Origin of the sequence: Paenibacillus sp. FSL P4-0081, assembly GCF_000758565.1 — a bacterium.
Lineage (GTDB): Bacteria > Bacillota > Bacilli > Paenibacillales > Paenibacillaceae > Paenibacillus_AQ > Paenibacillus_AQ phytohabitans.
Genome location: NZ_CP009280.1, coordinates 5533791 through 5764476 on the forward strand (window position 1 = coordinate 5533791; position 230686 = coordinate 5764476).

The window sequence follows — 230686 nt, forward strand, 5'->3', positions numbered from 1 at the left end:
ATCAGCGATCCGTGGCTTAATGCCGCCGTTTCCGCCGATAAATACTTCCCACCCGCCGTCATTGCCGACAATGCCGATATCCTTCGTGCAGGATTCTGCACAGTTACGCGGACAGCCGTTAACCGCCATTTTGAACTTAGCCGGCATATCCAGGCGCTCATACTTGCGCTCAAGCATAGCGCCCATGCCCATGGAATCCTGTGTGCCAAAACGGCAGAACTGCGAACCTACACAGGTCTTCACAGTGCGCAGGGATTTCGCATAGCCATAGCCGGACGGCATATCCAGCTCCTCCCACACCTTCGGTACATCCTCTTTTTTGACACCGATCAGATCCAGACGTTGCCCGCCGGTCACCTTCACAACCTTCACATCATATTTCAGGGAAACATCGGCAATCCGTTTCAAATCCTCGGGAGTGGTAACCCCTCCGTACATCCGCGGAATAACCGTATAAGTTCCATCCTTCTGAATATTGGCGCTCATCCGTTCATTAACGAAGCGCGATTCCTTCTCGTCCTCATGGGTGTCCGGATAGATCATACCCAGATAATAGTTCACAGCAGGACGGCATTTAGAACAGCCTTCCGGCTGCTTCCAGTCCAGCACATGCATAACTTCTTTGGTGGTTTTGAGCCCTTTAGCCGTAATTTCGGCTACAATCTCATCCCGGCTAAGCGGGGTGCAGCTGCAGATCCCCTGCTTGGCGCTTTGCTGGAAGCTGTCCCCTAATACGAACTGCAGAATCTGCTCAACAACTGGCTTACAGCCGCCGCAGGAACGGGTAGCTCCGGTGCAGGCTTTGATTTCATCCACTGTAGTGAAGCCATTCTCCGTAACGGCATCAACAATCGCCTTTTTGGTAACCCCGTTGCAGCCGCAGACAATCTCTTCATCGGCCATTGCTTCAACGGATAGACCTTTCTTGGCTCCGCCTCCGCCGCAGCAGCCTGTGCCCATGACCTCTCCATAGATCTCATCGGTCATTTCTGTTCCCTGCTTCACCAGCTTCTGCAGGCTCGCTGATTCCGTTACATCACCGAACAGAACCGCACCGACAATAATATTGTTTTTGAGCAGAATCTTCTTATAGGTTCTCTTCCACTCATCCTTGGCGGATATGACGGTATGCTCCGCTGTTTCGGTGAACTCTCCGGCCGAGAAAACATCAACACCGGAAATCTTGAGTTTCGTCGCGACAACCGAACCTTCGTATCCCGGAGTCTGCACACCAGACAAATGCTTGGCCAGTACCATCCCCTGCTCGAAAAGCGGCGCTACCAGACCATAGCAGGTCCCCCGGTGCTCTGTACATTCACCGACAGAATACACGTTAGCCATGGAGGTCTGCAGATAGTCATTAACGACAATCCCGCGGTTAACCTCGATGCCGCTATCCTTGGCAAGCTGAACATTAGGTTTAATTCCGACTGCCATTACCACAAATTCTGCGGGCAACTCACTGCCGTCACTGAAGCGCAGCCCGGTAACCCGCTCTTCTCCAGTCAATTCGACCGTCTGCTTGCCCATGGCGAATTTCACACCTTGACGCGCAAGCTCCGCCTGCAGCATGGAAGATGCCGTACGGTCCAGCTGCCGTTCCATCAGATCCTCAAGCAGATGTACAACGGTAACGTCCATCCCCAGATTCACGAGGCCTTTGGCTGCTTCAAGACCAAGCAGACCGCCGCCGATAACAGCCGCCGTGCGGTACTGCTTCGCTGCAGCCAGCATGGCATCGCAATCTGCGATATCACGGAAGCCGACTACCCCGTCCTTTGTACTGCCCGGAACAGGTAATATAAACGAATTAGAACCTGTAGCAATGATAATCTTGTCGTAATGAACCGCCTGTCCGTTATCTGTAATCACTTGCCTGGTTTGTTCATCAATCCGGATGACAGTCGTTCCAGTATGCAGGGTAATATGGTTATCCTCATACCACTGACGGTCATTCAGGATAATATCTTCAATGGTTTTACTGCCTTCAAGAACATAGGACAGCATAATCCGGTTGTAATTGGGATGCGGCTCACTGCCGAAAATCGTGATATCATAAGCGCCGCCCAGCTTTAAAATCTGTTCAATAGTGCCTACACCCGCCATGCCATTGCCAATCAGCACTAACTTTTCTCTGTTCGCTGTCACTGGTAGGACCCTCCTTCAAAACTCAGATTTCTTCATAAACTTGCTGTATAGTGAAATTATACTGTCCAAAATTCCCCGGCATTTGTGATTCCAGTCACATTAAATGTGAAACATTTCACATAAAGTAAAAGACACAAAAAAAGGACCCCGCGCACTCGGCACAGAAATCCTTGTATCTGATAAAACGGATTCCGCTATCGTAATTACCTCAGAACCAGTGATATCTCCAGCTTGTCCTGCGGTCTGAGCTTCATATCCACCCCATTGCCCAGCAGCGCTTTGTCATTAACCTTCAGTTTCCACTCCTCACTGCTGAGTGGCGTGTAATCCATTACGGTAAGAATCGTCTTGTTATTTTCTGCCAGCTTAATCATCCCGCTGTTCTTCATAAGTCCCTTCACTGACAAATCTTCCGTAAAGGACAGCACATGCGAATGCGTCAGCTCAGGCTGTTCACTCCCGCCGTTCACCGTAAGGATAACCGGTTGAAATAACGCCCCGGCTGCGGCCGGCTGTGCAGAGAAGAGAATCGCCGCTCCAGCCTCGATTTTACTGTTCAAATCCGTAAGCTTCTTGCTGTTCACCTGTACTTCCCACATCATATCCTGACTAAGCGCAACTCTATTGACCTCAAGAATACTATAGCCGTCTGCAGCAAAAGTAACGATCCCGCTCTTTCTCAGCAGTTCTATGATGGAATTACCTTCTTTATAAGCTTCGTTAAGCAGTCTGCCGGAGGTTCCTGCCATTTCACGTTCACCCACCAGAATTGAAAAAGATAGTCCTGTGCTTCCGCTTCCGGTGTTGCCCCCGGTGTTTCCCGGTCCCAGAACCGAGCTGCAGCCGCTGGCTGTGATTATAAAAACAAGGCACAGCAGTAAGCGCCCCATCCATTTCGTGGACATTCCACGGCACCGCCTTCTTATGTAATATCCCTGACTCTTTAAGGATACCGCATAGAAGACCTGTTCTCAAATTATTTCTGTCATGTAGCAATCATCGGTATAATCTTCCAAGTTAAAAGGTCTCATGCTATAATCACAGAAGCAATAGAAGGCTTACAAGGGCGGTCGGCTATTCTCCCGGAAGGGAGGTGAGGCCAATGGAGGTTTATCAAGCTTTGTCACTGATGTTCATGTTCGGCATGTTCATTATTGCTCTGCTTAACTACCTCAAAAAGAAATAGACCGCCCTGGTCAAAGGATGCGGTCTGTTTCTGCTAAACCATATTCCAAGCCTCCGCCCTTAAAAGCGGCTGTTGCAAATGGGGAGTCGTGTTGGTCGCACGGCTCTCTTTGCATTGTACGCTGTTTCTGAATCGAGTATACCACAGAGATCGATGAAAGTTAACTCGGCTGACCGGCATTAGAACTGTGCCTCCTAATTCTTGCATTATTATCGCATTCTAGAGTAAAGGGCTGGATTTAAACCAGCCCCTCCTCATCAAACCGTACGTGAGGTTTTCCCTCATACGGCTTTCCGATGTTTGTCATTCATGGGCATGCAGATTACAACAGCGTTTTTAGTCCATATTGCTTGGCACTATACTTAACTTCAGAAACTGAACTCATCCATCTCCCGCGTTGTCTCTTCTTCGCATACCACCGTGTGAATCTCTGCAAGATATACCAGTCAAGCTTGGCTAACCTCTTCTGGCTGTAGTTCGTGTAATAGTAATTTCTCCATCCTTGAATCTTTGGATTGAGCCATTCCACATGCTCCACGAATGATCTTGAGCGCATACTCGGCGGTGCTAATCTTTCTTTGACCACTCCTCGAATACGTTCCTCTGCCTTCTTTGTTAGCCACTGCTGCGTGGTGTAGTACACCTTCCCTTGAGAAGTCTCTGCTTTCGTTTTTCGGTGGTGCATCCCTAAGAAGTCGAACCCTTCGTCTCCTGTCCATAGGCCTACAATACGGGTTTTGGTTGGATGTAAGGTCAGTTCCAGACGTTCCATGATTCTGCCTATGAGCTCATAGGCATGCTCGGCGTCCTTTTTGGATTTACAGACCACAACAAAGTCGTCTGCATACCTTGTCAGTTCTCCCAATCCACTTCCGTGTTTCTCCCACAGTCGGTCAAAATAGTTCAAGTAGATGTTCGCCAGAAGCGGTGAAATGACGCCACCTTGCGGTGTACCTAAATCGGATCGCCTTACGTTTCCTTCTTCCATGACTCCCGCCTGTAACCACTTCCGTATTACCTTTAGGATCCGCCTGTCATTAATACGCATTTGTACCAATTTCATAAGCTTCTCCTGATTAATATTGTCGAAGTAGCCTTGGATATCGACGTCGACTACCCAATTCCCTTTGCGGTTGCAGGCTTTCCGGATTCGATCTAGCGCTCCTTTTGCACTTCGTTTCGGGCGAAATCCGAAGGATACATCTTCGAAGTCTGCTTCGAAGATGGGTTCAATCACGAGTTTCGTTGCCATCTGCACTACTCGGTCGCGCACGGTGGGTATGCCCAGCGGTCTTGGCTTCCCGTCTTTCTTCGGGATATAGTGCCGTCGTACGGGCTGCGGATGGTAATTGCCTTCTTTCAATGCTCGCTCGCATTCCTTGAGGAACCTTGTTTCTCCTTGTTCCACAATATCTGCAAGCGTCACCTCATCTACTCCGGCCGCTCCCTTATTTGCTTTCACCCGTTTCCAGGCTTCGCACAGCACATCCCACCGATAGACTTTGTCGTACAACGCATGGAATTTACGCTTACTGTTCTCCTTGGCCGCCTGACCTAGCTTTTCTTGGAGTTCTTGAACTTTTTCCTTGGGTGTCGTTAGCCGTTTGGCATTCACTCACTCGTACCTCCTCCAAAAGCATAAACAAAGCAGGGCTCCTTCCCTCCCTAAGGTTATGTTGTCCTTAGGTTCTTCGGTACTATGAGCCCCTCGGACTCCCTTCCCACAGACGGTTCATTTCGTCTTCTGGACTTATAGAGCGCCTCTTTACGGGTTCCTAAAAAAAAATCCCGTGTGGGGGAGGGTCTCCCCAGTTCACTGCATTATCTTTCAACCCATGCCGTTCCCTATACGCCGGAGGATTCTTCACTGCTGATCCAAGTTCTGTACAGTTTCCTTGGCCTTCGTCCAGTATAGCGAGACTCGGCATCCTCTCTTCCCCTTCGCAGGGCCTTTTTGACGACGCGGCAGGATTCACTTGATGTTGCGGCCTGGGTTGTTGCTCGCCCGGTCTCTGACCCGTACTTTTGTCGATGCGCTTTTACACACAGATTTCGCCATGCGCAAGCATCCTAGCTACAAAGGTGGCTTGGCCCCTCCTTTGATTGGACTTTCACCAATTAGATAATGCGTGCCTCTGGGCACGCCTATATAATAAAAAAGTCCCCGGAGGGACTTTCCGTAGCAATACATTTTATTGATAACGCAGGAACAGGTTATTGTTCTCCAGATGCACATGCTCGAAGGTCATACCTTCCAGCTCCTCAAGGCGTGCATAGGTCAGGCGGTAAGTCGTGCAGGCATGCGCAGGCGGTGTGTAATCATTGGTTACCCGGCGGAGCTCGCGGAGGATCTCACCGGCACCATCGTGCTCGGCTTCCAGATTATGCAGAAGGCCGCGCAGCTCCGATAGGCCTTCTTCAGTCGGGTTCTGTGTGTAGGCCAGCATTTTAGGGAATTCGCTCTCTTCTTCCTTCGCCGTATGCTGAAGCAGATCTTCGCGCAAAAGATTAAACAGGCGGTGCATCTCGCCCAGATGCGGAGAATCCTCGCCATGCACGCGGAAGACTTTGGTTACATTCTGGCTGATTAGCGGAAGCTCTTCACGCAGGTAGCGGTGATGCTTGTTCACAATATAATTCACCAGCTCTTCAGAGGAGGCCTCGTTCCAGGCTGTATCCTCTTCCAGTACCGGATGCTCTTCCTGCAGCTTGTTCAGATCCTGAATCATCGCTTCCGGATCAAGCCCTTTCTCGGCAGCAGCTTCAGCCAGCGGCTTCCCGCCTCCACAGCAGAAATCAATGCGCTTAGCCTTGAAATAATCCGCAGCCTTAGGGAACTGCAGGACGATGTCTCTGACCATTGCTTCAGAGGTGAAACCTGATTGAATTGTTATATCGTTTAATTGATTGGACGCCATTGTGGCCCCTCCTCATGTTATGGGTATAGGTTTTTAGTTGCTGATCACCTTTACACCTTAACACCGGCAGGAGGATGGACTAGTGATTGTACGCACTGGATATATAAAATTTTATTGAACGGAATGAATATAAAAAAATCCACCATGTATAATATAGTAGACATAATGTTAAATATATATTACAATCTACGCGAGGTGAGGGAATGGGGAAAAACCTGAGGCTTAAGGCCTCAAGAGCGGCAAAAGACATGTCGCAGAAGCAGCTGGCGGATGCTGTGGGAGTCACCAGACAGACGATTATTGCAATTGAGAACGGTGACTACAATCCCACAATCAGGTTATGTATTGATATTTGCCTAACACTGGGTAAGACGCTGGATCAACTTTTTTGGGAGGGAACTGAGTATGAGCAAAGCTAACCTGGACGAAAGACAACTGTTGAAGCGGAACAAAGCGGGGAATCAGTCATTTATGTTACTGGCCTTCCTGCTGTTGGCGGATATGGGCCTGCATAATTACGGAATACAGTGGCTCAAGTATCCATTGAGTAATTATGTTATTTTTATGATTGGTGTCGGCTCCTATCTGGTACGTCTGATCTGGAACGGTTCCTATGTAGGACCTGGACGGGAGGGCCTGACAGCTAATAGCAGAAGCGCAGCCGTTATCCTTCTAGCAATTCTGATTGCAGTATGCATCATTATTGCCGCGCGCATGAGTCCATCCCCGATAATACCAGACGGTAGTGCAAGCGGAAACGCAATTCTGATTATATCTGCAGCAGTTGGAGTGGTGATCTTAAGTTTGGTTCTTTGGATTAGAAGAAGGAATAACCGGGATGAGGCGTAAAAAGTACCTGGCGGATTCCTAATGATACTCAATCATTCCCAAAGTGCTGCCGCATCAATGAGCTCAACAAATTATTCAGCAGCACTTTCCTTCTTGTTTTTCTTCTAAAATCATTCTCAAAGCCACCCTTTAACCCTTCAATGTATGCATAGTATGATTTATTGAACAGTCGCCTGCATATATGTCCGCTTGCCTTGCGCATCCTTCAAATAGGGTCCAAGACCGGCAAACCGCGAATGATCCACATACACTCCAGTCATCCACCTGCCTTCGGTCAGACCTCCATTCCACTGCAGCACCAGATCCGGGGCAGAGATCCATTCCTGATAGACTCTGATATTCTTATCCTTATATTCTTTGGCTTGTTTATTCATTTCCATTAACGGGGTCTGTGTCATATAGGTAGGCACGAAATATACAGAAATAAGCTCCAAATCATCTTCGCTGAGAAAAGCATCTTCACCTAAGTAAGGCTGGAGCAGCAGCGTATTCTCATACATCGACCAGATTACCGCCTGCAGCACCATACTCTGACTAATGCCGTTATGAAAGGTGAAGCGGCGCGGCGGGCCGGAGGTATCGCTATCCGCAGCTGTCACAGGCTCCAGACAATGCCTTTCACAACCGATGCATTTCCAGCCGGAGGGGCTTTGAATCCACTTCTGAAACACACTGCCGCTATCATTGTCCCCTTTGTATAGAGAGGATATGATCTCATAAGGCACGCCAATCCAGGCATCCCATAATGAAGCGGGAAGATGGCTATGAAGCATATACAACACCTTGTCATAAATCAGCTGCACTCTAATTGACGCAGTCTCCAGTTCAGCGACATCCTTTTTTCCATAGGCTATTTCGCGGGAAAACAAGGTGATGGTCATGATCCTCGCCTCCTAAAAGTTTTGTGAGCGTTACTTCATAAGAGTCCACTACGGCAAAACTTGCATCGAAAGCATACGCTAGGTTTTGTGAGCCTAAACATCCCTGAATCAGCATCGTTCAAAACTTGCCTCGAAAGCATCGTCTTAGTTTACTTGCCTTAACTTCGGCTTATTCACATTCTCCTTAGGCTTTTCCCAGTTTTGTCAACGCTTCCACACATCCGTAACTTTAGTTTGTTCTATTATATTACACAGGTTTGGACACAGTGCAAGTTTTATTTAGCAAAACCGAAGCAAAAACCCCTTAAACCGGAGACCGGTAAGGGGCTGTCATTAGGAATATGAAACGTAACTACTCAACCCAGCTCTCGGCCCAGAACTGAATTTGCTGCATAACCGGCTCAAGCGCCCGGCCTTTGACCGTTAATTCATACTCAATGCGCACCGGTGTTTCCGGATATACATGACGTACCAGAATGCCTTCACATTCCAGATCCTTCATACGCTCGGACAGCATCTTGTCGCTCATTGTCGGAATCAGTCCGGAAATATCCTTGAACCGCTTAGGGCCGCTCATCAATGTCTGAATAATAAGTCCATTCCAACGTTTGCCTAAAAAAGAAAAGGCCGTCTCGAATCTCGGGCACATCGTCAGTTGATGTTCTTCCATTGTTTTTCACCTCTCACTTGTGAAGCTTACTATTAGTTAGTATATATAATTTTACCACATTTATTCTGTAATGAACATCGTTTACCAAAAAAAAGTTCATTAACCATAACTATTATATCTTCGTTGTCAATCCCTTGTGTCTGCTTTCTGCTCCCGCTGATGAATCGCTTCAGTTACCACGTAAGCGAGGTCATCATTGCTATATAGCGACAGTACACCAAGTACGGTGTCATCGGAGATAAAACCGGCCTCTTCCTCGGATACAGTCAGTGCCAGCGCATTGCTCAGCGCCTGATTGCCCTCCTGCTGCGGATATGCCTGTAAATACAGTGCGTGCGGGTCCAGCTTGTTATTCACGCACCACTGGGCAAAAACAAGAATCATCATTTCCTCATCCCGTTTGTAGCTTTCGATAATTCTCTCTTCCATTGACTTGCCGTAATCCTGATCTTCCATGTTGTTCTCCTCTCTGCTGCTAATCTGAAAATTCAACGGCTGAGCTTCGCTGCCAGCTCATGGCTCGGCAATACGGCTGAAGCGGAAATGCCGCATTGCTCCGGGGTCGCGATATTACTCAGGTAATGGCTGACGGCTCCGCTGAAGCCTCTGCGCTCCAGTATAGTGTCCCAGCTGCCGAAATTCTGCGTGCGCGGCAGGGAACCCTGCTCATATAATGTCGCCCGTTCCATATCCGTCACTTCGACTGATCTGCCATTTCCGTGCAGCTCCAGCTTCTCCAGATCAGCACCGGCATCGCGCACCATACTGTATATTCCGGTTGCTCCGCTCTTCCAGTCCAGCTGCCCCAATGACTGCAGCAATCTGTCTTCTGTATCTGTCTTCAGGCTGCTGTGAAGCAATTCATAATCGCCGCCGCACAGCCATAGCAGCAGATCCAGCATATGGATCAGATCATCATGAATGGTTTCATGGCTTGTACCCTGCTGCAGCTTCGTCCGGTGCTTGATTGCGCTGCATTGGCTAATGCCTCCGGCTTTCAGCAGCCAGGACTTGGCCGCCATATACATCGGAGCATAGCGGCGGTTGAAGCCAACCCCCAGCAGCAGTCCCTTGTTCTCTGCGAGCTCGGCCATCCGCCGGGATTCTTCCAGATCATAAGACAGCGGCTTGTCCACATATACGGAGACCCCATGCTCCAGGCAACGGGTTACAAGTTCATAATGTGTAGGTGTTGGACTATGCACGAATACAGCATCTATGTCCCAGGATAACAGCTCATTCAGGTCAGTTGTCCCTTTCTGAAGACGATAGGTTTGAACTGCCCGCTGCACCGTCGCAGAGGAATGGCTGAGTACCCCTACAATTTCCGCCTGATCATGACGGGAGAGCAGCGGCAAATAGACTTTACGGGCAATATCGCCGATGCCGATTAATGCCACTCTTTTGCGTACAGGTATATTCATTGAGGTATCTCCCTTAAATATTGGGGATTTCTATCCCTTATAGGTGTATTATACCGTGACAAGCGGCGGCGACAATGATCTTTGCTTCAATAATCACTTTTTTTTCAGTATGATGAAATGTATGGAGTAAAGAAGGGGCATAGTAAAATGAGAAAATGGCTGACGGTAATTCTGTATGTTTCGTGTATAATCCTCGCGTTTATCTACAGGTATGAGATTCTGGCCTGGCTCAAAGAGGACCATAATCTGCTTCTGTCCATGCTTGCAGCCACTGTTCTGGCCTTGTTTCCGGTAATCCCCTACAAGCTGATCATAGGTCTGTTCGGATACGCCTATGGAAGCCTGGCGGGAGCGTTAATATGCTGGAGCGCAACCACATTGGCTGCAGCAATCGTGTATGGTCTGGTTAAATATATGTTCCAGAGCAAATCCATGACTTATCTGAACTCAATTTCAGCGCTGGATAAATTCACCGGGGCCGTGCAGCGGCGTCCGTTTGCCTCTGTAGTCCTCGCCCGGCTGGCGCCTGTAATTCCGCAAATGGCCGTGAATATCTACGCCGGTGCTGCCGGACTGCCCTTCTGGAGTTATCTTGCAGCAACCGGCCTAGGTAAAATCCCGGGGATCACCCTGTACGCCTTCCTCGGCGGCCAAATGTTCCAGCATCCGCGCAATGCTGCCATTGCCGTGATTCTCTACATCGCCGTGCTTGCAGCTGCCGGATTCTCCATGCGGCCGCGGTCCGCTAAAATCTGAGGGGTATCCATCAAGCTGGCAGAGTGCAGCTATTTGATTTATAATTAAATTGTGATCTATTTAATTGCATTCTATAGATGGAGGGATATTAATGAGTGAAGTTCAATCTGATTCTATAAACGTCAAGACGGAAAAAGCTACGTTCGCCGGAGGATGCTTCTGGTGCATGGTATCCCCGTTTGAAGAACTTCCCGGTATTGTCGAGGTAATCTCCGGCTATACAGGCGGTCATACCGTTAATCCGACTTACGAGGAAGTCTGCTCGGAAACGACCGGACATGTCGAGGCTGTGCAGATTACGTTTAATCCGGATATTTTCCCATATACCAAGCTGCTTGAGCTGTTCTGGCAGCAGATTGACCCTACCGATGCCGGAGGGCAATTCCATGACCGCGGCACCTCTTACGGAACAGCGATTTTCACCCATTCGGAAGAGCAGCGTCTGCAGGCTGAGGCATCTAAGACAGCACTGCAAGCCAGCGGACGTTTCTCTGCTCCTATTGTGACTCCGATTCTTCCGGCCAAGCCTTTCTATCCGGCCGAAGAATACCACCAGGGATATCACCACAAGAATCCCGGCCATTACAAGCGTTACCGCAAGGGCTCCGGGCGGGAAGCTTTTATCGAAGCACACTGGACTCACAAGGAGGACAAAAAAATCCTGAAGGAGCGCCTGACTCCGCTGCAGTATGAAGTTACGCAGAACAGCGCTACCGAATCCCCCTTCCGCAACGAATTCTGGGATCATCACGGGGATGGAATCTATGTGGATATTGTTTCCGGCGAGCCCCTGTTCAGCTCACAGGATAAATTCGATTCCGACTGCGGCTGGCCGAGCTTCATGCGTCCGATCCGCGATTATGCAGTCAAGGAGAAAACTGACCTCAGCCATCTGATGATCCGCACCGAAGTGCGCAGCAAAACAGCCGATTCCCATCTCGGCCATGTCTTTAATGATGGTCCCGGGGCAAACGGGCTGCGCTATTGCATCAATTCGGCGGCTTTACGTTTTGTTCCCAAAGAAGATTTGGAGAAGGAAGGCTACGGCGAGTACCGCGTTCTTTTCCAGCATGCTTGACGCAGGTCGATAACGGCCGCCTCATCCACCCATAAGTCATCGCTACAGCAGAAAGCCTCCAGACCGGTAATAACAGGTTTGGAGGCTTTTCACATGAGTGTTATAGCCCTTATAAAAACAAACTCATCCCCGGTGCCCCGGCAGGCCGTTCCAGAAATCCGAACTGACTGTAGAAGCCCGATTTCCCCTGGGCGGATGACAACTGAATCCAGCGGATCCCCCGGCTGCGGCAATGACTGATCAGCTGATCCATAACTGCGCGTCCCAGCCCCTGCTTCTGATAAGCCGGAAGCACAATCATATCGCACACATAACACTGGATTACACCATCGGAAACGATCCGGCCGGAGGCCACCAGGCGGTCATCCTCATACACCGTGAGAATATGCCAGCTATTCTTCAGCGCCATGTGCATATGTTCCTTCGTCCAGAGCCTATCTGCATTCCAGCCGGTGGATTGATATAAGCTGTAATACTCATCCATGTCCGGAATATCTGTGCGGTAAGTAAAGCCCACTCCGCTTCCCCCTTAATCACTTCAAACTCTGAACCTGACCATTCAACTGCTTATTTATTATCTTTCTCAGTATCATTCTCTATTTCAGCTGGTGCGATAGGCGCCTCAACGTCACGGTCCAGCAGTTCCCGGTTCTGTTCACGGTTGCCCTGGCGTATCTGTTCGAAGTGCTCCCGCTCCCGGCGCTTAAAGATTCTGCGGAACCAGATCACAACCGCCACAACCACTGCAGCCACGATCAGCACCGGAAGTGCAGCCGCCAGCACAACTACAAGCCACTGGAACATTACAGATAATGCCTTCATGCTGCCCTGCAGCGCCTCCGAAGCACGTTCACCCAGCGGTCCTTGTTTTTTCACTTGGGTGACGGCGATGCTCTCCTCTGTCTGGTAAAGGCGAAGCTCCACGGTCGAGAAGGATACGTTCTGGTCAATATAACGCATTCTGCCCTTGATCTGTTCGATTTGCTCCTGGATTGCACCCAGCTGGTTGGCAAACTGCACGAGATCTGCCGGTTTGGTCGCTTTTTTCATGAAATCGATATATTGCGTCTCCATCATCTGCTTAGCCTTGAGGCGTGACTCCAGATCCACGTACTCTTCCGAGACATCCTGCCCCTGAATACTTCTCTGCAGCTTCTCATGTTTGACCTTCTCCAGATTGTTCAGAAAAGAAGAGAAGCCCGACGCCGGTACCTTGAGGATGAAGGTTCCGCCCTGTTCATATTCAGACATATTCTCTGAAAATTCAATAATGTAACCGCCTGCCAGTGTGATCATATTCCGTACTTCGGTCTGTGCCGCCCCGTAATCAGCTACCTCCATGTTGAGGTTAGCCTTATAGATCAGCTTTTTGTTCAGACCTGCCACCACATCAGTTCCCGTGAACCCGGCTGAAGCGTCTGCCGCCTGCTCTGCCCCCGGATTAGGGACCGCAGGATTCGCACCTCCGCCTTGCACCGCATTCTGATCATTCACAGCCACCGCGGTGGTGGAGTTGAAATTTTCGGTCATTTCCTTCGCTGCCGGCACACTGGCAACTGAGCCGTCTTCCACTGCCGCCGCGGACTCAGCGGTCAGCGCATTATCCGCTGTATCTGCCGCCGAATTGGCATTGTTATTGCCTGCCCCGCAACCTGCCAGAACCACTGCCAACACAATTAAACACAACAAAGAATGCAGACCCCATTTTCGCATGTTCATTCCTCCAATAGTGTAATGGCGAAAGGCCGTTTTATCTATAGATCTCTTCCGCGCTTATACCCTTTGACGTTCCAAAAGCTGGAAGGTTGCAGACAATTAGGAGGATAGCAGCCTTTTTTTGTGTTTTTTCCCATATCGGTAAAAATGCCAAACAGGACACTCAGCAGCTGAATGATCCCGTTTGCGTAATAGCTCTTTATTTGTTACAATTGTAGTGTCTGTAAAAGACAAAAAGCACCAAATACCCTCCATTCTCAAGGAATAAGGGTAAGGTGCTGTTCGGACAAGCTCCACCTTGCCGGACAGATCTATTCAATTGCTAACTGATTTATGATGCCAACTACTATAAGAGGAGGTGAACCCTCATGGCAAAAGACGTATTGTGTGCAGTTAACTCCTGTACTTACTGGGCTGAAGAAAACAAATGCAACGCTGAGTCCATCTTCGTTGCTTACCACAGCTCCAAAGAACCTACTCATTCTGAAGAAACAGATTGCAAAACCTTTGAAAGCAAATAAGGTCTGAAGAATATCGAAGGGACCCTCCACGGTTCCTTCTTTTCTTTTTTCATTTTATCAAGAATGATAATTATTATCAAGTGTTTCTTGCAAAAAAATGAAAATAAATCACTATAACCAGAGTGGCTTACCCTGAATATAGTGATTTATTTATGTCAGGCAGCTACCACAGATTAGCAGAAACGTTTACCGGCTGACTGCCCCGCTCTTCTCCCGTACAAGGACCGCCGCCTTCACCATATTACGCAGTGCGGCTGTGGTCTCTTCCCATCCGCGAGTCTTCAATCCGCAGTCCGGATTAATCCAGAACTGCTGCACATCCAGAGCGCGGAGCGCCCGCTCGATAGCTGAAGTCATCTCCTCTACAACTGGAACCCGCGGACTGTGGATATCATACACTCCGAGTCCGATGCCCTTGTCATATTCCTGCTCCTCGAAGCTGACGATCAGCTCCCCGTGGCTGCGGGAGGTCTCAATTGAGATAACATCCGCGTCCATCGCCGAGATCGAACCAATCATGTCGTTGAATTCGCTGTAGCACATATGCGTATGCACCTGGGTCGTATCCTTGACATGGTTCGTCGCGATCCGGAACGATTTCACGGCCCAATTCAGGTAATGCTCATGATCTCCCGCCTTCAGCGGCAAGCCTTCGCGGATGGCCGGTTCATCGACCTGGATCATCTCAATGCCCGCCTCCTCCAGGGCTGTCACCTCATGGCGCAGCGCAAGTGCGATTTGCCCTGCAACGGCTTCACGGCTGAGATCATCGCGGACAAAGGACCAGTTCAGGATCGTGACCGGACCCGTCAGCATCCCCTTGACCGGCAGCTTCGTCAGCGACTGGGCATACAGGCTTTCTTTGACGGTCATCGGCTCGATAAAAGCAACATCGGCATAGATAACGGGCGGCTTCACGCAGCGTGAGCCATATGATTGAACCCAGCCGCCCCCGGTGAAGAGATAACCGGCCAGCTTCTCTCCGAAGAATTCGACCATATCCGTCCGCTCGAACTCACCATGTACCAGCACATCCAGCCCGAGCTCCTCCTGAAGGGTGATAGCCTCAGCGATTTGACGCTTGATGAACCCGTCATAACGCTCCTGGGTCCATACCCCCTTGCGCCACTTCAGCCGGGCCTGGCGGACCTCAGCCGTCTGCGGGAAGCTGCCGATGGTGGTTGTAGGCAGCAGCGGCAGACGCCACTTCTCCTGCTGAACCTTCACCCGCTCAGCAAAAGGAAGACCGCGGTTGTCCGGCAGCTTCTCCAACGAGCGTACCTGCTCAGCTACATCCTCACGCCCGCGTTCCGGGAGGGCACGGAATACAGCAAGCACTTCACGGGTTGCGGCCAGCTCCTCTGCATAACGTTCAGTGCCCCCGTCTGCAGCTGCAGCAATAAGAACCAGCTCCGCAAGCTTTTCATTGGCGAAGGCTAATGCATTCTTGACCGCAGATTTCAGCTTGTCTTCCCCTTCGACTGTAACCGGCACATGCAGCAGGCTCGAGGCGGGCTGGAGAATCAGCTGCTCTTGTGGCACATATTTCTGCAGTTCAGCAACCAGCTCCAGCTTGGCATCTATATCCGAACGCCAGATATTGCGTCCGTCGATAATTCCGGCAGCCAGGGTCTTATCCTGAGGCCAGCCCAGGCGGGCAATGGACTCCAGGTTCTTGCCTCCGTCATGGACGAAATCCAGGCCCAGGCCATGCACTGGCAATTCCAGCAATGCCTCCAGCGGCTCGGCAGCTTCGAAATAGGTCTGCAGAATAACATTAAGGCCCGGTACTGAAGCGGCGATCTCCCCGTAGATAGTCTTAAGCAACGCGATATCCTCTGCCGTTAAGCCCGTTACAATTGCCGGCTCGTCGATCTGTACCCAGGCCACGCCTTCCTGCTGCAGCTCCTGCAGCAGCTGTACGTATACCGGCAGGAAGCGGGCAGCAACTGCGGCTATTTCGGCAGCCGGGAATCCCTTAGACAGCTTGAGGAAGGTATAGAGCCCTACTATAACAGGCTTGCCTTCAATGCCTGCCCGTTCTTTGGCGAACCGGTAGGCAGCCAGCGGCTTATTCTCTGTCAGGACAGGTGTAATGCTGCCAATCTCAGGCACGATGTAATGGTAATTCGTATTGAACCATTTGGTCATCTCGCAGGCCGTAGCTCCCGCATTGCCGCGGGCCATGGCAAAGTACAGGTCGAGCGGAATCTCTCCGCCCTGATAACCGTAGCGCGCCGGTACAATGCCGAACATCGCTGCGGTATCCAGCACATGATCATAGAAGGTGAAGTCGCCCACCGGAATCAGCTCGATGCCGGCCTGCTGCTGGGTCTGCAAATGCTGGAGCTGAATTTCTTCCATCTGTGCGCGGAAATTCTGCTCATCTATTTTCCCGGCCCAGTAAGCCTCCAATGTCTTTTTCCATTCGCGGTTCTTGCCGATTCTCGGATAGCCGAGGCTGCTTGTCTTAATTCCTTTGCTCATTTATGTCCGCTCCTCTTGGGTTAAGTTAGGTGCTGCATCCTTAATCTGCTGCCATCTTACTTCACATTTTCTGCGGTCCGCAACAGATTCCGGGGAGTTTGGCTATACAGATTCCTTATAACAAAAGCAAATCCCCCCACAAAGCTGGGCTATAGCTTCGGGGGTCACTCATTTACTTCCCGGGGACCCCGAACATAATTAAAGCCGCACGCTCCAATGAAGGAGGTGCGGCTGTGGCAACCGTGCAGACGGCTCAGAACCAGATCAGGTAGACTACACCGGCGAGAATAATCCGGTAGATGGCGAAGGGCAGCAGCTTGATTCTGTTAATCAGCTTCAGGAAGAAACGCATCGACAACAGCGCGAACAGGAAGGCGCTGATAAAGCCGGCGATGAAGAACGGCAGGGCATCCAGCGTGAAGTACTGCCAATTCTTCAGCAGCGAAATCAGGCTCGCTCCGGCCATAATCGGCACAGCCATAATGAAGGTGAAATCGGCAGCCGCGCGGTGGCTCATCCCCAGCAGCACGCCGCCGGAAATCGTCGAGCCGGACCGTGAGAACCCCGGCCACAGGGAGACACACTGGATCAGTCCGACCGATAGCGCCTGCCTATATGTAATCTGGTCAACACTCTCTGTTTTGATGGTTTTGGGTGCAAACCGGTCGGCGCAGATCATAAATATGGCACCAACGACCAGTCCGATCAGCACTGTAGAAGTGGAAAATAAATGCTCATCAATGTAATCCTCGAACAGAAAACCGAAAATTCCGGCGGGAATCAGACCTACGATTACCTGGGCTAACTTCAGACGGCCTTCGGCAGGCGCCTGCGGCTGCCCCTCAGGCACCACCGTCAGCTCCTTGCGGCTGAATTTCTTCAGCCCGAGCAGATCGATGAACCGGTTACGGAAAATGATCACTACAGCAAGGATGGAGCCCAGCTGAATAACAACCTTGAACGTGTTCGCCGTATATTTTCCCAGAAATTCCTGAGATTTAAGCCACATATCATCCACAATGATCATATGACCTGTTGAGGATACCGGAGCAAATTCAGTCAGTCCTTCTACAATTCCCAGTATGATTGCTTTGACAATGGTCAGCAGCTCCATGGTTATCCTCCTTTGAATGTTGAAAAATTATCCCCGGACCTTGCCGGCATTCAGTCTTTTACGGTAATACAGGAATCCGAGCAACAAAAGTCCTGCAGCAATGATGGCATATACTACACTGGAATAGGTGCCGATAATACCGGCAATATCCTCCCACGACTCTCCAAGCGCGGCCCCCAGCAGCACCAGCAGCACATTCCAGCCTAATGTTCCGATCGTTGTAAACAGCATGAACACGCCGAATTTCATCCCGGACATCCCTGCGGGAATGGAGATCAGACTGCGTACGAGCGGAATCATCCGGCAGAAAAGCACGGTCCAGTAGCCGTATTTGTCAAACCAGGCGTCCGCCTTGCGGATATCCTTCCCGCTGATCCGCAGCAGGCCGCCCCAGCGGTCTACGATCCGCTCCAGTCTGTCCACATCCAGCATCCGTCCGATCCAGTACAGAATCACTGCACCCAGCAGTGAACCGGCGGTTGAAGCGATCAGCACGCCGGGAATCGTCATGTCAGTCGTAGTGGTCATGAATCCGCCGAAGGGGAGAATGACCTCTGAGGGAATGGGCGGAAATACATTCTCCAGCGCCAGCATCAGAAAGATGCCGAAGTATCCGAACTGCTCCATAAAATCCGTAATCCATGTTTGCATATGCGGGCCTCCTGTTTAGAGCAGATTTTTCTTGAGATTGCGTAAATAACGGCTGCGGATGAAGAAGAAATAGATTCCCTGGGCTGCCAGATATCCGGCCAGCACTGCCCCTGTCTCGGCTGCAATCGACAGATAGAACAGGCGCTGCAGGGCAATGAAAGCAAAGACGCTGTGCAATATGGCCAGCAGCACCGGAACGAAGAACATCAGGGCCAGCTGCTGGGTGACGCTGCGGTCCAGCTCCTGATCGGTGAAGCCCATTTTGGACAACGCAGAATACTGGAAACGGTCATGCTCCAGATCCATGTACAGCCGGAAATACAGGAAGCTTCCTGCCGCGATGAAGAAGACGGTCCCCACCAGGAGGGAAGCAAACAGCATCGTACTGTACAGCGTCCGCTGAATCTCAAATAGTGTTCCGCTGACCACGACAGCGTAATTTGCCTTCTGCTCATAGGCGACCTTGCCGCCGTCCGCAAGACTTGAAGCAATGCCTACCGTCCGGGGGAAATCCTCCATGTAAAAGCCGTAGTACATGTCCTGCTGGACCGGAACGATGGTGTTATAGAGACTGTCGCTGACCACCAGGCCGCTGAAATCTCCTCCGCCCCGCCCGTCCAGCTCCGGCAGCAGATATTCGGCAACCGGTACATGCTGTGTGTAGCCAACTTCCCGGATATCTGTTCCCTGCTCCAGCGTATAAGTGGCTTTGACACGCTCACTGATCAGGCTGCGGTCCCGCTGGGAGCCGATCATCACCAGACCGTCGTGTCCTTCCAGCGGAGGTTCAGAGGAATCGAAGCCGGCATATTGGAGAGCCAGCCTGTAGTCACTGTAAGCCATGAGCGGTAACCGTTCAGTATGGTCCGGTCCGCTCTGCGCGGCCACATCGACATATTTCACCGGGATCGACAAGGTATCATACGTTAGTCCCAACTGCTTCAGCTCCGACTCGATGCCGTCCAAATCCTGCACTGCCGTGGAACTGGCCGCTCCGCCTTTGGCGACGTAGCCTACGGCTGCGGGATAATCCAGCTTCAGCTCCCGTGACAGGGTATGGATCGACGCGAAAACACCCACCGAAGTGAAGGATACCGCCGAGACAATGGTCACCATGAAGAACATCCGCCCGTTATCCTTCCAGCGGTACGATAAACCCGAGAAGGTGATAATCCGCATCCGCTGCCAATAGAAGTGCCGGAATCTTCTCAGCTGTTCTACCACGTATAAACTCAGCTGTGTATAGAACAGGTAGGTACCCACAACCGTGATAGCCACTACCGGGAACATCATCACCTCCACCGTGGTGGCTGTAGTCAGCACTGCCAGCACATAACCGCCCAGCAGCAGCAGTGCGGAGAGCAGCGCCTGCCAGCGGTGAACGTGCGGCTCCGCATCTCCTCTGCGTCCGCCTTGGAACATTCCCCGCGGCGTCTCATTGCCGATAAAAAAGAAGGTGGACAGCGAGATCAGGACGAACAGCAGCACAAAGCTGATAATAGTCAGCACCGGTGCCTGCCAGCTTAGATGGAAATCCAGCGGGGGAATGCCGAGAAAGGCGGAGCCTATCATCAGGAACAGCTTGCCGAGCAGCATCCCGAGCAGTGTGCCGTTGAAGATCGCCGAGCCGCCGATCAGCATATTTTCCAGAAACACCATCTTGTTGAGCTGCTGCTTGGTCATGCCATGCATCAGCAGGATACCGAACTCCAGCTTGCGGGACTGCAGGAAGGAGCCGACGGATACCAGGACAAACAGCGAGCAGAAAACATAGATGATCCCTTCTGCCATCATCATTGTCTTAGCCGCAGTATCCAGGATGAGAGCTCCTGAAATTACCGGATGGAAGATAAACAAAGCGCACAGGAAGAAAATCATCACCGAAAAAGCACTGCTGACAAAGTAGGCAGCATACTTGCGCTTGCTCCGGGTTACATTCCTATAGGCGAATTGCCGAAAGGTCATGGCCGGCTCCTCCCAGCAGTGACAGCATGTCGATGATATTCTGGAAGAAGGCGGCTCTGCTGCTGCCCCGGTATATCTCGCTGTAGAAGCGGCCGTCTTTGATAAAAATCACCCGGTGGCAAAAGCTCGCTGCCACCGCGTCATGCGTAACCATCAGCACTGTCGCTCCTTCGGCTTCATTCACTTCAGCCAGCAGCCCCATCACTTCTTCCGACGCCTTGGAATCCAGACTGCCGGTGGGTTCATCCGCCAGAATCAGCGAAGGGCGGTGGATCATCGCCCGGGCAATCGCTACACGCTGCATCTGGCCTCCGGAGATTTCATAGGTGCGTTTGTGCAGCAGCCCGGCAATATCCAGCCTGGAAGCTACTTCAGCCAGCCGCTTTTCCATTTCCGCAACGGAACTCCCGCTTAGCGTCAGCGGCAGTACTACATTCTCTTCCACCGTAAGTGTGTCAAGAAGATTGAAGTGCTGGAACACAAAGCCCAGCTCCTTGCGGCGGAACAGTGCCTTCTCTTTGCGGGCCAGCAGATTCGGGTCCCTGCCGCTGATCATTACCTGGCCTGAGGTGGGTTCATCAATCGTCGCGATGACATTGAGCAGCGTGGTTTTGCCGCTGCCGGACGGGCCCATAATTCCGACGAATTCCCCCTTCTCTACGGCGAACCGGATATGGTTCAGCGCGTGAATGGATACCTTGCCTTCATATATTTTGGATAGATTGTGTACGTCTAATAGGGGCAAGGGCTACCGCTCCTCTTTCACCTGGATTGCTTACATTATACAAACTGTAAACTAATGCTGCTATTTCTGAAACTTACAGCTACCTTACAGTATTGTAAGCACAGTTGTAGTTGACAGTTGACAGTGCAGAGATAAGGCCTTATATTTAAATGCATGAGCATGCATGTATTTTTGTGGAGAGCCGATTTGTCACATAATCCCCCCCTGCCGCATGCCAATTCCAGATTGAACGAAGGAGCGCGACGAATAATGAAGGATCTGTTCACCCCCTATGAGATTAAGAGCCTGAAGCTGAAGAACCGGGTAGTTATGCCGCCCATGTGCCAGTATTCGGTCACCAATAAAGATGGAATCGCTACAGATTGGCATTATAACCATTATGTGAGCCGTGCAGTCGGCGGTGCCGGACTGATTATTGTAGAGATGGCTGATGTTGACCCGGATGGCCGTATCACCGACTATGATCTGGGACTCTGGTCCGATGAACAGATCCCTGCCCTGGCCCGGATCGTGGAGGCCAGCCATGCCTACGGTGCCAAAGTGGGGATTCAGGTCGCCCATGCCGGACGCAAGGCCGAGGATGCCGTGCTTCCTGTCTCCTCTTCCGCTATTCCTTTTGACGATAAGTCCACTACTCCGCATGCCTTGACTACGGAAGAAGTGAAAGCTATGGTAGGCAAATTCAAGCTGGGTGTGCAGCGGGCAGTCCAGGCCGGCTTCGATGTTATTGAACTGCATGGTGCCCACGGCTATCTGATTCACCAGTTCCACTCACCGCTGACCAACCAGAGAACGGATGAGTACGGACAGGACCGGACGCTGTTCGGCCGGGAAGTGATTGCTGCCGCGAAGAGCGTAATGCCTGAGGGTATGCCGCTGATCATGCGCATTTCCGCGCAGGAATACGTTGAGGGCGGCTACGGGCTCACCGAGAGCCTGGAAATCAGCAGAGCTTATAAGGAAGCCGGAGCGGATATCTTCCACATCAGTGCAGGGGGTGAAGGCCCGATAGCTGCAGCCGGCAGACCGGGCACCCATGCTGCCTATCAGGTGCCGCTGGCCAGAGCTATCAAGCAGGAGCTGAATGTTCCGGTGATTGCCGTCGGCCGGCTGGATGAAGCGGTACTCGCCAATGCGGTCATCGGCAATGAAGAGGCTGATCTCGTAGCGGTTGGACGGGGCATGCTGAGAAATCCTTACTGGACGCTGGAAGCTGGTGTAGTGCTCGGCAAAGACGCGGGTGTTCCCAAGCAGTATGAGTTCGGGTTTCCCCGTGCCGCCAAATAATTGAGCATTCCCTGCGGTGTCCTTCTCTTCTTCCAGATGATATACTAAAGTGAAATTTATATTCATGAATGGCATGCACCGGGAGGATTGATGACATGAAGAACACCCCTGCAAATGACCTGATAACCAGCTGGTTGTCACTCTCTCATATACAAATGAATGTTGCCGCTGCACTTGAAGCAGAGCTGGTGGAGAACTATCAGTTATCGCTCAAGGAGTTCTACGTACTGCTGTTTCTGTCCGAGGCACCCGAGAAGAAGCTGAAGCTGCAGCAGCTTGAGTCCATGGTCGGGCTGAGCCAGAGCGCCGTATCCCGGCTGGTCAGCCGGTTCGAAGCCAAAGGCTGCGGCGCGCTGGAGCGCAAGGTCTGTGATGATGACCGCAGAAGCATCTATACCTCTTTGACTGACATCGGTCAGAATAAGGTCGACCGGGCGCAGGTGACCGTAAATGAAGTGCTGCAGGAAGCCTTTCCTGTAGCCGATATACAGCAGCTGCTGGAACAGCTTGTGCAGCTGAAACAGCAATAGACCCGGGCAGAGCGCCTGCCGGGTGAACCCGCCGTCCCTTACAGGGGCGGCGGGTTTTTGATATGCACCGAACCTGATACGCCCATTGAGCATACAACGTACTAAACGAAGAATAGCGGGGTGTACGCATGTTGTTCACGGTTATGCAGCTGATTGGCGGTATCATTCTCTCTGTGGGCTGGATTCCACAAATTCTGCAAATCATCAAGACCCGGTCTGTCGCAGACCTTAGCCTGAAGTCCTACCTGCTGATGCTGCTGGGCATCGCCCTTATGGAAGCCTATGCGGTTAACCTGGCCGCTCAGGGGGTCGGGCTCGCTTTTCTGATTACCAATACCCTGTCGCTGGCGGTCGTATCAACGGTCGTCCTCCTGATTATCCGCTACCGGGCCGGCAGCAGGTAGAGACGAACTGCCTCCCGCTTGTATCAAAATATAATCCGCACTGCCGTCCCCTTGCCCACCTCCGAGGTAATCTCCACCTCATGCTCCAGCTTGCCGCAGATCTGCTTCACCAGATACAGCCCCATGCCGGTGGATTCCTGAAAGCTGCGCCCGTTGACGCCGGTAAAATAAGGATCGAATACCCGCGGCAGGTCACCCGGAGGGATGCCCACGCCTTCATCGCGCACCTCCAGCACAGCCCTGCCCTGCTCCTCTAAATACCCGTGGAAATGCACAAACTTCCCCTCCTCCACTGTATAGCGCAGGGCATTGGTTATCAGCTGGGTTATGACGAAGGACAGCCATTTCTCGTCTGAGGTAATCGAAATCCCGCTCTCCACTGAAATCACCGGAAACACCCGCTTACGGATGAACAGCCGTTTCTGTTCCGAGGTCACGTTCCGCACCACGGCCGAGAGCTCCAGCCGCTCGACATAGAAATCATGCTCAAAGGTATCCAACCGGGCGGTGTAGAGCACCGTTTCCAGACCTTTCTTCAGACGGTCCAGCTCATCGCCGATGGCCGTGAACGGAGGCCCGTCTTTATCCTGTATCATCAGATGAATCACCGAAAGCGGCGTCTTCATGCCATGCACCCATTGGTTGATGAAGTGAATATGCTCCTCCAGCTTGTGGCGGTAGTTGTGCAGGTCGTTCTGGTATAGCCGGAACTGCTGGGCCAGCAGCATACGCAGACTCCCGGCTAAAGGCGTGTTCTGCGCCGGCCCGCCGGATTCCTCGAGCGATGCCGGCACCGTCATAAGCCGCTCATAGAACGTACGGTTTGCGAGATACCGGTAGGCAAGATAACCCAGCAGCAGAATTGTACTGAGCAGCGCCGCGTACAGGCTCACCGTGACTCCGCTTCCCCCGTCCAGACGGTAGACAAGCGTAATCATCATAAGCTGGGCCAGATAGACTATGATCAAAGGCGATTGTTCCCGCATGAACAGCTTCATGTTACCCCTCCTCCCAATTCCCGGTGAGCCTGTACCCTTGACCGCGCACCGTCTGCAGCCCCTCCATAATGTCCAGCGCAGCCAGCTTCTTGCGTACCCGGGTTACGTAGACGTTCAGCGTGTTGTCATCCACAAAAGCTTCGGTATCCCAAATCTTCTCCAGCAGCCGGTCACGTGTAACGAGTGTGCCGGATTTCTGCATCAGCTCATCGAGAATCTTGGCCTCGGTGTGGCTCAGGTCGATTCTGGCCCCGCCCCGCGTCAGGATCAGCCGTTCTACATCCAGCATCAGTCCCGAGACGGTGAGGCTGCGTTCCGTGCCGCCCCCGGCATAGGAGCCATAAGCGCGGCGCAGGTGGCTTTTGATTTTGGCCATCGCAATCTCGTAATCAAAGGGTTTCGTAATATAATCATCCGCGCCATTCTCCAGCGCCATGACCTGATCCATCTTCCCGTCGCGTGCGGAGATGAACAGAATGGGACAGGTTGAGACCGCACGGATCTGGCGGCACCAATAATATCCGTCGAATTTGGGCAGGTTCACATCCAGCAGCACCAGCTGCGGGGCGAACGCCTCGAACTCGGTCCGTACCGCTTCAAAATCATGCACCGCCCGTGTTTCGTATCCAAACTTATGTAAGTAGTCCTGGAGCAGGGTTACCAGTCCCTTGTCATCCTCAATGATAAATATTTTGAACATCATAGCCCTCCGGTTGCCGCCTTAGGTAGTCTAAGGGGTTTGCCCCATAATATATACAGTACCTGCGTTCCAGTCAAATCTGCGGTATACTTTCCGGGAAGCGGTGAATGCCAGTGCAATTCCTGTTTCGAAAAAACAACGGGCTTAACGACCGTTACGGAGGTACACCGTATGAAGCAAAACAAATATGATGAGGCCAGCTTTTTTGAAAATTACAGCCGGATGCCGCGCTCCACAGGCGGACTTGAGTCCGCCGGAGAATGGGGGACTTTCCGCACGCTGCTGCCTGACCTGCAGGGTCAGCGGGTACTGGATCTGGGCTGCGGCTTCGGCTGGCACTGCCGGTATGCCCGTGAGCAAGGGGCCGTATCTGTAGTGGGCATCGATCTTTCTGCGAATATGCTGGAGCGGGCCAGGGCAATGACCCGCGATCCGAAGATTGAATACCTCCAGCTGGCAATTGAAGATGCCGCTTTCGGTGCGGATGAATTCGATACAGTCATCAGTTCACTTGCCATTCACTATGTAGAGGATTTCGCCAGCCTCTGCCGCCAGGTCTACTATTGCCTGAAGCCTGGCGGAGCCTTCGTGTTCTCGGTCGAGCATCCCATCTTCACCGCGCTCGCCGCGCAGGATTGGCATTACGGTCCTGAAGGCGGGAAGCAGCATTGGCCTATTGACAATTATCATTTCGAAGGACCGAGGCAGGCCAAGTTCCTTGATCATGCAGTCACGAAGTACCACCGTAACGTTGCTACCTACATTAATACGCTGATCGGTTCCGGCTTCACCCTGACCCGGATCTCCGAGCTGCAGCCGACTGCGGATATGCTGGAGAACAATGCTGCCTGGCAGGAGGAAACCCGGCGTCCGATGTTCCTGCTGCTGTCTGCGGTGAAGAATTAGCGGGTATAGCGTGCGTTTGAGAAACAAAGTTGCTTCGAAGGCGAGGCTGGATGGAGCTCCAGAGGCGAGGCTGAGCTCAGTATGCGCGCATTTGCTCCAGCAGAGGCCGGTGGGTTCTTCATAACTCACTCATCAGCATGTGGGGAGGACTGAGATTCCGTTATTTGTGCAAAACGGGTGATTTCACAGGGCAAGCGGACTCAGATTCCGTTATGGGTCCTGTTATCCCTCCTTTTGAGCTGAAATTCACAGGATAACGGAATTTCAGTCCGTTTCATCCGCAAAAGAAAGCCTTTCCGGGAAATAGCGGCCTCTCAGTCCGCTTCCCTCCACAGACCAAACAGCCGCCTCCCGGGGAATCCGGCGAGGCGGCTGTTGCACTTACCAGGGAATCCCGTGAAGCTGCTGCTGCGTTCCGCGGAACCCTGCGAGGCGGCAAATTGTTACGGTTGAATTTGGATTGCCGGCTTATTTCATCGCCGCTCCATTTACTTGCCGTCCAGCAGATTGCCCAACCCGCCGAGGATGCTGCCCTCTTCCTTGCGCCCGGAAGGTCCGGCGGCCGACAGAATACGGTCAGCCATCCGGCTGAACGGCAGCGACTGCACCCACACCTTGCCCGGTCCGCGCAGGGTGGCGAAGAACAGGCCTTCGCCGCCGAAGAGCGCAGTCTTCACACCTTTGACCATCTCGATATTATAATCGACAGAGGATGTCATGGCGACGAGACAGCCGGTGTCGAGCTTGATAGTCTCTCCAGGCTGCAGCGTCCGCTCCAGCACATGACCTCCGGAGTGAACGAAGGAGAGTCCGTCTCCTTCGAGCTTTTGCATGATGAAGCCTTCACCGCCGAAGAAACCCGCCCCCAGCCTGCGCTGGAATTCAATGCCGATCGACACGCCTTTGGCTGCGCAGAGGAAGGAATCCTTCTGGCAGATGATTTTGCCGCCGTATTGCTGAAGATCCAGCGGAATAATCTTGCCCGGGTACGGAGCGGCAAAGGTTACGCTTTTCCGTCCATATGCCCCGCTGTGCGTGAAGACGGTCATGAACAGGCTTTCCCCGGTCAGCAGCCGTTTGCCTGCACCCTTCAGCATGCCCATCAGTCCGCCTCCGCCCCGCGAGTTGCCGCTGCCGTCACCAAAGATCGTCTCCATCGTAATCTCCGGGTCCATCATCATGAAGCTGCCCGCTTCGGCGATCACGCTCTCCCCCGGGTCGAGCTGCACCTCCACACACTGAATTTCCTCACCCATAATCGCATAGTCAATTTCGTGAGCACTCATTCCCTTACATCCTCCCTCTACATTCTGAGCATAGTGTAACCTCGGGCCTTGCAGTTTGAATGAAATATATACGCGCGCTCACACCTCACGGTTTCAGTATCCGGGGACACCCGGGAGGTGAATGTGCGAACTGTGGCGCAAACGAATATGTACACATTTTACCGAAAACAAATTAACAGAGGATAATATGCAAAAATGTTGCAGATATTACAACTTCGATTCACTGATACTGGGGTGTGCGGACGAATTGTTGTAGGAAATACAAGAATCCTCTCGGTAATCGGCTTGGAGGGGGGCAGAATGCTGCATTTCATACAACAATTTCCGGTTACGGTCGATATAACGGGCGGAATGTTGTATTCTGTGCAGGATTTCTCAAAAAAAAAAAAGACCAGCTGGACTTAAGTCCGCTGACCTTTCATCATCCCCGTATAGGGGTTCACATTGCATTGTTCACATTCACCGCGCCATCCTGAGTCTTGGCTAGTGGAGATGGAATCTTCGGAGCCTTGACCAGCTTCGGTCTGCCCAGAGAGGTTGTAAAAGTAATCACATATCCGGCCACAACTACAGCCATCACTGTGTACAGGGTCTCTTTTAACGGCATATAGAAGAGGGACAATGCCAGAACAACTACATCCATCAGGATAAATACGGTTCCTACCTTAATTCCTTTCCATTCACTGATCAGCAGCGACAGAATATCGTCCCCGCCGCTCGCCCCGCCGCCTCGCAGGACCATACCTGCTCCTAGACCTGTCAGTACACCTGACAACAATGCCGCAAGCGGCAAGTTATCCTGCAGATCAATAACCCATCCGGAATAGCGTTCCATCAGTCCGTAGAATACCGTGAAGGCTGCTACAGAGATGAAGGTGTTCACCACGAACGATTTTCCTTTGAATATGATTGCGATTAAGAGTACTGGAATGTCTAAAATCAGGATCGATAGTGATGGTGAAATCCCCAGCACATATTTGCCGAGCAGCGACAGCCCTACGAACCCGCCCTCAGTCAAATGGTTCTGATAATTGATGTGATAATACGTAAATGCAAGCAATAGTGTTCCGGACAAAATAACGGCTAATCGGAGCGGCATACTCATGCCACTATCTTGTTTCCTCATACTCGGTCTCCCCTTATCGTAAATGGCGGCTAGACGTCCCACCAGCCTCTACGAGGGGTTAAACCGGAGGTGTTGCTCCTTCGCATACAATACTCCCTTCCCTCATAGAGGCGGCCATCGTCAATTAACAACGGTACTCGCACATTCTACAGGGAAGCTAAGTATAAGACAGATCATAACGTTTCCAAATCGTCCTTTGGGGAATCGTCCTTCGGGGACACATGGTATCCTGATCCTTTCTTTAGTTTGATATGTTCTGAATAGATTATACCACGCGGAAGGGGCAGTCTAAACAGTTTCCATTAAAAATAAGCAATCAGCCCTGATTCCGCAGCAAACGGTTGACAGTTTCCCGGCGTACACCTATTAATTGCCCGATCTCTTCCTGTGTCAGCAGATCTGTCAGCTGTGCGCCATGAGAGTATTCGTTCAGCCAGCGGGTCAGCAGCGCCATGCGTTCCCCGGGCGTTCCGACTGTAAGATGGTCGAGCCGTGTCTGCATGAACCGCACCTTCTCCTGGAGCAGAAGCGCGATCTCCATCACCTTCTCAGGGTCCTCCCGCAGCTCCCGGTACCATTCCGCAGCGGGAATGAGCTCGACCTCACTTTTCATCATCGCCACCGCTGTTCCATGCGCCTCCTTCGGCGAAATGAGGGAATGATGGGGAACTGTCTCACCCGGATACAGCAGGTTGAACAGCACCATGTTCCCGTTCTCATGCAGTCTTGTCACCTTGAACAGTCCGCTTTTCACCCGGTACAGGTTCTGGCCGCCGTCACCCTGACGGAACAAGACTTCCCCTTTGTGCAGAATCATTTCGCATTCTCCTTTGCCTTCTCTTTATATATATTTTTAATTATACCGAAATACGACATTGAATTCTCCCCCACTTAGCTAACGCTTGAAGTGGCGGATTCTTGCGAACAGAAGAGTACCCTCTTCTTATGGAGCAAGCGATCCCTGCGTTCCCGCAGTTTTACATTTTTGACGCAAGTGAAATGTTGAATTCTATCGTTTGGTTAGGTGGCGGTTAAACCGCTACTTGTTCAATATTGTGAGCGGCGTTTTCGTCACGGTCATGGATCGTCCCGCAGGCCGTACACGTCCATTCCCGAACGGACAGGTTCTTCACCTCGGGGTGGATCGTGCCACACACATGGCAACGCTGACTGGTCGGCTCAAACGTGTCGGCGATCCGAAGATTTCGTCCATACCATTTCGCTTTATACGTCAGCTGTCGCACCCACTCGCCCCAAGACGCATCAGCAATGGATTTTGAAAGCTTGGGGTTCTGAATCATATTCGCCACACGCAGATGTTCGATACTAATCGTTTGGTTTTCACGAATCAGTCTCGTGGTCAGCTTGTGGAGGAAGTCATTTCGTTTATTGGCAATGCGTTCGTGAATACGAGCGATATGCTGCCTTGCTTTCTTCCAGTTGGAGCCGCCCGGAGTACGCCGAGCCATCCGCCGCTGCCAAAGCGCCAGCTTGTTCTCGTATTGACGGTAAAAGCGAGGATTGGCGATATGTTCCCCGTTTGAGCATACTGCATATTCTTTCAAGCCTAAGTCGATGCCAATAGGTGTATCCACTTGGGGCAGAGGGTTCTTTTGAACTTCGCAAACGAGCGAAACGAAAAATTTCCCGCTGGCGTTTTTACGAACGGTAGCGGACAATATCCGGCCTTCCAGCTTCCGGGAGTTTGCAAAACGTATCCAGCCGAGTTTTGGGAGCTTCAAGCGACTGCCCTCCATGGCGATATTCCCGTTGGTGAATTTGGTCGTGTAACTTTGAATCGGATGCTTTCGGCTCTTGAAGCGTGGCGCTTGATTTTGCTTCTTGAAAAAACGATCAAAGCTATCCGCCACATGACGAGCAGCCGACTGCAAAGCGATGCTATCGACTTCTTTCAGCCAGTCGTATTGTGCTTTTAAACCGGGGAGTTGTGTTGCACAAGCGTGATAAGACAAGCCTTTTCCCGTTTCCACATACCTTTGATTCCAAGCTTCCAAGAAGTAATTGAACACAAAACGGCAGCAGCCAAACATTCGACGAATGAGTTGCTTTTGCTCTGTATTGGGGTAGATCCGATATTTATAGGCTTGATGAACCAGGGGTTTCGAAGAAACCTCCTGCGCAGACACGAGCATGTGCAACCCCTCCTTTTAGTGATCTCATTCATATTATAGCACATATGTTCGTCTTGAAATCGAAAACTGCTGATTCATCCCCACCCTATCGAGGGTGGAGTATTCTCAGCTTTTTTAGATAAAATGGAGCGTGCAAACAAAGAAACCGTATGAATGCAGAATGTTGCTCTGCTTCCATACGGTTCAGGATAGGAATGATTACGTTACTTCAATGCGAGCGGCTTCTTCCAGAGACCCAGCATCAGCCCGGAAATAACGGAGCCGATCAGCACAGCGAGCAGGAACAGCAGCGCGCTGCTGGACAAGAAGGCTACGAACACACCTCCATGCGGTGCAGGAACATTGATATTCCACAGCTGGGTCAGTCCGCCGGCTACGGCTGAACCCACGATACAGGAAGTGAGCACACGCAGCGGATCTGCTGCAGCAAACGGAATGGCGCCTTCGGTGATGAACGACAAGCCCAGCACGTAGTTGGTTAATCCGGATTTGCGTTCCGTCTCTGTAAATTTATTCTTGAAGAAGGTAGTGGCCAGCGCGATTGCCAGCGGAGGCACCATCCCCCCGGCCATAACAGCAGCCATCATCAGTCCGTTTGTGTTGCCGCTTGAGGTGAACACACCGATCGCAAAGGTGTATGCTGCTTTATTGAACGGACCGCCCATATCGATGGCCATCATACCGCCAAGCACCAATCCCAGCAGTACTTTGTTGCCTGTACCCAGATGGTTAAGCGCATCGATCATACCTTCATTGATCCAGCTGAACACCGGATTGAATAGATAGAACATGACTGCGCCGGTAATAAGCAAGCTGAATACCGGATACAACAGAATCGGTTTCAGGCCGTCAAGGGTACGCGGCAGACCAGAGAATGCTTTGCGGAGCATAATAACCACATAACCGGCCAGGAATCCGGCAGCCAGGCCGCCGAGGAAGCCCGCATTGGCATTCAGGGCCATGATCCCGCCGACCATACCAGGCATCAGTGCCGGGCGGTCGCCGATGCTAAGTGCGATAAATCCGGCCAGGATTGGAATCAGGAAGTGGAACGCCCCGTCTCCTCCGCCGATCGTCTGCAGCAGCTTCACCAGCGGATTATCAACACTGGCTACCTGTTCAATCAGGAAGGAGACCGCCAGCAGAATCCCGCCGCCGACTACGAACGGCAGCATGTGGGAGATGCCATTCATCAGGTCTTTATAAATCTTGCTTCCGATTGTACCGGACTTCGCCGATGCGGCACCATCCTCATTACGGCCGGAGCTGCGGTAGATTGGCGCATTGCCTTGGACCGCGATGCGGATTAATTCCTCTGACTTGCGGATTCCATCGCTCACCGGACGCTGAAGTACAGGCTTGCCGTTGAAGCGGTCCATCTCCACGTTCTTGTCAGCAGCGATAATAACTCCGCTCGCCCGGGCAATCTCATCCGCAGTCAGCACATTCTGCGCACCTTCTGAACCGTTCGTTTCTACACGGATGTTAACTCCCATCTCCTTGGCTTTCTTCTTCAGGGCATCCTCAGCCATGAAGGTATGGGCAATTCCCGTAGGACATGCTGTCACAGCCACAACAAAGCTCTGCGAATCCGGGTTCCCGGTGATCATCCGTGCAGGTTCAGCCTGCGGCGCCGCTGTCTTCCGGGCTTCTTGCTCCGCAGCTGCCTTAGCTTCCGCTTCCGCCTGAGCTTCGGCCTCAGCTTGCTTGGCATCGAACAAGCGTGTTACTTCAGCAGGAGTCTTGGCACTCATGAGCTGTTCGATGAATTCGCTTTCAATGAGCAGCCTTGACAACGCAGCCAGTGTGCGCAGGTGCATATTTCCAGCTCCGTCCGGCGCAGCGATCATGAAGAACAAATGAGCCGGTGCTTCATCCAGGGAAGCAAAATCGACTCCGGCGCTGCTCTTGGCGAACACAACCGTCGCTTCATTCACAGCTTTGGTCTTGGCATGAGGCATGGCAATGCCCCCGCCGATTCCGGTGCTGGACTGGGCTTCACGGTCCAGTATCTTTTCTTTGAACAGCTTCACATCATTAATGCGTCCGCTGGCCGCGAGGCTGGCAATCAATTCGTCGATCGCCGCTTCCTTCGTCGTAGCCTGCAGCTCCATAATCATTGTTTCCTGTATCATCAAATCTGTAATTTTCATTAATCTCAACTCCCCGGTTTACTTAAAATCTTTCCTTATGTTGTTTACAGCTGGGAAATTACAACGAGCGGCCGAAGCTGTTCTATCTTCTGTCTGTCCGCCAGATCGTCCGAGAATGCCGTTGCGCTTCCTGAGGCGACGCCGGCACGGAATGCCTCCAGCACATCTCCGGTCAGCGACAAGGTCCCCACAAACCCGGCGATCATGGAATCTCCTGCACCTACTGAATTCTTCACCTGCCCTGCAGGAGCAGCTGCATGGTAGACACCTTGCTCCGAAATAAACAATGCGCCTTCACCGGCCATCGATACCAGCACATGCCTGGCCCCCGCTTCCAGCAGCTTACGCCCGTAGGTGATAATCTCCGCCCTGGTGCTGATCTGAGCGCCGAACAGCTCTGCCAGCTCATGGTGATTCGGTTTGACAAGCAGCGGTCCCAAGGGCAACGCGTCTTTCAGCGCCTGTCCCGTTGTGTCAATTACAAACTCCGCCCCCTTCTGTTTGCATACTGCGATCAGCCTGCTATAGAAATCTCCGCCAAGTGACGGTGGAGTACTTCCCGACAGAATAACAACATCCCCCTGCTTCAGGGCATCCAGCTTGTGCAGCAGAGAAGCGGTCTCGGGCAGCGAAATCTCCGGTCCGGCTCCGTTAATTTCCGTCTCTTCCCCGGCTTTCAGCTTGATATTGATCCGGGTATCATCCGCTATATGAACGAAATCACTTGCAATCATCTCCTGGCGCAGCCACTGTTCAATATATCCGCCCGTGAATCCGCCAAGGAATCCGGTTGCCGTATTCTCGACCCCCAGCTGCTTCAGTACGCGGGATACATTGATTCCCTTCCCTCCGGGCAGCTTCATATCCCGTTTCATCCGGTTTAACCCGCCTAGTGTAAACTCTTCAACCTCCACGATATAATCGACGGAAGGATTAAGTGTCACTGTATAAATCATCATTCATCCCTCATTTATAATGTTTGTCTTCTTAACACACTCACACTAATGTATAATCGACGTCCATCTTCTCCAGCTCCCGGCGGAAGTTATCCGGCGTATCCGTATCAAGAATGCAGTGATCCATCTCCTGCAGATCCGCCACTTTACAAAAGGAGATTTGCCCGATCTTGCTATGGTCTGCGAGCAGAATGGTCTGCTTTGCGACAGCAATCATTTTGCGCTTGGTTGCAGCCTCCAGCATATTCGGAGTCGTGATGCCTTCACGTATATCCAGCCCGTTGGTTCCAAGGAAGGCTTTGTCTACCCGAACCATATCCAGTGAGCGTTCTGTCATCGGTCCGACAAAAGCCATCGTGTCCGGCCGCAGCATTCCGCCTGTAATCGAAACTTCGATATGGCGGCAATCCTTCAGCTCATTAAGCGCCATAATCGAGTTGGTGATGACCTTGAGATTACGGAATGATTTCAGCGCCCGGGCAATATGCAGCGTAGTCGTTCCGCCATCCAGAAGAATAGCATCGCCTTCCTCAATCATCTCCACGGCCTTGCGGGCAATCCGCAGCTTCTCATCAAGGAACCGGTCTTCCTTATCCGGAACAGCCGCTTCAAAGTTCACACTCTGCAGGGATACCGCCCCGCCATGTGTACGTTTCAGCAGCCGTGCTTCCTCAAGCTCCTTGAGATCGCGGCGGACCGTTGATTCTGAGACGGACAGCTCCTGGCTCAGCTCCTGAACCGATGCTCTTGTATGGTTCTCAATAAACTGCAGAATACTCAGCTTCCGTTCTTCTTCAAACATGCGCCTCACTCCTCGGACTTGCAGCACCTGCTGCCGGATTCCTTTTATACACAATCGTCTATTTGCGTTCGCGATTATTGGTAATTAAATTCGAATAAAAGCTCATTCGTGACTGATATTGATCATTTCTGCTCATTTATGATTGTAACAGCGTTTTCATAAACTGTAAAGTGCTTTTTTATCCGCTTATTTTTTACGGAAAAAGCTTATAATATGCCTTATACAGCGGCTTTTTCCGTTATCCGCTGATCGAATGGCTGCATGGATGCTCATCTCTGCTCATTTCATCCGGAAAGGGGCAAATAACGGCTGCAGCAAATAACCACCCGAACGCCTATTTCACAAACGCGGTCAGCGACATATTTTATATTACATATGGGGAAAAGCGGGTGAACAGGAGATGGCCTATAACAATAATAATTATGGATCCGGCTATACAGGCGGTAACAACAATAACACTAGCGGAGGTGCGGACAAATCCTCCCCAGCAGAAGCGGAAGAACTCAGTGCCGAAGACTATGCAATCATTGCCGCAGGTTTTGGGGCATTAGGTGAAATCTTTGCTTTTCTCTCCCTGGTCAAAGCCAAACAGGTCACCAAAGAAACCGGAGGACAGGCAGGCTTTGAAGTGGACCCCATTCTATTCGTACAATCACGAAAAAAAAAAGCAGCCAGACGAAAATCCCGCCGGCCGCGTTGATATATTCTTTTGCTTATGAAATCTTCAAAGGGAGAACCTGATGCTTGGCGAATATAGAGTCCACCTTCCCGCGTTGCTCCTCCTCATCAAGGAAGACAATGACTATAATATGCTCCAGCTCGGCATGCCTGGCATAAGCCTCCGCATCCTCCTGCGGAATGCCAATACCGATCAGACTTACAGTAAGACCATCCGTTTCAATATCGGCTCCAGCCAGTTTGCGTGCAGCCGGACCCGCAGCCACAGCAGTATCGGCCAGCATATCCAGTCCCACTCCTAACCCGCGGGCTGTACCGAACAAGCCCTCATTGCCTTCCCCGCTCTGCGTAGCACCAATTCCGGTATCATGGGTGATGATCTCCAGCGTATTTTTCTGCTTCGTGACTGCAGATATATTCTTCGATTTGATTCCATTCTCTTTCAATTCCCCAATCGCCAGTGCAGCATCGCTCCGATGTCCAAAAATCCCGAGTACCAATGTAGGCATCTAACATCCCTCCTGTTATTGCGATATTACCACTCTGCCTGCAGCTTGAACCTGACGGGAAGTCTCTGCGTTAGTGAATCATTCTCTCCTAATTCGGTTATAAAGATAGAATCAGGCAAATGATATACAGCAGTCTTTTAAAATAAGATAGAACGCTGCTGCTCCTGATGCGTATACATAAACATAAATCAAGAGATTGGGGGGGCTGCTGTGCTTCAAAGCAAATATTTCCGGACATGCCTGGCCATTATCGCCTTTTTGACGATACTGTATCTGGGTTCCAAAGTTATTTTCCTATTTACGCCGCTCGTATCCATCTTTAATCTGCTGCTTGTGCCAATGATGCTGTCGGGCTTCATGTATTATCTGCTCCGCCCGCTCGTCAACTTCCTGGAGACCAAAAAACTTGGACGTGCACTCTCGATTCTCCTAATCTATCTCGTCTTCATCGGTTTGTTCGTACTGTTCTGGGTGCTGGTCTGGCCGACCCTGCGTGAACAAATCCAGAATTTCATCGATAATACGCCGTATTTGGTAGAGGGGCTGCAGAATCAGTTCAACAAAATCCAGAATGATCCGTCCTTCTCACGTTTCTTCAAAGGCGATACCGATTTAACAACAAGGCTTACAGAGTACGTGAATAGTGCCATCACTTGGGTGACTAATTCCATGTCCAACCTGATCGGTGTCATCTCCAGCATTGTAGTAGTCATTGCTACACTGCCGATTATTCTCTATTACATGCTGAAGGATGGATATAAGCTGTCACCGATTCTTCAAGGCCTGATTCCAAGAAAGTACCGCAAGGAAGGCCAGGATATGCTGAAGGATATCGACAGTGCGCTAAGCGGCTTCATCGTTACGCGCGTCCTGCTGAATGTGGTGCTGGGCATCATGCTCTACATCGGATTTCTGTTTATCGGCCTGCCGTATTCACTACTGCTAGCCGTTATTTCCATTCCGCTTAACTTCATTCCTTATGTAGGCTCATTGCTGGCAGCGATTCCGGTTATTATCGTAGGATTCATTGAATCCCCTTCGATGGCACTCTGGTCTCTGATCATCATCGTCGTTGCCCAGCAGATTCAGGACAATGTGCTGTCACCGATTATCTATGGTAAATCACTGGATGTACATCCGCTGACAACCGTTGTGCTTGTCCTAATAGGCGGCGACTTCTTCGGCATCATCGGTGTGCTCATTGCGCTGCCTGTATATATGATTCTCAAAATCCTCTTCTTGCGGATTTATGAAATCATTATCGCTGAGCGTGAGGATGATCCGGGCGGTCCCGGGCCTATAGCACCGGCAGGGATTGAGGCTGAGATTGTTAAAGAAGAGCAGTTGTAGTTCTGTTGTAGTTCTGTTGTAGTTCTGTTGTAGTTCTGTTGTAGTTCTGTTGTAGTTCTGTTGTAGTTGAGTTAAACCTGCTTTGAGTGTTAAATTTCAAGACTGAATTCGCCCAAAGGGCGCGTCCGGCTGGAGCCGATGGGGCCTGTGCAAGCTAATACAAGCTCATGCAGGCCATGAAGCTTATAAGGCAACCACACATCGCTCCACTCAGACTACCGCTGGGGTAGCTCCGGTAGAATCAAGAGCACTAATGCCCTTCATTTGCTCATTTGGGGCGCCTCCTATGAAATCAAGAGCACTAATGCTCCTCATTTGTTCATTTGAGACGCATCCGGTGGAATCAAGAGCACTAATGCTCTTCATTTGGTCAATTGGTCCGCATCCGATGAAATCAAGAGCACTAATGCTCCTCATTTGCTCATTTGGAACGCATCCGATGAAATCAAGAGCACTAATGCTCCTATTTTCTCATTTGGTCCGCATCCGGCGGGATCAGAGGGATTTATCCCTTTAATTTTCCCATTCCGCTCACTTTCGGCGGGATCAGAGGGATTTATCCCTTTAATTTTCCCGTTCCGCTCACTTCGGCGGGATCAGAGGGATTAATTTAGGCGGATCTGCCTAATTCCAAAGAATCTTATCCATAACTGCTACGCAGATCTTATCCACAACAGTCAAACATCATATGATCCAAATAACAAAAACAAAAAAACGGGCAAATCTCTAAATAAGAGGTTTGCCCGTTTTGCTGAACCTTCCGAAGCCTTCCGTTCCGCTATCTCAGCCCCGCAGAGAGCGCACTACAAAAATGTGATTGCCCTTCAGCAGGTTCTGCCCGTCGCGGAGCGTAACTGAACCCTTGGTGTGCGCTACGATGGTCGTATTGAGGGCAACCAGCTGATCGCCTTTCCAGATGGTGACCGCCGACTTGAAATATACCGCGTTGTCAAACTGCTGGCGTTCCCTCATCACGTACCCTACGGAATGGAGGACCGGGGGCAATGCCCTCTCCTTGGGAGCCAATGCCTTGATGAACACAATGTCACGAAAAGGGACGGCAATCTCCTGATGTCCGATTACGGCTACTGAAGCTGCAGGGTCCCATCTGCGCAGCACGCCTTTCATGATCGTATATGGCTCTTCTCCGCAGTACATAATGACCGGTCTGCCTACCCAATGCTTCATGGCTCCACCCCCTTCGCTGTGTCCGTGCTACTTATACATTCGGTATGGACCAATCGATTCCTGTAAGCCCGTGCGACTCCAGATAGGAGTTAGCCTGAGAGAATGGATGGCTGCCGAGAAATCCGCGGTGGGCCGAGAACGGACTTGGATGCGGAGACTGAATAACCTTATGTCTGCTGCGGTCAATCGAAGCCCCTTTGAGCTGGGCATGACTGCCCCACAGGATGAACACCATCGGTTCTGTCCGTTCATTCAGCTTCTCCATAATGGCATCTGTAAACGTCTCCCAGCCTAGGCCTTTATGCGAGTTCGGCTGGCCTTCACGTACGGTCAGCACTGCGTTAAGCATCAGCACCCCTTCTTCTGCCCAGTGGAGCAGAGAACCATGGTTCGGCACAGGTACGCCCAGATCATTATGCAGCTCGGTATAAATATTGCGCAGTGACGGAGGAATCCGCACTCCCGGCTCGACCGAGAAACTCAGGCCATGAGCCTGTCCCGCCCCATGATAGGGGTCCTGACCCAGAATGACCACCCGGGTCTTGCTGTAAGGCGTCAGCTTCAGCGCTGAGAACAGCTTGTCTTTTGGCGGATAGACTGTATATTGCTTATATTCACGTGCCAGCGCATAACGCAGCTCTTCAAAATAGGGCTTATGCGTTTCTTCCTGCAGAACCTCATCCCAATCATTGCCGAACATCCCGTTCTCCTCCTGCTTGCTTCCCTGTAGTATTCATTCATTACCTGTTATTAACCAGATCCCGCAGAATTTATTTGCGCCCGTAATCTGCTTTGATCTCGCCCCATACCTTAGTCTGCCATTTCAGCACCTTATTCTCATATGTATGGCTGCGCAGCCAGCTCTCCGCCCGGTCAATCAGCGTCCAGATTTCCTCTGTGGAAGCATCCCGGGGCAGGGTAGTAGCAACCTTCTTCTGCTTCACCCACTTCATAGCATTCACGGAGTCGGTATAGACCGTACGGCTGCTGCCTTCCTTCTTAAGCAGAGCCAGCGCATGGACTATCGCCAGAAATTCCCCGAGGTTATTCGTCCCCTTACTGATTGGACCGCAGGAAAAAATAATGTCCCCGGTCTGCGTGTCTACGCCTTTGTATTCTACCGGTCCGGGATTGCCGCGGGTGCCGACATCTACAGAGATGCTGTCATAATCAATCTCCTCCGACGTTTCTACCGAGGCACTGCGGCTCCAGCTGTTTGCCGTTTTACTCTTGGCAACCGTGCCGTTTGATGCCGCACCTGTTCCCCAGTTGCCTTTCCAGCCCGCCTTATAAGCCGTATCCGCTGCCGCTCTGCTCTCATAAGACTTATATTTCGCTCCGGTATAATGATCGGTCTGCGCCTGGCATTCTGCCCAAGTGCTGTACACTCCCGGCTGCTTGCCTTCCCACACTACATAGTATTTCTGCTTAGCCATGAATACAGCTCCTTCCTGCACGCCTCATGAATCATCAAAATCATATTGTAATCCAAACCGCGGCGATATTGAAGTGCAAATAAGCCCAGCGCCTGCTGTGAGCCGAAATATAAATTGGATAATTCCCAGCAGGCGCGTTCATACTATTAAGGCCGCATTATTCCAGTACAGCAAGCGTAGTGTTGACGATAGTCTGGAGCTTGTCAATATCCCGGGTGGCTTTGACCATGACCCGCACCCCGACGAGGGCATTGTGCAGATAAGCAGCAAGCGCAGAGGCCTCATGCCGGCCGGAGATCTCTCCGCTAGCCTGTCCGTGCCGGATCAGCCGTTCGATGAGATGTTCGGTATTCAGAAAAGCATCATTCGCTTTGGTTGCTGCTTCCGGATCATGATTGGACAGCTCCACTGCGGTATTCACCAGCAGGCAGCCCTTGGGCTCGTCTTCACTCCTGTGGATCGTTGCTTCGAACAGCAGGGTGATTGCAGCTTTGGCAGAGGAAATGCCTTCGATACGGCCCTCCATCCGGGAGGCGTTGATGGCTGCGAACCGCTCCAGTGCTTTTATATATAAAGTATGCTTGTCTCCAAATGTGTCATACATGCTTCTCTTGTGAATCCCCATGCCGGTTACAAGATCCTGCATCGAGGTTTTCTCATAGCCCTGCTGCCAGAAGATATTCATCGCCTTTAATAGTACGTCATCAATGTCGAATTCTTTGCTTCTCGCCATCATCATGCTCCTTTCTGGGTCAATTTTACCATTTATAGAACGATCGGTAAATATTATTATGCTATTGTGAATTAAATCACATTAATTCCGCACTAATCATTCTATATTAATTTTAAAGGAAAAACAAATCTGCAGCAACACACACCCCAAGGAGGTTATTTACATGAGAAAGCTCGCAGCAATAGCAGCCGTATTCACTCTGACCCTGCTCGTCGGATGCGGCAACTCGGCAAACAACAATGCGGCAAATACAAACACGTCCGCAAATAACGGCAATACGGCCACGGCCACCGAAGCACCGGATGCTGTAACATCGGTCTCCGTCGTTGATAATAATGAAGCCTTCAAGAAGGCGATCAGCAAAGACGGCCACTGGATCGCCGCAGTCCTGAACGACCTGACCTTCACGGAAGAGCTTGTGGTAGACGGACAGTTCATCAATAAGGAAGAGCCGGCCCGCAAAATCGCGCTCTATACCCAGGATGCAGATCACAACATCACCAATTCCTTCACACTTACCGCTCCAAAAATGACAATCCGCAGTGAAAATGCCCGTATTCAGGGCGGCACCTTTGTCGGGGATGTCTACGTAGAAGCTGACGGCTTCGCCGTTGTGAATGCTACCATTGAAGGCAATGTCTACTTCTCGGATGCCAAATACCAGGCTACCTACACGGCCGCTGACCAAGGTAAGGTAACCGGTGTGACTGAAGTCAAGAAATAAGTTATTCTGTACAGGAGGTGTTCCCTTCAGGGCAATCTTGCCGGGGACACCTTTTTGCGGTTTTTACCAGGAAAAGAGGTGCAGAACCCATGTTATCCGTCCGTAAGTCCGTCATACTCTCCCTATTGCTGCTGCTCACATCATCCTGCAGCGGGCAAGAAGAGAAACAACCACCGCAATACCGTATACAGTCCGGCCATGATCTTAGTATTCTTACGACTACCGACACACACTATTTATCGCAAAGCCTGAGGGATCTCGGGCCTGCCTTCAATCAGTTTCTGGCTGCCGGGGATGGTAAACAGCTGGGATACAGCAACGAAATGATGGAAGCCCTCGGATACGACATTGGCATCCGCAAGCCCGATGCCGTCATCATTAGCGGAGATCTCAGCAACAACGGTGAAGAAGCCAGCCATAAGGACCTGGCCAAACATCTGAAGACCATTGAACAGGAGACCGGGACCCGGGTATATGTGATCCCCGGCAATCACGATATCCAGAATCCCTGGGCCCGTAAATTTAAGGGTAAGCGCCAATATTCTGCAGATTCCGTTACCGCCAAACAGTTCCGCAAGATCTATGGCAGCTTCGGTTATGATGAAGCGCTGCTGGAGGATAAGGACTCGCTGAGCTATCTGGCTGCCCCGTCAGATGATCTTTGGCTGCTCATGCTCGATACTGCACAATACAAAAATAATCAGGATCTGGGAAATCCACAATTGGAGGGCAAGGTGAGCGCTTCGACACTGAAATGGATTGATGCGTGTGGTGAAATGGCTGCGGCACAAGGTGCGCAGATCGTAGCGGTCATGCACCATAGCCTGCTGGATCACAGTGACTTCATCCAGGAGGGCTTCACTGTCGATGATAACGGGCAGGTTATTGACGCCCTGCTGCGCAATAATATCCATACCACACTCAGCGGCCACATTCATATTCAGGATATAAGTGAATATCAGAAGGACGGCAACAGCATCTATGACATCGCAGACAGTGCATTATCGGTATTCCCGCATCAATACGGCATCTTAAACTATTCAGCCGCCAATCAGACCCTGGATTACAATACAGCTAAATTAGGGATGGAGCTGTGGGCCGCAGCATCGGGCAGCACAGATCAGAATCTGCTGCAGTTCAACACTTACAGTGAAGCGAATTTCCGCAAGCGCTCCGCGACCCGCAGTTATTCCCGTTTGACCGCGGACACAGCGTATGCTAATTACACGGATGCCGAGCTGAATGCGATGGCGGATGTGGTCGGCCGGCTGAATGAGATTTATTTTGCAGGGACCGCCAGTACTGACAATGCAGCTGTAATCGCCACGGAAGGCTACCGCCTCTGGCAGAAGGCCCCCGCCAGCGGGACTAGAAGCTATGTCCTGGGAATGGCTGCGCGGGAAACGAAGAACAATCATGAGCTGCATGTACAGCTTCCGGCCCGTTGATGTGTTTGAGCATGAAGGATTGCGTTTAATTTAGGGCTGTACAGCAATATCAAGACTGCTGAAGCGCTAAGGAGGATGACAAGCCAATGTTCAAACGCATGGATGAAATTATGATTGAAATCCCGGACGTCGAGAAACCAGATCCGAATGCTGCTGCGGCTGTACAGGAACTGCTTGGCGGTAAATTTGGTGAGATGTCAACACTCAACAACTATCTGTATCAGTCCTTTAACTTCCGTTCCAAGGAGAAGCTGAAGCCCTTTTACGATCTGGTTATGAGCATTACTGCAGAGGAGTTAGGCCATGTCGAACTCGTCTCTCATGCTGTAAACAAATGTCTAAGAGGCTCCACGGATTATAAGAAGCCGGACTCTACTCCACTGGATGCTGTAAAAGATGCCCGGCTGTCCTATCACTTCCTGGCCGGAGCCCAAGGTGCCATGCCGTTCGATTCGATGGGTAACCCCTGGACCGGGGCCAATGTGTTCAACAGCGGCAACCTGGTGGAAGATCTGCTGCATAACTTCTTCCTGGAATGCGGGGCCAGAACACATAAAATGAAGGTCTACGAAATGACCGACCATCCGGCTGCGCGTGCTGTTGTCGGTTTCCTCCTTGTCCGTGGAGGCGTTCATGTGGTCGCTTATGCCAAGGCACTGGAGATTGCCACAGGCGTCAATGTAACCAAGCTTGTGCCGATCCCTTCCCTGGACAATAAATCGTTCAATGAAGCCAGAAAGTATGAAGAAAAAGGCGTGCATACGAAGCTGTACACCTGGAGCGATAAGGATTTCAGCTCCATTGACCAGATCTGGAAGGGCACCCATCCAGAGGACGGGCTTCCGCTTGAGGTTATTCAGGGCGTGCCTGAAGGTGTTCCGATTCCTGAGGCCCCTGAGTCCAAGGAGGAATTCGCACCGGGGATCTCGGCCGAGGAATTCAAGGAGATTGCCAAACGGCTTAAGATGGCCGGTAATATCAAGGATTAGCGGCTAGGGTCTGCGCATAAATAATGCGGCGGACACAGCTGGCTGAAATAAAGAAGCGGATGTTCCGGAAGCCCTGAGTGAAAGGCTGCGGAACATCCGCTTTGTTGTGCGGGAAGGTGCAGGCGGTGTTGCGGATAATCCGCATAAACCTCAAGATTCGCTGAATCTCTGACATTTAGAGAATCAGGATTCGTAACAAAAGGAAGCTGCCGATTGCAGAACACCAGTAATGTATTCCGAAACCCTGACATGCACCGGATGAACCAGATAGGCTTCCAGATCCGCCATGCTCTCATATTGCACAATCAGCATCAGATCGTAAGCGCCGCTGCGGACATCCACCTCCACCTTCAGTTCATGGATATGCGCGATTTGACCACGCATGCCCAGAAGCACTTCACGGGCTTCAGCAATGCGCTCCGGGCTGCCATCCTTCAGCTTGATTAACAGATTGTTCGTAATCATTGAACCGTTCCCCTTTCATTCTGAGGTTCGAGAAGCAGTGTTGTGCTTGCCGCTTCGCGGCCATTTACCAGCAGCGTCACGGTATGTTGTCCGGGATAATGCCTTCGTGTGGTCAGGTCGGCCCAGCGGTGCGTCCGTACACCAGCCAGTCTGGAACCGCCGGGGACGGTTTTGTCTGACAACAGAAAGAGCTTGCGGGAGGTCTTTCCTCCTGCCTTCACGAAGTCTATCCCGTATTCAATGCGGATACGCACCGGTTCACCTTCCCGGATCGTGAGGGCATACTGCAGTTCGCAGTGGTCACCGATCCGCACCTCAGCCGGTTCTGCCGCGAGGACAGCCGCGGTGACCAGCGGCGCACCGCTCTCTTCAGGAGCATAACCGAACAGCTCCATAATCTCAGGGTCCGCCTTACGGATCAGCGACCGGCAGCCATGCCGCACAATCCAGTCCGTATTCACATTGTTGCCTTTCCAGCGGCGGGCTGTCTCAATGACGACGGCCGGATGATCCTTCGCGATATCGTTCAGATTGTTGGCGACACTCTTGCGTACATAGAGCGACGGGTCCGCCTTCAGCTTCTCCAGCAGCGGCAGCACCGGGGACGGATCGCGCTTGAACACCGGCAGCGCCTGGCCCCATGGGAGACGGGGCCGGCTGCCTTCGCTGGCCAGACGCCGCACATGCTCATCCGGATGCTCTGCCCAGGCCAGCATCTGAATCATCATCCTCTGCGGGTCCCGCAGCATGAACGGCCTGACGGCGAACTCTGCCGAGGATTTCGGCGTGAACCGTTCCAGCGCCGCCATGGACAACTCCCAGTGCTCCTCCCTGCCGCCAAACACCTCGACGAAATCAGGGAAGATCAGATAGGGAAATCCGACACAGTCTTTATCGATGGCGTACAAAATATCTAATGCTTCTTCATAACATGATGGCAGGAATGCCCCCAGTGTCTCCGTGATCCGCCGCATCCGCGCCTTAAGCTCCAGTTCCTCCCAAGGCTCTTTCATCGCCGCAGCGGTGAAGTCCTCCGCATCAAACGAACCGTATACGGCATGGATCTTAGTGCCGAGGCTGCGCAGGAATTCCTTGTTGTACATTGCTTTTAATGGTTCCGCCATCCTATGATTCCTCCTGCTGATTGTGTTCAGATCACTTGTCAGAACAGCGTAACATAACAAACTGGACAGCCTTATGTCACGTTAAGTTCGGTAATGTATTGTATTGTGTGAGGCTGATTGGTCTTCAAGTATCAAAAGAATGCCGCCGGATAGATCAGCTCGCCCTTCACCTTCTCCAGCGCCCCTTCCTGCAGCCCGTATACTTGAAACACCTCATCCGGTACAGTGAATTGCGTCAGCGCAAGGCCATAGGCGCGTGCGGGCGTGAAGCCGAATTGGGGATAATAGCCTGGGTGCCCGATCAGCAGAATTATTTCATAACCCAGCCGCCTGCTGCGTTCTGTGCCTTCGCGGATCAGTGCTGCGCCAATTCCCTGACGCTGCATCTGCGGATCGACTGCGATGGGGGCAAGTACGATTACTTCTTGTGAATGATTCCCGTCCAATACCTTGGCACGGCTTAATAAAATATGCCCAACTACAGCACCATCCTGCTCGGCAACAATGGACAGCTCCGGCACGAACTCCTCCGAAGCTCTGATCCGCTCAATCAGCCTGGATTCATCTTCACGGTTCCCGAACGCCTTGACATTCAGTTCAAATACTTGAATATAATCCTGCGCTGTCTCGGTTCTTATCTGCATCTGAGTTTCCCCTTCCATAATAACGGTTATGCCGGTCAGTTAATCAGGCGCTCCACTTCTTCAATGCCTTTCTTCGCCCGGCTGTTCAGCGCCCGTTTGTCCTTGAGTCCGAGCTGCTGCAGCTCATGGCCGGGGTCTGTCACCAGCGGCTGTGTTACCACACTTTCAAGCAGCTGCACGGCGACCCGGCAGGCGCTGAACAGCAGCTCGCGGTTAATCACCATTTTATGGGCGCGGATGATTTCTACCAGAGCTTCGGCATACATCAGTCTGACTATACTGTCTGCGCTCATCAGGTTGCGGGAGGCGAAAGAAGTTGTCTTGTCCACAATGACCGGGTCCTGATAGTTCTTGGACAAGGCTTCAAGCCCGGCAACAGCCTCCCAGTCCCTGATCGACAGGCGCCCGCACCCTTCCGCGATCATCTCCTGAAACCATTGAAGCTCCATTTCCCGGACAATGCCATATTGTTTGTACTGCTTAAGGGCACCTTCACGGTGCATTTGGGCCGGGCTGCCCAGATACCGGATGAATATCTCCCGTGCTTGCCGCGTTTCTGCTTCCATACTGCCCTCCACCTTATTTCCTATATTTATTGTTCACCATAACCAGTACCGCCAGCGTAGTATAAACCGTCTTTCTCCCAACACTCACGAGGGAACAGCCACCTTCATCCTTCGTCCGGCCTTCAAGCACAATCCAGGGGAAAATTTTCAACTATTTCAGAAAGGAAATCCTATTTTCAAAATCCGCTGTCTGTCGTAGAATAGTGTTTAAGATTCTGCACCGTTATATTTATACTACACATGGAAGGGGCTGGGATTATGCCGCAGACACTTGTCCAAAATGCTGATTTCTGGGTAGCCGCTTTATCGCAGACCTTCGTGTCCGCCTTGCAGCTTGACCCCGATGGAATGTACTCCCAGGTTGGAGTCGGAATTGTAGAGAAGTTCTCCGAGGAATATGTGCGGCTCAAAAGATTCGACGGCACTGTCTCGCATTATGCCCGTGATATTACCAAATTCCAGCACAATCAAGCCTCACGCCGCTAATAGGCCTATGCTGTACTTTCCCCTTCTGGCCGGAGTTCTCCTGCCTGGGGGAAGTGAATTTCAAAATAGGCGTATACATGACCTGCTCATGTATACGCCTTTTGCCTGATAGCAAGCCGCAGAATCGCCTTCCGGGTAGTCAACTTATTTCATGCTGCTTCCGCGCTTAGAAGACTCCACGCCTCCCATTGTCCAGAAATCCGTCCCGGTAAAAAACCGCTCTTTGCCTGCCGCCGCTTCCTTCTCTTCCGGAATAAATGCCCAGGCTGCACGCCTGGAACGCACCGGATCATCACCGGCTATGCCGTATTCCCGGTAAATGGCCGTCTGCATATTCCGGGGATTCCCCCAGGGGTCCCAACCGGAGGGATGAATATGCCCGCCCAGCCGGCAATTCACAATATCCGTTCTGGCGTATCCGCGCCACGGGCGTCCCAGATAGACACCGCTAACCCCCGGGTCCGACGTAAAATAACACTCGTTGAACAGATAGCCATACTCCTGATGCTGCGGCGTGGATGCCGCTGTGATGTAACCCGGCCCGTCGTTATAATGACGCAGACTGCGGATCTCACAATGCTCGAAATAAGCTGCTGCTCCGCCAAAAATAAAATCAATCGTTCCTTCGATATAACAATTCGTGTACAGCTGGCGGCAAACGGCGTGCTGCTCCTTAAGCGGAATGCCTCCAAAGGCCTTGCCTTCTTTGGTATACGGCGGCAACGGTCCGGTGAACAGCGTATCCTGATGGCCCCTGAAGCTGCAGCTCCGGAATAGGGTCTCATCACAATGGGCCGATACCGCTACAGCCTGCCCGATGTCATTTCCTTGCCCTGCTGTGTTCGCAATAATGAGGTTCTCAAGCATCAGCCTCCGGCCGCCGAGGAACAGTGTCGGTGTAGCAAAGGTACCCAGCTCTTCTCCTGACTCGTCCGGCTCCTTGGCATGTCTGTTCATGGTGATTACCACTTCCCCGATGCCCACTATATTAAGATTGGACCGGTATATTCTTACCTCCTCTTCATATACACCTGACATAATATACAGGGTCACCGGCTTCTCCAGCAGATCCCGTTCAAGTTCATCTACCGCTGCCTGGATACTCTGGTAATCGCAAAATTCCCGCTTGCCCACCAGCATTGCTATCGTCCCCCTTAAGAAATAAGTTCTGTTCAAACCGGCAGTCCTTGACACGTAAATTATACCGCCGGCCGTAGCAATGTTCCAGATAAAATTTTAACGTGTGCATTTCAATAAAGTCTTGACTTGACGCGGCTGTAGCACTAAACTGAAATCGTTAACAATTCTATTTTCCCGGAGAGATGTCATGATTACCATCAAAGATATTGCACGCGTCGCCGGCGTCTCCCACACGACTGTATCCAGAGCGCTGAACGGCAGCCCGCTGATCAAGAAAGTCACCCGGGATAAGATTGAGCGAATCGCCGCGGAAATGAATTATGTGCCGAATTACAGCGCCAAGAGTCTGGTTACGAAGAGATCGTTCACCATCGGGCTGTTCTTCTCAAGCATTGAGCAGGGTACTTCAGCCAGCTTCCTGGTTGATGCTATCAAAGGCATTACGCATATCCTGGATGAGAACTACAATCTGACCGTTAACGGAATAGACGGTGTCCATAACTTCAGCAATATTCAGCCCCAGCGTTTCGACGGCATTCTGGTCATGAGCCAGAGCGATGAGGATAATGCCTTCATCTATCATGTGAAGAAGATGGGCATACCACTTGTGGTGCTGAACCGTCAGCTGGAGGACCCGGGCATTATGAATGTTGTAGCCAATGACCGCGAAGGCGTGAAGGAAGCCATTGATTACGCTGTGCTTCAAGGGCACCGGAAGCTGGCTATTATTGAAGGGAAGCCCGGCTTCAAATCGTCCAGCGAACGCAAACAAGGGTTCATGGACAGCCTGATTGCAGGCCGTCTGGAGCTGAATCCCGATTATTTCGCTTCAGGGGATTACAGCATCGAGAGCGGCTATGAGGCGATGACGGCGCTGCTCAGCCTTGAGGATCAGCCTACCGCTGTATTTTGCTCCAACGATGATATGGCCATTGGCGCGATGAACGCCTGTTATGCCCATAAGGTAGATGTGCCGGGACAGATATCCCTGATCGGATTCGACGACATTATGTTCGCCCGCTATACGAATCCTGCCCTGACCACCGTCCGCAAGCCCATTGCAGAGATCAGTGAACTCGGTATGAAAATGCTGATTCAGCTGCTGATCCAGCCCGAAACAGAGCCGCAGCAGCTATTCGTCAAGACCGGCCTCATGGTACGCGATACTGTCGCCAAGATCTGAGCGCAGGGTTCTGCCGCAGTGAATTAACGGTATGTGCCGGGTTATCCGGCTTGCCCGTTTTGTATTTTCAGCAGACACGAATAACGTCTTACAAAGACGGAATTTCCGGGTTTGCTCAAAATAAAATGTTAACGTGTGCATTTATGACATTATATTTTAAAAGGAGATCATGACCATTATGACAAACCGTTTATCCAGAAGCACTCACCCGGAGTTAACCCTGCATCCCGAACGAATGATCCAATTCGGTGAAGGCAATTTCATGCGCGCCTTCGTGGACTGGCAGCTGCAGCAGATGAACAACCAAGGCCTGTTCAACGGAAGCGCAATGCTGGTACAGCCGATTGAACAGGGGCTCGGCAGATTCATGGCCGCCCAGGATAATCTCTACACCGTGCTGCTGAACGGCATTATGGATAACCAGACAGTCAACTCGCGGGAAATCATCTCTTCGGTCAGCCGCGTGATCAACCCTTATAGCGATTACGGGAGTTACCTTGCGCTCGCTGAGAATGATGAGCTGGAATTCATCACCTCCAACACGACGGAAGCCGGTATTACCTATCTTCCGGGCGACCGTGCAGACGGCACGCCGCCGAAGAGCTTCCCGGGCAAGCTGACTGCGCTGCTCCACCGCCGTTTCGAGCTGGGCAAAAAAGGCTTCGTCATCATCCCCTGCGAGCTGATCGACCGCAACGGCGAGAAATTGCAGGAGATTGTGCAGCAATACGCCGCTGACTGGAATCTGGGCGGGGAATTCCTGCAATGGCTGAAGGAGGAGAATACCTTCTGCTGCAGTCTGGTTGACCGGATCGTTCCGGGTTACCCGCGTGATAAGGCCGCTGAGCTGGAAGCTGAATTGGGGTATCTGGACAATGTGATGGTTACGGCTGAGCCATTCCTGTTCTGGGTCATTGAAGGACCGGAATCACTTACTGAACGGCTGCCGCTGGCCAAGGCCGGACTGAACGTTGTGGTCACCCCTGATATGACTCCATACCGCGAGCGCAAGGTTCATCTGCTGAACGGGCCTCATACGGCTATGGTTCCTCTGGGTTTGCTGGCGGGTCTGGAAACCGTTGAGGATATTATGAATGACGAAACGTTCTCCCGCTTCGTGAAGCAGCTGATCGAAGATGAACTGATTCCTATGCTGGATCTGCCTGCTGAAGAGCTGCTGTCCTATGCGGATGCCGTGCAGGAACGGTTCAGAAATCCGTTCATCCGCCATGAGCTGACCTCCATCTCGCTGAACAGCATCTCCAAATTCAAAACCCGGCTGCTCCCGGTGCTGCTCCGCTATCAGCAGGAACGCGGCAAGCTTCCGGAGCGCATAACGCTCGCCTTCGCCGCTCTCCTGCTCAGCTACCGCGGTGACCGTGTGCCGCTGCAGGACAGTCCGGAAATCCTGGAGATTTTCACACAGGCATGGAGTGATCCGGCAACCTTCGCAAGCACTATTCTCAGCAACACCAGCCTGTGGGGACAGGATCTGTCCTTGCTGCCCGGACTGGAAGCTGAAATTAACGCCCATCTGCAGCAGCTGGAGAAGCAGGATTCCCGCGCCGCTCTGCAGCAGCTTGTCGGCTAAAGCAATAACTAACAAAACTTAGGAGGGTCCAACATGAAGCACTTAATGAAAATGAACCCCAGAGATACAGTAGCTGTAGCCCTGCGGCCGATATCGGCCGGGGAGCAGCTCACCATAGACAGCTTGACGCTTCAGGCAGCACAGGATATTCCGCAGGGCCACAAGATTGCCCTGACTGATTTCCAGACTGATGAGGTTATCACCAAATACGGTTATCCTATCGGCCATGCCATCGCTCCGATTGCCGCAGGGGACTGGATTCATACGCATAATATCAAGACCAATCTGTCCGGCGAAGAGGAATATGAGTATGTGCCGGATGTTCACCAGGTTACCTACCCCCGGCGTGATCTGACCTTCCAGGGGTACCGCCGGAGTAACGGCAAGGTCGGCATCCGTAATGATCTGTTCATTATCCCGACTGTGGGCTGTGTGAACGGGATTGCCGAGCAAATGCTGCAGGAGTTCAAGGCTGAGCATCCCGATCTTGGCGGCTTCGATAACTTCACGGTGCTGAAGCATCCATACGGCTGCTCGCAGCTCGGCGATGATCACCGCATGACCCGCAGCATTCTGCTCGACGCGGTCAACCATCCGAACGCCGGCGGGGTGCTCGTGTTCGGGCTCGGCTGCGAGAACAACATTGTCGCTGAATTCCGCAGCATGCTGGGGGATTATGACGAGTCACGGGTGAAATTCCTGGTTGCCCAGGAGGTGGGCAATGAGGTAGAAGCCGGCCTTGAACTGCTGGAGCAGCTGTATGAGGCTGCGAAGAACGATGTCCGTGAGCCGGTTCCGCTCAGTGAGCTGAACATCGGCCTGAAATGCGGCGGCTCCGACGGGTTCTCCGGGATCACAGCCAATCCGCTGCTGGGGGCATTCTCCGACTTCATCATCTCCCAGGGCGGAACCTCGGTGCTGACGGAAGTGCCGGAAATGTTCGGTGCAGAGAAGATGCTGATGGCGCGTGCAGAAAGCCATGAGGTCTATGAAGAGATCGTGTCGCTGATCAATAACTTCAAGCAGTATTTCCTCTCGTACGGCGAACCTGTATACGAGAATCCTTCTCCAGGCAACAAAGCCGGCGGCATCAGCACCCTGGAGGACAAATCGCTGGGCTGCACCCAGAAGGCCGGAACTTCGCCGGTGGTCGATGTGCTGCAATATGGCGTGAAGCTGCGCAAAAAAGGGCTGAGCCTCCTTCAGGCTCCCGGCAACGATCTGGTAGCCGCCTCCGCTCTCGCTGCTTCGGATTGCCAGCTGGTGCTGTTCACTACCGGACGCGGAACGCCCTTCGGCAGCTTCGTACCTACGGTGAAGGTGGCCACCAACAACGATCTTTTTGCCAAAAAAGGCCACTGGATGGACTTCAACGCCGGTCCTCTGCTGGAAACACCGATGGCCGATGTGCTGGAGGAATTCATCACTTATATCATTGATGTCGCCAGCGGCCAAAAAACACGGAACGAGCAGAATGAAGTGCGCGAGCTGGCTATTTTCAAAACCGGCGTTACGCTATAAACCCTATCCAAATTCATGCAAAGGGAGATCTTATCCATGTTTCTTAATGAAGATTTCATGTTATCCGGCGATACCGCACGCCAGCTCTTTCATCAGCATGCCAAAACAATGCCGATTGTCGATTACCATTGCCATCTGGACCCGCGCGAAATCTATGAGGATAAACCGTTCGAGAACCTCACGGCAGCCTGGCTTTATGGAGATCATTACAAATGGCGGCTGATGCGCGCGAACGGTGTGCCGGAATCGCATATTACCGGGGATGCCTCCGATTATGATAAATTTCTGGCCTGGGCCCGCACACTCCCGAAAGCCATCGGCAACCCGCTGTACAGCTGGACCCATCTGGAGCTCCGCCGCTTCTTCGGCGTTAATGAGCTGCTGAACGAAGCTTCTGCACCGGCCATCTGGGAGAAGGTGAACCGCAAGCTGGCCGAACCGGCGTTCACCCGCCGCGGTCTGATCCGCAGTTCGAACGTCAAGGTAATCTGTACTACGGATGATCCGGCAGACTCGCTGGAATACCACAAGCTGCTCAGAGACTCTGAGACCGCGTTCCAGGTGTTCCCGACCTTCCGTCCCGACAAGGCACTGAACATCGATGCCGAAGGCTTCAGCGCCTGGATAGGCAAGCTGGAGCAGGCTACAGGTCAGCAGGTCAAGACTTATGCGGCCTTGCTTGAGGCACTGAGCAACCGTGTGGACTTCTTCCATGAGAATGGCTGCCGCCTGTCGGACCATGCCCTTGATGTGCTGCGTTACGAAGCCGGTGAACCGGAAGCTGCCCAGGCGGTCTTCGCCAAAAGACTGCAGGGTGCTTCCCTGTCACCGCAGGAAATCACCCTCTACCGTACAGAGCTGCTGACTGCACTGATCGGCTTCTACCAGGCCAAAGACTGGACCATGCAGCTTCATCTGCATGCCTACCGCAACAACAACACGCCAATGTTCCGGAAGCTAGGGCCGGATACCGGATACGACGGCATTAACGACCTGCCGCTGACCACACCGCTGTCGCAGCTGCTTGACCGTGCCGAGAGCGGCAGCGGGCTGCCGAAGACCATCCTGTACTCGCTGAATCCCGGCGACTACCCTGCCCTCCTGGCTTTGCTAGGCTGTTACCAGAAGGATACCGCCGGCAAGCTCCAGCTCGGCTCCGGCTGGTGGTACAACGATACGCGCAGCGGTATGCGCCAGCAGTTGACGCTGCTGGCTGACAACAGCCTGCTGGGTAACTTCGTCGGCATGCTGACCGATTCACGCAGCTTCCTCTCTTATACCCGGCATGAATATTTCCGCCGGGTGCTCTGTGAGCTGATCGGTGAACTCGTGGAACGCGGTGAGGCACCGGATGACATAGACTTACTGGGTTCAATGGTAGAGGATATCTCCTACAATAATGCAGCAGGCTATTTCGGCTTCCAGACCTCCGGCAGCCCGGTGGAGGTTACCGCCCGGGTGAAGGAGCGCTGAAGATGCCGACTATCTATATTGCCGGAGATTCTACCGCAGCCCGGAAGGCGGCCTCCGAATCGCCGATGACCGGATGGGGAGAATTTCTGCACGGGCATGTGGGACCGGAGGTGCGGATTGAGAACCGGGCAGTGAACGGACGGAGCACACGCTCCTTCCTGACTGAAGGCAGGCTTGCAGAGATCGAGCAGGACTTCCAGGCTGGAGACTTCCTGCTGATTCAGTTCGGTCATAATGACCAGAAGATTGAAGATCCGGCGCGTTATACGGATCCGGATACCGAATACCGCCAGAATCTTAAGGTATTTATCGATTCCGCCCGCAGCCGCGGCGGGTTCCCGCTGCTGCTGACCTCTGTGAGCCGCCGCCGCTTTACAGCGGAGGGTGAACCTGATCCTGAGGCCGTGGGGCCATACCCGCAGGCCATGCGCGAGGTTGCAGCGGAGACCGGAACACCGCTGCTCGATATCTTCGCCTCCTCGCAGCAGCTCTACCGCTCGCTGGGAATCGAAGGCTCACAGCAGCTGTTCATGCATCTGCCGCCGGGAAGCCATCCCAATTACCCTGACGGGATCGCGGATGACACCCATTTCTCGCAGGCAGGCGCGCAGCGGATCGCCTCGCTGGTAGCGGAAGCGATGGAACAGACTGCGGGACTCTCGGCTCTGCAGCCTTACTTGCGGGTATAGCGCGGTAACCTCATCGCTTGACTTGGCCGCCCTGTGCCCTTGCGGACACAGGCGGCCTTATTTGCGGGAAATTGCAGAGCAAAGGAGTAGAACATATGACCGTACCGTTTCACCTCGGCGTCCGCGCCCATGATTTCAACCCATGTGCTTTGCCGCAGCTGATTGAGAAGCTGGAAGAACACAGCTTCTCCTCTATTCAGTTCGCGCTGCATAAGTCCTTTCCGGAGAGTGCGCCCAGACTTGGCGCACTCAGTCCGGGAACGGCTGCCTATTATGGCGAAGCCTTCAGGCAGGCCGGCATCAGGATTGCTGTGCTCGGCTGCTATGTAAACATCATTGATCCTGATCCCGCCCGGCGCGCACAGGCATTAAATGACTTCAGTACCCATCTGCGGCTGGCCCGTGATTTCGGGGCAAGTCTGGTAGGTACCGAGACAGGCAGTGTGGGAAAGGGATATACGCCGGATAATTTCACGGAGGAAGCTTTTGAACAAGTTGCGGCTTCTGTCAAAGCAATGGTTGCGGAAGCAGAGCGTTTCGGGGTGACGGTCGGCATCGAGGCAGGGATTAACCACCCGCTTCACACGGCTCAGCTGACCAGACGGCTGCTGGACGAAGTGGCCTCCAGTAATCTGCAGATTATATTCGATGCAGCCAATCTGATGACGCCGGATAACTACCTGCAGCAGGAGAGTATTGTTGCAGAGGCTCTTGAGCTGCTGGGTGACCGGATCGCGGTGCTGCATCTGAAGGATTTCACGGTCAGGGATGGGCGGATTAAGATCGTCCCTGCAGGACAGGGACTGCTGAACTTCGCTCCGCTGCTCCATTACATGAAATATAACCGTCCGCATATTCAGGGCCTGCTGGAGAGCACTCCCGAAGAGCATATGCGCGGCAGTGCAGAGCTGCTCCGGCGGATGTATAACGAAATATGAATAAATGCCCCGGCCATATGGCGTACGGGGCACTTGTTCATGTTCGACCCGGTTTAGGGGCCGGTTCAATACTAGAAATGAGCAATTTATAGTAACCGGTCCTTCGCTCCGGTCCTAAGTGTATTTTGTACAACTAAAGTGATCAATTTTTGCGCTGCGAGGGTTTTAATTGCACTTTGTACACTTAAAACCCCCATATTCCGTAAAAGTAGACTTACCGCTGATTTTAATTGTACTGAATACAGTTAAACGGACAATCCGGTTTTTCACCATCTGTTTAATTGCACGAAATGCAATTAAATCTATTCACTTCACACTAGTTACTCTCAAAATATGTGCAAACGCAGGGTCAGTGGATCCAAATTACACAACACATAACATTTCATGTGACGTTTCTACATTTGAGCAACTGATATAGCAATAAGACCGCTCTCCAATGCCGGGCGGTCTTATCTTTTTAAATTTAAACAGAAGGATTATCCTTTATCCTGCGATATTACGCAGACTTGAACCTGTTGTTATACCCCGGCATCCGGCGGGATCACACCTTTTTTGAGAATAATATTCCCGTACAGCGCCTCTTCCCCGGTGATCACGATCACATAGCTCCGCTTCGAGCGGTTGTAGAATTCAAAACGCTCCTCATACTCCACCTGTGCCGCAGCGTCATGTTTGGCCAGGATCTCCTTGTACGTCTCCCATATCACCGGAACGGTAGGATCACCCTCCACTACAGCCATGAATGCCGCCTGCGCGGGCACATAGTGATCCAGCGGAAGCAGCTCCAGGATCGCGTCCAGCAGCATGGGAATGCCAATGCCGTCCGCCCGGAGCACTCTGGAATGCAGCCCGTGGCCCGGATAATTGGCATCCGCCAGGACCAGTTCATCCCCATGGCCCATTTCCATCAGGGTACGGACCAGCTCGGGGGAGAGGAGCTTGGGTATTTTTTTGAGCATGACTACTATCCTCCTTCATTCCTGTGTCGAAGCCACGGCTTACATGCCGTAGAACGATCTCAAAGCTACCAGCTCCTCGATCCGGTGCTGAGGAAGCTCACGTTCTCCGCCGATCATCCGGGTCAGGAAGGTCAGCTTCGCCGTGTACTCCAGCCGCTCCATATTCATGTAGGCAGCCATTACATCCTTGCCCCAGGTCAATGCGCCATGGCTCTCCAGCAGGACAGCCGTTTTCTTGCCGAGGAAGGGGATCAGTGAATCCGGAATCTCTTCGGTTGAAGGCGTTCCGTATACCGCCAGTGGAATATCCCCCATGGCAATCACCGACTCCGGCATCATCATCTTGTCGAGCGCTTCGCCCTTGATGGCAAAAGCGGTAGCATACGGCGGATGCGCATGAACTACACCGCCCATCTCCGGCAGCTCATTGTAAATCTTCAGATGCATCTTCACTTCCGTAGATGGCCGGTAGCCTTCCGCAGCTTCAAGGATATCTCCCTGCAGATTCACTTTGACCAGCATATGCGGCTGCAGATAGCCTTTGCTGACTCCTGTTGGTGAGGTGATTACCTCTGTAGCCGACAGGCGTGCCGAGATGTTGCCGTCATTGGCGGCAATAAAGTCCTTATTAAACAGATTGCGGCCGATATCACAGATAAGCCGCCGCAATTCCTCTTCCTTCGTATTCATCATTGTCCTCCTTGATCGCTATGGATAATTGTTAAAGCCGGCTGATACCGGACAGGGGCACTGGAACGGGCTACAATTGTTCTGGCTTCGGATGCTTCAATCGCTCCCAGTGCCGTCAATTGCACCAATACGTTGCCGATTGCACTCGCCTCTACCGGTCCGGCAATGATTTCTTTGCCTGTGGCATCCGCTGTAAGCTGGCATAGCAGCTTGTTCTGGATGCCTCCGCCGACCATATGAATGCAGCTGACCGGGCTGCCTGTGAGTGTCTCCAGTTCGCGGATCGTGCTGGCGTAAGACTGGGCCAGGCTCTCCAGAATGGTACGGATGATCTCCGCCCGGCTCTGCGGTACAGGCTGGCCTGTGCGGATACAATACGATTCAATCCGCAGCGGCATATCCCCCGGGGTGCTGAAGAGGGGATCGTTCGGGTCCAGAACGGCTATGCGCGCTGTCGACCGGTCCAGCCCCTCAGCCAGCTCTGCCGCCTCCTGATGGCTGAGCGGTTCTCCCGCTTCTGCCCAGCCGCGCTGGGTCTCCTGCAGCAGCCACAGGCCGGTGATATTCTTCAGCAGGCGGTTCGTGCCGCCGAAGCAGCTCTCATTGGTGAAGCCGTAGGCGTCGGCCTCGGCGCTAAGTACGGGCTCCTCAGTCTCCAGGCCGACCAGCGACCAGGTTCCGCAGCTGATGAAGGCGGCGGAACCCTCAACGCCGTTCGAGCCTCCAAGCCCGTAAGGGATGGAAGCCACAGCGGAAGCAGTGTCATGCGAAGCCCCGGCAATGATCTTGAGCGGGCCGGAACCAAGCTCTTCCTGCAGGCCTGGCCGAAGCTCGCCGATTACAGTGCCCGCCGGCACCAGCCGGGGAATCAGCTTCACCGGCAGCTCCAGCCTGCGCAGCACTTCGCTTGCCGGAGCAGACGAATCCGGATTCAGCAGGCCGCTGGTGCTCCAGATGGTCTGCTCGGCGACCGCCGTGCCGCTGAACATATAATTGAACAGGTCAGGCATCATCATCAGCAGACTGGCCTTTTGTGTAAGCTCCGGATTAGCCTGCAGATCGGCAAATAATTGATACACCGTATTAATCGGGCTGGACTGGTTGCCCGTCAGCCTGAACTGCTCTTCAGGAGGCAGGGCAGCCTCCAACGCCAAAGCAATACCCTCCATCCGCTGGTCCCGGTAGTGATGCGGGGAGTACAGCAGCTCCCCCTCAGCATCCAGGAAGCCATAGTCGACTCCCCAGGTATCGACACTCAACGACTGCAATGGGCCGCGGGACTTCACGGCCTCCAGAATCCCCTGCTTCATCTCATGAAACAGCTGCTGGACATCCCAGTACAACTGCCCGTCAGCCTCTACGGGCCCGTTAGGGAAGCGGCGGATTTCTTCCACCTCCACCTTCCCTCCAGCATACGTTCCCAGCATGACCCTGCCGGAGCTGGCACCCAGATCGATGGCCAGCAGCTTGATTATCTCTTCGCCCATGTTCTCTGCACCCGCTTCACTTTGAAGATTTAGTAGAGCGGCCCAAAGTTACGGCAGGCTCTGTAGTCAGCACTTTCCAGATCCTCTGTGCCGAATAGCGACCAGACACGCGGCCGGAAAATACGCGATTCCTCCACGTTATGCATACTGACCGGAATCCGCAGGATCGAGGCTAGGGTAATCAGATCGGCTCCAATATGCCCGTAGCTGATCGCACCGTGGTTGGCGCCCCAATTGTTCATCACATCATATACAGACTGGAACGAGCCCTTGCCTGTCAGCTTAGGTGCGAACCAGGTTGTCGGCCAGGTAGGGTCCGTTCTCTGATCCAGCGTATCATGCACTTCTCCCGGCAGCTCCACCGTGAAGCCTTCCACCAGCTGGAGCACAGGCCCGAGGCCCTTGACCAGATTCAGCCGGGCCATGGTGACCGGCATTCCGCCCTTGGTCAGGTAGTCTGTCGAGAAGCCGCCCCCGCGGAAATATTCCTGCGAGGCCGGGCGGAACTGGGTCTGTGCGAGACAGGCAGCCTCTTCCTCATCCGTGATGTCCCAGAACGGCTTGATCGCCGGCTTGCCGTCAATGCTCTGCTCACCGGTTCCGTCCAGTGCCGCTGAACCGGAGTTAATCAGATGCAGCAGACCGCCTGCCGCTGCCCCCTCCAGCTCGTATCCGGTTACACGCTTCACCGCAGCCGGACTCCAGAAGGTACGGACATCGGCAAAAATCTGCGCCGTATTCGTCAGCAGATAATTGAACAGCATCGTGACCCCGTTCAGGCTGTCGTTCTCGGTCGCGACAATATAAGGTGCCCGTCTGCCGTTCCAGTCGAACGAGGAGTTAAGAATCGTCTCCATGAAATCACCGTTCGGGAAGTGATCCGTCCATTGGCGCTGGCCCTGGAAGCCGCCCAGCAGAGCGTTGTGGCCGTCCGCTTCTTCCTCGAAGCCGAGCTTCGCCAGCTCCGGATTGCCGATCATCAGATCGCGGGCGATCAGCGCCATTTTGACACAGGTCTCCCATTGCTCTTCCTTAACCTCTTCGCTGAGCTGCAGATGCTGCGGGTTATTGTCCGCTCCCACCCGGCAGTTGTCCTTCACCCAGGCCAGTGCCCGCCCCAATTCCTCAGGATCATAGATCTCTTCCTCGAATCTCCGGACATATTCAGACATATCGATATACTCATTGCGCATGCCGAGGTACTCCTGGAAGAACTGCTCGTTGACGATGGAACCGGCGATCCCCATGGATACGGAGCCCATCGACAGATAAGACTTCCCTTTCATCAGCGCAGCCGCAAGTGCCGACTTCGCGAACTGGAGCAGCTTGGCCTGTACATCCGCTGGGATCTCTTCACTGCTGGATTCCTGAACATCTTCGCCGTAGATGCCAAAGGCCGGAATTCCTTTTTGCGCATAAGCAGACAGCACTGCCGCCAGATACACCGCCCCGGGGCGTTCCGTTCCGTTAAATCCCCATACCGCATGCGGAATAGAAGCATCCATATCCATCGTTTCTGATCCATAACACCAGCAAGGTGTGACCGTAATTGATACACCTACACCCGCACCTGCGAACTTCTGCGCTGCCGCCGCAGCTTCCTTCACACCGCCAATGGTAGAATCAGCAATAATACACTCCACCTGCGAACCGTCCGGATAAAATAAATTCTCCTGCAAAAATGCCGCCACACGCTGTGCCATCCCCATAGTCTGGGCCTCAAGCGATTCACGCACCCCGCGTCTTCTGCCGTCAATCGTAGGCCGGATACCAATCTTCGGATAATTTGCTGTCACTGCCGTTCCTCCCCGGAATCAATGGTTGATTTGGATAAAATAATTTCATTGGAGCAGTACACTCCGATTAGTAAGCGCTATCAAATACAGCCTGCTACTGTCTGCAAACTCTGGGCATTCTCCGCCGACTAATCCTTTTCTTCTCCATCATAGATTTCATAACCCATAAAGTCAACAATATTCCACACTTTTTATTTGATATTTATGTGGTATTATGTGATATAATTCAAATATAGTGTGGGATCATGCTCGTTTTAATAATTTAAGTTTTGGAGAAATATGTAGTAAACTAGTTGATATACTATGGCTAGAACTATTTAATCAAGGGTGGGCAACGGGATGAAGGCTTTTGAACGGCGGGATCTGGTAATCAACGAGCTATACAGGCATAAGAAGGTTCACGTAGCGGACCTGGCGCAGAAATTTGGTGTATCGGAGGAGACCATCCGGCGTGATCTCGACCGGCTGGATAAAGAGGGTATTGCCAAGAAGAATTACGGCGGGGCGATTCTGAACGCCCATACCAACGAGGACCCCTCCTACTCCCACAGGCATCAGGTCAACATTGAAGCGAAGCGGATGATTGCCGCATGTCTGCTGGAGCTGATCAGTGACGGGGACAGTGTGATGACTGATACCAGCACAACGGCTTTTGAAGGCTTGCGGAGAATCGTGGAGGACAAAAAAAATCTGACAATCATCACCAATTCCCTGGCGGTATTGTCAGAGTTCCAGCATTCCGGACAGAAGCTCATTTCCACGGGAGGCATCCTGGGTCCGGAGACCAGCTCTTTTGTTGGGCCGACGGCGTCGCAGACGATCCTGAAATATAATGTGGATGTGGCCATCTTCAGCTGTAAGGCGCTCTCCATGACCGGGGGACTCAGCGATTCGAACGAAGCGGAGACCGAGCTCAAGGTTCTGATGCAGCAGCAGGCGAACAAAGTTGTGCTCCTTGCCGACCATTCCAAGTTCGACCGGATCGCCTTCATCCGGCTGTTCAGCTTCGACAAGGTCGATTATATCGTCACCGATCAGCGGCCGTCCGAAGAATGGATTGATTTCTTAAGCAAATATCAGGTGTCTCTGCTCTATCCTGCGCTGCAGTAGCGCAAACTCTGCACCGGAAGGAGGTGAACCACAGTATGGGGATGATCCAGATTGCTGCAACCTCCGCACCACTGTGGTTTCCGCTGGTTCTCGCCGCCGTCGGCGTGTGTCTGATTTCGCTTTTGTGGATGGTGTTCAAGAAATTCGGCTGATCTTTTTGAATGCGCTTACTTGGAGTCTGGAGTGCTGTTCTTAAAAGCCTGCGCCGACACATAGACGAACCGTTCGGCTCTGGCCATCATATGAAATTTCTGCTCCGGGAAGTGGCGGTACAGGTGATCGACGAAATACCCCGGATTCTCGGCGTTACCGGCGTACAGATCATAATGCAGCGGAACGACGGTCTCAAAACCGCTGGTCGCCGCAAACTCCGCCGCTTCCCGGTAGTTCATATTGCCGACAATATTGCGGCTTCCCCGGTAATAGTCGCGGCCGTTAATCGGCAGCAGCGCCAGGTCGATCTTCCGGCTGCCGACTTCCTCAATCAGCTCAGGGAACAGAACCGTATCTCCGGCATGATACAGCGTGACCCCGTTCAGCTGCAGGATGTAGCCGACATACTTGGGGTTGCCCTGTTCATCGCGCTCCAGCTGTTCATGCGCCGCAGCAACCGGGAACACCTGCAGGCCGGGTGCGGGTTCTGCTGCATGAGCAGGCAACGCTGCGGTTAGGCGCTCCTTCTGTATTCCGAGTCCCTGCAACCGTTCCAGGCAGACCGCCGGAGCTATAAACCGGGCTGCGGGATTGAGCTCTGCAAGCATCGGCAACGCCCGCTCATCCAGATGATCCGAGTGGTCATGGGTGATCAGGCATACCTGCATGTTCGTAATCTCCGCAGGCGGAATCGGCGGCGGGAACGTCCGGTCCGGGTCAGGAGAGACATATGGATCAATATAAACGGTCACCTCTGCCCCTTTGATAATCACACTGGCTTGTCCCAGAAACCAGACGGCCAGACAGCCATAGGGCACCTCGGTCGCCCGGACTTCCTCGATCAATTCTTTTCCTGTTAACGGCATGTACATGCCCTCCCTTCTTCTCGGCAAAATTCTAACCCAAAACCAGCTTGCACGCAAACGCGGCCCGCAGGCCCCTGGCTTCAATCGCGGATTTTGCTCCTCCGCCCGTTGTCTTACCGCTGCACAATCCCCTTCCCTGCCATCCCGCTTCTGTGGACCGGCGCGTGCTTCATGCAGGTCTGACAGGCCGGTTCGTCCGCCAGGCTATACATCCGGATCATAGATGCACTACTATAGATAAAGAATTAGATAATAAAATAGATAAATGAAATAGCAACATTCCAATCAAACGGAGGGAAAGTCATGAGTGAAATTGCTAACACACCAGCGCCCCCTTATTATGCAGTGATTTTCACATCCGAACGGACAGACGGGGATAACCAATATGCGGAGATGGCCGAGGAAATGGACAAACTCGCAGCCGCCCAGCCAGGATTTCTTGGAGTAGAGAGCGCCAGAGATGGTGTAGGGATTACTGTCTCTTATTGGGATTCTCTCGAGGCTATCCAGCAATGGAAGCACAACGAACGGCATCTGGTCGCCCAGCGGAAAGGGATTGCGGACTGGTATATGACTTATAAGACAAGAATCTGCAAGGTTGAAAGAGACTATGGATTTGAAAAGGGGAGCCCCCCGGTCCGTTAGTCCACCCCAAAAATTAATGGTTAGGTACCGGCTGAATCCCGCATTGAAATTAGCAGCTGCTTAAATGGTGATCATTGGTCATATCCACTCTGGCTCTGCATCATTAGTAGCAATTGGAGAAACGTATCTTAATTTGAACATTTTGGAGCTTAAGAGGTAATTAGTTGGAGAAACGTCATTTAATTTCGGGCATAATCCCTACTCCAGACTATTTCCGGCAAAGTAAGTGCCGTTTATCCAACTGCTGCCCGGCAAGTGCGCCTCCGTTCATGATCAAGTGGAGAAAATCCAATTATTTCCTACCGCCAACGCTGCCACACTCCTGCCAACTACCAATGCTGTTCCCCGTTTCTTCAGGTGCTTCTTCGAAGTTATTCACATTTGTGGGAATTGAATGATTTCCTAATCTACCAAAAAGCGCGTCCCGTTCGGCTGCTGCTTATTGCTGCAAATCCCCGCTTGTTACCAATGCCATTTGATGGGTACAATATTTAGATAGTGTACTTCTACTAAAGGACAGGTAAAGGACAGGTGAAATGCATGCAGAATCACGGATTCGCGCGAGTCGCTGCCGCTTCCCCCGAGCTCAAGGTGGCCGACTGCGTATTCAATTCCGAACAAATTATTGAAGTCATAAATAATGCCGCGGCACAGGAGGTTGAGTACCTGGTACTCCCGGAACTGTGCATCACGGGGTACACCTGTGCGGATCTGTTCCTGCAGCCCAGGCTGCTGGACGCCGCCACGGAGGCACTGCTCCGGATCACTGCCGCAACGGCAGAACATACAATGATCGTTATCGCCGGCCTGCCCATCTCCATCAAGAGCCGGCTGTTCAACTGCGCTGCCGTCATCCAGCAGGGTCATATTCTCGGAATTGTCGTGAAGACCTGCATTCCCGGTTATAGCGAATTCTACGAGCCGCGCTGGTTCGCCGGTGCGGAAGAACTGGAAGTGTCCGAGCTGCGGATCGGCGGAGCCGTTGTACCCATCGGCAATGATCTCATCTTTGCCTGCGAGAGCAATGGCAATGTATCCTTCGGCGTGGAGATCTGCGAGGATCTCTGGGTGCCGGTGCCTCCAAGCAGCCTGCTGGCCCAGGCAGGGGCAACGCTTCTGTTCAACCCGTCTGCCAGCAATGAGCTGGTCGGCAAAGCCGATTACCGCCGCCAGCTGGTGGGCAGCCAGTCCGCTTCCTGCGTAGCCGGTTATGTCTATGCCGGCTGCAATACCGGCGAATCCACCACGGATGTTGTATTCGGCGGGCACTCGCTGATCGCAGAGAACGGCCAGCTGCTGGCCGAGTCTGAACGCTTCACCCATGAGAGCCGGATGATCACCGCCGATATTGATCTTCCGCGGATTCAGTATTCCCGCACCGTGATGGGCACCTTCCGGGCCGGCAAGGGCGGCCGTAATTACCGCGAGCTGCTCTACGTTTCACCCGTCCGTGAGAACAGCCAGCGTGAGCTCAAACGGACGGTCGGCGTCAATCCGTTTGTTCCGGGTAACCCGCTGCAGCGTGAAGAACGCTGCCAGGAGATCCTCTCGATCCAGACCTCCGGCCTGATGAAGCGCATCCGCCACATCGGCACCAAGCAGGCCGTGATCGGCATCTCCGGCGGCCTCGACTCTACGCTTGCGCTGCTGGTCGCAGTGCGGGCAATGGAGCTGCTCGGCCGTCCGGCCAGCGATGTGCTTGCCGTCACAATGCCGGGCTTCGGCACAACGAACCGGACCTACGACAATGCTGTCGGCCTGATCAAAGCGCTCGGCGCCTCGCTTCAGGTCGTTGATATCAAGGCTGCCTGCCTCCAGCACTTCGAGGACATCGGCCATGACAAAGATGTGCATGACTTAACTTATGAGAATGTCCAAGCCCGGGAGCGTACGCAGATTCTGATGGACCTCGCCAATAAGAACGGCGGCATTGTCATCGGCACCGGCGACTTATCCGAGCTGGCGCTTGGCTGGTGTACCTATAACGGCGACCATATGTCCATGTACAGCGTGAATTCCGGCATTCCGAAGACGCTGATTCAGTATGTCGTCGCCTGGTATGCGGATCATGAAGCCGATGAGACGGTGGGCAAGTTCCTCTACAGCATCATCGAGACCGGAATCAGTCCGGAGCTGCTGCCGCCTTCCGCAACCGGAGAGATAGTCCAGCTTACGGAGAATATTCTGGGACCTTACATTGTGCATGATTTCTTCCTGTATTACATGCTGCGTACAGGGGCTTCGCCCGGCAAAATGCTCTACCTCGCCCAGCACGCCTTCGGTGAGGCTTATCCCAAAGAGCAGCTTGTTGCCTGGCTGAAGGTATTCGTTACTCGCTTCTTTACCCAGCAGTTCAAGCGCTCCTGCCTGCCGGACGGACCAAAGGTCGGTACGGTCAGCCTCTCGCCGCGCGGCGACTGGCGTATGCCGAGTGATGCATCCGCTGCACTCTGGCTGCGGGAAATCGAAGAATTGTAATCACCGCCTGGGCGCTCGTGAGGACGCTCCGCGAACAGACCGTTGTTCCAATCGCTGTGCTCTCCAGATTTTTTTATTCCCCTTAGCGGTGAAAATCCGGAGACCAAGGCGACCGCTAACGCTTTTCCACAATCGTTCTGTCCTCTCCGCTGTTTAAGCGGGAATCGTATCTTCAATCTTAAAACAGAGCAGCGATCCTCGCTTATTGGAGGATCGCTGCTCTGCTGATTTTTTACAGTTTATTTAGAATGCACTTTTTGGAAAGCCCCTTTTTTATTAACCGCCCTAGTCAGTTACTGCACTTCCTGCCCGTTCAATCATACACATTATCCAGAATCAGCACTTCATCACTGCCAAACGGGGTTTGGATCGTGACGGTATCGCCGGGACGCGCCAGAATAAGCCCCCTGCCCATCGGAGACCAGAGGGAGATGCAGAATTCATCCAGCTCAGCTTCGCCCGGAATTACAATTCTATAGGCATCCTTCAGCGTTTCCTGCCCGATCCGCAGTGATACCCGCGACCCGACCAGAACAGTGGATTGCTCCAGCGCTTCATCCCCGCCGGACAGAATCTGCTCCACCGCCTCCTGATACTTCCTGATCATGGACTGAATCTCCGCCCGCTCGGCCGGCGACTCCCATGTGCCCCGGTCCAGAATAACGAATTTATGCTCATCGAGATAGACCAGCTGCTGCACCAGCTCCTGGCGCAGGGAAATCGTTATGAGACTATGGCTCATAGTAGATTTCACCCACTTTCTTCATCAGGTCATGCTCGAAAATACGCTTGCTCAAACTCATAGCCCTCAGTCCTCCCAGATAATAAAATAGATCCCGCGTGGGGATCTACTCTCTATGATAGCATCTTTCTATGGAAAGACAATGTCATGTATATATGCTGTTGTGATTTACTGCTTGGCTGCAGCTGCTCTGCTGTACATGTTGAGATCCTGCAGCTTGATCAGCACCTTGCCGAACCGTCCGCCTTGGCGGATCACTACCTTTTGATCAGGATAAGCAGTATGCAAATAATCCGTAACGACCTTCAGGGTAGCCTCTTTCCCGTCCAAATGATGCATAGGCAGCATCTCTATTACTTCAGCAAGCGCCGCTTCAACGGATAGCTCCTTGCTTTTCGTCTCGCGGGTCACAATCGATTCGTAGGAATATCCCTTCAAATACAGCAGCTGCATCAGGTAGGCCATATCCGAAGATTCCGCATGCACCGCCCGGCCCGTCAGCAGCGGCAGCACTTCATTCATGAGACTATGCTCCTGAACCCCCGCCGATGTACTGATATAACAGTATTGCCGGGCACAGCTAATGACCTTCTCCGCACTCTCCCAGTCAAATACCGCCGGACACATGGATACAAACACAAGATCGAAGGCGTTCAGCCAGCCTTTGGCCGCAATATCGATATCCTCAAAGGCTTCGCGTACCAGCTCCACTTGACCGGGGGCGTAGGCTGCGGTGTTGTGCAGAAACAGTTCAGACAGCGGAATGTTAGGCTCTACTGCCGTTACCTTAGCCCCTCTCTCGATAAAAGGTACGGTGAAGCCGCCCGAAGCCGCGCCCACATCCAGGACAGTGAGCCCATTGAAATCTACTCCCTGGCCCTCCATCCAGCTGATAATCCGCTCACTTCTGTCTCTTCCCGCACTACTGAATACCTCTTCATTGAACACCTTCGCCTTATGATCAAAGCTGTGATGCGGGTCCATCCCCATCGCTTTGAACTTGTTGGCCATTGCCTTGGGATCTTCCTTCCAGGCCTTCTCCCATACTGCTGCATTAAATAATCCGTTGTTCATCTCTAACCCATCCTCTCTTATTTCGCAGACTTAACAGACTTATAATATCTATGAAATTCTCGAAAAAATAACGGAGCTCAATGGCTCTCCGTTAATTTTCCGGCAAGCTCGGACATCATTTTATTGCGCAAATACTCCTCCATCTGCCCTTCGGCCTTCACCATCTCCTGCTGGATGAGACACTCGCTGGAATGATTAAGTGTGCAGTCAAACAGCGAAGCCGTACCTTCGATCGCATGGATAATATCCAGGAACGAGATCTCTTCCTTCCTGCGTCTCAGCCGATACCCGCCGTTCGCGCCGGATGCGGATTCCACCAGCCCCGCCTTCACCAGCTTAGTCAGGATTTTGGACAAATACGTAGGGGATACATTCTGCCGTTCGGCAAGCTGCTGCACTCCTACCGGCTTATCCGGAGCGTACGCCACCAGGAACAGCATCGTGTGCAGCGCGTAGTTCGTTGCTTTTGAGTATTTCATGTCTTGTTCCACCTTAAGTATGGACTTTGTTCCTAATCAAAGACTTTATTTATCTATAATATATTTTATACAGCCAAAAAGCAAGTGCAGAAATGATTTCCTGTCTGAGGCGAAGTGGGAGAAATAGTCCCGGTCTATCCATAAAATTTTTTCATGGATTGCATGCACCGCTTGAATTTTACGCCTGCAGAATGCTGTTGTACACTTTGAATGTAAGCGTTACCATCATAACAAATGACCTGCGCGCACAAGGTTGGAAGGGACGAAAGCATATTCGAGGTTTTCTGGAACAGAGCTATGGTTCCGTTTAAGCAAAAAGTAGGTTACACATTTAATTAGGGGGGTTCTCATGGTTATTCAGGTTTTAGCCATCGTTCTGGCGCTTGGCCTGCTGATGTTCTTCGCTTACCGGGGGTTTCCGGTTATTGTTTTTGCACCTATATTCACACTGCTTGCGGTAGTTATCTCAGGGGTCGCCCTGATGCCGAGTTACACCGAAGTATACATGCTGAATGCGGCAAACTACGTAAAGAACTTCTTCCCGATCTTCCTGCTAGGCGCTATCTTCGGTAAAATGATGGAGCTTAGCGGCGCTGCCTCGTCCATCGCCCAGACGATTGTCAAAGCGCTCGGCTCAAAGAGAGCCATGCTTGCCGTTGTACTCGCCTGCTCCGTACTGACTTATGGCGGCGTATCGCTCTTTGTCGTAGCCTTCGCGGTCTATCCGTTCGCTGTAGCGATCTTCCGTGAAGCCGATATCCCGAAACGGCTCATTCCCGGCACCATCGCACTTGGAGCGTTCACCTATACGATGGATGCCCTGCCGGGTACGCCGCAGATTCAGAACATCATCCCGACCACTTACTTCGGTACAGATGCCTATGCTGCTCCGCTCGTCGGTATTGCCGGCGCACTGATCGTCTTCATCGGCGGCCTGTGGTGGCTGGAACGCCGCCGCAAGCAGGCAGCTGCTAACGGGGAAGGCTATGGCACCGGCCATAAGAACGAACCGGAGGTGCTGGAGAACGCCAAATATCCTAACATCTGGATCTCCGTTCTGCCGCTTCTGCTCGTGCTCGTATTCAACTTTCTGCTCAGCCGGACGTCCATGTCGGTGACGAACTGGTACAGCAGCTCGCTGCTGGAGACCTTCAATATCGCCAATGTCAAAACCGTATCCTCAAGCTGGGCCTTAATTATTGCCCTCTGCATCGGGGTTGTCGCTGCCGGCTGCATCAATATCCGCCAGGTCAAAGGCAAAATGGCCGCTGGCCTGACCGCTGCAGCTATGGGCTCCCTGCTGGCCATTTTCAACACAGCATCTGAAGTTGGCTTCGGTAACGTCGTCAAAACACTGCCAGGCTTCAAATCCATCCAGGAATGGATTATGAATATCAGCGATCATCCGCTAATTTCCGAAGCATTGTCCGTCAACATTCTCGCCGGAGTCACCGGCTCCGCATCAGGCGGTTTGTCCATCGCCCTCGAGGTCATGGGCAAATCCTACCTGTCCATGGCCCAGACGCTGGGGATCAGCCCGGAAATGCTGCACCGCATCGCTTCCATGGCATCCGGCGGTATGGATACGCTTCCACACAACGGTGCCGTCATCACTTTGCTGGCAATTACCGGACTTACGCATAAGCAATCCTATAAAGATATCTTTGCCATCACCTGCCTGAAGACAATTGCCGTATTCACCCTTGCCATCGTTCTATCCATCTTCTAATTCATCCCCATGGAGGTTATGCAGAAATGAGCAGATTTTTGGAAAATAGAGTAGCATTCGTCACCGGCGCTGCCAGCGGCATCGGTCTGGAGATTGCCCGCAAGTTCGCCCATGAAGGCGCCAAAGTAGTCATTTCCGATGTACGTGAGGAGTTGGCCGTCAACGCTGCCGAAGAATTGCAAGCCCAGGGCTATGAAGCCTATGGCCTGAGATGCGATGTTACCCTGGAAGCGGAATACAGCGCAGCTATCGCCAAAGCCAAAGAAGTCTATGGCAGACTGGACATTCTGGTGAACAACGCCGGGCTGCAGCATGTGTCGCCGATTGAGGATTTCCCCGTGGAAAAATTCGAGTTCATGCTGAAGGTGATGCTGACCGGCGCTTTTATCGGCATCAAGCATGCCTTCCCGATTATGAAGGAGCAAGGCTACGGCCGCATCATTAACATGGCCTCCATTAACGGAGTCATCGGCTTTGCCGGCAAAGCCGCTTACAACAGCGCCAAACACGGCCTGATCGGGCTGACCAAGGTCGCCGCTCTGGAAGGCGCTGCGCACGGCATTACAGTTAATGCCCTCTGCCCGGGCTATGTGGATACCCCGCTGGTGCGCGGACAAATGGAGGATCTGGCCCGAACCCGGAACGTGCCGCTGGAGAGCGTACTGGAGGAGGTCATCTATCCGCTCGTCCCGCAGAAACGCCTGCTGGCCGTTGAAGAAATCGCCGACTACGCCATGCTGATCGCCAGCGAGCGCCTCGGGGGCGTCACCGGCTCTACCCTGCTGATCGATGGCGGGTATACTGCGCAGTAAGCCAGATTATTCAGTCCTCATACAAAGTTAAGCAGCGGTCCTCCCGTTAACTGGGGGACCGCTGCTTTATGTTATAGCTGCTCAAGCTCAGTTCAATGTATTCAATCGTATTGTTGTCTAAGTCAATTGCTGCTTCCAGAGCTTGCTGTTCTATTTCATACATAGTTTCGATTCTTCTTACCAGGATCCTTAACAGGCGCCTGTCTAGCATCACCCAGTGAACGTCATACGAGACGTATTCGAATAGCGGTTGGTAGATAATTCTATTACCTTATATATCCATATGCATCAGCATTAATCACACGGTAGTGGAACAATTTTCTGCTGAATCTTGCACCACTTTCAATATATATGTTATATATGTAATATAACAAACAAAATGTATTTTGAATACAGAAATAACCATAAGGAGGGATATTCGTGTTCATAGAGCTCGATCTGCAATCGGACACCCCGCTGTACACGCAGCTGGCCGATCAATTGACCGAAGGGATCGCGTCAGGCGAGCTGAAGCCGGGTGATCCGCTTCCGTCGATCCGGAGATTGGCTGAGGACCTCGGGATCAATCTCCATACCGTCAACAAAGCCTACAATTTGCTTAAGCAGGAAGGCTTGCTTCAAGTGCACCGGAAGACGGGCGTTATTGTTCAGCCGGACGGGATGCCCGGTGTGACGGAGGCGTTCGAGGCAAAGCTCCGGCGGCAGCTGCGCTCTCTTGCGGCAGCGGCTGCGGTACGCGGCATGGCGGAAGAGGTATTCGCGCAGGAGAGCAAATCGGTATACCGGGATATAATTACGAACCGTGGAGGGGAATAACGGTGACACAAGAACAGATGATTATTATATCCAGCAGCTATTCGATGATTGCTCTGATGCTCTGCTTACAGGTCTACATCGGCTTGCAGACCGTACTATTCGGCATTGTGCTGCCGGAGGAGGCCCTGAAGGATCCGTCCGTTCGTGCCATCCGCCGGAATTACGCTTTGCTGACCTGCGGTTTTGCGGTTGTCATCGGGGGTGCCTGCTTGTTCTGGCTACGCCAACAACCGGCGCGGGGTCTCCTGATTTTGACGTCATCCATCTTGCTTTTAATGATTGCTTCATCCTTCGCAGCCCGGCTAAGCCGGATATCCGCGCAACACTTGAAGGCAGCCAGAGGCTGGAAGGCTGTAGTGCAGAAGAAGCGCACAGCCAGCCTTACGGCCGGCCGGATGCATAACCCGGTGCTTAGCTCTTGGTGGTACTCGGCAAATGCCGGCGTTATCGCGCTATGCATCTCCTTTGCTATTGCCAGGTGGGATAGAATTCCGCAAGTGCTGCATCTCGGAAATTGTAGCTTTTACAAAACCGGTTGGACGGTGTTCTCTTTAAACTTCGTGCAAGCACTGAATATTACCGTGTTCGTCTGCTACAACCTGCTGATCAGCCGTGCCAGAACATCGCTGGACCCCCAGGACCGGGAAGGTTCGCTGCAGAAACAGTTGAAGCACAAGAGAATCCATTCGCTTCTGGCTTGGGGCGCCTCGCTCTTAATGGTTGTATTCTACGGGGTGGCGCAAGCCATAACATTGTACGGCTGGAAGGGAAATCTGCTCTTCCTCTCCGGCATGTGGCTCTGTACAGCACTCTTAGTCGCACTGTTCGGCGTCATCCTGTATATGCGAATCAAGGGTATTGATCAGCTGAGGGACGTTCCGTCGCTGGAGGAAAAGCACTGGAAGTGGCTTGGCCGCCTCTACGTGAATCCTGAAGATCCGGCGTTGATCGTTCCGAACACCCGTGGTTTCGGCTGGACGATCAATTGGGCCAATTCGCGCAGCAAGACCATAATCTCCGCCATCCTAGCCGTTCTCGTGATCGAATTTATAATTTGCTATCCTATCTTCAATAAATATCTTCAATAAATAAAGAAATCCTGGAGAGGGGGAGTTCAAATGATAAGAAATCGGTGGAGAACCGCAGCTGTACTATTCTTGTGTCTGCTTCTCCTACTAACCGCCTGCAATGACAACACACCAGTGGCTGAAATGCAGAACGTAGCAGAAGCACTGAATACGGCTGAGGTAACCCTGTCAAGTGCTGCTCCGCAAGCCGTGTCAACGGCGGAAGCGGACTCGCCTCCACAGCAAGCTGTATCCACTTACGAAATTACCCGGCAAGCCGCACAGGAGAAAGCAGAACTTCTCACAACTACATATGCCACGAACAGCGTGCAATACGCCCTTATCGATCATGGCAGCATCACCGTATCCGGCCAATCCGGCAAGAATGATGAGCAGGGCCTGAACCCGCTCACGAAAGACACGATGTACGGGATCGCCTCGATAAGTAAGATGTTTACCACGGTTGCCGTTATGCAGCTGGCCGAACAAGGGATAATCGGTCTCGACACACCGGTCATCCGGTATATCACGGAGTTTACGATGACGGATGAACGCTACAAGCAGATTACGCCGCGCATGCTGCTGAATCATTCCTCCGGGCTGAACGGATCGTCGAACGTGAACGCTGATTTATTCGAAGACAACGATACTTATGCCCACGACACACTGCTGAAGCAACTGTCCGGTCAGACCTTGAAGGCGGACCCGGGCGCTTATTCGGTGTACTGCAATGACGGATTTACACTGGCCGAGATTCTGGTCGAGCGGGTCAGCGGCATGGACTTCACCTCTTATGTCCACCGGTATATTACGGAACCCCTGGGTATGATGAATACGCTGACGCCGCTCGATTCACCGGACAGGGCAAAGATGGCGGGACTCTATTATCCTGCATATCCCGGACAACTTCCGGGCCAGACGGTCAACGCGATCGGAATGGGCGGCATTTATTCCACAGCGGAAGATTTGGCCCGGTTCTCGCAACTTTTCACGGGAGAAGCGGAAGAAGTATTGGCCGGCAAATCGGCTGCGCTCATGGCACAAGACGAGTATAAGACGCCACTCTGGCCTGACGATGCGGACAACTCCATCGGATACGGTCTCGGCTGGGACAGTGTCGATCTGTATCCCTTCAGTGAATACGGAATAAAGGCGCTGACCAAAGGCGGGGAAATCACTCTCTATAAGGCGTCGCTCGTTGTGCTTCCCGGACAGGACATAGCGGCAGCTGTTGTCTCTTCCGGCGGGAGCGGCATGTACAATCAGCTCATGGCGAACGAAATTCTGCTGCAGGCATTGAAGGAAAAAGGTACAATTACTGAATTTAAGCCTGAGAAGTCATACGGTGCGCCGGTACAAGCTGACATGCCGGAGTCCATGCTGCAGTATTCGGGAATCTATGGCGCGACTGGTACAACGATGAATATCAAAATATCCGCAGGCGGCGTCTTGTCCCTTACTTCGGAACAGCCCTCCAATTATCCGAAACAGATCTTCAACTATTCAAGGGACGGCATGTTTCATAGTTCGGATGGAGATGCGATGGTCAGCTTCGTGATAGAGGAGAACGGCCGCACCTACTTATGGATTCGTCAATACGTTTCGGTGCCGGGTCTTGGGCAGACCGCATCGTCAGAGTACACTTCCGAGAAGCTCCAGCCCCAAGAGCTTCCGGCAGAAACCAGGGAAGCATGGATGAAGCGCGACGGCAAGAAGTATTATCTGCTGAATGCGAAGTATACGTCGCTCGGTTATCTCGTATTGCCTCCCACCGAATTGAATGTGTCGGAGCAATTGCCGGGGTTCGTGCTCGATAAGCGAATAACCGGTCCGGATTCAGCCGTCTCCGAATTGCAAATTCCGGGAAATCGCGGGCGGGATCTCTCCGGTCTTACGTTCTTTACACAAAATGGCGTTGAGTACTTGAATCTTGCCGGATTCATCTTAGTGAACGAGGACGCCGTGAAGCCTACTAATTTCGCTAAGAAGTCAACCGTAACGATTCCGCACAGCGGATACGCCAGGTGGTATACGATAAGCGACAAAGACGGGGGCAAGAACATCAAGGTGAGTATGCCCTCGAAAGCCTCCTTCGCCATTTATGATGCCAAGGGAACATGCATCTATTTCAGTGTCATCGGAGGCAAGGATCAGATCACGCTGCCTGCGGGAGGATCGATTGTGTTCGCAGGGGATGCCGGCACGAAGTTTGAGGTTTCAGTGCAATAACGTCGTAACGGGTAGTTCTTCATCATTACTCTGGAGGCCCGGCACCGCGGATGCGTCTTGATGTTACGTGTGCCCGGCCGGCCGTAAAGCGTTTTGTATTTTTTTCGAGAAATGAAAGTAGTCTTGTGAGCATTAGTCCTTCACCGAAGAGGACTGAGAATCCGTTATTTGAGTAAATTCGGCGAAATTGCCGGTTAATCGGAATCGCTTAATTGACCTGGAATGCCTTCTTTTGGGTTCAAATGAATAAGATAACGGAATCTCAGTCCGCTTCAGGATATATGAACCTGGGGAGGGGCAGCTGGCCTGACAGTTTGCTATCAAGTGGAAACGCACCGTCCTTTAAAGGACGGAGCGTTTCAGCGAGAAATAGAAGGATAAGTTATCATGAGAAGCATATAAATTCTGGCGTAATATTTCAAAAAAAGCAAAGCTCCAGTGATAGGAGCTTTGCCTGCAATAATATTGTTCTATATTTCACAAACCTTCTGATCATCCTGGCAAGGATGCCGCCTTCTCGGATGTCTGCAGCTTATATCCGCTCTATCCTTGCTCTATCTTCGCGAATCTTTGCTCTATATCCGCTCGATAATTGTCGTGACGCCATGCCCGCCGCCGATGCACAGCGTGGCAAGACCGGTGCGTGCGCCGCGCTGCTTCAGTGCATGTACCAGTGTTACGAGAATTCTAGCGCCGCTTGCACCGATAGGATGGCCCAGGGCGATGGCCCCGCCGTTCACATTGACCTTCTCCTCCGGGAAGTCCAGGGCCTGGCCTACTGCCAGCATCTGGGCGGCAAACGCCTCGTTAGCCTCGATAAGATCGATATCGCTGATCGTCAGGCCGCCCCGCTGCAGCGCCTTCTTCGTTGCCGGAACCGGCCCCATCCCCATGATGGAAGGATCAACACCTCCGGACGCATAGGACAGAATACGCGCCAGCGGCTTCAGCCCCAGCGCCGCAGCTCTCTCCGCCGACATAATGACCAGCGCCGCAGCACCGTCGTTAATGCCCGAGGCATTCCCGGCGGTTACACTGCCGTCCTTCTTAAAGGCCGGGCGCAGGCCTGCCAGCTTCTCGGCCGTTGTTCCCTTTCGCGGAAACTCATCGGTATCGAAGATGATGGCATCGCCTTTTCGCTGCGGAATGACTACAGGCACGATTTCTTCCTTGAAATGGCCTGCTTCAATGGCGCGCACGGCCTTCTCCTGGCTGGACGCCGCCAGGGCATCCTGCATTTCGCGGCTGATCCCGAATTGTTCGGAGACATTCTCAGCCGTGATCCCCATGTGGTATTGGTTGAACGCGCAGGTCAGGCCGTCACTTACCATCGTATCGATCAGTGTGCCGTTGCCCATGCGGTAGCCGTAACGGGCCTGATCCAGCACATAAGGCGCTTTCGACATATTTTCCATCCCGCCGGCTACAATAATCTCACTGTCTCCCGCCATAATACTCTGCGCAGCCAGGTGAACCGCCTTCATGCCCGAACCGCAGACCTTATTGATAGTCAGGCTTGAGGCCTCTACTGGAATGCCCGCTTTCATTGCCGCCTGACGCGCCGGATTCTGGCCCAGCCCGCCCTGAAGCACATTGCCCATAATGACTTCATCGACCTGCTCCGGAGCAACACCCGCCCGCTGCAGCGCCTCCTTGATGACCAGCGCCCCCAGATCTACAGCGGCAATTCCGACAAGACTTCCGCCAAAGGTGCCGAGTGCCGTCCGCACCGCACTGACAATGACAATTTCTTGGGCTGTATTCATAACAACACCTCATTCGAAGGGATATTCCGCATGGGAGACAGATCCGCAGAAACCGTAAACGCTGCACCCGTTCTATTTGTAACCGTTTCCAATTCAACGCCCGGAGCCAGCTCTTCCAGCACCAGCCCCTGCGGGGTGAAACGGAATACCGCCAGCTCCGTGATAATCATCGATACTGCGCCGCGCGCGGTTAGGGGCAAGGTGCAGTCGCTTACGATTTTGGAAGCACCGTTCTTGGAGGTATGCTCCATAGCGACAATAACTTTTTTTGCACCTGTGACCAGATCCATGGCGCCGCCCATGCCGGGCACCATTTTGCCGGGAACCATCCAGTTGGCCAGATTGCCGTGCGCGTCTACCTCCAGCCCGCCAAGAATGGTAACATCCACATGTCCGCCGCGGATGAGCGCAAAGGAAGTGGCACTGTCGAAAAAGGAACCCCCGGGCAGAATGTTAGCCGGTTTGCCTCCTGCATTGACCAGATCGGGAATGATCGTATCCTGCACCGGTCCAAGTCCGATATAGCCGTTCTCGGATTGCAGAATAATGTTGATGCCTGCCGGCAGATAATCCGGGATCAGCGTCGGCAGCCCGATGCCCAGATTGACTACGTCCCCGTCATGCAGTTCAACTGCCGCTCTGCGTGCGATCAGCTCTTTCGTATCCATGTTATTCACTCTCCTTATAGCAGATGATTTTATCGACCAGGACACCCGGCGTAACCACAATATTGGGGTCAAGCTCCCCGGTTTCCACAATTTCATCCACTTGAACAATGACCAGATCGGCGGCCAGCGCCATCAGCGGATTGAAATTGCGCGCCGAATTGCGGTACACCAGATTGCCCGACTTATCCGCTTTGTGTGCTTTCAGCAGTGCAACGTCCGCCCGCAGCGGCAGCTCCACCAGAAATTCCCTGCCCTCAATGGTCAGCGTCTGCTTGTTGTCGGCGACCATCGTCCCCGTTCCTGTCGGCGTCAGAATGCCGCCGAGCCCTGCACCGCCGGCCCGCACCCGCTCGGCAAGCGTACCCTGTGGCACCAGCTCCACCGCCAGCTCCCCGGCGAGCATCTGTCTGCCCGTCTCCGGGTTGGTGCCGATATGCGAAGCGATCACCTTCTTCAGCCGCCGGCCCAAGACCAGCGGGCCTACTCCTGTATCGACCAGAGCCGTGTCGCTGGAGATCAGCGTAATGTCTTTGATATCCCGGTCCATCAGAATGCCTACCAGTGCATCAGGTGCTCCGGTTCCCATGAAACCGCCAACCATAATGGTCATACCGTCATGCACAAGTTCGCCTATTTCTTCAAGCGTCGTTACTTTCCCCACACCGAACCCCTCCTGTTTTTTTGCTGCAGCCCATTGACAAATGTGATGCGGATGTCTTTATGTATACAGTGTACAACGCGCTTTTTTAGGGGTAAAATTCAGACATCGCATGCAAACCATGAAAATATATCATAGATTGGAGGCGCTTACTTTTGGATGTACGGAACCTGAAATACGTGCTGGAAGTGGCCAATTTGCACAACATCACCAAGGCGGCGGAGAAGCTTCACCTGACCCAGCCCACCCTCAGCAAGATGGTTAAGAGCCTGGAGGACGAGCTTGGCGTCATCCTGTTTGACCGCTCAGGCAAATATGTCAGGCTGACCGATGCCGGAACAGCGGCGATGGAGCAGATCAGGCTGATTATTGCCGCAGTGGACAATCTGCATATGACGCTGGACGACATCAGCAACCTTAAGACCGGTACGATCAAGATTGGCCTTCCTCCGGTGATCAGCTCCGTTTTTGTCCCCAAAGTCGTGACTCCATTCCAAAAAAAATATCCCAACATCTCCTTCGAGCTCATTGAACAGGGCTCGAAGAATGTTGAGAATATGGTGCTGGAGGGCAGCATTGATCTGGGCGCCGTCCTGCTTCCCGTCCGGGAGGGCAGCTTCGGAATCAAGCCTTTTGTCCGTGAGAATCTGGCAATTGTTGTCCATAAGTCACATCCGCTGGCGGCACTTGAAGAGGCTTCGCTGACCGATCTCCGGGAAGAGCCGCTGATCCTGTTCGCCAAGGGGTTCGCCATGCGGCAGCATATTATCGAAGCCTGCATCAGCGCAGGGTTTGAAGCCAATATCGCTTATGAAAGTGCTCAATGGGATCTGCTGGTCGAGCTAGTGTCGGCCAATCTGGGCATCGCCTTCCTGCCTGAGCCGCTCTGTGAGAAGGTATCTAACCAGAATGTGCGCATTCTGCCGCTGCGGAATCCGTCCATTCCGTGGAACGTTGTGCTGATCTGGAACAAGGAGCGTTACATCAGTAAATGCATGCGGGAATTCATCCGCTTCCTGGAGGATCATTCCCTGGTTGTATAGCGCAATGTGACTATATAGCTTGATAGCTTGAACTGGTAATCCTTCGGATTAGTCCCGGGCTCCCCGTTTGGACAGCTGGCTGGGCCAGGATTCGCGCCGTCTAAGCTATAACTGTATTTTGTACAACTAAAGCGGGCGATTATTGCGCTGCGAGGGTTTTAATTGCACTTTCTACACTTAAAAATCCACATATTTCGTAAAAGGGGACTCACCGCTTTTTTAGTTGTACAGAATACAGTTAACCCGGAAAATCCGGAATCTCGCCGTCTTTTAACTGCAGAAAATACAATTAAATGCTATGCACTTCACGCTAGTTACTCTCCAATGGATTTGCAAACGCAGAGTTCTATGGAGTAGGTTATTCCCGAAGTTCAATCTATATAGCTGCATAAGAACAAATTCGTCCTAAGGGCGAATCAAACCACATACCAGAAGTTGAATTATCCAACCAAATTCCAATGAAATTTATCCACAACAGACGAATTTCATAATTTCCTAATCAACAAAAAGCAGAGCCCCGTCATTCCACAGGAACTCTGCTATACCGCTTACTTTCGTAAGGCATATCCGAATCTGTATTTACCGGAGCCGAGCGTAATCTTCACCGACTGCTCCTGCTGCTCGGCGGAATGAATACCGCGGACCGCCTGAAGCTCCTGCCCGTTCTCCAGCACACCCGCCAGCAAAGCGTCCGGGAGCAGTACAGTAGCCGAGGTATTCGGGGGAACTACGGTCACCAGCTCTATTTTGCCGGAATCAAGCGTCCACTCGGAGCGGATCTTCCCGTACATAGATTCCAGCCCGGCGGCAGCCGAAGTCAGTCCGCCTCCCGGATGCGGCTGAATCAGAAACTGCTTATAACCCGGATACTCTTCCACCTGCTCGATGCCGGCAACACAGCGGTACAGAAAATCGCCAATCGCCCCATATGCATAATGATTGAACGAGTTCATATCCTTGCTCCAGAAGCTGCCGTCCTCCTTAATCCCGTCCCAATGCTCCCAGATGGTCGTCGCCCCCCGGGTAACCTGATACAGCCAGGAAGGGTAATCGGTCTGCAGCAGCAGCTTGTAGGCAGCATCATAATGCCCCGCTCCAGCCAACACCAGATTCAGATAAGGCGTGCCGACGAAGCCTGTGGTGAGATGATATTTGTTCTCTTCCAGCAGCTCTATAAGCTTAGCAACCGTGCGTTCTTGCGCTTTTCTCTCCACCAGACCGAACATCAGCGCCAGCACACAGGCCGTCTGTGTAGCTACACTTATCCGTCCGGCAGGCGTGATGAATTCCCGGTTAAAAGCTTGTTTGATCCGCGCATGCAGCTGTGAATAGTACTGCTCATCTTCTGTTCTGCCCAGCACTGCCGCAGTCTTACCCATAAGCTCTACAGAATAGGCATAGAAGGCAGTCGCGATATAGTCCCTGTCCGTAGCGCCGATGTAGCTGTCCGGCTTGGCATCCAGGCCCAGCCAGTCTCCGAAATGGAAACCGGTATTCCACAGGAATTCATCCGTCCCCTGCCGGCGGATATACTCCACCCAGCCCTGCATGCTGCTGTACTGCTGCTCCAGAATCCGCTTGTCGCCATAACACTGATAAATCGTCCACGGACAGATGACAGCCGCATCGCCCCAGGCCGCGGAAGAATGGGAATTCTCATCCAGCACATGAGGAATTACGAACGGAACACCGCCGTTATCCAGCTGATCGGCCGCCAGATCCTTGAGCCATTTGCTGAAAAAGGGGGCCACATTCATCAGATACGCCGACGTACGGATGAACATCTGCGCATCCCCGGTCCAGCCGAGCCGTTCATCGCGCTGCGGGCAGTCTGTCGGCACATCGACGAAATTGCCTTTTTGCCCCCAGAGAATGTTATGCTGCAGCTGATTCAGCAGCGGATTTGAACAGGTAAAGCTGCCGGTCGGCTCCATATCCGAATGCAGGACAACACCTGCGAAATCCTGCAGATTGAGGTCCTCCGGGAAGCCGGTCAGCTGCACATACCGGAAGCCCTGGAAGGTGAAACGCGGCTGGAAGCTCTCCCGGCCTCCACCTTTGGCAATATACGTAACCGTCTGTCTCGCCGCCCGCAGGTTATCTGTGTACACATTGCCTTCCTGATCCAGCACCTCGAAATGCCGCAGCTGAAATTCCTGTCCTGCCTGCCCTTCCACCGTAAAGCGCATCCAGCCGACCATATTCTGGCCCATATCGAGCACAGTCTCCCCGGCCGGAGTGCGCATGATTGCTATAGGTATCAGTTCCTCTACAGCCTTCACAGGAACATTCTCCTGGGCCAGCAGAATATCCTTGGTGTACGGAAGGATCTCCGCAGGAACCCACACCCTGTCATCGTAATCCGCCCTGCTGAAACCGGTCTGCTCCAGACGGGCATCATAGGTTTCGCCGTGATAGATCTCCGACATCAGCAGGGGCCCGGGCGAAACTGTCCATCCCTGATCCGTTCCGATGATCTGCTCCACCCCGTCCGCATAGATGAGATGAATCTGCATCAGCAGGGCCGTGCGGTCGCCGAACACATGCTTTTTGTTATCCCAGGCCAGGTTTCCTTTGTACCAGCCGTTCCCCAGCCAGGCGCCAACCGCATTGTCCCCCACTGCCAGCTGCCCTGTAATGTCATAGGTCTGGAACTGCAGGCGGGTACTGTAGCTGGTCCAGCCGGGGGTCAAATAATCCCCGCCGACTCTTGTACCGTTCAGCTCAACTTCGTAGAGACCGAGACTGGTCACATACATTCTGGCCCGGGTGACCTGCCGGTCTACATGGAAGCTCCGCCGCAGCAGCGGAGCCTGCTCTGCCTGGACATCCAGGCAAGCCAGCGGCGCTGTAATCCACTCTGCCTCCCAATCCTCCGGCGAGAGCAGGCCCGTCTCCCACCAGGCGGTATCCGACCACTCTGTAGGCCGGTTCTGCTGATCCCATACTCTGATCCGGTAATAATAGCGCTGCTTAGGCTGCAGCTGCAGCTCCTTCAGCTCAATATGCAGGGATTGTCCGGACTCCACTCTGCCCGAATCCCATACCGTGCTTCCGAAGTCCTGATCCATTGCTGCCTGAAGCTGATACGCCTGCTGCATGACATCCCGCTCATCCGCATCCAGCTGCCAGCTGATTCTTGGATAACGGACATCCAGCCCCAGCGGATTGTCTTTGTACTCCACACGTAATTTATGAACAGCTATCATTTCATTACACCCCGTCTTTTCTGGGATTGCCCCTATAAATATGAAACGCTTTCTATTACAATTATAGAATTCCGCAGCATTTAAATGACCTGCAATATGGACATTTCACCGGGGTAAAAAGGACATTCTGTTGTTTAGAGGAGTGAACTGATGCATTCAGCCAATCATACGCTAAAAGGAGAGTATTTCTTCCAGAACAATCTCCAGTTATATGTGAACCGCGCTACCGAGAACTATGATCTTCCGCTTCACTCCCATGACTTCATGGAGCTGACCTTCGTTGCCGAAGGCAAAGGCTTCCATTATATCGGGCAGCAGGCTCAGCAGACCGGCAAGGGCCAGCTGTACTATATTCCCGTAGGAGTCTCCCATGTCTTCCGTCCGTCTTCACCCAGCCCGCTCCGTGAGCCGCTCGTGGTGTACAATTGTTTGTTTAAGCCGGAGCTGCTGGACAACCTTGCCGCTCTGATCCCGGACCCGCCGATTGCCTCCTACCTGGAGCAGATCCGCAATCATCAGCTGCCCGCATTCTCCGTGACGGATCTGAACGGTTCCATCGAGAGCCTGTTTCTGGCGCTTCACCGGGAGGTTCATCTTCCGCAGACCGGCGCGGGCAGCTATTTGCTGACCTTGTTCATTCAACTGCTGATAAGTATCTACCGGCTCAGGCATGACGAGGTCCAGTTTCCGCTGAACAAGCAGACGCAATTCCTGCAGATTCTGAATTATGTCAACCAGGAGTACGCGCAGGAAATCACCCTGAAGCGTCTGTCACGCAGCTTTGACTGGAGTGAAAGGCATCTTCAGCGGCTGTTCAAGGCGAATACCGGGCAGACCTTCCATCATTACCTGCAGAATGTCCGGATTCAGAAAAGCTGCCTGCTGCTGGTTCAGCAGCCCAAGGCGCCCGTTCAGCTCATTGCGGAGCAGGTCGGCTACCATGACCCGAAGACCTTCAATCTGGTGTTCAAGCGGATTATCGGCACCACTCCGGGGAGCTACCGGCAGGCGTCCGGGAGGAAGCATCTGAAGAGGCCGGAGCCGGGAGAAACAACTTTAACGCAGAATGATTGATGTTATTTGTAAATAGTGTTAGGCTATCAACGGTAAACTCAACATCTGTGCTCTTCAATACATCCTAAAATAGTCACAAATTTAGTTAGAAAGAAAGGTAACACTATGATAAAAGCAGAACACTTATCCTTCTCATTCCCGCAAAAAGAACTATATAAAGATATTTCCTTTACGCTTGAAGCCGCACAGCATTGTGCTTTCATTGGAACAAGCGGCAGCGGGAAAAGTACACTGACCGATATTCTGATGGACCCGGAAAGATATCTGTTTGAGGGCAGGTTAGAGATAGATCCTACTTGCAGCATCGGGTATGTAAGCCAGTTCTCCCAACCGGAAAAAACTAAAGATACAACCGTTTTTGAATATATCGGCGAAGAATTTATTAAGGTACAGAATGAAATAAATTCTATTTTGGCTGAAATGGAAACCTCCTCGGATATGGATTCGCTGCTGGAAAGGTATCAGTTAGCGTTGGACGCCTTCGATGCTATGGACGGGAATGATTACGAAAGCAATATTAATAAGAAGCTAAATCTGGCAAACCTCATGAAGCTAAAGGATGTCAGGGTATCTGACCTGAGCGGCGGGGAATTCAAGCTCATTCAAGTAATGAAGGAAATGCTCAGCCGTCCGGACTTCATGATTATGGACGAGCCCGATGTATTTTTAGATTTTGACAACCTAAATTCACTTAAGAATCTTATTAATGCCCACAAAGGCATACTGCTGGTGGTTACGCACAACCGCTATCTGCTCAATCATTGCTTCAACAAAATCCTGCACCTTGAAAACAAGGAGATCCAGGAGTTTGACGGGCGGTATATTGATTACAACTTCTCCTTGCTGCAAACCAAAATTGAGCTGCAGGAGCTCGCCATCGCTGAAGAGGAAGAAATTGCGAGAAACGAGAGCATCGTCAATAACCTTAGAGCAATCGCAACTTATAATTCAGAAGCCTCCAGAGGGAGAGCGCTAAAAGCCAGAGTTAAATTTCAGGAAAGACTGGAAGCGCGCAGAATTAAAGCTCCATTCGTCGAGATTAAGCAGCCGGATATCCGTTTCAGTATCGATCATGAACTGGAAGACACCACTGTTATAACTGTTAATAACTATAGCGTTTCCTTTGATGAACTGCTGTTAGAAAATGTTACCTTTGAGATCAAATCTACGGATAAAGTAGCCCTTATCGGTGCAAACGGCACCGGGAAAACGACATTACTCCGGGAGATTTATAGAAATAATCATGATGCAATAGAAGTAAATCCGGATGCTAAAGTGACTTATTTATCTCAGCTTCAAGGTGAAATGCTGAAGGATTCTAATACCATACTGGAGGAATTCATCGATGCCGGGTTCGCAACGTATGATGAGATTAGATCGCATCTTTCAAGCTACGGCTTTGAGGGAGAAATCCTTAATCAGAAGATAGAATCTTTATCCGGCGGCGAAAAAAATATGCTTCAATTGGCTAAAGTTTCGGCCAGTAAAGCGAACGTACTGCTGCTTGATGAACCGACAAGCCATTTGGACACCTATACACAAATCGCACTGGAGAACGCAATCCAGAACTATAAGGGTTCGATTCTAATGATATCTCATGATTTCTATTCCGTGGTAAACGGGATGGATTATGTTCTGATCATTGACGGCAAGACGATTAGAAAGATGACGATCAAGAAATTCAAAAAGATGATTTATGCCCGGCACTTTGATAAGGACTATCTGGAACTGGAACAAAATAAAAAAGCAGTGGAAACGAAAATCGAGCTGGCTTTGAAAGCTGCTAATTTTGAACTTGCACAAGGTTTGATGGATGAGCTGGAAGAGCTGATTAAGCAGCTGTAAATGATAACTAAATAGGATTCACCTGTCAGAAAAAAACGACAAAAGAAGCCTTATATTTAGGGTTTCTTTTGCTGTTTTATGGAAAATATTTATTAAGATTCTCTGGTGTGATGCCGTTCCATAACCAAAATTGATCCCCCTGCGATACAAGTAATCGATCGAGCCATAGTTCAAAGCTTAAATTAAGCGGCTCACCATTATCACGAGCTGAGGTATAGATTGACTGGTCAAACAGATAGTCTTTTCTGCCTTGCTTTACATAATCGCTATTTACACATATTAAAGTCTCACTGAATTTTGCTATAACGTATACGTGCTCAGGGGTTGGAAACTTTTCCAATGCATCTAGAATTTCATCCACTCCAAAAATATGCCAATGAGGTGCCGATTCTTCAACATCCTTATATAATTCCATTCCGTTATGAAGAGACAAAAAGAACTTATAATCCTCAGGCAGCTTTAACTCCGTCTCCGCTTCAAAATCCTCGATTTCTTTCAATAAGACGGGCTTAGAAAATGAAAATCTACATGTAAGCTGAAATCCTAAATTTCTTTGTATAGAAAAATTTTTGTTATTGTAAATTACCTTCTTTAAAGCCTCTAAGGATGCGGTTATTAATTTTGACATTTGCCCTCCCCCTCATAAAAAAACCACCAATTGATTTGTAAAACCCATCATATCTAGGGTATTCGCTTAGTATTTAAACAATCCTGCCCTTAATGAAAGTACCCGCAATCTAATACTTTTGTCCTTTGAACATCAGGGGATCGCCTCTTTTCGGTTTGATTTGGTCCGGCTTACCATTATTCGGCAGGGCGGCTTTTCTCCCGCAAAAAAGCAAAAAATCCCCGGAGTCCGGGGATCTTTCGGTCAATCAATGCATAATTAACGCTCACATCAGGCAAAAACAACATGCAGCGTATGAATCTCATACGGTTTGAAATCAAGGCGGATGGCCGGTCCGTCCACCGCTTCAGTCTCCAGCGGACGCTCCATCAGATCGCGCAGCTGCCAGGAGACGGCGGAGTAATCGCTGCCGATATTCGCCGTGCTGCGTGTTCCCGTATACTCATGCAGTCTGACGATACATCCGCTGCCATCCTCGGCCAGCTTAACGGCATCGACGGCAATGTTCGGCACATCACAGGTGATCAGCGACTTGCCGTTACCGGCGGCATAACCCCCTTCTGCAGCGAGGAGCGGATTGTTCAGCGCCCACGCTTCCTGCACCGTGCCTGCCGCAGCCCAATCCCCTTTATGCGGAAGCAAGGCATACGTGAAGCGGTGCTCGCCCTGGTCAGCCAGCCGGTCCGGGCTGGTTGCCGATTTGATCAGCGACAGCCTCATCGTGTGATCCTTGATGTCGTATCCGTATTTGCAGTCGTTCAGCAGGCTGATGCCATAGCCCCGCTCCGACAGGTCAGCCCACTGGTGGCCGACACTCTCGAACCGGGCATAATCCCAGCTTGTATTCCAATGGGTCGGCCGCTTCACGTTGCCGAACTGGATATCATAGGTAGCTTCTGTAGCCCGGACGGCAACAGGGAATGCCGCCTTCATCAGCTGATGCTGCTCATGCCAGTCCACCAGGGTCTCGAAGTCAATCCGTGCACTTCCGGCATATACCTTAACCTTCTGGGTGATCGAGGAATCCATGTACTTCCAGGTGAACTTCAGCACTGCCTGCAGCGGGCCGCATTCGGTCAGCTCTACAGAGCGCAGATCGCTTACTACCCGCATTTTCTCCTGGTAATACAGATCGATATCCCAGGCGTCGAACATCTTCGGCTTATCCTCGAATACCTGCAGCAGATTGCCGCATTCGCCCGCTGCCAGCACCTCGCGCGCTTCCTTGCGGTCATAGATCCGGCTCAGCTGTCCGGCTGCATTCCACTCCAGAATATAATAAGGTGTTGTTAGTGTTGAATCCTGCCAGGTAAAAGGAACGGACGGTTCCGGATTCTCTCCGGAAGCGGCGGGTTGTGCAGCGCGGATCACTACACTCCCCATCGCCGGAACAGCTTCTACCCCGACCAGCCACTGACTGCCGGAGCGCTGGGCGGCCAGCGGGTTGCCGGCGGCATCCGTCCAGACGGCAATCTCTGCGCTGTGAGGGACGGCTGCCAGACGGGGACCTCCAAAGAGGGAGCTGTTGAACAGCGTGTACTCCTTGTGTGACGCGGTATCCGCCGGGTCATCCTCACCCGCTGATGCAGCATCAGGGCTCTTCAGTTTGACAAGTCCATCCGCCGCAGCATCAAGGGCAGCCCGGCCCAGCTGCTCTGCTTCGGCATATTCCAGCCGTGAATCCTGATAGACCTCATGAATGGAGGAGCCGGGGATAATATCATGGAACTGGTTACGCAGAATAATCTGCCAGCCTGCCAGGAGCGATTCCGCAGGATATTGTGCATATCCGCCTGTCTCCGCAGCAAGGAGTATCTGCAGCCACTCCGCCTCGCGGTACAGCAGCTCCAGCTTGCGGTTCATTCTTTTGTTATAAGCCTGGCTGGTGTAAGTCCCGCGGTGAAACTCCAGATACAGCTCCCCGTCCCAGGTATGCACATATTGATCGGTGCCTTCTATCGTTTCATGCAGCCGCTCGAAATAGTCATCCGCACGGCCCGGCTTCACTTGCGGCAGCCCCGGCATGGTATCCAGCCTCCGCCGCATCTCCAGCATCTCGCGGTTCACACCGCCGCCGCCGTCGCCATACCCGTAGGAGAGCAGCAGCTCACGGTTCAGGTTCTTGTCGCGGTACTGGTCCCAGATCCCCTGCACAGAGAAAGGCTCAATAAGGCCGTTATACGTATAGTACCAGGCACTGGAATCAGGAGCCTCGGGTGTGGTGATGAAGTGGGTCAGTACCTCGCTGCCATCAATGCCCCTCCACTGGAACGTATCATGCGGCATGCGGTTATATTGGCTCCAGCTGATCTTGGTCGTCATGAAGGTGTCAATGCCCGACTTGCGCAGAATCTGCGGCAGCGCCCAGCTGTAGCCGAACACATCCGGCAGCCATAGGTACTTGCAGTCTACGCCAAATTCCTCGCGGAAAAATTTTGTCCCGTATAGAATCTGGCGCACCAGCGACTCGCCGCTGGTCAGATTGCAGTCCGCTTCCAGCCACATTGCACCTCCGGCTTCCCAGCGGCCTTCCTCCACCCGCTGCTTAATTTCGCTATAAATCTCCGGATAATCCTGCTTGATGTAGGCATAGAGCTGCGGCTGGGTTTGCAGGAAGATGTACTCCGGGAACTGCTTCATCAGCCGAAGCACTGTGGAGAAGGAGCGGGCCGCTTTCTCCCGGGTATGGGTAAGCCGCCATAACCAGGCCACATCAATATGGGTATGGCCGATCGCGGTTACCGTAACCGGATGCTGCTGCTCCAGCAGGGCCAGGGCCTCGAGCAGGCTCTCCTCAGCCTCCTGGACTGAAGCATAGAAATCTGCGCTGCCGGGCCTTGACCAGTCCAGCTTGTTAAACGAGCGGTTCAATGCCATCAGCAATTCATGCTTCTCGATCTGGCTGTCGGCAAGCTGCTTGAAAGTATCCAGTGCCGCCCGGCCTGTATAATAGAGGTTGTCGGTTGATTCATCCAGATAAGCCAGCTCAGCCTGCTTGATCCGGTGTTCCTGAGCAATCAGCTGGCCGTCTCCGTTCAGGCCTGACCATAGGCGGAAGGTGAAGTCCAGCTCCCTGCCAGCGGCATTTGCTTCAAGAAACACCTCCTGGTGATTGGAATCCACACCCTGATACGGCTTGCCGTCCAGAAACAGCAGGGATTCAAAGCCGCTGTTGTTGCCCCCGCCTGTCCGGCCGAAATCGAATATACCTACAATACGTTTCCCCTGCCAAGCTGCGGGTACGGTTATTTTGCGGTGCAGCCACAGATACACATCACTGCCGGTCCAGTAATCCCCTATACGAAGCTTCTTGTCTCCTTCCGGGGCGGACGGATAGACACCATTGTCACCCTCCTGATCCTCTGTAACCAGCCATTCATCAAGCGTAATAACCTCACGGTACCGGTAACCCTCCAGCTCCTTCAACCGCAGTGCAAGCTTCTCTTCAGTCCAAAACATTCCCATTCCGATTTTCCTCCCTTTTGTATAACACGTGTTATAAAATGGGCAGAAAGACGGTCCATCCGTGTAAGGATGGTACCGTTCCCTGCTAATTAGGATAAGCTGCCACTACAAAGTGAATCGCTGCTTAAGGCATATTGCCTGTTAGCTCAGCCGGCTCAGACTATGTGCAAGCTAAAGCTACATCGTCCCCCAGCAAAAGCTGTTCAGGCAGTGCCGGCAGCAAGTGTAACACCATGAATGGCTTAGCCTCCCCTTCATACCAAGCGAGGTTACGCGCTTTCTCCTGCCCGTAATACTGCTGGAAGCCAGATTTTGTCCGCCTGTCCTGCTTCGTTCCCGCCGTTCATCTGCGTAAGTAAGCAGCGTACCGCCTCTTCTCCCATACTCACATAAGGGATTTCTACGCAGCTTAGAGACGGCAGGCTAAGACGGTGACCCTGAATCGTATTATCTGCCGCCATGATCCGCACATCTTCACCGATACGCAGGCCAAGCTTGTGAGCCGCCCGGTACAGATCGGGAATTGCGCTTGACCAGTTGACCAGCAGCGGCGCATGCTGTGGCCCGCTATCCGCCAGCCTCTGCAGGCACGCTGTCCAGTCGCCATGGTGTTCCTCCAGACGGATCACGATTGGCTCCATCCCATGTGCGCTGCACCAGCCGGTATAGGCATCGCGGCGGTTCCGCTCCGCCCAGTTATCCGCGCTATGCCCGTGGTATACCTCGGCATAGACCGGGCCGGGCTGCTGCGGTGTACCCTCCCGCAGCAAATAATTCAGCGCCGTCTCCACACTGCCCGAATAATCGGCCAGCACGGAAAACACACCGGGCACTTCTGCGTACCCTTCCACAGAAACATAGGGGATTCCGGCATTCCCTATGCGGGAAGCCCACTCCTCATCGTGGTAGCTGGTATGATCCAGCGTCACAATCCCGTCGATCTTCCGCCGGTGATATAGCTCCAGCAGCTCGGTCCTGCCGTTGGCGTTCCCCTTATGGCGCGGAGAGCAGAGCAGAATATGATACCCGCTGAGCTCACACTCCCGCTGCATGCCTTCCAGCAGCCGGGTGAACAGCGGATGACGCGTATCACCGAAAGCGGCAAGCGTCATGCTTCTTCCCGTCTTCATGCTGCGCGCTCCGGCGTCCACATGGTAATTCAGCTCGCGGATGGCTTCCAGCACGGCTTCGCGCGTCTCCGCTCCAACCCCGATGCCGGGAGTATCATTCAGCACCGCAGATACCACACTGCGGGACACGCCTGCCCGCTTGGCTACGTCAAAGCTGGTCACTCTTTTTTTGCCCATATATCAGCACCTCACCGAGAGTATAACACGTGTTATAAAAAGTTGTACAGCGCTTTCTTTCATTTTTATATCTGGTTAAACAGGGGAAGCCTTTGGCAATATACTCCGCCGCGTGGCCTCCGCTAAGAGCGCTTGGAATCTAAACTGGCCTCTCCGAAGGCGGGTTCGCCGTCTCCGCCTCCCTTCTGTCCCTGCGGTAGGCCCCGGGGGTTTGTCCGGACCATTTCTTGAACGTTTTGATAAAATAATTATCGTTCGGGAACCCGACGCTGCGGCCGATTTCATTAACGGTTAAGTCTGTCTCGCGGAGTAAGCGCCGGGCTTTCTTCACGCGCACATGCTGCAGGTAGTTGATGAGCGTCTCCCCTGTCTTCAGGCGGAAAAGCCCGCTGAGATAATGCTCCTCCATGGCGACATAACGGGCGACCGCCCGCAGAGTGATGTTCTCGGCAAAACGGCTGTGGATGTATTCCAGCACACGGTTGATTTCGGGATGATTGGTTGTTATTCCCTCCGCTGCGGCCATGCGCACCTGCATTTCATCCGCGGCCGCCAAAAAGCAAGCGAGCAGCTCCCGGTGGGTGGCCACTTCGCGCAGTTGCTGAACAGGCCCGGACGGAGGCTGATTGCCGATTTCGGCAAAGGTCCGCACCAGGCGTTCCGCCTTCTCCATCACCAGGCAGAAGGGCAGCCGGCTTGCCCGCAGCGTTTCCCACATCGCGCAGGCCGTACGCTGCATATCCGCGCTCCGCCGCTGGGCAAAGGCCAGAACAATCTCCTTCTCCATGACCCATATAGGCGGAAGCTTCGGCTCTCCGGCCGCCTCGGGCCCGGCGGCAGATGTAGAGGCGGACTCTGCTCCGCTGCCGTCTGCCGGAGCTTCGCCCTTAATTTCGTACCAGAGGTCGTTTAGCTGCCGGTAGAGCCGGGTCCACTCCGCATGGATGAGACCGGGCGGAACCGGACCGCCGCAGGCCACGGCCTGAACGGGCATGCCCGCCGTAAGGTTACCGGGCAGCCTAAGGCTGCCGTCAGACCAGAAGAAGCAGGTCGTACAGCCGTCTGCCGTAAAAGAACCGGTCCAGACCTCCTCCATCCAGGTGTCTGGCGGACAGGCTTCCAGGACGGCTGCCAGCAGCGGCCGGGCGGTCCCGATGCAGGAGACCATGAGCAGCCGCCGGTAGGATGCCGGAGGCGCAGGCGGCGCTGTCTCCTGCCCCGCCTTCACCGCCTCCCAGACGAGGCCATAATAACGGTTGAATTCCTGTCCCAGCAGCGCATGCCGCTGCCTGCGCGAGGCTGACAATTCTTCGCCGATCTTAAGCAGAAGCCCCTGCAGCTCCGGGATGCTCAGCGACAGCTTGAGCACATATCCGCTGGCTCCGAGCTCCAGCGCTTTGCGGGCATATTCGAACTCGCCCATGCAGGTCAGCATGACAAACCGGCTGTCCAGCCCGGCATGGCGCGTCTGCCGCAGCAATTCCAGGCCATCCATGCGGGGCATAAGAATGTCGGCAATGACAAGATCGGGTCTCAGCTGATGCATCAGCTGCAAGGCCTCCTCTCCGTCGGAAGCTTCCCCTGCCACACTGAAGCCATAAGCTTCCCAGTCCACCAGTTTAAGCAGCTTGCGCCGGACAAACGGCTCGTCTTCAACCAGAAGAATTTTCCACATGCTCTGCACCTCCGGATTGGAAAGGATTTGCAATCAATAACGGGATGGTGATGCGTGCCATTGTCCCCTTCTCCCCCTCCAGAAGAACGAGACTGCCATCTTCCCGGAACAGCAGCTGCAGGCGCTGGCGGATGTTGGCGATTCCGATGCTCTTGCGCGAGCGGAGCTCCGGGTGTTCCCCGGCGCGGGCAAGGCCGACACCGTTGTCCTCCAGCTCCAGAATCAGCGAGCGTCCCGATCTCCTTGCCCGGACAGAGACCCGGGCATCCTCCTGCAGCGTGGAGAAGCCATGTTTGAAGGCATTCTCCATCAGCGGCTGCAGCGCCAGCTTCGGAACAAGAGCATAGGCCAGCCCTTCCTCCACATCCAGAGTGACCCTTACTTTGCCTTCATAGCGGATATTCTGGATATATACATACGCCTGCAACAGATCCAGCTCATTCTGCAAGGGAATCAGCTCTACATCCGAGTACAGGCTTGTTTCCAGCAATTTGCCCAAAGAAATCGATATTTCCGCGATATCATCCTCTTCCTTTTCATAGGCGATCCATTTGATCGTGTTCAGCGTGTTCAGCAGGAAGTGCGGATTCATCTGGGCGGTCAGCATCTGGTAATGCAGCGCTTCCTTCTGCCGTTCCTCCAGCTTCAGCTTCTGCAGCAATCCGCCGATATCCGTCATCATCGTATTGAACGTGGCCGCCAAATCCCTCATCTCTCCATGGAAAAAGGATTCTTCCACCCGTGTATTCAATTCCCCCTGTGCGGATAATGCCATCTTACGCCGGAGCAGCGCGATGGGCCGGGACATGGCACCGGCGATGAGGAAGGTAAGCAGGAGGAAGCCGCCGGACAACAGCAGGGAGAAATTGAAATTCTGCTCCCGCAGTTCCTTCATATTCCCAAGATAAGTATTCAGCGGCATGGACGCGGCCAGATACCAATCCAGATTGTAGAGCGGGCTGATCGTCAGAATTGACGAGCTCTCATAATCAACCCGCTGCATAGGTTCCTCTCTTTCCGGAACGCGGATCATTTCTTGGATGGCCGTGCGGTCCACCGCCCGGAAGTAATCGGAGGAATTGAGCAATTGGCCTCCCTGGTCCATCAATACATAATGCTGCTGGAGCAGCAGATCCCGCGATGCTTCGGCAAGCCAGCCGTCATAATAAAAATTAACCCGCAGATAACCGAACGGCTGCTGCCGGTTATCGAGCAATACAGCATACATGGACAAATCCTCGCCGGTCACCCAGCGGAAGGAGTCTCCCTCAGCACCGAGTCCGGCAAACCCGCTCTCCCGGACAAAATTGGCATGCTCCTGCCCGGTCTGCACAAGCCCGTCGGTGCGGTACAGCGTGCCGGACCGGTCAGCCAGCGTGACGGTAATCTGGGCGGGCAGCTCCAGCGATGCCGGACGGGCGGTGCTTTGCAGGAATACCGCTTTCTCCGCAGGATTGAGTTGTCCCGGATACAGCAATACGGAGCGGGTATAAGGGTCCCGCTCCAGGTACACATAATAGAGGAAAGCTTTATTGATCTCGTTGTTCAAGGCGTCGTTAACCACGTTGAGCTGCTCGATTGCCTTTTCCTGAAACTCACGGGATACGGTCCGTTCCATCATCCGGTAATTATAGATTTGCAGCAGGAAAAAGGGCAGCAGGAGGAAGATCACAACAGCGGCAAACAAGCGGTTTCTGAACTTTTGTGGCCATATGCGTTTCCAGCCTCCCATCGTCTTCCCTCCCGGTTATCGTTACCGTAAATTCATGCTACAGTATATCACAACTGCCGGCCTCCGCAGGGTTATCCTGCTCATTCCGCATAACCCAGCTCCTGCAGCTGTTTCATTGCGCTGTCCTGGAAGAGCTGGTACTTGAAGGTCGTGTTCAGCTTCTCCAGGAAGCTGTCGTATTGCTCCAGCTTGTTTTTGCCGTATTGGAATTTGAGCATTTCCTCGTTCTTGAAGCGGTCGGCATCAGCTGCGTTGTAGTTCTGAGGGAAGACAACAAACCCGTTGTAGGTATCCAGCACTTCAACCTGTTCGCTAGCCTGAATATAGTCAATCTGTTTGGCAAATTTGGTGCTCAGATATTCCGCTTCCGGCCGGCCGGCCAGCTGGTAGACCCAGGTGAATGCCGCCTCTGCGGACCGGTCCGTAATTACCGGCTTACCGTTTTCTTTGGTGAAATGTACACCTTCCTGGCCAAACTGAACAAGCTCGGAGCCTTCACCGGAGGCTGTATAATTGATAAGGTCAAAAATGCGGTTCAGTTTGGTTTCGTCTTGGGCGGCCTGGCGTGAAATGGCTACGATGCCGGATACGCTGGATTTATCCATGGCGGCAAGGATATTCGCTTTGGGTCCCTGCAGCTTGTTCAGCATCAGGAATTCCGCATCCGGATTGGCGCCCTTCCATTTCTCCACTTCATTGTCCTTCATAATCTGCGTCCAGTCACTGATGATAATGCCGGCCTTGCCCTGGAACGCTTTATCTTTGGCGTTGTCGCCCTTGTTGCTGGCAATCTCCGGATCGACCACGCCGGAATTCAGCACCTTCTGAGTATAAGCCAGCGCTTCCTTCATTTCCGGCTCGAACATGCCGTTGACCATCTTCCCGTCCTTGATATACAGCGCGTCGGCGACGCCATGCTGCAGGTTGATCAGATGCACCAGAGTGCCGAGACTGCCTGTGATGCCGAAAGTATCTTTCTTGTTATTCCCGTCCGGGTCCTGTTCGGTAAACGCTTTCGCAACTTCAAATACTTCATCCAGGGTCTCTGGAACCGGCAGCTGCAGCTTATCCAGCCAATCCTTGCGCAGCCAGAATAAATTCCAGTTACTCTGGGGATTAAGCGATATGGCGTAATGCTTGCCGTTAACCTCCACCCGGCTGTACACATTGTCTCCGATGGCATCCGCTGCGGGCTTCAATTTCTCCTTATACGGCTCCAGATCAAGCAGAATGTTCTTCTTGACATATTCCTGGAACTCATTCCGTCCATTGAAGAGGATCACATCGGGCAAGTCGCTGCCCGCCGCCCGGATATTCAGCTTCTGAATGAATTCATCCGCAGAAGAGGTCAGCGTCATTTTCAGATCAATATTGAGCTTCTCATCCAGCGTCTTCTTCACGAAGTTATCTTGTTCCTTGGGCATCTGGGTGGTGGTGTTCCATCCGACCCGCATGACCTCGATAGCTACCTTCTCCGCCCGGGCGTCCGCCGGAGCGTCTGTAGATGAACCCGGCCCCTCCGTAGCGGAGGAATCTGACTGTGGGCTTCCTCCGCAGGCGGCCAGCAGCAGGCCCGCTGTTAATACACAGGCCAGTACAGCAGGAATACGCTTCTTTTGTTTCATGATGATGCTCCCCTTTCGTATACCAAATGTTGTATTGAGTCGGCGCTGCCGGCGTTTGAACAGCGCCGGGAACAATCCGTTAACCCTTCACGGCGCCGATCAGCATGCCCTTGGTCAGATGCTTCTGCACGAAGGGATAGACCACGATGACCGGCAGGCTTGCCGCCACTACCGAAGCCATCTGCAAGGTCGTTGTCGGCAGTACAATGTCCGCATTATATTCCATTTGCTCGGAGGATAATAACAGACCGCGGATGATGACCTGAAGCGGATTCAAGCCGGGGTCAGTAATATAGTAGACGGCGCTGAAGAAGGTATTCCAGCTGCCTACGACACAGAACAAGCCGATGGTCATCAGTACCGGGATGGAGAGCGGCAGGGCCAGCCGCAGCAGCACTGTAAATTCGCCCGCACCGTCGATCCGTCCCGATTCGAACAGTTCTTCGGGCAGGTTTTCGAAGAACGTTTTGACCACAAGCACATTCCAGGTAGACATCGCCCCGGGAATAATCATCGCCCAGACCGTGTTGAGCAGGCCGGTTCCTTTTACGACCAGGTAGGTCGGGATCAAGCCGCCGCCGAACATCATGGTGAACACGATCAGGAAGATGAAGAAGCTGCGGCCGACCAGATGCTTACGGCTCAAGGTATAGGCCATGAGCACTGTCAGGACCAGATTGATCAGTGTGCTCATTACCGTAACGAAGCTGGTCACGAGGAAGGCGCGGGGAATAGCATCCATTCCAAACAGCGCCTTATAGGCCTCAAAGGTAATCCGGCGGGGAATCAGCACAAAACCGCCGTTGCGCAGCACTTCGCTGTAGGGTGTAATGGATACGGCGAACACATACAGCAGGGGAAAGACGGAAATCACGGCCAGCAATATCAGCAGGATATTAATGAAATAATCGAAATAGCGTTCGTTTCCGCGGCTTACCATAGATTGCCCCCCCATCTCCGGGCCAGCTTATTAGACAGGAAGATAAGCACAAGTCCAATCAAGGATTTGAACAATCCGACCGCTGTCGCCAGGCTGAAATTCAGTTGCTCCAGGCCTACCCGGAATACCCAGGTATCAATAATATCTGCCACCGGCATTACCTGGAGATTGTACATAATGTAAATCTGCTCGAAACCGGCATCCAGTGCAGAGCCGACCTTCAGTACCAGCAGCAGGATAATCACGGAACGTATGCCGGGCAGTGTCACATGCCAGATCCGGCGAAGCCTTCCCGCGCCGTCGATGCGGGCTGCTTCATAAAGCGTAGCATCAATGCTGGACATGGCTGCCAGATAAATGATAGCCCCCCAGCCAAGATCCTTCCAGACATCGGTTCCCACCAGCACACTGCGGAAATACGCTGTCGAGGTCAGAAACGGAATGCCGTTCCCGCCCGCTTCCACCACCCAGCGGTTGACGAGGCCTGAGGTTTCGGACAGAAAGGCAATTGCAATGCCGTAGATAATGACATAGGACAGAAAATGGGGCATATAGCTCAGCGTTTGTACGATCCGGTTCAGCCAAAGGCTGCGGCCTTCATGAATGAGCAGAGCCACGCCGATGGCAGGAATCGTTCCCCAGATTGTTTTATACAGACTGATCAGGAATGTGTTCGTGAGCAATTGACTGAAATAAGGCGATTCGAAAAAAAACTGAAAATGCTTGTACCAGGGGTCTGCCCACGGACTGCGCACAATTCCGCTCAAAATGTCATAATCTTTGAAGGCAATCAGCACTCCGTACATGGGTATATACTTGTAAATAATGTAGTAGGCCACACCGGGAAGCAGCATGAGATACAGGGTACGCATACTCCATATGCGCTTCCACACCTTAGCTCTGTATGCGCTCTTCGGCGTTGCGGCAGTGTTCAGGGGAGCCGGGAAATGCGCCACAAGGAATTCACCTCTTTGCATTGATATCGTTTACAAGATAAGAATAACAAGGGAACCGCGGGGCAGCCATGAACGGATTTAAGGGATTGATAGAACAATATTACTATTCGGATTGAGCCGGTCTGTAGGGGGACATGAAACAGCACTAACCTGCATTACAGTTTCAACTCCAGTCTATATAAGCCGCACTATAGACAACAACCCGACAATTTACCGAATGATCGCTGTAGGACTGGCGGAATACGTCAATTCCATGCGCGTGATTCGTTGCCGGCTGAATGGAGACATCCTAGAAGTACTGAAGACAAAATTGTTGTACGTTTTACAACTTTGATTCACGGATAGCTCAGTGTTCGGGAGGATTGTTGTATAAAATACAAGAATAATCCGGCTAAGCCGTCTGAAATAGGCTAAATGTTGCATTTGATACAACAATATTGGATTTGAATCGATATTAGGGTGAAAATGTTGTATTATGTGCAATATTTCATAAAAAGTCAACCGCTCCTGCCACGGAAAGCGGATGAATGAGGAAATTCCTGAGGTAACAAAGGTAACTACGTAACAAAGTATTATTGCATACAAAAAGGCCCGTAAACTGCGGAAACGCAATTTACGAGCCTTATCACATTAGCTGAATGATCCTGTTAGCGCAGGCGGGCATGCTTGTCTGCATTCCCATACTGTACCTTTACTGTACCTTCGCTGTACCTTCGCTGTACTTTCGCTGTACCTCTACTTTACCTTCACTCTAATTATATTCTATTCTTACATTACCTCTACCCTACCATTTACTCTACTTTTACTGCACCCTCGCCGTACCTTCACTGTATCCATACTGTACCTTCTTTGTACCTTTGCTGTACATCTACTGTACCTTTACTCTACCTTTACTGCACTCTCATTGTACCTTTACCGTACCCTCACTGTTCCTTCGCTGCATCCTTACTGTACCTTCATGTTGTACCTTTACAGCACCTTTGCACTACCGCAAATCCAGCCACTCCAGGGATGCCGCACCAGCCGCCGCGCTGACGGTCAGCTCATGGCTTCCGGCCTCCAGCCGCTGGCCGCTCTGAATCCGCACCGTCTGCCAGTCCTGCCCGAAGTCCGAGGCAGCACCGTGAATTCGGCCGATCTCCTGACCGTCCAGCTTCACCAGCAGCTCACTGTCCGGCCCGCTCATCAGGACCCGCAGCTCCAGAGCCAGCGAATCCTGCCTATCCTCCGAGCCCTGCGTGTCCTGCGACTCCTCCAAGACCCGCGTGTCCTGCGACTCCTGCGTGTCCCCCGGTTCCTCCAAGCTCTGCAACTCTGGCGCATCCTCCGGGTCCCGTGACTCCTGCCGCTCCCGCAAGCCCTCCGTATCCTCCGGGCTCAGCCGCTCCGAATCCCGACCCGAAACCGTAAATTCATACGCCGCCCAATCACCCTCGGCCAGTATGACACATAGCCTCTCCTCAGGCAGCCAGACTTCCCCGCGGCCATGCTGGAAATTGGGTACCATCCGGTCTCCCTCCACGAAGCGGAAGTCCATTCCGTCCTCCTCCCGGAAGCCGATGCCTGCCGCAGCCTGCCTGCCGGGAGCTCTCCCGAAGCTCAGACCGCTCCCCTTGTAGCCATAAAAAATAGCAGGAATCCGCACCGGCAGCCGCCGGAACAGCGAATGGACAACATCTGAATGGTACACACAATGGTCCAGACTCAGGTTGTGCAGATATTCATCCAGAATCGCCTGTGCCTCCACACGCTCCGGCTTCACGCCTCCCTCCAGATAGCTGACCAGCTTGTGCCAGCCTTGCGGAAGAACGATGGAACAGGGGGAATTATCGGTGTCGAGCTTTTTCCAGGTCCAGAAGTTCCAGGAGATGCCGTGATCCTCAAACAGCTGGAATGCACCGGCGTACCAGTCCTTATTGTTCTCCCCGCCCTCGCCCATGAACAGCGGCAGATTTAGCCGCTCTCTTGCGTCCAGATACTTCTGAATACTCTCCGTATCGGGATTGTTCCAGTACTTGTGAAACTGCAGCATTACATTATCATCCGGCAGCTTATTATCCGGCAATCCCTCGAAGATCGACCAGTCCGTCGCCCAGTGCACACCCTCCAGAATTATCATATGCCGGGCATCAACCTCCCGGATAGCCGCGATAATCTCGCGGTACAGCGGCATCACCTGGTCATTGTACTGCGAGAACCAGTCCGGTAGCGGCTCATTCAGCAGGTCATAGCCCGCAACGATCCACTCATCTTTGTACCGCCCGGCGAGCATCCGCCAGATGGCGATGGTCAGCTGCTTGTTGCGTTCATCCGTGAACAACTCCGGCAGATCCTGCGCGGAGTCGTCGATATTCGTTCCGGTCTGGCCGCCGGGTGCTCCATGCAGATCCAGAATGGCGTAGACTCTGTGCTCCCTGCACCAGCCGATAATCTGATCCAGCCGCACCAGATGCTCCTCATGCCAGCCGGACACTCCCTCTTCTTCCCGCAGGATATAGCGGGCGTTAATCGGAATCCGGATCGAGTTGAAGCCTTCTGCGGCAATCCGCGCAATATCCGCTTCGGCCACATAGCGGTCATAATAGGTCTCCCAGAACGCCTCCGCCCTGTCAGCACCAATAAGCGCTATAATCATCGCTTCGATCCGGCGCGGACGGTCTCCCTGTTCCGGGAAACGCCACATGTACCCTTCAGGCAGCAGCCAGCTTCCAAGCCCTACACCGCGCAGCAGCAGCTCGCGCCCTTCCCCGTTTCTTAAGCGGTGTCCGTCTGCATAGAGAAACCCGCTTACTTCATGATCGTCCGGGTGAATCATTTGTATTTCCTCCCTTTACCCTTTGACGGCGCCTTCGGCAATGCCATTCAGAATATATTTTTGCAGCAGCAGATATAGAATTACAACGGGCAGCATCGTCAGCACCAGCGAAGACAGAATCGCCGACCAGTCATTATTGCCATATTGTCCGAACAGCATGTTGGTGGACAGCAGCAGCGTATATTGATCGGCATCCGTGAGCATGAGCAGCGGCAGCAGAAAGTCATTCCACATCCACAGCAGGTTGAGAATCGCCACAGTTGTCGTAATCGGCAGCAGAAGCGGAAAAATAATCGTAGTGAACAGCCTGACCTCCCCGCAGCCGTCGATCACCGCAGCCTCATCCAGATCCCGGGGGACCGATTTGACGAATCCGTGGTACAGGAAGATGGCCATCGACACGCCAAGCCCGATATAGATCAGGCCGAGGCCGACCGTTGTGCCCTGCACCGCCAGCTTCATGGAGATCCGGTTCAGCGAGATCATGATCGAATGGAACGGAATCAGCATCGACAGGACGAACAGGTTGAACAGGAACGTGCTCAGTCTGCCGGGTGTTCTGGACAGCTTATAGCCGGCCATGGACGAGAATAGAATAATGCCGACCAGGCCGGTAGCTGCGACCACCACGGTATTGCCGAGGCTCCGCAGGAAATTTGTTTTCTCAAAAGCATCACTATAGTTGCCGAATTCCAGCTTACTCGGAATAGCCAGAATATTATTCATCATGTCCCCTTCCGTCTTCAGAGAGTTGAGCACCCCCATGTAGACCGGAAAGAGCGTAATTACGGCACCTGCCAGCAGAAAAAGAAATATGATCACCGAAGACACTCTGCGCCGCCCCGCAATACCGGACTTAGATGTTGAATTCAACCGGACGGTACTCATGCCTCCACCTCTCTTCGTTTCATGATGCTCAGCTGTATCAGCGTGATCACCAGGACCACCAGGAACAGGATCATCGCCTTGGCACTGGCGTAGCCGTAACGGCCGCTCATCTTGAACGCTTCCTCAAAAATATTCAGCGCAAGCACCTGCGTCGCTCTTCCCGGCCCGCCCCCGGTGAGCGCGAACACGGCATCAAAGGCCTTGAACGAGCTGTTCAGCGTCACGAAGATACCGATCGTTACAGCCGGATAGACCATAGGCAGCGTAATGCTGCGGAAGGTCTGCCAGCTGTTCGCGCCGTCGATTGCAGCCGCTTCTTTGAGCGCATCCGGCACCCCTTGCAGAGCCGCAATATAGATCACCATCAGGTAACCTACGCCGCCCCACAAGGAGACAATGACAATCGCCAGAAAGGAGTATTTCGGGTCGCCGATCCACGACTGGTCCAGAAAAGCCAGGCCCGCATGCTCAGCGATATAAGGCAGCGCCTTGGTGAAGATGAACAGCCACATGAAGCCGCCGATAATCATGCTGATCATGTTGGGCATGAAGAAGATCGTCCGGAACCAGGCCTTGCTGCGGCGGCGTGATTCGATCAGTACCGCCAGCAGGACGGCCAGCACATTCTGCAGCACGACCATAATCACTACAAATTTCAGGGTAAACCAGACTGAATCAATGAAAAAAGCATCATCCGTCAGCGCTTCGATGTAATTGGCGAATCCCACCAGATGGTAGGCGGGATTCAATCCGTTCCAGTCCGTGAAGCTGTACCATGCCCCGCCGAAGGCGGGAGCAAGCATGAATACGGCGTAGAACAGCAGGGCGGGAAACACGAAGGCCAGCAGAATGAGCGACTGTTTGCTTTTATTGCTTCCACTCATCTCTATCACTCCTATGCTGTTTCTGGGTTTCCTTAGTTACCTGCTTTTACCGCATTGGCCCAAGTCTTGTCGAGCGTCTTAATGAATTCCTCCTGAGTTACACCCTTGGTGTAATAGCTCTGAAGCAGCTTGGCCGTCTCATCGGTTACGCCGTTCGGGAGCGACAGATCCAGATAAGCCTTGCCTTCGGAGACATAAGAGCTGGCCTCGGTCACCCACGGATAGGTATTGTAGGTGTGCTGCTTCGCCACCGGATTAAATTTCAGCTCCTCGAACAGCGCCGAAGAATCCTGGTCATCCAGCACATAATTCACCAGATCCAGCGCCACATCCTTGTTCTTGCTGTTAGGGGATACCGCCAGAGATGTCGAGGTCGCCAGATTAATCTGTGTAGCCGCGGGATCGTTACTGACTGGCAGCGGAGCCACACCAAATTCCATATCAGGATTGGCTTTGAGGATGGATTCCGCCTGCCACGGTCCCTGCACCCACATTGCTGCTTTGCCGTTTGCAAAATCCGTGGACCCTGCCGCACTGCCCACCTCAAACGGTTTATCCGTGCCGTTAGCCATAATCAGATCAATAATGTTGAAAACATCCTTCACATCGGCATAGGAGGCTTCACCTTTGTTCATCTTCTCCACCCAGTCCGGATGCTCGGAGGATACGATGCCTCCAAGAGACAGCGCCATCATCAGCTGCGGAATCCACGATTCCTGGAAGCTCAGCTCGAACGGCTTAATCCCGGCTGCATTCAGCTTGTCAATCGCTGCCTGCATGTCATCCAGTGTCTGCGGCGGCTGAATGCCGAGCTCGCTGAAGATTTGCTTGTTGTACAGATAACCCCAGGACAGGCTCTCCAGCGGCAGGGCTACAACTTTATCATCATAGGTAACGGTCTGCCGGACACTGTCATACAGCTTCGGTACGAAGTCCTGATCCGACAGATCGCTCAGATAGCCGGCCTTGTAATACCTTGGCACATCCGCAATCGCATGGAGGGTGAATACATCCGGCGCATCATTTGAGGCCATCCGGGTCTCCAGAATCTGCTTGGCCTGATCCGGGTTCGGCATCTCCAGCTTGACGGTGACATCAATATTTTTGTCCGCCAGCTCCTTGGCCTTGAATTGCTCGAAATACTTATCGAATTGATCCTTAAAACGCGGGAAGCTCATGAATACCTTCAGCTCCACTTTTTGGGCCGGACCTTCAGTCGCTGCTGCTGCAGCACTTTCCGCCGGCTTGCTGCTTGCGCTCTCACTTGGCGTATTTCCATTTGAACCGGAGCTGCACCCCGATACAATCCCCAGAACAAGCATCAGTGTCATTGCTGTATTAAGCGCTTTCTTCATTTCTGTTACCCCCTTCTGTTATGTCTGCCTCTTTAGTCTAGGGGATATAAGGGGCAGCGTCTTTTGAGGATATTAACATCGGGAGTTGCATTATATTGATACGCTTTCATTTTTATTTATCATCCGCAAAATTCACTTCTCGCTCCGCAGCTCTCCGGGGGTAATGCCGAAGTGCTTCTTGAAGACACGGTAAAAGTATGCCAGATCCTCGTACCCGCAGAGTCCGGCAGCCTCCTTGATCGGCATGTCACGCCCTGCGATCAGCTCTCTGGCCCGCTCCATTCTCAGCCGGGTAATCCGGTCGAGTACCGTATCTCCCGTTGCGGCCTTGAAAGCGCGGCTGAGATGCTCCTTCGTCACCAGGAAATGTGCGGCGATGCCCTCCAGCGATACCTGCTCCAGGTAATGATTCCGGATATAGTCCTCAACCTCCGCCAGATCAAGCTTAACGCGGTTCTTGCGCTGCTCCAGAAGCATGTTGATCAGCTCTGTGAAGTGATCCCCGAGCCCCGCCACCATAGCCTGAACCGACGGCCATGGCTTATCAGGTCTATCGGGCGTATCCGGCGCATCCGCTGCCGTCACACCCCCGTTTGTCTTCGCGGCTTCACCGGCCAGCAGCAGCAGATCACGGGCAGTCCGCTCAATCATTGCTTCCAGCTGATGCTGCGGCACCGAGCGTTCCAGCTCCCGCCCCAGCTTCTCCAGCTCTTCTCTTGCCGCCGGCTTGTTCAGCGCCAGCAGCTGATCATAGATCCGCTGGCGGTAGGCGAGATAACGCTCCATCAGCGGCTGATCCATGAGCATCAGCGGTGAACCGGTTAAGCGCTGCCGTTCCCGCTCCTTCGCGCATTCTGAGAGAACGTTATTCAGCTCTGCCCGGTCCACCGGCTTCAGCAGATATTCAACCGCCTTCGAGCGGATCGCCTGCTTCAGGTAGACGAAGTCATCATATCCGCTCATCACAATAATCTGCACCTCCGGGTACTGATGCTTCAGCCTTTCCAGCAGCTCTACCCCGTCCAGTCCGGGCATCCGCATATCGGTAATTACGAGCCCCGGATGAAGCTTCTCCACCAGCTCGAGTCCTTCGATTCCGTCCTCCGCTTCACCGATTACCTGCATTCCGTGTTCTTCCCAGGCGCCGAGCGACTTCACGACCTGTCTGGACCAGGGCTCATCGTCAATAATCAGAACCTTCAGCATTCCGCTCTCCCCCCTCTGCGGCCGCAGGCCACTGGATCACAACCAGTGTTCCCGCCCCGGCCTTGCTGTATATACGCATTCCATATCTTTCTCCAAATTGCAGCACCAGCCGCGAATGGACGTTGTGCAGGCCGATGCCCTTTCTCCGCCGGGGAAGCTCTCCCGCCCCGGGATCGGCCAGCATCGTGACATTCCCCCGGAGTGCCGCACGGATCTCCTCCAGCCGCTCCGGCGTCATGCCGACGCCTTCGTCCTTAACCATGAATACGGTGCGGCTGCCGACGGTCCGGATCCGGATCAGCAGCCTCCAGTGCCCGCGCTGCGGCTGCAGCCCATGCTCAAAAGCGTTCTCCACCAGCGGCTGCAGCGTGAAGCGCGGCAGCAGACTGGCGCGGGAGAACTCATCCGCCTCAATCACCACGCTGCAGCGTCCCAGGAAGCGGTTCTCCTGAATAAATACATAGTTGCGCACATGCTTAAGCTCTTCCTCCAGCTTCACCAGCCCGCCTTCATTGCTGATCGAATAACGCAGCAGGTCGCCAATTACCCGGGTGATGTTATAAATATCATCGGCATTCCTCGATAAAGCCATCCCCCCGATCAGCTGGAGCGTATTGTTCAGGAAATGCGGATTGATCTGTGCTTGAAGGGCGAGCAGCTGGGCATTCTTGACCTCGATCTCCTGGCGGTATTCCACCTCAATCAGCTCCCGGATCCGCTCCATCATCGAGTTGTAGCCGCGCTCCAGCAGCCCGATCTCATCACGGCTCTGCACCGAGTGCTGTTCGAAGTTGCTGACATGCGCCTTGCGCATCGACACCGCCAGACTGACAATCGGGCGGGTAATGCGCAGCGAGAACAGGATGGACAGCAGAATGGAGGCAATCATGAACAAACCTCCGGTTAGAAAACCGGCAGCAATCGTAGGCCGTGCGCTCTTGGCGACGGTGGACAAGGGAATGGCTTTCACAACGGTAAGCTGGCCGTCGGCCACTTTTTTCATGAAGAAGAAATAGCCGCCTTCCTGCCGGAATTCCAGTTCATGCTCAGAGACGGCAAGGCTCTGCAGCCGCCTGCCGATATCACCGGAGCTCTCGGAAATGCTCGAGCCGGAGAGCAGCTCTCCCTCATCATTCAGCAGGAAGACCGAGCTCTCGTCTTCGGACTGGAGAATATGGCTGACCTCCTCCCATACCTCCCGGTTGATCCGCACGCCGATGCCTCCGAGCAGCCGGTGATCCTCGAACCGGTTAATGCCGTGATAGGCATAGATGCCGATGCCGTTCTGCTTGAAATACATATTGACCGGCCCGTAGGGCAGGCGGCTCCAGGGGCCCTCACCGATATCCAGCGGGGAAACGCTTCCACTATTCACGAAGTCAACGGATATGGCTTTTAATTGGTCATGCATGTACAGTGTCAGCTCATCTACCTTCCGGGAGTTCGTATAGAACTGCGAGGTTATGGCTTCGCGGATATTATTCAGTGAACGGTACTGGACACTAATGTCCGGGCTGTCCATACCCGTTAGCCCCGCCATAAGCTGCGGGTTAATCTGCAGGGTGTAGAACAGGGTATCCAGCTGTTCAATCAGCTCATCCAGATACTGGTCCGCCCACTGCATCCGGGAGTTATTCGCATTGATCATTTCCTTCTCCACGGATTGCCGCGTATTGTACGTGGCAATGGTGGTAACAGTGAGCACCGGCAATGTGGTCAGGCAAATCATGATGACCAGGAGCCGGACCCGGAGACTTGTCCGCTTCATCATAGGCTGATTCCTTTCTGCGAAGCTGGATTGCTTTTACCGTCAAAATATAGCATGCCGGATCAGGCCAGACAATACGGTGCTGAGAATATCGCAAGTTGGCTGTTCTATCTGTTCTTAGGTCCATGCACGCCAAACAGGATGCGCCGCAGCCATGATTCATTCCATTCACGGCTGTATGGGACATCCTGCTCCTGTTGCTTTGTGCGTGCTCCTGCTTATTTTTGCAGCTCCAGATCCTTTTGCTTCAGCAGGTCAGCGTATTCCGCTTTGTACTGTTCCAGCTTCAGTTTCAAGTCAGCGCTGTCCGGACTCGCTTTCAGCAGGCTGCTGGTGGCCAGAATATTATTGACTGCAATATCAATTTTAGCGTCAATGACTTCGATTTTGCTTTTGGTAACGGTTAAGGATGGATCAGGCGTAATCACCGGCACCGGGCGGAGAATAGCATTCTTATCACTTGAGGAAGAAGCGCCTCCGTCTGACTTCTCATCCAGGCTGATCGTTTTGCCCTCTACAGAAACCTTGAACCCGGCTAATTCACCGATTGCGCGTACGGGCGCATAGCTTTTGCCGTCAATTACGATGGCCGGATCGGCCAGCTTCTTGCCATACACCTTCACGGTATACTCCGCCTGAATTGCCTTTCCTACCAGTGTTGCCGAAGCGCCCAGCGCCTGCGCACCCACCATCAGTATCGCCCCGGCAATGAATCCGGCAGCAATCTTTTTCATAAGAAATTCACTCCCCGTCAAAGACTATGACTACTATTCTATCATTTTACAGCGGCCTGTGCCGCCCTTTGGCGCTGATTTCGTGGGATGTGCCTGACCGAAGGAACCTTTTAACCCAAATTTAAACCCGGCGGATACCTGAGTTTAACCTTCAGTCTGTACACTTTAGAGAGGCGAAGGTACGCAGCATGCGGTCTTACTGTGGATATAAATATAGGAGGTACATATGAGAGTATTGGAGATTATTTTGACCGTGTCAGCATTATTATTAATGTTCAGCTTCGTGTCAGGCAAGTTATTTCTCAAGGTAAAATTGGTATTATCTGCTATTAGTATTACATTGTGCGCGGCACAGCTTTGGATCGAAGGGTACCGCTGGCAAATGGCGGGTGTGTATGTAATTGTGCTGCTTGGCATGATCCTCCGCATGGCAGGCATAATCAGAGGCCGCTCGCAGAAGCTGTTATCCGTTGGCCAAAAAACCGGGGAATCTGCATTCCGCTCGCTGAAACGATGCCGTGTAGTTGCAGGTACTGCAACAGGTATACTTATGGTGATCGGCTCGGCAGTACTGTCTTCCACGATTCCTGTTGTGAAGTTCCCCGCTCCGGCAGGGCCATATGCCGTTGGCATCCAGACTCTACATCTCACCGACAGCAGCCGGCCTGAACCTCAGACACCTGACCCCGGGGATTCACGGGAGCTGATGGTTTATGTCTGGTATCCGGCCACTGCAAAGAATGATCGCCAGACCGCACCTTTGCTGCCTGGTGATAGACCAAGCAACCGGAAGCTGACGTCCGCTTTTGCCGGATCATTGGGCATCCCACCATTCTCCCTGGATTATTGGCAGTACATTCATACGAATGCTTATCCTAATGTGGACTGGCTGCGCTCAGAAGGACCTTATCCGCTGATCCTGATCAATCATGGTAACGGCACCTCCAGCCTGCTGCATACCACACTTGCAGAGAACCTGGCATCGAACGGTTATATTGTAGCGGCCGTAGATCATACCTACAATACAGCGGCTACTTTATTTCCAGACGGTACAGTTACCGGGTTCAGCGAGTCTTTAAGCAGTGATCATTTCATAGCAACAGGAACGCAGCTAGGCGACGTATGGAACGACGATAACCGCTTTGTCCTCAGCCAATTGGAGCAGCAATTCGCAGATTACATAGATACTGATCACATTGGGATAGCTGGACACTCCTTCGGTGGAGCTGCTGCGTACGAGGCGATGTTCTCCATTCCTGAGCTTAAAGCGGGAATTGATCTGGATGGAAGTTTGTATACCCTCACAGGTCCGTCCCTGGGTAAACCGTTTTTGTTCATAGAATCGGAGGATTACTATAACCGGAAGAAGCAGATTGCAGATCCGGATATCGATGCCGAGGAAAAAATAATGAATAACGCCAGGCTAAGCGGGGGCGGCAAGCTCTATATCAAAGGCACAGCGCACTTCAACTTTACAGATCTGCAGCTCTATTCAAGCCTGCTGAAGTACACCGGAATGACGGGCAGCATTGACGGCGGGCGAAGCAACGAAATTGTGAATCAGCTTGTGCTGGATTTCTTCAACAGGCATTTGAAGGAAATCCATGAGGATGGAGAGGATGGCGGGACCGCTGCCGGGACGAATGCCGGGACGAATGCCGGGTATGTGGAGGTGGTTAGGCCTTAATCTCCCCTATCAGAATCTAATTCTCCATCCTGAATGCTCCACCTGCCCGGCTTCAAAAAGTCCCCCTGAGAATTCCCCGTTTATGCAGACGGGGAATTCTCAGGGGGACAACACTGAACGCTCTATGCTTAATGTTCGTGTTCATACTCATGCTCATACTCATACCCATACTCATACTTATGTTCATGCTGAATGCTTATGCTCAATACTCATGCTCATGCTCATGTTCATGCTCATGTTCATGCTCACGCTCATGTTCATTCCTCATGTTCCATGCTTCACCTTTCGCGCTTCACATTATACTCCGCGCTTCGCATCCGGAGACGCAGCCCGCTTACAGCCGGGCCGTCACAATCTCACATATCGCCCCATACAGCGCCGGCTCCAGCTCCAGAGAAGTCAGCGCGGCAAGCGTAGCCGCAGGACCTGAGCTCTCCTTCACCAGCTGATAGATTTGTTCCTTATGGTCGAACCGGATCTGTGCACGGTTTAGCAGCGCAAATACCTCTTCCTCCACCCGGTTCACCGCAACCCGCGCCGTAGTGAGCGTTACCGTCAGCTCCTCAGTCACCTCCAGCTCCGGCACAGTCACGGTCAAAGTATGCGAAGCCTCATTATATTTGGTTTCGCCCGCAACCGCTGCTCCTCCAGCCTGGACTGTCACCTCCGTCTCTGCACAGCCCATGAAGACCAGCTTCCAGCTCCGCCGCTCCGGCACCACCGCAGTATTACCTTGCGCAGGCTGAATGGTGAAGACCGCCGACTGTCCGGCTTGTCCCCATGCCAGGGCCATCCCGGTAACACACCAGTTCCCGTCCAGGTCTTCCGCAGTGTCACCTGCGTCCTCCCAGAGCTGGAACTGGCCGTCCGCTCCGGCGAACACCCTTACCTCCAGCTGCTGCGGATTGTCTACCGCTGATGTATGCCCGCTCAGATCGGCCATCGGCACGATGGCCCCCGCCTTCGCCAGCACCGGAATCTGCTCCAGCGTGCGGTACAAGGATAGCCTTCTGCCGCCGTCATAGACTCTTCCGCTGAAGAAGTCGGTCCACAGCCCTTCCGGCAGCCAGGCCTTGAACTCCGCCACGCCTGTCTTGGAATGTACAGGCTGGGTAATCGGGCAAGCGATCAGCTCGGTGCCGAAATAATACTGATTCGGCACCCCGTAAGCTTCCCGCTGCTCTGCGTGATGGTAATACATCGGCTGTACCAGCGGAGACCCTTCCTGGCTGGCATAACGGTTCATCGTATACAGATAAGGCAGCAGGCGGTGCCGCAGACGCAGGGAATCCTTCATAGCCTCCCCGGCAATTCGATTGAACCGCCATGGCTCTTTGCTGTTGAACGGACTGGCTGAGCTGTGCAGCCGCAGCAGCGGGGAGAATACGCCGAACTGCACCCAGCGCAGTGCCAGCTCATCATCCAGATACCCGCCCATATGGCCGCCGATATCATGACTCCACCAGCCATACCCGCTATTCGACGCTGTTGCCGTAAAATACGGCTGGAAGTCCAGCGACTCCCAGGTGATGATCGTGTCGCCGGAGAACCCTACCGGATAACGGTGGCTACCAAGACCTGCATAACGCGAGAAGGTAAGCCGCCTCTTCCCCCGCCGCCCGCTGTCCAGATAATGATAGTGGTTCAGCATCCACAGCGGATCAAGACCCGGAACCTTAGTCATCCCGCCCTGCTGCCAGTCGATCCACCAGAAGTCTACACCCTCTTCCTCCAGGGGATGATGCAGGAACTTGAAGTAAGCCTGCAGGAACTGCGGATCGGTAATATCAAACTCCACTGCCTCCCCTTGCTCCGGGTCCATGCCCAGCTCCGCCGCAATTGCCAGATACGGCTCCTCGAAGGCCCGTACCCCGTCAGCGGGATGGACATTCAGCGTTACGCGCAAGCCCCTGCCATGCAGCCAGTCCAAGAAACGCTGCGGGTCCGGGAACAGCTCCCGGTTCCAGGTGTAGCCGGTCCAGCCGCTGCCGTACTTCGGATCAATATCGACCAGATGCCAGTCCATGTCCATTACAGCCACCGAGAACGGAAGCTGCTCCTGTCCGAAGCGTTGGATCAGCGACATGTATTCTTCCTCTGAATACCGGTAATACCGGCTCCACCAGTTGCCCAGCGCATAGCGGGGCAGCAGCGGAGTGCTGCCGCATAGCCGGTAGAAATCCTTCAGGCACTTCAGGTATTCATGTCCATAGCCGAACAGGTACATATCGATTCCCTCCTGCTCCCGCTGCTGCAACGTCCCGTCTGCTTCCAGGAGCAGAGAACGGCTGTCATCCACCACCGTAACGCCTCCACGCGACAGCAGCCCCGGTTCCAGCGGAATGGCACCGTCAGCATTATCCAGCGTGCGCGCGGTACCGCCGAGATTCTGCACCTCATCCCCATAGTGCCAGACGCTCAGCAAACGTCCGGATTCATTCCTCACCTTCACACTCAGCCCATGCCGGGAGAATGGCGCTTTGTCATAAGTAAGCTGCAGGCGGTCCGTCATAATTTCAAGCCTGATCCCGAGATCGGTCACCCGGAAGTCAGGAACCGGGAACTTACGGTTCATCACCATTTGGGTCGCCCGGTCTTCGAAGCCCCCCTGCGGACTGTATTCCATCCGGATCAGCGCCGGAGTAAGCACCGTGAACCGGTAGCATTCGCCCTGAATGACTGCTCCTGCACTTGCGGCTGGTTCAGATGCGAACCGTAAGTGCTCCGGAAGCGGCAGCAGCTCTTGAGTTGTTGTATTCATCGATAAACCTCATTTCTGCGTAGATAAGCAATCTGTCTATTCCTTCACGGCACCAATCATGACGCCTTGATTGAAATACTTCTGAACGAACGGATATACACACATGATGGGAACGGTAGCAATGATAATAACGGAATAGCGCATCATATTAGCCAGACGCAGCGCAATCTGTGCCGCTTCACCACTGCCGATGCCCGACTGCATCTGATTCGTGATCAGAATGTTACGGAGAATCAGCTGCAGCGGATACATATTTGGATTCTTCAGATAGATCAGGGCATTGAAATAAGAATTCCAATATCCGACGGCAATCCATAAGCCGAGCACGGCAATAATCGCTTTGGACAGCGGCAGCACCACCTGCAGGAAATAACGCAGATTCCCGCAGCCGTCAATTTGCGCCGCTTCCCACAGATCTCCGGGAAGGCTCGTCTGGAAGAAGGTCCGGGCTACGATAATGTTGTAGACGCCAACCGAGAACGGCAGCACCATAACCAGGAAGGTATCATACATGTGGAAGTCCCGGATCGTCAGGAAGGTCGGGATCAGCCCTCCGTTGAAGAACATGGTGAAGATGAAGAACAGCGAGAGGATTTTGCGTCCCGCCAGATCTTTTCTGGACAGCGCGTAGGCTGCCGATATATTCACAACCAGACCGATGGCCGTCCCCACCACCGTGTAGAGGATGGTATTCCGGTAGCCGATCCAGATGTTTTTATGCCGCAGCAGCTCCTGATAACCGTCAAGCGTGAACCCCCTCGGGAACAGCCAGACCTTGCCGCCCGCCACCGCAGACGGATCACTGAATGAAGCAATAACGATGAAATACAGCGGATAGATCAGGATGATCAAAAACAGGATGGCGATAACATACATAATAATTTCCATTACTGAATCCGAGGACCGGTTATTTTTGATTTTGCCAGTTCTCTTGCTGGCTGCAGGCTCTAGTACTCCCATTGTGCTGCTCCCCCTTCTACCACAGGCTGTTTTCACTAAGTTTTTTGGAAAGCTGGTTCACCATGATCAGCAGAATAAAGTTGATGACCGTATTGAACAGGTTAATGGCCGACGAGAAGCTGTATTGGCTGCTGAGCAGACCGATTTTGTAGACATAGGTGGACAGAATCTCACTGGAGGTGATATTCAGATCATTCTGCATCAGATAGACCTTCTCAAATCCTACACCGAGCAGGCCGCCCACCCGCAGAATCAGCAGCGTGATTGCCGTCGGCATCAGCATCGGGATATCGATATAACGGACTTTATTCCAGCGGCTGGCCCCATCCACCGTAGCAGCTTCGTACAGGCTCGGATCGACCGACGAGAGCGCGGCAATGAAAATAATGCTGTCCCAGCCGACATGCTGCCACACATCCGACCAGACATACACACTGCTGAATAGCGAGGTCGAGCCCATCAGATCGGGAGCCTCCCCGCCGAACAGGCTGTACAGATTACCGACCAGCCCGGTGCTTGGCGAGAGCAGAATCATCATCAGGCCCACCATTACGACTGTGGAGATGAAATGCGGCATATACGACACGGTCTGGAAAAAACGTCTGAACCGGTTCGGCCGCATCTGATTGACCATTAGCGCAAGTACAATCGGGATCGGGAAGGTGATCAGGCTGTACACGCTGATAATCAGCGTATTCTTAATCGTGTTCGAGAATTGATAGGAATTGAAGAACTTGTCAAAATACTTGAATCCCGCCCACGGACTGCCGTCAATTCCCAGTGCCGGGCTGTAATTCTTGAAGGCGATGAGCACTCCGTACATCGGTTTGTATGCGAACAATAACGTAAGCACAACTGCGGGAAGCAGCAATAAATACAGTCCCCAATTTCGTTTGATCTGTCCGATGGCTGCTGCCGGACTGGACTGACCGGATTTCATTGTGACCCCTCCTAAAACTTGAGTTTGTTAGCATAAGCTTCATGATCGACTTCGGCAAAACCCGCTCCGGTAGCATACGCTTATCTATATTTTCATTCAGTATACCTGCCCCCCGCCGCGCCAGCCGGACCTCCTACCAGCGTAAACCGGACTTTCGTTGTCCGCAGGAGAGAGCTTCGCGCGGTCCGTTACCCGGGAGACACTAAACCGGACGGTATGCAGACCTCCGCTAACGTTATCCGGACTTTCGGGGCATAAACCCATATTTTGGATAATTGCCGGAGTACAAAATCACCCGGAAGGCTAATCCGGCAGCTAAGACGAATTAGGCTTAACCCATCCAGCGTTCCCGGCGGGATTAAAGGGATTTATCCCTTTATTTCCTTCTTCCCGCCTACTTCCGGCGAGATTAAAGGGATTTATCCCTTTATTTTCTTCTTTCCGCCCACTTCTGGCGGATTTAAAGGGATTTATCCCTTTATTTCCCTCTTCCCGCCTACTTCCGGCGGGATTAAAGGGATTTATCCCTTTATTTCCCTCTTTCTGCCTACTTCCGGCGGGATTAAAGGGATTTATCCCTTTATTTTCCCTCTTCCCGCCCACTTCCGGCGGGATTAAAGGGATTTATCCCTTTATTTCCTTCTTCCCGCCTACTTCTGGCGGGATTAAAGGGATTTATCCCTTTGTTTCCCTCTTCCCGCCCACTTCCGGCGGGAGCAAAGGGATTTATCCCTTTATTTCCTTCTTCCAGCCCACTTCCGGCGGGATTAAAGGGATTTATCCCTTTATTTCCCTCTTCCCGCCTACTTCCAGCGGGATTAAAGGGATTTATCCCTTTGTTTCCCTCTTCCCGCCCACTTCCGGCGGGAGCAAAGGGACTTTCCCTTGCCAACAAAAATACCGCCCTGCAACAGACATCGGTGCGGGACGGCATTTTACCAAAGCCAGCCTGAAGCTTGCTCCTACTGCTTATTTCATGCTTCAATAATCACCGGCCGGCCGCTGCAGTGCAATCTGCCCTCGGCCACGGTTACCGCGCTGCCGTCAATCAGATTGACATACGCTCCATCCGGAAGCTCCAGCTCCACATCTCCCTGCCTGCCTCTCAGGCTGAACACACCTGCCAGCTTCTGCTCTCCCCAGGTATGCATGCCGCAGACAATTCCGTCTTCTTCATGTGCCGTAAACTGGCAGACACCATGGGCCATAATTGCTTTGTGCTTAATGGGGTACAGCGCCTTGAACAGCCAGGACAGGTCCTTGCCCGTATTCCAGTTAACGGTATTCTTGTCGAACAGATCGGGACAGATTTCATTCTCCGTCTCCTGCCCGCCGTAGATCAGCGGCATTCCCTTCTGGAAATACATGAACGCCGTCCAGTTGATCAGCTCATTCTCCTCCGGGAACAGTGCCTTGGCCCGCGGCCGGTCATGGTTCTCCAGAAACCGCAGCTTCACATAATTGCCCGGATAGATATACTCCTGCGCATTGATCTTCTCTATATAGCTGCCCAGCGTAACGCTGCCGTTCAGATAGCCCGTGAAATACGGGTACACATCATAGTCATAGCAGGCATCAAACGCCTGGAGCACCTCGCTGTCGGACAGACTGACCATGCCCCGGGAACGCAGATGCATCGTGAAGTCTGGTTCGATCGATTCGGCAAGCCATAGGCAGCCGGGGTTAACGTCAGCTACTTCTTCCCTGGCGCGCAGCCAAAAGTCCAGCGGCAGCAGAGGGGCTACGTCACAGCGGAAGCCGTCTACCATTCCCGCCCACATTGTCAGCGATTCGATCTGATAATCCCACAGCTCCTGATTGTTATAGTCCAGATCCACAATGTCGCCCCAGTCGCCTACACGGTTACCGAGCTTGCCTTCCAGAGTTCTGTAGAAGAATTCAGGATGGTGCGCTGCCAGCCAGGAATCGGGCGAGGTATGGTTATAGACCACATCAATGATGCATTTCATCCCGAGCCTGTGAATGGCCTCCGTCAGACTCCGGAAATCCGCCAGAGTGCCAAGCTCCGGATTAATCTCCCGGTAATCCTGATTGGCATAAGGACTGCCGAGCCCGCCCTTGCGGGCAGCAAGGCCAATCGGATGCACCGGCAGCAGCCAGATGATATCCACACCAAGCTCCTTGATGCGCTCCAGGTCCTTCTCTACTGCCTTGAAGGTTCCTTCTTCGCTGTGATTGCGCACATAGATGGAATAGACCACTTGGTTCCGCAGAGTCACTTCCGTTAATTTAGCCATACTTACACTCCTATTGGTTACACGATTCTGCTTACCTTGAGATGCTCCGGAAGCCTGATCTTCCCGGTTAATGTCCGGACAGCAAGAGTGCCCAGCTCATATCCGGCCCTGACCAGCTGCTGTGCAGCCTCAAAATCAGCCATATTCTGCTGTATACCCGCACTTATGATCCCTTCATCACCGCCGCAGCGGCCTGCCAGGACAAAAGGGTAGCCGCTGCTCTGCAAATACCCCATCACAGCCTCTTCCCTGCTGGATCGCAGCAGAATGACTCCGTCTGCGCGGTGCCCCTTCAAGAGACCGGAGACGGCCTTCAGTTCCTCCTGCTCATCCGCACCTGAACAGATGATCGTGTCATATCCTAAGCGGCCCGCCTCCGCTATAATTCCGCGCAGGGTCTCCATGAACATCAGGCCTAAGATGGCCTGCTCTGAAGGTCCCGGCAGCAGAATGCAGAAGCAGCGGGCTGACTTCGACACCAGGCTCTTCGCGATGATATTCGGCGTATACCCCAGCTCCTCCATCACCTGCTTCACCTTGCGGGAGACTTCCTCCCTGACCACCGGCCGGCCGGACAGCACCCGGGAGACCGTGGAGATGGAGACTCCCGCTCTCCGGGCGACTTTTTTCATCGTAACCGTCATTGTAGAAGCCTCCTTCCGCGGATCAGTAGAATCTTTAGAGCTATAGTCTTTATTTCACGCTGTTGTAACGTCCGTATGCATCCGTGCGGATCTTCACCAGCTTATCCAGACCCATATCGTTCAGCTTCTTCACATAAGCATCCCAGTTCCCGTCGATATCCCCTTTGCTGATAAACTGTGCACGCATGGTGTTCACATAAGTATCGATATCCGTGGTCAACGTCGGAAGCTCTTCGAACTCCTCGGAAGTGTACATTACGTTAGGGAACGGTGTCGTTACATATTCACTGCCCAGCTTGTCGAGCTCCAGCTTAAGACCGTCACCCGCTTCCGGGTTAAGCACGATCTTCTGTTCGAAGGACGGGCTGACATATTTCGGTCCGAAGTCCCGCAGGGACTGATCCCAGTACCAGGCATCTGCGCTGGTTCCGCTTGGAGGGTCCATCAGCGTATAGGTGTCGTTATCATTCTTCTGGATAACCGTTCCAATCGCACCCCAGAAGTTCTGGATGCTCGCTTCGTTCGTGTAGAACTGGTCCGCCCAGCGTGCGGCAATCTCCGGTGTTTTGCAGGAAGAAGTGATCAGCAGCTCGTTGCGGTTCAGGCTCATCCCGATCGGATTGCCGATGGTGTAGCGGTTACCATCCGGTCCGGCAACCGGCGGAATCGTTACATACTGGTCACTCCATTTGCCGAATACGGCATCCGGTGTCCACTGGTAGGTGAAGCCGACGATTGGCGCATCCGGGTTCTGGAACTTGGCCGAGATCATCGTTGCATCCTGGGTGAACAGCTCTTTGTCGAGCAGACCTTCGGAATACAGCTTATTCTCCCATTTCATGCCTTCCTTGTACTCCTCCGTTATCGGATAATACACAGCCTTTCCGTCTTTAACCAGCATGTTGTTGGTATTCAGATCGGCAATTCCAAACGGACTGATCATATCATTGCTTACTTCGATATACGGAATTTCATCCGCTTTACCGTTTCCGTTCGGGTCCTGCTCCTTGAAGGCTTTGAGCACAGTGTAGAGCTCGTCAATCGTTTCCGGAACCTTCAGGCCCAGCTTGTCGAGCCAGGTTTTGTTGATGACCGGCTGGCGTGAGCTTTTCGGACGCGAAGGCAGGCGGGTCGGCATGGAGTAGATTTTACCGTCCGGGAAGGTGCTGATCTTCTTCATATCCGGTGTTTCTTCCATCGCGGCCTTGAGATTAGGCATGTACTGATCAATATAATCATCCAGCGGACGGAAATAGCTGAGATTGTTCACGATATCGGAGTCGGTGAAGGTCTGATCGCCCAGCACGACATCCGGCAAGGTGCCGCTGGCCAGCAGAATGGATTTCTGCTCTGCCCAGTCGTTGGAGGACATGACCTGCCAGTCGATTTTGACATTGGTATTCTTCTCGAGATCAATCAGCCATTGGTTCTTGGTGAAGGTATCCCCCATGCTGCCCCAGCGTACCGTCAGTACCTTAAGCGTAACCGGCTCCTTGACGATCGGCAGGCCTTCTTTATTGAAGCTGTCCGTGTCTACAGCCGCCGTGTTATTCTCTTTGTTGCCGCCGCCGCATCCGGCCAGTCCGACAAGCATCACTGCCGCCATTAGTGAGATAGCCCACTTCTTGGCCACCGGTTTCCTGTTCTGTTTAACCATTCATAATCCCCCGTTTCGGTGTATTAGATCCTTTTGACATCCCTAATGATACCTTCTTGCTTCTCCGCATTCTGGACAATAACGCCCTGTTATTCGGACCTATGCATCCGCTTACATTATTTAGGGAAGCCAGCCAACGGTTTCAGGCAGTTTTCATGACGCTATTCAGACTTTTACTTGCTGTATCCGGACTTTGGGGTGAAAAGCCGGGATTTCCCCATGTTTTTTTGATCCCGGGGTTTTATAATGACTGTGTTACCTACTCGCAAGTAGTACGTCCGGAAACGGACATACAGGAAAGGACTTCACCAGACAACTATGGCCAAAAAACCGGCAAGAAACAAACCCTACCCGATACGCCATTATGTAAAAATCACGATTCTGACCTCATTTATTGTGCTTATTCTGGATCTTGTCATCAGCGTTGCTTCCATTTCCATCGTCAAGCAGCAGTCCACCCGGTATTTGCAGGATACCGCCGATTTGTATATCAACCGGATTAATCATGATTTTGCCTACATTAATCATTATATGGGCTGGACGCTCGCGAACGATGAGAGCCTGAATATGATGAATGCCCACGACAAGACCAGCAAGGAGTTCATTAATTCAAACGAGGATCTGCATAAAAGGTTCACCGAGCTGCAGAAGAATTACGGTCAGGAATATAACTTCTTCTACTATCTAAAAAACCAGTCCTTCTTCCTGAATTGCGCCCCCATCAGCATCGATTATACCGTCTACCGGGAGCTGAAGAAGCAGATTATTTCTTTTATCGATGATAAAGAGGTGTATGAGAAGTTCTATTCCCGCTGGACCCCTATACTCGTGAACGGTAAATATTACATTATCAACATTGTTCCGTACCACAACCGTTATTTCATCGGGATGATCTCGGCCGATAATCTCATTACCCCGCTCCGCCAGATTAATCTGGGCGCGAACGGCTACGCTTCACTTGTTGATGAGAACGGGACAGACCTATCCACACTGGTTACGAACAGCGGCAAGCCTCTGCAGGAAGAGACGGGCATCCGGAACCTGTTCCAGTCCCGTACCATCATTAAGAGCGAATTCTCAGGTACGGCTTTCAGCGCCAAGATGGTGATCAAATTCGGGGCTTTTGAGAAAATAATGATCGCCCAGCTGCTCATCATGCTGCTCTTCTTCATGGTCACCTCTACGCTCTGCGCCGTAATGCTGTTCTTCAACCGCAGGGTGCTCGGACCGATCCAGAGCTTCTCGGAGAGTCTGACGCACCTTAATGAAGACGGCCAGCCTGCCGGGTTCAAAAACAGCAAAATCATCGAGCTGGAAGAGGCCAGCGCGCAGTTCAAGGATTTGGTCGAACAGATACGCAATTACAAAATCGCCATGTACGAGCAGGAACTGGAGAAGCAAAATATCCAGCTGGACTTCATGAAGCAGCAGATCAAGCCGCATTTCTTCCTGAACTGCCTGACCAGCATCTACAGCATGGCGCAGATTCAAATGTACGAGGAGATTGAGCAGATGGCGATGTCCACCTCGAAATATTTCAGATATATTTTTCAAGGCAGCGAGGACTTTGTCCTGCTTGCGGATGAGATTGAGCATGTGCGGATCTACCTCGATATCCAGAAAAGCCGCTACCGCGACGCCTTCATTTATCAGATTGAACAGGAAGCGCAGACCACGGACATGAAGATCCCTCCGCTGGTGCTGCAGACCTTTATCGAGAATTCTGTCAAATACGCGATCTCCAGAGCTAACGAGATGCAGATCCGGCTTACTGTGAAACGCCGCAGAGTAGATGATGAAGAAATGACCGTGATCCAGATTTCCGACACCGGTCCCGGATTCCCCGCAGAGGTGCTGGATAAGCTTGTGCAGGGTAAGCCGCTGGACCAGTCCAAAGGCAATCAGATCGGCATTATGAATACGCTTAAACGGCTGGAATACCTATATTTAAGCAGAGCAACCGTCAGCTTTTCCAATCCCGCAGAAGGCGGCGCATGCATCACCCTTTGCCTCCCGGATCTGCCGGAACTCTCAACAGGAACGGAGCAACTCTTATGAATATTTTACTGGTTGATGATGACTACTATGTAATTGCCGCGCTGCAGAAGAGAATTGACTGGGCGCTGCTTCAGATCGAAACCGTGTTCACTGCGAGCAATGTGTCACAGGCCCAGGACATCCTGGAGAACCATTCTGTACAGATTCTCATCTCCGATATCGAGATGCCGCAGGGGAGCGGGCTGGAGCTGCTGGCCTGGATCAGAGAGCGGCAATACAGGATCCAGACGATCCTGCTGACCAACTATGCCGATTTCAACTATGCCCAGAAGGCGATTGAGCTGCAGAGCTTCGAGTACTTCCTGAAGCCGATCGAATTCGACAAGCTGATGCTGATTATCCAGAAAGCGATTGCCCGTGCCCGGGAGCAGCAGCATAACGAGAAGGCCATTCAGGAAGGTCATTTCTGGCAAAAGAATCAGGCAAAAATTCTCGAGCACTTCTGGCGCAAGCTGGTCAATGACAGCACGGCCTTCCCCATCCGGACCTCTGCCATCTTCCATGCCATGGAGGAGCAGAATCTGAGCTATCAGATGAATGAGATCATTCAGCCTGTGCTCTTCAATCTGTTCCCCCATAACGGCAGCATGGGCAAGGAAGAGAAATACCTGTTTGATTTCGCGCTGCTGAACGTGCTGTATGAGCTGTACAAGAGCCCGTTTTTCTCAATCGAGAGCATTCTTGAATATAAGGAATCGAACTGGATCGCCATTCTGAAATGGAACAGGGCACCTGAGCTTCACCTGCTGGAAGGGCTATGCGGTTCTTTTATTCAAAAAGCCAATCCGTATTTAAAATGCGATGCCTGCTGCACCATCGGCTTAGCCGGTGAACTCGGCGACGTCGGCAATATCTTCAAAGCCACCCTCACGATGGATGAAGAGATTACCCGCAGCCGCAATCATACCTTCCTGGTGGAGACGTATCTTCAGCACAGCAAACCCGCTTATATTCCGCCGGATCTGACGCAGCTGGAGGAACTGCTCAGCCAGAACAACCTTTCCGCCTTTCTGGCCGAGGTGACCGGATACCTGCGGGGGATGCTCCGGGGCCGGGCGCTGGATACCTCTATCCTCAGCCTGTTCCGGCTTGATATCGTACAGCTCGTCTACTCCTTCCTCAAAATGAAGGGCATTCAGGTCCACAAATTATACACCGGCAAAACCCATGACCAGCTGCTGCTGCACTCGCTGGCATCCATTGAGGATATGGAGGAATACCTGAACTATCTGGTCAGCACGGCGATGAAATACCGGGACTTCACCTCGCAGCCCCAGTCGATAGCCGAAGAGATCAAGCAATACATCCATACCCATTACGGCGATGATCTGACCCGGGGCGATCTGGCGGAGATCGTCTACCTGAATCCGGATTATCTGGCCCGGCTGTTCAAGAAGGAGACCGGCATTTCCTTAGGCAGCTATGTCATTCAAGTCCGTATCGCCGCCGCCAAGCATCTGCTCGAAACGACCCACCATTCCGTCTATACCATTGCGAACAAGGTAGGCTACACTAACTACTCCTACTTCTCGAAGCTGTTCAAGCAGGAGGTCGGCCTGCCGCCGAATGAATATAAGAAGGATCAGCATTCTCAACCGGTGCAGTAGCTATATGATAATGTTCATCTAGTTAAAGCTAAATGATCTCAATCAAAAATCATCCCCTGCATCTTCAAAATGATGTAGGGGATTTTATTTATATTGATTTTGATAGAGCTGTTGCTTAGAAGAGTTTCTTTGAGGATTGACAACCTTGCTGTTCCTCTCTATTATAATAAAATATAATCTAGTGATAATGATTATCATATTCATTTAGGTGTAAGGACAATTTCACAGATGAGGACCGGCTGCTCTTACCTTCAACCTTTCCCCCTGTCTCTGCGGACCATTCAACTCCGTTGTAAATAGCGGAACACGCCAGTTAGAGGAAAACATCCCTTTAAGTTCACTACAAGTAGGCGGGGCAAAGCCGTTGCGCGGGCTTCTACTTTCTTGATAAAGGGCCAGTTACATAACAAACTATCATAAAGGAGCGTCATCCATGCTAAGCACAAAAAAGATATTTCTTCCTTTAACCCTTCTGCTCCTCACGTTGATTCTGTCCTCCTGCGGACAATCGAACAACAGTAATAACGCAGCTCCGGCTTCTGCGGCTGCAACGGCAGCTGCTACCGAAGCACCGGCTGCCACTCCGGCGGCAACAGAGCCCGCTGCAGCTACAACACGGCTGTACACGGATTATAAAAAGAGAGAGGTTGAAATTCCGGCCGATCCGCAGCACATTGTATATGTCGGCAGCAATCCCGGCGACCTGCTGGCGCTTGGAGTGAAGCCTATAGGAGCCTCACTTAGTGTCATCGGGACGCAGGTTGCCTACCCTGATCTGCTCGAAGGCATTGAAGATATCGGGTATCCGTTCTCTCCAGAGAAGATCCTGGCCTTATCACCGGACCTGATCATCTTTGACGACTGGGATGAGACCGGGATTGAAGCGCTAAGTCAAATCGCACCGACCGTAGTGGTTGGTCTTGACGGCACCTTTCCCACGGAAGAACGCGTGCGCCAGTTAGCTGAATTGTTTGGACGTACTGCAGAGGCGGATACCTGGTTCGATGCTTACAAGGCGAAGGTTGCGGCTGTGAAGGAACAGCTGAACTTAACAGAAGGCGAAACTGCTACCTCCCTGCTTGTCCTGGGCTCTGACCTGTATATCATGGGCAACAAAGGCCTGAACGAAACGCTGTACGGACAGCTCGGATTTAAACCTACAGAAGGTGTCCAGAAGCTGATTGATGCCGACGAACGGTTCGCGAACATCTCCGACGAGGTGCTGACGCAGTATATCGGCACACACATGTTCATTCTGACCGACAACAGCAGCGAAACCGTAGCGAGACAGACGGCACTTACAGATAGCGGCTTATGGAAAGCCATTCCTGCGGTCAAAGAAGGCCGCGTCTACACCTTCGACAGCAAGTACAACTTCGACGACCCGATTACGCTGGACAGGCTGCTGGATGAGATCACTGATATCTTCAGCCGTACGTCCGCCAAATAAAAGAATGGGGCTATCCCGTCAGCCGTGCATTGGCTGCTTGGATAGCCCCTATTTTTTAAACAATACTCCATAAACCCGCAGCTCAAACCAGCTTACTTTCAGGCAACCTGATGGTTTTTGAAGGCCCGGTACGTAAATGGCAGCAGCAGAGCTATAACGATAACGGCAAACCCAGGTATAACCTTATACTCCGGAATCAATTGACCAAAAATATGAATAACCTCGTAATCCGTTATTTTCCGGAAGCTGTCAAACATATTGCTTGGCAATAATGCCATTAGATGATTGAACAGCCGGCTGCTCTCACTTGCCGGAATAGCCATGGGGACGAACAGCAGCATCCCGGCGGCAATGATCACAGGGAAGGGACTTCGCATACGGCTGGACATCCACAGGGTTATCCCGCCAACCAGCAGACATGCAAGACTGCCGATCAGGACTGCCCACATATAAGTTTGCAGGACGGTATAGGGAACCGGGGCTCTAAACTGAATCATCTGCACACTGGCGGTTCCGCCCTCAAAACCGCATATGCCAAGCAGCAGGAACGTATAGAGGCCCAGGCCAAAGATAAGCAGCATTACTGAAACAATCAGGCTTGCCCTCAGTTTCGCGGCTATAAGCCTGCTGCGCCCATAACGGGAGGATAGAAGGAGCGCATCGGCTCCGCTCTGATATTCCCCGGCGAAGACAGGGGCCAGACATACTGCGATGACAAAGGCAGTGAACAGAAAAATAAACTGCAGGTTCTCAAACACATTGGCCCAGCCTGTGACGTAGTTCATCTCAAAAGGAACCGGGATACGTTCATTCATGCGGATAAAGAAGGCCTTCTCCTGTGCCGAATAATTGCCCTCGGGATGCTCTGCATTCAAATATTCGTGTACCCTCTCCATGCGTTTCTGATAAAAGGCAACGGCGTCACCAGGTTGCAATTTATCGCGGATATAATAATCGTATTCATTCAAAGGAGAGAACGCCCGGGAAATTAAAGAATATAGCTGTTCATACTGGACCTCATTCTTAGCAAAGGCACTAACGGTCAGCTCCCCTTTCCCATCCAGATTATCAGGATCTTGCAGCAGGCGCTGATGCCGGATTATCGTTTGTTCCAGCTTGTCTGTGGTTAATGGACCCGCGAGCTGTCGTTCATACTCTCTTTCTAGCCGGATCGCGCGAACCCCATTCAAGAAATTGCCGTCCCGGCCTGTGATCTGCGCATTGTTCACCAGTATAACCGACATTAAGATTGCCACAGCCGCTATGATCGCGACTCCTGCATAAAATGATTTCTTCCGAATAATCTTCCGCAACTCAAACCGGGTTAATATATCCATTCACTGCACCTCCCGTATGCCTGCACCAGCTGCAACAGTCAAATCATCTTGAAAATGATACAGATAGAAGTCCTCCAGCGTAGGCACAGCAACTACTGCTTGATCCCCCGGCCTCTCCTGAGACACTATACGCAGCTCTGCCCACTCCCCTTCATGCCGCAGATTGCTGATGCAGTAGCGGGCATTCCATTCTTCAACCTCCCGGGCCGGAATTCGGCATGACCATACACAGCCCTCAGCCGCAGCTGTCAGCTGCTGCACCGTACCTGTCATCAGCAGGCTTCCCTGCTTCATCACCAGAATCTGATCCGCTATGTATTCTACATCCGCAACAATGTGCGTCGAAAGAATAATGATTTTCTCCTTGCCCAGATCGGCTAGGAGATTACGGAAGCGTACCCGTTCCTTGGGGTCAAGTCCTGCTGTCGGCTCATCCAGCACAAGAACGCAGGGGTCATTAAGCAGTGCCTGGGCAATGCCGAGCCGCTGCTTCATTCCTCCGGAGAAGGTACGGATTTTCTTGCGCGCAACCTCTGACAGAGCAACCAGCTGCAGAAGCTCCCTTGTTTTTCCTTTTGCCGCCGGCAGACTCAAGCCTTTCAATGTCCCTATGTACCAGAGAAATTCCTGTGCGCTGAAATCCGGGTAATACCCAAAGTCCTGCGGCAAATAGCCGAGTATATCACGGTATCGTTCGCCCATCCGGCTAATGTCCCGGCCATTCATTTGAATACTCCCTGAGGTTGGTATCAGAATGCCTGATATCATCCGCATCAACGTTGTTTTGCCCGCCCCGTTTGCTCCCAGCAGACCATATACACCGCTGTTAAGCTTGATTGAAACTCCGTTTACGGCATGCCTCGCGGCAAAATGTTTATGTACCTGGTTCAAAGTCAGCTCCAGCATCCTATACTCCTCCTTGTGCGGCCGTTTCCAGACTCCGGCAGGTCTTGCGTATACCGTACCCTTCATAGACCAATCCTGCTGCCGAGAGCAGCAGTAACACCAGACCTCTTCCTGCAGCTGATGAATTGAGCAGCAGGAGCGGGGGATTAAACGAAACAATGAGCTGTAGCAACACCAGCAGGCAGCAATATAAGAGGCAATAGTAACCGCAGTTTGGTGTGCGCACCCGGTTTAGCAGCCACAGACAGCCAAAGCAAGCCAGATTAAAGGGAATCAGCAAGTATAGGACCATCTCCAGGACTCCGGCATCTGTCCATGTACCCAGTAAGGCCCCAAGCAGCGTTAATCCAAGCAGATCGGCCATTCCCAGCAGGCTCATCCGGACAGCTGTCAGCTTATCAAGCAGATGATAGGTACTGAGTTCAACCTCCAGCATAGAGCGGCTTAATGACCGGGTCATGGTCTGTATCCCTGTGATTACAAGTAAAGGTGCAGCCAGAGAGGCCAGCATCATAAGCTGTATATTTGCCCTCTGCCCTTGCATAGAGTTGTGCAGTAAGAATGCCATTCCCATAACAATCAGCAGCTGCGCCGCCCATACCTTCCGGCTGATGAAGCGGAGCTGCAGCTTATAGAAATCTGCTAAACTTGTTCTCCGTCCGCCCAGCGCCTGTCTTAGCTCTGTCTCAGCTCCCCCGATAGTTTCCTCCAGCCGCTTCCGCTCAACGGGGAACGAGTGGGAGTTCTGCAGGATTCCGATGATGGACTGCTGATGCTTGTTCAACATAATCACTCCTCTCCAAATGACTCCTTAAACTGTTCAGCCCGCGCTTAACACGGTACTGTACCATACATACGTTCACTCCCGTAATACGGGCGATATCGCGGAAGGTCAAATCCAGGCAAAAACGCATAAATACCGGCTCCCGCTGCTCCTCCGGAAGCAAGTGAAGCAGTTCATCGACCAGCTGCCCCTTCTCCACCTGTTCCTCTATAGAAAGGCCCTGCCAGACAGCTTCCCCGGTGACAGCTTCATCAAACTCCATGGAGGGAAACTGCACTCTCTTCCGCAGTTGGTCATTACATAAGTTCCGGGCAATCGTATATAAGTAAGCACGGCATTTCCCGCTATTCGAATACCTTGCGATATGCCTGCAGAACCGGTAAAAGGTCTCCTGGGTCAGATCCTTGGACTCTTCCTCACTGCGGAGCCGGTAATAACAGTACTTCTGTATTCCGGCGTAATACCGCTCAATCAGCGGCGTCAGATACCTGGTCTCCCCCTCCTGGATGCGACGAACCCATTCACCTTCATCCACTTGCGTCCTCTCCTTTCTACTCTATATAACTGTATTTGGCAGATAAAAAGTGAGGTATATTTGTGACCTTTTGATGAAGATTGATATTTTTTACATTTCCGGCAAAAAAGAAGCGTCCCGGCAGCCAGTTCATGGCTTTGCGGAACGCCTTGTTCATTTAATCTATTCGATTCCTTTTATTTGTAAATAAATAACGTGACTGGACACAAGCTGATCTGGCTGAACTTGTCGGGAGCCTGCTACTCCCTACTGCCGTCCACCTTCAATGATACAGCACTTTTAGGCGCCATGGGGAAGGTCAGTACCTCATCCCCTTGCAGCTTCACAGCTACATTCTCTTGCGTATCCCCGTCGTTGAACAAAACCGCCGCAAACGATCCGTCACTGTTGCGGAAGGCAACGGAGCGTACTTGCTCATTGCTAGCGGTAGAAGCAAGGCGCAGCGCCTTGGGCCGGATGACTTTGCTGAAATGCGCCAGCGCGTAATAATCCAGGGTATATGTAAGCTCCCTGGTCTGCTGGTTGACCGTCACTACTCCGCGGCAGGTACTCTTGCCGAAGCCGGGAACGGTTGGACCATTCTGTTCATCCAGCGCCATATTCCACAGCACGAACGACTTGCTGTGATTCCGCAAAATCTCAATTCCCGTGCGCATCACATTGGAGAACGCCTGCTCAAACGGCGGAATCCATTCCCCGCCCGAGCCTTCGGTGAAGTGTACTTCTTTGCCGGGATAAGCCGCCAGCACTTCTGACTGCGCAGCCGGTGCACCGCCATACCAGTGCCAGGCTACACCATCCACTTCCGCTTCGGCCTGCTCAAGAACGGTCAGCGGATAATCCGGCCGGTCCCAGTTGTGATCGTAGCAGAGGATTTTGGCTTCAATTCCATTCTTCCTGAAGCTTGGCTTCAGAAACCTGCGGATGAACTCCAGCTGCTCCTCCGGCAGCATAAGCATGCCCGGATAATGCTGCGGTTCATAGAGCGGCTCATTCTGCGCAGTGACGGCATAGGTAGGCAGACCATGAGCCGCGAAGTCCTGAATATAGCGGACGAAATAGTCCGCATACACCTGATAGTGCTCCGGCTTCAGCTGACCGGTAATCATCGACCCGCTGGTCTTCATCCAGCCCGGTGCGCTCCAGGGTGAAGCCATCAGCTTGATTTCCGGATTCAGCTTCAACGCCTGCTGCAATAAAGGAATAATATCCGCTTCATCATGGGCTATGGAGAACCCGGACAATTCGGGATCTGTCTCGTTCTCAGGCAGATCATTATAACTGTAGACCGTTCTGGCATAATCCGATGCCCCCATCGGATTCCGCAGGAAGGACAAGCCGATGCCATCTTGCGGATCAAACAGCTTGCTCATAACCTCTGTTCTCTGCTCCTCGTCAAGCACCTGATGAATCAGATAGGCGGCCGAGTCCGTGAAGGAGGCCCCGAACCCATCCATCTCCTGATACGTATGACTGGCATCTATCTCAACTGTGGCAGTAACCGTATCAGCAGAAATTTGCGGCAGCTGTGCAACTGACTGCTCCACAAACAGCTCGTCTTCTCCGTTAGACTGATACATGATAATTTCCCGCATGTGTTATCCCTCCATCTTTTTATGCAAAAGGGCCCAAAGCGGGCCCCTTCCTGTGCCTTGCTTATTTAATGCCCAGCTTTTCCTTGTTGGCTTTCATCTTCCCGCTGCGGATTTCTACGATTTTATCCCAGCTGTTTTTGTCCAGGAAGGCTTTATAGTCAGCCAAGGTACTGTCAAAGGCTGCATCATCCTTGGCACGGATCATGCTTACCATTGTTGTGTTCCAGGTGGTGTTAATCGCCGTCAGGCCGCGTGCTTCGGCCGTACCCTGATCCGGATTGATATTCTCCAGAATGAAATGCGGTTTCAGCTTGCCTTGGCCCCATTCCTGCATTTGCTTGATCGATTCAGGGAAGGCATCCTTGCTCAGCGCTTTGTGGCGGTCATGCCCGAAGAACATGAATTCGCCCATCCGGTAATCCTTCTTGAACTTATCCGCATTATTCAGCTGCAGATCCTTCACTTCAGGCAGCAATTCAACCGTTCCATCGCTATTTGCCTTGTAGGTCTCGCCTTCAATACCATAGTTCATCAGCTTCTGGCCTTCTTCGCTCAGCAGGTACGTGAAGATTTGAATCGCTTTAGCCGGGTCCTTGCAGTCTTTGGTGATGTAGCTGATCATCCAGCCGGTAATCCCGGATTGATTGAGGGTCGGCTGATGTCCCACTGTGCTCTGTGGACCATCGATGGCAATGTACTCTTTTCCCGGATTAGCACTCATGAAGATCTGCAGATTCCCGCCCTGCTGTGGAGTACCGTCGAGCAGCATCGTGGCATATTTACCGGATTTCACTTTCTCCTCGAAGCCTGTACCGTCATCGGCAAAGCTGTCGTCACTGATCGCCCCGTCTCTGTATACGGCATTCAGCGTCTTAAGCCAGGTCAGATAATCTTCATCCAGATTGCGGTTGTAGAACTTGCCGTCTTCCGTTTCCAGCGGAACGCCGATGAAATCCTGCAGCACATCCCCGAGCGAGCCTGTGCCTTCCCCAATGGAGTTGAATCCAAAAGGAATCATGTCAGGGAACTGTGTTTTGATCTGATTCATGACATTCTTGAATTCTTCCGGGGTCCCGAAGGAGGGGCTGCCCAGTGCTTCATAGACATCCTTGCGGATAACAAAAGCCGTTTTGGCCGGAATGTTACCGCTGTCATAATCAGCCTGTGTATTGGAATAGTTAGGATAGCCGTAGGTTTTGCCGTCTTTCAGTTGGAACCAGTTCAGCGTGTCGGCCGCAGCAACCTTGTTGAAGTAAGGATCATATTTCTCGGCCAGATCATTCAGCGGGAGCGCCCAGGTAGCGGCCTTCTGCACGACCGGAGAGTTCGAGTCGAAGATCGTCAGCAGATCCGGCATATCGCCACCCGCGAAGAACGTATTCAGCTTGGTGTCGTCTCCCGTAATGAACTTGATGTCGATGTTCAGATCCTCTTTGATCTTCTTGGTCACCACATCCTTGCCGAAGTCCGTATTCCACCAGTCCGCGTTGACATACCAGGTCAATTCCGTAGTCTCTGACTTTTTATCCAGCTGCCAGGCCGGAGTTTCCGGGTCCACCGTGTAGCGGTCTTCTATTGAGACATCGCTGCCCTTCTTCGAACCGCCGTTTGAGCTGCAGCCTGCCACCACCAGCATTGCCGCCATCAGCAGCAGCGCGAGCTTAACACCCTTATTCCCCAGAACTTTATTCATTTTAATCATTGATAAACCTCCTATAATATGATGTAGAAACCGATTTCTTTTGAAAAATACGCCCCCTCTTCTTCTCTACTCTTTGACCGCCCCCATCATCATGCCGGAGATAAAGTACCTTTGAAGAACTGGATACATCGCAACAATCGGCAGGGTAGTAATGACAATTGTTGCTAGCTGAACCCCTTTGGTGGTGGTTTCAATCACGGCTGAGCCCCCGATGTTCTGCATCGACTGGGTCTGTGACTGCACGATAATCTCATACAGCTTCATCTGCAGCGGATAAAGGGCCTGATTGGTGATATATAGCTTCGTTGTCATGAAGTCGTTCCATTGCCCCACCCCGTTGAACAGGGCGATTGTCGCCATAGCGGGCATGGAGAGCGGAATGAAGATTTTGAGGAAAATATGCCAGTCGCCTGCGCCGTCAATCTTGGCCGATTCTTCCAGCGAATCCGGGACATTCCGGAAAAAGTTCATCAGAATGACAACGTCGTAATAGCTGAATAATGCGGGGATGATGTACACCCAGAAGCTGTTCAGGAGTCCGAGCGATTTAATGAGCAGGTAAGTCGGAATCATCCCGCCGGAGAAAAACATCGTAATGACGCCCATCGCCACATACAACTTGCGGCCGCGGATGTATCTTTTGCTGAGACCATAGCCGATCATGGCGCAAAAGAATACATGGGTGAAGACCCCGACAAAGGTTTTGGAGATGGAGACCAGGAAGGACTGCCCGATACTGCTGTCATTAAATACCGCGCGGTAATTCTCCAGGGAGAACTCCTTGGACCAGAAAATAAACCCACCCTCGGCAAGCGCCTTGCCTGAGCTTAAGGATGAAATAATGACGTTCCATAAGGGAACGAGAATAATGACCATGAAGATTATCAGCAGAACCATATTGACCGCGTCAAAGATCCGGCTGTCGATATCTTCTTTAACCACCTTTCGGTTCACAGCACATGCCTCCCTTTATAACACGGATTGATTATCATTTAACTTACTGGTGATTTTGTTGGCCGTAACCAGCAGGATCACTGAAACGATGGAGACACCCAAACCAACGGCGGTCGCATACGAGAAGTCACCTTGCGTCATCCCCATACGGTATACATACGAATTGATGACCTCCGCTCTGGCCCGGTTCTGGGAGTTCATGAGGACCAGCGTCTGATCCAGATTAGAACCGAGTAAACCGCTTACAGTCAGAATCAGATTCAGGCTGATAATCGACTTCATGTTCGGAAGCGTAATATTCCAGATTTGCCGGAGCCGGCTGGCTCCATCTATTTTGGCCGCCTCGTAGTAGGTCGGATCGATTTTTGACATAATGGCCAGGTACAGAATTGTGCCCCAACCGGCTTCTTTCCAGATATCGGACAACGTGGCAATCCACCAGTACTTGCCGGAATCCAGCAGAATGTTGGACGGCTTCGAGATCAGTCCCAGATTCAGCAGCAGCTCATTGAACAAGCCGGAAGTAGAGAACCAGGTGATCAGCATCCCGCCGAGAACGATCCATGACAGGAAATGCGGCAGGTAGGAGATGGTCTGGACGAATTTTTTGAAGCGCCCCATATTCAGCTCGTAAATCATAATGGCGAGAATAATCGGAATGATAAACCCGATCCCAAGCTTCAGGAAGCTGATGCCCAGCGTGTTCACGACTGCATCCCAGAAGTATTCGTCAGACAGAATAATCTTGAAGTTATCCAGCCCCACCCAGGGTGCGGAAGATAGTGTGTCTATGACCGTGTAGTTCTTGAAGGCAATTGTCAGACCGTAAATCGGTATGTAGCAAAAAATAATCATAAAAATAATGCCCGGCAGAATCATGGATTGAATCTCCCACTGCCTTTTGTAATCGATTACAAACTCTTTGATCCGCTGCCCCATAGGCTTCTTGGCGTTCGGCGGCATTGAAGTTGGCGGTACTACAGCTGTTTTATTCACGTTCTTCTCCCCTCCAAATCAAGAAATCAGATGTTCAAATCAATAAAAACGTTTTTATTTCCGTGCAAAAAAAAGCCCCCCTGCTGTGCATATTTTTATATAACAATGAAGTAGAAACAGAAGGAAACCTAATCGTGTGAAAACATATGGATGCTTATATCTGGAAACGACCACTCCTGCTCTCTAAGGGCGGTCATTCCGGTCCATCTTTACATGGCTTGAGCCTCTTACTACCAGTTCACCCTGCAATTTCTGTACGGCGCCTTGCTCTTTCTCTTGAATCATGCGCACCAGATGGTCAATAGCCAGCATGCCCTGCCTTGCGATCTGATTCCTCACTGTCGTGAGCGGCGGCGAATAGTATGGAGCGATATCAATATCATCGAAGCCCATTACGCTTACATCCTCCGGCACCTCATACCCGTAGCTCTTAAGCGCCTGGATACAGCCGATCGCACTGATATCATTACCGGCCAGGAAGGCGTCAGGCAATTTCTCGGGATGCACGCGGATAAAGGACTTCACGGCATTATAGGTACTGTCTTCCTCAAAATAACCCTGAAGAATATAATCATCATCCACCGGAAGCTGATATTGGCGGAGCGCTGCCAGATAACCCTCCCGCCGCTGTACGCTGTCGAACATCGTATCTACGCCGGAGATATAGGCAATTTTCTTATGCCCCAGGCCGATCAAATATTTGGTAGCCTCATACCCGGATTCAAAAGAATCAAATATGATGCTCCCCATCCCCTCGTCCTCCAGCACCCGGTCCAGAAATACCGCCTTAATCTTGTCTTTCTTCATCGCGGCAATATCCTTCTCGTCGATGCCCAGCTCCTCGTAGATAATGACACCATCCACGCGCCGTCCGAGAATATTGCTCATGACCACCTGTTTGTCCTTGGTGACAAATACATTCAGGCCATAACCCAGGCGGTCGCATTGACGGGCCATGGATTCTACCAGCTTGTAAAAGTATGGACCTGACACACTTGTGGTGAAAAAACCAAGCATCTTCGTCGTACCGGACTTCAGCAGCTTGCCGTTCAGGTTCGGAACATAATTCAGGCGCTGCGCTACCTTCAGCACATGGGATTTGGTCTCCGGGTTGAGTACATCCACGTCATTCAAGGCGTTGGAGACCGTGGAGATGGAGACGCCTGCTTCTCTGGCCACGTCTTTGATTGTTATCTTTCCCATATCATTGTTCCTCTGCAATAAAAACGTTTTTATAGTTTATAAAATAGCATGAAACCGTTTTAAACACAACACTTTTTCTCATGATCTTTCTCCAGCCACCTTTTCCGCTAGTTATTGCCCGCTGAACGCAAACATAATCTCTGCCTCGCACACCCGCTCACCGTCTACAGTGGCGGTCCCGGTTCCTTTTACAATCATCCCTTTGATCCGGGTAACTTCAAATTCAAGGCGCAGCCGATCTCCCGGCTTCACTTGACGCTTAAACCGGCAATTGTCGATTCCCGTGAGCAGTCCGATGGTGCTTCCGCCCTCTTCCTGCTTGGACATGGCTATACCGCCTACCTGGGCCAATGCCTCTACGATCAATACACCCGGCATCACCGGATATCCGGGGAAATGCCCCTGGAAGAATGGTTCGTTTATACTCACATTCTTAATCCCGACCGCCCGCTTGCCTTCTTCAAGCTCGGTGATCCGGTCTACCAGCAGAAACGGATAACGGTGGGGAATCCGCGCCTGAATTTCATTGACGTCCAGCATACAGTAACTCCTCTGTGATTAAATTTATCTCATTTTACTATAAAGCAGCGGGATTTAGCTATGCAGGAGTTGGGCGGATGCGGGCGGCAAGTAACCAGGGTGAAGTTATGGTGCCGGTGACTGGCGGGGTGCGGGCGGGGGCGGTGGGTGCCGGTAACTGGCGGGGTGCGGGCGGGGGCGCTGGGTGCCGGTGACTGGCGGTGGTGCGGGCGGGGGCGCTGGGTGCTGATGACTGGCGGTGGTGCGGCGGGGGCGGTGGGTGCTGATGACTGGCGGTGGTGCGGCGGGGGCGGTGGGTGCTGATGACTGGCGGTGGTGCGGCGGGGGCGAGTTGGGAGGTGAGAGCGGACGGAGTGTTATAGGTGCTGGCGATGATAAGGCGTATTGCGAGACGCTGTCCCCCTTCGTTCCACTCACTAACCCACTTGCAGCAGAATTAAAGGGATTTATCCCTCTAATTTCACTCGTCTCGCCTACTTTTGGTGTATTTAATGGGATTTCTCCCTATATTCCCCTCATTCTGCCTACTTTCGGCATAATTAGTGGGATTTCTCCCTATATTTTTCATCTGCGCCCCACTTCCACCGGAACCAGGGGCACTTTTTACCCCTCATTCCCTACTCCAGGCCCACCTCCACCGGAATGAGGGGCACTTTTGCCCCTCATTCCCTACTCCAGGCCCACCTCCACCGGAATCAGGGGCACTTTTTGCCCCTCATTCCCTACTCCAGGCCCACTTCCACCGGAATCAGGGGCACTTCTGCCCCTCATTTCCCACTCCAGGCCTACTTCCACCGGAACCAGGGGCACTTTTGCCCCTCATTCACCCTCCAGGCCCACTTCCACCGGAACCAGGGGCACTTTTGCCCCTCATTCCCTACTCCAGGCCCACCTCCACCGGAATCAGGGGCACCTTTGCCCCTCATTTCCCCCTCCAGGCCCACCTCCACAGGAATGAGGGGCACTTTTGCCCCTCATTTCATCTCATAGCCTACTTCGGGGGTCCCATGAATACATCGCATAATTTCCTAAACGCCAAAAAACCTTGTATATAAGCGCAACTTAAGAATATTGACCAGCCGATGGACGACCCTCCTGCAGAGCAAGGTTTCGTACATGCAGCAATTCAGATTCTAAGTTTACCCTATATAGATTCAAGGTTTTTAAAGAATTCTAAGTAATTTACTTAGGGTTTCTGAGCTTCTGAGCTTCAGGTCTTCAGGTCTTCAGGTCTTCAGGTCTTCAAGTCTTCAGGTCTTCAGGTCTTCAGGTCTTCAGGTCTTCAGGTCTTCAAGTCTTCAGTTCTTCAGGCGTCACACCGACGCCACCGGAGCAGCCCCCTCCGGATCGTCTACACTACCCAATCTCCCCAGCTTCCGGTTGAAGCCGATGAACAGAATCACGCCCAGGAGGCTTGTCGTCACCTCGGTAACGGTCATGGACCAGATCACGCCATGCAGGCCGAAGAAATGATGCAGCACGATAATCACCGGGATATAGAGCACGCCTTGCGTAACTGCCATAATCCCCGCCTGTGCGCCTTGGCCTGTAGCCTGGAAGATGCTCATGAACAGACCGGTGAAACCATTGAACAGCGCGGAGATGAGCATGGCTGCCAGGATGTAAATCCCCATGCTGATCACCGAGTTATCATTGGAGAACAAATGCAGGATAGGTCCCCGGAACACATAGACCAGACTGACAAATACCACCGCAATGCTGGCGATATAGCCAAAAGCATACTTAATACTTGAGGTAAGTCTGGCTCTGTTCCTGCTGGCATAGTTAAAGGCGAAGAGCGGGATCAGGCCCAGGAACAGTCCCATCGACAGGAACTCGGGAATCTGCACAATTCTCAGCGCCACCCCGAACCCGGCTACCACATTATCACCATACTGGATGGAATAGTTATTAAGCAGCAGTGTCGTCACAATCAGAAAAGCGCATTGCAGCAGCTCCGTGATGCCGACTTTATAGATCTCCAGCTTATCCTGCAGGGATATTCTGAAATGCTTCAGGAACCCCCTGAGATTCTCACTCCGTTTCTCCAGATAATAGAGATAATAGAGTGCCGATCCGAGGTTAGCCAGGCACATGGCCAGCGCCGCTCCGGCTACATGCCAGCCCAGAATCAAAATAAACAGCGGGTCAAAGATCAGACTGAGCGCCGTGCTGATAAAAATACCATACATGGACTCCCTCGACGCCCCCTCAGCGCGGACCAGCTGTTCGAGCGCAAAATTAAGCACAATCGCGAAGCCCCCGGCGAACATCGTCAGGGCATAGGTCTTCGTGTAATCGAAGGTTGCCGCATCCGCACCGAGCAGGCGGGTGAGCGGATTAATCGCCAGCAGCGCCAGCAGCGCGATAACGATTCCGGCAATGATGCTTGCATAGAAGGTATATCCGGCGATCCGCTTGCCTTTCTCCGTATTCTTCTCCCCGGCCAGCCGGGTGACGAAGGTTCCGCCCCCCACTCCGAACACATTGCCGAAGGCCATCAGGACGGTGAAAATCGGCAAGCCCAGCGTGATCGCCGTCAGCATCCCCGTATTATGCAGCAGGCCGATGAAATACGCGTTGATCACATTGTAGACCGTTCCGACTGACATGCCGATCATCATGGGAACCGACAAATGGAATATCGCCTTTTTCATTGGAGCGGATTCCAGGTAATATTGGTTGGATACTTCCTTGTTCATATTCATTCCTCCAAACGTGTACTTTCATAACCAATTCATTCCATTACAAGCTTTGATTAACTTTGGACAGCAGCGACAATAGGGTTGATGCCTCCTCTTTGCTGAGCTGCCGGGTAATACCGGCTTCAACATCCGAGAACATAAGGTTGAACTCCTCGACCAGGATAACTCCCTTCTCCAATACGGTCAGCTTCTTCTGACGTTCATCCTTCTCATGGGTGACGCGGGCGATATAGCCTTTCTTCTCCAGGCCCTGGAGCATGCTGGTGATGCTGGCCCCGCGCCGCTTGAACTGCTCCGCCAGATCCTTCTGGATCACGCCTTTGTCCTGATTCTCATAGATATATCCGATCATCCGGCCTTGCGCGGAATTCAGTCCCAGCTCGTTCAGCCGGGCATCGGCAGAGCTCTTAAGCTTCAAGCCAATCTCACGGATCAAATCTGAATACGGTGTATGCAAAATAGGTTCGGTCATCTTCATGTCCCCTTGTCAATTAGATAGAATTCTAAGTAATATAGCAAGCATAGTAGATAGAATCCTAACTGTCAATGTTCTAACTATCTGGACATCTTCTAATTATCTGGATATCTTTTAGCTAACTGGATACCGAAGCAGACCTAAGCCTCTCCTCCTTTCGGCATAGCCTTGATCCCTGCTGCAGACCTAATGTACTTAGGGAATGTAAACTGAGTTTAAACGGAATCTAACCAGCAAGTATCTTCATCCTTGACAATCCCCGCCGAAAGGATAATAATGTCCCTAGAATGATCATTCTAATGGATGGTATATTTTTTTATCACGCATTAGAATGATCGTTCGATCTAATAATAGGAGGGAATATTCATGTCTACTAACACAGCAGCTCAAACGATTTTCATCACAGGTACCAGTTCGGGACTCGGAAAGCTTACGGCGATTCATTTCGCCAAAATGGGCTGGAATGTGGCGGCCACTATGCGTACACCGGAGAACGGGCAGGAGCTGCGCCAGTACGACAATATCAGGCTGTTCAAACTGGATGTTACAAACCTGGACCAGGTGGGTTCGGCTGTGGATGCGGCTATAGACGCTTTTGGCAAGATAGATGTTGTTGTTAACAACGCAGGAATGGGCACCTATGGACCGCTGGAGCTGGCGGCTGAGAAGGATATCGATTGGCAATTCGCTGTCAATACCCGGGGACCGATCAATGTGATCCGCCGCTTCCTGCCTCACTTCCGGGCCAAAGGCGGCGGGATGTTCATCAACATCAGCTCCTTCATGGGTGTGACTACTGCGGTGCCGCTCGGCTCTCTCTACAACATGTCCAAGTTCGCGCTGGAAGGATTAACCGAAGGGTTGTACTACGAGCTGAAGCCGCTGAATATTGAGCTGAGGCTGATCGAGCAAGGCGGTTCTTCCGGCAATAACTTCACGAATAATATCATCTGGAACAGAGATGAGAAGATTACAGTGTACGATGAGATGATGGATAAACTGAGTGCGCTTATGGGAAACCGCGACAACAGCCAGCTGGATGACCCGCAAGTAATTGTAGATGCGATAGCAGACCTGGCCACCGGGGTAAGCAGCAAATTCCGGACGGTGATCGGCGATACAGGGAACAGCTTAATGGCGCTGCGTAATTCCGTGCCGATTGAAGAGTATCTGGAGAGCATGGCGCAGAATAACCGCTAAAACGCAGTCATAATGCCGCCCCCTGCGTGCCTTGACAAGCCGGAACCTCTTGCCTTACATTAGAATGAATGTTCGATTGGAGGCGGGTTTATGTTCGACAATTATAATAAGGTTCAGCAGGCCGTACTGGAAACGACGCTGGGTCTGATTATTGAGAAGGAGCTTCAGGCGACTTCCATGTCGCTGATTGCCAGGAAATCCGGGATTTCTACCGGAAGCATCTATCATTATTTTGAGAGTAAAGAAGCAATCATCAATGAGCTGTATAGGGGTATCGTTACTTTTAACGGGCATAAGGTGCTTGACGGCGTATATACCGACGAACCTCTGCGCACCCGTCTGGAGCGGGCCTGGAGGAATCTGATCACCCTGTCACTGGAGTATCCGCAGGGCTTTCAATTTATCGAACAGTATTCGTTCTCGCCCTATATCTATGATGAAGTCAAGCAAGCGGCCTATGAAGGCGGCTGGTGTCATCCGCTGGAGAAGCTCTACGCCGAAGCCGTTGAACAGAAGCTGTTTACCGCTATGGACCCCAAGTTCATGGTGCAGATGCATTACGGCTCCATCGTCTATGTCGTGAAAAGCGCACTGAACCATTATCTGGACCTTAAGGACGAGGAGATCGACGGTCTAATTGACTCCTGCTGGCAAAGCGTAAGCCTATAAAAAAATGATCACAAAAGAAAGGCCTTGCACGTTGGCAGGCCTTCTTTGTATGCTCTATGGCTTCAGGCTAAAACGCCGGTACCTCATCACTCTGCGGTACATGGATTTATCCTTAAGCTGATTAAAAATATACGGGTCAGGATTCATGTTCACTTCAATAATCCATGGCTTGAGCGTCCGGTCAAGACCGATGTCTACACCGAATTGCCGGTGGCGCGGATAGGTCTTCTGCATTTGAACTGCGATGCGTGTACCCAGCCGGTTTAGTTCTCCCTTCAGCTGCACGAGCTGGTGGGCCGACAGATGGGTAGAGAGCAACTGATCCACTGCGGTCGGTTTGCCGCCGCTGTGGTAATTGGTTACTATTTTGCGCGGATGCCCCAGCCGGCCAATGATTCCGGTAGCCTCCCAGACGCCCTTGGGGCTGAGCTGCACCATCACCCGGATGTCGAAACGGCGCCCGCCCTGCTTCAGCAGATGGATACCTTTTTGAACCAGATAGCTCCTTCTGCCGATCTTCTTCGCGAGACTTTTATGAAAAGCTTCAAACGTATCGAAATGGCGCCGCGTTTCCTCATACTGGTACGTATACCCCTGCCGTTCCCCCCGCTCAGCGCGGATCACTCCATTGCCATAGGTTCCCCGTTCCGGCTTGACATAAATCATTCCATAGCTGTGAATCATCTGCTCCAGATTGCGTCTGGTAAACCTCCGGGTATCCGGAATGAAAGGGGTAATGGTTTGGTTCTTAAGCAACAATTGGGTCTTGTACCATTTGCTCTGACCTGACTGAACCTGTTTGGCTGTCACGCATGCACTCTCCTGTCCGGAAGGAGCTTTCCATCCTCCCTCGATTTGCATAGTCGCTGCATTCTATGCGGAAGAAGGCGTATTGGAATAAAGCATCTGCCCCCTACGGGAAGATTATCTTTCAGCAGGACCATGGCCCTGTCAACCGTTAATCCGCAGGCATACCCTAGTGCAGACGCTCAAGTGTCAATACAGGTACGGAGATGAATCCATGTCAGCTGCTTCGGAAAAAGTATCGAAAAACGGCCCTTCAATCGATGTCCTGATCCCGGCTATTGAAAAGGATCTTGCCACCCTACCCCATGTAATCGACAGTCTCCGCCGCTACGTCCGCCACCCTATCAGCCATATTTATATTGTCTCGCCGAACAGCAGCAGAATCAGAGGGCTGTGCTCCCGCAAAAATTGTGTCTTTGTCGATGAAACCACCGTTTTGCCGTTCACTAAGAAAGCTATACGCTACTCCTCTTCCCGCTGGAACCGTTCCGGCTGGCTGTACCAGCAGCTGCTTAAGATGAACGGGGATCATATTTGCCGCGAGAAATTTTTCCTGGTGGTTGATGCGGATACGGTGCTGATTCGCCCCCATCGTTTCCGTTCCGGCGGGAAAAGCATCTTTTACTGCCGCAGCTGGAGCCAGCCGGAATATTTCCGCACCTACCGGAAGCTGCTCGGCGCCGCCGCTCCTTCCCCTAAGTCTTTTGTTACACACTATATGCTGTTCGAGTCTGCGAAGCTGGCCAGTCTCAAAAGAACTATTGAAGCCCGGCACGGGACGCCATGGCATGCCGCCATTCTCCGCTCCATCGACAAAACGAAGCAGTTCGGCTTCTCCGAATTCGAAACCTATGCCAACTATGTGTACAGCAGGAACAGCGCTGCTGTACTGCTCAGGAACGCCAACAATAAAGCTCTGAAGACTCCGGCGGCCTCCCTGGGCAAAGCGCAGCTTCAGAAGTATGCCCGTACGTACCGTTCGCTGTCCTTCCATCAGCGCAAGGGATATTCCACTCCGCCCAAACCTTAAGGAGGCAGACCGCCTTGCATACTATTCTTCTAAGCGGGGGCTCCGGTATGCGGCTATGGCCCCTCTCTGGCAGCATCCGTTCCAAGATGTTCCTGCCGCTGCTTCCTGCACCTGACGGGGGCACAGAGTCCATGATCGGACGCGTATGCCGCCAGCTCAGTCAAGCGGGACTTGACGAATCCGTGCTGTTCGTCGCACATCAGGACCAGCTGGCCATCACCCGCCGCTATACCGGAAACAAGTTTCCGGTAATCGGGGAGCCTTACAAGCGCGGCACATTTACGGCAGCCGCCTATGGCGCCCTGCATTTGTACTCCGCAGGAAAGGCTAGACCGGAGGACATCATCTGCGTGGCTCCGGCTGATATGTATGCGGACGAAGACTTCTTCCGGCTGTTTCCTCAATTTCCGGATATTCTGGCATCCTCACAGGCAGAACTCCTCCTGCTTGGAACCCAGCCTGCCTATCCTTCCGATCAATACGGCTATATTGTCCCGGCACAAGGGGGCACGGAGGCGTATGCTCAGGTGCTCTCTTTTGCAGAGAAGCCGGATATCGCCAAAGCCCGGGAGCTGATGAAGGAGCATGCTTTATGGAACTGCGGGATATTCGCGTTTCGGCTAAGCTTCCTGCTGTCGCATCTCCAGAAGGTGGGGCTGCCCGCTGATCATGCGGCATTTGTTGCGCAATATGCCGGACTTCCGGTCCGCAGCTTCGACAAGGAAGTGGCGGAGCACAGCACCAAAGCAGTCGTTGTACGGCATAAGGGGGAGTGGTCTGATCTGGGAAGCTGGGATACGCTCGCTGCCCGGCTGGACTCTCCGTTGACTGGCGAAGGAGGCCTATGGGGGGAATGCCGGGATACCCATATCGTCAATGAGCTGAAGGTTCCGCTGCATGTAATCGGTGTATCCGGCATAGTCGCCATAGCGAGCCCCGAAGGCATCCTGATTGCAGCCAGGAAGGAAGCAAACATGATCAAGGACATCCTGCAAGAGCATTCTGTTCAGGAGCCGAGGTACGGTGAGACCGGCTGGGGCAGCTATACCCTTCTGGACCAGGCAGCAAATGGCACCTGCCTTGTACTTACGATGATATTAAGACTGCTGCCGGAGCATGACATCCCGGAAATGGACTGTAAGCATTCTGCCAAAACATGGATGATTGTATCGGGTCACGGTGAGGTCACGGTGAACGGAGCCGCAGCCGCAGCATCGGCAGGCGGAATATTCACTATAGCCCGTGGAGACCGGCATGCGGTCAGGGCTGTCAGCACAATGAAGCTTATTGAGGTACGGATCAGTGAAGCAGGCGATGACGGGCGGATATATGGCAGCTGATAGAAAAAGGGATATCTCAAACGCCATAGAATGGCTGTTTGGGATATCCCTGATTGCTATACGGACGGCAAAAACTGGAACCACTTGAAGTCAAACCGGCTGCCCGGCAGGAACAGGAAGGTGACCGTCTGGCTGCCGCTTACCGGCGGCTCCAGAGTGAATTCACGCTCCGTATAGCTGCCGCTCCCGGCAAATTCAATCAGCTGCTTGGATTCGCCGCCGGGACCGCTGAACAGGATCTGCAGCGTATTGTTCGCAAGCGTTGAGCGTCCGCAAATGACAACCCTTGAGCATTCCCCCCCGCCAAAGTCCATCCCGGCAAATATAAGCGAGACATTGTTGCCGATCCCTTCAATGGCATCCTCCGTTATGGTGAAGACATCCCCGTAAACGGCACTGTTGGCCTGTGCAGCCAGACGCTCATACGCCTTGTGCCTGCGCACAAACGAGAAGCCCTTCAGATGAATCTTCTTCCGCAGGACGAAGGACAGTGAAGTGATGCCTGTCAGCCTTTTGGGCAGCGTATAGCTTGCTTCCTGGTACACATTCCAGCGGGACGGCTTCTGGTAAGTGACTGTGGTGAGTAATTCGGCACCATTCTCTCCGGGAATGCCTTCCCATATCTCAATCGGGAGTTCCTGATCATCCAGCGAGAAGATTGGCAGAACGATCTCATCGGCTCCATCATTCCCAAAGTCAATCCGTTCGAAGCAGATCCGGCTCTCCCCTTCCCGGGCTGTAGCCACACCGCGTTCATTGCCGTTGGTCAGATTCCGGCTATGGCTGCTGTTGAATCCGGAGGAGATAAATTCATACGGATTCAGATAAGCCTGGCCAAGCCCTGTAAGCTTGAATTCCATCTGTGAATAGAGCCGGATGCCGTCTGCACCATTGGCTGTCCCGCAGCGGATGTATACATCGCCATCACCCAAAGCCGTGATTACGGCTTCATGCCCGCTGGTCTCAATGGTGGCAATATTGGCATCAATTCCGGCGGCGTTGGTGATCCGCCACTCGACATCCTGCCAGGCGGCACCCTGCGGATGCAGCTTTACCCGGACCGGAAGTGAAGGCTGCGCCGGCGTCAGAATATTACCCTCAGGGCAGATCATCTCCAGCTTGCGGACCGGGATCCCCTCTTCCTTGCCGCTCTCCGGATTACCGGATGCCGCCTCTGCCTCCAGCGGGTTATGCGCATACAGATACAGCTCATCTTCAGCAATCGTTCCCGGTGCGGGAAGCACCGACCGCAGCGTAAGCTCAGCCGAAGCCAGATCCGCCGAAGCCGCACGCAGCGTAATCGTTCCGGGCTCCAATGTACCGGCAATCACTGCCAGCAGCTTACCGCTGAACAGGCGGCGGCTTACGCCTTTGTAGGAATCATAGTCCGTGCTGTCCCCGTTATCCAGACCGATCAACCGTCCGGGGCCCTCAACACTGAGGTGAACCCGGTTATTGGCATTCGCTACCGGACGCCCCGACTGATCCAGCGTGCTGACCGTTACGAAGATAAGGTCCGTACCGTCTGCGGAAATCTCCTGCTTGTCTGGAGTTAACACCAGCAAAGCTGCATCCCCGAAGGAGGAAATCTGCTCCACAGCGATTACATTCCCCTGCTCATCATAAGCAGCTGCACGCAGGACACCGTCCGCGTAAGGCAGCTGCCATTCTCCAAGTAGCTTATGTCCGTGGACATGATCGATGTCCACGCTGCCCTGCGACACTTCATTCATGAACAGCTCAATGCGCGGAGCATTCGAGCAGACCCGTACATCAATCAGCTGGCCCTGCGAGAAATCCCAGTAAGGAAAAATATGAATCATCGGATGCGTGCGGTAATCCGTCCATTCTGCCTGATAGATATAATAGGAATCCTTAGGGAAACCGGCGGTATCCAGCTGCCCGAAGTATGAGTTCTTGGTGTGATAAGGAGTCGGTTCCCCGATATAGTCAAAGCCCGTCCAGAGAAACTGTCCCAGCGAGAAGGAAGCATCCCGGTCTGCGGTGATGCAGGCCTCCGTGCTTTTGGCACCCCAGCTGGTAGAACTGTTCCCTAGCGAAGAGCACTGCTGATCATCATCGGCCAGAACAGATTGAGCCAGCGGGAAATGATAGACTCCCCGGCTCTGCACTGTCGAGCAGGTCTCACTGCCGTAGATTATCCAGTCCGGATGTTCCCGGTGATGCTGCTCATAATATTTCTCCGCATAGTTGTAGCCTGCCACCTTGACGATATCGGCGCATTTCTGGGCATTCTCCCAGGGCATATAGTTCGAGCCAATGGTAACAAAAGCATTGCCGCGCGGATCATGGACCAGCACTTCCTCCTGCAGCTCCCGGGTGAGCTCCTGGCCGCGGCTGTCTGCATGGGTATCATAAATCTCGTTGCCGATGCTCCACATCAGCAGGCTTGGCCGGTTGCGGTCCCGCCGCACCCAGCTGGCAATATCGCGCTTCCACCACTCCGGATAGAACCGGGCATAGTCATAAGGTGTCTTGCTGCGCTCCCACATGTCGAAGGCTTCCGACACAATCAGCAGCCCCATTTCATCGGCCAGCTCCATAAGCTCTACTGCGGGCATATTATGCGCGGTGCGGATGGCATTGACGCCCATTTCCTGCAGCAGGACGAACTGGCGGCGCAGCGCCGCCTTGTTCACAGCAGCACCCAGAGCACCGAGGTCGTGATGCTGGCAGACTCCGTATATTTTGACATGACGGCCGTTGAGGAAGAAGCCCTTGTCACTGTCCAGCTCCATCGTCCGGAAGCCAAAGCTCTCCTTCTCCACTTCAATGACCTCATCGTCTGCCAGCAGTTCAGATTGCAGAGTATAGAGATGGGGACTGGTAATATCCCATAGCAACGGGTGATCAACCGTCAGGCGGATGTGGTTATGTACGGCTGAACCGCTCTGCATCACAGGCACCTCAGAGGTTCCTGCGGCAATTACCGTTCCTTGCGCATCCAGAATGCTATGCCGCAGCTTCAGCTCCCTGCCTGACGCCCCAGCTTCAGCAGTATGCAGCTCCACATCCACGTCTACAGTCCAGGCTTCACCCTCCGCCGCTACTCTAGCCGCAATATAAATTCCGTCAGCAGCCATATGCGTCTTCGGCATTGTCTTCAGCCAGACCGGCCGGTAAATTCCGGCGCCGGAGTACCAGCGGGAATTGGGGGATTCGTGGATCACACGCATATAGACTTCATTGTCTCCCGCTATCAGGTACGGGGTGATATCGAATTCAAAGGTGGAATATCCGTATTTCCACTCACCCGCCACTTGTCCGTTCACGTACAGCGTCGAGTTCATATACACTCCCTCGAAACGCAAGGACACAAGCTCATCTGCAGGTACTTCTTCGAACGTAAGGCTGGTGCGGTACCAGCCCTCCCCGTTCTCGTAGAGATTGCGGGTATCATAGATCAGCCAGTCATGCGGCAGCGTAACCGTCATCCAGTCTGCACCTGCGGCCACCTCGGCAAGCTCCGAATGAAGCGGCTGCTTGCTGAACTGCCAGCCATTGCTGAGTTTCCTTTTTTGACTCATGGATAATTCCTCCTAAAGGTTTGGTAGTATAAGCCTGGAAATATGAGCATCGTCTAACGGTTCAGGTAACGTTCATAGGCCGCTTGTTGAATTTCCAGCGCGCGCCCGATGCCCAGGTCCCTCATCTGCTGCACATAGTTATCGTAATTGTCTACGGAATCGGTGCCCAGAATGATCTTGAGCTCAATATCTTTCACAAAAGCATTGATGTCGTTCATAATGCTGCTCATTTCATCCGCTTCTTCGGCGGTTGGCGTTACCGGAGGCAACAGGTGGCTCTCATGATTGGTCTGTTTCCAGATGCCGATAGATTCTGTGGTTGCCGGATATTTCGCCGGCAGATTGTTGTCCTGCTGAATCATCGGGAAGTTGGTGCCGTGCGAATACTTGGACATGACCTGGTCGCTGCCGAGGCCTTCGGGATTCTTAACCACAAGATCGGTATAGACGGGCTTGCCGTTTTCCAGCGTATAGGTAATGCCTTCAATCCCATAGGTATTCAGCTTGCTGCCTTCTTCGGTAAAAGCATAATCCAGCCAGCGCATAGCGGCTTCGACATTTTTGGTTGTGGCTGAGATGGCTGCCGAGCTTGTCCCCGCATAGGCATTATCCAGCTGGCCGAACTCAGGAAGGCCGCCTTTGACCGCAGACGGGTATGGAGCGGCTACAAAATCGGCTTCCGCGTCCGATTCCTGCACGGCTGAGTTATATTTCTCAATATAGTACTGCCAGCCGATCGTTGCTCCGCTTACATTCGAGGTCATTTTCTTGTCAACGGTAGCGCCGTCAATCGAAGCGAAATCCTTGTCAATCAGCCCTTCTTTGTACCACCGGCTCATGGTATTGAGGTATTCCTTGTAGCCAGGCTCCAGATAGCCATAGACTACTTTGCCGTCGTTAACGTAGAAGTTACCCATCACACCGAACGCTCCGGCGAACCCTCCAGTCCGCTCTCCCAGGAATATCGTACGGAAGGTTACGGGTGAGGCTGCATTTTTCTTGTCTTTAAAAGCAGTCAGTACGGTATGCCACTCCTCAATCGTTTCCGGGATGCCGAGATTCAGCTCATCGAGCCAATCCTTGCGGATAATCGGCCCCCCGTAGACCCGGCCGATCTCCGAGCGGATGAACGGGAAGGCGTAATACGTACCGTCATCGGTTTTGATCATTTTGTCGATATCCGGGTTCTCCTGAAGGGTCTTCTTCAAGTTGGGCGCATATTGATCGATCAGATCATTGAGCTTCAGAATGTAACCCTGCTCCACGGCTTTATCAGGTCCGCCCGGGTATTGCAGCCAGGTATTGAGGAAGATATCCGGCAGCTCGCCCGAGGCCAGCAGCAGACTGAACTTCTGGTCGGTCATCGGTGTTCCGCCCAGCTGTCTGATTGCGATTCCTGTCCGCTTCTCATATTCGTCATCGACAGGCAGCCGTTCCGGCGTACCTCCCAGCTGTTCATTCATATAAGTCAGCTCTATGCCGCCCGTCATCGGATAAGTGAAAGCTGCCGCGGCTTCATTGGAAGCCGGGGCATTTCCGGCAGGAGTGACAGAAGCGCTTTCATAATTATCCTTCTTGGAGCTGCTGCAGCCTGCAGCAAGCAATGTGAGACCTAACACAACGATAAGCGGTTTATGCAGCTTTTGCGATCTGGATGAATTCATCACTGATACGACCTCCGTTATAGGTGTAGTTGATGGCTTGATGCCTCTACAATGTAAGCTGAATCTTGTATACAATCAATATTCAAAATGCGGAATCAATGGCTAAAAACGCAAAAGGAGAATAGAATAAGCCTGATTCTATCCTCCTGTCGTGAAATTGGCTATCCAGATGGCGCTTCATCTTCTGCACTGCCTAACCTCATATAGAATTCCACTATATGATAGTTGCGCCCGGGGGGCAATCCGCAATATGAACCAGACCGGCAGTCTGCATACAATGCCGCTGTCCAGCGCAATCCGGCGGGATGTTCCAGCTGAACGTTCAAAACCCCCTTGCCGGCAGGAGTCCTGAAGGGACAGCCATTGTCCCTTGGTCTTCACACCTTCAAAGAGGTTCCGTTAATTATACAATCTGATAAACGGGCTGTTCCTGAATGTAATGCACCGGCACATCCGGAAACTGCAAGGCCAGCCGCTGCGCCAGCAGCTTCATCCCCGGCGCTTCACTCTCCGCATGGCCCAGCATAATTAATGCCCGGCTTCGGCCCTGCCGGACGGCATCCCGGATATATTCCGGGGTCTCCCACTCCGGGCCTTCACCGGCGATAATCAGATCAAGTGACTCCTGCTCAAATAGGGGAATGGCAGCTGCACCACCGCCTCTGTAGCCAACCAGCACGCCCACTCTGCTGCATACAGCGGATAAATTGCCTGCTGCGCGGACATAGGGGATATGCAGCTGCCGCTTCAAATATCCTGCAATCTCTGAAACTGACGCAGCAGGGACCGAGAGAATAGACACATGGGGCAGATGCCGTTCGACATACGGCTCCCATTCCAGCTCCCGCAGCAGCCCTTCTATGATCCCGTCCGGTGTATAGCGGTGCACATGATCATGGAAGCGGTAGATACCTACACCGGTGCTGGCGACCAGTTCAGATTTCTGCCGGTAGACAGGATCATTCTCCAGCCCCTCCCGGTTATCCTGATGGCTGTAATAAATACCTTCATGCGTAATGATCAGATTCGCGCCAAGCAAGGCCGCCTGCTCAATTACATATTGCGAAGCCGAGAAGGCGGTCACAATCCCCTGCACCTCCGACTCCGGAGCTCCCGGCTCCAGCCTGTCTACCGTTCCATCCGGCTTGCGGATGCCTGCTGTTAAATGTCCGATAACCTGTCCGAAAGTGAGCGTCATGAACCTGCCCCTCCTAATAGTTCCCTATTAACTCTCAATAAATCTTGCGTGCTCCGGAATCTTCTATGCCGCTCTTGCGGTAAAAGTAAGTATTGATCTGGTCGCGCCACTCCTTGGCATGCGCAGCCTGTCCCCGCAGACGTTCCTCTACCTGTACATACAGCCCCTCTGCGATCCTGCCCTTCAATCCGCTCCAGGCAGCCAGCAGCCCGGCAGCACGTACCGCACCTTCAAAATGGGTGTCGTAGATATGCTGAATCACAGTTTTGCCGGAATGCAGCACATGGGTATACGGCACATGATGGAAGAACAGCAGCAGCTCATCCGGACATTCTTCCAGCGAATCATATCGCTGTGCATTGCTGCCCATATACTGGGCGCTGTAGCCGGTGCCTGTGGCCACAGTCCGGTCTACACCGATTCCCTGATGATCGGCATAATGGTAGGTACCCCATTGTGAATATTCATAGCCGTCCACATTAGGGCCGTAGTGATGCTCGGGATTAATCATCCAGCCCACGCCAAGCGGTGCCGTATAGGATTCGTAAATCTCCCAGGAATCCAGTAAAATCCGGCTGATTACGCCGGCAACCGCAGCGTCTGTACCAAACGTCAGGGCGATCCACTCCGCAGCAATTTCTTCCGCGCTAAGCTCCGGGTTCCAGGCCAGCCGCCCGAATCCGTAAAGATTCGCCTGGGCCAGCAGATGCCCGGTCCAATTCCGGTCATTGCCCACATTGGATACTGCAGCCACACCGCTGTAACGGTTGCCCCATAGCGAGCCGTCGACGATATGCTTCACCGGAGCCGTTCCGCCTTGGGCCAGCGTGTCAAATTCCATAATCTCTTTCCACTGCGGAACCAGGTAACAGACATGACGCTGCTGTCCGGTATACTCCTGGGCAATTTGAAATTCAATCACCTGATTGGTCTGTTCAAGCGCCCCGAACAGCGGAGATACCGGCTCTCTGACCTGGAAATCCATCGGGCCGTTCTTGATCTGCAGAATTACGTTATCATGGAACTTACCGTCAAGCGGCTTGAAATGATCATAGGCTGCTCTCGCCCGGTCTGTCTTGCGGTCACGCCAGTCCTGCTTGCAGTTGTACACGAAGCAGCGCCAGATGACGATGCCGCCGAACGGCTTCAGCGCCTCCGCCAGCATATTCGCGCCATCGGCATGATCCCGCCCGTAGGTGAACGGGCCTGGCCGGTTCTCTGAATCGGCCTTGACCACGAATCCGCCGAAATCGGGAATCACCGTATAGATTTCAGCCGCTTTCGTCTTCCACCACTCCCGGACTCCGGCATCCAGCGGATCTGCGGTTCCAACTTCCCCTTCATGCATCGGACCGGCGAAGTTCACGCTCAGGAACAGGCGGATGCCGTACGTTCTGAATACATCAGCGATTCTGGCAACATCAGGCAGGTAGGTGGAGATAAACAAAGTTTCCAGCGCATGAACGTTCACGTTATTGATCGCAATGGCATTGATGCCTGCGGTGGACATCAGCCGCGCGTAATCGGTAATTCTGTTAAGATCATCCGTGAAGCGGTTATTCTCATAGAGGAAGGATCTCCCCGAATATCCCCGCTCTACACTGCCGTCGAAATTATCCCAATGGTTAATCATGCGCAGCGCGTTCACCGGATTCACGGTTTCATCCAGATGCTCAATGTCCTTCAGACCTCCGATCAGGCGCAGGAGGTGGAAGACACCATACAGCACACCTGCCGGTGAGGCAGCTCCTACGGCAATACACTTATGGGTCAGGCTGGTGCGGATCGCGAACCCTTCCGGTCCCACCGCCCGTCCGGCTGCTTCGTCAAATATGGCTTCGACCCGCGGATTGCCGCCGTTAAAGGTGCCGAATGCCACACTGAATCCGTCCGCAGCCGGTGAAGCCCCTGCCTCAATGTCCAGCATCGAGGCAATCCCTCTCTGCCATTCACGCAGCGCGGCTTGCACCGTCTCCTGCTCTTCTGTCACGGATACGGCTCCGCACCATTTCACATATTGCTTATATAGATTGCCTTGTGGCAGCTTCGGGTAGCTTAACCAGGCGTCGTATCCGCTGCCGGCTACTGCGGCAGTCTGATTGTCCGGTTGTTGTCTCATGCCAACATCTCCTCCAGTGTATTATTCATGCTTAGCGGGCGTATGACCGGGCAGGTATCGTGAGCCACAGTATAAACACAGCCGGTGAAGCCCGGGCTTCTGCGCCCATCTTGTATACTAGTTCCTGTTCAGGTTCATCCTACCACGCAGCCGCCGGACGGGAACATTGTCAAATCAAGCAATTATTTACCCAAATCAAGCAGGTTTCAGCTATACTAAAAACGGGATAATGGATCGCGTAAAACGAATACACTCATTAATTCTAACGCAAGCGTCAGGGGGAGAATCGAATGGTTTCCGCTTTTTTACCGCCTGTTCTGGGACAATGCCTTAGTGAAACGATCATCCCGGATGTGAAAACCACGCTTAACCTGTTTGGCATGCATCTGCGCAAGGTCAGCGGGGAATGGGATTATCCGCTGCACGCCCATCCGCAATATGAATTCAACTATGTGCTGGAAGGGGAGCAGCTGTTTACCGTTAATAACCGCAGCTATATCCAGCGTGCCGGAGACTTAGTGCTGCTCCGGCCGGGAGATTCTCATGCCAGCCGCAGCGGAAACGGCCAGGCTTTTACGTATTTCTGCATTCATTTTGATATCGATGACAAGCTACTAATCTCCTTGCTCAGCCGCCTGAATCACGTACTCTTCCCTTCCGCAAGCAATATTGCCCATAAGCTAGGGCCCATCCTCTCCAAATTGGTGGATATTTCAGGCTCTATCTCGGGGGACATCACCATGTCACAGCGCATGAGGCTGCAGTCCGCCGTCTTCGATCTGTTCGCCCAGCTGTGGGAAGCCTTCTCTATTGAAGCTAATCTGTCTTCCCCTGCCACCTATGAGAAGATTGAGCTGGCCCACCAGATCCGCGGCCGCCTTCAGGGGTTGGTCTACCAGCAATTCAAGCTGGAGCTGCCCTATGACAGCCATTACGGAATTGATGATATTGCCTCGGAGCTCGGGATCAGCGCCTCACACTGCTACCGGGTGTTCCGCCAGGTGTTCGGCATCTCGCCCCGGGAATTTCTGTCCGAACAGATGCTCCATGAAGCCAAGGTCCTGCTGGATGATCCCAGCCTGTCTGTCAGCCGGATATCGGGCATTCTCGGCTACCGCGATATTGCCCATTTCAGCCGGCAGTTCAAGCGCTGGCACGGCACCTCACCGCGCGAATACCGCGAGTCCGGACAATAGGCCTCCATGCCAAATATCCCTGCCTTCATGTCACATGAGTGCAGGGATATTTGGCATCTGCCAGACGGTCCAGAATACGGATTTATTTCTTGATATAAGTGGCAAAATGCTCCTGAAAGTTCGTCGAATCAATATCTGCCCGCAGATGATGATGCAGCAGCTCATCGATCCCCGCCGTGTCCCCCTGCACGATATAATCCAGCAGCTGCTGATGCTCCTGCTGAATTGTAGCCAGCTTCTCGTCCTTCAGCATATGCAGCTTCCGGTAGCGGATGTAATGCACATTGAACTGCTGCAGCACCCCCCACAGGAATTCTCGTCCGGCCAGGCCGAACATGGTGCGGTGAAATTGATCATCCAGCTGCAGGAAAAGCTCGGCCCCCTCGGCCTGCTCAATGCATTGCTGCTGCTGCGCAAGGTTGCCCCTCAGCTCATGCAGCCCCTTCAGCGGAATATTACCGGCCAGCGACTTCATTATTTCCTTCTCCAGCACATTGCGCAGGTAGATAATCTGTTCAACTGACTCCAAATCTATATACGAGACCAGATTGCCTTTTTTGGGATAGATGTCAACGTACTGCTCCAGGGACAATTGCTTCAGCACATCCCGGATCGGCGTCCGCGACAGCTGGAAGCGTTCGGAAAGCGCGGTCTCACTGATCATCGACCCGGGCTTCAGCGCAAGCGAGAGGATTTCCTGTTTCAGATACGACATTATTTCTTTCTTGGAAGTCATGGAATGGACCAACTTTCTGTACGATATTCTTCTCCACTCATTATATAGAAAACAGATAGGAATTTCATTGACAAAGCATAAAGCTTATTCTATGATCAATACGAATCCTAACTTGTATACAAGATGATCATATCACAAAACGTTTTATCCGTAAGGTCAATTGTCACAAGCATTCAGAATGATTGTATTTGTATTTATGTTTAATACCAAGGAGGAAATGACAATGAATATGACTTGGAGATGGTATGGCGAGGGCAACGACAATATTACCCTTGACCATGTACGTCAAATTCCGGGAGTAATGGGCATCGTCTGGTCGCTGCATCACAAGGTAGCGGGTGAAGTATGGGAAATGGAAGAAATCCAGAAGGTTGCCGATCAGATTACAGCCAAAGGCTTCAGCACAGCGGTTGTAGAAAGCGTTAACGTTCATGATGATATCAAAATCGGGCTGCCGTCCCGCGACAAATACATTGACATCTATATCGATACCATCCGCAAGCTGGCTAAGGTCGGCGTTAAGGTCATCTGCTACAACTTCATGCCGGTGTTCGACTGGACCCGTACAGAGCTGTACAAGGAGCTGCCGGACGGATCGAATGCACTCTTTTATGAAAAGGCTGCCATTACGGATAATCCGCGCGAAATGGTGGACCGGATTCTGAGGGGTGCCGGTGAATTCACAATGCCGGGCTGGGAGCCGGAGCGGCTGGAGAAGCTGGATGATCTGTTCGCGGCTTACGCCGATGTTACCGAGGATATCCTGTTCGACAACCTGAAGTATTTCCTGGAGCGCATTATTCCGGTCTGTGAAGAAGTGGATATCAAAATGGCCATTCACCCTGACGATCCGGCCTGGCCGATCTTCGGACTGCCGCGCATCATCCGCAGCCGCGATTCCATCCGCCGTTTCCTGGACATGGTCGACAGCCCGTATAACGGCCTTACCTTCTGCACAGGTTCGCTTGGAACCAATCCGCAGAATGACCTTCCGGCAATGATCCGCGAATTCCATGACCGGATTTATTTCGCCCATATCCGCAACGTGAAGGTATTTGAGAACGGAGACTTCATTGAAGTATCCCACCGGGGGCAAGATGGCAGCGTGGATGTGGCTGAGGTTGTCAAAGCTTACCACGAGAATGGATACACAGGCTATGTACGTCCGGACCACGGCAGACATCTCTGGGGCGAGGAGAAAAACTGCCGTCCGGGTTATGGCCTGTACGACAGAGCGATGGGCATTATGTATCTGCTGGGCGTATGGGACAGCCTGGAGAATGCCAAGGGGGCGAAATAAATGCTGAGCCTCACCAGAAGCAGCATTGCGGACCGTGAAGCCTGGGAAGCCGCAGGTGTAGAGCTGCCGCAGTTCGATTTCGCAGCGGTAGCACAGAATACACTGGAGAAGCCGGAGTGGGTTCACTTTGGCGCCGGAAATATCTTCAGAGGCTTCGTGGCCAATGCCCACCAGAAGCTGCTCGACAGCGGCAAGGCAGATACCGGCATCATCGCTGCCGAGACCTTCGACTTCGAGATGATCGACAAGGTCTACAAGCCTTATGATAATCTGACTCTATTGGTACTGATGAATGCGCGCGGCGACTTCCAGAAGAGAATTATCAGCAGCATCGTGGAAGGCCTCACAGCGGACAAGACCCGCGAAGCGGATTACAGCCGCCTGAGCGCAGTGTTCGAGAATCCCAGCCTGCAGATGGCCAGCTTCACCATTACCGAAAAAGGCTATTCCCTTACTGGTCCGAACGGCCAGTATCTCGGCATCGTCGAGAAGGATATCGCCGGCGGTCCGGATCATCCGGTCCATGCGATGAGCATAGTCGCTTCCTTCGTATACAAGCGTTATCTGAAGGGCCAGTATCCGATGACCTTCGTCAGCATGGACAACTGCTCGCATAACGGCGACAAGCTGAAGAACGGCATGGTTACGATCGCCAAGGAATGGGCGGCCAAAGGCCATGTGGAAGAAGGCTTCGTAGCTTATCTTGAGGATGAGCAGAAGATTACCTTCCCGCTGTCCATGATAGACAAAATCACGCCGCGCCCGTCCGAATCGGTGCAGGCTGCGCTGCTGGAGCAGGGAATCGGCGGCATGGATGTGATCGTCACCTCCAAGAACACGTATACTGCGCCGTTCGTCAATGCCGAAATCAGCGAGTATCTGGTTATTGAGGACAAATTCACCAACGGCCGTCCGGCGCTGGAAGAAGCCGGTGTAATCTTCACGGACCGTGATACGGTCAACAATGTGGAAACTATGAAGGTAACCACTTGCCTCAACCCGCTGCATACAGCGCTGGCTGTAACCGGCTGTCTGCTCGGCTACACGCTGATCGCCGATGAGATGAAGGACGCCACATTGCGGAAGCTCGTGGAGATCATCGGCTACCAGGAGGGCCTGCCGGTTGTGGTAGACCCCGGCATTCTCAGTCCGAAGCAATTCCTCGACGAAGTGCTGCAGGAACGGTTCGCCAATCCGTTCATTCCGGATACCCCGCAGCGGATTGCTACCGACACTTCGCAGAAGGTCGGCATCCGCTTCGGCGAGACGATCAAGTCGTACATCCGCCGCGCGGATCTTGATCCGGCGCAGCTGACCGCCATACCGCTGGCGATCGCGGCCTGGTGCCGGTATCTGCTCGGCGTGAACGATGAAGGCGGTGTGTTCGCACTAAGTCCTGATCCGCTGCTGGAAGCTTTGCAGACCCGGCTGGAAGGAATTACGCTTGGCGCGAATGCAGAGCAGGCAGCGAAGGTGCGGGCGGTTCTCGAGGATCAAGCCATCTTCGGCGTTGACCTGTACGCCATCGGACTCGGCGAAGTCATCCAGGGGATGTTCACTGAGATGCTGGCGGGACCCGGTGCTGTGCGGGCTACGCTGGAGAAGTATGTCGGCTGATCATTGACAGCTGCGATAGCAAAGAGAAAGACCGGGAGCATGGCTCCCGGTCTTTTGTTGCGTAGTTCCAGCGCCCCGGATTTCTCCCGCCATTCCGTTCCTTCCCCTTCATTATTCTTATCTACTTAGATGTAGCCGTGGTAATATTTCTCATTATTCTCCAAGAAAAATAAACAATTATTCCAAGTAGCATTAGACTAGAGAACTCAATAATTCTCCACATTGAACTATATTCATGCCCAAATGTTATTTTATGTTGTAGATAATCCATAGTCGTATTCTTATTTACAATTTCCGGAACATATTTCATTGAAAGATACATCCCCCGAATAATCTGAATAGCATAATAAACAAATGCAAAGATTAGTCCTACAATCAGGCTTCGAATTAATGTTTTTTTCATAGTGCCCCCCTGTGCTAGTGTTATAACAATCACGTATATCTACCCGTTAGCTTAAAGCAGTCAATGATTTCGGCTGCCTATTGTAATGGTGCTATCGTTTTCCGTTAGCTCAACCTACGGTGCCAAGTCTAACAGAGAACTGATACAAGGCCCTCGGCATTCCACTAAACTCTAAAACTCCTTGGTTAACTAAGATCCATATTCTATTGGTAATAAATGAATACCCTACGAGTTGGTGCGACGTATCACATACTCTCGCGACGACACTCCCCGCCTTGATAAACCCATTCTCATCTTGTTCTTGCTCTAGTTCAATAATTGACCTTATTATCACTTCGTCCAGAGCAGTTTCATCAGTACCTTTAACTGAACCTTCTTTCCACAAGCGGAGCATATGATTTTCATTCGAGAGGATTAGCCATTCTGATTCATACCTTCTTCTTTGGTTAGGATCTAGAGGCACACCTTCATAATACTTTTTTACGATTTCCTGAAAATGCTCCCGATCGATTAAACCACTAAAATAGGGATTAAATCCTTCTTTGTTATGAAGCCCAGTAGTATTAAAGAGCTCTGTCACATTGACAACATTAACTGGCTGTTTTCGATCTCTCAACAAATGCAATACGAAACGTAAGCCTGTTTGATCATGTGCGTTATCCGCACACCAAATGACAATGGTTTTATTTTCTGGAATATTCTTTACTGCCTCTACCATTTTAACAAGCAGATGCTCTGGGGTATATCTGAAGTCCCCATCGTTTTCCGTCAACCAAAAAAGTCTATTCTGCTGCCCAGTTTTCGTATCTAAGTTAGATATTGGCCCAACTGAAAACAATTCATTAAATGCTAAGACTTGGCATAGCTCCCGTTTGCCGATTTTACTTAGAGTTACTTTTAATGATCCTGCATCTGAGAGACTGAAAACAAGATAGACATATTGTTGGAGTTCATTCATTTGTAGTTTATGGTTGTGAACCGCCTCTAACTGGGTTTGAAGTATATTAACGAGTCCTGCTGCTAACTTTTTTTCTTCAATACTGCCGTCCGTACCATAACGATCTACTGTATTTAACAAATTGTAAAAGAACAACCGCAGGTCATTTCCATCAAATTGATATAAGCTATCGTAAAACTTCTCCATTGATATCCTCCTCACAGGACATATCCACTATAATACCATATATTGTAATAATTCTGCCCTTTAGTTTAAACGAATCATCACAACCAACGCCGAATTGGCGCCCTGTAGAAATAGGGACGGGAGATCATCTGTGTGAGAAAAATCTAAAGCCCTTCAGCAATTCATTATTTGCGTCTTCAATAAAAGAAGAAGCGGCGACCGAGACTTTATTACCCAAGTCTTAGTCGCCGCTTTTACCGTTGAACTAAAGTTTTCCGTTAGCTTACCAAACAAGCATGTCATCCTGGTTAAGTTCATCCTCTGAACATAATGAACGTACCGGATAGTGCGTTTAAATACACTTATAACCACGTCTGAAACGATTTATTGACCATCTTTACATTGTTCATGTTTGCCCAACTCTTTAAATCCGAGATACCTTTATCTTCATCCCTTGAATACCTAAATGCCATATCCAATGGAACGATCTTCTTCCTATAAGGTAATATCCCAATAACGGGTTTAAAATATCCTCGGATCATTATCACTTTAATATCCCTTGAATTGATTGTATTCCCATCTAATGTGACTTTCTCATCAGATAGGCATAAATCAGTTGGCTTCTTAAAAAATGTTCTGTACACTGCGAATAGCGCTATAACTAAACACATAAGAACCACTGTAAAAGAAGCATAAAATACACCCCTCTGATCCCAAAATCTCAATACAAGAATAGATTGACTTGATATCACGACTATCATACCAATAATGGTTCCAATTCTTGATGGACTCTTAACTGGATGTTTTATTTCCCTCAACATTGCCCCCCCTGTTCAATCCCCATGCCTGAGAATTCCACATATTGGTGTTTTTATGCGCTTTAAAGAAGGAAGATTTTAATACACTATAATCCCCGTTTCTAACTTTCTTTGATTTCCCTTTCGATTACGTAAAATAATAAAAAACCGAATATCAGACCGCTAATTGTATAAGCTGTTGTTCCCGAAGTGATCAAAATGGAGCCCAAAGGTAAATCGTAATATGAAATAGACAGACCAGACCAAAATAATAGTGGAAATAAGGAGACATAGAGTGAAGGTAAGCCGAAAATACAGAGCTTGATCCAATTTATTTTCCATTCTCCAGTCTTTCGCAGTAATTCAAAGAATCTTAGCAAACCGAGTAATAATCCTAAGGAAATCGGAAAAAGGACAGAAAAGACCGCACTAGTTAGAGGTTGATACGTTGTGCTTGCTTCTACCTCTAAATGATATTGATATTTTAATCCGAATATAAAAACTAAAATCACGATTACTAAGAATCCCAAATAAACAAACAAGTTATTTAACCAAACCCTTTTCATTTGTTCACCTCCTATTGTATAGACACCCAGTATAATTAGATTCCGCACGTTCTTGTCTGTTAGCTTAATAGAGAAAAGAAGAGATGCGAATGCTTCTCTCTTCCACCATAGCAACCAAACAATTAATGATGAGATCTGAATCCCATACTTTCATTAAGTACGGCGCGATACCTTCAATCCTCTAAAATCAGCACATTCTTAGCGGTTCTTCGCCGGGAATCTGATATGCCCATCTAGCATTATCCGTCCATAACCTTTATCTTCTTTGAACCATTTGACAATCCCCCATCGTCTTTCTCCCATTTATGCATCTCCTCCGTCACTTCATTAGATATTATGGAGATTGAGTTTTTCCTAGAAAGGATCATCTTTATATATTAACATATAATGGAATATAAAGACTGATACTTTCTCCACTAAACTGCCCGTTAGCTTAATCATGGCATCGTCAGTCAAGAGCTGTAATTCCTTTTGACAACAAAAAGAGGCAGATCCCTCTACAGCCGATTTACGGCTTGCGGGTCTACCTCTGAATAAAATATACGCCTTATTTCATTGCCTACTACTCGGGCAGCTCCCGGTACTCAAAATAATCAAAATCCGCCGCACGCAGCGTTCCGCTCAAATCCTGCACACACATGCCGATAAATGTCCCGGTGAACCGGATATAGGCCGGGAAATCATCGGACAGATGATAAATTTCCAGTGCCCCGCCGATCTTCTCCCAGTCAGACTCCCCGTCCCGGTAATAGAATTGGGCGAATTCCCGGTCGATCACTACCTTTAATGCTACGCTTGCTCCCGGAGGCAGCGGGACATCCGCAGTCAGGGTATCCTCGTAGACTCCGTCCCGGGAGCGGATGATGCCCACGCATTTCCCCAGGGTCTCATCATGAGTGATCCGCAAGTAGAGATAATCCTTCGTATCATAATAGACAATTAATCCGGCCATCTGCTGGAAGTGCTGCGGCTCGAATTCAATGGCGGTTTCGGCGCTGCAGCTGAAGGCCTGCTGGCGCAGGGCAACCAGACTCTGGCGGTGCATGGAGCTCATGGATTCTCTGCCCCGGAGGCGCAAATATCCGGGGCGCTCCTGTAGTGAGAGCCACGCTTCCTCAGCAGGCACACGCAGGGTGCTCCAGCGGACATCCAGCTGCGGGTCATCGAAATCATCACGGGGAGCCGGAGCGGAGAATGGATGCTCCGGAATGTCCGGACCCGGCACAGTAAGCGCCGGGGCGTTCCCGCCTCCGGCCAGGGCGAGCCAGCCGTCCTCCGTGAATTCGCAGCGCTGAATCGCTGTCTCCCGGCCGAGATTGCAGTAATGGTCTTTCACGGGACGGCCGCACAGATGCACCATATACCATTCGTCTGTATGCGTGTGTACAAGACTGGCATGTCCCGCCTTCTGCAGCTCCAGTTCACGGTTTCCGGCAGAGGTCAGCAGCGGATGATTCGGAGCTGTCTCATACGGACCTTCAATCTGCTTCGACCGGGCCACCGTCACCGCATGATTATACTGTGTACCGCCCTCAGCTGTGATGAGATAATACCAGCCGTCCTTCCGGTACAGATGCGGCCCTTCCGTAAGCTTCAGCTCGGTTCCCTTGTAGATGGGAATGACCGGACCGGTCAGCCGCTGCTCTGTTGCAGAATATTCCTGCAGCACAATCCCGGCGAAGCTGTTATTGCCGGTGCGGTGATCCCACAGCATGTTGACCAGCCATTTGCGCCCGTCATCGTCATGGAACAGCGAAGGGTCGAAGCCGCTGCTGTTCAGGTATACAGGCTCAGACCAGGGACCTTCGATATTCCCGGCAGTCACCAGATAGTTAGGCGTATCCTTGAAGGCACCCTGTCTGCTTTTGACATCGGTATAGATCAGATAAAAGAGTCCATCATCGTAAGTCAGGCAAGGTGCCCACACGCCTCCGGAATCCGGGTCACCTTCCATATTCAGCTGCGACTTGCGGGTTAGTGCATACGTAAGCGGCCGCCAGTTCACCAGATCGCGGGAATGATGAATCCGTACGCCGGGAAACCACTCGAAGGTGGAGGTGGCAATATAATAGTCCTCTCCCGCCCGGCAGATGGACGGGTCCGGATGAAACCCGCGTAGAATCGGATTGTGAATCAGTGTTGTGCTCATCTTGTCTCCCCCAGTGCTTGCCGTCCTGCTTCCAGTAAGGCAATAATTCTATCCGTATCGTAGACACAGCCCTGCCAGGTCCCTCCGCTTGCCGCCTGTAGCGCAGCCCATAGCCGGGTATCATCCGGCAGGCCCGGATCAACGGCAAGGCCCGGATGCGGAGTCCTTGCGTTCAGAAGCTCCGTTCCCGCTTCCTTCGACAGCGGCTGTCCGCCTTCTCCGCCTTCCCCGACCAGATTCACGCTCCCATCCAGCTTCACGGTATCGATCAGCACTTCTACCCAGTCATTATCCCGTAATTTGCCCAGAGGACCGCCGGCCAGCGCTTCCGGTCCCATATGACCAATACAGGCTCCCGTGGATACCCCCGAGAACCGGGCATCCGTGATCAGAGTGACATATTTGCCGTAAGGCAGATGCTTGAGCGCGGATGTCAGCTGGTAGGTCTCTTCCATTCCTGTTCCGCTGGGACCCCGGCCGATGATGGCCAGAACATCCCCGGCCTGCACCTTACCGTTCTTGATGCTACGGATCGCATCCTTCTCGGCAGTGAACACCTTCACTCTTCCCGTATGCCTGTAGACTCCTTCGCTGTCCAAGACGGAAGGGTCAATCGCTGCCGATTTGATTACTGCACCTTCCGGGCAGAGATTCCCTGTGGGGAACGTCATTGTGGAAGCCATACCCTGCCGCTTGGCCTCTTCCGGGCTCATGATCACAGAATCCGGGTCAATGCCATCCGCTTCCTGCAGTCTCCGCCGCATGTCCGCCCGTCTCTGCGAGGTCTCCCACCAGTCCAGATTCTCGCCCAGCGTCCGCCCTGTCACGGTCAATACGGATTCGTCAATCAGCCCCAGCCGCCGTAAATGCAGCATGACTTCAGGAACACCTCCTGCCAGGAACACGCGGATCGTCGGATGCGGCACCGGTCCGTTCGGAAGCACACTGACCAGCCGGGGAACCTGGCGGTTCACCTCATTCCAGTCATCAACGGAAGGAATCTTCAGCCCGGCGGCATGGGCAACGGCCGGCAGATGCAGCAGCAGATTCGTGGAGCCTCCGAACGCGGCATGCAGCACCATCGCGTTCTTAATGGCCCGATCTGTAAGAATATCACTCATCACTATTCCGCTATGCTCCATATGCTGAAGCGCGCGGGCCGACTGGCGGCCGATATTCTTCCAGACCGGCTGCCCCGATGGTGACAGAGCCGAATGAGGCAGCGACATGCCCAGTGCTTCAGCAATCACCTGGGCCGTTGCGGCCGTGCCGAGGAATTGACAGCCGCCTCCCGGAGTAGCGCAGGCCCGGCAGCCCAGATCGGCTGCATCTTCGAGCGAAAGTTCACCATTGCTGAACCGCGCTCCGATGCTCTGCACCTTGCCGGCATCCTCGCCGTTAACCGGCGGCAGTGTAACGCCGCCAGGCACGATAATCCCCGGAAGCTGATGCCGCATTCCGGCCAGTGCCAGCATCATGGCGGGCAGACCTTTATCGCAGGTGGCTACGCCCAGAACTCCTTTGCGGGTAGGCAGGGAACGAATCAGCCGCCGCAGAACCACGGCTGCATCATTCCGGTAAGGAAGAGAATCGAACATGCCCGTGGTTCCCTGGGAGCGCCCGTCACAGGGATCACTGACATAACCGGCAAACGGAATCCCCTGATTGGCGGTGAGCTCCTCAGCGATTTCTTCCATCATCACGCCGATTTCCCAGTGTCCGGTATGGTATCCGAGCGCAAGCGGACTGCCGTCCTCCCGCCGGATTCCGCCCATCGTGCCGAGAATCAGATATTGCGGCCTGTTCAGTTGCAGCGGATTCCAGCCCATCCCCGCATTCTGGGTCATTCCGAAGATTTCCCCGCTTGGGGCATTTCGCAGCACCTCACCTGTAATCGGAAGCTTGCCTGCGGGACCTTCCGCAGCGGTATGTACAGGAACAGTATCATCTATGGCTTCCTTCATAATCTCATGCAAAGTCAGCTTCACACTTAACCCTTCTCTCCTTCAGAATGAACTTGCCCAGACGATTATCACAAGGATAGTTTCCTCGCCAGCTCTATCACTTCCCGGACCGCAGCCTCCTGTTTATCGGCAAAAGCATGCTGCAGCATCGTGGTGCTTACAGCGGCAACGGCATTTCCCGCAGCATCCAGAACCGGCGCAGCCACGCAGCTGATGCCCTGAATAATTTCTTCCCGGTCCACTGCGTAACCGGCCTCGCGAATCTCAGACAATGCAGCCGTGAATTCCGCCCAATCCGTCAACGTGTGCGACGTAACCGCAGTTAAGGTTTTGCCGGAATAACGTCTTATGAGCTCGCCGTCCGGCAGAAGTGACAGCATCATCTTGCCCATAGCGGTCGCATGTGCCGGGAACCGCATCCCTGGACTGGACTCCAGCCTCACAAGGGAGGGCCCTTCCTGCTTGGCCAGATAGATAATCTCATCCCGGTCAAGAACCGATAACTGAAAGGTTTCCCCGATGACCCTGACGCTCTGTGCAGAGCCTGCCAGGAAGCGCTCCACCAGATTCGTATTCTGCTTAAGCGATTCGTTGTAAACCGTATTATAGTAGGAAACCCCAGCCCCCAGCGCGTAAGCCTCCCTGTCATCCTTCACCACCCATTGCAGGGTTTCCATTGTACGCAGCAGCGAGAACATGGAGCTTTTGTTAATGCCCGTTTCATCGCACAGGTCGGTCATCTTATGTTCTCCGGGCTTCCTGGAGATTGCCGTAAGAATCAGATCGGCCCGTTCTAAAGCTGGAACCCAATATTTCCGGTCCAAACCTTCATTCCCCTCTCATAAATCAATTGATTAAGCTCTCTTAGTTCACTATAATAATCTTATGTTTATAATAACAAACCTGGAGGCGGAATAAAATGAAAATTTCTAACATGACCATGAGACCGCATCATACAGGCATCATTCCCCCGGTTCCGACGATTCTGGATCAATCCGGAAAATTCGACCCAAGCGGAATGAAGCTGCTAATCGACAGCCTGATCCGGCAAGGGGTTCAGGGACTCTTTTTCCTCGGGACAGCCGGAGAATTCAGCCTGTTCAGCACCGAGCAGCGCGAGGAAATCGCTGAGGTATGCGTTAAATACACGAATGGCCGTCTTCCCGTATGGATTGGCACCGGCAGCAATACGACAGCAGAGACCCTCCGCCTTAGCAAGCATGCTGCGGAGCAAGGGGCGACAGGCATCGTTGTCATTAATCCTTATTATTACAAGCTTAGCGAAGAGGCTTTGTTCTCGCATTATGCCTCTATTCTGGAAGCCGTTGATGTGCCGCTAATGCTGTACAACTTCCCGGCGCTGACTGGACAGGATCTGAGTCCGGCCTTCGTCAGCCGCCTTGCCGCCAAATATACAAATGTAACTGGAATTAAGGAAACCGTAGACCAGCTCAGCCATATCCGGCAGATGATTATGCAGGTGAAGGCGGTTAAACCGGACTTCTCGGTATTTTGCGGTTTCGATGAATATCTGCTGCCTACGCTTGCTGCCGGTGGAGACGGGGCGATTGCCGCCAGTGCCAACTTCGCACCGCAGCTGATGCTCGGGTTACTCAGCAGCTTCCTGAAGAATGATATGGCAGAGGTGCTTGAGTTTCACCGGAGAATCATAGAGATCCCTCCGCTGTATGGTATCGATGATCCCTTCATTCCTTCAATAAAAGAAGCCATTCGTCTGGCTGGTGTGCCGGTGTCCACCTTCTGTCTTGCACCCGCAAATCCCTGGAACGCAGACAAGGAGGTTACTTTGAAAGAGATCTTCAACCGGGCGGGAATCTCCCAAGTCTCTATCTAGTCCATAGTCCGCATAATCCGTAAAACATGGCTGCGCTACTCTGCCTGGGCCGTTTGGCCGCCCCCTTAGATCCGGCACACCGGTTCAGTCTTTATTCTCCGTGCAGAATGCTCTATACTTTTGTTCAGATGCACAATGGAAGAGACTGAGGTTGCCTAGGCAGCCATCCGGGCACGGCGAAGGGGGAAATTCCGGTTGTTTCAGCTATCCGAGAAGCAGGCGCAGGAAATTGTAGACAAAATGATGATGGATATTCCTTATAACATCAACATCATGAATCATCAGGGGATTATTGTCGGCAGCGGAAAGAAAGAACGGGTCGGCACCGTTCACCAGGGGGCAGTCAAAGCACTGTCCACCGGGCAAATGGTCGAGGTGCTGGAGGATGGTCTGTATGAGAAAAAAGGGACCAACGAACCGATTGTCATCGGCAACACCCGCGTTGGTGTGATCGGGATTTCCGGGAGCCCTGAGGAAGTCCGGCCTTTTTGCAACATCGTAAGAACCACGGTATCCCTGCTCATCGAACAGCGGAACACGCTGGAGAATCTCGCGAATGAGGCAAACCGCAAGAAGGCTATGCTGGAAATGCTGCTCACCCATCAGGGAGCGTATTCCCAGAAATTAAGAAAAGAAGCTGCTGCCTACAATATTGATCTGCTGCTGAAGACTACGGTACTCTATCTCAAGCATTTCAATCCCGAAAAGGATGCTGCGAAGCTCCTGCTGCGTTACCCGTCCTTCCAGCTGGATGAAGATACCTGGCTGCTGCTGATCCAGAACCGTCCCGACTGCAGCCCGCTGATTGCAGAGCTGCTGCATAACCAGCCGCTCCTGCTGCTGGCCTCCGGCAGACTGGAACCCAGCATTGCCGAAGGGTACCGCCAGGCCAAATCGGCCTTGGGTATACTGCTTGCACTGAAGCCTGCTTCACAAGCCATTACCTTCGAAGAAGCTGAATTTCTGGTGAAGCTCAGCCATGCGAAGCTGTCGGACAAACCCGGCAGGGCGATCAAGCTGGAGGATACCGCCGATCTGCTGGAGACACTTAGAAGCTTCATCAACCATAACTGCAGCGTCTCGCAAACGGCGGATCATCTCAATATTCACCGCAATACTCTGCAATACCGCCTGAAGCGGATCGAGAGTATTACCGGCAAAGACCCGAGGAATCTGCTGCAGCTCTTCGAGCTTACGTATGAGCTGCTGGCGCTTTATAAGTAGAGCAGCTTCTCGTGTTGTTATGTCCTGGCGGGGGTGCGTGCGGGTGAGGGTGCGGGTGCGGGAGGGTGTGCGCGGGAGGGTGCGCGAGTGCGGGCAGGCGGTCGGGTCCGTCGGCGGGGTGCGGGTGCGAGGGGGCGGATGCGGGTGTAGGCGGGCGGGTGCTCGGGCTCGGGTGCGGGCGGGTGCGGATTGCGGGGCCTCCCGTGCGTTGAATTACTGCCCCGCGTTTCCAAATGTTGTACGTAATACAACTCGGAAGCGTAAATTCAGGCGGTTTCGTAACGATTGTTGTATGAAATACAACAATTTCTCCGCTTACCCGCCAATACACGGGGAAATGTTGCATTTCATACAACAATCTGTGATTAGACCCGATATCACGGGAATAATGTTGTATTTCGTGCAGGATTTCACCTCTGCCTAAGATTACTCTCCACTATACAAAACCAATAGCCCCTGGGAATTATCCCAGGGGCTATTCAATCAGACTCAACTCAATCCAATTCAACTCAGCTTTTCGCCCAGCTGCACTATTCACTCAGCTACACTAATCCCCCAGCTCCACTATTCTCCCAACTCAACTATTCGCCCAGCTCCACTATTCACCTTGCTACACTAACCGCCCAGCTTCACTATTCGCTAAGCTTCAGCAGCCTCGCAATATTCTCGCAGGTCCGCTCAACATTGGCCGGGCCTTCGGCCAGCAGCTGCTCCAGGCTGGAAGCGCCCGGGACTATGCCGAAGATGGCGTCGATACCTTCTGCATACAGCGTTTCAATTCCTTCGCCGATGTAGCCGGCCAAGGCAATCACCTTCTTGCCGTTTGCCTTGGCGGTACGGGCTACGCCATACGGTGTTTTGCCGAATTTGGTCTGGAAATCGATTCCGCCTTCACCGGTAAATACGAAGTCCGCATCCGCCAGCTTCCGGCCTAGACCCGTGTATTCAATCACAATCTCGATCCCCTTCTGGAGTGTGGCCTGCGTGAAGATCATAAGGCCTGCCCCCAGACCGCCGGCCGCACCGGCACCGGGAAGATCCCGCACATCCTTGCCAAGCTGCTGCTTCACCACCGCCGCATAATGAGCGAGATTGGCATCAAGCTGCTGCACCATTTCAGGTGTAGCGCCTTTTTGCGGGCCGAATACCGCCGATGCCCCGTGATCGCCGCAGAGCGGATTCGTCACATCACAGGCCACAATCAGCTGAACCTGCTGCAGTCTTGCATCAAGCGAGCTGATGTCGACGCTGCTCAGCCGGCCCAGACTACCGCCGCCGCGCGGCAGCAACTCCCCCGCCTCATCGATGAATCTCGCACCCAGCGCCTCGGCCATGCCTGCGCCGCCGTCATTGGTCGCACTCCCGCCGATGCCGATGATAATTTTGCGGATTCCCCGTTCCAGACATTCCAGAATCAGTTCACCCGTACCGTAAGTCGTTGTGATCAGCGGATTCCGGTCCGCCTTGTCCACCAGCTGAATGCCGCTGGCAGAAGCCATTTCGATCGCCGCAGTCTCTCCGTCGCCAAGAATTCCGTATTTCGCTGTAATCGGCTGTCCCAGAGGCCCCACGACTTTTTTATAATGAATCTCCCCGCCGGAAGCATCGACAAGAGACTGTACCGTCCCCTCTCCGCCGTCTGCCATGGGAACATGGATATAAGCCGCTTCCGGATAAATCTTCCGCAGTCCGCTCTCCATCGCAAGACAGACTTCCTTCGCAGTCATACTCTCCTTAAAAGAATCCGGTGCCAGTACAAAGGTTTTCTCTCTCATTTCCACACCCCGTATATGATATTGGTATTAGAATAAAAATCCGTAAACCAGCGTAGCCACAATCGTCATCGTTCCGCCGACAAGCGCCTCGTAAGGAATCAGCCCCATACGCTGCTTGATCGTCATCTTCATACTGTCAGCAGTAACGTGGAAGTAAGTGCCCTGCGGCAGCGAGTCGATGACCGTCGCCCCGGTATGGACCATAACGGCTGCCGCCAGCGGAGCCGTGCCCATATCCAGAATGGCCTGTCCGAAGGAGCCGGTCGCCACAATAACACCGGTGGAGGTGGACGCGGTTGCCGCAGCCATCAGAATACCGGAGATCGGCGCCAGGAACGTGCCGGAGATTCCGGACAGCTCAATGAGATGAACCACCTGATTCGATAAATCCGAAGCAGAGATCAAGCCGGCAATTCCGCCTGCCCCGATCAGGATCAGGACGGTGGCAGTCATTTTACTGAGACCGGAGGAAGTATACTGCAGAACCTTGTTCCCCTGCCCCATCGCCAGCATACCGATAATTCCGGCCAGCGGCAGAATATAAAGCGCATCCACTTTAAGTCTGGCCAGTGCTTCGATCCCGGAGATCGAACCGATTGGATTAATCATCAGCAGGACAATCGCAACCAGAGGAGCGACAATTGCTCGGCTGAGCGGCGGATAAACAGCTGTATTCGCAGTGTCGGTACCGTTAGCAGCTTCTTCAGCGGTAACCATTATACCTTTTTTCTTCAGCACTGAGGCAAGGATAACGGTTACAATCAATCCACAGACGGCCGGGATCAGACCCGCCAGCATCACATGGCTTAAATCCAGGTCGAAGCCCCGTGCGGCTGCGATGGTATTCGGATTCGGGGAGATAATATTCCCGGCCTTCCCTCCGCCCGACAGTGCCAGCAGCAGCGCTACCTTGGAAATCCCCATCTTGTTACCGACCGATAGAGCAATTGGAGCCACAATTAATACCGCTACCGGAATGAAAACCCCCATGGCCGTGATGACCATCGTCGCCAGCGCCAGCGCCAGGATCGCTTTGCTCCCGCCGAACTTTCTCACAATAGCCTGGGCTATTGCTTCAGCTGCACCCGATTCCATCATGACACCAGCCAGGATTCCGGCGGCCAGCACCCGCAGAACCGTGCCCATTACACTTTGTGTACCGCTTACAAGAACGCTTACTGTCTGTTCCAGATTGGCTCCGCCAATAAGCGCCCCTACAATGGCTCCCAGGAACAGTGCGTATACCGGATTCAATTTTCTAAGGATCAGAATAATGGCAATTGCCAGTCCTGCCAGTGCTCCGTACCAATCAATGATTAATCCTTCCATTTCAAATATCCCCCTAAGTACTTGTTGAACACGCTCTCATTATAAGGTCTTAGGGGAGCAAAAGAATATTGATGATCGGACGAAATGCATTGTGCAAGTGACCAATAGAAACCCGCTATATTTGTACTCCATTGTTAAAAGAGGACCTCCGGCAAATGCCGGAAATCCCCTTATTAACTCTCGAATATTAGGAAGCCGTCTGTCGTCTTGCCGTATCCGGCTGTGGTGCAGCATGGCTGTGAACGATACTCCGTCTCACGAAGAACCCGGCAATCACACCAATCAGCGTGATGACTGCCGCCAGAATGAACGCATTATGCACGCCTGCCGCCAGACTTAGTGATCCCATATCCGCTGCTGCGGTATCCAAATGAGTACTGATGTAAGTACTTTGGCCGGCAGTCATCACACTTACAATCAGAGCTGTCCCGACTGCACTGGCTAACTGCTGCAGGGTATTCATGATGGCTGTACCATGCGGATGCAGTTCCCGAGGCAGCTGATTCAGCCCGTTCGTCTGCGCAGGCATCAGGGTAAGCGCAAGACCTACTGTCATGCAGCAGTGCATAAGAATGATCATGTAGACTGGAGTATTTACGTCAACGCTGGTGAACATCCACATGGCAGCGGACAGAATGATCATACCCGGAATAACCAGTACCCGGGGGCCGACTTTATCAAAGCTCCGTCCGATAATAGGGGACAGTATGGCATTGACCAGCCCTGCGGGAAGCATGAGCAGTCCGGCATACAGCGCTGACAATCTCAGTGAGCCCTGCATAAAGATCGGCAGCAAATACGATGTAGCGAAGATCGTCAGGAAGCCGATAACAATAAACAACGTACCTGCTGTGAACATCGGATATTTGAACGCCCGCAGATTCATGATCGGCTGCTTCATCGTGAGCTGGCGCAAGATAAACAGTAAGAGCGCTGCAAGTCCGATAACAAGGCAGGCAATAACCTTCGGACTGCCCCAGCCTCCGTCTCCTTCGCCCACAACACTAAGCCCGTATACAATACCTCCAAAGGCGATGGTGGACAGGACAAGCGACAAAATATCAATCTTCGGTTTGGTGATCGTTGCCACGTTCTCAATATTAAGCAGCCCGATAATAAAGTCGATCACCAGGAAAGGAACCAGCACCCAGAACATCCAGTGCCAATCCAGCTTGTCGATGATCAGCCCGGACACGGTAGGTCCAAGCGCCGGAGCTACCATCATCACGAGACCTACCATACCCATAGCCGCCCCGCGTTTGGCGGGTGGAATAATAGTCAGGATCGTATTGAAGATGACCGGCATCAAGATTGCGGTACCCGCTGCCTGAACCAAACGCCCGATAAGCAGCATCCCAAAGCCCGGGGCAAGTCCTGCGGCCAAGGTTCCGAGCATAAATAAGCTGATGGCAGTCACGAATAATTTTCTAGTTGTGAACCACTGCAGCAGTAAGGCTGAGACCGGCATAATGATGCTGATGACCAGAATGTAACCTGTGGTGATCCATTGTGCGGTTGAAGCGGAAAGATTCCACTCCGCCATAAGCACCGGCAGGGCCACGTTCATCATGGTCTCACTTAACAGACCGATGAATCCCCCCAGTAATAGCGCTACGAGCACAGGGATTACCTTGTATTTCACCTTGATTTGTGATGCCTCATTCATGTACTAACGTTCTCCTCTCGAATTGCCTATCCATATTATCTATATGCCCGCTTATTATATGTTCACTTATTAAATAGAGTCAAGGTTTTTCTTTAACCTTTCTTTTGGCAAATTCATTCCAGGTCTATGTCGACAGCATCTTTAATCGGGCAATGAAATCATGCATATCCGGCCCCAGCTTGGAGAAAAACATCTGGTCCGCGCTCATAACTATCCGGCTGGCACGTTCCATAACAGCTACACCGGATTCGGTCAGTGAGATCAGCTTGGCTCTGGTATCCTGCGGATGCGGCACACGGCTGATATACCCTTTTTTCTCCAATGTCCTCAGTACTTCTGAAGCCATCATCGGATCGATATCAGAATTGTGGGCAATCTGAATCTGCGTCACACCGGACGCGCTCTCCCGCTCATTCAGTGCATGGCAGGACCGCAGCAGCGCAAACTGGACATGTGTCAGATCCACCTCCCGCAACTCAGCTTTCATTAACTTTTGCCAATTGTTCGTGACTCTCCACATGATATACCCTATGTCTTCCGTATATTGCTCCATTCCCGCGTCTCCCGTCGTTGTTGCTGCATTATATTTGTTCATTATAAGCAGGAGAGGTAGCGCCGTCAAAAAATATAGATGCTCCCCATTCCGATTACTTTGCTGCTAAATAACAACATCCTGATATCCAACATCAATTACAGCTTCATCCAATAAACGAAGCCCCAGGCCATTCTCCTGATCCCATGTACACTTAAATAGAATTCCAATATCTCGTCCTTCCCTTACATCTCCATATGGAACAACAATTCCTTCCAAAATAATCATCTCAAGAAGTTCCTCCATTGTTTCAACTAAGGGATAATCCTCATTAAAAGCAATATCATAACCTAGTTCAACCCGCTTTTGTTGATAATATTCTAAAATTGGCTGCAAGAAATTTCGCTGCAATTGCTCCCATTTATTTATTAAGAATTGATATGCCAAATACTGTTCTTCATCAAATTCACCTTCCTCATCCCCTTTAACCATGAGTGATATTTCGGTTTCATTTCCAAGAAAATCAATAGTTGTATTCGTAGTCCAAACATAATCATATTCGAGCTCGCCAAACACCGAATCATTTATATTCATTTGAGAAATCCCCCTTCTAATTATTTGCAAATTCGCCTGGTTCAAAAGCTCATGTTCAAATTTGCTATTAATTTCAGATGACACAAGTTTTTTCCTGGGTTAACCCAAATTAATAATTAACTAGCCAACTCAGATGAATTATTAAGTTGCTTAGCCAGTTTTATATCTGCTTGTTTAATATTCGCAGCTCTTGCTTTAGGTCCATTACTACTAATTCCACCACCCATTTCATCAGATTTCATCTTATATTCCGGTAACTAAAAATAGGTCAACTATGGTAGAATCCGACCATAATCGACCTGTCCTGTGTAACAGAATAGCGATACTTTCTTCATTATAAAAGAATACTTCAAGTAATTGACATAGGTCATAACTTGACTCTTCCTCCTAATTGAATGAACATAATTTCTGTTTCATTTGCAATTAGGCAGTTCGGTGACCAACGTTAGTCACTTCCAAAAAAGAAACAAAATCATTGGGTTCAGACTTTATTATTAGTTAGTCCCATTTTAATTTGTTCAAACCATTCCATAGAAATGTCATCTGCAGTTTTAACAGGATCATTAGTATGTATCAAATCATATTTATATTCAGCATTAAGACTATTCTTATCTACTTTGTAAACTAGTTTAATTTCAGTTGGCATTTCTCTGTTGTACTCATTGCATAATTTATATATTTTTTCGATGTCTCCATTTATTATTTTCATTACTCCTCTTTGCCGGTCTACAGATGTATTATATTGAAATTCATTTTCATCTTTTTCCAAAGCATCATTTAATTTGTTTTTTCTAACAACTTTCCCATTAATCAAGAAGAAAAAATCACTGGAAATGACCTTTTCCTCAAATGAGCAATAGATAAATATTGTATCAGCATTATTACTAACATACTCCAAGCATATAGAGACCATATCCGCTTGCAATTCACTAAAAAAATTTTCAAACACCTTATTCATTGATTGATCATCCTTTCAATTCAATAAATCCTTAGAAAAAAATTCTACATCTATCTCGTAATCTATAATAAATTTAGATGGTCGTAAGTCATCTCCCTTACAAGGTTATCAATCTCTGGTGACCCTCCAAATCTGTCTACTGCCAAATGACCTCATGGTCTCCAGTTACTTTGCCTAGTGTATTTGCATCATGCGGTAATCTTTCAACTCTTGCCATTAATTTCAGCTCATCCTTACTAAACTTTCCAATTCTACCCAACTGATCTGTTTCATAATTATATTGGTGCTCACCGGCCTTATACTTCGCATTAGGTATTAGTTTCCCTATATCATCAAAAGGATTATCAGCAAAAGTCTTTTCAGGTACTTCACCCGGCCCCTCAACCCTACTCCCACCACCACCCATTTCATCCATTGCATCAATATATTGCTGCTGTACGGATGTCTTCGGCAGTCTGCAATACCGGGCCCAGATCCGGGAGGTTCTGCTTGATCCCTTTCAGGGCATCCTTCGCCGCTTGACTGACAACGTCTTCCACCCCGCCGATCACTTTACTTTCTTTTCCGATTTTGGTGACCTGCAGTCCCGGAACCAGGATGGACGCTACCGAGCCCAGCATCGCTGCCTTCTCTTCCGGCGTTCCTTCGTCAAAATTATGATAAGCCATCTTGGCCGCTTCCACCAGTACTTCCGGATGCTCCATGATATACACCGCTTGATTCTTCATTTCTGTTGTTGTTTTGACCGGGTGGACCCTTTCCCAAAAGCTCTTACTACCGCGTCCGCTACAGTTGCAATTAATCTAAAAAACGTAAAATAGCAAACATAACAAAAACAAGCCAATCATGGTGTTATCTGACCATAATCGACCTGTTTATGTAACGCTTTAGCGATAATTAGGTTATATTTTTTCGAGCATTGCTGTGCGTACAAGCGAATTAAAAAAATCTTTATTGTGGTATTACAAGGGTTAAGTATGTTACTGGTTGAATAAAGAATTCATTCTGCATTGGGTAGCCTCTGCATAATCAATTCATCTATTATTATCTAATTATTCTTCTGTCTCATCATACAGTTTCTCTAAAAATTCTTTGAAATCCTTAGCAATGAAATACATATTACTCATATCTTCGGGGTCTTCATCATGAATCCAAAAGTAAACATTGCCAGAATACTTTTCAGTAAGACCTAAACAAATTTGATTTCCACCCGAATCATCTGCGATTGGAAAAAAACCTATATCTATTATATCGTCAAAGATATCAATTTTCTTTTCTAAATTGTCATACATCTCACCAATACCATAAAAAATATTCACCATACCAATGCCTTGCTCTTTTGAGATGGTAAAGTAATAAGGTTTGGGATAACCCCCATTGTATTTCAATAAAAATTCTCGATACTGATGGGGAAGTTGAACCCTATTCATTCTTTCAAAGTCTTGAAGTCTTGATTCTGTTAAAACTTCATTATTCCCTTGCATCTCCAGCTTAATCTCCTCCTGTCCCATTTACAATGGACTGTCCGCCCATGTGTTTAAATTCGTCGTGAATATCTTTTTCAACTAGTACCATTGTATTTCCATCCTCCATATGATGCCAGGTATATCCTTCTGGAGGTTTATTTTTTTCAGGTACAGATGGGTTAGTTGTTCTACTAAGTCCTGCCTCTGTATTTGCTGCCTCATAATCTTTTGGATAGTTTTTCGGTTGTGCATACTCAATTTTTACTGGCTTGACATTAGGATGAAAATATTCAGAAAAATCAGGGAATCCATTTGGGTAACTTACCGACACCCCACTTTTGTTAGTGTACGTCCAGACTCCATTTTCATCAATAGAAATGTGTCCGCCTTTGGCATACCATTTTTCAGGAATTCGAGCATACTTAGGCTTTGTCGCCATTATTTCTTCTGAGAAGTCTGACAGTTCTAACCTACCTATCTTTTTACCCACGCCCTCTATCCTACCACTGCCACCCCCCATTTCATCCATCGCATCAATATATTGCTGCTGCACGGATGTCTTCGGCAAAGCTGGGGTATCGGGTATTTCCCCTGCCTTGAAGGCCAGCCCTTCCGGCGTCTGCAATACCGGACCCAGATCCGGGAGCTTCTGCTTGATCCCATTCAAAGCATCCTTCGCCGCTTGACTGACAACGTCTTCCACCCCGCCAATCACTTTTCCGGCTTTGCCGATTTTGGTAACCTGCAGTCCCGGAACCAGGATGGACGCTACCGAACCCAGCATCGCTGCCTTCTCTTCTGGCGTTCCTTCGTTAAAATTATGATAAGCCATCTTGGCCGCTTCCACCAGTACTTCCGGATGCTCCATGATATACACTGCTTGATTCTTCATCTCCGTCGTTGTTTTGACCGGGTGGACCACAAGCTTGAAGGCAAACGTAGCCGTATCCGCCACACCCATGACGACCTCTGTGATCAAGCCTTCCCCAAAAGCGCTTACTACCGCGTCCGCTTGTACGACTTTTTTCCGCCATTCCGTCATACCGTACGTGTCTTCCAGCCACATTTCATAGGCTAGCACCTGATTGGTTACTTTGGGATCAGAAATCCGCTCTATATAATAGTTAAAGGTCGTCTCATTTCTTTTGTTGCTAGCGGTAATCGGAGTGCCATCCGGCAGTTCCAGCGGCGGACCGTTTAGCCGTCTTGCAGCTTCGATCTGCTCCTGGACCTGCCTCACAGCCTCAGCGATCCTGATCTCCTCCCGCTTCACTTCCAGCTGGCTTCGCGCATAGTTCCCAGCGGCACTCTTCTCCATCGCCATCCGCAGCAGCAGGAGATATTCTTCGTTATGTATTAGCGGTACACTCTCCGCCGTGATCGACGGATCATAATCACAGGCCTTAACTCCTGCCTGCTTGAAATAGCCGCTCAGATCCTTCCCTGCTTCATATTGAACCTTGGCTACACCCAAGGACGCCAGCTTCCGGCGTGCTTCCTCGGCCTCCGAGTGGACGGCTTCCATCTGCGTCTTGTTCCCGAACGCTTCGTAGACCTTGAAGGCCATCTGCGCCTTCGCGATCCCATCCCGCGCCGCGAAGATATCCTTCAGCTTGCTGAGGGCCGCAATACTCTCTACGGTCAAAAGACCGGAGGTTTGGATGATATTCCGCAGCTCCTGCACTGCCGGATCGTTATTCAGCTCATCCTTTCCCAGCAGGACGGTAACTGAAGTGATCAGATGCGATACACTCTTCTGCACAAAGGCTGGAATGGAAACCCGCCCAGCAGTATTTGACGTCCCAAAGCTTCCGAATGCACCTGCGAGAAGACTAAACTGCTGCGTAAGCTTGTCGGCCTGCCGTTTATTCTCCTCTTGCAGTCCTGTGACCCCCTTCAGGGCTACCCGGATGATATCCTCCAATTTCTCGGCTTCTACGGTTAATTCATTGATCAGGACCTGGGCCTTCACGAGGTGGTCTCCCAGGGGAATCCCGTCCCAGCCGCTGGACTGGCCCTTCAGCTGCAGATATAGCCGGTTGGTGTCCTGGCTTACCTGGCCTATTCTGGTCTGCAGACGCTGAACTTCATTCTCGTTAAATATAAGCTTCGTTGACGCCATGTCCACCCTCCCGCTTATCCCCACATTTTATTTGCTCTTTATTTGCTCTGTCCCTGATAATCATTCCGTACAGAATAGTCTGATTCGAACATTATGATATCCCCTGAGGAAAATGAAAACATCTGCCCCAATTCATCGGTATCCCCCGCCATTTGACCTTCAATGGCCCACATATTAGCAATCGGTGCCTTATATCCGAGAATGCGTGTATTGGCATCGCCATTTTTTATCGTATAAATTTCGAATTTCACGAGGATATATCCCCCTCTTAAAAACTCCGGCTCATGCCCGTCCAAGGCTCCTCCATAGTGATTGGCGAGTGAAACAATACTAGTGCCCTTAGGGAGAATGTAAGGAGCAATCGGCAAATGATATTCTCCATACCAATGCTGTACACTCCGTACCGCCGTAACCGGATTCACAGAGGCCGGGATTACCGTGGGACCTACTAAAGTTCTGGATTTAAAAGGGAGTATCTCCAGGTTGTACCCGTTCCCTATTGTCGTTTTACGCTTCAGGTATAGCCTATAGAACTTGGTCCATGAAGTCTCTGCCCGCTCTGCATCCGACAGAATATAGTTGTATTCATAACTGGCCGCTGTAGACAGCTCGCCGGTTGGAACATTTCGCATGCTGTCTGCCAGACGATAGGTGCGCTTATAACTCAGAGTGTCCTTGGGCGAACCAACGCCGATCATTTTATTCGCAGTTCCAGAGATATCATAGTACAGATCCACAGGAGCCGGTGAGCCCCCATTCTTTGCAACAAACCAAAATGTAGGTTCAATCCGGATCCCCTCACCCGGCTCCCACAAATTCCCTATAGTCCGGAAATCAAATAAGAACGAATACCCGTTATGCGGAACCGTCTTTTGCTCGGCCGGATGGGAGCCCTTGCGGATCGGCAGGAACCATTGCTTGTGTCCATATAAGGCTGTTGGGTTTCCGTTCTCATCGTTCCCCCCTGTGTAGTACATGGCCGGGCTGTGATCGGTGCTTCCCATCGCGGTACGGAACACTTTCTCAAACCTGAAGTCCCCGATATCCCATATGCGAAAATCAAACAGGCGTCCTACCACACCTACATCAAAGCTATTTGAGGCGCAATAATTATTGAGATCTCCGTTCCTGTTCAGTTCACAGAGACCGGTTGGATCTGCAGGCGTGCCGTTAATGGCCCACGATTGCGTATGAACGGTATAATTGCCTTCATTCACCCAAGTCGGCATTGTAAAAGTCTTTTCTGGTGTTCCGACAGGGATATTAATCCAGGTGCCTTCAGGATAGTACTGGCTGCCTTCAAACACACCAAACGGAAACTGTATCCTTTTATTCAGGGTATATTTCATGTAATCTCTGCTGCCATAACCCGGAATATTAAGATGTTGCCCGCTCTCCGTAAAATGAACGGTAAACGGCCGGTCCAGGATCAGCACCGTCCTTGTCAAGTCCGGGGACATCCGCTGATCATATGGCCGGTTGTCATCCGGAATAACAGAGTAATTGACCACAGGAGTATGAACTGTTATAGAATTAATGCCGTTTATTGCAAAACTTTTATCGGAGCCACCGTTCACATTTCCAGGGATCAGGTTGTAATAGATGGACCCGGAGCTTAATGTATTCGCCCGGTTCTGCAGTGTTGACCCTATCCAATAATTCGTGCCATATAGAACATTCCGATCGATCTGAGTTGGCGCGGGTAAGGCGGATGGGGCAGGCGCTGACTCCGGTACCTCTGTTTGATCCATTATGGTCATCTCATTAAAAACGACAGAATCATTATTCACTGTATTCTTGCCCACACTCGATTCTGCTTCACTTTGGAAAGCGGCAGTCTGGTTAGGAACTTGAGGCTCCATTGTTGTTCCGGAAACCGTTTCCGGATCCAATTTAATGGGTTCGCAGGCAAATGGCCTTACGTGATCATCTACGTCCGTACTATATTCAGATGAAAGCGAAGGCTCTGTATATCCGGCAGGATTCAATTGTACGGAACCGCCCGGCAGCGCGTAATTGGATAACGTCGATTTGGAAAGCTTGTAGATCTCCAAATTGTCGATTTGCCAATAAGAATAGGGCCTCGTTACGGTTATATCCTTGGTTACGGTTTCCGGGCGTTCCTTCGGCTGGGCTGGGGTTCCAGCTGCAGGAGGCACACCCGCAGTGGCGGGTATAGTCCAAGTCAAGTTATACGTTTTCTGCACCTGAATTGTATAAGTGACGGTTCCGGTCATATTCACAAACTGATATTGATGAAGATAATTGTTGGCCAGTACATTCGCATACAGGCTCTCTGTAGTTGGTATTCCCTGCGTAACATCAAACTGTTCGGCGTCCCTGTGGTCTGCACGAATAACACCTGACGCTGCAGGGTCAAGTACAGCATTTGATATGACTGTTCCTTTTGACGGAGGATTAATTACCACGCTGCATTGTGGTGCCGGGTCTGTTGGAGGAGTTCCCTCATCTTCTTCATAAACGGCTATGACGTTGGTTCCCCCGAGATAAGTCGTGAAGTTACGCTCGGCTATAACACCCGTTACAATATGGTTCATATCGCTTAAATGATGTTTAGACTGTAAGTATGATTTAATTAATCTGTATGTTTTACCATCTGCACCAGTAAGTGTTGCCTGAAGAGGAACCGTGATGGTCTGACCAGGTTTCCAGTTGTGTGATGGATCATCCGGATTGACCACAGCAGATTGAGAAATTAACTGCCCTGTACTTTTTTTGAGCATTAAGGTTACAGGAAACTTTGCAGTATACGGCACAGGCACATCGAAATATTGCCTGAAGTCGCCGGGACTTGCCCATGACTCCGCATTTTTTATATGCTGAAGGTCAACAAAATCCCCACTTTCTGAGACAAGTACATTGTTGCTATAGTGCAGAACATGGAAAATGGCAGATAGATAGATGGTTCCACCGTAGGAAATATCTTCTAGACCCGCATCTTCTAGAGCCTTAGATACCATTTCTTCCGGAACTTCAAAGAATGTCTGGACGTCTCCATTCCCAACAGGTACATCAGGACCCACTTGCTGAATCCTTATCTCACCATGAGTTCCTGATTGCGGATCACATTGAGAATTTGTACATGCCGGAGAACGATGGACTGTAAATCCAACCGTTCGATATTTTATTCCTGATGTTGCCTCTTTGCCGGTTGTATTGAATGTTATTGAACCATTACTTTCAACTATCACATCATTAGCTGCAAAAATTTGAGTTGAAAACATGTTTATTAAAAATGAACAGAATATAAGGATAATTAAGATTTTCGAGCAAAATCTCTTGGATATAGTCATATATTTATCGCCTTAGTTCTTTTTGTGAATAATGGTACTTAAATTAAATAAGGTTGCATTACTAGATACTCTTTTAATGCCATCTTGTATATTTGTACCAAGAACAATATCAGCATAACCATGGTACCATTGTCCCTTTTGAAACTTCCCCAGAGCCTTGAGGTTATCAAACCCTTGGTGACTATTAAAACGAATATCATCAAAAATTTCATTGTATTCAGTATATTCCTTAATTCTAAAAGAAAATTCTGCCCGGATGAAATAACTGCCAATTCTTGAGTGAAATATCATTGAAGGCTCAACGACAAGTGAACCCTCCGTTACAATTTTATTCTTTTTAGCCCATACCACATAATCCATGACCTCTTCAAGTCCAACACTATTCCACTGATTCTTGTGACTATATAAGTCCGTAGCCCATTTCCCGTTGATTGTCCGGTAATCTACATTTAGAAGGAGCTTGTAATACGCCTCAGCATTTTCCTTCCATTTCTCCATTTCCTTCTTATTCTGAATAAGAGTATCCGTTTTATATAATTCTGCTGGCGTGCTGATCTTAAATGCCGGCTCTGTTATTCCCTTGAAGGGAAGCTCCAACTCGTACATTTCATTCGGGTACTCTTCCAGTATGTATGGGAAATCCTTTGCATTTTTGGGGAGATTCGTTGTACGGACCGCTCTTCCCCACGGGTCTTTCGGAGCGTTCATAGCTTCTTGCGCATTGGCCACAGCCAATGTATCCACGGGAAGTGTTTCTCCTTGTAAGATATGTGAGATTCGTTCAATAACCGTCACGGTTTGGGCCCTAGTCGTTGTTCCTGTTATATTCAGTGCCCCGTTTCCCGTTCCCGATAACACCCCGTTCGAGGTCGCCATATACATATATTCCGTATTATCCTTTGCCGTTTTCCCGATGACATGCACTGCAATTCTGGCTAACTCCTGTCTGCTTAGAGGCGCATTCCAATCATCTGAGCTGAAATCCCCGGTTACATAGTAGCCTGATTCCGTCGCTGCCTTAACATAAGGGGTATACCACGGGGAGGTTACACTCGTATCTGAGGCTTGCCCCAGGGAACGAACCAGCATAGCTATAAATTCGGAGCGGCTCACCGTTTTCTCCGGCTGAAATGTTCCTTCAGGATAGCCTGACACATAGCCCTTCTGCACCGCAGCCAGAATACTAGCCTCTGCCCAATGTCCTGTCGTATCCGTAAATGATGCAGCTGCAGGTGCCTCAGCTTGTACGGCGTTGCCTACACCCGCAAATATACTAACTGCCAGAACTGCTGTGGATAAATAAAATAAAGGTCTTTTTTTCATAATATCCGCTCCTCATTTCTATCTTATTGATCATTCACGCTTCGTCCGCAAAGCAATATTTCATATGTAATTTATTACTTGATATATAAGTTGCCTTTTTATTATCGGCTTTATTTTCCATATCATTTAGAGTTATCCAAAGATGTAGGATTCCTCTTCTGTTCCCACACAAAAAACAGGTCGACCATGGTGTTATCTGACCATAGTGGACCTGTTCATTGTAATGGAATAGCGTTTTTAGGATTTGAAGTTAAACCATTTGATGTGTCTTTATACGGGTATTGTATGGACCAGTTGAGCCATTAAACAAAAATCATTAAAAACCTTACACAATGACGTTAAAGGGTGCATGACCTGTTTCAGCATTCCTTAATAATGTTGGTTTTCTAAAACGTAAACTAGTTTCCAATTTGAATATGGCGGTATCCTCTTCTATCTCCATAAAAGATATATTAATCCATATAGGAGCTTTCGGAAAAAGCCCTCCTAAAACCCCAACAACATCTTCTAATAATAGTTTTTTACCACCAATATTCTCTTTAGATAACACAAGACGTTTCATCATTTCGTCGCCACCATCTAACATTTTCCCATGCTCCTCCATAGGCTCTATAACAAATTTAACTATATTGCTTGAAATTCCCCTTAGTTCTTTTATCTTATCAACTGCTTTAGATAAATTTGTTGAAAAAATTTCTTCATTCATTTGAGTAACTTTTATCAAAATACTTACTCCTTTATTTCAATTTAGTTGATTGTATTTTCTTTAATTTTCCTAAATCTACATAACCATTGTTCGTTAGTTCTAATTGATATATTTCTAACCATGCATTTTCCGTCTTTATTCCAGCACTATTAAATATTTGCTCATAGTTTTTGACTTGCTCAGCTGTTGGGGTATAGTGTCCTGATTCATTTGTTATTTTTCTAACATTTCCATTAGCATCGACTTTTAGTTTTCCAGCAGCTTGAACATCAGCTCCATTAGCTAAATAAGAATGTCCTCGTCCAACCTTTAAGTTGCCATTTTCATCAATGATGAAGTCAACTTCTTTAATTCCATCTCGAATCTTAATTTGACCATTCTCCAAAACATATTCAAAATTCTTTCCTTGCTGAATTTCATTTGGATATCTGTTTTGAATTATTTGAACTAGTTTTTTAGATACCGAACCAAAACCTACACCCGTCCCCTCAGATAAAGGAACATTCAGCTTCTTCACCCTAGACGCAGATATTTCACCCGCACCGGGGTTCAGCGGAAGGCTTCTCTTTATCTTTACATTGCCGCGCATTCCTTCAATCCCTTGAAAACTGGCGACTACACTGCTAATGATTATACCATAGGCCTGCAGCTTCGATAATTTCGCACCGGTCCAGTAGTTGGTCCCGTCTTTTGCTGCCAGAATCTGCTCCTGCATGATATCAACGGGCACATTGTCCAGATTAGATTTGATTTCTCCATTCCTGACGGCTTCCTGATACGCTATGGATGCTTGCGCCGCCTCCTGGTCTGTTATGCCATTTTTACTGAGTACCCATGTGTTTCCTATAAGTGTTTTGCTGTACTCCTCAAAGTTATATTTCTTCGCTTCCGTATTGCTATCCAGCGCCAACTTACGTTCAGCCGCCTCAATCTGCAGCCGCTTCACTTCCAACTGGCTTCGCACATAGGCTCCAGCGGCACTCTTCTCCATCGCCATCCGCAGCAGCAGGAGATATTCTTCGTTATGTATGAGCGGTACACTCTCCGCCGTGATCGACGGATCATAATCACAGGCCTTGACAGCCGGCTGCTTGAAATAGCCGCTGATCCTTCCCTGCTTCATATTGGACCTTGCCTACTCCCAGCGAAGCCAGCTTCCGGCGTGCTTCTTCGGCCTGCACGTGGACGGCCTCCATCTGCGTCTTGTTCCCGAACGCTTCATAGACCTTGAAGGCCATCTGCGCCTTCGCGATCCCATCCCGCGCCGCGAAGATATTCTTCAGCTTGCTTAGGGCCGCAATACTCTCTACGGTCAAAAGCCCGGACGTTTGGATGATATTCCGCAGCTTCTGCACTGCCGGATCGTTATTCAGCTCATCCTTTCCCAGCAGGACGGTAACAGAAATGATCAGATACGCTACACTCTTCTGCACAATGGCAGGAATGGAAATCCGCCCGGCAGGACCTTGTGTCCCAAAGCTTCCGAATGCACCCGCGAGAAGACTAAACTGCTGCGTAAGCTTGTCGGCTTGCCGTTTATTCTCCTCTTGCAGTCCTGTGACCCCCTTCAGGGCTACCCGGATAATATCCTCCAATTTCTCTGCTTCTACGGTTAATTCATTGATCATGACCTGGGCCTTCACCAGGCGGTCTCCCAGGGGAATCCCGTCCCAGCCGCTGGACTGGCCCTTCAGCTGCAAATACAGCCGGTTAGTGTCCTGGCTTAAATGACCTATTCTGGTCTGCAGGCGCTGGACTTCATCTCCGTTAAAGATAAGCTTCCTGGAAGACAATATCATCCCTGCTTCCTTATCAATATGGGGATGGTAAACACTTCGGCTATTGATCTATTGACGCAGACAGTACTTTTTGCTGATTACGGTATTCTACCGGACTCACGCCTTCACTTTCTTTAAATACGCGGTTGAAGTTCTTCGTGTTCTCAAACCCCGAATTCTTGGCGATCTCGTAAATCATATCATCTGTGGTTTGGAGCAGCTGCTTCGCCTTACCGATCCGGTACTTCTTCAAGTAGGTCACAAAGTTCTCTCCCGTGTAATCCCGGAAGGCCTGGCTGAAATAAGAATAGTTATAGGACACTAGATTAGAAATAATGGTCATATTAATATTCTGCGCATAGTTCTCATGAATGTACTGGATCGCCTTCTTCATTTCTTTATTATCGATCTGCACGGATTTCAAGGTTTGGAGGTTGCCATCCAGCAGCAGGAATAAGCTCTCTACTTCACGGTAATAGTCTCGGAAACAGCTGAACTGATATAAATCGCTAATCTTGCTGTACCGTTGCTGTCTTTCCGTTGATTCTTCTTTTCCATACAATTGAATGGTTTGATCAAATACAATTTCGTTCAAGGCTCTGCTGATTTCCTCAAGATACCCGATTTTCTTAGGGCTGATATCCGCAGCGTCTAATATCTCATGCAGCAGGCCCAGCATCTCCTTTTCCCGCCCTGAACCCAGCATATTCGCAACCCTTTTGATTGTATCTGCCGGCACCTGATAGCCGTTATCCTTAAGGCAAACCTCTTCGAATGTTACGATACCGGGTGCGGGCAGCATGAAAGTATGCTTCAAAGAAACAACCGCCTCCTCATAAGCACAGTACAGCTTCTCCATCCCATAATTCAGCCCGCTTACGGCGATGTTCAGGTGAGAATCTGCCTGCGTCAGCAGTCCGGTTACTATCCGGGCAGCATGCATCCCTTCCGTCAGGATAACAGCCTGCGTATTCCGGTCAAAAAAACGTACAAAGCGAAAATGAAATGAAGGCTGAAGCTGTTCTATTAACGCTTGAAACTGCGCCTTAAAGGTCATCGACCCTAGTGCCTGCAAATCCCCGGCGTAATTAATCATCACTGCATGAAAACCGTGATCCATCCAGTTCAGCTCCAGCTGGGTCAGCCGCTCTCTAACCTCTTCCGCCTCCGCTGATGGATAGCCCGCGTAGTAATTCAGCTGGCTCTCCATGTACTCCTCCCGCTGCTCAGAGGACGCGGACAGTGCATCTATCACTTCTTCTCTTCGTCCAAGCTCCTCTTCAGCGCGCTTAATTGCAGCAGCCAATTCCTCGCGGATCACCGGTTTGAGCAGATATTCCTTCACTTCATAGCGGATAGCCGCTTTGGCATAAGAGAAATCATCATAGCCGCTGACTATAACAATTACAGGCTTCAGATGGAAGTCTTGAATCGATTTTATTAATCCGATCCCATCCATCTCCGGCATACGAATATCTGTAATCAGAAGGTCTATATTCACAGCTTTCAGGATGTCCAGCGCCTCAAAAGCATCGCAAGCCAAGTGAATGTCATAGACATCTGTATATTCCCGCTCAATCATGGCCTGGAGCCCGCGGCGGATATTCTTTTCATCATCCACAATCAGGAGCTTTCTCATATAATCTGCGTTCCTCCTCTACCTGATGTTAATAAAGGCAGCTTAACGGTCACTTGGGTATAGCTTCCCCGCTTGCTCTCTATCCGGAGTCCATGTTCATTACCGTACACCATCTGAATCCGCTGATTCACATTTCGCAGCCCGATGCCGCTGCCTTTATTCAGTTCCGTTGTTTCCGCCGTCTCCCGGGGCAATGCATTGAATTCCTCTTCACTCATAATCAGCTTACGATTCAGCTCCTGCAGCTTATCCCCGGCAATTCCGATACCGTTGTCAGTGACCTCAATATAGAAGAAATCCCCGTCTTCAAAAGCATGGATAGCCACAATCAGGCCGTCACTTCTCATCAGAGCAGAATAAACTCCGTGCTTCAAGGCATTCTCCACAATAGGCTGCAGCGACATCTTCAATATTTCGTGATCCCAAAATCTGTCCTCCACCTCAATCTCAAGTTTCAGCTTCTCATCATAACGGATGCTCATAATAGCTATGTAATGCTGAATATGACCCATTTCATCTCTCAGCTGCACCCGGTCACCTGTCCATCGGAGATTGTAACGCATCATGCTGCCCAGGGAAGTGAGCGCATCCGATACGGTATATTGTCCCTCAACCTCTGCAAGCATCTTCAAATTCTCCAGGGTGTTGTATAAAAAATGGGCATCTATCTGATTGTGCAACGCCTGGAGCTCGGCTTCTTTCGTGGCTGCGCTGCGCTTCACCGCATCGGCGATCATTCCATTGATCGTATTCAGCATCTGCCGGAAATGATGGGCCAGCTCTCCGATCTCATCGCCGCCTGTGACATCAATGTCTACGCCAAAGTCACCGCCGCGCACCTGTTTCATGGAGTCCCGCAGAATATTCAGCTTGTTCAGTATGATGGACTGCATGAAGAAGGTTGTAATGGCCAGAAGTATCAGCAGGATTAGAATGACCACAATGACGGTGTTTCGGGTTTGATCTATCTTCGAATATGTAGTGTGTAATGAAATCACATTGATAAGCTCTGCATTTATTTTATCGATATGTTCAACAAGGTATAGGAAATCCTCCCCTTGTAGGAGAGCAGCAATGATGACTTGCCTGCTTGCTTGTACTTAGCAACTGCCTGCTGGATATCAGCTTCATCCAATCCCGGTAGCGGGTCTGTGCTGTTGGCATGCAGATTGCCCTGCTGATCAAGTATGTAGAACCGGGAATCACGGTCAATGCTGTTGTTATAAGCCTTTTTGAAGAAATTCCCGATGGGCATATCGACTTTGACGATTCCAAGATGCTGGAAGAGATTTTGATTATTAACATGTTTAAATTCGAGCATTAAGGAGACTACGGAGCTTGGGTTTACAGTAGGATTATCGTCCAGATTTAGTGCATCTTCAGATTGAATCTCCCATAAAGGGTATCCATTTCGGTTAATGACCCTGGAATAAAAAGGCATATCCGTGATCCGTTCTTCATGGTATATGATCGGCCAAAGCTCACTGATCCAGGGATTCTTCACATAAAAGCGGATGCTCTCTATCTCCGGATTAATGTACAATATATTTAGCAGAGAGTTGAAGGAAAACTTCTGGAACTGCATGAGTTCTGATACCTTAGGCTCCGATTCTATTCTTACATATTCCATCAGTTGCCTGTCAGAAGCCAGTAATATGGCTGACTGCTCCATAACTCCAATCTTGCTCATAATCTCTTGTTTCTCATTATCGGTCTGGTAACGATTCTCCTTGATGATGTCTTGGATCGTATTCTGATAGAACCCGGTAAACAAATAGTTGGAAATCACAATAACCGGAACCAGAATAATCACGATATAAGCCCCAATCAGCTTGATTTGGATGGATAGATCCGCAAACCACCTCTTAAGCTGCTCTGCTGTGCTCCTAACCCTGGCCATCTCCCGCCCCTTTTCTTCAACAGCTTCCGTTCTCTCAATTATATTTCATCATGTTTGAATTCATAAGGCAGCAAATTTCAGTCAGGGTTGCAGAATTTTAGTTATATTCGTTTAATGCTGGCACCAATCACGGCTCTTTCCTTCCCCACCTGTAAAAAACGCAACGTTTCCTGCAGATTTAACGCCTAGCTGTTCATTAGGAGCAATTCCGCTAACATGTGCGGTGCTGTCATCCACTTATAACCTTTAACTGAGTAGCTTGATTGCCCCGAACAAAGCAAGATCTGCGTTATCTGATTGTCGCGCCAGCCGTAATCGTTTTATCATAGTTGTATTTCATTTCTTCGCCCAGATATTCTTCAGCCTCTGAAATTTTGTTAAAATATACTAATTAATCATTGCTATATATTGGAATATTTGATTCAATATATATGTAAAATGAATTATTTTCCATTAATATATTTTAAGAAATTAGGAGGAGTTTTCATGAGGTTAAAATCATTTGTTTCTGGCGTTTTAATGGTAACGATTTTATCTTTTGGTCCAAACGCATCTGCTGCTTCAGAACAATCAGTTTATGAAGGGGTTGCCTACAGTAAAGTTGATTTAAGTGAGGTTGGAAGCTTATCTAAGATTGCACTCATCCAAGAGAAAGAAAAGTTATCTGTAAGCTTCGAGCTAAACGGTAAAGAATACGATATTGATGCTGTAAGCTTCGGGAAGGATGAAAATGGAAGGAAATATGCTACAACTGAAACTGCAGATGGTGTTTCTTTTAACCTTCTCGAATCTAATGGTTCTGTTACAGGTGTAATTTCAAATACAAAAATATCACCAATTAATCAAACAGTTGAAGAAAGTTTTGGTTTTGTTATTTCTAAAAGTGTGAGCCAAGCGGAACTGGAACAAACAATACAACAAGCACAAATCGAAAACAGCGAAACTCTAGAATCATCCGTACAGAGTATTCATACATTGCCAGCAAAGAAGTCTTTTAGCGACTCTCGTCTTCTAGCGAGTGATCTTCATGTTTTAGCAAGCGGGACTAGCATTCCTTTCTTACTATCTAGCGGAATGTCGGAAGGATGGGTTTTCTCTACACATACAACGCAACAATACTTTAGAGTGAGTAACCTACGTTATAATATCGCTTACAACTGGCCTTCTGATGGCGTTTCGTTATGGTATGACTATATGAACAGTACTCAAGCATATCATTCACCAGCATGGCCTGCAGCCGGTCAAACGAGCGTTAGTGGACAATGGGATATTGATGCGACCAAAGGTAAATTTGTAGCTCAAACTTCCGTGACAGCCCTTGTAAAAAATGTACCATTGGGCTATACGGTATATGATACAGTTGATGTTGGTAACTAATCACTCTTAGAAAATTCCAAATTAACCCCCTTTGTATTAGGTCAACTAGAAATTACTAGTGGGCCTTTTTTTATATCTGTTTTGAATAATTTCACTGAATGAGGTTCCAATCCACTGCGACGAGCGCCCTATTGGGAGATGACATGAGCGTTTAGGGGAGAACTTATCCTCGGACATAGTGTTTTATGGCAGAAGAAAAGAGTGAAGGAAATCCCGATAAAATAACCGTAATTCCTTGTTTCAAGAAATCACACCATCACGTGTACGGCTATAATTATAAGAGGGGGAATCTTCACTCTTTAATTGAATCCAATTACCTCCATTTTAGTGGAGGTTTAATAGCGTGTTTTTTAAGTATTCCTAATGGATACGATCGGCTTTCGTTAGAGAACTTTCGATAGCAACACAATACCAATTACAAGAAAGATAAACCCTCCCAATCGATAAAAAATCAAAGAGCCAGCACTTGGTTCAACCTCTCCTTCAAACCTCCACCAGTTTGACATATACCATGAACTTCGCGGGCTAATAAGAGCTACAATCCCCAACACTGTGAATACAACTATGAAAATCCACATTATACACCTCCATAATTATATATATATTCCCATATTTCCCTGGTTATTTATATTGTAACGTAAAAGAATTAATTTTGTATGTTTCTGTTTCATGTAACTGATCCTTTTCCATAATTCCCGCCGTTTGTTCCTTCAAGTGAACTGGTAAACCTCCTCCTTAAGGGATTAACCCCCTGGTGAAGGTCTGTACACTCTCCTTAATGAATGCATCAAGTGAGATTGTGCCAATATCCAGATTGTTGGCGAAAACCCCGTAATTCATCGAGATGAAGGAATAGGCCTGAATCTCCGGATTGACATCGGTCAGCTTCCCCTTGCCGGCCATCACCGTGAAATAATTCGTCAAAATACTTATAAATTGTCTGGGATGCTTCAAAGTTCTTTCACTGAACCCCGGTAAATTATCCGCTTCCTTCACGCTGATCATAATCATCTTCCGGTTGCGGTTCATGATTTCATGGTAGGTCCGGCTGATCAGCAGCAAGTCTGTCTGCAAATCCCAGATCAGTTTCTCATCAAACAGCCTGGTCATTTCTTCAGCATAATGAAAACGGTCAAAGGCAGCTTCGAGCAGGTTCTGTTTACTTCCAAAGTGGCGGAACAATGTTTTCTCACTGAATCCGGCTGCGGCAGCTATTTCCTGGGTAGTTACCCCTTTATACCCCTTGCTTGCAATTAAATCGATTGCTGCGAGCAGCAATTTGTCACTGTTGCTTATACTGCTGTCTTCGCTCACTTAATCCACCTCCGCTTTGTATTTTAGCACTGCGCCCGAATTGAAGGAAGAAGAGCAAGACCATTACAGCAACCAATAACGCGAGCGCCAGGAAAATATTGCTGTATACGAAGGCAGTGCTATTGTGCGGGAACGGGTTCAGATGAATAGCAGTTGTGCCCATATCAAGGATCTTCCCGAAGACAGCGGCAGAGACCGCCCCGGCAATGAAATTAAACATGGACAAGAGGCCCATCCCAATTCCGATCTGCTCCTTCGGCAGTGTCCGTGAAACGGTGTTCGTCAAAGCAATCTGCATCAAAGATTGACCGAGCACACTGAAGATAAGAAAGACCGAAATAAAGACCGGTGACATCCCCACAACAGAAGACAAGCATAAGAAACCAAAGATAAGAATGCTGGCAGCTGTATATAGCAGAAAAGGATTGCCTTTCTCATCCGCCAGCTTGCCCCCTTTGCGCCCCATAAATGCAGTGACAAGCGCCGACGGCAGCATAATGATCCCCGTAACGGCTGGCGAGAGCTGGTTCACCTGGGATAGCAGCTGAGGGGTAGTAAACGGAGTCCCGAAGCCTATAGCAGCCATCACAAAGTATATCGCTAAACCGAAGGTAAACGGTCTGTTGCGGAACACAGCAGGTTTGACGAACGGATCAGCAGCATAGCGGATACGCACCATGAACAAGATCAGCATAACAACCCCTGTCACAGCATACCCCTTCCCTCCGTTGGTCAACGCAAGCAATAAGGCAGCAATCGTTCCTGCCAACAGAACTCCGCCGATGAAGTCGATTGTGCTGTCTTTCCCTTTCTCATCATCCAGATATTTGCGGTACAACGGCAGTGTAAACAGCGACAGTAGAGGAATCACAAACAGCACCTGCCAGTTCCAGGCAGTGGACACGAAGCCGGCAATAATCGGGCCTAGTGCAGCGCCAAGAGAAGTCCCGATTACGTTGGTGCCTAACATCCGGCCGCGCTTTTCCGGTGCAAAATAACGGATGGGAATGATCATGGCCAGCGCAGGAATGACCGATGCCCCAACAGCCTGCAGAATACGGGCGGCGATCATCATCCAATACTCGGTAGCAAGTAGCCCCACTATGGAGCCGGCAGAAAGGAACAACAGCCCGAATGTCAGCAGATTCTTCAAGCTGTATTTGTCCGTCAGTTTGCCGAAGGTCACTGTGCCAATGGCATATACAATCAGATAACCGGTCACGATCCAGCTCACCTGCGATGGCGAAAGCTGAAACTGTCTGCTGATCACCGGAAGAACCACATTGAACATCGTTCCATTCATGACGGAGATGATCAGTGTGAAAACAAGAATACGCATTAATGGCATACCATGATTGGTCCGCATACTATCCTTTGATTGAACGTTATCGTCCATTACATTCATTCGCCTCGTTTCTGCTTTTAATAATGACTGTCAGTACTTACTGACATTTAAATGGATAATAGCTTACTTTTTTATAAATTGTCAACGGATAGCGGCTAATTCAAGAATATCAACTTAAAAAGGCATACGATGGAATCATCGCATGCCTTCGCACTGTAACTGTTACTCTGCCGGTACAGCAGACACCTTTTCACTTGTGACAGGCCTTCTGGATTGTAGTTTTAATAGAAGAGAAACCAGGAATCCCAGGAAAATAATTGACCCCAAAATCCCGAAGGAAAGCGGGTAGTTCTCCGTCTTTAATAATTTCAGGGCTAACAAGGGTCCCGTGCTGGCGCCTAAGAACAGAATAAAGGCGTTGAATGAAATTGCCGATCCGCGCGCACTCCCGCCCAGCTGGCTGACGATGGAAATAACCACGGGAGTTACCAGGGCAATCCCCGCCACAAAAACAACACTCATCAGGATAATAACCGGCAGGCCCGGGTTTAAGGCTAAAGCAAGCAGCCCTGCTGAAGCTAAAGCTAATCCGCCCCGCAGAACGGCAGCCATCCCCAGCCGCCCGGCAATTCTTCCCGAGAAGGGTGACAACAGCATTCCGGCGATGCCCGCTGCACGAATCGAAAGGATTGCCTGTGCGGAGAGTCCAAACTTGGCTGAGCTTAAATAACTTCCTAATACGGTGTACATCCCGACCAAGGATAACAACAGCACAAAGGTTATGGCGAAAGCCAGCAGCAGCTGTGTTTGTTTGAGCAGCCCGGCCATCTGCTTGAACTTTAGCAGCACATTTTCTTTCGGGCGGTGCAATTCATCCTTCGGGAGAAAGCGAATGACAATGACTGCCGTAATCCCGTACACCCCTCCGAGAATGAAGAAAATTTCGTGCCAGCCCCAATATTCGTTAACCAGCCCGCTGAACACCTGGCCTACAATGCCTGCCATCAGCAGCCCGGAGCTTATAAATCCGAGAGCTGTGAGTCTTTTATGGGGAGGAAACATTTCCCCGGCATACACGAGTGAAATCGGCGCGAATGCAGCGGCAATAAGCCCCTGAACCCCTCTGAGGACAATAAGCCCGTAGAAGCTATCCACAAATCCGATCGCAACGGTGACTAAAGTTAACCCGATAATACTTGCCGCCAGGAATATTTTACGTCCGTATCTGTCTGAGAACGGTCCGTAGAGCAGACAACCCAGCGCATAACAGAGTGAGAACGAGCTTCCGATCCAGGCGGCCTCACCCGGGCTGATCTGAAAGGCCTGCGTAAATACATCGGCCAAAGGAATTGTGATATACATGCTGGTTAAGATGACCAATCCGCACCAGAATAATATGACCGTCATTAAAGAGTAGCTTGAATTGCCGCTCTGCTTGCTTATCGTCTGATTCATGAAGTAAAGCTCCCCCGGTTTTAATAGTTTGTTTAATTTGCCGTAGCAGCAGCGATTCCATTCATCACATGGATCAGCAGATCGTTGATGTAATCCTCATCCGGGATTTTTTTATAGATCAGAATCTGAAAGTAAATGGGACCATAGAGCAGATCCAGGACGACATCCAGGTTAAGCGCCGACTTCACTTCACCTTTATCGATGGCTGCCTGAAGCGCTTGTTTGGCTGTATTTCGCTTAGTGATCAAGAATAGGTTGTAAAAATCTTTCGCAATCCCATCATTCTCCGTAACGATGGTTAAGGTGGACTTCCCGATCGGGCTGTTCAGAATACGCGCCAAAGCTTCTAGCTGCTGCCTGAAGTTATCCTGAACCGGTTTATCGGCGTCAAAATCAAACTCGGATTCCGCGGTCATAAGAAACGCATCCAGTACAAGACGCGCTTTATTGTTCCACCATCTGTAAATGGTTGATTTGCCTACTCCGGCCTGTGACGCCACTGCCTCAATAGTTAAAGAGGAATAATTGTTTGCAGCGAGCATCTCAATCGTCGCCTCCAGAATCCCCTGTTTGCTGCGGGCTTCCTTGTGCTTCACATTTATGTGTATGTCCGTGTTCAATGGTTCACCCCCTGAATCGCTGTTATTGCCTATGAATAAACGATACGATACGTTTCGTTATATTATCTAATAAAAATTCATATTTGTAAATTTAAAATAATATTCATGAGGAGTAGATTAGCCGGCGGAGTGCAAACGAACGCGTCCTCCCGCAGAGCTATCCGGACTCAGAGGACCTTATTTCGCGGAAAAACCTGTTTCACTGCCTGTTGCGGACTCAGTGGAGCCGTTATATTGCTCTCTCGGGCTTAAAATGAGGGAAGCCGGGTCTGATAAGTGCATCTGAGTCCGCATAGCCTGCAAAAAGGCCTGGTTTGGTGAAATAACGGCCCTTCAGTCCGCAAAGGTGCTGCCGCTGATGGACCGCAGGGAGTGTGAGGGGTACCCATACACAAAGAGATGCCCCGGCCAGCCATGCAACGGCTCGGAGGACATCTCTGATTACTCTGATTACTCTGATTACTCTGATTACTCTGGTTACTCTGGTTACTCTATTAAGCTACACCGTTAAATTCTGTTCTACAACAGCAGGAATAGTATATCCACTTATCTGCCAGCTTCCTCCTCAACCCAGACGGACATTTCACCAGCTCCGCGGTTGGCCCAGGCAAAGTAAGGGATGAATTTCAGCTGCACCTCCCGGCCGGTCCAGGAGGCTCCGCTGCTGTACAATCCCTCCGCTACCCACTCCCCTTCCGGCTGTGCCCTGATCCCCGGGACGCTCAGCGTCTGAATGCCCGCCGGGAATCCCGGTTCTTCGGCAAGAGTATAGGCTTGCCCGGCAGGCAGACGCAGCTGGTACAGCCGCTTTCCGTTATCTGCCTCCTCCAGACAATAGACGAACGGACCGCGCTGCAGGGCGACTTTGAAGAAAATCTGGCGGATATGCGGATGTCCCTTCATCCGGTGCACCGGCATCGCGAAGCACACCTCAATGGCGTCGCCGGACGCCCAGCTGCGGGTGAGATGAATATACCCGTCAGCACTTCCGCCGCTGTATGTACGGGCCTGGCCTTGTATGGATACTATCGCCTCATTGCTCCACTCCGGCATGCGCAGGGCTATGGTGAATTCCCGCTCCTGCTCCGGATCGACCACAAAGCGGACCTTGCCATCCGTAACGTAACTGGAATGCTGTTCGAGCCTTAACGGCAGCCCGTTCACCACCGTTTCCAGCTGTCCGCCGATATAGAGCTCCACGTATAAGGTATCCCCTTGCGCAGAATACATGTAATCTCCCAGCGAAGCCAGCAGACGCGCGACATTGGGCGGGCAGCAGGCGCAGGTGAACCAGCCCTGGCGCTCTGCTTGTATATGCTTATAATTCTTGTTCTTGCCCAGAACCTCCGGGTACACCTCCAGCGGATTCACATAGAAGAACTTGGTCCCATCCAGCGACATGCCGCTGATTACGGTATTGTAGAGGGCTCTCTCCAGCACATCCGCATATTTGCGGTGATGATCCAGGGCCAGCATACGCCGGGCAAAAAAGATCAGCCCTACAGATGCACAGGTCTCGGCATAAGCCAGATCAGGCGGTAAATCATAATCGGCCGTAAAGGATTCCCCTTGTTCCATGGACCCGATGCCGCCCGTAATATACATCCTTCTATTCACGATGTTATCCCACAGCTTCCGGCAGGCGGCAAGCAGTCCCGCGTCCTTCGTCTCCAGGGCGATATCAGCCATCGCTGTACACATATACACCAGGCGGACCGCGTGTCCCTCTGCAGTGGCTTGCTCCCTGACCGGAACATGGGATTGGTTGTAGAGGGGATCATGCACTATGTCGAGTTCCGGGAAATGCAAGGTACGGCCGCGCCGCTCCCATTCCTCTTCGAAATAAGATGGCTGCTGCCCCCGCTGCTCCAGGAAATAACGCCCCAGCTCCAAATACTCCCGCTTCCCTGTCGCATGGAATAATTTCACAAGTGCCAGCTCGATCTCCTGATGCCCGTCATACCCGTGCAGCTTGCCGGGTCCGGTTCCGAATACGGAAGCTATGTAATCGGCATAGCGGCTGACCGCATCCAGCAGCTTTCTTTTCCCCGTAGCCCGGTAGTAAGCTGTTGCTGCTTCAATCAGATGTCCGGCGCAATATAATTCATGGCATTCCGCCAGATTGCTCCATTCCTGCCCCGGTTCCTTTAGCAGAAAGTAGGTGTTCAGATAGCCATCAGCCCGCTGGGCGGCAATCAGTAGTTCAATTACCTCATCGGCAATGTCCTCAAGTGCGGAATCCCGCCGGGTCTCCAGAAGATAAGCAACCGCTTCGAGCCATTTGCCGACATCGCTGTCCTGAAAGACCATTCCGTTGAACCCGCCCTCCTCCCGTCCGGCAGCAATCTTGAAATTGCGGATCGCATGGCTGGGAACAGCCCCCTCAATACGGTCATTCAGTGCTTCCCACTGATAAGGAACCATAACTTCGCGGACCAGACGGATATATTCGGACCAGAACACATCTTGGATCTGAACCTTGCCGGATGCGGCTGTAGTAATAACATTCATTATATGGAACGCTCCTCTCAGGATTCATCAATTATTGCCGAGCCCTTTCCTTTCATCTTTCCAACTTCAAAGAAAGCGCTTTATTAATAATAATACATGTTGTATCATGAGAAAAAACGAGGATTTCCAACCTTATTTTTCATCATTTCAACCTACTGGAGGCTTATCAAATGCTCTCACCGATACTCCATTTCATTTCCCCGCCGATTCCTTACTTCATAGATTGCGGACACGCCTCTTATACGGCTGGTGATTATCACATCGACCGCAACTGCATCGGGGTATTCGATTTGATTGTTGTGCTGAAGGGAACCCTGCCGGTCGTTGAGGACGGGAAGGAGTGGCAGCTGAAGGAAGGCGAGATCCTCATTCTCCGTCCGGACGGACATCATTACGGCAGCGCTCCCTGCACCGGGGATACGAAGATTATCTGGATTCATTTCCAGACCTTTGGCAGCTGGAAGGAATGTGAGAGCATGGATGAATGTCTCGACAACCAGAGTGCCTTAATTGAGAGCCATAAGCAGAAGGCCTACCTCAATCATGCCGATGTCTGTTCCATTTACATCCCCAAGCATATGAAGATTACAGCCAAGGCAATGGAGGTGCTGAACCTGTTCTTCGAGCAGGAGCATGAGCCGCAGTCCCTGCGGAACTGGAAGCGCCAGGCTTCCTTTCAGTCCTTCCTCCAGCATCTGGACCGTGACCTCGCCTCCCCCTCTGATGCTACCGCCATCCAGCTTGCCGAACGCATTGAGCTCTATATCCGCCGCAATTATACCCAGGACATCAACAATCCGCTGCTGCAGAAGGAATTGAATTACCACTCCAACTATCTGGCCAAAAGCATGCTGAAAGCTTACGGCATGACGCCTATGGCTTATCTCCAGAACTACCGGGTCGAGCAATCGAAGCGTCTGCTGCTGCAGACCTCCTGGTCTGTGACCCGGATTGCCGAAGAGGTCGGCTTCCATCATGTCTCCCATTTCTCCTCCTGCTTCTCCAAGAAGGAAGGCCTGTCCCCGTCGGACTTCCGCAGCAGGTTTATCCGGAAACGCTGAGCGTGCACAGACGGCCCCATTCCAGGACAGCCGTTCAGTCCGCCTCATAAACACCAAAGAGGGAGTCCCCTATCTCAAGGGTTCTCCCTCTTTGCGATATGCATTTCTCCTGGAAGACTTCCGTAGATCAGCTTACAGGCACTTCAGGTGTTACCGGTGCTTCAGGTGTCACAGGAACCTCCGGTGCACCTGGATCAGGAGCACTGCTATCCGGCAGCGGAGTGACTTCGCCGTCCGGCTGCTGTCCATCCGCTTCGTCAAGCGGCGGCAGGGCAAGCCCGGAATCCGGCTGCAGCGCATCCAGTTCCTCCATGGAAGCGGAAGCCGACAGCGCAGGCATCGTCCCTCCGAAGAGTGCGGTAATCTCCGAAGCACTGAGGGCACGGTTAAAGATGATGAAATCATCGACAGCGCCGTTCAGATTCGGATCACCGTATTGTGATCTGCCGATAAAGTTCTGCGTGGTATTGCCCAGGCTGGAAGGCTTCAGTGTCATGCCCGTGTTGACGGCAACCTGTACGCCGTCCAGGTAGAGACGGCCTGTCGTGCCGGACAGGCTCACAACGACATGCTTCCATGCTCCGGTGGCCAGCGGTGCAGTTGCTGTAAGCTGCTGCTCGGTGCTGTTGCCGCCGGTGGTGATGGCAAAGCGCATCCCGCCGCCGCCAATCTGGGGTGCCAGGAACATATTAGCGGTTGTTCCCGTGCCGAAATCAAAGATTCGCGCCCAGTCACTATTAGACGTAATCTTAACCCAGGCGGAGATCGTAAAGTCGTTCAGCTGGCTGACCACGCCTGCCGGCAGTGAGGCATAAGCGCTGGTTCCGCTGAGATTCAGCGCGTTGCCTGCGCCTGTGCGGCCGGTAACCCAGGTGGAAGTTCCGGTCAGCACCGCATGGTTCAAGCCGTAAGAGGAATCCGTAACCGTTGTTCCGGAGGACTGGTTCATGTTGTAGTTGACAACGATGGAGGAGACCGGGGCGGCAGTTCCCTGCTGGATCTTCACTTCATAGGAAGACCCCGTGCCGATATTCAGGCTGGCGGTTGCAGTCTGCCCGTTCACTGCCGTGAAGCTGCCGGATGCCACATTGTTCACCGTTACGTTATAAGTTCCGGGGGCAAATCCGTTAAAGGCCACCTTCGTAACATGTGCGGTCCCCGGTGTTGCATTGCTGAGCGTGAAGCTGGCACTGGTCTTCGCCTTAGCGACGGTTGCCAAAGTGTATTTGTCCCGCTCCAGGCTCATGCCCCATTTCTCCGTGATCAGATTCAGGCGCTGGTATACGCCGTCCTTGGGTGTAACGATGTAGTTCCCGCCGCTCTCCGTAACCTCGCAGCCGTAGCCGTACAGCCCGAAGATCGGGTCTACTGCCACATCGGAGCTAAGCAGCTTGATCGCGCCGAACAGGCCGAGATCTGCTTCGCCGGACATGCCGCGCCAGCCATTGAACAGCGGTCCGCCGTCAAGGCCCAGTGCGCCGTTGTTGCCCTTCATCGCCTGATACGTCCACGATACGGCCCCGATATCTGCCGGATCGGAGCTGATCTGCCCCGAGTTGATCGCGGTCAGATTCGCGAGCTTGGCGGCATAGGTTAAGCGCTGCTCTACTTCCGGAGCAGTGGAATTATTGCGCACCCAGTCATCCATTGCCGTTCCGGCAAGCGCTGCGGTGTATTGGAATTGCCACCATGGCTCTCCGTTGATCGTTACCGGATCGGAGTAGAAGTACCATACCGGCATTTTTCCGCGGACGGCACGGGTTTTGGTGTTGATTTTACTCTTAATTGTATTGTTGTTATTCATCTTCGCCAGCATGTACACGGCTTCTTCGCCGGTATTGTCATAGTTGTATTCGGAGCCGTAAGGATAGGTTGTGCTGGCAAAGTTGTTGTATTTGGTATTCATTTTGGCAATGATATCGTTGGCCTGGGTAGTATAGCCCTCTGCCTGCAGAGCCTTGATGATCTCCGGAGTAGTCACCTCGCCCATGAGGCCCGTATTCCAGTTGTAGGCTACAGGACCATCATAGAGCGCTTTCATAATGTTATATGCCCGCAGCAGATAAGTATTGCTGGGCTGCGTATAGGTGATCAGGCCGGGGTACAGCCTGGAAATCTTGTACATGCTGAAATACGTATTGTAGATATGCGGGTAAGCGTACCCCCGGTAGGTCGGTGTAGTGTTCGGCGCGGCCATGAGGAAGTCAGGCACCAGGTAATCGGTATGATGGCCGGCCATCAGGTTCGTCCAGATCGTGGTCTCCAGATACTGGTCGAGTGCGGTTATTTCTGAGGTTACAGGCTTCTGGACGTTCTTCTCGGCAAGGAATTGGGCATGTGTATATCCCCAGTCATCCCCCCAGCCCCAGTACCCGGCAAAATTATTGCGTTTGCTATTGGTCTGCATCATCCAGTCATCGAAGGCCTTGTCCCGGATATCCCCAGGCACGTTCCACTGCTGATTGTTCACCATGAAGGTGGCATGGCGCTGGAGCGCCGTATCTACCGGTTCAATGGCGTAGAACTGCAGGGTCGTCTTTTCTCCGCTGCCATAATTGACTGTGATGTTGTTGGGGCCCAGATGATTCATCTGCAGGGAGTACAGCTTGTGATCCCCCGCCGTTGTTCCAAGGGAAGTCACCGTCGTTTCGGACGGATACTGCGCAGTTACGGAAGTGATAGTCTTGGACGTGCGGAGGTCGAATTTGGCCGTCTGGTTAGTTGGCACGACTAAGCTCGGTACTACCGTGGTATCAATCAGCCCTTCCGAGTACAGCCGGTCCTTGGTAGCCTGCTCACTGGCTGATTTGAAGAATTTGAAGGCATAGGTTTTGCTTGCTCCCGGGGCAAGTGTCAGGCTGCTGTTCGGCAGGTAGCCGCGCCCCGTACTCTTAATCACATTAGAGTGGATGTAGTAGACCGAGAGGCCTTCCACCCAGCCGCCCTGATCGCCCGCCCATTTGCTGCCCGCATGATCCTGGATGCGCCAGTTATCCATATACTCGAAGCCTGCGCCGGTGGTGGCATCCGGCACCAGCAGGAGGGAAGGGCCAATGCCGCTTGGGCGCTGTGCAGTCACATAGGAGCTGTTATTGCCGATGAAGGATTGGGTAACTACCCTGGATTCATAAATCTGCTCATTGCCTCCGCCGGTCCAGAATTCGTTGAAGGGCAGCGGCAGGCCGAAATCACCGATCTCCAGAGTCTGTGTGCTGGTGTTGGTCACTTGAATCTGCCACAGCAAGTAATCGCTTACGAGAGAATAGCTTTCATTCACCCGGAAATTACGGATGCCCTCGGCATTCGCGGAATTCTGGTAGATGATGTTGACCGTATTGCCGGTCTGGCTCTGCGTGCGGCCGTCGGCTGATTTATTGGTTAAGGCTTTGGTCCAGGCGCCATTGTTCAGCCGGTAAGTGAACATCAGCTCTCCGAGCCACTGGTGGTCTGCCGTATTCTGGTTGGGGGCATTGGTGGCATTCATGACATAGTTTGTGGGGAAGTTATCTCCGGTCAGCTTCAGGCTGGTAATGTCGCCGTTGGTACCGGTACTGACCTGAAAATTGCTGTTCGACAGATCATAAGCAAAGACGGGCTGGGCAAACCACAGTAAACTTAAGGCTGCAGTGGTGAATACGGCGCTTAGCAGCGTCTTTTTCACGAATGGGGATTTCATTCTTCCCGGCATTGCGGTTCCTCCTTGAAAAGCGGAATGTACAGTATGTCTCTTCCTCCACTTTACTGGAATTCCTCTATTAATCTTCGAATTTGCGGACTCTTCCTCCCCTCCCGGCCAGGCCTTGCACCCGTCGATGTATTTCAAAATTATAGTAATTCACCTACAATAATACATGCTATCCGGCGAAAAAAAATCGCGGATTACAACCTCATTTTTAACCATTTCAACCTGCTTCACAGGGAATGACGGCCGTTACCGTAGTTCCCGTTCCCACCCTCCGGCTTAATCTGCAGTAAGGGGAAACGCTGATTTCCTCAAATTCCATAAATGAAGACAATAAAAACCAAATAGATTACATATATTGGTTTACAGTTTGCAGATATACTCTTATGTAAGCGTTAACAATTATAGTCTGACGGAGGGGATTGTATTCGTGTATACCCGTATCATCACCCTGATGAACAATCTGAAGCTCAGGACCAAGCTCTTTCTATCCTTTGGCTGTGTGGTCCTGATTCCGGTGCTGATTGTGGGGGTGTTCCTGACGAGTGAACTGCGGAATATGGCTCTGGACAACGCACTGGAGCAGATTACAGCCAATGTAGACCGGGTGAAAAAAAGAACCGGCGAGATGCTGAATGTCCCGCTCGATATCGCCTACCGGCTGTCCAATGACAGCCGGCTGGAGGAAGCCGCCAACCACCGTTATGAATCGGTCTATGATGTGGTGCAGGCTTACTGGGACTATCCGGACTTCCGGGAATTCGTCCGGCTATACAAAGAAATCTCGAGCATCCGGCTGTACATTGACAACCCGACGGTGCTGGACAACTGGGAGTTCCTCCAGGCAGATGCCGCAGTAACGCAGGAGTCCTGGTATCAGACCGCCCTTGCCCAGAAAGGGCTGGTCTGCTGGAATTATATCCGCGACAACCGTAACGGCAAGTATTATCTCAGCCTGATCCGCAAGATCGATTTCCTGAAGCAGCGGACGACCGGCGTGCTGATTGTGAATGTGAATACGGAGAGGCTCAACTCCATTCTGGATCAGGAGACCTTCGAGACAATTATCGTTGATGAGAACGACAACATTGTTGCCTCGAACCGTGCAGATACGCTGGGCAAGACGCTGGAGGACATCGACTTCAAACCGCTGTCTCCCCTTCCCGGACAAGGGCCGGCCGATGTAAGGATTGACGGCAAGCCCTCCAAAATGCTGATCGATGACTGGCACCCCGGGGGCAGCCTGAACAGCCTGCGGATTATCTCCATCTTCTCGGTAGAGAGCATTGTGGGTGAGCCCAACCGGATTATCTCACTGGCGTCTATGGTCATTATCTCGGCTCTGATTCTGGCAATTATCCTGATCTATTACTTCTCACGGCTGCTCACCGGACGCATGCTGCACTTAAGCAAGCATATCTCCAAGGTCGCGTCCGGGAATCTGGAGGCGAGGCTGGTGATAGACGGCAAGGATGAGATCGGCCAGCTGGCAAGGCAATTCAATCATATGGTAAGGAATATCAACGATCTGATGAGCGAGGTGCAGGAATCGAACCGCCAGAAGAACGCCACCCTGCTGAAGCAGAATGAGATTAAATTCAAGATGATGGCCAGCCAGATCAACCCTCATTTTCTGTTCAACGCCCTGGAATCGATCCGGATGAAAGCCCATTCCCGGGGCCAGACCGACATCTCCCAGGTGGTAAGGCTGCTGGGTAAGATGATGCGCAAGAATCTGGAGGTAGGCAACGGGAGAATAGCGCTGCAAAGTGAGCTGGAGACCGTAAGCTGCTACCTGATCATCCAGAAATTCCGCTATAATGACCGGCTCGCCTATGAGCTGTATGTAGATCCGGCAGCGAATGCCATACAAATACCTCCGCTGATTATTCAGCCGCTGGTAGAGAACTGCGTCATTCACGGACTGGAAAACCGGATGGACGGCGGAATGGTCAGAGTAGACATCAGGGTCGAGAATGCCCTGCTCAAGGTTGAGGTATCGGATAACGGAATAGGGATCTCAGCTGCCCGGATCGCTGAAATCCGGCAAATGCTGGACAACAAGGATGATTATGAAACCAATAATATCGGAATGCGCAATATCCACCTGCGTCTTCAGCTGACCTATGGCCCGGAATGCGGCCTGAACCTGGCCAGTCAGAGCGGATACGGCACGCAGATCAGCTTCGCCATCCCCCTAAGGAGTGATTCTTATGTATAGTGTATTAATTGTTGATGATGAATTGTCTATCCGTGAAGGGCTTGTCACGCTGCTGGACTGGGAGAGCCTTGGCTACCGGGTGGTGGATACGGCGGCCAACGCGATTGAAGCGCGGTATAAGGTTGAGCTGTATTCCCCGGATCTGATGATTATCGATATACGCATGCCCGGGAAGGACGGACTGGAGCTGATCCGGGAGCTGCGGGAGGATGACGAGGCGGATATGCATATGGTCATCCTGAGCGGCTATGCCGACTTCAGCTATGCCAAGCGTGCGCTGTCTTACGGCATCGATAACTATCTGCTTAAGCCTGTCGATGAAGATGAACTGCAGCAGTATCTGTCCAGCCTGTCTGACGTGCTGAATGCACGGACTATAGACCGCAGGAATCATGCCGCCGTCAAGGTATGGAGCCGGGAGATGCTCGTCCAGTCCCTGCTGATGGAGAGCCGCCTGCACCCAGCAGCGCCAGCACTGATGGACCCGGCAATGGAATCCGGCCTGCTCTGGGATTCCTATCAGGTAGTCCTGATCCGGCTGCTGCTCCAGGATCATGCGGATAACGGACCTTCCACCGCCGTCAAGGCCAGGCTGACGGCAAGCTTCGAGAACAACAGCTGGGGCATTGTCTTCTCGCTGGATTCTTATCTGGGCGTGCTGCTGCAGCCCTCTTATCAGAAGGAGCTGGTCCGCAAATTAATCGTGCAGAATATCCGCGAAGCATCCGCCGCCGAGGGACTGGAATGTATTATTACCGCCGGAGACATGGTGGACAGCCTGGATGAGCTCTCCGTCTCCCATCAATCGGCGCTGGCCCGGATGAAGGATCATTTCTTCTATGATGAGCCGGGGATGATCGGTCCGGACTCGCTGAAGATGAAGACGGGACTTCCGGCTAAGCTCCCGGATGCGGAGAGCAGCCTCGCACCGGTGATGGACCGGCTGTATTTTGCCATGGATACCGGGAACCTCACCGTAATCCCTTCCCTGATCCAGGAAGCCGGGGATATCATGACTGCCGCAGGCTTATCGGAGATGGCTGTGAAATCCTATTACGTCCGGACGGTTACGGCACTTTTCAATAAGCTCTCTCTGGAATTTAAGGAGCTGGGCCAGGCGCAGAGCCGGGTGGACGGGCAAATCCAGCAAATCTACAGGCATACCTCGCTTCCCCAATTGCAGCGCTATATCACGGATCTGCTGGAGCAATATGCAGGCGGAATTATCCGCGATGAGATGGATGTATTAATGAAGCGGATGCTGGACCTCATTCAAAGGCATTATGACGAGAATCTGAAGCTGGAAACCCTGGCTGACGTGTTCTCTTACAGCAGTGCGTACCTCGGCAAGCTATTCAAGAGCAGTACAGGCAGCTCCTTCAACAGTTATCTGGACAAAGTACGCATCGAGAGAGCCAAGGAACTGCTGGATCAGGGCTGCAAAATCCATCAGGCCGCAAGCGAAGTCGGGTTCAGCGATGTGGATTATTTCCGTGAGAAGTTCAAAAAAATCACAGGCCTCTCCCCCTCTGTCTACCGCCGGAAGGATTCACTGCAGGAGGATGATTTTTCAGAAAGCGCTTACGAAAAGAACTGATTTCCCCCTGTTTTCCCGCTTAAATCTTCGGGTGTTTCCCCGTTTCCCGGAAGATTATGATAAAGCCATATCGAAGGAGGGACATAAATGAAAGCGATTACCCCCGCAATGAAGCCGGAGCTCAAGAAACCCGCTTCACGCTTCTGGGCCAAATTCCGGCAGCAGAAATATCTCTATATGATGGCGGTTCCTTTTGTCCTGTGGGCCTTTGTCTTCAGCTATCTGCCGTTATGGGGATGGATGATGGCCTTCCAGAAGTACAAGCCGGGCAAATCTTTTTTTGAGCAGAAATGGGTCGGCCTGCAGTATTTCAGGGAGCTCTTCCAGGATGAGCAATTCTTCAATGCCCTGCGCAACACTCTGGCGATGAGCCTCATGGGGCTGCTGGCCGGATTCATCATTCCTATCCTGTTCGCCATTCTCCTGAATGAGGTCAGATTGCAGGTGCTGAAACGGTTCGTCCAGACGGTGTCTTATCTGCCCCACTTTGTGTCCTGGGTGGTAGCCGCCGGGATCATTACCAAGATGCTCTCCACCGACAACGGCGCAGTGAATGACCTGCTGCTGAGTCTCCATATTATTAGTGAACCGGTCCAGTTCATGGCCAAAGGCAATCTGTTCTGGGGAATCGTGACCGCCTCTGATGTCTGGAAGGAAACGGGCTGGAACACAATCATCTATCTCGCCGCAATATCGGGGATCGGCCCTGAGCTGTATGAAGCCGCCAGAGTGGACGGGGCAAGCCGGCTGCAGCAGGTGCGGAACATTACACTGCCGGGCATCCGGGCGACGATCGTCATCCTGCTGATCATTTCCATCGGCCATCTCATCAGCATCGGGTTCGAGAAGCAATTCCTGCTCGGCAACAATCTGGTACGCGACTATTCGCAGACACTGGATTTATATGCGCTGAACTACGGGCTCGGTATGGGACGGTTCTCCTTCGGGACGGCCATTAATATTTTCAACTCGGTGGTCAGTGTGATTCTGCTGTTTACGGCCAATGGTATCTTCAAAAAAATAACCAAGGAAAGCATCATTTAGGAGGCCCTTATGCTGATCAAAAAACTGGCCGCCGCGTCCTGGTCGGACCGCATCTTCGATTTGGTAGTCTATATTGCGATTACGGTGGTGACTGTGGCCACACTGTACCCTTTTCTCAATGTGCTGGCGATTTCATTCAATGACTCCACGGATAGCATCAAGGGCGGGATTACGGTCTACCCCCGGATGTTCACCTTCAAGAACTATGAGACGATCTTCGCCTTCTCCGGTCTCATTACCGGATTCAAGATCTCTGTCCTGCGTACCCTTATCGGAACCCTGCTCGGACTGATTAGCGCCTCGATGCTGGCCTTCACCTTAAGCCGGGCGGACTTTCAGGGCCGCAGGTTCGTCTCCACCTTTCTGGCGCTGACGATGTATGTATCCGGTGGACTGATTCCCTTCTATATTCTGATCAAGAATCTGCATATGATGGGCACCTTCGGCGTGTATGTCCTGCCCGGCTTGGTCAGTGCATTTAATGTGTTCGTCATCCGCTCCTTCATCGACGGCCTGCCTTACGCCCTGCAGGAATCTGCCAAGCTGGACGGGGCCAATGACTTCACCATCTACTGGCGGGTGATTCTGCCGCTGACCAAACCTGCGCTGGCAACCATCGCCCTGTTCCTGGCTGTCGGCCAGTGGAATGCCTGGATTGACACCTACCTGTATAACGGCTCGAATGACGCACTGACGACGCTGCAGTTTGAGCTGATGAAGGTCATTCAGAGCACCACCACCAATGCGGATAACTTCCGTGGCCGGAATATGACCGAAGTGATGGCGCAGATCTCCCCGGAATCGGTCAAAATGGCAATCACGATTGTTGTCACCGTACCTATTCTGATTGTTTATCCGTTCCTGCAGCGCTACTTCGTCAAAGGCATGACGCTGGGCTCGGTCAAAAGCTAGTCCGCTCACCGGTATCATCAGGCTGACGCCTGTGTATACAATATGTTCTCACCAGACAAAGGGAGGGTTTCTATTCATGACAAGAAAGACAGCGAAACCGTATGTGGCGCTAATGGTCTTGACCTTGCTGCTCAGTGTACTGGCCGGCTGCGGCGGGGGCAATAATAACAGCAAGAATACGGCTGGGAATACCGGTACTGAAGCTACCAATAGCACTAATGCGGCGGCCACAGCAGAAGCTACGGCAGCAGCCGAAGATTTAAGTCCATTGACACTTTCCTTCTTCGCGGAAGATCCCAATCCGAACTGGAATAATATGAAGGATGAAGTCAGTACCGTCCTTACGGAGAAAACAGGCGTCACTCTCGATGCCGAATTCGCCGTAGGCGATCCGCAGCAGAAGATCGCGCTGATTGCTGCCGGCGGGGAATATCCCGACATCATCTCGGCCAAAGCGGATATCGGGAAGCTGGTGGATGCCGGCGCTGTCATTGACCTGACCGAACTGATCGACAAATACGCGCCTAATATCAAGCGGGTGCTTGGAGACAATCTGGCCCGGGCCAAATACACGAACGAAGACCAGTCCATCTATGCCATCCCTACCTGGGCTGCTGTGAATGAGAAGAAATTCGTTGCCGGCGGAGGCTTTGAGCTGCAGCACAGGGTGCTGAAGGAAGCCGGATATCCGGAGATCAAGACGGTACAGGATTATGAGAATGTAATCAAGGCCTACCTGGAGAAACACCCGACCGATGAGAACGGCAACAAGAATATCGGCGTATCGCTGAACGCAGATGACTGGCATATGTACATTTCCGTAACCAATCCTGCAGTGGCGACTACCGGCGGTTCCGATGACGGGGAATATTTCATTGATCAGGAGACGCATGAAGCGATCTACCACTTCCGCCGTCCCGAAGAGAAAGAATATTTCCGCTGGCTGAACCATATGAATGACATTGGCCTGCTGGATAAAGAAAGCTTCGTGCAGAAATACGACCAGTACAAAGCGAAAGTGGCCACTGGACGTGTGCTTGGCCTGATTGACCAGGATTGGGACTACAATGACGCGCAGCAGGCTCTGAAGACTGCCGGTAAATTCGATCAAACCTACGGCCATTATCCTGTGACCTTGACCAGTGAATACAAAGAAACCAGCTTCTGGCCTACCGGCTTCATGGGCGGCTACGGAATCTCCATCTCGACCACCAACCCTGATCCGGTCCGGACGATTAAGTTCCTGGATTACCTGGCTTCCGATGAAGGACAGATCCTGAACAACTGGGGCATTGAGGGCAAACATTATGTAGTAGAGAACGGCAAACGCGTTGTCCCTGCCGAAGTGCAGGACCGCATTAACAATGATAACACGGCCTTCACGAAGGAGACCGGCATCGGCTTCTACTGGAATATGATGGTTCACTATGGCGACGGAGCCAAGGATTCTACCGGCAACTATTACACCAAGAACTTCCCTGAGCAGCTGGTGCTCGGTTACAGCGACGTCGAGAAAGAAACGCTGGCAGCTTACAATGCCACTACCTGGAAGGATCTGTTCCCTAAAGAGGAGGAGTTCGCTGAGAAAGCGTACGGGGCAGCCTGGAACATTGCCCTCCCCGGTGAAGATGAAGTCTCCATTCTGGGCAATAAAATGAGAGATATTACGTGGAAACGCATCCCGCAGGCTATTCTGGCCAAACCGGCTGAATTCGATAAAATCTGGGATGACTACATGGCCGACCTCGAGAAAGCCGGCGTTAAGAAAATGGAAGCAGGCTACACCAAATACGTGCAGGACCGCGTGGAGCTGTGGAGTGCCAAATAGGGTGTTCATTATTGCTTGAGCCTGAAATGATTAGAGTAAAGGAGGGGTACTTAAGAGTTTGGCTTGAAGCTTACTCGTCCCTGCGGTGAACATTTGGACTTCCGGCCGCTGTTGTCACCAGATTTCTTGATCTAATCCGCTGTTCGCGGTTGAAATCCGGTGACTGTTTATGCTTACGATGCGAGCTTTCCTACGGAAAGCTTTCGGGCGGTCGCTATCGCTCCTAGAGTTCCAAATTTCCCCTCCGCTTCTTTTCGCTTTTCGTTAGTCTCTTTAGTAATTCCTTTTCTCTAAAGATTTATAGTTGAACCAATAGTTCACAAGCAAAACCAACCGTGCGGGAAGCTGCACGGTTGGTTTTTTACTGGGCATTATACAGCTCGTGGTAGGTCTGTCTAATTAAGTCCGCATATTCGGAAGGCGGATAATCCTTCACCTGATCATAGGCAAGCTCTACCTCATAGCGGGCTTCCTCCATCAGGCCTTGCTTCGCGAATATCTTCGCTTTGTATGCATAGGCAGTGAGCAGGTCGACCCGGTCAAGCGGATGATAGACCTGGTCGTTCAAGACTACTTTGGACAAGTCCGCCAGTGCCTCTTCATCCCTCTCCAGATGGTAGAGCGCGGTCCCCGTCATCATATGGACAAAAGGCATGAACTGGCTGTCTTTCGCCGGATAATTCTCCGCCAACGTCAGCACTTCCCCGTAACTCTGCTTGGCAAGAGCCAGTCTGATTTCGCCCAGGTGTACCAGCTCCAGTGATTCCGCAGCTTCTGTGAACTGTGCGAACAGCTTTGCCTTGCTTAAATATGCCTCTGCCTGCTCAAGATCATTGTGAAGCAGGGCCAGATGGGAGAGTAGACGGTACAGATGATCAGACAATGAGTAGACTCCTTCTTCGTGCGACAGCTTAAGTGCCGCCAAGGCAGCTTCCCGGCTGCCGGAGTAATCTGCCAGTGCAGACAACGTAACACTTTCCGCATAATAAAGATCGATTTCAAATAAAAAATCGTTGCCTACCTTATTGCTCACATATTCCTTACGGACACGGCGAATCAGCTCCAGGCCATCCTGGTATCTGCTCTTGGCAAACATTAAAGCATATGCCAAATACTGAATCTTGGCACGCTCTACAAATAAACCGAAACGCTCATAGATTTCAACGGCCCGTTCAATACCTTCTTCTCCGCCCTCTGTTCCGGTATGGTAACAGGAGCCCACATAAAACTCCATCAGCCGTGCGGCATCCACTGCCATCGGAAGCGTGTCCTTCATCAGCGGCTGGATTTCCGCGACAATCTCCTTATACTGCTTCGCCTTGTACTGCTGCTCGATCTTACGGACCAGCGGGCCCAGCTCCGCTTCGTGCTCGCCCTCCAGGAAATAACCCGCATCTGTGCCCAGCCGCCCGGCAAGGAATTGCAGCGTATTCATCGAAGGCAACGCCCGTCCGTTCTCGATTTGGCTAAGCATGCTTTTGGTCATATGTTCTCCGGCCAGGTCAGTCTGCGTAAGGCCCTTGGCTTTACGCATTTGTTTGACTTTGTCACCGATTGTCAGTTTAGTCGTCATCTGCTGTGCCAACTTTCTTTGGTTGCTTTTCTTCCAGTATAGCCTAATATTCAAGCGAGAAAAAGCCGCATCATGGCAAAAGTTAAATATAATTAAACTTTTTGTTGCAATAATCAGATCCAGCCTCTACAATAAGTTTAATATAATTTAACTTTCGGAAAAGGGAGTGCTTGTAATGTCTGAACCAACGCCGGTGTCAGCAGCATCCAACCGCAATATCATTCTTTTCTTCAGCGGAAAATTCGCTTCTGTTCTCGGCTCGAGTATGTACACCTTTGTTGTCGGCCTGTATATTCTGCAGCTCACCGGTTCAGGAAGCAGCTTTGCGGTTACGTTGCTGTGCGGTATGCTGCCCAGTATTATTCTGTCGCCCTTCGCCGGCGTGGTGGCCGATATGGTGAACCGCCGCAAGCTGCTGATCGGCTCAGATGCTGCAAGTGTCTTAATTATGCTGCTTTCCTTTGCCGCCGTCTCCATTGAGGGTATGTCCCTCTTACCGATTTATATCTCACTGATCCTTCTGTCAATCTGCGCTACCTTCTACAGTATCTCCGCCTCCTCTTCCATGATGATGCTCGTTGACCGTGATTCCATCCAACGTACCGGGTCCCTGAATCAAATTGCCAGTTCTGTCGGCCACCTGCTGGCTCCCATTCTCGCCGGTATGCTCTACGCCTTCCTCCCGCTTGAAGAATTCATGCTGCTGAACGCGGCAGGGCTTACCATCTCGACCGTGATGGGCTGCATGCTGAAGTTTAAACCTGCTCCGGAAGCCTTATCTGAAGCTAGGCTTACAGATGGGCCTGCCGAAACCGGGAATCCGCCCTTTCGCGAACGCCTGGGCAACGTTGCTGCTGAGGTCCGTACGAATCTGAAAGAAGGCTTCTCCTATGTAATCCGCCGTCCCGTTATCCGCTCCCTCCTAATTATCGTGTTCTGGATTAATTTCTTTGTAGTCGCGCTGAATATTGTGCTGCCCTTTGTGGCCGTACAGACCCTGGGGCTGTCTTCGAAGCAATACGGTATACTTGAAGCCATGCTGGCAGCGGGCATGCTGCTGATGTCCCTGCTCCTCACCGTTCTCCGCCAGAGCAACAATCCGGTAAATACAATTATCGGAGGTCTAGGCGCACTGGGGCTGCTGTTCCTTGCGATGGCGCTTCCGCTGCTGCTTCATTTCACCGCTGCCGTTACCTTCTTTTTCTTCCTGCCGCTATTGATTCTGGTCGGTGTCGTCATTATGATCATCAATATTCCGATTCAAGTGTACTTACAGCAGAGTATAGAAGAAGAGTATCGCGGGCGGGTATTCGGGCTGGTTGAAGGTATCGCCGGTTCCATCGCTCCGCTGGGCATGCTGCTCTATGGAGTGCTGCTTGACTGGATTCCAGGGTCCATTATTCTGCTGGCCTCCGGAGCGGCTATTCTGGCGGTAACTCTGATCGGGCGGAGAGGCTTAATCAGCAGTAATGCTGATGAGCAGCAAGGAATTCATGCAGAGGTGGAGCAGGCCGGGGCGTAACTCCTTGAGGAGACATAGCAGGTATAGTAACTTGTACCATCAATGATGCTACCTTTCCAGAGATAAAGAAACATTTTTAGACAATAAAATACTAAATTTTCATTTTATTGTTATAAAAGATTGAAAATTTTCGAAATTAATAGGAAAATAATATCATATATATATTATTTTAGGATGATATACTTGATTTACAGCGCTGTTAGTTTTCTTAAGCTACCACATAATAAAAGGAGAAATAGAATATGAAAAAAATAGCTCCAATAGTGTGTACCCTTCTCATATTTTTTGCAGTATTACCATCCAGCACTTTTGCTTATACCTATTCTGCTAATGCAAACCCGTTTCCGGATATGAACTTTACGTATTATTCGATATTATCGGCTAATTATAGTGGTCCAGCTGCAGCAGCAATGAACGACTGGGCTGGTGCCGTGGGAGCCTCATATACCGCTGTTGCACCCACCTATAATGAAATACAGTTCTCAGATAATGATTACGGTAATACAGGCTGGAATGCTGAGACGTCTCATCATCATGTCAATTTTAGCAGTTACGACTATTTAGATGAGGTAAGAGCAAACAGATATTACATGGGTAGTATGAGTGCAGTGACACGAGAAGGAGTCTTTGGACATGAATTAGGACATGTCTTTGGATTAGGTCATACTACAAACACCTGGACTTTAATGTGCACATTCGAAGATGGAAGAGTAGTTGTAACTCCACAGCTTGACGATATTCAAGGGGTTCAGTCCCTATATTAATGGAGGTTATTATGAGAAAATTCAGAAACAAATATTTTTATTCAATAATTACAGTTGTATTATTATTGGGAGTTGTAATGGTTGTTAACGATAACAAAACGCTTACTAACGCAGAGTCGAGTTACAATAAAACAGATAATGTAACGGATAAAGTAACTTCTACAGCTTCCCCAAAAGAGGTTGTAGAATATCATGGAGACCTGGCCGAAAATTTCAATACAGTGTCTAAACTCACTTATGGTTCAGATGCTATTTATGAAGTTGAGGTGAATGATTCTAAATCTTTTGAATATGAGGGTGTAATATTTACCGTATCAAATGCCAATGTAAATGAACATTATAAAGGCGGTTCCATTGACACAGTGAATATTCTGGAAACTGGTGGTAATTACAACAATACGGAATATGTGTTCGAGGATTCAAGTGTTTTGAAAATTGGAGATAAAGCTATAGTTTATTTGGAGAAATATGAAGGACCCATCCCCGAAGCACAAGGAACATATGTAGTTACAGGTGCCTATCAAGGGAAATTTGAAATTGATGAAGCTAATGGTTCATTGATTCCTGCTGCCGTAGATCAAGAGGAACTAAAAGAAGTCAGAGCACTAACAGATTTGAATTTGGAATAGGATAAATTAGTACAATTTTACGGTAGAACGTCAGAAACATTCTTTGACGTTCTATCGTCTTTTTGTTAAACGGTTTAATGGAGGGCTACAGAATGAAGATGTTAAGAGTATGTATATATATGTTGCTGATGTCGTTAATTATAGTAGCTTGCTCAAATTCAATGCATTATGAAGCGGCTGCAAAGAAAGGTTATGTTGTATATGTTCAAGGTGAGATTATTAACTATACGTATTTCGAACAATTCGTGGAAAATTACAACAATGGTCAGGATGCCACTGTTAAAATCGCAAAATATACAGATGAAGGAGATCCTATCTTCCACACGCTTGAATATAAACGGGATCAGAAAAAAATCAGTTATACCTATGACAACAGCGAGGATGAAAATGGAGATAAATTGCAGGCAAATACTCTGTGCAGCAGTATCACAAATGTCGATGGTGTCTATCACTTAGCCGATTGCGCTGACGATGAAACGGGTAAGTGGTTTAGTGCAAAGCAGCCATCTAAGTAAGCCATGCAAGTGCTGGAGGCATGGACTAAGACAAAGGGACTGACCCGTATTCCTATGGGCAGTCCCTTTGCAGCTATATCATGCTATTTCTGCACCGAGAGCACGAACCTCTCCAGCGAGCTTATATTGGTGATACTCTGATTACATCCATGATTATCTATGCAGACGTATTGCCCCACAGAAGCAATGTTATCGGCTGAAGCAAGCTCAGGTTTGGTCTTGACTGTAAGGAAGGCAAGATCCTGCTGTCGGTTGCAGAACAGGCAATAGCCTTTCTTGTGGGTCGGTATTATTCTGCCCTCTACACCGATGAATTGTCCTTCGTACGGATAGACAATGAACAGCTTATTCGTGGCAATGTCTGCCCAGGCCAGATACGTTACATAACGGAAATCAAACGATGCAAGATCAGGTAGCTTCATCTTCTTATTCTTGGGAAACAGCTTCTGAATCTGCTTCAGTGTAATCGGCGGAAATGGCTCCAGATAAGGCTCGAAGCCGCTGATATACTGCTGGAAATCCTCGGCTTTCTCCAGGGTGGAGATAGGCTTCAGCATCTGCTCCTGCTCGGTAGTCAGCGAAGAAAATGCCTCCGTCACATTCACCTCAGCACTGTACCTTACGGTCTCCAGGACACGGCGATCTGCTACAGACCGCAGTGTTTTGAGCACGAAATCCGATTGTTTCTTAATATAATTATATTGATGGTTTCTAATAAATGTTGTAGTCACAGCTCTTCAGCCCCTTATTCATATTGGTCAATCCAATAAGGTGCAGAGCCTGCTAATTAGAAACGATAAAATCAGTTTGGGCGATCAAGATCTTCCTGCCGCACCCCACGCAAAGTATCGCCCCAGATCAGGCTCTGCATGAGGACTTCCTAGCTAATGAGCAATTCGTTGCCATCAGTGTAACCCCCTATCCAATAACATGCAAAAAGTATAGCAGGAAATTGCGGAGCCTACAATTGATAATCTCTTATCTATCATTCCCCTTGATACACCGCACCAGCATATTGTACCCGATACCATTTGGAGTTTTGTGATCTTAAGCATCCTGCTTACATCACTCTTAAGTTCAGCTTATAAAGATGATAAGATAGGTTGGTGTTTATCAGCGCTTCAGCTGCAAGGAAGGAGGATCGTCATGGACATCCACAAATACGAGCACCTTGTGCCGGATGTCTTTCTGTTTGTGGACCGCAGATCCTTTGCCGACTGGGAGATTATCAGCAGCACCATAGATTTCCATGATCTGTCGTTCATTGTGGAAGGCAAAGCGGATTACTTCATTAACGGGGAGAAATTCACTGTAGAAGCCGGGGATATGCTCTATGTCCCTTCCGGCAGTGTCCGGGAGGCCCATACCTTTGCCGAGGCACCCATGCATTCCTTTGCGTTCAACTTCTTCTGGACGGGGGCGGATAATCATGTACACCTGCCGTTTGAGACCGTAACCAAGCACCGGATGACCAAGGAGATCCTCGATGATATCAGGGAGTTCTCGCATAACTGGATGGGCGGCCAGCCTTTTTATAGAATGAAGGCCCGGGCCATCTTCCAGCTGATTGTCTACCGCCTTCTTAATATTACCCATCATCAGGAAACGCCGCTGCTTGATCCGAGAATCCATAAAGTCATGGCTTATATCATGGATCACTATGCGGAGGAGGTTACGATTAAAGCTCTGGCGGAGTGGATCGGACTGAATCCCGTCTACCTGGGTAAGCTGTTCAAACAGAATACCGGCTCCACCTGCAAAGAATTCCTGAACAGGGTCAGGGTCAATAATGCCGAGATGATTCTGTCTGCGGGCGGGTTCAATGTGTCTGAGGTGGCGGAGCACTGCGGGTATCATGATGTGGCGTACTTCAGCAATGTGTTCAAAAGCATGAAGGGGTATCCGCCGTCAGCTGCTTTGAAATGACGGCGGATGGAGTCATGTTAGTCTATTTTACAGAATAAGGGTATTAAAAGATTCCGCATCCAGCATCAGCTTATAATGCGTCTCATCGTTAGCCAAAAGAATCGTTCTTGCTTCCTTGAACGGATTCGCGATCACCAGCACCCGTCTGCCTTCCGGCGTCCCGAATGCCAGTGCATTGCCTGTCCATCTGCCCTTCAGTCCGATTCTGCGGGAGCCGGGACCAATGAAATGAGCGAAATGCTTCATGACGTAGAACTCGGGATTATGCACGGCCTTCGGTTCATCCGGATCTACAGTAATCATGGAGTTCTGCTCCCATCCCCAGGTACTGCGCCCCTTCGGCTGAAGCACCATGTTCCAGTAGATATAGGCGTTCACGCCATTGGTGAAGTAATGCTGATACAGGTTAAACACATATTTAGCATAAAACCAGGTGTTCTCCCCATCCCCGCACTCATTCTCCGTCTGCATGTAGCGCAGTTCAGGATAAGCCTGCACGGTGCGCTGAATGCCATATTTGCCCGCCCACTGATAGCCAACGCCTTGCACATATTTGTATGCTTCAGGATCGCTTAACACCGTGTGCGCATAAGCATCGAATCCGCTGTCCTTCTGCTTCATCCATTCATCCCAGGGCTCCGGCGCATTAATCGTACCCAGCCAAATCTCCGTATCCAGTCCACGCTGTTCAAAAGCCGGTCCCAGATAGTCACGGATGAATTCACGCAATTGCTCGCCCGTCCATACGCAGGAGGGGAATTTCTGATCCGCAACCACTTCGTTCTGCACATGAACCTGATGGATGGTGATGCCTTCCCCGGCATACGCCTGTACAAACTTCACAAAGTATAAAGCATACGCCTCCAGAATCTCCTTCTCCCAGCGCAGCGTGCCGTAATTATAAGCCCGGGGGAACTTCATCCAGGTTGGCGGACTCCAGGGCGAGGCGAATAATTTCAGCTCCGGATTCAGCTTCAGCGCCTCCCGGATGTACGGAATCAGGTACTTGCGGTCCCGTTCGATGGAGAAATGCTCCATGGCGTAATCGCCGTCGGTTTCATTCAGGCTGTACCATTCAAGCGCATAGTCACTCGCCCCGATCGGCAGCCGGCAAATGCTGAATTTATGATCCCCTTCCGGATGGAAAAGCGAGTGCAGCACCGCGCTTCTGTCTTCTGCAGCCAGCAGGTTCAGCGCCTCGAACCCAAGCTCGTTGAAGCAGCCGCCGAACCCTTCAATATTCTGATGGATTTCTCTGGTGAACGCCAGATCCGCCGCGCCCTCTGCTGCTGCACTTTCCACGCTTCGGGACACCCAAGGCTCACTCTCCGTACTCGATACCCAGACTATATCTTTAACGTCCATATTGCTGCCTCCTCATCCTATCTCCCTATGGGGAGGATCGTTACTTACTCCTCATAGTTAAAGCAATTTATTAATCTTCACTAATAATAAATACGCCCCAAGCCTCCAGCTTCAGCTCCTCAGCATGCGCTACGGGATTCCCGGATAGAAGCTCTTGCCCCGCGCCATGCGGATACTGGAATGTCACGGACTCCGCCGAATAATTGTAGTAGTAGCGGATGGTACTGCCATGCCGGTTCACACCGGATTTGACGATTAACGGGAAGGACAGCTGCTGATCTTCCCCCCACAATCCGGCAACCTGGAGCGTATCCCGCAGGATGACCGCCAGGGCGGCAGGCTCCGTCATACATCCTATATAGGTGGCGGTACCGTCACCGAAGGAATTTCTGGTAACCGCAGCATATTCGCCCCACTGGGGATGATCATAGCTGGCGAGTACTTCGGCCGAGTCTGGAACAAGCATTTCCATCCAGGTTCTGACGGTATGAACGCCTGCTTCCGTTCCCTCCGGGAACAGCTTGCCGGTAAGTCCGGCAGAGGCATTAGGCGTGGCAAAATGGCTGTAAGCCACTCCGCAGGCCTCATGAATTACGCCCGGCTGCGCCGTATGCCGCACCTTCACCTGCTCATCGGTGAATCCGCTTTTGAAGGAATAAACGGCATGACCGCCGCTGCGCACATACTCATTCAGCCGCTGCAGCGCCTCGTCAGATACGGCATACAGGGCCGGCACGACTATCAGCTCATAGTCGCTCAAACGTGTGCAGGACGGCTGGATGAAATCGCAGGCGATATTCATCTTGTACAATTCGTCATACATCCAGCGGACCACATCGTTATAAATCACGCCGCCGGGCAGCTTGAACCACTCGATCGCCGACAGTGCTTCGTTGCTGACCATAACAGCCACTTTGCTGGTCTTCTTGAGCCCAATCAGCCGATCACTCAGCCGCTTGAAGTCAGCACCAATCGTCCGGGCTTCCTTATACACCGGATTAGGCAGGAAGTCGTGACTAAGCAGCCCTTTCCAGTAGGTCTCGAACGAATTATGAATTGAATGCCAATGCCAGTAGGCAACCATGGAGGCACCCGAGCCTATATGACTGAAGGCTTGCAAACGCAGCTGCCCTGGATAAGGCGTCCACTCAGGAAAAGCCTGCGCCTGTGTCTCAAGGACAAAGTAGTTGTCCTGCTTCAGCGAACGGGTCATATCTCCCCCGAACGAAATCTCCGTACCGGTAAGGTTGTCCTGCGACGGATGATAGATATCTACACCGGCAATGTCGAACGGAGCGGCTGCGGCAAAGTGATCCACTGATGGCTGCACCCCAAACGAATGCCCTCTCCATTCAAAATCAAAATTATGTGTCGTGAACTGCCCCGGCTGCTTATACTCCCCGACAATTCCAATCTGCCACGCCAGAAATTCATTCACCAGCCCGCGCTGGAACCTGGCAAATTCCGCACCCAGACTGCCGTTAATCGTGCCAACCATCGACGGGAAGTCCTCCCAGCTGTCGATCCGGTTGCTCCAGTAATCCAGGCCAAACCGCTGGTTGATTGCCTCAAGGGTTCCATAGGTTTCTCTCATGTATTTGACGAATTTGAGCTGGACATTCGGTCCGGCGGTCTCATAATGCTTCGTTTCATTATCAATCTGGTAACCGATAACTGCCGGATGCTTGTGGACCACGGCCATCAGCTTGCGGATGATCCGTTCTGCGTAGAACAGATACACGGGATGGGTAATGTCCATAATCTGCCGCGCACCGTACTTCCCTTCACCTTGTGCCGTGACGGCCAGCACATCCGGATGCTCTTTGACCATCCATGCAGGAATAGCGTAAGTCGGCGTGCCCACAATGACATGAATTCCGGCGGCATGCATCGCATCCAGCACTCTTGTCACCGGACTGAAATTAAATACGCCGTTCTGGGGTTCATGGGTGCTCCAGGTGGACTCGGCAATACGCACGGTATTGATTCCCGCTTCCTGCATCATCCGGATGTCTTCATCCAGACGGTCATAAGGCATGTATTCGTCGTAATAAGCAACACCGTATAGCAAGTGATCCATTGTTGTCCTCCTAAAAGTTTTGTGAGCATCTACTTCCCTGTGATTGCTTCGTACAAAACTCGCTTCGAAAGCATATGCTTAAGTTTTGATAGCATAACCTTCCTAATTTGCTTCGTACAAAACTCGCTTCGGAAGCATACGCAGTGTGATATTAACCTTTTACAGCACCGGCAGTAACGCCCTTCGTAATCTGCTCATTGAAGATCGCATAGATGACAATCGCCGGGATGGAGGTCAGCACCATGACGGCAAACTGTGAGCCATAATCAGAGGAATACTGGCCGGCGAAATTCATGACCGAGAAAGGCAGCGTTTTCAGTGCATCCTTGCTGAGGAAGGTCGAAGCCATAATGAACTCATTCCAGCAATTCAGGAAAGTAGTTACGACTACCGTCACCAGAGCAGGTGCTGTAAGCGGTGCGATGATCTGGAACACAATCCGGTAAATATTCGCCCCGTCCACAATCGCCGACTCTTCCAGCGCTTTGGGGATACTCCGCAGGAACCCGGTCAGGATGAACGTCCCCATGGGCACGGACACCGCAGTGTAGGGTAGAATCAGCCCCAGATAGGAATCGGTCAAGCCCAGCGCTTTGAAGATCGCGAAGTTGGGCAGCAGGGTGGCATGGATCGGAATCATAATCCCGAGCAGGATGATGGTGAAAAATACCGAACGGAACTTCCAGTCCATCCGTGTAAACGCATACCCTAACGTCAAGGATAGCACAACCGTTAATAGGATTGTAACCGTAGTAATGAACGCACTATTAATGAAATAGCGCAGGAATTTGCCGTCTACCCAGGCATTGATATAATTCTGCCACTGCGGTGCGCTTGGCCATTTCAGGATACTTGAAGAGTAGAATTCATTGCTGCTGAGGAATGAGAAATCCAACAGCCAGATTAACGGGAACAGTTGAACCAGGGCGACAAAAAGGAAGAACACCCATAGTATGGTTTTAGTGCTTTTGGTCATGGTGTATCCTCCTTAGAATTCCGTAGCATCACTGCGGGTAAGTTTGTTGCTGAGGTAGGTAGCCAGCAGACAGACGACGATGAAGAGAATCGAAATGGCATTGGCATAGCCGTATTGGCTGGCCGAGAATGCTTTGTTATAGAGATACACAGCCAGGAATTGGGTGGAATCGCCGGGACCGCCGTTGGTGGTCAGGAACACGGTTTCCATCTGCTTCAAGGCGGTAATCATAGCCAGTGTGATCTGCACCGTAATGACCGGTGACAGCAGCGGAACGGTGATCCGCAGGTGCAGCTTGAAGCCCGAAGCTCCATCGAGGGAAGCGGCTTCATACATTTCATCCGGTATTCCTTTGAGGCCGGCATAATAGAACAGCAGTCCCCAGCCGAATCCGGCCCAGATTAGAATGAACAGCATCGTAACAAGTGCCGTACTGCTATCCCCCAGCCAGGCATGCTTCAGGAACCCAAGGCCCAGTGTATCCAGCAGTTTGTTGAACGCACCGAAGGTAGGGTCGAGCAGCGACAGCCACATTTTGGAGATAACCACTACTGAAATCACGCATGGAATGAAAAAGATCGTTCTGAACCACTTCTCCGCTTTCCCGCCCAGGCGGTCCAGCATAATGGCAAAGAAGATGGCAATCGGATGCTGAATGAAGATGAAGCCCAGACCCAGCAGGACGGCATTTCTCAGCGCCAGCCAGAAACGGGTATCGTGAAACAGCAGCTCCGTATAGTTAGCGAACCCTATGAATGCAGAAGGCGTACCTGGTGCCAGGGTATCCCGGAACGAATAATATCCGCTGAGTACAATCGGGACCAGAAAGGTTAGGGAGAATAAGAGAATTCCCGGGAAGACGAACAGGAAGATGGCCATTTTATTGTTGAATACTTTTTGCATGGAAGTCTCACTCCATCCTTAAGATTGGAGAAGGGCAAGAAGATTCCTGCCCCGTCCCCTTTCACTCTCTATATTTGTTATTGGGATTCCGCTGCTTTCTGCAGGTCTGCGAGCAGCTCTTCAGGTGTCGATCCGCCGGCGAAGAACTTGCCGAACGCATTCTGGCCGTCATCTTTGAACTTCGGAGTTCCGTAATCAAGACCCAGTGAACCTGCAGTAGTGGTTGCTCCGGTAAGAACATCTGTCAGCTGTTTCTGCAGCCCGCTCTCCGTGCCGGTCAGCTCATACTTCTGTGCAGGAACAGCCGCGCCGGTATCCCAGACGGTTTTGGCCCATTGATCTGCTCTCATCAGATAGTCGAAGAATTTCTTGGCTTCTTCCGGATGCTTCGAGCTGCTGACCAGTGAATAGCCGCCGCCGTTCCAGGCCAGAAGATCTGTATCCTTGCCTTTGCCGCCATCCACTACCGGGAATTTCAGCACAGCCACATTATTGCGGAAGTCTTCGGACAGACTTTCATTCGTAGCCATTCCCGCCTCCCAGGAGCCCATGTACCACATTGCCGCTTTTCCCTGAGTGAATAAATTCTGGGATGCGCCGTAGTCTGCGGTCATGAATGATTCCTGGAACAGCTTGGCATCTCTTGCCTCACCCAGCAGCTTGGCCGCCGTGATGAAGCTCTCGTCGGTTGTGAAGTTCTTCTTCTGCTCCACCGCATCCAGCATCAGACTCTGATCTCCGCTCACCCGAATGACCAGGTCCTGGAAGAATGCCGCGAAGCTCCACAGGTCTTTACCGTTCACCGACATTGGCTCAATGCCTTTATCGCGGAATTGTTTAGCTGCATCCAGCAGCTCCGCGTAGGTAGCGGGTACATTTACGCCATTGTCTGCAAATATTTTTTGGTTATAGTAGATAACCTCATAGTCGCTGTTCCGGGGCAGGCCATACAATTTGTCGTTGAAGGTGAAAGACTTATATACGCCCGGGAGGAAGTTGTAGGTCTCCCCTTCGTACCCGGCCGGGTCCAGCTCTTTCACATAACCAGCCTGAACCAGTGTATTAAGCTCCGCTCCCCCGTGCACCATAGTGATGTCCAGCGCTTCATTTGAGGCCATATAGGCTTTCAATTTGTTCTTAAAAGGCTCTTCGGCCAGCGTTTCGAGTTCAATTTTCACATTAGGGTTCTCTTTGGTATAGTTGTCGATCACCATTTGCTCGGCCAGGCCCTGGCCCGATTTACGGTCCGGAAGGTTGGAGAACACGCGCAGTGTGACTTGTTCAGCGGCGGGATCGGCTGCGTTGCCGTTTGTACTGCCTGCACTCTCATTCTGATCGTTGCCTCCGCATGCACTGAGTACCGAGACAGCTGCCAGCGCTGTAATCAGCAGTAGATTCCGTGTAGCTTTTGTATTCATAACCATTTAATCTCCCCCTAGTTGTTGTTGATTGTGCTCGCCTTCTTTGTTGTGACCACATCGTAACAGAGAACCTGATCCGGGGTCAGTAGAGAAAAAGAGAGTAAAGTTTAAAATTGTCGACTCCTCTTCCGGCACCCTTGTTTAAATGCAGCAATACGCATAAGATAAAAAACAAAAAGGTTAGTGATCCCGTGCTGCGTTTCTATTTAAATATGAATCTCCGATATAAGATAACAATTCTTATCTTCCTTCTGATCACCGCAGTAACTTTTGCTATAGGCGGATATTCGTATACCATCTCAAAAAAACAGATCATTAACAAAGTAAGCAACTCCAATCAGAGCGTGCTTAAGCAGATTGACAGCAATCTCTCCCGGATGCAGAAGACGATTGCCGACTGGGTTACGGTATTCAGCCTGGCTTCCGTTGTACAGGAGACGTTAAGAAGCAATACTCCGGATTCTGTCGAGATCGAGGATCAGTTCTATAACGGACCAACCGCGTCCATGATGAACCAGATGCTGGTGACCGGTAATTTCGATTATCTGGCGCTGTACGGCAGCCTGTCTGCACCCATGTTTCAGGTTGCCACCGATGACAGCAGCGGGGCCTACAGCCTGGACAAGATCACTCCGCACAATATTTATAAGGAATCCGTTGCCCTGAACGGCGCCTCCTACTGGTTCCCGCTGACGGAAGAGAATAATGTCTTCATTCAGAGCAACCGCAATGACAAGCTCGGCATGACCCGGATTATCCGCGATATTGTAAACGGAAACAGAATCGGCTTTGTATTTGTCGGCATTAATCTGGAGACGATCCGCAGAACCTATCTGACGGATCTCTATGATCAGGACCACGGCATTCTTATTCTGAATGAGAGCGGTAAGCAGCTCCTGGCCGCAGGTAAAGAAACGTATGACAAGAAGGCAGTAGACTTCGTGATGAAGCGGGCTGAAGCCGGCATTCTGTCCGGTTATACCATCGTGAACCTGCAAGGCGGAGATACGCTGCTGAACTATAATATCAATGCCAATGGCTGGATTACACTGTACAGTGTGCCGCTCAGTTCGTTGACCGAGGAGCTTAACTCGATTAAGTCGGCTGTGCTGATCATGATTCTGGCCAGTTTGCTCCTTAGTATACCCCTGCTGATGTTTTTCTCCTCATTCCTGACTGCACCGATCAAGACCCTTCTGCTGTCGATGCGCCGCTTCCAGAACGGTCAGTTCGAAGAGAAGGTTAACATTAAATATTGGGATGAGATCGGCCAGTTAAGCCGGGGGTACAACAACATGGTCGCCAATATTAAGGCGCTGGTGGACGATGCTTATCTGCTCAAGCTTAAAGAGCAGGAAGCGGAGCTCAAGGCGCTGCAGTCCCAGATCAACCCCCATTTTCTGTACAACATGCTGGATACGATTTTCTGGGAAGCCGAAGCTGCGGGGCAGGACAAGATCAGTGAGATGGTGATCAACCTCTCCAGATTGTTCAGATTAAGTCTTAACCAGGGCAAGAGCTTCACCAGCGTAGCCAAGGAAAAGGAGCTTATCGAGCTCTATCTGTCCCTGCAGAAAATGAGATTTAAAGACTCTCTGGATTTCGTGATCGATATCCCTGATGAGCTGCACCCCTATGTCATTCTGAAGCTCAGCCTGCAGCCTTTTATTGAGAACGCGCTGATTCATGGGATTGAACGTAAACGCGGCGGCGGCTGTGTGAGTATCAGCGGACAACGGACCGGAGATCAACTGATGTTCGTGATTGAAGATAACGGGGGCGGCATGAGCAGCGAGACCCTGCAGAAGATTCTCACCCTGCCGGATGAATCGGATATCTATACGGCCCGGGATACCGGAGGTTATGCAGTGCAGAATGTACAAGCCAGACTGAAGCATTTCTATAAAGGGGATTTCACACTGCATTACACCAGCGTTCCGGGAGAGGGTACACGCGTGGAGATCATAATTCCGGCTATCTTGAATGATATTTAGGCTGAATATAAGAAGAAACGGCTTCGCAGTCCTCTGAAAGAGGCGGCATCCGTTTCTCCAAAAATAGAAGGATAAGTTATCATGCGAAGCATATAAATTCTTATATTTTAAGAATATAACAAGAAGCGCAGAGGACCGGAGGGATTATCACTTGTTTAATATGATTATCGTGGACGATGAAGAACGGGCCCGTGTCGGGATCAGGACCTTAATTGACTGGCAGGCGCACGGAATTACTATTGTTGCCGAGGCCAGAGACGGCCAGGAAGCGCTGGATATTCTGAGTATCCACCCTGTCGACATTATGCTGACGGATATCCGGATGCCGCAGATGGACGGTCTGGAGTTAATCTCCATTGTCTCCGGGAAGTATCCCCATATCAAATCGGTGATTATGAGCGGGTATGATGATTTCGCCTATGCCCAGCAGGCCATTAGAGTCGGAGCCAGCAACTATCTGCTGAAACCAAGCCGGAGACAGGAGATTCTTAATACAATACTGGACATCACCGAGCAGATTCAATCGGAGAAGCTGGAGATCAAATCGCTGGAGCATCTGCGGCAGGGCTTCCGGGAGAGTCTGCCCCTGCTGAAAGAGAAGACCCTAAGCCAGCTGGTTCTCACCGAGAGTCCTGCATATCCGCAGCTGCTGGCCAATCTGAAGATGAACAATCTAATATTTCCTTATCTGCTGTATGGCGTGATTCTGCTGCGGATTGATAATTTCCGGCAGCTGCACCAGAAATATCTCCATGAGGATACAGAGCTATTGAAATACGGGCTGAAGAATATTTGCGAGGAATCCCTTCCGGAGACGATTGTATGTATCGCCTTTGAACATCAGGATGATATTGTCCTGATCCTTAATACGGATGAGCTGCTGGATCATGAGGAATTAAGCGGATATATCCGGATCATTCAGGATAATATCCTGAGTTATCTCCGGTTCACGGTCTCTGCCGGAATCGGAAGTATAGATAAGAATCTTCAGCATTTACGGCGTTCTTTTCTGGAGGCATCCCAGGCGCTGAATACGAGAAACTATACAGGCACCGGCAAAATCGTGGAGTTCAGCGGGGAATTTGATGATGAAGCTTCCCAATCCTCCTACCCTTTGCATGAGGAGCAGGAGGTGCTTAAGGCTGTCCGGAACGGCTCCCCCGAAGAAATTGCCGGGAAGCTTACCCTGTTCAACGTGGCCCTGCAGCCCGAAACGGTATCCAGGGACCAGGTGATCAAGTCGAGCTTCGCCCTGTTCTTCGCGCTGTATAAATTATGCATTGAGAATAACGTCAACGTGAACAAGGTGTTCGGACAAAATCTGACCGAGCTGATCCAGGTTCTGTCCCGCTCCAGTCTGGATCATATCTTTCAGTCTCTGCTTGAGACTGCCCTTCTGGTCAGTGAGCATTTGACCTCCAAGAAGAACAGCAACAAATTGCTGGAAGCAGCCAAGCTCTATATCGGGCAAAATTACATGAAGGATATCAACCGCGAGATTGTCGCCCGGGAAATCTATATTACACCCGGCTATTTAAGCCTGCTGTTCAAGCAGCAGCTCAAAATCAGCTTCACCGATTACCTGCATAAGATACGCATAGAGCATGCATGCCTGCTATTCAAAGATCCCGGAATGCGGATCGAGGACATCGCTCTGCAGTCCGGGTATAATGATACGAAATATTTCTATCAGGTGTTCAAAAAGTATAAGGGGATTACTCCGAATCAGTTCCGCAGCAATGCGGAGTAACGTGGAGGATGCGGAGGAACGGAGAGTGATGAGGAGTTATGGGGAGTTGTGGGGAGTGACGCGGAGTAATGGAGAGTTATGGGGAGTTACGGGGAGTTACGGGGAGTTACGGGGAGTTACGGGGAGTTACGGGGAGTAACGCGGAGTAATGGAGAGTAATGGAGAGTAATGGAGAGTAATGGAGAGTAACGTGGAGTGACGGGGAGTAAGGGTAGTGCGCATAGTGTTGCGGGTTTCCGCCGCCATCTGCTTGACGATGGCGGCGGTCCCGGCAACCCGCCGGAAGTCAGCTGTGATAGCTCTCCACCGGCCCCAGATAGGAATACGGCAGCGGTCCGGCAGACAATACCAGCTTCTGCAGGACAAGTCCGGCATCCAGTCCGTAAAAGCGCAGCGTATGCTGCCCCTTGGCCAGAACATGACGGGTAACCTGCGTATGAATATTGTCCATCACCGCACGGCACCACGGCTCATTGTCATGGTTGCCGCCTTCATAACCCGGAGGCAGCGCATCTGCGGTGACCGGCGGTTCTCCGTCGAATCCGGCGGCATACTTCAGGCCGCGGACTGGAGACAACTGGTTAGTCGGCGCAATATAGGCGGTCAGGCTGTATTCCCCGTCCTGATGGACGAGCAGCCGGTACTCCAGACAAGGCGCTTCCTCCGGCTGATCAAAGGAGCTGCCGGCGGGGAACATTTTGACCGAAGACAAGGTCCGTCCGTAGTTGTTAATAGTCTTCCACTCGGCTCCGGATTTCGCCACGCGGTTTAGAGTATGCTCCGCTTCGATAGAAACGGTATTTTGCGTCTCGATGAAGGTCATCGGCGGCACATTAGTAATGTCAGTCCACTCCACTTCTACTTGAACGGTTACGATTGTACCGGCACCTGAAAGGGTAATATGGCCTGAAGCCGCCCCCTGCACCTTCTCCCAATCTACTGAAACCCGGATCGCCGCTCCAGTATCCACCCAGCCTTGGGTCCGGTCCAGCCTGATCCATTCCGCACTTCTGACTGCCTTATATCCGAACCCGGCTCCGCCGCTGCTGACCGTAATCTCATAAGTCTCCTGCTGAAGATTCGTAAACGGAGTGAGACCCGCTGTCCCTGCTGTGTAACCCTGCTCCGTTCCCTCTACACCAACAATCATGATGGCTTCCTTGGCAGGGGTCACTCTGCTGACCTCCGGATAACTCCAGCCGTCCGCGTTCCAGTTCACATAGCCGACATGCGGGGAGCTCATCATGCCCTGCCATTTGCCGTCCGAGATGCCGGTATTGTAGTGCTGCTCCAGCTGCTTATCCCGCTCAATAGACTCCAGTACCAGATCGGCATAGGTATTGGCAAGTACACTGCCGCGTCCGGCATGCAGCCTGTTCAGTCCGGCGTAGATTTGCATCTTGACCACATTCGCCGAGGCCACTGCCGGATAATAGACCAGCTGGTAATAGGCATCCTTGAGCGCCGCTGGGAGCTCAGACTCATACCTGGCCGCCGCCTGCTCCAGGCTGAGCGCTTGTTCCAGCACTCTTTGCGCCTCTTGATGATGCAGCAGGCTGAAGGTGCCCGCTCTGATAATTTCCGGCTTGCGCCGCCCGTTCATCCGGGTGTAATCCGCTAACACCTGCGCAATTCCGTCAACCGTCCCAGGTGTAAGGTCTGATCCAAACTGTTGCTCCACCCAACGCCGGGTGTACTCCTCTGTCTGGTTAATCGCTCCGGTTCCCCAGGCTTCAAAGTCATAGGCTAAATCCATGAAGTAGGATAGCGGCAGCTCCATCGGCTTCAAGTCGCCGGCATTTACCACCCAAATATCGCGGATGCCGTAATCGAACGCCATGGTCATCTGCTCCCAGACCTTCTCCAGCGGAGTCACATTCACCCACTCGTAGGAATGCGGGCCTCCGTGGTAGTCAAAATGGTAGTAAATTCCCCAGCCGGCCTCCCGCTGCTGCTCATGTTTTTCCGGGATTTTGCGGAGATTGCCGAAATTGTCATCCGAGAGCAGAATCGTCACATCCTGCAGCACCTCCCAGTCCTTCAGCCCTTCTGCTTCCGCCGTACCGTACCAATACTTCTCGACCTCCTTGTACACAGCCAGAACCTGCGGCATATGCTCCAGATTGTATTTCTTCAGCAGGGCCTTCTGGGTAAGGATAATCTGCTTCAGCAGCTCAATATTCTCCTGGTCTGAGCCTTCGAGGGCAGAGTCACTCTCTCCGCGCATGCCGAGTGTAACCAGATTATCATAGTGTCGGTTGCGCTTAATTCCGTCTTCCCAGAAGGCGGTAATCGCCTGCGGGTTGCGGGCGAAATCCCACAGATTGCTTGTCCCGTACTGCGCATACACTTTCTGCCATTCGCTGCCGGCCCGGAACAACGGCTCATGATGCGACGTTCCCATAACAATGCCGTATTCATCGGCATGAACCGCGTTAGCAATCGGACTGCTTGTACCATTCAGACTGAATTCTGCACTCCACATCGCCGGCCACAGAAAGTTCCCCTTCAGTCTCAGGATCAGCTCGAACACTTTGTCGTAGAAGCCCTCATTGAAATCGCCAAAAGCGTGCGTGACCCAGGAGCCGAGCGACGGCCAGTCATCATTCAGGAAGAAACCCCTGTATTTAACGGAAGGTTCTCTGGTGCTGCGATTAAGTCTGCTTACTGGAATGGACAGTGTGGTGTTCTGCTCCGGAACCACATCGGCAAAATACACCCACGGGCTGACCCCAATCAGCTCAGATATGGAGTAAATGCCATAGATTGTCCCGCGTTTATCGCTGCCCGCAATGACAAGCGCCCGGTCCACGCCAGGCATTGGAGCCTCAACCAGCTGCAGCCGGTAGCATTCCCGCTTGCCTTGAATCGACGTGACGTCGAGGGCGCCTTCTGTAATCAGCCTGTCGATCAGCTCATTTCCGCCTATGGCTCCGGCGATGACGACGGTTCCTGAGAGTTGTTCTTTTCGTGTCAGAATCACAGGTGCTATACCGCTCACCAGCTCGATATCCGCGCCGAAAGACTCCGCCACCCGGCGCAGTCCGTTATAATCAGTCCCCTTCGGGTCCAGGTAAATTTGAACCGCCTGGTCTGGCGCGGCAAGTATAAAGTCCTCATTCGATTTCATGGAATAGCTTCCTCCCGGATTGTCTGATTTCGTATGCTTACGCACATTATATCGGGAAAACGGTTACAGGCTCCATGGTCTAACTAGCAAGTTTTTGTAATTAGTAAAGGAGGCGCTAAGCCGTCACCAGCTTATAGCCCGTTGAACTGCTTGAGCATGTGAATGAACTGATGCAGCTCGTCGTCTTTCCATGCCGCAGTCCGCCCGAAGAACACGGAACCCTTCTCGTTAAGGGCAGCTATTGTCTGCTGCTGTCCCTGCTCTGTAAGTGAGAGGAGGATGGCCCGCCCGTCATCGGGTGAGGCTTCCCGGCTCACATAGCCCAGAGACTCCAGCTGTTTGATCTGACGGCTGACCGCGCTGCGGTCCATAGCTGTTGCTTCCGCAATGGCGGCAGCACTAGCCGGCCCATAGGAATAGAGCCAGCGGACAATATGGAAGGCAGCCGGCTGCAACGAGGAATCGAACCGCGCGGCGGCTTTGACATTCAGCGCATGGGCTGCGCTGATCAGTGCGTTAAGCTGCTCTCCCAGCGCCAGCTCCAGCTGTTCTCTTGAGTCAAGCCTTGATTGATCAATGTTTATTGGTTCATTGTTTACTTGGATATCGTTTATTGGGTTCTGCTTCATATTCATTCACCAGTCCTTTGCTTTATAGATAACTGCCGCAAATATAGTTGACATATATCCACCATATAATTATAGTGGACATATATCAATTATACATTACTTAAAGGAGAATAACCATGCCTAAACAACCAACCGTTGTCATCACCGGAGCCACTAGCGGACTGGGACAGCTTGTAGCCATCCAGCTGGCAGAAAGAGGCTATGCGCTTGTCCTGACTGCCCGCAGTGAAGAACGTGCTGCGGCTACCAGAACCATCATCGAGGCCCGTCAGCCTGCTGCAAATATCCGTTTTGTCTATGGAGACCTTTCGCTGATGCAGGATGTGAACCGGGTTGGTGCTGAAATTGCTGCCGCCTGCCCTTCTATCGACGTGCTTTTGAACAATGCAGGAATCCACGCCTTCGAGCCCCGCACCACTGCCGAAGGTTTGCCGGAGATGATGGCTGTGAACTATCTGGCACCATGGCTGCTGACGCATAGACTGGAGACTTCACTGCGCAATGCAGGCCAGGCCAGAGTAGTCAACGTAGCCTCTGAGGCATCGCGCCGTCATGGTGTACTCCGCCTGCCCGGGGACTTAACGGATACTGCTGCTTTTACTGCCCGGGGCTCCTCTCCTGTCTACGGCAAAACCAAACTGCTAAACATCATGTTCACGGCAGAACTGGCCCGGCAATGGGCCGGCAGCGGAATAACCGTCAATGCCCTGAACCCGGGCTTCAATGTAACCGGACTGGGACGCGAGCTGCGGTTCGCTTCTGTGATCGAACGGATCCTGAAGATTGTCCGGCTCGGAGACCCGCGAAGAGGAGCAGAGATTATCACCCGGTTAATCGTGGACCCGCATTATGGGGCAGTAACCGGAGGTTATTTTAACGTGGGCACAGGAAAGTCCATTGTACCGGTATCCCCTGGCGGCGATGAAGCGATGCAGCGCAGGTTGTGGGCAGATACACGGGAGTTGCTGGGGGAGATACTGGGAGAAAACCGGGATTAGGATGATATGTGTCGCTTTTGTTCTACAGACGGAAGCGGGAAACAGGAATTTCTATGGACAGAAACATACAGGTGAATTAAGACATAGATTGACTTTATATTCCATTGTTGATAATGTGAAGGGGCCAAATGGTTGTAAATACCATACGGAGGATTCAATCATAATTTTTGTCTTTACCTGTGTGGTTCAGAGTTGTTAACTTAATGTATCTTGCTCAACACTCGGGATGAATACTAGGAATATAAATTAGAGTTTACTCATGGACAATCAGTTTTCCATATTGTGCATGAGTTATTTTACGTGGAGATATATCCTAACCCTACTCTTACTATATAAATGATAGAAATTGAGGTATGAGATGAAAAACACAAAAAAAATTATTATTGGATTCATTTCCTTAATAATAGTATTAGCAGTATTTTACGGAGGTTATTTCAAAAATAATAAAGAGATTGAATTTTTCCACGATAAGTTTGGAATACCGCTCCCAAAAGAAAGCAAACTTATATACAGTTATAAATCATATGGAGCATTGGGCGATGGATACCGGTTATATATCTATCAGGTCACTTCTAAGAGCATGAATGATATAGTGAAAAAGGGCCACGCAAATCATTGGTCTGAACTTCCTCTTCCATCAGATTTCACAGCTTCATTCTCCAAGAAAATTAGGGCGATCACAGACGAGACAACATCGAAGCTAATAACGCTTGATGCTGCACGGGGGTACTATATGATTAGAAATAACCAAACGAATGCTTCTATTACAGGAACTAATGTATTTAATTCCAGCTTCGACAACGTAATGATCGGAATTATGAATCTTGATAATAATAGAATTTATTTATTATCGTATAACATGTGAGGTTAGTGGATAAGGATCAGTCAGCCGGGTTTTCATTTGTTTCATTTGTGAGTAACGCACTGGGATACAATTTATCTAATGTTGATTCATCTACTTTTAAGAAGAACTTGTTTTCAAAAATTAGTTGATTCGTATTAGATCCGATTTGATCTAACTTTCTTGCTAGCTCAGATTCCTTGAATATACTTTGTTCATTACTGGCACGAAAATGCCATAAGGTGTATAGAGTTGACTAAAATACATTTTTGCGAGTCTTGATTCTACGGATTTCATCGTTTTTACTGATTCTACGGATTTCACTGATTCTACAGATTTCACGTTATTCTGAAAAATTAGTGTTAACAGGATTTTTATCTGTCTTATTTGCGGTTACCATTTCTGGATAGGAGCCTGCTTTTGAATTGGATATTAATGCCACTCCTGAAATAATAGTCAATGCAAGGGCTATTAAGTATATTTTTTTAAACATATTATTTCCATCCTTTCTATACCAACGATTATTCCTACTTTAAAATACTATATTCACTATATTCACTAAAAATACTATATAACTTGAACTCATAAAATGGATCCTTCGCGAGTTCAGCGAGAAATATGCCCTATAAGGAATCTCTAAAATGCTGAATCGGCTTGGTTTTAGCTACACAAAAGCCACCTATA

General features: G+C 51.4%; 191 protein-coding genes and 1 pseudogene (2 of these 192 only partly in view). 63 read left to right on the forward strand and 129 right to left on the reverse strand.

Going from position 1 to position 230686, the window contains the following annotated elements:
- Positions 1–2148, reverse strand: the 5' portion of a protein-coding gene (nirB, locus tag P40081_RS23855; protein WP_076245662.1) for a nitrite reductase large subunit NirB. 279 nt of this gene lie to the left of the window's left edge; only the first 2148 of its 2427 coding nucleotides appear in the window; it begins with the start codon at positions 2146–2148; the stop codon falls past the left edge of the window.
- A gap of 203 nt (positions 2149–2351) precedes the next feature.
- On the reverse strand, positions 2352–3053 hold the full coding sequence (locus P40081_RS23860; protein ID WP_042138772.1) for a hypothetical protein: 702 nt from the start codon (positions 3051–3053) through the stop codon (positions 2352–2354).
- A gap of 230 nt (positions 3054–3283) precedes the next feature.
- Between P40081_RS23860 and P40081_RS40115 the strand changes: the two genes are divergently transcribed.
- Entirely contained in the window at positions 3284–3334 is a 51-nt protein-coding gene (locus tag P40081_RS40115) for a hypothetical protein (protein ID WP_229521449.1), read from the forward strand.
- 322 nt (positions 3335–3656) lie between these two features.
- On the opposite strand, the gene ltrA is transcribed toward P40081_RS40115, so the two are convergent.
- Complete coding sequence (ltrA, locus tag P40081_RS23865) at positions 3657–4949, reverse strand: group II intron reverse transcriptase/maturase (protein WP_042132671.1); 1293 nt, start codon at positions 4947–4949, stop codon at positions 3657–3659.
- Positions 4950–5526: 577 nt separating this feature from the next.
- Positions 5527–6222 carry an iron-sulfur cluster repair di-iron protein gene (ric, locus tag P40081_RS23870; RefSeq protein ID WP_042141376.1) on the reverse strand — a complete coding sequence of 232 codons (696 nt, stop codon included), beginning with the start codon at positions 6220–6222 and terminating at the stop codon, positions 5527–5529.
- A gap of 233 nt (positions 6223–6455) precedes the next feature.
- On the opposite strand from ric, the gene P40081_RS23875 reads away from it, so the two are divergent.
- On the forward strand, positions 6456–6671 hold the full coding sequence (locus P40081_RS23875) for a helix-turn-helix transcriptional regulator (RefSeq protein WP_042138773.1): 216 nt from the start codon (positions 6456–6458) through the stop codon (positions 6669–6671).
- Positions 6658–7101: a hypothetical protein gene (locus P40081_RS23880; protein ID WP_042138774.1), complete on the forward strand. Its 444-nt coding sequence runs from the start codon at positions 6658–6660 to the stop codon at positions 7099–7101. The genes P40081_RS23875 and P40081_RS23880 overlap by 14 nt, the downstream gene beginning before the upstream one ends.
- Positions 7102–7259: 158 nt before the next feature.
- Here the strand turns inward: P40081_RS23880 and P40081_RS36580 are convergent, their stop codons facing one another.
- The 4 genes from P40081_RS36580 to P40081_RS23900 form a co-directional block, all read right to left on the reverse strand.
- Positions 7260–7982, reverse strand: a complete 723-nt coding sequence (locus tag P40081_RS36580; RefSeq protein ID WP_052421959.1) for a hypothetical protein — start codon at positions 7980–7982, stop codon at positions 7260–7262.
- A 352-nt stretch (positions 7983–8334) separates the two neighbouring features.
- Positions 8335–8652, reverse strand: coding sequence for a winged helix-turn-helix transcriptional regulator (locus P40081_RS23890; protein ID WP_042138775.1), 318 nt, complete (start codon positions 8650–8652; stop codon positions 8335–8337).
- Positions 8653–8778: 126 nt separating this feature from the next.
- Entirely contained in the window at positions 8779–9108 is a 330-nt protein-coding gene (locus tag P40081_RS23895; RefSeq protein ID WP_042138776.1) for a protein YxiS, read from the reverse strand.
- Between the two features lie 32 nt (positions 9109–9140).
- On the reverse strand, positions 9141–10076 hold the full coding sequence (locus tag P40081_RS23900; RefSeq protein ID WP_042138777.1) for a Gfo/Idh/MocA family protein: 936 nt from the start codon (positions 10074–10076) through the stop codon (positions 9141–9143).
- 147 nt (positions 10077–10223) lie between these two features.
- Between P40081_RS23900 and P40081_RS23905 the strand changes: the two genes are divergently transcribed.
- Positions 10224–10832 (forward strand): TVP38/TMEM64 family protein, encoded by a 609-nt coding sequence (locus tag P40081_RS23905; RefSeq protein ID WP_042138778.1) that lies wholly within the window; start codon positions 10224–10226, stop codon positions 10830–10832.
- 91 nt (positions 10833–10923) lie between these two features.
- A complete protein-coding gene (gene msrA / locus P40081_RS23910; protein ID WP_042138779.1) occupies positions 10924–11910 on the forward strand; it encodes a peptide-methionine (S)-S-oxide reductase MsrA in 987 nt (328 codons plus the stop codon).
- Positions 11911–12019: 109 nt separating this feature from the next.
- On the opposite strand, the gene P40081_RS23915 is transcribed toward msrA, so the two are convergent.
- Together P40081_RS23915 and P40081_RS23920 are read right to left on the reverse strand one after the other, a co-directional pair.
- Entirely contained in the window at positions 12020–12427 is a 408-nt protein-coding gene (locus P40081_RS23915) for a GNAT family N-acetyltransferase (protein WP_042138780.1), read from the reverse strand.
- A 50-nt stretch (positions 12428–12477) separates the two neighbouring features.
- On the reverse strand, positions 12478–13623 hold the full coding sequence (locus P40081_RS23920) for a DUF4349 domain-containing protein (protein WP_052421960.1): 1146 nt from the start codon (positions 13621–13623) through the stop codon (positions 12478–12480).
- Positions 13624–13994: 371 nt separating this feature from the next.
- On the opposite strand from P40081_RS23920, the gene P40081_RS37720 reads away from it, so the two are divergent.
- Complete coding sequence (locus tag P40081_RS37720) at positions 13995–14147, forward strand: DUF1540 domain-containing protein (protein WP_076245672.1); 153 nt, start codon at positions 13995–13997, stop codon at positions 14145–14147.
- A 186-nt stretch (positions 14148–14333) separates the two neighbouring features.
- Here the strand turns inward: P40081_RS37720 and metE are convergent, their stop codons facing one another.
- The 5 genes from metE to P40081_RS23945 all read right to left on the reverse strand — a co-directional run bounded on the left by metE (position 14334) and on the right by P40081_RS23945 (position 21109).
- Positions 14334–16634, reverse strand: coding sequence for a 5-methyltetrahydropteroyltriglutamate--homocysteine S-methyltransferase (metE, locus tag P40081_RS23925; protein WP_042138781.1), 2301 nt, complete (start codon positions 16632–16634; stop codon positions 14334–14336).
- 253 nt (positions 16635–16887) lie between these two features.
- Positions 16888–17748, reverse strand: coding sequence for an undecaprenyl-diphosphate phosphatase (locus tag P40081_RS23930; RefSeq protein ID WP_042138782.1), 861 nt, complete (start codon positions 17746–17748; stop codon positions 16888–16890).
- Positions 17749–17775: 27 nt separating this feature from the next.
- Positions 17776–18399, reverse strand: a complete 624-nt coding sequence (locus tag P40081_RS23935) for a DedA family protein (protein ID WP_039295402.1) — start codon at positions 18397–18399, stop codon at positions 17776–17778.
- Between the two features lie 15 nt (positions 18400–18414).
- Positions 18415–20364 (reverse strand): FtsX-like permease family protein, encoded by a 1950-nt coding sequence (locus tag P40081_RS23940; RefSeq protein WP_042138783.1) that lies wholly within the window; start codon positions 20362–20364, stop codon positions 18415–18417.
- On the reverse strand, positions 20339–21109 hold the full coding sequence (locus P40081_RS23945; protein WP_042138784.1) for an ABC transporter ATP-binding protein: 771 nt from the start codon (positions 21107–21109) through the stop codon (positions 20339–20341). Before P40081_RS23945 ends, P40081_RS23940 begins: the two co-directional genes overlap by 26 nt.
- A 249-nt stretch (positions 21110–21358) precedes the next feature.
- Here P40081_RS23945 and P40081_RS23950 point away from each other — a divergent pair, with 249 nt between their 5' ends.
- The 3 genes from P40081_RS23950 to P40081_RS23960 all read left to right on the forward strand — a co-directional run bounded on the left by P40081_RS23950 (position 21359) and on the right by P40081_RS23960 (position 23330).
- Positions 21359–22396 carry an NADH:flavin oxidoreductase/NADH oxidase gene (locus P40081_RS23950; protein WP_042138785.1) on the forward strand — a complete coding sequence of 346 codons (1038 nt, stop codon included), beginning with the start codon at positions 21359–21361 and terminating at the stop codon, positions 22394–22396.
- 95 nt (positions 22397–22491) lie between these two features.
- Entirely contained in the window at positions 22492–22926 is a 435-nt protein-coding gene (locus P40081_RS23955; RefSeq protein ID WP_042138786.1) for a MarR family winged helix-turn-helix transcriptional regulator, read from the forward strand.
- A 128-nt stretch (positions 22927–23054) separates the two neighbouring features.
- Entirely contained in the window at positions 23055–23330 is a 276-nt protein-coding gene (locus P40081_RS23960; protein ID WP_039295394.1) for a PQ-loop domain-containing transporter, read from the forward strand.
- Between the two features lie 23 nt (positions 23331–23353).
- On the opposite strand, the gene P40081_RS23965 is transcribed toward P40081_RS23960, so the two are convergent.
- Together P40081_RS23965 and P40081_RS23970 are read right to left on the reverse strand one after the other, a co-directional pair.
- On the reverse strand, positions 23354–24328 hold the full coding sequence (locus P40081_RS23965) for a sensor histidine kinase (RefSeq protein ID WP_042138787.1): 975 nt from the start codon (positions 24326–24328) through the stop codon (positions 23354–23356).
- Position 24329: 1 nt separating this feature from the next.
- Positions 24330–25028, reverse strand: a complete 699-nt coding sequence (locus P40081_RS23970) for a response regulator transcription factor (protein ID WP_039295391.1) — start codon at positions 25026–25028, stop codon at positions 24330–24332.
- Between the two features lie 171 nt (positions 25029–25199).
- On the opposite strand from P40081_RS23970, the gene P40081_RS23975 reads away from it, so the two are divergent.
- A complete protein-coding gene (locus tag P40081_RS23975; protein ID WP_042138788.1) occupies positions 25200–25934 on the forward strand; it encodes a class I SAM-dependent methyltransferase in 735 nt (244 codons plus the stop codon).
- Positions 25935–26422: 488 nt separating this feature from the next.
- On the opposite strand, the gene P40081_RS23980 is transcribed toward P40081_RS23975, so the two are convergent.
- The 7 genes from P40081_RS23980 to P40081_RS24010 form a co-directional block, all read right to left on the reverse strand.
- On the reverse strand, positions 26423–27220 hold the full coding sequence (locus P40081_RS23980; protein ID WP_039295387.1) for a TIGR00266 family protein: 798 nt from the start codon (positions 27218–27220) through the stop codon (positions 26423–26425).
- A gap of 439 nt (positions 27221–27659) precedes the next feature.
- Positions 27660–28346, reverse strand: coding sequence for a YitT family protein (locus tag P40081_RS23985; RefSeq protein ID WP_042138789.1), 687 nt, complete (start codon positions 28344–28346; stop codon positions 27660–27662).
- A gap of 316 nt (positions 28347–28662) precedes the next feature.
- Entirely contained in the window at positions 28663–29163 is a 501-nt protein-coding gene (locus tag P40081_RS23990; RefSeq protein WP_042138790.1) for a Crp/Fnr family transcriptional regulator, read from the reverse strand.
- Positions 29164–29377: 214 nt separating this feature from the next.
- Positions 29378–30499, reverse strand: coding sequence for an IS200/IS605 family element RNA-guided endonuclease TnpB (tnpB, locus tag P40081_RS23995; protein WP_042138791.1), 1122 nt, complete (start codon positions 30497–30499; stop codon positions 29378–29380).
- Between the two features lie 203 nt (positions 30500–30702).
- Positions 30703–32652 carry a PTS fructose transporter subunit IIABC gene (locus P40081_RS24000; protein ID WP_042138792.1) on the reverse strand — a complete coding sequence of 650 codons (1950 nt, stop codon included), beginning with the start codon at positions 32650–32652 and terminating at the stop codon, positions 30703–30705.
- A gap of 44 nt (positions 32653–32696) precedes the next feature.
- Positions 32697–33608: a 1-phosphofructokinase gene (gene pfkB / locus P40081_RS24005; protein ID WP_042138793.1), complete on the reverse strand. Its 912-nt coding sequence runs from the start codon at positions 33606–33608 to the stop codon at positions 32697–32699.
- 40 nt (positions 33609–33648) lie between these two features.
- Positions 33649–34410: a DeoR/GlpR family DNA-binding transcription regulator gene (locus P40081_RS24010; RefSeq protein ID WP_171716821.1), complete on the reverse strand. Its 762-nt coding sequence runs from the start codon at positions 34408–34410 to the stop codon at positions 33649–33651.
- Positions 34411–34810: 400 nt separating this feature from the next.
- Between P40081_RS24010 and P40081_RS24015 the strand changes: the two genes are divergently transcribed.
- A complete protein-coding gene (locus P40081_RS24015; protein WP_042138795.1) occupies positions 34811–35110 on the forward strand; it encodes a hypothetical protein in 300 nt (99 codons plus the stop codon).
- A 13-nt stretch (positions 35111–35123) separates the two neighbouring features.
- Here the strand turns inward: P40081_RS24015 and P40081_RS24020 are convergent, their stop codons facing one another.
- Positions 35124–35597 (reverse strand): general stress protein, encoded by a 474-nt coding sequence (locus P40081_RS24020; protein ID WP_042138796.1) that lies wholly within the window; start codon positions 35595–35597, stop codon positions 35124–35126.
- A 210-nt stretch (positions 35598–35807) separates the two neighbouring features.
- Here P40081_RS24020 and P40081_RS24025 point away from each other — a divergent pair, with 210 nt between their 5' ends.
- Complete coding sequence (locus P40081_RS24025; RefSeq protein WP_063779804.1) at positions 35808–36947, forward strand: AI-2E family transporter; 1140 nt, start codon at positions 35808–35810, stop codon at positions 36945–36947.
- Positions 36948–37730: 783 nt separating this feature from the next.
- Here P40081_RS24025 and P40081_RS24030 read toward each other — a convergent pair.
- The 4 genes from P40081_RS24030 to P40081_RS24045 all read right to left on the reverse strand — a co-directional run bounded on the left by P40081_RS24030 (position 37731) and on the right by P40081_RS24045 (position 40310).
- Positions 37731–38135, reverse strand: coding sequence for a hypothetical protein (locus tag P40081_RS24030; RefSeq protein WP_039295375.1), 405 nt, complete (start codon positions 38133–38135; stop codon positions 37731–37733).
- 31 nt (positions 38136–38166) lie between these two features.
- Positions 38167–38835 carry a uracil-DNA glycosylase gene (ung, locus tag P40081_RS24035; protein ID WP_039295373.1) on the reverse strand — a complete coding sequence of 223 codons (669 nt, stop codon included), beginning with the start codon at positions 38833–38835 and terminating at the stop codon, positions 38167–38169.
- 70 nt (positions 38836–38905) lie between these two features.
- A complete protein-coding gene (gene rnhA / locus P40081_RS24040) occupies positions 38906–39571 on the reverse strand; it encodes a ribonuclease H (protein WP_042138797.1) in 666 nt (221 codons plus the stop codon).
- A gap of 157 nt (positions 39572–39728) precedes the next feature.
- Positions 39729–40310, reverse strand: coding sequence for a TetR/AcrR family transcriptional regulator (locus P40081_RS24045; RefSeq protein ID WP_331281678.1), 582 nt, complete (start codon positions 40308–40310; stop codon positions 39729–39731).
- A 157-nt stretch (positions 40311–40467) separates the two neighbouring features.
- Between P40081_RS24045 and P40081_RS24050 the strand changes: the two genes are divergently transcribed.
- The 3 genes from P40081_RS24050 (at position 40468) to P40081_RS24060 (ending at position 43465) form a co-directional block, all read left to right on the forward strand.
- The gene (locus P40081_RS24050) at positions 40468–41028 is read left to right on the forward strand and encodes a hypothetical protein (RefSeq protein ID WP_042138799.1); all 561 of its coding nucleotides are present in this window, start codon (positions 40468–40470) and stop codon (positions 41026–41028) included.
- An 89-nt stretch (positions 41029–41117) separates the two neighbouring features.
- On the forward strand, positions 41118–42476 hold the full coding sequence (locus tag P40081_RS24055; protein WP_042138800.1) for a metallophosphoesterase: 1359 nt from the start codon (positions 41118–41120) through the stop codon (positions 42474–42476).
- 86 nt (positions 42477–42562) lie between these two features.
- A complete protein-coding gene (locus P40081_RS24060; RefSeq protein ID WP_039295366.1) occupies positions 42563–43465 on the forward strand; it encodes a manganese catalase family protein in 903 nt (300 codons plus the stop codon).
- 183 nt (positions 43466–43648) lie between these two features.
- On the opposite strand, the gene P40081_RS24065 is transcribed toward P40081_RS24060, so the two are convergent.
- The 4 genes from P40081_RS24065 to P40081_RS24080 form a co-directional block, all read right to left on the reverse strand.
- Positions 43649–43930, reverse strand: coding sequence for a Dabb family protein (locus P40081_RS24065; RefSeq protein WP_042138801.1), 282 nt, complete (start codon positions 43928–43930; stop codon positions 43649–43651).
- Positions 43927–45054, reverse strand: a complete 1128-nt coding sequence (locus P40081_RS24070; protein ID WP_042138802.1) for a DNA alkylation repair protein — start codon at positions 45052–45054, stop codon at positions 43927–43929. Before P40081_RS24070 ends, P40081_RS24065 begins: the two co-directional genes overlap by 4 nt.
- A 131-nt stretch (positions 45055–45185) precedes the next feature.
- Entirely contained in the window at positions 45186–45698 is a 513-nt protein-coding gene (locus tag P40081_RS24075; RefSeq protein WP_042138803.1) for a GNAT family N-acetyltransferase, read from the reverse strand.
- A gap of 35 nt (positions 45699–45733) precedes the next feature.
- Complete coding sequence (locus P40081_RS24080; protein WP_042138804.1) at positions 45734–46264, reverse strand: hypothetical protein; 531 nt, start codon at positions 46262–46264, stop codon at positions 45734–45736.
- Between the two features lie 258 nt (positions 46265–46522).
- Between P40081_RS24080 and P40081_RS24085 the strand changes: the two genes are divergently transcribed.
- Entirely contained in the window at positions 46523–46750 is a 228-nt protein-coding gene (locus tag P40081_RS24085) for a hypothetical protein (RefSeq protein ID WP_052421961.1), read from the forward strand.
- A 144-nt stretch (positions 46751–46894) separates the two neighbouring features.
- Here P40081_RS24085 and P40081_RS24090 read toward each other — a convergent pair whose 3' ends face one another.
- Positions 46895–47890, reverse strand: coding sequence for a pectinesterase family protein (locus P40081_RS24090; protein ID WP_042138805.1), 996 nt, complete (start codon positions 47888–47890; stop codon positions 46895–46897).
- Positions 47891–48077: 187 nt separating this feature from the next.
- On the opposite strand from P40081_RS24090, the gene P40081_RS24095 reads away from it, so the two are divergent.
- The 6 genes from P40081_RS24095 to P40081_RS24120 all read left to right on the forward strand — a co-directional run bounded on the left by P40081_RS24095 (position 48078) and on the right by P40081_RS24120 (position 55285).
- Entirely contained in the window at positions 48078–49073 is a 996-nt protein-coding gene (locus tag P40081_RS24095) for a LacI family DNA-binding transcriptional regulator (RefSeq protein ID WP_042138806.1), read from the forward strand.
- A gap of 178 nt (positions 49074–49251) precedes the next feature.
- Entirely contained in the window at positions 49252–50664 is a 1413-nt protein-coding gene (locus P40081_RS24100; RefSeq protein WP_081970074.1) for a tagaturonate reductase, read from the forward strand.
- Between the two features lie 33 nt (positions 50665–50697).
- Positions 50698–52185, forward strand: a complete 1488-nt coding sequence (locus P40081_RS24105; RefSeq protein WP_042138808.1) for a UxaA family hydrolase — start codon at positions 50698–50700, stop codon at positions 52183–52185.
- A 36-nt stretch (positions 52186–52221) separates the two neighbouring features.
- A complete protein-coding gene (uxaC, locus tag P40081_RS24110) occupies positions 52222–53658 on the forward strand; it encodes a glucuronate isomerase (RefSeq protein WP_042138809.1) in 1437 nt (478 codons plus the stop codon).
- Between the two features lie 2 nt (positions 53659–53660).
- Positions 53661–54347, forward strand: a complete 687-nt coding sequence (locus P40081_RS24115) for a rhamnogalacturonan acetylesterase (RefSeq protein ID WP_042138810.1) — start codon at positions 53661–53663, stop codon at positions 54345–54347.
- Positions 54348–54442: 95 nt separating this feature from the next.
- On the forward strand, positions 54443–55285 hold the full coding sequence (locus P40081_RS24120) for a sugar phosphate isomerase/epimerase family protein (RefSeq protein WP_042138811.1): 843 nt from the start codon (positions 54443–54445) through the stop codon (positions 55283–55285).
- A 518-nt stretch (positions 55286–55803) separates the two neighbouring features.
- Here the strand turns inward: P40081_RS24120 and fucU are convergent.
- Genes fucU through P40081_RS24140 form a run of 4 tightly spaced genes read right to left on the reverse strand, consistent with a single transcriptional unit; the run spans position 55804 to position 60217 of the window.
- Positions 55804–56244, reverse strand: coding sequence for an L-fucose mutarotase (gene fucU / locus P40081_RS24125; protein WP_042138812.1), 441 nt, complete (start codon positions 56242–56244; stop codon positions 55804–55806).
- Between the two features lie 39 nt (positions 56245–56283).
- Positions 56284–56937 (reverse strand): class II aldolase/adducin family protein, encoded by a 654-nt coding sequence (locus tag P40081_RS24130; protein WP_231575179.1) that lies wholly within the window; start codon positions 56935–56937, stop codon positions 56284–56286.
- Positions 56934–58421 carry a rhamnulokinase gene (locus P40081_RS24135; RefSeq protein WP_042138814.1) on the reverse strand — a complete coding sequence of 496 codons (1488 nt, stop codon included), beginning with the start codon at positions 58419–58421 and terminating at the stop codon, positions 56934–56936. Before P40081_RS24135 ends, P40081_RS24130 begins: the two co-directional genes overlap by 4 nt.
- Positions 58422–58450: 29 nt before the next feature.
- Entirely contained in the window at positions 58451–60217 is a 1767-nt protein-coding gene (locus P40081_RS24140) for an L-fucose isomerase (protein WP_042138815.1), read from the reverse strand.
- Positions 60218–60556: 339 nt separating this feature from the next.
- Between P40081_RS24140 and P40081_RS24145 the strand changes: the two genes are divergently transcribed.
- Positions 60557–61327 carry a DeoR/GlpR family DNA-binding transcription regulator gene (locus tag P40081_RS24145; RefSeq protein WP_039295325.1) on the forward strand — a complete coding sequence of 257 codons (771 nt, stop codon included), beginning with the start codon at positions 60557–60559 and terminating at the stop codon, positions 61325–61327.
- Between the two features lie 167 nt (positions 61328–61494).
- Here the strand turns inward: P40081_RS24145 and P40081_RS24150 are convergent, their stop codons facing one another.
- Positions 61495–62346 carry an MBL fold metallo-hydrolase gene (locus tag P40081_RS24150; RefSeq protein ID WP_231575180.1) on the reverse strand — a complete coding sequence of 284 codons (852 nt, stop codon included), beginning with the start codon at positions 62344–62346 and terminating at the stop codon, positions 61495–61497.
- A gap of 303 nt (positions 62347–62649) precedes the next feature.
- Here P40081_RS24150 and P40081_RS24155 point away from each other — a divergent pair, with 303 nt between their 5' ends.
- Both P40081_RS24155 and P40081_RS24160 read left to right on the forward strand, forming a co-directional pair.
- Positions 62650–62991, forward strand: a complete 342-nt coding sequence (locus P40081_RS24155) for an antibiotic biosynthesis monooxygenase family protein (RefSeq protein ID WP_042138817.1) — start codon at positions 62650–62652, stop codon at positions 62989–62991.
- A 540-nt stretch (positions 62992–63531) separates the two neighbouring features.
- Complete coding sequence (locus P40081_RS24160) at positions 63532–65469, forward strand: NAD(+) synthase (RefSeq protein WP_042138818.1); 1938 nt, start codon at positions 63532–63534, stop codon at positions 65467–65469.
- 313 nt (positions 65470–65782) lie between these two features.
- Here the strand turns inward: P40081_RS24160 and P40081_RS36585 are convergent, their stop codons facing one another.
- The 3 genes from P40081_RS36585 to P40081_RS24175 form a co-directional block, all read right to left on the reverse strand.
- A complete protein-coding gene (locus tag P40081_RS36585; protein WP_052421962.1) occupies positions 65783–66211 on the reverse strand; it encodes a GreA/GreB family elongation factor in 429 nt (142 codons plus the stop codon).
- A 168-nt stretch (positions 66212–66379) separates the two neighbouring features.
- Entirely contained in the window at positions 66380–67285 is a 906-nt protein-coding gene (locus P40081_RS24170; protein ID WP_042138819.1) for an SAM-dependent methyltransferase, read from the reverse strand.
- A 77-nt stretch (positions 67286–67362) separates the two neighbouring features.
- Entirely contained in the window at positions 67363–67764 is a 402-nt protein-coding gene (locus P40081_RS24175) for an RrF2 family transcriptional regulator (RefSeq protein WP_039295309.1), read from the reverse strand.
- A gap of 349 nt (positions 67765–68113) precedes the next feature.
- On the opposite strand from P40081_RS24175, the gene P40081_RS24180 reads away from it, so the two are divergent.
- The 5 genes from P40081_RS24180 (at position 68114) to P40081_RS24200 (ending at position 74417) form a co-directional block, all read left to right on the forward strand.
- On the forward strand, positions 68114–69493 hold the full coding sequence (locus P40081_RS24180) for a GntP family permease (RefSeq protein ID WP_042138820.1): 1380 nt from the start codon (positions 68114–68116) through the stop codon (positions 69491–69493).
- Between the two features lie 26 nt (positions 69494–69519).
- On the forward strand, positions 69520–70305 hold the full coding sequence (locus P40081_RS24185; RefSeq protein ID WP_042138821.1) for a 3-hydroxybutyrate dehydrogenase: 786 nt from the start codon (positions 69520–69522) through the stop codon (positions 70303–70305).
- 420 nt (positions 70306–70725) lie between these two features.
- Positions 70726–71121 carry a GntR family transcriptional regulator gene (locus tag P40081_RS24190; RefSeq protein ID WP_042138822.1) on the forward strand — a complete coding sequence of 132 codons (396 nt, stop codon included), beginning with the start codon at positions 70726–70728 and terminating at the stop codon, positions 71119–71121.
- A gap of 2 nt (positions 71122–71123) precedes the next feature.
- Complete coding sequence (locus tag P40081_RS24195) at positions 71124–72209, forward strand: DUF5808 domain-containing protein (protein ID WP_042138823.1); 1086 nt, start codon at positions 71124–71126, stop codon at positions 72207–72209.
- A gap of 30 nt (positions 72210–72239) precedes the next feature.
- On the forward strand, positions 72240–74417 hold the full coding sequence (locus P40081_RS24200; RefSeq protein WP_081970075.1) for a serine hydrolase domain-containing protein: 2178 nt from the start codon (positions 72240–72242) through the stop codon (positions 74415–74417).
- Positions 74418–74992: 575 nt separating this feature from the next.
- Here P40081_RS24200 and P40081_RS24205 read toward each other — a convergent pair.
- Genes P40081_RS24205 through atoD form a run of 3 tightly spaced genes read right to left on the reverse strand, consistent with a single transcriptional unit; the run spans position 74993 to position 77512 of the window.
- Positions 74993–76183: an acetyl-CoA C-acetyltransferase gene (locus tag P40081_RS24205; RefSeq protein ID WP_042138825.1), complete on the reverse strand. Its 1191-nt coding sequence runs from the start codon at positions 76181–76183 to the stop codon at positions 74993–74995.
- Complete coding sequence (locus P40081_RS24210) at positions 76180–76851, reverse strand: 3-oxoacid CoA-transferase subunit B (protein ID WP_042138826.1); 672 nt, start codon at positions 76849–76851, stop codon at positions 76180–76182. The genes P40081_RS24205 and P40081_RS24210 overlap by 4 nt, the downstream gene beginning before the upstream one ends.
- A gap of 1 nt (position 76852) precedes the next feature.
- Positions 76853–77512 (reverse strand): acetate CoA-transferase subunit alpha, encoded by a 660-nt coding sequence (gene atoD, locus P40081_RS24215; RefSeq protein WP_076245753.1) that lies wholly within the window; start codon positions 77510–77512, stop codon positions 76853–76855.
- 152 nt (positions 77513–77664) lie between these two features.
- Here atoD and P40081_RS24220 point away from each other — a divergent pair, with 152 nt between their 5' ends.
- Complete coding sequence (locus P40081_RS24220; RefSeq protein ID WP_042138827.1) at positions 77665–78552, forward strand: LysR family transcriptional regulator; 888 nt, start codon at positions 77665–77667, stop codon at positions 78550–78552.
- Positions 78553–79100: 548 nt separating this feature from the next.
- Here P40081_RS24220 and P40081_RS24225 read toward each other — a convergent pair.
- Complete coding sequence (locus P40081_RS24225) at positions 79101–81761, reverse strand: glycoside hydrolase family 78 protein (protein ID WP_042138828.1); 2661 nt, start codon at positions 81759–81761, stop codon at positions 79101–79103.
- 150 nt (positions 81762–81911) lie between these two features.
- Between P40081_RS24225 and P40081_RS24230 the strand changes: the two genes are divergently transcribed.
- Both P40081_RS24230 and P40081_RS24235 read left to right on the forward strand, forming a co-directional pair.
- Positions 81912–82835: an AraC family transcriptional regulator gene (locus P40081_RS24230; RefSeq protein ID WP_052421963.1), complete on the forward strand. Its 924-nt coding sequence runs from the start codon at positions 81912–81914 to the stop codon at positions 82833–82835.
- A gap of 105 nt (positions 82836–82940) precedes the next feature.
- On the forward strand, positions 82941–84680 hold the full coding sequence (locus P40081_RS24235) for an ABC-F family ATP-binding cassette domain-containing protein (RefSeq protein ID WP_042138829.1): 1740 nt from the start codon (positions 82941–82943) through the stop codon (positions 84678–84680).
- Between the two features lie 76 nt (positions 84681–84756).
- Here P40081_RS24235 and P40081_RS24240 read toward each other — a convergent pair whose 3' ends face one another.
- The 15 genes from P40081_RS24240 to P40081_RS36600 form a co-directional block, all read right to left on the reverse strand.
- Positions 84757–85308, reverse strand: coding sequence for an SMI1/KNR4 family protein (locus tag P40081_RS24240; protein ID WP_042138830.1), 552 nt, complete (start codon positions 85306–85308; stop codon positions 84757–84759).
- A 270-nt stretch (positions 85309–85578) separates the two neighbouring features.
- A complete protein-coding gene (locus P40081_RS24245; RefSeq protein ID WP_042141385.1) occupies positions 85579–88767 on the reverse strand; it encodes an alpha-mannosidase in 3189 nt (1062 codons plus the stop codon).
- 275 nt (positions 88768–89042) lie between these two features.
- A complete protein-coding gene (locus P40081_RS24250) occupies positions 89043–90080 on the reverse strand; it encodes a LacI family DNA-binding transcriptional regulator (RefSeq protein WP_042138831.1) in 1038 nt (345 codons plus the stop codon).
- A gap of 139 nt (positions 90081–90219) precedes the next feature.
- On the reverse strand, positions 90220–91755 hold the full coding sequence (locus P40081_RS36590) for a response regulator transcription factor (protein ID WP_052421964.1): 1536 nt from the start codon (positions 91753–91755) through the stop codon (positions 90220–90222).
- A complete protein-coding gene (locus P40081_RS24265; protein ID WP_042138832.1) occupies positions 91733–93487 on the reverse strand; it encodes a sensor histidine kinase in 1755 nt (584 codons plus the stop codon). Before P40081_RS24265 ends, P40081_RS36590 begins: the two co-directional genes overlap by 23 nt.
- An 80-nt stretch (positions 93488–93567) precedes the next feature.
- The gene (locus P40081_RS24270) at positions 93568–95112 is read right to left on the reverse strand and encodes an extracellular solute-binding protein (protein WP_042138833.1); all 1545 of its coding nucleotides are present in this window, start codon (positions 95110–95112) and stop codon (positions 93568–93570) included.
- A gap of 79 nt (positions 95113–95191) precedes the next feature.
- Positions 95192–96052 (reverse strand): carbohydrate ABC transporter permease, encoded by an 861-nt coding sequence (locus P40081_RS24275; protein WP_042138834.1) that lies wholly within the window; start codon positions 96050–96052, stop codon positions 95192–95194.
- Positions 96046–96924: an ABC transporter permease gene (locus P40081_RS24280; RefSeq protein ID WP_083442607.1), complete on the reverse strand. Its 879-nt coding sequence runs from the start codon at positions 96922–96924 to the stop codon at positions 96046–96048. The genes P40081_RS24275 and P40081_RS24280 overlap by 7 nt, the downstream gene beginning before the upstream one ends.
- A gap of 1069 nt (positions 96925–97993) precedes the next feature.
- Positions 97994–99823 (reverse strand): glycoside hydrolase family 5 protein, encoded by a 1830-nt coding sequence (locus P40081_RS24285; RefSeq protein WP_052421965.1) that lies wholly within the window; start codon positions 99821–99823, stop codon positions 97994–97996.
- 15 nt (positions 99824–99838) lie between these two features.
- Positions 99839–100711 (reverse strand): carbohydrate ABC transporter permease, encoded by an 873-nt coding sequence (locus P40081_RS24290; RefSeq protein ID WP_042138836.1) that lies wholly within the window; start codon positions 100709–100711, stop codon positions 99839–99841.
- A complete protein-coding gene (locus P40081_RS24295; protein ID WP_042138837.1) occupies positions 100708–101595 on the reverse strand; it encodes a carbohydrate ABC transporter permease in 888 nt (295 codons plus the stop codon). The genes P40081_RS24290 and P40081_RS24295 overlap by 4 nt, the downstream gene beginning before the upstream one ends.
- A 32-nt stretch (positions 101596–101627) precedes the next feature.
- The gene (locus P40081_RS24300) at positions 101628–102950 is read right to left on the reverse strand and encodes an ABC transporter substrate-binding protein (RefSeq protein ID WP_042138838.1); all 1323 of its coding nucleotides are present in this window, start codon (positions 102948–102950) and stop codon (positions 101628–101630) included.
- 132 nt (positions 102951–103082) lie between these two features.
- The gene (locus P40081_RS24305) at positions 103083–104156 is read right to left on the reverse strand and encodes a response regulator transcription factor (protein WP_042138839.1); all 1074 of its coding nucleotides are present in this window, start codon (positions 104154–104156) and stop codon (positions 103083–103085) included.
- On the reverse strand, positions 104134–105927 hold the full coding sequence (locus P40081_RS36595) for a sensor histidine kinase (RefSeq protein ID WP_052421966.1): 1794 nt from the start codon (positions 105925–105927) through the stop codon (positions 104134–104136). The genes P40081_RS24305 and P40081_RS36595 overlap by 23 nt, the downstream gene beginning before the upstream one ends.
- Positions 105928–106142: 215 nt before the next feature.
- Positions 106143–106658 carry a stalk domain-containing protein gene (locus tag P40081_RS36600; protein ID WP_052421967.1) on the reverse strand — a complete coding sequence of 172 codons (516 nt, stop codon included), beginning with the start codon at positions 106656–106658 and terminating at the stop codon, positions 106143–106145.
- 226 nt (positions 106659–106884) lie between these two features.
- On the opposite strand from P40081_RS36600, the gene P40081_RS24320 reads away from it, so the two are divergent.
- A complete protein-coding gene (locus tag P40081_RS24320; RefSeq protein ID WP_052421968.1) occupies positions 106885–108345 on the forward strand; it encodes an alpha/beta hydrolase family protein in 1461 nt (486 codons plus the stop codon).
- Positions 108346–108679: 334 nt separating this feature from the next.
- Here the strand turns inward: P40081_RS24320 and P40081_RS24325 are convergent, their stop codons facing one another.
- The 6 genes from P40081_RS24325 to P40081_RS24355 all read right to left on the reverse strand — a co-directional run bounded on the left by P40081_RS24325 (position 108680) and on the right by P40081_RS24355 (position 117565).
- Positions 108680–111106, reverse strand: coding sequence for a glycoside hydrolase family 31 protein (locus P40081_RS24325; protein WP_081970076.1), 2427 nt, complete (start codon positions 111104–111106; stop codon positions 108680–108682).
- Positions 111107–111142: 36 nt separating this feature from the next.
- On the reverse strand, positions 111143–112066 hold the full coding sequence (locus tag P40081_RS24330; RefSeq protein ID WP_042138840.1) for a carbohydrate ABC transporter permease: 924 nt from the start codon (positions 112064–112066) through the stop codon (positions 111143–111145).
- Between the two features lie 16 nt (positions 112067–112082).
- On the reverse strand, positions 112083–113006 hold the full coding sequence (locus P40081_RS24335; protein ID WP_042138841.1) for an ABC transporter permease: 924 nt from the start codon (positions 113004–113006) through the stop codon (positions 112083–112085).
- 974 nt (positions 113007–113980) lie between these two features.
- A complete protein-coding gene (locus P40081_RS24345; RefSeq protein ID WP_042138843.1) occupies positions 113981–115264 on the reverse strand; it encodes an alpha-amylase family glycosyl hydrolase in 1284 nt (427 codons plus the stop codon).
- Between the two features lie 17 nt (positions 115265–115281).
- A complete protein-coding gene (locus P40081_RS24350) occupies positions 115282–115908 on the reverse strand; it encodes a LacI family DNA-binding transcriptional regulator (protein ID WP_052421969.1) in 627 nt (208 codons plus the stop codon).
- A 49-nt stretch (positions 115909–115957) separates the two neighbouring features.
- Complete coding sequence (locus P40081_RS24355) at positions 115958–117565, reverse strand: extracellular solute-binding protein (protein WP_042138844.1); 1608 nt, start codon at positions 117563–117565, stop codon at positions 115958–115960.
- 318 nt (positions 117566–117883) lie between these two features.
- Between P40081_RS24355 and P40081_RS24360 the strand changes: the two genes are divergently transcribed.
- The 3 genes from P40081_RS24360 to P40081_RS24370 all read left to right on the forward strand — a co-directional run bounded on the left by P40081_RS24360 (position 117884) and on the right by P40081_RS24370 (position 122680).
- Positions 117884–119623 (forward strand): sensor histidine kinase, encoded by a 1740-nt coding sequence (locus tag P40081_RS24360; RefSeq protein ID WP_042138845.1) that lies wholly within the window; start codon positions 117884–117886, stop codon positions 119621–119623.
- Positions 119620–121230, forward strand: coding sequence for a response regulator (locus tag P40081_RS24365; RefSeq protein WP_042138846.1), 1611 nt, complete (start codon positions 119620–119622; stop codon positions 121228–121230). Before P40081_RS24360 ends, P40081_RS24365 begins: the two co-directional genes overlap by 4 nt.
- 433 nt (positions 121231–121663) lie before the next feature.
- Entirely contained in the window at positions 121664–122680 is a 1017-nt protein-coding gene (locus P40081_RS24370; protein ID WP_042138847.1) for an ABC transporter substrate-binding protein, read from the forward strand.
- A 98-nt stretch (positions 122681–122778) separates the two neighbouring features.
- Here the strand turns inward: P40081_RS24370 and P40081_RS24375 are convergent, their stop codons facing one another.
- The 12 genes from P40081_RS24375 to P40081_RS24435 form a co-directional block, all read right to left on the reverse strand.
- Positions 122779–124017, reverse strand: a complete 1239-nt coding sequence (locus P40081_RS24375) for an ABC transporter permease (protein ID WP_042138848.1) — start codon at positions 124015–124017, stop codon at positions 122779–122781.
- Positions 124018–124923: an ABC transporter ATP-binding protein gene (locus P40081_RS24380; RefSeq protein WP_331281679.1), complete on the reverse strand. Its 906-nt coding sequence runs from the start codon at positions 124921–124923 to the stop codon at positions 124018–124020. It lies immediately after the preceding gene.
- 1 nt (position 124924) lies between these two features.
- Positions 124925–125710 carry a hypothetical protein gene (locus P40081_RS24385; protein ID WP_156118676.1) on the reverse strand — a complete coding sequence of 262 codons (786 nt, stop codon included), beginning with the start codon at positions 125708–125710 and terminating at the stop codon, positions 124925–124927.
- Positions 125646–126242: an RNA polymerase sigma factor gene (locus tag P40081_RS24390; protein WP_042138850.1), complete on the reverse strand. Its 597-nt coding sequence runs from the start codon at positions 126240–126242 to the stop codon at positions 125646–125648. The genes P40081_RS24385 and P40081_RS24390 overlap by 65 nt, the downstream gene beginning before the upstream one ends.
- A gap of 239 nt (positions 126243–126481) precedes the next feature.
- Positions 126482–127837 (reverse strand): glycoside hydrolase family 30 protein, encoded by a 1356-nt coding sequence (locus P40081_RS24395; RefSeq protein ID WP_042138851.1) that lies wholly within the window; start codon positions 127835–127837, stop codon positions 126482–126484.
- A gap of 61 nt (positions 127838–127898) precedes the next feature.
- A complete protein-coding gene (locus P40081_RS24400) occupies positions 127899–129539 on the reverse strand; it encodes a type 2 periplasmic-binding domain-containing protein (protein ID WP_042138852.1) in 1641 nt (546 codons plus the stop codon).
- 66 nt (positions 129540–129605) lie between these two features.
- Positions 129606–130493 carry a carbohydrate ABC transporter permease gene (locus P40081_RS24405; RefSeq protein ID WP_039310017.1) on the reverse strand — a complete coding sequence of 296 codons (888 nt, stop codon included), beginning with the start codon at positions 130491–130493 and terminating at the stop codon, positions 129606–129608.
- Positions 130494–130508: 15 nt separating this feature from the next.
- Positions 130509–131489, reverse strand: a complete 981-nt coding sequence (locus tag P40081_RS24410) for an ABC transporter permease (RefSeq protein ID WP_231575181.1) — start codon at positions 131487–131489, stop codon at positions 130509–130511.
- Between the two features lie 183 nt (positions 131490–131672).
- Positions 131673–132692: a LacI family DNA-binding transcriptional regulator gene (locus tag P40081_RS24415; RefSeq protein ID WP_039310015.1), complete on the reverse strand. Its 1020-nt coding sequence runs from the start codon at positions 132690–132692 to the stop codon at positions 131673–131675.
- Between the two features lie 111 nt (positions 132693–132803).
- Entirely contained in the window at positions 132804–133232 is a 429-nt protein-coding gene (gene fabZ / locus P40081_RS24420) for a 3-hydroxyacyl-ACP dehydratase FabZ (RefSeq protein ID WP_042138853.1), read from the reverse strand.
- A 1313-nt stretch (positions 133233–134545) separates the two neighbouring features.
- Positions 134546–135934 (reverse strand): MATE family efflux transporter, encoded by a 1389-nt coding sequence (locus tag P40081_RS24430; protein WP_042138855.1) that lies wholly within the window; start codon positions 135932–135934, stop codon positions 134546–134548.
- Between the two features lie 43 nt (positions 135935–135977).
- Positions 135978–136409: a MarR family winged helix-turn-helix transcriptional regulator gene (locus P40081_RS24435; RefSeq protein WP_197074262.1), complete on the reverse strand. Its 432-nt coding sequence runs from the start codon at positions 136407–136409 to the stop codon at positions 135978–135980.
- Positions 136410–136778: 369 nt separating this feature from the next.
- On the opposite strand from P40081_RS24435, the gene P40081_RS24440 reads away from it, so the two are divergent.
- On the forward strand, positions 136779–137612 hold the full coding sequence (locus P40081_RS24440; RefSeq protein ID WP_042138857.1) for an SDR family oxidoreductase: 834 nt from the start codon (positions 136779–136781) through the stop codon (positions 137610–137612).
- Positions 137613–137702: 90 nt separating this feature from the next.
- A complete protein-coding gene (locus P40081_RS24445) occupies positions 137703–138281 on the forward strand; it encodes a TetR/AcrR family transcriptional regulator (protein ID WP_042138858.1) in 579 nt (192 codons plus the stop codon).
- 54 nt (positions 138282–138335) lie between these two features.
- Here the strand turns inward: P40081_RS24445 and P40081_RS24450 are convergent, their stop codons facing one another.
- Complete coding sequence (locus P40081_RS24450) at positions 138336–139091, reverse strand: YheC/YheD family protein (protein ID WP_042138859.1); 756 nt, start codon at positions 139089–139091, stop codon at positions 138336–138338.
- Positions 139092–139302: 211 nt separating this feature from the next.
- Here P40081_RS24450 and P40081_RS24455 point away from each other — a divergent pair, with 211 nt between their 5' ends.
- Positions 139303–140118, forward strand: coding sequence for a DUF6492 family protein (locus tag P40081_RS24455; protein ID WP_042138860.1), 816 nt, complete (start codon positions 139303–139305; stop codon positions 140116–140118).
- A gap of 14 nt (positions 140119–140132) precedes the next feature.
- The gene (locus tag P40081_RS24460; RefSeq protein ID WP_052421970.1) at positions 140133–141458 is read left to right on the forward strand and encodes a sugar phosphate nucleotidyltransferase; all 1326 of its coding nucleotides are present in this window, start codon (positions 140133–140135) and stop codon (positions 141456–141458) included.
- Between the two features lie 56 nt (positions 141459–141514).
- On the opposite strand, the gene P40081_RS24465 is transcribed toward P40081_RS24460, so the two are convergent.
- The 4 genes from P40081_RS24465 to P40081_RS24480 form a co-directional block, all read right to left on the reverse strand.
- Entirely contained in the window at positions 141515–145006 is a 3492-nt protein-coding gene (locus tag P40081_RS24465; protein WP_042138861.1) for a glycoside hydrolase family 2 TIM barrel-domain containing protein, read from the reverse strand.
- A 53-nt stretch (positions 145007–145059) separates the two neighbouring features.
- Complete coding sequence (locus P40081_RS24470) at positions 145060–146670, reverse strand: extracellular solute-binding protein (RefSeq protein WP_042138862.1); 1611 nt, start codon at positions 146668–146670, stop codon at positions 145060–145062.
- 403 nt (positions 146671–147073) lie between these two features.
- Positions 147074–147868 carry a Nif3-like dinuclear metal center hexameric protein gene (locus tag P40081_RS24475; RefSeq protein WP_042138863.1) on the reverse strand — a complete coding sequence of 265 codons (795 nt, stop codon included), beginning with the start codon at positions 147866–147868 and terminating at the stop codon, positions 147074–147076.
- A gap of 34 nt (positions 147869–147902) precedes the next feature.
- On the reverse strand, positions 147903–149987 hold the full coding sequence (locus tag P40081_RS24480; protein ID WP_042138864.1) for an alpha-glucuronidase family glycosyl hydrolase: 2085 nt from the start codon (positions 149985–149987) through the stop codon (positions 147903–147905).
- A 290-nt stretch (positions 149988–150277) separates the two neighbouring features.
- Here P40081_RS24480 and P40081_RS24485 point away from each other — a divergent pair, with 290 nt between their 5' ends.
- A complete protein-coding gene (locus tag P40081_RS24485; RefSeq protein WP_042138865.1) occupies positions 150278–151183 on the forward strand; it encodes an AraC family transcriptional regulator in 906 nt (301 codons plus the stop codon).
- 82 nt (positions 151184–151265) lie between these two features.
- Here the strand turns inward: P40081_RS24485 and P40081_RS24490 are convergent, their stop codons facing one another.
- The gene (locus P40081_RS24490) at positions 151266–151898 is read right to left on the reverse strand and encodes a GntR family transcriptional regulator (protein ID WP_231575182.1); all 633 of its coding nucleotides are present in this window, start codon (positions 151896–151898) and stop codon (positions 151266–151268) included.
- Positions 151899–152142: 244 nt separating this feature from the next.
- Here P40081_RS24490 and uxuA point away from each other — a divergent pair, with 244 nt between their 5' ends.
- The gene (gene uxuA / locus P40081_RS24495; protein ID WP_042138867.1) at positions 152143–153219 is read left to right on the forward strand and encodes a mannonate dehydratase; all 1077 of its coding nucleotides are present in this window, start codon (positions 152143–152145) and stop codon (positions 153217–153219) included.
- Complete coding sequence (locus tag P40081_RS24500; RefSeq protein ID WP_042138868.1) at positions 153220–154836, forward strand: mannitol dehydrogenase family protein; 1617 nt, start codon at positions 153220–153222, stop codon at positions 154834–154836. It begins immediately after the preceding gene.
- Between the two features lie 121 nt (positions 154837–154957).
- Here P40081_RS24500 and P40081_RS24505 read toward each other — a convergent pair whose 3' ends face one another.
- The 8 genes from P40081_RS24505 to P40081_RS24535 form a co-directional block, all read right to left on the reverse strand.
- Complete coding sequence (locus P40081_RS24505) at positions 154958–155239, reverse strand: hypothetical protein (RefSeq protein WP_042138869.1); 282 nt, start codon at positions 155237–155239, stop codon at positions 154958–154960.
- Positions 155240–155348: 109 nt separating this feature from the next.
- On the reverse strand, positions 155349–156383 hold the full coding sequence (locus P40081_RS24510) for a DUF1835 domain-containing protein (protein WP_052421971.1): 1035 nt from the start codon (positions 156381–156383) through the stop codon (positions 155349–155351).
- Between the two features lie 341 nt (positions 156384–156724).
- Positions 156725–157183 (reverse strand): hypothetical protein, encoded by a 459-nt coding sequence (locus tag P40081_RS24515; protein WP_042138870.1) that lies wholly within the window; start codon positions 157181–157183, stop codon positions 156725–156727.
- A gap of 98 nt (positions 157184–157281) precedes the next feature.
- Complete coding sequence (locus tag P40081_RS24520; RefSeq protein ID WP_042138871.1) at positions 157282–157725, reverse strand: hypothetical protein; 444 nt, start codon at positions 157723–157725, stop codon at positions 157282–157284.
- A 198-nt stretch (positions 157726–157923) separates the two neighbouring features.
- Positions 157924–158028 (reverse strand): cold shock domain-containing protein, encoded by a 105-nt coding sequence (locus P40081_RS39455; RefSeq protein WP_218639469.1) that lies wholly within the window; start codon positions 158026–158028, stop codon positions 157924–157926.
- Between the two features lie 259 nt (positions 158029–158287).
- Entirely contained in the window at positions 158288–159874 is a 1587-nt protein-coding gene (locus P40081_RS24525) for a glycoside hydrolase family 43 protein (protein WP_042138872.1), read from the reverse strand.
- Positions 159871–161838 (reverse strand): YjhG/YagF family D-xylonate dehydratase, encoded by a 1968-nt coding sequence (locus P40081_RS24530; protein WP_042141400.1) that lies wholly within the window; start codon positions 161836–161838, stop codon positions 159871–159873. The genes P40081_RS24525 and P40081_RS24530 overlap by 4 nt, the downstream gene beginning before the upstream one ends.
- 68 nt (positions 161839–161906) lie before the next feature.
- On the reverse strand, positions 161907–162662 hold the full coding sequence (locus P40081_RS24535) for an IclR family transcriptional regulator (protein WP_042138873.1): 756 nt from the start codon (positions 162660–162662) through the stop codon (positions 161907–161909).
- Between the two features lie 95 nt (positions 162663–162757).
- Here P40081_RS24535 and P40081_RS24540 point away from each other — a divergent pair, with 95 nt between their 5' ends.
- Both P40081_RS24540 and P40081_RS24545 read left to right on the forward strand, forming a co-directional pair.
- The gene (locus P40081_RS24540) at positions 162758–163693 is read left to right on the forward strand and encodes a dihydrodipicolinate synthase family protein (RefSeq protein ID WP_231575183.1); all 936 of its coding nucleotides are present in this window, start codon (positions 162758–162760) and stop codon (positions 163691–163693) included.
- A gap of 195 nt (positions 163694–163888) precedes the next feature.
- Complete coding sequence (locus tag P40081_RS24545) at positions 163889–164917, forward strand: CdaR family transcriptional regulator (RefSeq protein ID WP_081970077.1); 1029 nt, start codon at positions 163889–163891, stop codon at positions 164915–164917.
- Positions 164918–165549: 632 nt separating this feature from the next.
- Here the strand turns inward: P40081_RS24545 and P40081_RS24550 are convergent.
- The 19 genes and pseudogenes from P40081_RS24550 to P40081_RS37745 form a co-directional block, all read right to left on the reverse strand.
- Positions 165550–166692 carry a glycerate kinase family protein gene (locus tag P40081_RS24550; RefSeq protein ID WP_042138874.1) on the reverse strand — a complete coding sequence of 381 codons (1143 nt, stop codon included), beginning with the start codon at positions 166690–166692 and terminating at the stop codon, positions 165550–165552.
- Positions 166693–166719: 27 nt separating this feature from the next.
- Positions 166720–168021: a GntP family permease gene (locus P40081_RS24555; protein WP_042138875.1), complete on the reverse strand. Its 1302-nt coding sequence runs from the start codon at positions 168019–168021 to the stop codon at positions 166720–166722.
- A gap of 187 nt (positions 168022–168208) precedes the next feature.
- Positions 168209–169687, reverse strand: a complete 1479-nt coding sequence (locus tag P40081_RS24560; RefSeq protein WP_042138876.1) for an MDR family MFS transporter — start codon at positions 169685–169687, stop codon at positions 168209–168211.
- Between the two features lie 124 nt (positions 169688–169811).
- The gene (locus P40081_RS24565) at positions 169812–170240 is read right to left on the reverse strand and encodes a MarR family winged helix-turn-helix transcriptional regulator (RefSeq protein WP_042138877.1); all 429 of its coding nucleotides are present in this window, start codon (positions 170238–170240) and stop codon (positions 169812–169814) included.
- 105 nt (positions 170241–170345) lie between these two features.
- The gene (locus tag P40081_RS24570) at positions 170346–170813 is read right to left on the reverse strand and encodes a DUF6985 domain-containing protein (RefSeq protein WP_042138878.1); all 468 of its coding nucleotides are present in this window, start codon (positions 170811–170813) and stop codon (positions 170346–170348) included.
- A 116-nt stretch (positions 170814–170929) separates the two neighbouring features.
- Positions 170930–171055, reverse strand: a complete 126-nt coding sequence (locus tag P40081_RS39830; RefSeq protein ID WP_269323106.1) for a hypothetical protein — start codon at positions 171053–171055, stop codon at positions 170930–170932.
- A gap of 239 nt (positions 171056–171294) precedes the next feature.
- A complete protein-coding gene (locus tag P40081_RS24575; protein WP_042138879.1) occupies positions 171295–171771 on the reverse strand; it encodes a hypothetical protein in 477 nt (158 codons plus the stop codon).
- A gap of 136 nt (positions 171772–171907) precedes the next feature.
- Entirely contained in the window at positions 171908–172186 is a 279-nt protein-coding gene (locus P40081_RS39460; protein WP_052421972.1) for a DNA/RNA non-specific endonuclease, read from the reverse strand.
- A 4-nt stretch (positions 172187–172190) separates the two neighbouring features.
- A complete protein-coding gene (locus P40081_RS24585; RefSeq protein ID WP_197074263.1) occupies positions 172191–172475 on the reverse strand; it encodes a hypothetical protein in 285 nt (94 codons plus the stop codon).
- Between the two features lie 348 nt (positions 172476–172823).
- Complete coding sequence (locus P40081_RS24590; protein WP_331281680.1) at positions 172824–173255, reverse strand: SMI1/KNR4 family protein; 432 nt, start codon at positions 173253–173255, stop codon at positions 172824–172826.
- Positions 173256–173262: 7 nt separating this feature from the next.
- Entirely contained in the window at positions 173263–175359 is a 2097-nt protein-coding gene (locus tag P40081_RS39465; protein WP_052421973.1) for an HNH endonuclease, read from the reverse strand.
- A 38-nt stretch (positions 175360–175397) separates the two neighbouring features.
- Complete coding sequence (locus P40081_RS24600; protein WP_156118678.1) at positions 175398–178673, reverse strand: DUF5704 domain-containing protein; 3276 nt, start codon at positions 178671–178673, stop codon at positions 175398–175400.
- A 12-nt stretch (positions 178674–178685) separates the two neighbouring features.
- The gene (locus P40081_RS36610; protein WP_052421975.1) at positions 178686–179996 is read right to left on the reverse strand and encodes an S-layer homology domain-containing protein; all 1311 of its coding nucleotides are present in this window, start codon (positions 179994–179996) and stop codon (positions 178686–178688) included.
- A gap of 325 nt (positions 179997–180321) precedes the next feature.
- The gene (locus P40081_RS24615) at positions 180322–180720 is read right to left on the reverse strand and encodes a hypothetical protein (protein WP_042138882.1); all 399 of its coding nucleotides are present in this window, start codon (positions 180718–180720) and stop codon (positions 180322–180324) included.
- Between the two features lie 13 nt (positions 180721–180733).
- Positions 180734–181147: pseudogene (locus P40081_RS37735) on the reverse strand (hypothetical protein); the annotation flags it as partial.
- A gap of 622 nt (positions 181148–181769) precedes the next feature.
- Positions 181770–182495, reverse strand: coding sequence for a hypothetical protein (locus P40081_RS24625; RefSeq protein WP_156118679.1), 726 nt, complete (start codon positions 182493–182495; stop codon positions 181770–181772).
- A gap of 46 nt (positions 182496–182541) precedes the next feature.
- Positions 182542–184119, reverse strand: a complete 1578-nt coding sequence (locus tag P40081_RS24630) for a response regulator transcription factor (RefSeq protein WP_042138884.1) — start codon at positions 184117–184119, stop codon at positions 182542–182544.
- The gene (locus P40081_RS37740) at positions 184116–185117 is read right to left on the reverse strand and encodes a sensor histidine kinase (protein ID WP_081970079.1); all 1002 of its coding nucleotides are present in this window, start codon (positions 185115–185117) and stop codon (positions 184116–184118) included. Before P40081_RS37740 ends, P40081_RS24630 begins: the two co-directional genes overlap by 4 nt.
- A 17-nt stretch (positions 185118–185134) precedes the next feature.
- Complete coding sequence (locus P40081_RS37745; RefSeq protein WP_042138885.1) at positions 185135–186019, reverse strand: cache domain-containing protein; 885 nt, start codon at positions 186017–186019, stop codon at positions 185135–185137.
- Between the two features lie 486 nt (positions 186020–186505).
- On the opposite strand from P40081_RS37745, the gene P40081_RS24645 reads away from it, so the two are divergent.
- Positions 186506–187396, forward strand: a complete 891-nt coding sequence (locus P40081_RS24645; protein WP_042138886.1) for a hypothetical protein — start codon at positions 186506–186508, stop codon at positions 187394–187396.
- A gap of 383 nt (positions 187397–187779) precedes the next feature.
- On the opposite strand, the gene P40081_RS40120 is transcribed toward P40081_RS24645, so the two are convergent.
- The 6 genes from P40081_RS40120 to P40081_RS24675 form a co-directional block, all read right to left on the reverse strand.
- A complete protein-coding gene (locus P40081_RS40120; RefSeq protein WP_039306418.1) occupies positions 187780–187974 on the reverse strand; it encodes a DUF6199 family natural product biosynthesis protein in 195 nt (64 codons plus the stop codon).
- Positions 187975–188131: 157 nt separating this feature from the next.
- Entirely contained in the window at positions 188132–188710 is a 579-nt protein-coding gene (locus P40081_RS24655) for a TetR/AcrR family transcriptional regulator (protein ID WP_042138887.1), read from the reverse strand.
- Positions 188679–190106, reverse strand: a complete 1428-nt coding sequence (locus P40081_RS24660) for an MFS transporter (protein WP_231575184.1) — start codon at positions 190104–190106, stop codon at positions 188679–188681. Before P40081_RS24660 ends, P40081_RS24655 begins: the two co-directional genes overlap by 32 nt.
- Before the next feature lie 171 nt (positions 190107–190277).
- Complete coding sequence (locus P40081_RS24665; RefSeq protein ID WP_042138888.1) at positions 190278–191510, reverse strand: MFS transporter; 1233 nt, start codon at positions 191508–191510, stop codon at positions 190278–190280.
- Between the two features lie 32 nt (positions 191511–191542).
- A complete protein-coding gene (locus tag P40081_RS24670) occupies positions 191543–192130 on the reverse strand; it encodes a TetR/AcrR family transcriptional regulator (protein ID WP_052421978.1) in 588 nt (195 codons plus the stop codon).
- A gap of 546 nt (positions 192131–192676) precedes the next feature.
- Positions 192677–194641, reverse strand: a complete 1965-nt coding sequence (locus tag P40081_RS24675) for a glycoside hydrolase family 127 protein (RefSeq protein ID WP_042138889.1) — start codon at positions 194639–194641, stop codon at positions 192677–192679.
- Between the two features lie 170 nt (positions 194642–194811).
- Between P40081_RS24675 and P40081_RS24680 the strand changes: the two genes are divergently transcribed.
- Complete coding sequence (locus P40081_RS24680) at positions 194812–195702, forward strand: AraC family transcriptional regulator (protein WP_042138890.1); 891 nt, start codon at positions 194812–194814, stop codon at positions 195700–195702.
- A 127-nt stretch (positions 195703–195829) separates the two neighbouring features.
- Here the strand turns inward: P40081_RS24680 and P40081_RS24685 are convergent, their stop codons facing one another.
- Positions 195830–199390 (reverse strand): DUF5695 domain-containing protein, encoded by a 3561-nt coding sequence (locus P40081_RS24685; protein ID WP_081970080.1) that lies wholly within the window; start codon positions 199388–199390, stop codon positions 195830–195832.
- A gap of 424 nt (positions 199391–199814) precedes the next feature.
- Here P40081_RS24685 and P40081_RS24690 point away from each other — a divergent pair, with 424 nt between their 5' ends.
- From P40081_RS24690 to P40081_RS24710, 5 genes are all read left to right on the forward strand, one after another.
- Positions 199815–201605 carry a cache domain-containing sensor histidine kinase gene (locus P40081_RS24690; RefSeq protein ID WP_052421979.1) on the forward strand — a complete coding sequence of 597 codons (1791 nt, stop codon included), beginning with the start codon at positions 199815–199817 and terminating at the stop codon, positions 201603–201605.
- The gene (locus tag P40081_RS24695) at positions 201598–203202 is read left to right on the forward strand and encodes a response regulator transcription factor (RefSeq protein WP_042138891.1); all 1605 of its coding nucleotides are present in this window, start codon (positions 201598–201600) and stop codon (positions 203200–203202) included. The genes P40081_RS24690 and P40081_RS24695 overlap by 8 nt, the downstream gene beginning before the upstream one ends.
- Positions 203203–203289: 87 nt before the next feature.
- The gene (locus P40081_RS24700) at positions 203290–204246 is read left to right on the forward strand and encodes an ABC transporter permease (protein WP_039306445.1); all 957 of its coding nucleotides are present in this window, start codon (positions 203290–203292) and stop codon (positions 204244–204246) included.
- Between the two features lie 9 nt (positions 204247–204255).
- Positions 204256–205158 carry a carbohydrate ABC transporter permease gene (locus P40081_RS24705; RefSeq protein WP_039306448.1) on the forward strand — a complete coding sequence of 301 codons (903 nt, stop codon included), beginning with the start codon at positions 204256–204258 and terminating at the stop codon, positions 205156–205158.
- A gap of 76 nt (positions 205159–205234) precedes the next feature.
- On the forward strand, positions 205235–206986 hold the full coding sequence (locus P40081_RS24710; protein ID WP_042138892.1) for an ABC transporter substrate-binding protein: 1752 nt from the start codon (positions 205235–205237) through the stop codon (positions 206984–206986).
- A 361-nt stretch (positions 206987–207347) separates the two neighbouring features.
- Here the strand turns inward: P40081_RS24710 and P40081_RS24715 are convergent, their stop codons facing one another.
- Positions 207348–208559, reverse strand: coding sequence for a helix-turn-helix domain-containing protein (locus P40081_RS24715; protein WP_042138893.1), 1212 nt, complete (start codon positions 208557–208559; stop codon positions 207348–207350).
- 175 nt (positions 208560–208734) lie between these two features.
- Between P40081_RS24715 and P40081_RS24720 the strand changes: the two genes are divergently transcribed.
- The 4 genes from P40081_RS24720 (at position 208735) to P40081_RS36620 (ending at position 211989) form a co-directional block, all read left to right on the forward strand.
- Complete coding sequence (locus tag P40081_RS24720; protein ID WP_042138894.1) at positions 208735–210081, forward strand: MFS transporter; 1347 nt, start codon at positions 208735–208737, stop codon at positions 210079–210081.
- Positions 210082–210323: 242 nt separating this feature from the next.
- Positions 210324–210845, forward strand: a complete 522-nt coding sequence (locus P40081_RS24725; protein WP_042138895.1) for a matrixin family metalloprotease — start codon at positions 210324–210326, stop codon at positions 210843–210845.
- An 11-nt stretch (positions 210846–210856) separates the two neighbouring features.
- Positions 210857–211474: a hypothetical protein gene (locus P40081_RS24730; protein ID WP_042138896.1), complete on the forward strand. Its 618-nt coding sequence runs from the start codon at positions 210857–210859 to the stop codon at positions 211472–211474.
- Between the two features lie 92 nt (positions 211475–211566).
- Positions 211567–211989: a DUF4362 domain-containing protein gene (locus tag P40081_RS36620; RefSeq protein ID WP_052421980.1), complete on the forward strand. Its 423-nt coding sequence runs from the start codon at positions 211567–211569 to the stop codon at positions 211987–211989.
- Positions 211990–212072: 83 nt separating this feature from the next.
- Here the strand turns inward: P40081_RS36620 and P40081_RS24740 are convergent, their stop codons facing one another.
- Positions 212073–212720 carry a FusB/FusC family EF-G-binding protein gene (locus P40081_RS24740; protein WP_042138897.1) on the reverse strand — a complete coding sequence of 216 codons (648 nt, stop codon included), beginning with the start codon at positions 212718–212720 and terminating at the stop codon, positions 212073–212075.
- Between the two features lie 415 nt (positions 212721–213135).
- Here P40081_RS24740 and P40081_RS24745 point away from each other — a divergent pair, with 415 nt between their 5' ends.
- The gene (locus P40081_RS24745; RefSeq protein WP_052421981.1) at positions 213136–213915 is read left to right on the forward strand and encodes a helix-turn-helix domain-containing protein; all 780 of its coding nucleotides are present in this window, start codon (positions 213136–213138) and stop codon (positions 213913–213915) included.
- Positions 213916–213942: 27 nt separating this feature from the next.
- On the opposite strand, the gene P40081_RS24750 is transcribed toward P40081_RS24745, so the two are convergent.
- From P40081_RS24750 to P40081_RS24770, 5 genes are all read right to left on the reverse strand, one after another.
- Positions 213943–215280 (reverse strand): glycoside hydrolase family 30 protein, encoded by a 1338-nt coding sequence (locus P40081_RS24750; protein WP_042138898.1) that lies wholly within the window; start codon positions 215278–215280, stop codon positions 213943–213945.
- A 70-nt stretch (positions 215281–215350) separates the two neighbouring features.
- On the reverse strand, positions 215351–217360 hold the full coding sequence (locus P40081_RS24755; protein ID WP_042138899.1) for a beta-galactosidase: 2010 nt from the start codon (positions 217358–217360) through the stop codon (positions 215351–215353).
- Between the two features lie 151 nt (positions 217361–217511).
- Positions 217512–218336, reverse strand: coding sequence for a carbohydrate ABC transporter permease (locus P40081_RS24760; protein ID WP_042138900.1), 825 nt, complete (start codon positions 218334–218336; stop codon positions 217512–217514).
- 12 nt (positions 218337–218348) lie between these two features.
- On the reverse strand, positions 218349–219239 hold the full coding sequence (locus P40081_RS24765; RefSeq protein ID WP_039306468.1) for a carbohydrate ABC transporter permease: 891 nt from the start codon (positions 219237–219239) through the stop codon (positions 218349–218351).
- A 77-nt stretch (positions 219240–219316) separates the two neighbouring features.
- Positions 219317–220663, reverse strand: coding sequence for an ABC transporter substrate-binding protein (locus P40081_RS24770; protein WP_052421982.1), 1347 nt, complete (start codon positions 220661–220663; stop codon positions 219317–219319).
- A gap of 188 nt (positions 220664–220851) precedes the next feature.
- On the opposite strand from P40081_RS24770, the gene P40081_RS36625 reads away from it, so the two are divergent.
- Together P40081_RS36625 and P40081_RS24780 are read left to right on the forward strand one after the other, a co-directional pair.
- On the forward strand, positions 220852–222654 hold the full coding sequence (locus P40081_RS36625) for a sensor histidine kinase (RefSeq protein WP_052421983.1): 1803 nt from the start codon (positions 220852–220854) through the stop codon (positions 222652–222654).
- Between the two features lie 160 nt (positions 222655–222814).
- Complete coding sequence (locus P40081_RS24780; RefSeq protein WP_231575435.1) at positions 222815–224404, forward strand: response regulator transcription factor; 1590 nt, start codon at positions 222815–222817, stop codon at positions 224402–224404.
- Between the two features lie 286 nt (positions 224405–224690).
- Here the strand turns inward: P40081_RS24780 and P40081_RS24785 are convergent, their stop codons facing one another.
- Positions 224691–227534 carry a glycosyl hydrolase 115 family protein gene (locus P40081_RS24785; RefSeq protein ID WP_042138902.1) on the reverse strand — a complete coding sequence of 948 codons (2844 nt, stop codon included), beginning with the start codon at positions 227532–227534 and terminating at the stop codon, positions 224691–224693.
- Between the two features lie 131 nt (positions 227535–227665).
- On the reverse strand, positions 227666–228163 hold the full coding sequence (locus P40081_RS24790; RefSeq protein ID WP_042141419.1) for a MarR family winged helix-turn-helix transcriptional regulator: 498 nt from the start codon (positions 228161–228163) through the stop codon (positions 227666–227668).
- A 116-nt stretch (positions 228164–228279) separates the two neighbouring features.
- Between P40081_RS24790 and P40081_RS24795 the strand changes: the two genes are divergently transcribed.
- Positions 228280–229161 carry an SDR family NAD(P)-dependent oxidoreductase gene (locus P40081_RS24795; RefSeq protein ID WP_042138903.1) on the forward strand — a complete coding sequence of 294 codons (882 nt, stop codon included), beginning with the start codon at positions 228280–228282 and terminating at the stop codon, positions 229159–229161.
- A gap of 358 nt (positions 229162–229519) precedes the next feature.
- Entirely contained in the window at positions 229520–230026 is a 507-nt protein-coding gene (locus tag P40081_RS24800; protein WP_042138904.1) for a hypothetical protein, read from the forward strand.
- A 319-nt stretch (positions 230027–230345) separates the two neighbouring features.
- On the opposite strand, the gene P40081_RS38665 is transcribed toward P40081_RS24800, so the two are convergent.
- Positions 230346–230495, reverse strand: a complete 150-nt coding sequence (locus tag P40081_RS38665) for a hypothetical protein (protein ID WP_156118682.1) — start codon at positions 230493–230495, stop codon at positions 230346–230348.
- Positions 230496–230643: 148 nt separating this feature from the next.
- On the opposite strand from P40081_RS38665, the gene P40081_RS39470 reads away from it, so the two are divergent.
- Positions 230644–230686, forward strand: the beginning of a protein-coding gene (locus tag P40081_RS39470; protein WP_081970082.1) for a winged helix-turn-helix domain-containing protein. The gene runs 125 nt beyond the window's last position; 43 of the gene's 168 nt are visible here — the first part of the coding sequence; the start codon lies at positions 230644–230646; its stop codon lies beyond the right edge, outside the window.

Coding starts and splice junctions, on each gene's coding strand:
- P40081_RS23860 (WP_042138772.1), bottom strand. CDS start 3,053: ATGTCCACGAAATGGATGGGGCGCTTACTGCTGTGCCTTGTTTTTATA.
- P40081_RS23875 (WP_042138773.1), top strand. CDS start 6,456: ATGGGGAAAAACCTGAGGCTTAAGGCCTCAAGAGCGGCAAAAGACATG.
- P40081_RS23880 (WP_042138774.1), top strand. CDS start 6,658: ATGAGCAAAGCTAACCTGGACGAAAGACAACTGTTGAAGCGGAACAAA.
- P40081_RS36580 (WP_052421959.1), bottom strand. CDS start 7,982: ATGACCATCACCTTGTTTTCCCGCGAAATAGCCTATGGAAAAAAGGAT.
- P40081_RS23890 (WP_042138775.1), bottom strand. CDS start 8,652: ATGGAAGAACATCAACTGACGATGTGCCCGAGATTCGAGACGGCCTTT.
- P40081_RS23895 (WP_042138776.1), bottom strand. CDS start 9,108: ATGGAAGATCAGGATTACGGCAAGTCAATGGAAGAGAGAATTATCGAA.
- P40081_RS23900 (WP_042138777.1), bottom strand. CDS start 10,076: ATGAATATACCTGTACGCAAAAGAGTGGCATTAATCGGCATCGGCGAT.
- P40081_RS23905 (WP_042138778.1), top strand. CDS start 10,224: ATGAGAAAATGGCTGACGGTAATTCTGTATGTTTCGTGTATAATCCTC.
- msrA (WP_042138779.1), top strand. CDS start 10,924: ATGAGTGAAGTTCAATCTGATTCTATAAACGTCAAGACGGAAAAAGCT.
- P40081_RS23920 (WP_052421960.1), bottom strand. CDS start 13,623: ATGCGAAAATGGGGTCTGCATTCTTTGTTGTGTTTAATTGTGTTGGCA.
- P40081_RS37720 (WP_076245672.1), top strand. CDS start 13,995: ATGGCAAAAGACGTATTGTGTGCAGTTAACTCCTGTACTTACTGGGCT.
- metE (WP_042138781.1), bottom strand. CDS start 16,634: ATGAGCAAAGGAATTAAGACAAGCAGCCTCGGCTATCCGAGAATCGGC.
- P40081_RS23930 (WP_042138782.1), bottom strand. CDS start 17,748: ATGGAGCTGCTGACCATTGTCAAAGCAATCATACTGGGAATTGTAGAA.
- P40081_RS23935 (WP_039295402.1), bottom strand. CDS start 18,399: ATGCAAACATGGATTACGGATTTTATGGAGCAGTTCGGATACTTCGGC.
- P40081_RS23940 (WP_042138783.1), bottom strand. CDS start 20,364: ATGACCTTTCGGCAATTCGCCTATAGGAATGTAACCCGGAGCAAGCGC.
- P40081_RS23950 (WP_042138785.1), top strand. CDS start 21,359: ATGAAGGATCTGTTCACCCCCTATGAGATTAAGAGCCTGAAGCTGAAG.
- P40081_RS23955 (WP_042138786.1), top strand. CDS start 22,492: ATGAAGAACACCCCTGCAAATGACCTGATAACCAGCTGGTTGTCACTC.
- P40081_RS23960 (WP_039295394.1), top strand. CDS start 23,055: ATGTTGTTCACGGTTATGCAGCTGATTGGCGGTATCATTCTCTCTGTG.
- P40081_RS23965 (WP_042138787.1), bottom strand. CDS start 24,328: ATGAAGCTGTTCATGCGGGAACAATCGCCTTTGATCATAGTCTATCTG.
- P40081_RS23970 (WP_039295391.1), bottom strand. CDS start 25,028: ATGTTCAAAATATTTATCATTGAGGATGACAAGGGACTGGTAACCCTG.
- P40081_RS23975 (WP_042138788.1), top strand. CDS start 25,200: ATGAAGCAAAACAAATATGATGAGGCCAGCTTTTTTGAAAATTACAGC.
- P40081_RS23980 (WP_039295387.1), bottom strand. CDS start 27,220: ATGAGTGCTCACGAAATTGACTATGCGATTATGGGTGAGGAAATTCAG.
- P40081_RS23985 (WP_042138789.1), bottom strand. CDS start 28,346: ATGAGGAAACAAGATAGTGGCATGAGTATGCCGCTCCGATTAGCCGTT.
- P40081_RS23990 (WP_042138790.1), bottom strand. CDS start 29,163: ATGATTCTGCACAAAGGGGAAGTCTTGTTCCGTCAGGGTGACGGCGGC.
- tnpB (WP_042138791.1), bottom strand. CDS start 30,499: ATGCTCGTGTCTGCGCAGGAGGTTTCTTCGAAACCCCTGGTTCATCAA.
- P40081_RS24000 (WP_042138792.1), bottom strand. CDS start 32,652: ATGAAAATTACAGATTTGATGATACAGGAAACAATGATTATGGAGCTG.
- pfkB (WP_042138793.1), bottom strand. CDS start 33,608: ATGATTTATACAGTGACACTTAATCCTTCCGTCGATTATATCGTGGAG.
- P40081_RS24010 (WP_171716821.1), bottom strand. CDS start 34,410: ATGTTTGAAGAAGAACGGAAGCTGAGTATTCTGCAGTTTATTGAGAAC.
- P40081_RS24015 (WP_042138795.1), top strand. CDS start 34,811: ATGGCCTATAACAATAATAATTATGGATCCGGCTATACAGGCGGTAAC.
- P40081_RS24020 (WP_042138796.1), bottom strand. CDS start 35,597: ATGCCTACATTGGTACTCGGGATTTTTGGACATCGGAGCGATGCTGCA.
- P40081_RS24030 (WP_039295375.1), bottom strand. CDS start 38,135: ATGAAGCATTGGGTAGGCAGACCGGTCATTATGTACTGCGGAGAAGAG.
- ung (WP_039295373.1), bottom strand. CDS start 38,835: ATGTTCGGCAATGATTGGGATGAGGTTCTGCAGGAAGAAACGCATAAG.
- rnhA (WP_042138797.1), bottom strand. CDS start 39,571: ATGGCTAAGCAGAAATACTATGTAGTGTGGGAAGGCAAGCAGCCGGGA.
- P40081_RS24045 (WP_331281678.1), bottom strand. CDS start 40,310: ATGATGATGGCGAGAAGCAAAGAATTCGACATTGATGACGTACTATTA.
- P40081_RS24050 (WP_042138799.1), top strand. CDS start 40,468: ATGAGAAAGCTCGCAGCAATAGCAGCCGTATTCACTCTGACCCTGCTC.
- P40081_RS24055 (WP_042138800.1), top strand. CDS start 41,118: ATGTTATCCGTCCGTAAGTCCGTCATACTCTCCCTATTGCTGCTGCTC.
- P40081_RS24060 (WP_039295366.1), top strand. CDS start 42,563: ATGTTCAAACGCATGGATGAAATTATGATTGAAATCCCGGACGTCGAG.
- P40081_RS24065 (WP_042138801.1), bottom strand. CDS start 43,930: ATGATTACGAACAATCTGTTAATCAAGCTGAAGGATGGCAGCCCGGAG.
- P40081_RS24070 (WP_042138802.1), bottom strand. CDS start 45,054: ATGGCGGAACCATTAAAAGCAATGTACAACAAGGAATTCCTGCGCAGC.
- P40081_RS24075 (WP_042138803.1), bottom strand. CDS start 45,698: ATGCAGATAAGAACCGAGACAGCGCAGGATTATATTCAAGTATTTGAA.
- P40081_RS24080 (WP_042138804.1), bottom strand. CDS start 46,264: ATGGAAGCAGAAACGCGGCAAGCACGGGAGATATTCATCCGGTATCTG.
- P40081_RS24085 (WP_052421961.1), top strand. CDS start 46,523: ATGCCGCAGACACTTGTCCAAAATGCTGATTTCTGGGTAGCCGCTTTA.
- P40081_RS24090 (WP_042138805.1), bottom strand. CDS start 47,890: ATGCTGGTGGGCAAGCGGGAATTTTGCGATTACCAGAGTATCCAGGCA.
- P40081_RS24095 (WP_042138806.1), top strand. CDS start 48,078: ATGATTACCATCAAAGATATTGCACGCGTCGCCGGCGTCTCCCACACG.
- P40081_RS24100 (WP_081970074.1), top strand. CDS start 49,252: ATGACAAACCGTTTATCCAGAAGCACTCACCCGGAGTTAACCCTGCAT.
- P40081_RS24105 (WP_042138808.1), top strand. CDS start 50,698: ATGAAGCACTTAATGAAAATGAACCCCAGAGATACAGTAGCTGTAGCC.
- uxaC (WP_042138809.1), top strand. CDS start 52,222: ATGTTTCTTAATGAAGATTTCATGTTATCCGGCGATACCGCACGCCAG.
- P40081_RS24115 (WP_042138810.1), top strand. CDS start 53,661: ATGCCGACTATCTATATTGCCGGAGATTCTACCGCAGCCCGGAAGGCG.
- P40081_RS24120 (WP_042138811.1), top strand. CDS start 54,443: ATGACCGTACCGTTTCACCTCGGCGTCCGCGCCCATGATTTCAACCCA.
- fucU (WP_042138812.1), bottom strand. CDS start 56,244: ATGCTCAAAAAAATACCCAAGCTCCTCTCCCCCGAGCTGGTCCGTACC.
- P40081_RS24130 (WP_231575179.1), bottom strand. CDS start 56,937: ATGATGAATACGAAGGAAGAGGAATTGCGGCGGCTTATCTGTGATATC.
- P40081_RS24135 (WP_042138814.1), bottom strand. CDS start 58,421: ATGGGCGAAGAGATAATCAAGCTGCTGGCCATCGATCTGGGTGCCAGC.
- P40081_RS24145 (WP_039295325.1), top strand. CDS start 60,557: ATGAAGGCTTTTGAACGGCGGGATCTGGTAATCAACGAGCTATACAGG.
- P40081_RS24150 (WP_231575180.1), bottom strand. CDS start 62,346: ATGCCGTTAACAGGAAAAGAATTGATCGAGGAAGTCCGGGCGACCGAG.
- P40081_RS24155 (WP_042138817.1), top strand. CDS start 62,650: ATGAGTGAAATTGCTAACACACCAGCGCCCCCTTATTATGCAGTGATT.
- P40081_RS24160 (WP_042138818.1), top strand. CDS start 63,532: ATGCAGAATCACGGATTCGCGCGAGTCGCTGCCGCTTCCCCCGAGCTC.
- P40081_RS36585 (WP_052421962.1), bottom strand. CDS start 66,211: ATGAGCCATAGTCTCATAACGATTTCCCTGCGCCAGGAGCTGGTGCAG.
- P40081_RS24170 (WP_042138819.1), bottom strand. CDS start 67,285: ATGAACAACGGATTATTTAATGCAGCAGTATGGGAGAAGGCCTGGAAG.
- P40081_RS24175 (WP_039295309.1), bottom strand. CDS start 67,764: ATGAAATACTCAAAAGCAACGAACTACGCGCTGCACACGATGCTGTTC.
- P40081_RS24180 (WP_042138820.1), top strand. CDS start 68,114: ATGGTTATTCAGGTTTTAGCCATCGTTCTGGCGCTTGGCCTGCTGATG.
- P40081_RS24185 (WP_042138821.1), top strand. CDS start 69,520: ATGAGCAGATTTTTGGAAAATAGAGTAGCATTCGTCACCGGCGCTGCC.
- P40081_RS24200 (WP_081970075.1), top strand. CDS start 72,240: ATGATAAGAAATCGGTGGAGAACCGCAGCTGTACTATTCTTGTGTCTG.
- P40081_RS24205 (WP_042138825.1), bottom strand. CDS start 76,183: ATGAATACAGCCCAAGAAATTGTCATTGTCAGTGCGGTGCGGACGGCA.
- P40081_RS24210 (WP_042138826.1), bottom strand. CDS start 76,851: ATGGATACGAAAGAGCTGATCGCACGCAGAGCGGCAGTTGAACTGCAT.
- P40081_RS24225 (WP_042138828.1), bottom strand. CDS start 81,761: ATGATAGCTGTTCATAAATTACGTGTGGAGTACAAAGACAATCCGCTG.
- P40081_RS24230 (WP_052421963.1), top strand. CDS start 81,912: ATGCATTCAGCCAATCATACGCTAAAAGGAGAGTATTTCTTCCAGAAC.
- P40081_RS24235 (WP_042138829.1), top strand. CDS start 82,941: ATGATAAAAGCAGAACACTTATCCTTCTCATTCCCGCAAAAAGAACTA.
- P40081_RS24240 (WP_042138830.1), bottom strand. CDS start 85,308: ATGTCAAAATTAATAACCGCATCCTTAGAGGCTTTAAAGAAGGTAATT.
- P40081_RS24245 (WP_042141385.1), bottom strand. CDS start 88,767: ATGTTTTGGACTGAAGAGAAGCTTGCACTGCGGTTGAAGGAGCTGGAG.
- P40081_RS24250 (WP_042138831.1), bottom strand. CDS start 90,080: ATGGGCAAAAAAAGAGTGACCAGCTTTGACGTAGCCAAGCGGGCAGGC.
- P40081_RS36590 (WP_052421964.1), bottom strand. CDS start 91,755: ATGTGGAAAATTCTTCTGGTTGAAGACGAGCCGTTTGTCCGGCGCAAG.
- P40081_RS24265 (WP_042138832.1), bottom strand. CDS start 93,487: ATGGGAGGCTGGAAACGCATATGGCCACAAAAGTTCAGAAACCGCTTG.
- P40081_RS24270 (WP_042138833.1), bottom strand. CDS start 95,112: ATGAAACAAAAGAAGCGTATTCCTGCTGTACTGGCCTGTGTATTAACA.
- P40081_RS24275 (WP_042138834.1), bottom strand. CDS start 96,052: ATGGTAAGCCGCGGAAACGAACGCTATTTCGATTATTTCATTAATATC.
- P40081_RS24280 (WP_083442607.1), bottom strand. CDS start 96,924: ATGCGTACCCTGTATCTCATGCTGCTTCCCGGTGTGGCCTACTACATT.
- P40081_RS24285 (WP_052421965.1), bottom strand. CDS start 99,823: ATGATTCACCCGGACGATCATGAAGTAAGCGGGTTTCTCTATGCAGAC.
- P40081_RS24290 (WP_042138836.1), bottom strand. CDS start 100,711: ATGAGTACCGTCCGGTTGAATTCAACATCTAAGTCCGGTATTGCGGGG.
- P40081_RS24295 (WP_042138837.1), bottom strand. CDS start 101,595: ATGAGTGGAAGCAATAAAAGCAAACAGTCGCTCATTCTGCTGGCCTTC.
- P40081_RS24300 (WP_042138838.1), bottom strand. CDS start 102,950: ATGAAGAAAGCGCTTAATACAGCAATGACACTGATGCTTGTTCTGGGG.
- P40081_RS24305 (WP_042138839.1), bottom strand. CDS start 104,156: ATGCTGAAGGTTCTGATTATTGACGATGAGCCCTGGTCCAGACAGGTC.
- P40081_RS36595 (WP_052421966.1), bottom strand. CDS start 105,927: ATGATGAAGCGGACAAGTCTCCGGGTCCGGCTCCTGGTCATCATGATT.
- P40081_RS36600 (WP_052421967.1), bottom strand. CDS start 106,658: ATGAAAAAGATTGCTGCCGGATTCATTGCCGGGGCGATACTGATGGTG.
- P40081_RS24320 (WP_052421968.1), top strand. CDS start 106,885: ATGAGAGTATTGGAGATTATTTTGACCGTGTCAGCATTATTATTAATG.
- P40081_RS24325 (WP_081970076.1), bottom strand. CDS start 111,106: ATGAATACAACAACTCAAGAGCTGCTGCCGCTTCCGGAGCACTTACGG.
- P40081_RS24330 (WP_042138840.1), bottom strand. CDS start 112,066: ATGGGAGTACTAGAGCCTGCAGCCAGCAAGAGAACTGGCAAAATCAAA.
- P40081_RS24335 (WP_042138841.1), bottom strand. CDS start 113,006: ATGAAATCCGGTCAGTCCAGTCCGGCAGCAGCCATCGGACAGATCAAA.
- P40081_RS24345 (WP_042138843.1), bottom strand. CDS start 115,264: ATGGCTAAATTAACGGAAGTGACTCTGCGGAACCAAGTGGTCTATTCC.
- P40081_RS24350 (WP_052421969.1), bottom strand. CDS start 115,908: ATGACGGTTACGATGAAAAAAGTCGCCCGGAGAGCGGGAGTCTCCATC.
- P40081_RS24355 (WP_042138844.1), bottom strand. CDS start 117,565: ATGGTTAAACAGAACAGGAAACCGGTGGCCAAGAAGTGGGCTATCTCA.
- P40081_RS24360 (WP_042138845.1), top strand. CDS start 117,884: ATGGCCAAAAAACCGGCAAGAAACAAACCCTACCCGATACGCCATTAT.
- P40081_RS24365 (WP_042138846.1), top strand. CDS start 119,620: ATGAATATTTTACTGGTTGATGATGACTACTATGTAATTGCCGCGCTG.
- P40081_RS24370 (WP_042138847.1), top strand. CDS start 121,664: ATGCTAAGCACAAAAAAGATATTTCTTCCTTTAACCCTTCTGCTCCTC.
- P40081_RS24375 (WP_042138848.1), bottom strand. CDS start 124,017: ATGGATATATTAACCCGGTTTGAGTTGCGGAAGATTATTCGGAAGAAA.
- P40081_RS24380 (WP_331281679.1), bottom strand. CDS start 124,923: ATGCTGGAGCTGACTTTGAACCAGGTACATAAACATTTTGCCGCGAGG.
- P40081_RS24385 (WP_156118676.1), bottom strand. CDS start 125,710: ATGTTGAACAAGCATCAGCAGTCCATCATCGGAATCCTGCAGAACTCC.
- P40081_RS24395 (WP_042138851.1), bottom strand. CDS start 127,837: ATGCGGGAAATTATCATGTATCAGTCTAACGGAGAAGACGAGCTGTTT.
- P40081_RS24400 (WP_042138852.1), bottom strand. CDS start 129,539: ATGATTAAAATGAATAAAGTTCTGGGGAATAAGGGTGTTAAGCTCGCG.
- P40081_RS24415 (WP_039310015.1), bottom strand. CDS start 132,692: ATGGGAAAGATAACAATCAAAGACGTGGCCAGAGAAGCAGGCGTCTCC.
- fabZ (WP_042138853.1), bottom strand. CDS start 133,232: ATGCTGGACGTCAATGAAATTCAGGCGCGGATTCCCCACCGTTATCCG.
- P40081_RS24430 (WP_042138855.1), bottom strand. CDS start 135,934: ATGAACAAGGAAGTATCCAACCAATATTACCTGGAATCCGCTCCAATG.
- P40081_RS24435 (WP_197074262.1), bottom strand. CDS start 136,409: ATGACCGAACCTATTTTGCATACACCGTATTCAGATTTGATCCGTGAG.
- P40081_RS24440 (WP_042138857.1), top strand. CDS start 136,779: ATGTCTACTAACACAGCAGCTCAAACGATTTTCATCACAGGTACCAGT.
- P40081_RS24445 (WP_042138858.1), top strand. CDS start 137,703: ATGTTCGACAATTATAATAAGGTTCAGCAGGCCGTACTGGAAACGACG.
- P40081_RS24455 (WP_042138860.1), top strand. CDS start 139,303: ATGTCAGCTGCTTCGGAAAAAGTATCGAAAAACGGCCCTTCAATCGAT.
- P40081_RS24465 (WP_042138861.1), bottom strand. CDS start 145,006: ATGAGTCAAAAAAGGAAACTCAGCAATGGCTGGCAGTTCAGCAAGCAG.
- P40081_RS24470 (WP_042138862.1), bottom strand. CDS start 146,670: ATGAATTCATCCAGATCGCAAAAGCTGCATAAACCGCTTATCGTTGTG.
- P40081_RS24475 (WP_042138863.1), bottom strand. CDS start 147,868: ATGACGCTCACTTTCGGACAGGTTATCGGACATTTAACAGCAGGCATC.
- P40081_RS24480 (WP_042138864.1), bottom strand. CDS start 149,987: ATGAGACAACAACCGGACAATCAGACTGCCGCAGTAGCCGGCAGCGGA.
- P40081_RS24485 (WP_042138865.1), top strand. CDS start 150,278: ATGGTTTCCGCTTTTTTACCGCCTGTTCTGGGACAATGCCTTAGTGAA.
- P40081_RS24490 (WP_231575182.1), bottom strand. CDS start 151,898: ATGTCGTATCTGAAACAGGAAATCCTCTCGCTTGCGCTGAAGCCCGGG.
- uxuA (WP_042138867.1), top strand. CDS start 152,143: ATGAATATGACTTGGAGATGGTATGGCGAGGGCAACGACAATATTACC.
- P40081_RS24500 (WP_042138868.1), top strand. CDS start 153,220: ATGCTGAGCCTCACCAGAAGCAGCATTGCGGACCGTGAAGCCTGGGAA.
- P40081_RS24505 (WP_042138869.1), bottom strand. CDS start 155,239: ATGAAAAAAACATTAATTCGAAGCCTGATTGTAGGACTAATCTTTGCA.
- P40081_RS24510 (WP_052421971.1), bottom strand. CDS start 156,383: ATGGAGAAGTTTTACGATAGCTTATATCAATTTGATGGAAATGACCTG.
- P40081_RS24515 (WP_042138870.1), bottom strand. CDS start 157,183: ATGTTGAGGGAAATAAAACATCCAGTTAAGAGTCCATCAAGAATTGGA.
- P40081_RS24520 (WP_042138871.1), bottom strand. CDS start 157,725: ATGAAAAGGGTTTGGTTAAATAACTTGTTTGTTTATTTGGGATTCTTA.
- P40081_RS39455 (WP_218639469.1), bottom strand. CDS start 158,028: ATGGGAGAAAGACGATGGGGGATTGTCAAATGGTTCAAAGAAGATAAA.
- P40081_RS24525 (WP_042138872.1), bottom strand. CDS start 159,874: ATGAGCACAACACTGATTCACAATCCGATTCTACGCGGGTTTCATCCG.
- P40081_RS24530 (WP_042141400.1), bottom strand. CDS start 161,838: ATGAAGGAAGCCATAGATGATACTGTTCCTGTACATACCGCTGCGGAA.
- P40081_RS24540 (WP_231575183.1), top strand. CDS start 162,758: ATGAAAATTTCTAACATGACCATGAGACCGCATCATACAGGCATCATT.
- P40081_RS24550 (WP_042138874.1), bottom strand. CDS start 166,692: ATGAGAGAGAAAACCTTTGTACTGGCACCGGATTCTTTTAAGGAGAGT.
- P40081_RS24555 (WP_042138875.1), bottom strand. CDS start 168,021: ATGGAAGGATTAATCATTGATTGGTACGGAGCACTGGCAGGACTGGCA.
- P40081_RS24560 (WP_042138876.1), bottom strand. CDS start 169,687: ATGAATGAGGCATCACAAATCAAGGTGAAATACAAGGTAATCCCTGTG.
- P40081_RS24565 (WP_042138877.1), bottom strand. CDS start 170,240: ATGGAGCAATATACGGAAGACATAGGGTATATCATGTGGAGAGTCACG.
- P40081_RS24570 (WP_042138878.1), bottom strand. CDS start 170,813: ATGAATATAAATGATTCGGTGTTTGGCGAGCTCGAATATGATTATGTT.
- P40081_RS39830 (WP_269323106.1), bottom strand. CDS start 171,055: ATGAAATCTGATGAAATGGGTGGTGGAATTAGTAGTAATGGACCTAAA.
- P40081_RS24575 (WP_042138879.1), bottom strand. CDS start 171,771: ATGAATAAGGTGTTTGAAAATTTTTTTAGTGAATTGCAAGCGGATATG.
- P40081_RS39460 (WP_052421972.1), bottom strand. CDS start 172,186: ATGGATGAAATGGGTGGTGGTGGGAGTAGGGTTGAGGGGCCGGGTGAA.
- P40081_RS24585 (WP_197074263.1), bottom strand. CDS start 172,475: ATGGAGCATCCGGAAGTACTGGTGGAAGCGGCCAAGATGGCTTATCAT.
- P40081_RS24590 (WP_331281680.1), bottom strand. CDS start 173,255: ATGCAAGGGAATAATGAAGTTTTAACAGAATCAAGACTTCAAGACTTT.
- P40081_RS39465 (WP_052421973.1), bottom strand. CDS start 175,359: ATGGCGTCAACGAAGCTTATATTTAACGAGAATGAAGTTCAGCGTCTG.
- P40081_RS24600 (WP_156118678.1), bottom strand. CDS start 178,673: ATGACTATATCCAAGAGATTTTGCTCGAAAATCTTAATTATCCTTATA.
- P40081_RS36610 (WP_052421975.1), bottom strand. CDS start 179,996: ATGAAAAAAAGACCTTTATTTTATTTATCCACAGCAGTTCTGGCAGTT.
- P40081_RS24630 (WP_042138884.1), bottom strand. CDS start 184,119: ATGAGAAAGCTCCTGATTGTGGATGATGAAAAGAATATCCGCCGCGGG.
- P40081_RS37745 (WP_042138885.1), bottom strand. CDS start 186,019: ATGGCCAGGGTTAGGAGCACAGCAGAGCAGCTTAAGAGGTGGTTTGCG.
- P40081_RS24645 (WP_042138886.1), top strand. CDS start 186,506: ATGAGGTTAAAATCATTTGTTTCTGGCGTTTTAATGGTAACGATTTTA.
- P40081_RS40120 (WP_039306418.1), bottom strand. CDS start 187,974: ATGTGGATTTTCATAGTTGTATTCACAGTGTTGGGGATTGTAGCTCTT.
- P40081_RS24660 (WP_231575184.1), bottom strand. CDS start 190,106: ATGGACGATAACGTTCAATCAAAGGATAGTATGCGGACCAATCATGGT.
- P40081_RS24665 (WP_042138888.1), bottom strand. CDS start 191,510: ATGAATCAGACGATAAGCAAGCAGAGCGGCAATTCAAGCTACTCTTTA.
- P40081_RS24675 (WP_042138889.1), bottom strand. CDS start 194,641: ATGAATGTTATTACTACAGCCGCATCCGGCAAGGTTCAGATCCAAGAT.
- P40081_RS24680 (WP_042138890.1), top strand. CDS start 194,812: ATGCTCTCACCGATACTCCATTTCATTTCCCCGCCGATTCCTTACTTC.
- P40081_RS24685 (WP_081970080.1), bottom strand. CDS start 199,390: ATGCCGGGAAGAATGAAATCCCCATTCGTGAAAAAGACGCTGCTAAGC.
- P40081_RS24695 (WP_042138891.1), top strand. CDS start 201,598: ATGTATAGTGTATTAATTGTTGATGATGAATTGTCTATCCGTGAAGGG.
- P40081_RS24700 (WP_039306445.1), top strand. CDS start 203,290: ATGAAAGCGATTACCCCCGCAATGAAGCCGGAGCTCAAGAAACCCGCT.
- P40081_RS24705 (WP_039306448.1), top strand. CDS start 204,256: ATGCTGATCAAAAAACTGGCCGCCGCGTCCTGGTCGGACCGCATCTTC.
- P40081_RS24710 (WP_042138892.1), top strand. CDS start 205,235: ATGACAAGAAAGACAGCGAAACCGTATGTGGCGCTAATGGTCTTGACC.
- P40081_RS24715 (WP_042138893.1), bottom strand. CDS start 208,559: ATGACGACTAAACTGACAATCGGTGACAAAGTCAAACAAATGCGTAAA.
- P40081_RS24720 (WP_042138894.1), top strand. CDS start 208,735: ATGTCTGAACCAACGCCGGTGTCAGCAGCATCCAACCGCAATATCATT.
- P40081_RS24725 (WP_042138895.1), top strand. CDS start 210,324: ATGAAAAAAATAGCTCCAATAGTGTGTACCCTTCTCATATTTTTTGCA.
- P40081_RS24730 (WP_042138896.1), top strand. CDS start 210,857: ATGAGAAAATTCAGAAACAAATATTTTTATTCAATAATTACAGTTGTA.
- P40081_RS36620 (WP_052421980.1), top strand. CDS start 211,567: ATGAAGATGTTAAGAGTATGTATATATATGTTGCTGATGTCGTTAATT.
- P40081_RS24745 (WP_052421981.1), top strand. CDS start 213,136: ATGGACATCCACAAATACGAGCACCTTGTGCCGGATGTCTTTCTGTTT.
- P40081_RS24750 (WP_042138898.1), bottom strand. CDS start 215,280: ATGGACGTTAAAGATATAGTCTGGGTATCGAGTACGGAGAGTGAGCCT.
- P40081_RS24755 (WP_042138899.1), bottom strand. CDS start 217,360: ATGGATCACTTGCTATACGGTGTTGCTTATTACGACGAATACATGCCT.
- P40081_RS24760 (WP_042138900.1), bottom strand. CDS start 218,336: ATGACCAAAAGCACTAAAACCATACTATGGGTGTTCTTCCTTTTTGTC.
- P40081_RS24765 (WP_039306468.1), bottom strand. CDS start 219,239: ATGCAAAAAGTATTCAACAATAAAATGGCCATCTTCCTGTTCGTCTTC.
- P40081_RS24770 (WP_052421982.1), bottom strand. CDS start 220,663: ATGGTTATGAATACAAAAGCTACACGGAATCTACTGCTGATTACAGCG.
- P40081_RS24780 (WP_231575435.1), top strand. CDS start 222,815: ATGATTATCGTGGACGATGAAGAACGGGCCCGTGTCGGGATCAGGACC.
- P40081_RS24785 (WP_042138902.1), bottom strand. CDS start 227,534: ATGAAATCGAATGAGGACTTTATACTTGCCGCGCCAGACCAGGCGGTT.
- P40081_RS24790 (WP_042141419.1), bottom strand. CDS start 228,163: ATGAAGCAGAACCCAATAAACGATATCCAAGTAAACAATGAACCAATA.
- P40081_RS24795 (WP_042138903.1), top strand. CDS start 228,280: ATGCCTAAACAACCAACCGTTGTCATCACCGGAGCCACTAGCGGACTG.
- P40081_RS24800 (WP_042138904.1), top strand. CDS start 229,520: ATGAAAAACACAAAAAAAATTATTATTGGATTCATTTCCTTAATAATA.
- P40081_RS38665 (WP_156118682.1), bottom strand. CDS start 230,495: ATGTTTAAAAAAATATACTTAATAGCCCTTGCATTGACTATTATTTCA.